Origin of the sequence: Kribbella sp. NPDC050470 (assembly GCF_044458365.1) — a bacterium.
Lineage (GTDB): Bacteria > Actinomycetota > Actinomycetes > Propionibacteriales > Kribbellaceae > Kribbella.
The window spans coordinates 1-221903 of the sequence record NZ_JBITHV010000005.1; the positions used below are offsets into that span (position 1 = coordinate 1).

General features: G+C 69.3%; 227 protein-coding genes, 1 tRNA gene and 1 riboswitch. Of the genes, 119 read left to right on the forward strand and 109 right to left on the reverse strand.

The window, feature by feature from the left end; translation table 11 throughout:
• Positions 1-434 precede the first annotated feature (434 nt).
• Positions 435-510 (reverse strand) — tRNA-Lys (locus tag ACIBGM_RS15185).
• Between the two features lie 210 nt (positions 511-720).
• On the opposite strand from ACIBGM_RS15185, the gene ACIBGM_RS15190 reads away from it, so the two are divergent.
• Entirely contained in the window at positions 721-1356 is a 636-nt protein-coding gene (locus tag ACIBGM_RS15190) for a hypothetical protein (RefSeq protein WP_360518601.1), read from the forward strand.
• Here the strand turns inward: ACIBGM_RS15190 and ACIBGM_RS15195 are convergent.
• Positions 1328-2521 carry an MFS transporter gene (locus ACIBGM_RS15195; protein WP_396385845.1) on the reverse strand — a complete coding sequence of 398 codons (1194 nt, stop codon included), beginning with the start codon at positions 2519-2521 and terminating at the stop codon, positions 1328-1330. The two genes, ACIBGM_RS15190 and ACIBGM_RS15195, sit on opposite strands and share 29 nt — an antisense overlap.
• A gap of 66 nt (positions 2522-2587) precedes the next feature.
• Between ACIBGM_RS15195 and ACIBGM_RS15200 the strand changes: the two genes are divergently transcribed.
• Positions 2588-3553 (forward strand): DUF5937 family protein, encoded by a 966-nt coding sequence (locus ACIBGM_RS15200; RefSeq protein WP_396385846.1) that lies wholly within the window; start codon positions 2588-2590, stop codon positions 3551-3553.
• On the opposite strand, the gene ACIBGM_RS15205 is transcribed toward ACIBGM_RS15200, so the two are convergent.
• Positions 3550-6978, reverse strand: a complete 3429-nt coding sequence (locus tag ACIBGM_RS15205; protein ID WP_360518610.1) for a putative Ig domain-containing protein — start codon at positions 6976-6978, stop codon at positions 3550-3552. The genes ACIBGM_RS15200 and ACIBGM_RS15205 overlap by 4 nt on opposite strands.
• A 209-nt stretch (positions 6979-7187) precedes the next feature.
• Between ACIBGM_RS15205 and ACIBGM_RS15210 the strand changes: the two genes are divergently transcribed.
• Entirely contained in the window at positions 7188-7790 is a 603-nt protein-coding gene (locus ACIBGM_RS15210) for a G5 domain-containing protein (RefSeq protein ID WP_360518613.1), read from the forward strand.
• Here ACIBGM_RS15210 and ACIBGM_RS15215 read toward each other — a convergent pair.
• Complete coding sequence (locus tag ACIBGM_RS15215; RefSeq protein WP_360518616.1) at positions 7787-8380, reverse strand: TIGR03086 family metal-binding protein; 594 nt, start codon at positions 8378-8380, stop codon at positions 7787-7789. The genes ACIBGM_RS15210 and ACIBGM_RS15215 overlap by 4 nt on opposite strands.
• Positions 8381-8432: 52 nt before the next feature.
• On the opposite strand from ACIBGM_RS15215, the gene ACIBGM_RS15220 reads away from it, so the two are divergent.
• From ACIBGM_RS15220 to ACIBGM_RS15240, 5 genes are all read left to right on the forward strand, one after another.
• Positions 8433-8852, forward strand: a complete 420-nt coding sequence (locus tag ACIBGM_RS15220) for a MarR family transcriptional regulator (RefSeq protein WP_360518619.1) — start codon at positions 8433-8435, stop codon at positions 8850-8852.
• 78 nt (positions 8853-8930) lie between these two features.
• Positions 8931-9788 (forward strand): hypothetical protein, encoded by an 858-nt coding sequence (locus tag ACIBGM_RS15225; protein ID WP_396385847.1) that lies wholly within the window; start codon positions 8931-8933, stop codon positions 9786-9788.
• Between the two features lie 85 nt (positions 9789-9873).
• Positions 9874-10278, forward strand: coding sequence for a DoxX family protein (locus tag ACIBGM_RS15230; protein WP_360518625.1), 405 nt, complete (start codon positions 9874-9876; stop codon positions 10276-10278).
• Positions 10279-10321: 43 nt separating this feature from the next.
• Entirely contained in the window at positions 10322-10831 is a 510-nt protein-coding gene (locus tag ACIBGM_RS15235) for a sigma-70 family RNA polymerase sigma factor (RefSeq protein WP_360518628.1), read from the forward strand.
• Positions 10828-11490 (forward strand): anti-sigma factor family protein, encoded by a 663-nt coding sequence (locus tag ACIBGM_RS15240; protein WP_396385849.1) that lies wholly within the window; start codon positions 10828-10830, stop codon positions 11488-11490. The genes ACIBGM_RS15235 and ACIBGM_RS15240 overlap by 4 nt, the downstream gene beginning before the upstream one ends.
• A gap of 351 nt (positions 11491-11841) precedes the next feature.
• Here ACIBGM_RS15240 and ACIBGM_RS15245 read toward each other — a convergent pair whose 3' ends face one another.
• Both ACIBGM_RS15245 and ACIBGM_RS15250 read right to left on the reverse strand, forming a co-directional pair.
• On the reverse strand, positions 11842-12081 hold the full coding sequence (locus tag ACIBGM_RS15245; RefSeq protein WP_360518634.1) for a hypothetical protein: 240 nt from the start codon (positions 12079-12081) through the stop codon (positions 11842-11844).
• Between the two features lie 63 nt (positions 12082-12144).
• Positions 12145-12852, reverse strand: a complete 708-nt coding sequence (locus ACIBGM_RS15250; protein WP_360518637.1) for a helix-turn-helix domain-containing protein — start codon at positions 12850-12852, stop codon at positions 12145-12147.
• 146 nt (positions 12853-12998) lie between these two features.
• On the opposite strand from ACIBGM_RS15250, the gene ACIBGM_RS15255 reads away from it, so the two are divergent.
• On the forward strand, positions 12999-13631 hold the full coding sequence (locus tag ACIBGM_RS15255; RefSeq protein ID WP_396385851.1) for a flavin reductase family protein: 633 nt from the start codon (positions 12999-13001) through the stop codon (positions 13629-13631).
• Here ACIBGM_RS15255 and ACIBGM_RS15260 read toward each other — a convergent pair.
• From ACIBGM_RS15260 to ACIBGM_RS15280, 5 genes are read right to left on the reverse strand one after another with little or no spacing between them, the layout of a single operon-like run.
• Positions 13594-14379, reverse strand: a complete 786-nt coding sequence (locus ACIBGM_RS15260; RefSeq protein ID WP_396385852.1) for an arylamine N-acetyltransferase — start codon at positions 14377-14379, stop codon at positions 13594-13596. The genes ACIBGM_RS15255 and ACIBGM_RS15260 overlap by 38 nt on opposite strands.
• 24 nt (positions 14380-14403) lie before the next feature.
• Entirely contained in the window at positions 14404-14799 is a 396-nt protein-coding gene (locus tag ACIBGM_RS15265) for a VOC family protein (RefSeq protein ID WP_396385853.1), read from the reverse strand.
• A gap of 11 nt (positions 14800-14810) precedes the next feature.
• Positions 14811-15206: a nuclear transport factor 2 family protein gene (locus tag ACIBGM_RS15270; RefSeq protein ID WP_396385854.1), complete on the reverse strand. Its 396-nt coding sequence runs from the start codon at positions 15204-15206 to the stop codon at positions 14811-14813.
• A 42-nt stretch (positions 15207-15248) separates the two neighbouring features.
• A complete protein-coding gene (locus ACIBGM_RS15275) occupies positions 15249-15605 on the reverse strand; it encodes a hypothetical protein (RefSeq protein ID WP_396385855.1) in 357 nt (118 codons plus the stop codon).
• 29 nt (positions 15606-15634) lie between these two features.
• Complete coding sequence (locus ACIBGM_RS15280) at positions 15635-16342, reverse strand: SDR family oxidoreductase (protein WP_360518654.1); 708 nt, start codon at positions 16340-16342, stop codon at positions 15635-15637.
• Positions 16343-16451: 109 nt separating this feature from the next.
• Between ACIBGM_RS15280 and ACIBGM_RS15285 the strand changes: the two genes are divergently transcribed.
• The 3 genes from ACIBGM_RS15285 (at position 16452) to ACIBGM_RS15295 (ending at position 20049) form a co-directional block, all read left to right on the forward strand.
• A complete protein-coding gene (locus ACIBGM_RS15285) occupies positions 16452-17366 on the forward strand; it encodes a LysR family transcriptional regulator (protein ID WP_396385857.1) in 915 nt (304 codons plus the stop codon).
• Positions 17367-17390: 24 nt separating this feature from the next.
• Entirely contained in the window at positions 17391-18272 is an 882-nt protein-coding gene (locus tag ACIBGM_RS15290; protein ID WP_396385858.1) for an amidohydrolase family protein, read from the forward strand.
• 778 nt (positions 18273-19050) lie between these two features.
• A complete protein-coding gene (locus ACIBGM_RS15295) occupies positions 19051-20049 on the forward strand; it encodes an aldo/keto reductase (RefSeq protein ID WP_396385859.1) in 999 nt (332 codons plus the stop codon).
• A 4-nt stretch (positions 20050-20053) separates the two neighbouring features.
• On the opposite strand, the gene ACIBGM_RS15300 is transcribed toward ACIBGM_RS15295, so the two are convergent.
• Positions 20054-20812, reverse strand: coding sequence for a GntR family transcriptional regulator (locus ACIBGM_RS15300; RefSeq protein WP_396385860.1), 759 nt, complete (start codon positions 20810-20812; stop codon positions 20054-20056).
• A 95-nt stretch (positions 20813-20907) separates the two neighbouring features.
• On the opposite strand from ACIBGM_RS15300, the gene ACIBGM_RS15305 reads away from it, so the two are divergent.
• Complete coding sequence (locus ACIBGM_RS15305) at positions 20908-21984, forward strand: putative sulfate exporter family transporter (protein WP_360518669.1); 1077 nt, start codon at positions 20908-20910, stop codon at positions 21982-21984.
• On the opposite strand, the gene ACIBGM_RS15310 is transcribed toward ACIBGM_RS15305, so the two are convergent.
• The gene (locus ACIBGM_RS15310) at positions 21969-23777 is read right to left on the reverse strand and encodes a glycoside hydrolase family 2 protein (RefSeq protein WP_396385862.1); all 1809 of its coding nucleotides are present in this window, start codon (positions 23775-23777) and stop codon (positions 21969-21971) included. The two genes, ACIBGM_RS15305 and ACIBGM_RS15310, sit on opposite strands and share 16 nt — an antisense overlap.
• A 180-nt stretch (positions 23778-23957) precedes the next feature.
• Between ACIBGM_RS15310 and ACIBGM_RS15315 the strand changes: the two genes are divergently transcribed.
• Genes ACIBGM_RS15315 through ACIBGM_RS15330 form a run of 4 tightly spaced genes read left to right on the forward strand, consistent with a single transcriptional unit; the run spans position 23958 to position 25977 of the window.
• Positions 23958-24515, forward strand: coding sequence for a CGNR zinc finger domain-containing protein (locus ACIBGM_RS15315; protein ID WP_396385863.1), 558 nt, complete (start codon positions 23958-23960; stop codon positions 24513-24515).
• Complete coding sequence (locus ACIBGM_RS15320; protein WP_396385864.1) at positions 24512-25228, forward strand: AzlC family ABC transporter permease; 717 nt, start codon at positions 24512-24514, stop codon at positions 25226-25228. Before ACIBGM_RS15315 ends, ACIBGM_RS15320 begins: the two co-directional genes overlap by 4 nt.
• Complete coding sequence (locus ACIBGM_RS15325) at positions 25225-25521, forward strand: AzlD domain-containing protein (RefSeq protein ID WP_360518681.1); 297 nt, start codon at positions 25225-25227, stop codon at positions 25519-25521. Before ACIBGM_RS15320 ends, ACIBGM_RS15325 begins: the two co-directional genes overlap by 4 nt.
• Before the next feature lie 48 nt (positions 25522-25569).
• Positions 25570-25977: an ArsR family transcriptional regulator gene (locus ACIBGM_RS15330; protein ID WP_396385865.1), complete on the forward strand. Its 408-nt coding sequence runs from the start codon at positions 25570-25572 to the stop codon at positions 25975-25977.
• Here ACIBGM_RS15330 and ACIBGM_RS15335 read toward each other — a convergent pair.
• The 3 genes from ACIBGM_RS15335 to ACIBGM_RS15345 are packed head-to-tail and all read right to left on the reverse strand — an operon-like array spanning position 25965 to position 29036.
• Positions 25965-27200 carry a hypothetical protein gene (locus tag ACIBGM_RS15335; protein ID WP_360518687.1) on the reverse strand — a complete coding sequence of 412 codons (1236 nt, stop codon included), beginning with the start codon at positions 27198-27200 and terminating at the stop codon, positions 25965-25967. The two genes, ACIBGM_RS15330 and ACIBGM_RS15335, sit on opposite strands and share 13 nt — an antisense overlap.
• A 53-nt stretch (positions 27201-27253) precedes the next feature.
• The gene (locus tag ACIBGM_RS15340) at positions 27254-28000 is read right to left on the reverse strand and encodes an esterase family protein (protein WP_396385866.1); all 747 of its coding nucleotides are present in this window, start codon (positions 27998-28000) and stop codon (positions 27254-27256) included.
• Positions 27960-29036, reverse strand: a complete 1077-nt coding sequence (locus tag ACIBGM_RS15345; RefSeq protein WP_360518693.1) for an alpha/beta hydrolase-fold protein — start codon at positions 29034-29036, stop codon at positions 27960-27962. Before ACIBGM_RS15345 ends, ACIBGM_RS15340 begins: the two co-directional genes overlap by 41 nt.
• 64 nt (positions 29037-29100) lie before the next feature.
• Between ACIBGM_RS15345 and ACIBGM_RS15350 the strand changes: the two genes are divergently transcribed.
• The 3 genes from ACIBGM_RS15350 (at position 29101) to ACIBGM_RS15360 (ending at position 30265) form a co-directional block, all read left to right on the forward strand.
• Positions 29101-29445 (forward strand): MmcQ/YjbR family DNA-binding protein, encoded by a 345-nt coding sequence (locus ACIBGM_RS15350; RefSeq protein ID WP_360518696.1) that lies wholly within the window; start codon positions 29101-29103, stop codon positions 29443-29445.
• A 121-nt stretch (positions 29446-29566) separates the two neighbouring features.
• Complete coding sequence (locus tag ACIBGM_RS15355) at positions 29567-29770, forward strand: hypothetical protein (protein WP_396385867.1); 204 nt, start codon at positions 29567-29569, stop codon at positions 29768-29770.
• 57 nt (positions 29771-29827) lie between these two features.
• Positions 29828-30265: a hypothetical protein gene (locus ACIBGM_RS15360; RefSeq protein ID WP_396385868.1), complete on the forward strand. Its 438-nt coding sequence runs from the start codon at positions 29828-29830 to the stop codon at positions 30263-30265.
• 220 nt (positions 30266-30485) lie between these two features.
• Here the strand turns inward: ACIBGM_RS15360 and ACIBGM_RS15365 are convergent, their stop codons facing one another.
• Together ACIBGM_RS15365 and ACIBGM_RS15370 are read right to left on the reverse strand one after the other, a co-directional pair.
• Positions 30486-31226: a response regulator transcription factor gene (locus ACIBGM_RS15365; RefSeq protein WP_360518808.1), complete on the reverse strand. Its 741-nt coding sequence runs from the start codon at positions 31224-31226 to the stop codon at positions 30486-30488.
• Positions 31223-32584, reverse strand: a complete 1362-nt coding sequence (locus tag ACIBGM_RS15370) for a histidine kinase (protein ID WP_360518699.1) — start codon at positions 32582-32584, stop codon at positions 31223-31225. The genes ACIBGM_RS15365 and ACIBGM_RS15370 overlap by 4 nt, the downstream gene beginning before the upstream one ends.
• A gap of 175 nt (positions 32585-32759) precedes the next feature.
• On the opposite strand from ACIBGM_RS15370, the gene ACIBGM_RS15375 reads away from it, so the two are divergent.
• The 3 genes from ACIBGM_RS15375 to ACIBGM_RS15385 all read left to right on the forward strand — a co-directional run bounded on the left by ACIBGM_RS15375 (position 32760) and on the right by ACIBGM_RS15385 (position 34320).
• On the forward strand, positions 32760-33461 hold the full coding sequence (locus tag ACIBGM_RS15375) for a D-alanyl-D-alanine carboxypeptidase family protein (protein ID WP_360518702.1): 702 nt from the start codon (positions 32760-32762) through the stop codon (positions 33459-33461).
• Positions 33462-33488: 27 nt separating this feature from the next.
• The gene (locus ACIBGM_RS15380; RefSeq protein WP_360518705.1) at positions 33489-33860 is read left to right on the forward strand and encodes a hypothetical protein; all 372 of its coding nucleotides are present in this window, start codon (positions 33489-33491) and stop codon (positions 33858-33860) included.
• A gap of 73 nt (positions 33861-33933) precedes the next feature.
• Positions 33934-34320: a pilus assembly protein CpaE gene (locus tag ACIBGM_RS15385; protein WP_360518708.1), complete on the forward strand. Its 387-nt coding sequence runs from the start codon at positions 33934-33936 to the stop codon at positions 34318-34320.
• 18 nt (positions 34321-34338) lie between these two features.
• Here the strand turns inward: ACIBGM_RS15385 and ACIBGM_RS15390 are convergent, their stop codons facing one another.
• From ACIBGM_RS15390 to ACIBGM_RS15400, 3 genes are read right to left on the reverse strand one after another with little or no spacing between them, the layout of a single operon-like run.
• The gene (locus ACIBGM_RS15390; RefSeq protein ID WP_360518711.1) at positions 34339-35334 is read right to left on the reverse strand and encodes a hypothetical protein; all 996 of its coding nucleotides are present in this window, start codon (positions 35332-35334) and stop codon (positions 34339-34341) included.
• On the reverse strand, positions 35331-40067 hold the full coding sequence (locus ACIBGM_RS15395) for an ATP-binding cassette domain-containing protein (protein WP_396385869.1): 4737 nt from the start codon (positions 40065-40067) through the stop codon (positions 35331-35333). Before ACIBGM_RS15395 ends, ACIBGM_RS15390 begins: the two co-directional genes overlap by 4 nt.
• A 29-nt stretch (positions 40068-40096) precedes the next feature.
• On the reverse strand, positions 40097-40813 hold the full coding sequence (locus ACIBGM_RS15400; RefSeq protein WP_360518717.1) for a hypothetical protein: 717 nt from the start codon (positions 40811-40813) through the stop codon (positions 40097-40099).
• Positions 40814-40875: 62 nt separating this feature from the next.
• Between ACIBGM_RS15400 and ACIBGM_RS15405 the strand changes: the two genes are divergently transcribed.
• Together ACIBGM_RS15405 and ACIBGM_RS15410 are read left to right on the forward strand one after the other, a co-directional pair.
• Positions 40876-41283, forward strand: a complete 408-nt coding sequence (locus ACIBGM_RS15405) for a hypothetical protein (protein WP_396385871.1) — start codon at positions 40876-40878, stop codon at positions 41281-41283.
• Entirely contained in the window at positions 41283-42626 is a 1344-nt protein-coding gene (locus ACIBGM_RS15410) for an aromatic amino acid lyase (RefSeq protein ID WP_396385872.1), read from the forward strand. Before ACIBGM_RS15405 ends, ACIBGM_RS15410 begins: the two co-directional genes overlap by 1 nt.
• Here ACIBGM_RS15410 and ACIBGM_RS15415 read toward each other — a convergent pair.
• Positions 42623-43654 carry an ABC transporter substrate-binding protein gene (locus ACIBGM_RS15415; RefSeq protein ID WP_396385873.1) on the reverse strand — a complete coding sequence of 344 codons (1032 nt, stop codon included), beginning with the start codon at positions 43652-43654 and terminating at the stop codon, positions 42623-42625. The genes ACIBGM_RS15410 and ACIBGM_RS15415 overlap by 4 nt on opposite strands.
• 208 nt (positions 43655-43862) lie before the next feature.
• Between ACIBGM_RS15415 and ACIBGM_RS15420 the strand changes: the two genes are divergently transcribed.
• Positions 43863-44525, forward strand: coding sequence for a hypothetical protein (locus tag ACIBGM_RS15420; RefSeq protein WP_396385874.1), 663 nt, complete (start codon positions 43863-43865; stop codon positions 44523-44525).
• 73 nt (positions 44526-44598) lie between these two features.
• Complete coding sequence (locus tag ACIBGM_RS15425) at positions 44599-45075, forward strand: DUF1992 domain-containing protein (RefSeq protein WP_396385875.1); 477 nt, start codon at positions 44599-44601, stop codon at positions 45073-45075.
• On the opposite strand, the gene ACIBGM_RS15430 is transcribed toward ACIBGM_RS15425, so the two are convergent.
• Both ACIBGM_RS15430 and ACIBGM_RS15435 read right to left on the reverse strand, forming a co-directional pair.
• Complete coding sequence (locus tag ACIBGM_RS15430) at positions 45068-47170, reverse strand: thiamine pyrophosphate-dependent enzyme (RefSeq protein ID WP_360518736.1); 2103 nt, start codon at positions 47168-47170, stop codon at positions 45068-45070. The genes ACIBGM_RS15425 and ACIBGM_RS15430 overlap by 8 nt on opposite strands.
• Before the next feature lie 18 nt (positions 47171-47188).
• A complete protein-coding gene (locus tag ACIBGM_RS15435) occupies positions 47189-47662 on the reverse strand; it encodes a MarR family winged helix-turn-helix transcriptional regulator (RefSeq protein ID WP_396385876.1) in 474 nt (157 codons plus the stop codon).
• 96 nt (positions 47663-47758) lie between these two features.
• Here ACIBGM_RS15435 and ACIBGM_RS15440 point away from each other — a divergent pair, with 96 nt between their 5' ends.
• From ACIBGM_RS15440 to ACIBGM_RS15450, 3 genes are all read left to right on the forward strand, one after another.
• A complete protein-coding gene (locus tag ACIBGM_RS15440; RefSeq protein ID WP_396385878.1) occupies positions 47759-49057 on the forward strand; it encodes an MFS transporter in 1299 nt (432 codons plus the stop codon).
• A gap of 28 nt (positions 49058-49085) precedes the next feature.
• A complete protein-coding gene (locus ACIBGM_RS15445) occupies positions 49086-49748 on the forward strand; it encodes a DUF6766 family protein (RefSeq protein ID WP_360518745.1) in 663 nt (220 codons plus the stop codon).
• A 108-nt stretch (positions 49749-49856) separates the two neighbouring features.
• The gene (locus ACIBGM_RS15450) at positions 49857-50510 is read left to right on the forward strand and encodes a hypothetical protein (RefSeq protein ID WP_360518748.1); all 654 of its coding nucleotides are present in this window, start codon (positions 49857-49859) and stop codon (positions 50508-50510) included.
• Here ACIBGM_RS15450 and ACIBGM_RS15455 read toward each other — a convergent pair.
• Positions 50494-51156 (reverse strand): type 1 glutamine amidotransferase domain-containing protein, encoded by a 663-nt coding sequence (locus tag ACIBGM_RS15455; protein ID WP_396385879.1) that lies wholly within the window; start codon positions 51154-51156, stop codon positions 50494-50496. The two genes, ACIBGM_RS15450 and ACIBGM_RS15455, sit on opposite strands and share 17 nt — an antisense overlap.
• Positions 51157-51229: 73 nt before the next feature.
• On the opposite strand from ACIBGM_RS15455, the gene ACIBGM_RS15460 reads away from it, so the two are divergent.
• A complete protein-coding gene (locus ACIBGM_RS15460; RefSeq protein WP_396385880.1) occupies positions 51230-52111 on the forward strand; it encodes a LysR family transcriptional regulator in 882 nt (293 codons plus the stop codon).
• Here ACIBGM_RS15460 and ACIBGM_RS15465 read toward each other — a convergent pair.
• From ACIBGM_RS15465 to ACIBGM_RS15485, 5 genes are all read right to left on the reverse strand, one after another.
• Entirely contained in the window at positions 52089-52808 is a 720-nt protein-coding gene (locus ACIBGM_RS15465) for a TSUP family transporter (RefSeq protein ID WP_396385882.1), read from the reverse strand. The genes ACIBGM_RS15460 and ACIBGM_RS15465 overlap by 23 nt on opposite strands.
• Positions 52798-53634, reverse strand: coding sequence for an alpha/beta fold hydrolase (locus ACIBGM_RS15470; protein ID WP_396385884.1), 837 nt, complete (start codon positions 53632-53634; stop codon positions 52798-52800). Before ACIBGM_RS15470 ends, ACIBGM_RS15465 begins: the two co-directional genes overlap by 11 nt.
• A gap of 32 nt (positions 53635-53666) precedes the next feature.
• On the reverse strand, positions 53667-54578 hold the full coding sequence (locus ACIBGM_RS15475) for a Ku protein (protein WP_360518763.1): 912 nt from the start codon (positions 54576-54578) through the stop codon (positions 53667-53669).
• Positions 54579-54618: 40 nt separating this feature from the next.
• A complete protein-coding gene (locus tag ACIBGM_RS15480; protein WP_396385885.1) occupies positions 54619-55485 on the reverse strand; it encodes a hypothetical protein in 867 nt (288 codons plus the stop codon).
• Positions 55486-55572: 87 nt separating this feature from the next.
• Positions 55573-55746, reverse strand: coding sequence for a CsbD family protein (locus ACIBGM_RS15485; RefSeq protein WP_360518769.1), 174 nt, complete (start codon positions 55744-55746; stop codon positions 55573-55575).
• Positions 55747-55838: 92 nt separating this feature from the next.
• Between ACIBGM_RS15485 and ACIBGM_RS15490 the strand changes: the two genes are divergently transcribed.
• Genes ACIBGM_RS15490 through ACIBGM_RS15510 form a run of 5 tightly spaced genes read left to right on the forward strand, consistent with a single transcriptional unit; the run spans position 55839 to position 61422 of the window.
• Positions 55839-56849 carry a DNA topoisomerase IB gene (locus ACIBGM_RS15490; protein WP_396385886.1) on the forward strand — a complete coding sequence of 337 codons (1011 nt, stop codon included), beginning with the start codon at positions 55839-55841 and terminating at the stop codon, positions 56847-56849.
• Positions 56850-56900: 51 nt separating this feature from the next.
• Entirely contained in the window at positions 56901-57506 is a 606-nt protein-coding gene (locus ACIBGM_RS15495; RefSeq protein WP_396385887.1) for a flavodoxin family protein, read from the forward strand.
• 52 nt (positions 57507-57558) lie between these two features.
• Positions 57559-57882, forward strand: a complete 324-nt coding sequence (locus ACIBGM_RS15500) for a plasmid stabilization protein (protein ID WP_360518778.1) — start codon at positions 57559-57561, stop codon at positions 57880-57882.
• Entirely contained in the window at positions 57882-59054 is a 1173-nt protein-coding gene (locus tag ACIBGM_RS15505; protein ID WP_396385889.1) for a zinc-dependent alcohol dehydrogenase, read from the forward strand. Before ACIBGM_RS15500 ends, ACIBGM_RS15505 begins: the two co-directional genes overlap by 1 nt.
• 13 nt (positions 59055-59067) lie before the next feature.
• Positions 59068-61422 carry a phosphoketolase family protein gene (locus ACIBGM_RS15510; protein WP_360518784.1) on the forward strand — a complete coding sequence of 785 codons (2355 nt, stop codon included), beginning with the start codon at positions 59068-59070 and terminating at the stop codon, positions 61420-61422.
• A 6-nt stretch (positions 61423-61428) separates the two neighbouring features.
• On the opposite strand, the gene ACIBGM_RS15515 is transcribed toward ACIBGM_RS15510, so the two are convergent.
• Entirely contained in the window at positions 61429-62220 is a 792-nt protein-coding gene (locus ACIBGM_RS15515; protein WP_360518787.1) for a sigma-70 family RNA polymerase sigma factor, read from the reverse strand.
• A gap of 135 nt (positions 62221-62355) precedes the next feature.
• Between ACIBGM_RS15515 and ACIBGM_RS15520 the strand changes: the two genes are divergently transcribed.
• Positions 62356-62979 carry a UdgX family uracil-DNA binding protein gene (locus ACIBGM_RS15520; protein ID WP_396385890.1) on the forward strand — a complete coding sequence of 208 codons (624 nt, stop codon included), beginning with the start codon at positions 62356-62358 and terminating at the stop codon, positions 62977-62979.
• A 5-nt stretch (positions 62980-62984) separates the two neighbouring features.
• On the opposite strand, the gene ACIBGM_RS15525 is transcribed toward ACIBGM_RS15520, so the two are convergent.
• The 3 genes from ACIBGM_RS15525 to ACIBGM_RS15535 are packed head-to-tail and all read right to left on the reverse strand — an operon-like array spanning position 62985 to position 66193.
• Entirely contained in the window at positions 62985-63950 is a 966-nt protein-coding gene (locus tag ACIBGM_RS15525; protein WP_360518793.1) for a TIGR03557 family F420-dependent LLM class oxidoreductase, read from the reverse strand.
• Positions 63951-64006: 56 nt separating this feature from the next.
• Positions 64007-65281, reverse strand: a complete 1275-nt coding sequence (locus ACIBGM_RS15530; RefSeq protein ID WP_396385891.1) for a winged helix-turn-helix domain-containing protein — start codon at positions 65279-65281, stop codon at positions 64007-64009.
• Positions 65282-65290: 9 nt separating this feature from the next.
• Positions 65291-66193 (reverse strand): DMT family transporter, encoded by a 903-nt coding sequence (locus ACIBGM_RS15535; RefSeq protein ID WP_396385893.1) that lies wholly within the window; start codon positions 66191-66193, stop codon positions 65291-65293.
• On the opposite strand from ACIBGM_RS15535, the gene ACIBGM_RS15540 reads away from it, so the two are divergent.
• The gene (locus ACIBGM_RS15540) at positions 66192-67613 is read left to right on the forward strand and encodes a PLP-dependent aminotransferase family protein (protein ID WP_396385894.1); all 1422 of its coding nucleotides are present in this window, start codon (positions 66192-66194) and stop codon (positions 67611-67613) included. The genes ACIBGM_RS15535 and ACIBGM_RS15540 overlap by 2 nt on opposite strands.
• 61 nt (positions 67614-67674) lie before the next feature.
• Here the strand turns inward: ACIBGM_RS15540 and ACIBGM_RS15545 are convergent, their stop codons facing one another.
• Complete coding sequence (locus tag ACIBGM_RS15545) at positions 67675-67818, reverse strand: GPGG-motif small membrane protein (RefSeq protein WP_165949278.1); 144 nt, start codon at positions 67816-67818, stop codon at positions 67675-67677.
• A 138-nt stretch (positions 67819-67956) separates the two neighbouring features.
• Here ACIBGM_RS15545 and ACIBGM_RS15550 point away from each other — a divergent pair, with 138 nt between their 5' ends.
• Together ACIBGM_RS15550 and ACIBGM_RS15555 are read left to right on the forward strand one after the other, a co-directional pair.
• On the forward strand, positions 67957-68697 hold the full coding sequence (locus ACIBGM_RS15550) for an NIPSNAP family protein (protein WP_396385895.1): 741 nt from the start codon (positions 67957-67959) through the stop codon (positions 68695-68697).
• A gap of 147 nt (positions 68698-68844) precedes the next feature.
• A complete protein-coding gene (locus tag ACIBGM_RS15555) occupies positions 68845-69777 on the forward strand; it encodes a serine protein kinase RIO (RefSeq protein ID WP_396385896.1) in 933 nt (310 codons plus the stop codon).
• On the opposite strand, the gene ACIBGM_RS15560 is transcribed toward ACIBGM_RS15555, so the two are convergent.
• Together ACIBGM_RS15560 and ACIBGM_RS15565 are read right to left on the reverse strand one after the other, a co-directional pair.
• Positions 69761-70927, reverse strand: coding sequence for a prolyl oligopeptidase family serine peptidase (locus tag ACIBGM_RS15560; RefSeq protein WP_396385897.1), 1167 nt, complete (start codon positions 70925-70927; stop codon positions 69761-69763). The two genes, ACIBGM_RS15555 and ACIBGM_RS15560, sit on opposite strands and share 17 nt — an antisense overlap.
• Before the next feature lie 75 nt (positions 70928-71002).
• A complete protein-coding gene (locus ACIBGM_RS15565; protein WP_396385898.1) occupies positions 71003-72658 on the reverse strand; it encodes an FAD-binding dehydrogenase in 1656 nt (551 codons plus the stop codon).
• Between the two features lie 68 nt (positions 72659-72726).
• Between ACIBGM_RS15565 and ACIBGM_RS15570 the strand changes: the two genes are divergently transcribed.
• Both ACIBGM_RS15570 and ACIBGM_RS15575 read left to right on the forward strand, forming a co-directional pair.
• Positions 72727-74607, forward strand: coding sequence for a DUF5107 domain-containing protein (locus ACIBGM_RS15570; RefSeq protein WP_396385899.1), 1881 nt, complete (start codon positions 72727-72729; stop codon positions 74605-74607).
• Positions 74608-74756: 149 nt separating this feature from the next.
• On the forward strand, positions 74757-75164 hold the full coding sequence (locus ACIBGM_RS15575; RefSeq protein WP_396385900.1) for a DUF3592 domain-containing protein: 408 nt from the start codon (positions 74757-74759) through the stop codon (positions 75162-75164).
• 129 nt (positions 75165-75293) lie between these two features.
• On the opposite strand, the gene ACIBGM_RS15580 is transcribed toward ACIBGM_RS15575, so the two are convergent.
• Positions 75294-75911 (reverse strand): TetR/AcrR family transcriptional regulator, encoded by a 618-nt coding sequence (locus ACIBGM_RS15580; RefSeq protein ID WP_360516077.1) that lies wholly within the window; start codon positions 75909-75911, stop codon positions 75294-75296.
• A gap of 125 nt (positions 75912-76036) precedes the next feature.
• On the opposite strand from ACIBGM_RS15580, the gene ACIBGM_RS15585 reads away from it, so the two are divergent.
• Together ACIBGM_RS15585 and ACIBGM_RS15590 are read left to right on the forward strand one after the other, a co-directional pair.
• The gene (locus tag ACIBGM_RS15585; protein ID WP_360516080.1) at positions 76037-77221 is read left to right on the forward strand and encodes a phosphatidylinositol-specific phospholipase C1-like protein; all 1185 of its coding nucleotides are present in this window, start codon (positions 76037-76039) and stop codon (positions 77219-77221) included.
• Between the two features lie 7 nt (positions 77222-77228).
• Positions 77229-77669, forward strand: a complete 441-nt coding sequence (locus tag ACIBGM_RS15590) for an OsmC family protein (RefSeq protein ID WP_360516083.1) — start codon at positions 77229-77231, stop codon at positions 77667-77669.
• 220 nt (positions 77670-77889) lie between these two features.
• Here the strand turns inward: ACIBGM_RS15590 and ACIBGM_RS15595 are convergent, their stop codons facing one another.
• Positions 77890-78012, reverse strand: coding sequence for a hypothetical protein (locus ACIBGM_RS15595; RefSeq protein ID WP_360516086.1), 123 nt, complete (start codon positions 78010-78012; stop codon positions 77890-77892).
• A gap of 61 nt (positions 78013-78073) precedes the next feature.
• A complete protein-coding gene (locus ACIBGM_RS15600) occupies positions 78074-79228 on the reverse strand; it encodes an aromatic acid exporter family protein (protein WP_396385902.1) in 1155 nt (384 codons plus the stop codon).
• A gap of 68 nt (positions 79229-79296) precedes the next feature.
• On the opposite strand from ACIBGM_RS15600, the gene ACIBGM_RS15605 reads away from it, so the two are divergent.
• Entirely contained in the window at positions 79297-79800 is a 504-nt protein-coding gene (locus ACIBGM_RS15605; RefSeq protein WP_360516092.1) for a DUF5709 domain-containing protein, read from the forward strand.
• A 60-nt stretch (positions 79801-79860) separates the two neighbouring features.
• Here ACIBGM_RS15605 and ACIBGM_RS15610 read toward each other — a convergent pair whose 3' ends face one another.
• The 3 genes from ACIBGM_RS15610 to ACIBGM_RS15620 are packed head-to-tail and all read right to left on the reverse strand — an operon-like array spanning position 79861 to position 84530.
• Positions 79861-81186, reverse strand: coding sequence for a cytochrome P450 (locus ACIBGM_RS15610; RefSeq protein WP_396385903.1), 1326 nt, complete (start codon positions 81184-81186; stop codon positions 79861-79863).
• A 33-nt stretch (positions 81187-81219) separates the two neighbouring features.
• Positions 81220-81513: a helix-turn-helix domain-containing protein gene (locus ACIBGM_RS15615; RefSeq protein ID WP_396386213.1), complete on the reverse strand. Its 294-nt coding sequence runs from the start codon at positions 81511-81513 to the stop codon at positions 81220-81222.
• Positions 81510-84530 (reverse strand): glycoside hydrolase family 38 C-terminal domain-containing protein, encoded by a 3021-nt coding sequence (locus ACIBGM_RS15620; RefSeq protein WP_360516098.1) that lies wholly within the window; start codon positions 84528-84530, stop codon positions 81510-81512. The genes ACIBGM_RS15615 and ACIBGM_RS15620 overlap by 4 nt, the downstream gene beginning before the upstream one ends.
• A gap of 245 nt (positions 84531-84775) precedes the next feature.
• On the opposite strand from ACIBGM_RS15620, the gene ACIBGM_RS15625 reads away from it, so the two are divergent.
• Entirely contained in the window at positions 84776-85756 is a 981-nt protein-coding gene (locus ACIBGM_RS15625; protein WP_396385905.1) for a TAXI family TRAP transporter solute-binding subunit, read from the forward strand.
• Between the two features lie 164 nt (positions 85757-85920).
• Here the strand turns inward: ACIBGM_RS15625 and ACIBGM_RS15630 are convergent, their stop codons facing one another.
• On the reverse strand, positions 85921-87264 hold the full coding sequence (locus ACIBGM_RS15630; RefSeq protein WP_396385906.1) for a sensor histidine kinase: 1344 nt from the start codon (positions 87262-87264) through the stop codon (positions 85921-85923).
• A gap of 36 nt (positions 87265-87300) precedes the next feature.
• Positions 87301-87966 carry a response regulator transcription factor gene (locus ACIBGM_RS15635; RefSeq protein WP_360473910.1) on the reverse strand — a complete coding sequence of 222 codons (666 nt, stop codon included), beginning with the start codon at positions 87964-87966 and terminating at the stop codon, positions 87301-87303.
• Between the two features lie 118 nt (positions 87967-88084).
• On the opposite strand from ACIBGM_RS15635, the gene ACIBGM_RS15640 reads away from it, so the two are divergent.
• Both ACIBGM_RS15640 and ACIBGM_RS15645 read left to right on the forward strand, forming a co-directional pair.
• Positions 88085-90145, forward strand: coding sequence for a TRAP transporter permease (locus ACIBGM_RS15640; RefSeq protein WP_396385907.1), 2061 nt, complete (start codon positions 88085-88087; stop codon positions 90143-90145).
• Positions 90142-91119 carry a TAXI family TRAP transporter solute-binding subunit gene (locus ACIBGM_RS15645; RefSeq protein ID WP_360516110.1) on the forward strand — a complete coding sequence of 326 codons (978 nt, stop codon included), beginning with the start codon at positions 90142-90144 and terminating at the stop codon, positions 91117-91119. Before ACIBGM_RS15640 ends, ACIBGM_RS15645 begins: the two co-directional genes overlap by 4 nt.
• A 199-nt stretch (positions 91120-91318) precedes the next feature.
• Here ACIBGM_RS15645 and ACIBGM_RS15650 read toward each other — a convergent pair whose 3' ends face one another.
• Together ACIBGM_RS15650 and pcaD are read right to left on the reverse strand one after the other, a co-directional pair.
• Complete coding sequence (locus tag ACIBGM_RS15650) at positions 91319-91975, reverse strand: hypothetical protein (RefSeq protein WP_360516113.1); 657 nt, start codon at positions 91973-91975, stop codon at positions 91319-91321.
• 22 nt (positions 91976-91997) lie between these two features.
• On the reverse strand, positions 91998-92789 hold the full coding sequence (gene pcaD / locus ACIBGM_RS15655) for a 3-oxoadipate enol-lactonase (protein ID WP_396385908.1): 792 nt from the start codon (positions 92787-92789) through the stop codon (positions 91998-92000).
• 77 nt (positions 92790-92866) lie between these two features.
• On the opposite strand from pcaD, the gene ACIBGM_RS15660 reads away from it, so the two are divergent.
• The gene (locus ACIBGM_RS15660) at positions 92867-93796 is read left to right on the forward strand and encodes a LysR family transcriptional regulator (protein WP_396385909.1); all 930 of its coding nucleotides are present in this window, start codon (positions 92867-92869) and stop codon (positions 93794-93796) included.
• Here the strand turns inward: ACIBGM_RS15660 and ACIBGM_RS15665 are convergent.
• Positions 93741-94544 carry an IclR family transcriptional regulator C-terminal domain-containing protein gene (locus tag ACIBGM_RS15665; protein ID WP_396385911.1) on the reverse strand — a complete coding sequence of 268 codons (804 nt, stop codon included), beginning with the start codon at positions 94542-94544 and terminating at the stop codon, positions 93741-93743. The genes ACIBGM_RS15660 and ACIBGM_RS15665 overlap by 56 nt on opposite strands.
• 127 nt (positions 94545-94671) lie before the next feature.
• Here ACIBGM_RS15665 and ACIBGM_RS15670 point away from each other — a divergent pair, with 127 nt between their 5' ends.
• The 5 genes from ACIBGM_RS15670 to catC all read left to right on the forward strand — a co-directional run bounded on the left by ACIBGM_RS15670 (position 94672) and on the right by catC (position 99178).
• Complete coding sequence (locus tag ACIBGM_RS15670) at positions 94672-95226, forward strand: flavin reductase family protein (RefSeq protein ID WP_396385913.1); 555 nt, start codon at positions 94672-94674, stop codon at positions 95224-95226.
• Positions 95227-95237: 11 nt separating this feature from the next.
• Positions 95238-96806 carry a 4-hydroxyphenylacetate 3-hydroxylase family protein gene (locus tag ACIBGM_RS15675; protein ID WP_396385914.1) on the forward strand — a complete coding sequence of 523 codons (1569 nt, stop codon included), beginning with the start codon at positions 95238-95240 and terminating at the stop codon, positions 96804-96806.
• Positions 96807-96817: 11 nt separating this feature from the next.
• A complete protein-coding gene (gene catA, locus ACIBGM_RS15680; RefSeq protein WP_396385915.1) occupies positions 96818-97663 on the forward strand; it encodes a catechol 1,2-dioxygenase in 846 nt (281 codons plus the stop codon).
• 61 nt (positions 97664-97724) lie between these two features.
• Complete coding sequence (locus tag ACIBGM_RS15685; protein WP_360516134.1) at positions 97725-98891, forward strand: muconate/chloromuconate family cycloisomerase; 1167 nt, start codon at positions 97725-97727, stop codon at positions 98889-98891.
• 2 nt (positions 98892-98893) lie between these two features.
• On the forward strand, positions 98894-99178 hold the full coding sequence (gene catC, locus ACIBGM_RS15690; protein ID WP_360516137.1) for a muconolactone Delta-isomerase: 285 nt from the start codon (positions 98894-98896) through the stop codon (positions 99176-99178).
• Here catC and ACIBGM_RS15695 read toward each other — a convergent pair.
• The 3 genes from ACIBGM_RS15695 to ACIBGM_RS15705 form a co-directional block, all read right to left on the reverse strand.
• A complete protein-coding gene (locus ACIBGM_RS15695; RefSeq protein WP_360516140.1) occupies positions 99158-99610 on the reverse strand; it encodes a methyltransferase domain-containing protein in 453 nt (150 codons plus the stop codon). The two genes, catC and ACIBGM_RS15695, sit on opposite strands and share 21 nt — an antisense overlap.
• 118 nt (positions 99611-99728) lie before the next feature.
• On the reverse strand, positions 99729-100763 hold the full coding sequence (mgrA, locus tag ACIBGM_RS15700) for an L-glyceraldehyde 3-phosphate reductase (protein WP_360516143.1): 1035 nt from the start codon (positions 100761-100763) through the stop codon (positions 99729-99731).
• Between the two features lie 104 nt (positions 100764-100867).
• Positions 100868-101764: an aminoglycoside phosphotransferase family protein gene (locus ACIBGM_RS15705; RefSeq protein WP_360516146.1), complete on the reverse strand. Its 897-nt coding sequence runs from the start codon at positions 101762-101764 to the stop codon at positions 100868-100870.
• 271 nt (positions 101765-102035) lie between these two features.
• Here ACIBGM_RS15705 and ACIBGM_RS15710 point away from each other — a divergent pair, with 271 nt between their 5' ends.
• The gene (locus ACIBGM_RS15710; protein ID WP_360516149.1) at positions 102036-103268 is read left to right on the forward strand and encodes a threonine/serine exporter family protein; all 1233 of its coding nucleotides are present in this window, start codon (positions 102036-102038) and stop codon (positions 103266-103268) included.
• A gap of 33 nt (positions 103269-103301) precedes the next feature.
• Here the strand turns inward: ACIBGM_RS15710 and ACIBGM_RS15715 are convergent, their stop codons facing one another.
• Complete coding sequence (locus tag ACIBGM_RS15715) at positions 103302-104609, reverse strand: threonine/serine exporter ThrE family protein (RefSeq protein WP_396385916.1); 1308 nt, start codon at positions 104607-104609, stop codon at positions 103302-103304.
• 213 nt (positions 104610-104822) lie between these two features.
• Here ACIBGM_RS15715 and ACIBGM_RS15720 point away from each other — a divergent pair, with 213 nt between their 5' ends.
• Positions 104823-105443 (forward strand): flavin reductase family protein, encoded by a 621-nt coding sequence (locus tag ACIBGM_RS15720; RefSeq protein WP_360516155.1) that lies wholly within the window; start codon positions 104823-104825, stop codon positions 105441-105443.
• On the opposite strand, the gene ACIBGM_RS15725 is transcribed toward ACIBGM_RS15720, so the two are convergent.
• Positions 105427-106389, reverse strand: coding sequence for a hypothetical protein (locus ACIBGM_RS15725; protein WP_396385918.1), 963 nt, complete (start codon positions 106387-106389; stop codon positions 105427-105429). The two genes, ACIBGM_RS15720 and ACIBGM_RS15725, sit on opposite strands and share 17 nt — an antisense overlap.
• A 129-nt stretch (positions 106390-106518) precedes the next feature.
• Between ACIBGM_RS15725 and ACIBGM_RS15730 the strand changes: the two genes are divergently transcribed.
• Both ACIBGM_RS15730 and ACIBGM_RS15735 read left to right on the forward strand, forming a co-directional pair.
• Positions 106519-107055, forward strand: a complete 537-nt coding sequence (locus tag ACIBGM_RS15730) for an acyl-CoA thioesterase (protein WP_360516161.1) — start codon at positions 106519-106521, stop codon at positions 107053-107055.
• Positions 107052-107714, forward strand: coding sequence for a potassium channel family protein (locus ACIBGM_RS15735; RefSeq protein WP_396385920.1), 663 nt, complete (start codon positions 107052-107054; stop codon positions 107712-107714). The genes ACIBGM_RS15730 and ACIBGM_RS15735 overlap by 4 nt, the downstream gene beginning before the upstream one ends.
• Here the strand turns inward: ACIBGM_RS15735 and ACIBGM_RS15740 are convergent.
• A complete protein-coding gene (locus ACIBGM_RS15740; RefSeq protein ID WP_396385922.1) occupies positions 107711-108331 on the reverse strand; it encodes a TetR/AcrR family transcriptional regulator in 621 nt (206 codons plus the stop codon). The two genes, ACIBGM_RS15735 and ACIBGM_RS15740, sit on opposite strands and share 4 nt — an antisense overlap.
• 39 nt (positions 108332-108370) lie before the next feature.
• Here ACIBGM_RS15740 and ACIBGM_RS15745 point away from each other — a divergent pair, with 39 nt between their 5' ends.
• From ACIBGM_RS15745 to ACIBGM_RS15775, 7 genes are all read left to right on the forward strand, one after another.
• Positions 108371-109279 (forward strand): DMT family transporter, encoded by a 909-nt coding sequence (locus ACIBGM_RS15745; protein WP_396385923.1) that lies wholly within the window; start codon positions 108371-108373, stop codon positions 109277-109279.
• Positions 109258-109743 carry a MarR family transcriptional regulator gene (locus ACIBGM_RS15750; protein ID WP_360516173.1) on the forward strand — a complete coding sequence of 162 codons (486 nt, stop codon included), beginning with the start codon at positions 109258-109260 and terminating at the stop codon, positions 109741-109743. The genes ACIBGM_RS15745 and ACIBGM_RS15750 overlap by 22 nt, the downstream gene beginning before the upstream one ends.
• Before the next feature lies 1 nt (position 109744).
• Positions 109745-110971: a glycoside hydrolase family 3 N-terminal domain-containing protein gene (locus ACIBGM_RS15755; protein ID WP_396385924.1), complete on the forward strand. Its 1227-nt coding sequence runs from the start codon at positions 109745-109747 to the stop codon at positions 110969-110971.
• Positions 110968-111306, forward strand: coding sequence for a DUF202 domain-containing protein (locus ACIBGM_RS15760; RefSeq protein ID WP_360516179.1), 339 nt, complete (start codon positions 110968-110970; stop codon positions 111304-111306). Before ACIBGM_RS15755 ends, ACIBGM_RS15760 begins: the two co-directional genes overlap by 4 nt.
• A complete protein-coding gene (locus ACIBGM_RS15765; RefSeq protein WP_360516182.1) occupies positions 111303-111608 on the forward strand; it encodes a DUF202 domain-containing protein in 306 nt (101 codons plus the stop codon). The genes ACIBGM_RS15760 and ACIBGM_RS15765 overlap by 4 nt, the downstream gene beginning before the upstream one ends.
• 139 nt (positions 111609-111747) lie before the next feature.
• Complete coding sequence (locus ACIBGM_RS15770; protein ID WP_360516185.1) at positions 111748-112380, forward strand: DUF47 family protein; 633 nt, start codon at positions 111748-111750, stop codon at positions 112378-112380.
• A 2-nt stretch (positions 112381-112382) separates the two neighbouring features.
• A complete protein-coding gene (locus ACIBGM_RS15775; protein ID WP_360516188.1) occupies positions 112383-113381 on the forward strand; it encodes an inorganic phosphate transporter in 999 nt (332 codons plus the stop codon).
• Positions 113382-113387: 6 nt separating this feature from the next.
• Here ACIBGM_RS15775 and ACIBGM_RS15780 read toward each other — a convergent pair whose 3' ends face one another.
• Both ACIBGM_RS15780 and ACIBGM_RS15785 read right to left on the reverse strand, forming a co-directional pair.
• Positions 113388-113909: a hypothetical protein gene (locus ACIBGM_RS15780; RefSeq protein WP_360516191.1), complete on the reverse strand. Its 522-nt coding sequence runs from the start codon at positions 113907-113909 to the stop codon at positions 113388-113390.
• 148 nt (positions 113910-114057) lie between these two features.
• Entirely contained in the window at positions 114058-114804 is a 747-nt protein-coding gene (locus ACIBGM_RS15785) for a lysophospholipid acyltransferase family protein (RefSeq protein ID WP_396385925.1), read from the reverse strand.
• Between the two features lie 90 nt (positions 114805-114894).
• Positions 114895-115016: riboswitch (TPP riboswitch) on the forward strand.
• On the opposite strand from ACIBGM_RS15785, the gene thiC reads away from it, so the two are divergent.
• From thiC to ACIBGM_RS15800, 3 genes are all read left to right on the forward strand, one after another.
• Entirely contained in the window at positions 115007-116632 is a 1626-nt protein-coding gene (thiC, locus tag ACIBGM_RS15790) for a phosphomethylpyrimidine synthase ThiC (RefSeq protein WP_396385926.1), read from the forward strand. Its footprint overlaps the riboswitch before it by 10 nt.
• 330 nt (positions 116633-116962) lie before the next feature.
• Positions 116963-117520: a transposase gene (locus ACIBGM_RS15795; RefSeq protein WP_360516200.1), complete on the forward strand. Its 558-nt coding sequence runs from the start codon at positions 116963-116965 to the stop codon at positions 117518-117520.
• Positions 117517-118071 (forward strand): hypothetical protein, encoded by a 555-nt coding sequence (locus tag ACIBGM_RS15800; RefSeq protein WP_396385928.1) that lies wholly within the window; start codon positions 117517-117519, stop codon positions 118069-118071. The genes ACIBGM_RS15795 and ACIBGM_RS15800 overlap by 4 nt, the downstream gene beginning before the upstream one ends.
• Here ACIBGM_RS15800 and ACIBGM_RS15805 read toward each other — a convergent pair.
• The 3 genes from ACIBGM_RS15805 to ACIBGM_RS15815 form a co-directional block, all read right to left on the reverse strand.
• Positions 118068-118697: an RDD family protein gene (locus tag ACIBGM_RS15805; RefSeq protein WP_360516206.1), complete on the reverse strand. Its 630-nt coding sequence runs from the start codon at positions 118695-118697 to the stop codon at positions 118068-118070. The two genes, ACIBGM_RS15800 and ACIBGM_RS15805, sit on opposite strands and share 4 nt — an antisense overlap.
• Positions 118698-118717: 20 nt before the next feature.
• Complete coding sequence (locus ACIBGM_RS15810) at positions 118718-119224, reverse strand: RDD family protein (protein WP_360516209.1); 507 nt, start codon at positions 119222-119224, stop codon at positions 118718-118720.
• A gap of 118 nt (positions 119225-119342) precedes the next feature.
• A complete protein-coding gene (locus ACIBGM_RS15815; protein ID WP_360516212.1) occupies positions 119343-120074 on the reverse strand; it encodes an RDD family protein in 732 nt (243 codons plus the stop codon).
• 106 nt (positions 120075-120180) lie between these two features.
• On the opposite strand from ACIBGM_RS15815, the gene ACIBGM_RS15820 reads away from it, so the two are divergent.
• Positions 120181-120621 carry a DUF2752 domain-containing protein gene (locus ACIBGM_RS15820; RefSeq protein WP_396385929.1) on the forward strand — a complete coding sequence of 147 codons (441 nt, stop codon included), beginning with the start codon at positions 120181-120183 and terminating at the stop codon, positions 120619-120621.
• Between the two features lie 37 nt (positions 120622-120658).
• Here ACIBGM_RS15820 and ACIBGM_RS15825 read toward each other — a convergent pair whose 3' ends face one another.
• The gene (locus ACIBGM_RS15825) at positions 120659-121402 is read right to left on the reverse strand and encodes a hypothetical protein (RefSeq protein ID WP_396385930.1); all 744 of its coding nucleotides are present in this window, start codon (positions 121400-121402) and stop codon (positions 120659-120661) included.
• Between the two features lie 104 nt (positions 121403-121506).
• Between ACIBGM_RS15825 and ACIBGM_RS15830 the strand changes: the two genes are divergently transcribed.
• On the forward strand, positions 121507-122067 hold the full coding sequence (locus tag ACIBGM_RS15830; RefSeq protein WP_396385931.1) for a hypothetical protein: 561 nt from the start codon (positions 121507-121509) through the stop codon (positions 122065-122067).
• A 60-nt stretch (positions 122068-122127) separates the two neighbouring features.
• Here ACIBGM_RS15830 and pstB read toward each other — a convergent pair whose 3' ends face one another.
• The 8 genes from pstB to ACIBGM_RS15870 form a co-directional block, all read right to left on the reverse strand.
• Positions 122128-122904 carry a phosphate ABC transporter ATP-binding protein PstB gene (gene pstB, locus ACIBGM_RS15835; RefSeq protein WP_360516224.1) on the reverse strand — a complete coding sequence of 259 codons (777 nt, stop codon included), beginning with the start codon at positions 122902-122904 and terminating at the stop codon, positions 122128-122130.
• 21 nt (positions 122905-122925) lie between these two features.
• The gene (gene pstA, locus ACIBGM_RS15840) at positions 122926-123846 is read right to left on the reverse strand and encodes a phosphate ABC transporter permease PstA (protein WP_360516226.1); all 921 of its coding nucleotides are present in this window, start codon (positions 123844-123846) and stop codon (positions 122926-122928) included.
• Positions 123843-125048 (reverse strand): phosphate ABC transporter permease subunit PstC, encoded by a 1206-nt coding sequence (gene pstC, locus ACIBGM_RS15845; protein ID WP_360516229.1) that lies wholly within the window; start codon positions 125046-125048, stop codon positions 123843-123845. Before pstC ends, pstA begins: the two co-directional genes overlap by 4 nt.
• Before the next feature lie 119 nt (positions 125049-125167).
• Complete coding sequence (gene pstS / locus ACIBGM_RS15850; protein WP_396385933.1) at positions 125168-126292, reverse strand: phosphate ABC transporter substrate-binding protein PstS; 1125 nt, start codon at positions 126290-126292, stop codon at positions 125168-125170.
• A gap of 219 nt (positions 126293-126511) precedes the next feature.
• Positions 126512-126637 (reverse strand): hypothetical protein, encoded by a 126-nt coding sequence (locus tag ACIBGM_RS15855; RefSeq protein ID WP_396385934.1) that lies wholly within the window; start codon positions 126635-126637, stop codon positions 126512-126514.
• A gap of 89 nt (positions 126638-126726) precedes the next feature.
• A complete protein-coding gene (locus ACIBGM_RS15860; RefSeq protein ID WP_165949283.1) occupies positions 126727-127191 on the reverse strand; it encodes a bifunctional nuclease family protein in 465 nt (154 codons plus the stop codon).
• Positions 127192-127344: 153 nt separating this feature from the next.
• A complete protein-coding gene (locus ACIBGM_RS15865; RefSeq protein WP_360516236.1) occupies positions 127345-128223 on the reverse strand; it encodes an NUDIX domain-containing protein in 879 nt (292 codons plus the stop codon).
• Positions 128224-128233: 10 nt separating this feature from the next.
• Positions 128234-130393, reverse strand: coding sequence for an RNA degradosome polyphosphate kinase (locus ACIBGM_RS15870; RefSeq protein WP_360516239.1), 2160 nt, complete (start codon positions 130391-130393; stop codon positions 128234-128236).
• Between the two features lie 84 nt (positions 130394-130477).
• Between ACIBGM_RS15870 and ACIBGM_RS15875 the strand changes: the two genes are divergently transcribed.
• Positions 130478-131539: an alpha/beta hydrolase gene (locus ACIBGM_RS15875; RefSeq protein WP_360516242.1), complete on the forward strand. Its 1062-nt coding sequence runs from the start codon at positions 130478-130480 to the stop codon at positions 131537-131539.
• 157 nt (positions 131540-131696) lie between these two features.
• On the opposite strand, the gene ACIBGM_RS15880 is transcribed toward ACIBGM_RS15875, so the two are convergent.
• From ACIBGM_RS15880 to mshD, 3 genes are all read right to left on the reverse strand, one after another.
• Positions 131697-132014, reverse strand: a complete 318-nt coding sequence (locus ACIBGM_RS15880) for a hypothetical protein (protein ID WP_396385937.1) — start codon at positions 132012-132014, stop codon at positions 131697-131699.
• A 584-nt stretch (positions 132015-132598) separates the two neighbouring features.
• Positions 132599-133018, reverse strand: coding sequence for a DUF6318 family protein (locus ACIBGM_RS15885; protein ID WP_396385938.1), 420 nt, complete (start codon positions 133016-133018; stop codon positions 132599-132601).
• 401 nt (positions 133019-133419) lie between these two features.
• Positions 133420-134337: a mycothiol synthase gene (gene mshD / locus ACIBGM_RS15890; protein ID WP_360516248.1), complete on the reverse strand. Its 918-nt coding sequence runs from the start codon at positions 134335-134337 to the stop codon at positions 133420-133422.
• Positions 134338-134453: 116 nt separating this feature from the next.
• Here mshD and ACIBGM_RS15895 point away from each other — a divergent pair, with 116 nt between their 5' ends.
• The gene (locus tag ACIBGM_RS15895) at positions 134454-136256 is read left to right on the forward strand and encodes a bifunctional metallophosphatase/5'-nucleotidase (protein ID WP_360516251.1); all 1803 of its coding nucleotides are present in this window, start codon (positions 134454-134456) and stop codon (positions 136254-136256) included.
• Between the two features lie 172 nt (positions 136257-136428).
• Here the strand turns inward: ACIBGM_RS15895 and ACIBGM_RS15900 are convergent, their stop codons facing one another.
• Complete coding sequence (locus ACIBGM_RS15900; RefSeq protein ID WP_360516254.1) at positions 136429-136737, reverse strand: hypothetical protein; 309 nt, start codon at positions 136735-136737, stop codon at positions 136429-136431.
• Between the two features lie 492 nt (positions 136738-137229).
• Positions 137230-137469 carry a MoaD/ThiS family protein gene (locus tag ACIBGM_RS15905; protein ID WP_360516257.1) on the reverse strand — a complete coding sequence of 80 codons (240 nt, stop codon included), beginning with the start codon at positions 137467-137469 and terminating at the stop codon, positions 137230-137232.
• 164 nt (positions 137470-137633) lie between these two features.
• On the opposite strand from ACIBGM_RS15905, the gene ACIBGM_RS15910 reads away from it, so the two are divergent.
• Both ACIBGM_RS15910 and ACIBGM_RS15915 read left to right on the forward strand, forming a co-directional pair.
• Positions 137634-138344 carry a winged helix-turn-helix domain-containing protein gene (locus tag ACIBGM_RS15910; RefSeq protein ID WP_396385940.1) on the forward strand — a complete coding sequence of 237 codons (711 nt, stop codon included), beginning with the start codon at positions 137634-137636 and terminating at the stop codon, positions 138342-138344.
• Positions 138345-138493: 149 nt separating this feature from the next.
• Complete coding sequence (locus ACIBGM_RS15915) at positions 138494-139870, forward strand: hypothetical protein (RefSeq protein ID WP_396385941.1); 1377 nt, start codon at positions 138494-138496, stop codon at positions 139868-139870.
• Here ACIBGM_RS15915 and ACIBGM_RS15920 read toward each other — a convergent pair.
• The 3 genes from ACIBGM_RS15920 to ACIBGM_RS15930 are packed head-to-tail and all read right to left on the reverse strand — an operon-like array spanning position 139833 to position 141633.
• The gene (locus tag ACIBGM_RS15920; protein ID WP_396385942.1) at positions 139833-140438 is read right to left on the reverse strand and encodes a hypothetical protein; all 606 of its coding nucleotides are present in this window, start codon (positions 140436-140438) and stop codon (positions 139833-139835) included. The two genes, ACIBGM_RS15915 and ACIBGM_RS15920, sit on opposite strands and share 38 nt — an antisense overlap.
• A complete protein-coding gene (locus ACIBGM_RS15925; RefSeq protein ID WP_396385944.1) occupies positions 140435-141004 on the reverse strand; it encodes a hypothetical protein in 570 nt (189 codons plus the stop codon). The genes ACIBGM_RS15920 and ACIBGM_RS15925 overlap by 4 nt, the downstream gene beginning before the upstream one ends.
• Positions 141001-141633 (reverse strand): hypothetical protein, encoded by a 633-nt coding sequence (locus tag ACIBGM_RS15930; RefSeq protein WP_396385946.1) that lies wholly within the window; start codon positions 141631-141633, stop codon positions 141001-141003. The genes ACIBGM_RS15925 and ACIBGM_RS15930 overlap by 4 nt, the downstream gene beginning before the upstream one ends.
• Positions 141634-141675: 42 nt before the next feature.
• Here ACIBGM_RS15930 and arfB point away from each other — a divergent pair, with 42 nt between their 5' ends.
• The 7 genes from arfB to ACIBGM_RS15965 all read left to right on the forward strand — a co-directional run bounded on the left by arfB (position 141676) and on the right by ACIBGM_RS15965 (position 147052).
• A complete protein-coding gene (gene arfB / locus ACIBGM_RS15935) occupies positions 141676-142107 on the forward strand; it encodes an alternative ribosome rescue aminoacyl-tRNA hydrolase ArfB (protein WP_396385947.1) in 432 nt (143 codons plus the stop codon).
• Positions 142108-142151: 44 nt separating this feature from the next.
• The gene (locus ACIBGM_RS15940; RefSeq protein WP_396385949.1) at positions 142152-142610 is read left to right on the forward strand and encodes a TlpA family protein disulfide reductase; all 459 of its coding nucleotides are present in this window, start codon (positions 142152-142154) and stop codon (positions 142608-142610) included.
• Positions 142611-142683: 73 nt separating this feature from the next.
• Entirely contained in the window at positions 142684-143649 is a 966-nt protein-coding gene (locus ACIBGM_RS15945) for an RDD family protein (RefSeq protein ID WP_396385950.1), read from the forward strand.
• Positions 143650-143918: 269 nt separating this feature from the next.
• Positions 143919-144362, forward strand: a complete 444-nt coding sequence (locus ACIBGM_RS15950) for a DUF4395 domain-containing protein (RefSeq protein WP_396385952.1) — start codon at positions 143919-143921, stop codon at positions 144360-144362.
• A 13-nt stretch (positions 144363-144375) separates the two neighbouring features.
• Positions 144376-145224: a sulfurtransferase gene (locus ACIBGM_RS15955; protein WP_396385953.1), complete on the forward strand. Its 849-nt coding sequence runs from the start codon at positions 144376-144378 to the stop codon at positions 145222-145224.
• Between the two features lie 3 nt (positions 145225-145227).
• Positions 145228-145524 carry a DUF1416 domain-containing protein gene (locus ACIBGM_RS15960; RefSeq protein WP_360516290.1) on the forward strand — a complete coding sequence of 99 codons (297 nt, stop codon included), beginning with the start codon at positions 145228-145230 and terminating at the stop codon, positions 145522-145524.
• Between the two features lie 301 nt (positions 145525-145825).
• Positions 145826-147052 carry a choice-of-anchor P family protein gene (locus ACIBGM_RS15965; RefSeq protein WP_396385954.1) on the forward strand — a complete coding sequence of 409 codons (1227 nt, stop codon included), beginning with the start codon at positions 145826-145828 and terminating at the stop codon, positions 147050-147052.
• A 103-nt stretch (positions 147053-147155) separates the two neighbouring features.
• Here ACIBGM_RS15965 and dtd read toward each other — a convergent pair whose 3' ends face one another.
• Complete coding sequence (gene dtd, locus ACIBGM_RS15970) at positions 147156-147581, reverse strand: D-aminoacyl-tRNA deacylase (protein WP_396385955.1); 426 nt, start codon at positions 147579-147581, stop codon at positions 147156-147158.
• Between the two features lie 93 nt (positions 147582-147674).
• Here dtd and ACIBGM_RS15975 point away from each other — a divergent pair, with 93 nt between their 5' ends.
• A complete protein-coding gene (locus tag ACIBGM_RS15975; protein ID WP_396385957.1) occupies positions 147675-148499 on the forward strand; it encodes a 3-keto-5-aminohexanoate cleavage protein in 825 nt (274 codons plus the stop codon).
• Here the strand turns inward: ACIBGM_RS15975 and ACIBGM_RS15980 are convergent.
• Complete coding sequence (locus tag ACIBGM_RS15980) at positions 148442-148870, reverse strand: hypothetical protein (protein ID WP_396385958.1); 429 nt, start codon at positions 148868-148870, stop codon at positions 148442-148444. The two genes, ACIBGM_RS15975 and ACIBGM_RS15980, sit on opposite strands and share 58 nt — an antisense overlap.
• Entirely contained in the window at positions 148867-149997 is a 1131-nt protein-coding gene (locus ACIBGM_RS15985; protein WP_396385959.1) for a molybdopterin-dependent oxidoreductase, read from the reverse strand. Before ACIBGM_RS15985 ends, ACIBGM_RS15980 begins: the two co-directional genes overlap by 4 nt.
• 209 nt (positions 149998-150206) lie before the next feature.
• Between ACIBGM_RS15985 and ACIBGM_RS15990 the strand changes: the two genes are divergently transcribed.
• Positions 150207-150764 (forward strand): hypothetical protein, encoded by a 558-nt coding sequence (locus ACIBGM_RS15990; protein ID WP_360516307.1) that lies wholly within the window; start codon positions 150207-150209, stop codon positions 150762-150764.
• The gene (locus ACIBGM_RS15995; protein WP_396385960.1) at positions 150764-152173 is read left to right on the forward strand and encodes a hypothetical protein; all 1410 of its coding nucleotides are present in this window, start codon (positions 150764-150766) and stop codon (positions 152171-152173) included. Before ACIBGM_RS15990 ends, ACIBGM_RS15995 begins: the two co-directional genes overlap by 1 nt.
• A gap of 106 nt (positions 152174-152279) precedes the next feature.
• Here the strand turns inward: ACIBGM_RS15995 and ACIBGM_RS16000 are convergent, their stop codons facing one another.
• On the reverse strand, positions 152280-152642 hold the full coding sequence (locus tag ACIBGM_RS16000; RefSeq protein WP_360516313.1) for a DsrE family protein: 363 nt from the start codon (positions 152640-152642) through the stop codon (positions 152280-152282).
• Between the two features lie 160 nt (positions 152643-152802).
• Here ACIBGM_RS16000 and ACIBGM_RS16005 point away from each other — a divergent pair, with 160 nt between their 5' ends.
• Positions 152803-153300: an FABP family protein gene (locus ACIBGM_RS16005; RefSeq protein WP_396386214.1), complete on the forward strand. Its 498-nt coding sequence runs from the start codon at positions 152803-152805 to the stop codon at positions 153298-153300.
• Here the strand turns inward: ACIBGM_RS16005 and ACIBGM_RS16010 are convergent.
• Entirely contained in the window at positions 153297-153974 is a 678-nt protein-coding gene (locus ACIBGM_RS16010) for a response regulator (protein WP_360516316.1), read from the reverse strand. The genes ACIBGM_RS16005 and ACIBGM_RS16010 overlap by 4 nt on opposite strands.
• Positions 153967-155223 (reverse strand): sensor histidine kinase, encoded by a 1257-nt coding sequence (locus tag ACIBGM_RS16015; protein WP_396385962.1) that lies wholly within the window; start codon positions 155221-155223, stop codon positions 153967-153969. The genes ACIBGM_RS16010 and ACIBGM_RS16015 overlap by 8 nt, the downstream gene beginning before the upstream one ends.
• A 155-nt stretch (positions 155224-155378) precedes the next feature.
• Between ACIBGM_RS16015 and ACIBGM_RS16020 the strand changes: the two genes are divergently transcribed.
• Entirely contained in the window at positions 155379-156755 is a 1377-nt protein-coding gene (locus ACIBGM_RS16020) for a cation:dicarboxylate symporter family transporter (protein ID WP_360516322.1), read from the forward strand.
• Between the two features lie 63 nt (positions 156756-156818).
• On the opposite strand, the gene ACIBGM_RS16025 is transcribed toward ACIBGM_RS16020, so the two are convergent.
• The gene (locus ACIBGM_RS16025; protein ID WP_360516325.1) at positions 156819-157640 is read right to left on the reverse strand and encodes an LLM class flavin-dependent oxidoreductase; all 822 of its coding nucleotides are present in this window, start codon (positions 157638-157640) and stop codon (positions 156819-156821) included.
• A gap of 110 nt (positions 157641-157750) precedes the next feature.
• On the opposite strand from ACIBGM_RS16025, the gene ACIBGM_RS16030 reads away from it, so the two are divergent.
• The 5 genes from ACIBGM_RS16030 to ACIBGM_RS16050 all read left to right on the forward strand — a co-directional run bounded on the left by ACIBGM_RS16030 (position 157751) and on the right by ACIBGM_RS16050 (position 161320).
• A complete protein-coding gene (locus ACIBGM_RS16030; protein WP_360516328.1) occupies positions 157751-158743 on the forward strand; it encodes a glycine cleavage T C-terminal barrel domain-containing protein in 993 nt (330 codons plus the stop codon).
• 46 nt (positions 158744-158789) lie between these two features.
• The gene (locus ACIBGM_RS16035; protein ID WP_360516331.1) at positions 158790-159746 is read left to right on the forward strand and encodes an asparaginase; all 957 of its coding nucleotides are present in this window, start codon (positions 158790-158792) and stop codon (positions 159744-159746) included.
• A gap of 80 nt (positions 159747-159826) precedes the next feature.
• Complete coding sequence (locus tag ACIBGM_RS16040; protein WP_396385964.1) at positions 159827-160294, forward strand: helix-turn-helix domain-containing protein; 468 nt, start codon at positions 159827-159829, stop codon at positions 160292-160294.
• A 37-nt stretch (positions 160295-160331) separates the two neighbouring features.
• Entirely contained in the window at positions 160332-160868 is a 537-nt protein-coding gene (locus tag ACIBGM_RS16045; protein WP_396385965.1) for a hypothetical protein, read from the forward strand.
• A 101-nt stretch (positions 160869-160969) separates the two neighbouring features.
• Positions 160970-161320, forward strand: a complete 351-nt coding sequence (locus tag ACIBGM_RS16050) for a DUF2516 family protein (protein ID WP_360516340.1) — start codon at positions 160970-160972, stop codon at positions 161318-161320.
• Positions 161321-161324: 4 nt separating this feature from the next.
• Here ACIBGM_RS16050 and ACIBGM_RS16055 read toward each other — a convergent pair whose 3' ends face one another.
• Positions 161325-162125, reverse strand: coding sequence for a L,D-transpeptidase family protein (locus tag ACIBGM_RS16055; RefSeq protein ID WP_360516343.1), 801 nt, complete (start codon positions 162123-162125; stop codon positions 161325-161327).
• A 90-nt stretch (positions 162126-162215) separates the two neighbouring features.
• On the opposite strand from ACIBGM_RS16055, the gene ACIBGM_RS16060 reads away from it, so the two are divergent.
• A complete protein-coding gene (locus tag ACIBGM_RS16060; RefSeq protein ID WP_396385966.1) occupies positions 162216-163082 on the forward strand; it encodes a haloalkane dehalogenase in 867 nt (288 codons plus the stop codon).
• A 14-nt stretch (positions 163083-163096) separates the two neighbouring features.
• Entirely contained in the window at positions 163097-163600 is a 504-nt protein-coding gene (locus ACIBGM_RS16065) for an O-acetyl-ADP-ribose deacetylase (protein WP_360516349.1), read from the forward strand.
• Positions 163601-163624: 24 nt separating this feature from the next.
• Here ACIBGM_RS16065 and ACIBGM_RS16070 read toward each other — a convergent pair whose 3' ends face one another.
• Complete coding sequence (locus ACIBGM_RS16070) at positions 163625-164188, reverse strand: L,D-transpeptidase (RefSeq protein WP_360516353.1); 564 nt, start codon at positions 164186-164188, stop codon at positions 163625-163627.
• 259 nt (positions 164189-164447) lie between these two features.
• A complete protein-coding gene (gene typA, locus ACIBGM_RS16075) occupies positions 164448-166313 on the reverse strand; it encodes a translational GTPase TypA (RefSeq protein ID WP_396385967.1) in 1866 nt (621 codons plus the stop codon).
• Positions 166314-166576: 263 nt separating this feature from the next.
• On the opposite strand from typA, the gene ACIBGM_RS16080 reads away from it, so the two are divergent.
• Together ACIBGM_RS16080 and ACIBGM_RS16085 are read left to right on the forward strand one after the other, a co-directional pair.
• The gene (locus ACIBGM_RS16080; RefSeq protein ID WP_396385968.1) at positions 166577-167224 is read left to right on the forward strand and encodes a TetR/AcrR family transcriptional regulator; all 648 of its coding nucleotides are present in this window, start codon (positions 166577-166579) and stop codon (positions 167222-167224) included.
• A 76-nt stretch (positions 167225-167300) separates the two neighbouring features.
• Positions 167301-168569, forward strand: coding sequence for an erythromycin esterase family protein (locus ACIBGM_RS16085; RefSeq protein ID WP_396385969.1), 1269 nt, complete (start codon positions 167301-167303; stop codon positions 168567-168569).
• On the opposite strand, the gene ACIBGM_RS16090 is transcribed toward ACIBGM_RS16085, so the two are convergent.
• Entirely contained in the window at positions 168563-169312 is a 750-nt protein-coding gene (locus ACIBGM_RS16090) for an SDR family NAD(P)-dependent oxidoreductase (RefSeq protein WP_396385971.1), read from the reverse strand. The two genes, ACIBGM_RS16085 and ACIBGM_RS16090, sit on opposite strands and share 7 nt — an antisense overlap.
• Positions 169313-169407: 95 nt before the next feature.
• On the opposite strand from ACIBGM_RS16090, the gene ACIBGM_RS16095 reads away from it, so the two are divergent.
• The 4 genes from ACIBGM_RS16095 (at position 169408) to ACIBGM_RS16110 (ending at position 172892) form a co-directional block, all read left to right on the forward strand.
• Positions 169408-170334 carry a hypothetical protein gene (locus tag ACIBGM_RS16095; RefSeq protein ID WP_396385972.1) on the forward strand — a complete coding sequence of 309 codons (927 nt, stop codon included), beginning with the start codon at positions 169408-169410 and terminating at the stop codon, positions 170332-170334.
• Positions 170335-170399: 65 nt separating this feature from the next.
• Entirely contained in the window at positions 170400-171650 is a 1251-nt protein-coding gene (gene mshA, locus ACIBGM_RS16100) for a D-inositol-3-phosphate glycosyltransferase (RefSeq protein WP_396386215.1), read from the forward strand.
• On the forward strand, positions 171647-172135 hold the full coding sequence (locus ACIBGM_RS16105) for a YbjN domain-containing protein (protein WP_360516371.1): 489 nt from the start codon (positions 171647-171649) through the stop codon (positions 172133-172135). Before mshA ends, ACIBGM_RS16105 begins: the two co-directional genes overlap by 4 nt.
• Before the next feature lie 10 nt (positions 172136-172145).
• Entirely contained in the window at positions 172146-172892 is a 747-nt protein-coding gene (locus ACIBGM_RS16110; RefSeq protein ID WP_360516374.1) for a phosphoglyceromutase, read from the forward strand.
• Positions 172893-174472: 1580 nt separating this feature from the next.
• Here ACIBGM_RS16110 and phoU read toward each other — a convergent pair.
• Entirely contained in the window at positions 174473-175180 is a 708-nt protein-coding gene (phoU, locus tag ACIBGM_RS16115; RefSeq protein ID WP_360516377.1) for a phosphate signaling complex protein PhoU, read from the reverse strand.
• A gap of 207 nt (positions 175181-175387) precedes the next feature.
• Here phoU and ACIBGM_RS16120 point away from each other — a divergent pair, with 207 nt between their 5' ends.
• The 3 genes from ACIBGM_RS16120 to ACIBGM_RS16130 all read left to right on the forward strand — a co-directional run bounded on the left by ACIBGM_RS16120 (position 175388) and on the right by ACIBGM_RS16130 (position 178403).
• Positions 175388-176605 carry an ATP-binding protein gene (locus ACIBGM_RS16120; RefSeq protein ID WP_360516380.1) on the forward strand — a complete coding sequence of 406 codons (1218 nt, stop codon included), beginning with the start codon at positions 175388-175390 and terminating at the stop codon, positions 176603-176605.
• A 19-nt stretch (positions 176606-176624) separates the two neighbouring features.
• Positions 176625-177302 (forward strand): response regulator transcription factor, encoded by a 678-nt coding sequence (locus ACIBGM_RS16125; protein ID WP_133787236.1) that lies wholly within the window; start codon positions 176625-176627, stop codon positions 177300-177302.
• 84 nt (positions 177303-177386) lie between these two features.
• Positions 177387-178403, forward strand: a complete 1017-nt coding sequence (locus tag ACIBGM_RS16130; RefSeq protein WP_360516383.1) for an iron-siderophore ABC transporter substrate-binding protein — start codon at positions 177387-177389, stop codon at positions 178401-178403.
• 152 nt (positions 178404-178555) lie between these two features.
• Here ACIBGM_RS16130 and ACIBGM_RS16135 read toward each other — a convergent pair whose 3' ends face one another.
• Positions 178556-179167, reverse strand: a complete 612-nt coding sequence (locus tag ACIBGM_RS16135; RefSeq protein ID WP_396385973.1) for a hypothetical protein — start codon at positions 179165-179167, stop codon at positions 178556-178558.
• Between the two features lie 265 nt (positions 179168-179432).
• Between ACIBGM_RS16135 and ACIBGM_RS16140 the strand changes: the two genes are divergently transcribed.
• From ACIBGM_RS16140 to ispF, 3 genes are read left to right on the forward strand one after another with little or no spacing between them, the layout of a single operon-like run.
• A complete protein-coding gene (locus ACIBGM_RS16140; RefSeq protein WP_012918679.1) occupies positions 179433-179918 on the forward strand; it encodes a CarD family transcriptional regulator in 486 nt (161 codons plus the stop codon).
• A 60-nt stretch (positions 179919-179978) separates the two neighbouring features.
• Entirely contained in the window at positions 179979-180674 is a 696-nt protein-coding gene (gene ispD, locus ACIBGM_RS16145) for a 2-C-methyl-D-erythritol 4-phosphate cytidylyltransferase (protein ID WP_396385974.1), read from the forward strand.
• Positions 180671-181141 (forward strand): 2-C-methyl-D-erythritol 2,4-cyclodiphosphate synthase, encoded by a 471-nt coding sequence (gene ispF / locus ACIBGM_RS16150; RefSeq protein WP_396385975.1) that lies wholly within the window; start codon positions 180671-180673, stop codon positions 181139-181141. Before ispD ends, ispF begins: the two co-directional genes overlap by 4 nt.
• Here ispF and ACIBGM_RS16155 read toward each other — a convergent pair.
• Positions 181135-182112 carry a nitrilase family protein gene (locus ACIBGM_RS16155; protein WP_396385977.1) on the reverse strand — a complete coding sequence of 326 codons (978 nt, stop codon included), beginning with the start codon at positions 182110-182112 and terminating at the stop codon, positions 181135-181137. The genes ispF and ACIBGM_RS16155 overlap by 7 nt on opposite strands.
• 70 nt (positions 182113-182182) lie before the next feature.
• Here ACIBGM_RS16155 and ACIBGM_RS16160 point away from each other — a divergent pair, with 70 nt between their 5' ends.
• On the forward strand, positions 182183-183049 hold the full coding sequence (locus tag ACIBGM_RS16160; RefSeq protein ID WP_396385978.1) for a LysR family transcriptional regulator: 867 nt from the start codon (positions 182183-182185) through the stop codon (positions 183047-183049).
• On the opposite strand, the gene ACIBGM_RS16165 is transcribed toward ACIBGM_RS16160, so the two are convergent.
• The 3 genes from ACIBGM_RS16165 to ACIBGM_RS16175 all read right to left on the reverse strand — a co-directional run bounded on the left by ACIBGM_RS16165 (position 183015) and on the right by ACIBGM_RS16175 (position 189498).
• Positions 183015-184370 (reverse strand): M1 family metallopeptidase, encoded by a 1356-nt coding sequence (locus tag ACIBGM_RS16165; RefSeq protein ID WP_396385980.1) that lies wholly within the window; start codon positions 184368-184370, stop codon positions 183015-183017. The genes ACIBGM_RS16160 and ACIBGM_RS16165 overlap by 35 nt on opposite strands.
• Positions 184370-188296 (reverse strand): Pls/PosA family non-ribosomal peptide synthetase, encoded by a 3927-nt coding sequence (locus ACIBGM_RS16170; protein WP_396385982.1) that lies wholly within the window; start codon positions 188294-188296, stop codon positions 184370-184372. The genes ACIBGM_RS16165 and ACIBGM_RS16170 overlap by 1 nt, the downstream gene beginning before the upstream one ends.
• Before the next feature lie 113 nt (positions 188297-188409).
• A complete protein-coding gene (locus ACIBGM_RS16175) occupies positions 188410-189498 on the reverse strand; it encodes a neutral zinc metallopeptidase (RefSeq protein ID WP_360516407.1) in 1089 nt (362 codons plus the stop codon).
• A 121-nt stretch (positions 189499-189619) separates the two neighbouring features.
• Here ACIBGM_RS16175 and ACIBGM_RS16180 point away from each other — a divergent pair, with 121 nt between their 5' ends.
• On the forward strand, positions 189620-191320 hold the full coding sequence (locus tag ACIBGM_RS16180; protein WP_360516410.1) for a DUF2207 domain-containing protein: 1701 nt from the start codon (positions 189620-189622) through the stop codon (positions 191318-191320).
• Positions 191321-191391: 71 nt separating this feature from the next.
• Here ACIBGM_RS16180 and ACIBGM_RS16185 read toward each other — a convergent pair whose 3' ends face one another.
• The 3 genes from ACIBGM_RS16185 to ACIBGM_RS16195 all read right to left on the reverse strand — a co-directional run bounded on the left by ACIBGM_RS16185 (position 191392) and on the right by ACIBGM_RS16195 (position 196178).
• Positions 191392-192387 (reverse strand): neutral zinc metallopeptidase, encoded by a 996-nt coding sequence (locus tag ACIBGM_RS16185; RefSeq protein WP_360516413.1) that lies wholly within the window; start codon positions 192385-192387, stop codon positions 191392-191394.
• Positions 192388-193667: 1280 nt separating this feature from the next.
• Positions 193668-194900: a neutral zinc metallopeptidase gene (locus ACIBGM_RS16190; protein WP_360516416.1), complete on the reverse strand. Its 1233-nt coding sequence runs from the start codon at positions 194898-194900 to the stop codon at positions 193668-193670.
• 57 nt (positions 194901-194957) lie between these two features.
• On the reverse strand, positions 194958-196178 hold the full coding sequence (locus ACIBGM_RS16195; RefSeq protein WP_360516419.1) for a neutral zinc metallopeptidase: 1221 nt from the start codon (positions 196176-196178) through the stop codon (positions 194958-194960).
• Positions 196179-196227: 49 nt separating this feature from the next.
• On the opposite strand from ACIBGM_RS16195, the gene ACIBGM_RS16200 reads away from it, so the two are divergent.
• A complete protein-coding gene (locus ACIBGM_RS16200; RefSeq protein WP_360516422.1) occupies positions 196228-197907 on the forward strand; it encodes a DUF2207 domain-containing protein in 1680 nt (559 codons plus the stop codon).
• A 58-nt stretch (positions 197908-197965) separates the two neighbouring features.
• Here ACIBGM_RS16200 and ACIBGM_RS16205 read toward each other — a convergent pair whose 3' ends face one another.
• The 3 genes from ACIBGM_RS16205 to ACIBGM_RS16215 all read right to left on the reverse strand — a co-directional run bounded on the left by ACIBGM_RS16205 (position 197966) and on the right by ACIBGM_RS16215 (position 200826).
• Positions 197966-199255, reverse strand: coding sequence for a peptidase C39 family protein (locus ACIBGM_RS16205; RefSeq protein ID WP_360516425.1), 1290 nt, complete (start codon positions 199253-199255; stop codon positions 197966-197968).
• Between the two features lie 144 nt (positions 199256-199399).
• Positions 199400-199957, reverse strand: a complete 558-nt coding sequence (locus ACIBGM_RS16210; protein ID WP_396385984.1) for a GNAT family N-acetyltransferase — start codon at positions 199955-199957, stop codon at positions 199400-199402.
• Between the two features lie 38 nt (positions 199958-199995).
• Positions 199996-200826, reverse strand: a complete 831-nt coding sequence (locus ACIBGM_RS16215) for a lysozyme (RefSeq protein ID WP_360516429.1) — start codon at positions 200824-200826, stop codon at positions 199996-199998.
• Between the two features lie 135 nt (positions 200827-200961).
• Between ACIBGM_RS16215 and cysS the strand changes: the two genes are divergently transcribed.
• A complete protein-coding gene (cysS, locus tag ACIBGM_RS16220; protein ID WP_396385986.1) occupies positions 200962-202410 on the forward strand; it encodes a cysteine--tRNA ligase in 1449 nt (482 codons plus the stop codon).
• A 1-nt stretch (position 202411) separates the two neighbouring features.
• Positions 202412-203374 carry a 23S rRNA (guanosine(2251)-2'-O)-methyltransferase RlmB gene (gene rlmB / locus ACIBGM_RS16225; protein WP_396385987.1) on the forward strand — a complete coding sequence of 321 codons (963 nt, stop codon included), beginning with the start codon at positions 202412-202414 and terminating at the stop codon, positions 203372-203374.
• Positions 203375-203467: 93 nt separating this feature from the next.
• Here rlmB and ACIBGM_RS16230 read toward each other — a convergent pair whose 3' ends face one another.
• From ACIBGM_RS16230 to ACIBGM_RS16245, 4 genes are all read right to left on the reverse strand, one after another.
• A complete protein-coding gene (locus ACIBGM_RS16230) occupies positions 203468-204352 on the reverse strand; it encodes a S1 family peptidase (RefSeq protein ID WP_396385988.1) in 885 nt (294 codons plus the stop codon).
• 128 nt (positions 204353-204480) lie between these two features.
• On the reverse strand, positions 204481-205359 hold the full coding sequence (locus ACIBGM_RS16235; RefSeq protein WP_396385989.1) for a S1 family peptidase: 879 nt from the start codon (positions 205357-205359) through the stop codon (positions 204481-204483).
• 48 nt (positions 205360-205407) lie between these two features.
• Positions 205408-207078 carry an alkaline phosphatase D family protein gene (locus ACIBGM_RS16240; protein ID WP_360516444.1) on the reverse strand — a complete coding sequence of 557 codons (1671 nt, stop codon included), beginning with the start codon at positions 207076-207078 and terminating at the stop codon, positions 205408-205410.
• A gap of 17 nt (positions 207079-207095) precedes the next feature.
• Positions 207096-207680 carry a TetR/AcrR family transcriptional regulator gene (locus ACIBGM_RS16245; RefSeq protein WP_360516447.1) on the reverse strand — a complete coding sequence of 195 codons (585 nt, stop codon included), beginning with the start codon at positions 207678-207680 and terminating at the stop codon, positions 207096-207098.
• 85 nt (positions 207681-207765) lie between these two features.
• Between ACIBGM_RS16245 and ACIBGM_RS16250 the strand changes: the two genes are divergently transcribed.
• Both ACIBGM_RS16250 and ACIBGM_RS16255 read left to right on the forward strand, forming a co-directional pair.
• On the forward strand, positions 207766-208917 hold the full coding sequence (locus ACIBGM_RS16250; RefSeq protein ID WP_360516450.1) for an acyl-CoA dehydrogenase family protein: 1152 nt from the start codon (positions 207766-207768) through the stop codon (positions 208915-208917).
• Complete coding sequence (locus ACIBGM_RS16255) at positions 208914-209681, forward strand: SDR family NAD(P)-dependent oxidoreductase (RefSeq protein WP_396385990.1); 768 nt, start codon at positions 208914-208916, stop codon at positions 209679-209681. The genes ACIBGM_RS16250 and ACIBGM_RS16255 overlap by 4 nt, the downstream gene beginning before the upstream one ends.
• On the opposite strand, the gene ACIBGM_RS16260 is transcribed toward ACIBGM_RS16255, so the two are convergent.
• Genes ACIBGM_RS16260 through ACIBGM_RS16270 form a run of 3 tightly spaced genes read right to left on the reverse strand, consistent with a single transcriptional unit; the run spans position 209662 to position 213304 of the window.
• Positions 209662-210909, reverse strand: coding sequence for a glycoside hydrolase family 27 protein (locus tag ACIBGM_RS16260; RefSeq protein ID WP_396385991.1), 1248 nt, complete (start codon positions 210907-210909; stop codon positions 209662-209664). The two genes, ACIBGM_RS16255 and ACIBGM_RS16260, sit on opposite strands and share 20 nt — an antisense overlap.
• A gap of 20 nt (positions 210910-210929) precedes the next feature.
• Entirely contained in the window at positions 210930-212075 is a 1146-nt protein-coding gene (gene dgoD / locus ACIBGM_RS16265; protein ID WP_396385992.1) for a galactonate dehydratase, read from the reverse strand.
• A complete protein-coding gene (locus ACIBGM_RS16270) occupies positions 212072-213304 on the reverse strand; it encodes an ROK family transcriptional regulator (RefSeq protein ID WP_360516461.1) in 1233 nt (410 codons plus the stop codon). Before ACIBGM_RS16270 ends, dgoD begins: the two co-directional genes overlap by 4 nt.
• Before the next feature lie 146 nt (positions 213305-213450).
• On the opposite strand from ACIBGM_RS16270, the gene ACIBGM_RS16275 reads away from it, so the two are divergent.
• The 7 genes from ACIBGM_RS16275 to ACIBGM_RS16305 all read left to right on the forward strand — a co-directional run bounded on the left by ACIBGM_RS16275 (position 213451) and on the right by ACIBGM_RS16305 (position 219027).
• Complete coding sequence (locus ACIBGM_RS16275) at positions 213451-214230, forward strand: NAD(P)-dependent oxidoreductase (RefSeq protein ID WP_360516464.1); 780 nt, start codon at positions 213451-213453, stop codon at positions 214228-214230.
• A gap of 21 nt (positions 214231-214251) precedes the next feature.
• Positions 214252-215622 (forward strand): ABC transporter substrate-binding protein, encoded by a 1371-nt coding sequence (locus tag ACIBGM_RS16280; RefSeq protein ID WP_396385993.1) that lies wholly within the window; start codon positions 214252-214254, stop codon positions 215620-215622.
• Positions 215619-216590 carry a sugar ABC transporter permease gene (locus ACIBGM_RS16285; RefSeq protein WP_360516470.1) on the forward strand — a complete coding sequence of 324 codons (972 nt, stop codon included), beginning with the start codon at positions 215619-215621 and terminating at the stop codon, positions 216588-216590. Before ACIBGM_RS16280 ends, ACIBGM_RS16285 begins: the two co-directional genes overlap by 4 nt.
• Positions 216587-217408, forward strand: a complete 822-nt coding sequence (locus ACIBGM_RS16290; RefSeq protein WP_360516473.1) for a carbohydrate ABC transporter permease — start codon at positions 216587-216589, stop codon at positions 217406-217408. The genes ACIBGM_RS16285 and ACIBGM_RS16290 overlap by 4 nt, the downstream gene beginning before the upstream one ends.
• A complete protein-coding gene (locus ACIBGM_RS16295) occupies positions 217408-218253 on the forward strand; it encodes a family 16 glycosylhydrolase (RefSeq protein ID WP_396385994.1) in 846 nt (281 codons plus the stop codon). The genes ACIBGM_RS16290 and ACIBGM_RS16295 overlap by 1 nt, the downstream gene beginning before the upstream one ends.
• Before the next feature lie 100 nt (positions 218254-218353).
• Positions 218354-218626: a type II toxin-antitoxin system prevent-host-death family antitoxin gene (locus ACIBGM_RS16300; protein ID WP_360516476.1), complete on the forward strand. Its 273-nt coding sequence runs from the start codon at positions 218354-218356 to the stop codon at positions 218624-218626.
• Positions 218626-219027, forward strand: coding sequence for a type II toxin-antitoxin system VapC family toxin (locus tag ACIBGM_RS16305; RefSeq protein WP_360516479.1), 402 nt, complete (start codon positions 218626-218628; stop codon positions 219025-219027). The genes ACIBGM_RS16300 and ACIBGM_RS16305 overlap by 1 nt, the downstream gene beginning before the upstream one ends.
• Positions 219028-219054: 27 nt before the next feature.
• Here the strand turns inward: ACIBGM_RS16305 and ACIBGM_RS16310 are convergent, their stop codons facing one another.
• The 3 genes from ACIBGM_RS16310 to ACIBGM_RS16320 are packed head-to-tail and all read right to left on the reverse strand — an operon-like array spanning position 219055 to position 221896.
• Complete coding sequence (locus ACIBGM_RS16310) at positions 219055-220101, reverse strand: hypothetical protein (protein ID WP_396385995.1); 1047 nt, start codon at positions 220099-220101, stop codon at positions 219055-219057.
• A complete protein-coding gene (locus ACIBGM_RS16315; RefSeq protein ID WP_360516485.1) occupies positions 220101-220598 on the reverse strand; it encodes a SigE family RNA polymerase sigma factor in 498 nt (165 codons plus the stop codon). The genes ACIBGM_RS16310 and ACIBGM_RS16315 overlap by 1 nt, the downstream gene beginning before the upstream one ends.
• A gap of 50 nt (positions 220599-220648) precedes the next feature.
• Positions 220649-221896, reverse strand: a complete 1248-nt coding sequence (locus ACIBGM_RS16320; protein WP_396386216.1) for a DUF4032 domain-containing protein — start codon at positions 221894-221896, stop codon at positions 220649-220651.
• Between the last annotated feature and the right edge of the window lie 7 nt (positions 221897-221903).

Below are 221903 nucleotides of genomic sequence, written 5' to 3' on the forward strand. Positions count from 1 at the left end.
GCTCCCTCCCCGGCTCGGTTCAAGCCAGGATCTCTCCGGGAAGCTGGTCAATTTTCAGTTGCCGCCCACTGGTCAGTTTTCAGCTGCCGTCGACAACGCGCGCCAGGACACTGCCTTGCCCGTGCTGTCCTTTATCTCAGCACGGGATCGGACGTTGCCCCACGTTCCGATCGGAAGGTGCGGTCTGCTCATCTCAGCCCTCCACAGTCCAACTGCTCGTGGCAGCTCAACGGCTGGGCGAGCCGGAGATCGGGCGAAACGAGACCAGCGCGACAGGATGCGATACGTCGCTCAGCAACGCGCAACCAGCTGGCTGCGCGGAGCCGCCGACCCCTCTCAGACGGACGTGCACCGGCCAGTCCGAGTATTGGCAGAGTTTGCGCAGACCCGACTTTCACGGTCGAGGCGCCGACATGCGCCTGACCTGCGGAAACTGGTAGGCCCCGTGGGACTCGAACCCACAACCCGCGGATTAAAAGTCCGCTGCTCTGCCAGTTGAGCTAGAGGCCCTCTCACGAGGGTGAGGGGAACAGTGTGTCAGGTTTGTCCAGGGGATTGGTGGTGGGGTGGGGTTCCGGTGGGTGGTTGTCGACGGGGTCGCACGGGGAGAAAGTCAAGGATTGACGGGTGGTTACTGTTCGTGAGGGCTTGGGCGGCGTAGTCTCTTGGCAGGGGAGACGGTCGCGTTGGGGGTGGCGCGGGCGGCGTTAGGGGGCACGGATGAGTGTCGTGGAGAGGGCTGCGATTGCGGCGGGGCACGACGAGGTGGTGGGCGCCTGGAGGGAGATCCTCGACCTGGCGAGCACCTTGGACCTCGCCGACCGGATCGTGATCGGGGTGCAGCTGACGGCGCGCGCCGACACGCTGGCGATGCAGGAGGGGCTGGCCCGGGGTGCGGAGGACCTGGCCGGTGACGCGCGGGCGTTCGCGGCGGCGGTGCGGGGGCAGAACCCGCTGGCCAAGGTGTTCCTGGCGGTTGGGCTCGCCTCGGCGGCGCTCGGGTTCTTCGGCCTGTGGTCGTTCTCGGCGCTGAAGAACACGCTGTTCGCCGACGCCACGATGCCGCAGACCACCGCAGCCCTGATCGGCGTCCTGACCGTGGCGTCGGGCGCCGTCGTCGTCTGCGTGATCCGCGGCGCCGTCGTGGCGGCCCAAACCGCCGTAGAGGTGGTCGAGAACGTGAAGCACCCGTGCACCGTCCTCCTTCAGGAGGTCCGGCCGGCCGAAGAACGCCTCTTCGCCATCTTCAACCTGCGCGTCCCGGAACCCCCGATCACTCCCGGCCCGCTGATCGCCCTAGGCATCGCGGGCCTGTTGGCGGGGCTCCTCATCGCGACCCTCCTGAACGTCGCCTGACGTGTGCCACGGCGGCTGCGGCCGCCAGGGTGGTGACGAAGGTGGGGACCGTCCACCAGCCGAGCGAGTTGTAGAGGCGTACGGCGGTCCATGAGCCGAATGCGCCGGCGCCGTACGCGCAGACCATGTAGGCGGTGTTCATGGCGCTGCGGGTGCTCGGATCCAGGCGGTAGATACGGGTGACGTTGGCAACCATGCCGGACTGCATGGCGACGTCGAGGACCAGTACGCCGGCGATCAGCAGGGTCACGCCGAGCGGGCCGCCGAGGAGTGCGCCGAGCATGAGTACGGCGGCCAGGCCCGTGCCGGCGAGGATCCATGACGTCACGACGTCCGGGTTCAGGCGGTCGACAAGGCGGCCGGTCAGCGGGACTACGGCCATCGTGGCGATGGCGACCAGGCTGATCCAGCCGAGGGCATCGGCGCCGAGACCGAAGTTGTCGCGGAGGAGCAGGACCAGCGTGGCCCACGTGCCGGTGAAGCCGGCGAAGGTGCACATCTGATAGAACGCCGACCGACGCAAGCCGGCGTGCAACCGCAGCTGGGTCAGCGGTCGAAGCAGGTATGCCGGACAGCTCACCGGTACGACGTTTGTTGGCAAAGGCAACCGTGTACACGCCACCACGGCACAGGCCAGCGTGAGCACGGCTGCGCCGAGGTAGGCGTACCGCCAGGAGTAGTGCTCGCCCAGGAAGCCCGCGATGGCGCGCGACGCGATCATTGCCGGGATGCCGATGCTGAGCAGAATGCTGTTGACGCTGCCCAGGCGACTCGAGCCGGTCATGCCGGCGGCATACGGGCCGATCACGGGTGAGGCGACCGTCGCGCAGCCCATCAGGAACGACGCCAGCACCAGGATCGGCAGCGATGGCGCAGCCGCCGCGAGGAACGCGGACGCCGACGTGCAGCAGAAGAGGATGGTGAGCAGTCGGCGCTGGATTCCGGCGTCGCCGAGTGGGACGAGGGCCAGGATGCCGGCGGCGTACCCGGCCTGTGGCGCGGTCACGATCAGCGCGGCATCGGCCACCGACACCTGCAATGACGCCGCGACGTGCGGGAGCAGCGCCTGCGGGAAGTAGACGGTGCCCACGCCGATGGCTGAGCAGACCGCGAGTGCGCCGAGGAGATCCTTCCGCGGCAGCGCATCAACGACGGCAGTAGTCATGGGATCGACTGTCGCCCGGTGCGGTCCGCCCGAGGGAACGATTTAGGGGAGGGCTACATTGACAGCGTGCTGACCTACGAGCTGACTGCGCAGGATCTGGAGGACATCCGGTTCGCGATCTCGCCTGCGGCCGAGACGGTGCTCTCGTTGCGGGCGCTCCAGGATCCTGGCCGGTTTCCGCTGCAGTTGCCGTGGATTCGCGCCGTACAGCCGGTGCTGGAGCAGCTCGACTGGGGTGTACTGCGATGGCTGGTCAACGACACCATGGGCAGTCCGGACTTCCTCACGCCGCGCCCGACGTCACCGCTGACCCAGCTCGACGAGGAGCTCGAGCTCGTCGGCGCGGTCGATCGCGAGACGCTCGAGCGGCAGTTCGTCGCGGTCAACGGGCAGGTGCCCGACGAGTTGGCCGGAGCCGACGGCGTGACCAGAATCGTCGATGCGCTGCGCGAGTACTGGCGAGCCGTGATGGCGCCGTACTGGGACCGGATGCGCACGATCCTGTCCGCCGACATCAGCTACCGCGGTCACCTCGTCACCCAGCAGGGAACCGCCGCGATGCTGAACGACCTGGCACCGGTCATCAGCTATCACGATGGCCGGCTGAGGATCGACCAGGTCAGCAATCCCAGCCGGACCGAGAGCATCGACGGTCGCGGTCTGGTACTGCAGCCCACGCTGTTCGGCCCGCACGCGGTGATCCCGTTCGACATCGGTGCCGAGCCGTTGATCGGCTACCCGCCGCGCGGGCAGGGCAACCTGTGGTCGGTTGTGGAGCCGCCGTCGCGCCGCGATCTGGATCAGCTCATCGGCACGCCGCGTGCCACGATTCTGGCCCTGCTCACGCACCCACGAACCACCAGCGACCTCGCCGCCGAGCTGAAGGTCACACCGTCCGCCGTCAGCCAGCACCTGCAGCTGCTTCGTCGTACCGGTCTGGTCGAGGCGCAGCGCACGGGCAAGCTCGTGCTCTACCGCCCGACCGAGCTGGCCGACCTGCTGACGGGCAGCAGGTCGGCCAACCACCCCTAGGACTTGAGCAGCTGTACCTCGGCCAGGTTTGTGAAGCCGCCGTGGCCGTCGTACACGCGGATCATCGGCACCGAGACCGTGGACGCCAACGGGAACACGTACCACTGGTTGCCATCAGCAACACCGGTGATCGTGGCCAGCGTCGTCCACGTGGTCCCACCGTCCGTCGACGACTGGATGACGGTCCCGTTGGCCCGGCTCGGGAAGTTCGTCCGCGGATGGACCCGTACTGCGTTGAACTCCAGCGGCGCGGTCACCTTGACCCACCCGTTGCCGCTGGTCGTGTCCGTGTACGTGGTGATGTTGCCGTCGAACATCCGCCACCCGTTGTCCTCCGCCGTGCTGACCCCCGGGAAGACCACGCTCGATGCGACCACCCAGCTGGGCTGGATCGCGACCGTCTGTACGGCGCTGTTCCACAGCTGGAGCGTTGATCCGTCAGTCGAGGCCACGATCGTCGCGCCGGGCTCGCCCGCGGCCGTCGTGTAGTCGACCGCGAACTGCAGCGCCCGTCCGTAGCCGACGTCGTCCGGGAGCACGAGCTTCGCAGTCCAGTGCTGACTGTCCGAGCTCGTGACCGTGGCCTCGCGTCCCTCGATCGTCGCCGTGACCGCACTCAGCGGCTCGGTGGCGGACATGGTCAGCGTGACCGTGTCGCCGTTCTGGGCGAGCTTCGGATCGCTGTTGCTCGACGAGATCGACACCGCGCTGAGCGCCGTACTCATCTCGATCCGCTCGCCGTGCACCCGGAACTCGCTGAAGCTGGACAGGCCCGGGTACGCCGGATCGGTCGGCACGCCGGGATGGTCGACCTGGAGCTTGAGGAACCGGAAGCTCAGGTTCTTCACCTCGTCGCGGACCGGGATCGTCTCCAGCTCGAACGCCCGGTCACTGGTGTTGGTGGTCTCCCGCGACGACAACAGGGTCCAGGTCCGGCCGTCGTTGGAGCCGTACACGTTGGCGCCTTCCGAGCGGTTGGCGAAGTTGTACCGCGCCTGCAGCCCGAACGCGTCGGCCCGGACCCGGAAGGCGTTGCCGTAGTCGATGATCGCCGGCGCGCGGAGATCACCCGAGAAGGTGTTCATGTCGCCGTCCAGCATGTTGCCGATGGCAACCGGCGTGATGGTCGCCGAGGTCGCCCGGCCCCAGTAGTCGATCGAGCCGTCGTCCGCCAGCGTGGGCGTGAGTTTCTCCAGCGCGGCGACTGCCTTCTGTACGGCGACGAGGTCGGCGGCGAAGGTCGCGCTGTCGGACTCGAGGTGCGAGGTCGCCAGCGCCGCGGCCGAGGTGACCGCGGCCGCGCTTGACCGGACGTAAGCGGTCGCGGGGTCGTAACCCTCGAGGGCGGCGTCGATGGCGTTCTGGCGGTTGGCGGCGACCGTGATTGATACGCGGAGCACGGAGTTCGTTGTGCCGTCGTCGGCCACGACGAAGGTCTTGTGCTCTCCGACCTGGCCGGCCGTGGGCGTCCACGTCAACACTCCGGATTGCGCGTCCAGGGTGGCTTGGCTCGGGAGCGCAGTGCCGGCGGTGTAGTTCACAGTCCCGGTGGCCGAAAGGTCTGCGCGCAGCGGCTCTCCTGCAATCGCGACCAGGCGGGTGTCTGAGCCCTCGGGGAAGGTCGGCGGCGTGAGCTGGCTCTTGGCCTGCAGGTTGACCGCATCGATGTCCACGGCAACCTTCGAGGACCCGACGATCGTGTAGTACGCGAGCGATTCACCGCCCGCGCTGCCGCGCAGCTTCGCGGTGTCCATGTCGTAGGTGAGGTAGCGCCAAGCGCCCTTCGTGTCCGGCACGGTCAACGAGTGGTACGGCGCCAGCGCCCGCTCCTTGCGGATCTGCAAGGTCGCCGTGCCGTTCGTGCGGACCAGAACCCCGACCGGGCTGTAGCCGTTCCGGTTGTCGTAGAGCAGTGATCGTACGGCGATCGTCGTACCGGCCCGGCTCGCCTCCATCCGGACGTAGCCGTCGTGGACCGACGTACCAGAGGTGATCGGGAACGTCCGCGTCTCCGCCTGGATCAGCGCGTTCTGCTGGACCGGTGGGACCGTGCCGGCGACCGAGGCCGGGAAGGACAGCCAGGAGTCCGGGTTCCAGTCCGGGTTGCTGTTCCAGTAGTTGTACGACGCGGTGCCCCAGTAGAACCGTGCGGCCGCGTCCTGCCGGGTCGCGAGCTCGGTGATGCTCGGCGCGATCGCCCGGATGGCATCGTCGCCGAGCTTGTCCTTGTAGAGGTGGTACAGCTCGTTGGTGGGGTCGAAGATCCGGCCGCGGTACGCCTGGGAGAGCACGCCGCCGCGTCCGGTGGTGTCGATCCAGGGGATGTCCTTGCCGAGCATGAACGCGAAGAACTGCTCCGAGCCGCGCAGCAGGCGGTAGTCGCCGAACTTCCACGGCGAGACCGCGTTCGGCCGCGTGGACACCGTCCCGCGCAGTGGGTCCAGTCGAGTGCCCTGGATGTCGATGACGCGGGCGAGCTGGGTGAGCATGCTGACGTCGTCCCAGGCGTGCGCCTGGTCGCGGCCCATCTCCTGCAGTTGCACGAACGTACGCCGGTACGGGTTGCGCGGGTCGTCCTTCGCGATCACCGGCATCACCTTGGCGAGCGCGCCGTTCGTGTCGTCGTCGGGGTTGGTGGAGTTCACCGAGAACCACTCGACCGCCTCGGTGTAGCGGGGCAGGTTGTCGGTGAAGACGTAGCCCGCGAGCGCGCCGATCAGCGAGTAGCTGTGCTGGTTCATGAAGTTGCGGTTGCGGTACAGGAAGGTCTGCGTCATCGGCGCGATCAGGTTCGCGGTGAGCTCGGCGGTGTCGGCGTCGTTCCACTGCAGGTCGTAGCCGTCGGTGCCCGGGTTCACGCTCGAGTACCGAAGGATCTCCGCGGCCGCCAGCATCCGCATCAGCGGTGGGCCGCTGTGGATGTGCGCGTCCGGGTAGTAGGCGTACGCGGCCGGATTCATGTGGCTCCAGATCCGGACCAGCTTCAGGCCGTTCGCGCGGTGCACCGGGTTGCCGGTGATCACGTAGAGAATCGCCTGCGTGTACGCGCGGAACGCGTCGTCGATGAACTGCGACTGCACGCCTTGGGAGTTGAACGCGCTGTTCGCCGGCCGGTCCACGACCGGCCCCTGGTTCCGCGAGCTGAACGTCGTGGACGCGTACGACGTTGCGATCATGGCGGCGTAGTACGACGCCCAGGGCTCGACGCCGGCCTGCACCTGCGTGCGGGCACGCTCCAGCGAGTCCGCGCTGACCGCGAGCCCCGGATGCACGAACCCGGCGCTCGACGTGACCCGGTTCAGGGTCACCGCCGGGTACTCCGTGACGGCCGCGGACGCCGGGGTCGGAACGATCAGAGTCGCCACCATGATCGCCGGCACGCTCACCAGAGCCGCGCGGCGAAGTCTTCCCAGAACAGCCAACATGGACCCTCTCCTCCAGTGGTGTGCCCGCGAGCCTCGCACCGGTGCCCAGGGGTGGCAAGCGCTTACCAAGCATCGAAATTTTCCGACTGCCCAGGGGTTCGGCCCTCGACTTCAAACGGGTCGTGGTGGTACAGATCGGAACTCACCCGGGAGGTCCGGGTGCTGACAATCCCGCCGCGGGGGGAAACTGCGGCGGGTTGGGGGGAATCGTGCGTTTGTCTCGTGCTGCGCTGCTGCCTGCGCTCCTGCTGGTCGCGGGTGGTTGCGGATCCAGCGGTACGTCGGAAGTCGCCGAGCCGGCTGCGGTGGTGGGAAGTCAGGCGGTGGTCACGCCGACTCCGACTCCAACTCCAAAGGCAGTGACCACGACGGCAGCCAAGCCCAAGCCGGTGACGACCAAGAAGACCGTGGTGGAGTTCAAGGTCATTCCGTTCAAGACGAAGACGGTGACGGATTCCTCGGTGCCGAAAGGCGAGAAATCCGTCACCACGCAAGGAGTCAACGGCACGCGCCGGCTGACCTACGAGGTGACGATCGTCGACGGCAGGCAGACGGCGAAGGAGCTCATCAAGCAGGAGGTGGTCAAGCAGCCGCGGACGCAGGTGACCACGGTCGGCACCAAGGTCGAGGAGGCGCAGGAGTCCGGCTGCGATCCGAACTACAGCGGCGGCTGCGTCCCGATCGCCAGTGACGTGGACTGTTCAGGTGGCAGCGGCAACGGGCCGGAGTACGTGCGCGGCCCGGTCACAGTCGTCGGCGACGACGTCTACGACCTGGACCGCGACAGCGACGGGCTTGGTTGTGAGGACTAGTTGGGCCAGGCGGGATTGCGGCCGAGGTGGGCCAGGATCTTGTCCAGAGGGTCGGTGCCCGACCATGGGATGTCGGGGCCGAAGGGGGAGCCGGGGGTCAGCCGGAGTTCGCCGGTGGGGACGAGCTGGGCCACGTCACGTGCGGCATCCAGGACCTCGGGAGTGAAGGTGACCGTGGCGCCGATCGACTTCGCGACATCCCAGGCGTGCACCACGTAGTCGATGAAGTGGAAGCTGATCGCCTGCTGCCCGGGGAACGGCTGGTCGGTGCCGAACTCCGGCAGCGGGAACAGGCGCTCGGTCACGCCGTCCTCGGCGAACGCCTCCAGGACATGCTCCGCGGAGTCGAGGTACGCCTTGACCGGGTCGGCGCCCAGGTCGCGGACCTTCCACAGGGCTTCGTCGCCGTCACCACGGGAGGCGGCGGCGAAGCCGTAGTGCTGCGTCGCCATGTGCGCGAGCAGACCGTACAGCGTCCAGGACCTGCACGGCGTCGGCTTGGCGAGATCGGCGTCGGTGACACGCGTGACCAGCTCCATGCCGGCCCGGACCGCTTGTGCGTCGAGGGAAACGTAATCAACTGTAGGCATGCGCTTATCGTATGCGCCAGCTTATGATTGCGCCAGTGCTATCTTCCCTGGCGTGAGCGACGAGCGCCCCGATCTCGCCGCGATGATTGCGCCGTTGATGCGGGCGCTCATCGCGGCGGAGCTGCCCGTGCTCGAGGCGAACGACGTCTCGATGTGGGGTTACGCCGTACTGACCGCGCTCGATGACACCCCGGTCCGGACCCAGGCCGCGCTCGCGGAGGCGATCGGGGCGGACAAGTCGCGCATCATCGGCACCCTCGACGAGCTGCAGGACGCCGGCCTGATCGAGCGCACGCCTGATCCGGGCGACCGCCGGGTGCGGCTGCTCTCGATCACGGCGAAGGGCCGCCGGGTACGGCGCTCGGTGCGCAAAGGCATCCGGGTCGAAGAAGACCGCCTGCTCGCCACCCTCCCGGCCGCCGACCGTCAGGTGTTCCTCCGGACGCTCCGCGAGCTTTACGACGCCCGCTGAGCACGCCACCCGCCCGATGGAGCAGGTTCCCCCGCCGGAGGGATCCGCGCCGTCGCGGGACCGACTGAGATTGATCCCATGGCACGCACCGCAACACTCCTCTGGGCAGCGGCGTACGGATGTCTCCGCATCTGGTTCGCGACCGGCCACGCACCGGACTGGAAGTTCCCAGGCGGCGATCTGCTGATCCCGGACTGGGCCGCAGTCGTGCTGTGCGTGCTCAGTGCCGCGGCCGTCCTGGCTGTGGATCGCCGACCAAGCTCTTGGTTCCTGATCCGAACGCTGTGGGCTCTGGCAGCCGCTTGGGTGGCGGCCGCTGCCTTCGCCTTGCTCGATGTGGTCGGCGGCGTGCTGCCAGGCCTCGGACTCCCGTTCGATCTGCCGGGAATGCTGAGCCGGTTCGCCGCTCTCGGTGGTGCTGTACTCCTCGGCCGAACCGCCCTGACCTACCAACGCCGGCTCGGCCCGCGGCGTTCGCTTGCGGAGATCCCGCGCTGGGCGTACGTCGGCGCGTGGGCCGCGGTCGCCGGCTGCCTGATCCGGTTGGCCGCGCAGGCAGCCGTCGGCTTCGACAAGACGCCGTACGGCGCGAGCCTCTCGATGGTGTTGTTCGAGGCCGGCTTCCTGCTCGCCGGCATCGCGCTGCCGCTGCTGCTGCTGGTCTATCGCCTCGGCCGGATCTTCCCGCGCTGGATGCTGCTGCTTCCCGGCGCCGGGCTCGGCGGCGGCATCACGGCGTACTTCGGTGTCGGCCTGCTCCAGATGATCGTCGCCGCGATCCAGGGCAAGCCCATGTACGGCGATATCGGCCTGCCCCACGCGTTCTTCTGGGTGGCGGTCCCGGCCTACCTGGTCTGGGGCGTCGGCCTGGCGACCGCGACGTACGGCTTCCACCTAGCAAAGCCAGTACGCGAGCGCAACCGATTCGGAGTGTGATCTGAAAGTCACGATGTGTTGAACCCGGCACCGGCCTGTCTCGTTCGGAAGGGCGACGACCCCTACACCCTCGAGGAGTGAGGCCATGAAGGTGCTGGAGCGCTACCAGAAGCAAGTGATCGCCGTCTTCCGGATCGTGATCGGGTTCCTGTTCTGCTGTCACGGCGCCGCGGCGCTGTTCGGCGTGCTCGGCACGAAACAGTCCGAGCTGTTCGCCTGGCCGTCGTGGTGGGCGGCCGCGATCCAGTTCGCCGGCGGCGCGCTGGTGCTGATCGGCCTGGGCACCAGGTACGCTGCGCTGCTCTGTTCGGGATCGATGGCGTACGCGTACTTCACAGTGCACCAGGTGGATGCTTTGCTTCCTGTGCAGAATGGTGGCGAGAAGGCGGCGCTGTTCTGCTTCGCCTTCCTGCTGATCGCATTCCTGGGCAACGGCGCCTGGGCGGTCGAGCGAGCAGCACCGAAGAAGGCAACCGTGACAGCGGAGTGATCCCGGCCGGGACCGCCCGATGCGTGACAGAGCAGGAGCGCCGATGGCCGATGACCGGGCGGCGCTGTTGCGTGAGTTGCACGACGTGCACGCACCGGCCCTGTGGCGGTTCGTGGTCCGGCTGACCGGCGACGACCGGCTGGCCGAGGACGTCGTGCAGGAGACGCTGCTGCGCGCCTGGCGCCGGCCGCAGATCCTGACCGAGGACGAGGCGGGGGCCCGGGCCTGGCTGTTCACGGTGGCGCGCAATCTCGTCATCGACGACCGGCGCAGTGCCCGGGTCAGCCGCGAGGTGGCCAGCGACGACCTGCCGGAGAACCCGAGCGCCGACCACGCGAACGCCGTCCTCGACGCGTGGCTGGTGGCCGAGTCCCTGGCACAGTTGTCGGAGGAACATCGGCAAGTGATTGTTCGTGCCTACTACGGGCGTCGTACTGTCACTGATATAGCCGAGGAGCTGGACATCCCGTCAGGCACCGTGAAGTCGCGGCTGCACTACGGGTTGCGGGCTCTGAAGCTCGCGTTGCAGGAGAAGGGGGTGACCAGCCAGTGAGCGATCCGTACCGGGAGTGGGATGCGGCGTACCTGCTCGGCGCGTTGTCGGCGCAGGAGCGGCGCGAGTACGAGGAGCACCTGCTGACCTGCGACGAGTGCTCCGCCGAGGTGGCCTCGCTGTCCGACATGCCCATGGCGCTGGCCGCGTTGCCCGACGACCGTGCCCTCGCGACCATCACCGCCACCCCGCCGAACCTGCTGCCCGGCCTGGTCCGCGAGGTCCAGCGGGACACCCGCAAGCGCCGGGTCCGGGTCGGCATGGCGATGGCAGGAGTCGCTGCGACGGCGGCCGCGGTCAGCGCGCTGATCGTGGTCCCGCTGAGCCGCGAGGAGCCCCAGGGTGACTACGTGGTCCTCGCGCAGACCGTGGCCAGCAAGCTCACTGCGGACGCGCGGCTGGTGCCGGAGCGCTGGGGTACGACGATCGAGATCAGCTGCCGGTACGACGAGCTGGCGACGCCGAGCGAACGCGCCCGCGGCTACGAGCTTTACGTCACTGACAAGTCCGGAAAGGCACAGCTGATCGCCAGCTGGACAGCGGCGCCGGGGACGACGGTCAAGCCGGCCGCGACCACGAAGCTGCAGCGCAACGAGATCAAGGCGCTGGACATCCGCAGTTCGGAGAGCGGGCGCGTGCTGCTGGCCGTGCACTTCTAGCACGTTCGAGTGAATGCCTGGTTACTGGTGGGGCACCTGACAGTCAAGAGGCACGGTCGCTCGAGAGGCCGGTTCTCCAGGCCCCGGTGTTCAGGGACGTGCACCGGGGTCGCTCCCTGTTCCCGGCGGTTGGCTCGGATTTCTTTTGCGATCGTGTAACACTCGGGCCGTCACCAGCGATACACCGTGTGTAACGCCACTGAGGATCCCGTCCCAGGTCAACCGCCCGAAGGGCCTGGGCCGGGGTTCTCGTCGTCGAGAGGCGCCACGGCCGCGTTACGCACGAAGGCCCCCGGTGAGCACCGGGGGCCTTCGTGCTCTATCGCTGCCCTCCCTACATCCCTCCCTGCGCTATGACGCTTGTTCGCTCGGTCGGTGCGACTCCGGCAGGGCGATCCGGTCCGCCGGGAGGCGTTCCGTCCGCTCGGCGCCGTCGTCGCCCTCGTACTGCACCAGGCCGGTCCATCCCGTCGCCTCGTGCTCACGGCCGATCAGCCAGCCGGGACGCCACTTGCCGTCCACGAGGACGATCACATGGCTGGGCAGCGGCAGACGGGACACCAGTTCGGTGCCGGGCTCGAACTCAGTCATGGCCGAAGGCTAGGTGGTTTCCGCGCCCGGCGCCTCCTGGGAGCGTGTTCACACGGGGTCTTCTCAGACTGTGGGCACCAGTTCTCGCACGATCCCGGTCGGCAGGCCCAACTCACGCACGGAGCCGGTGACCTTCAGCGCGCGGCCGCCCGTGATGTGGGTCACCCAGCCTTGTTGCAAAGCATGTTCGCACAAGGCAGCGCCGACCGCGCCGGCCAAGTGCGGCCTGCGTTCGGTCACGTCCAGGCACGATCGCAGTGCGGGCCGGCCGCGTCGCCGTTCGACCACGATGCCGAGATCTTCCAACCAGGCATTGCCTTCCGGCGTCAGCGCGACGCCTTCCGACCAGTCGATCAAGCCGCGCTCGGTCATCGCGTCCGCCAGCGCCACACCGAGCTTGCCGGCGAGATGGTCGTAGCAGGTTCGGGCCCGTGCGAACGCGTCCCGCTTACTCACCGCCGACAGGCTGCTCAGCTCCTCGGTGCGGTGCGGAGCCAGCGCTGCAAGCCCTTCGATCAACTCGGCCGTGTCCGGACCGGCCAGTTTCAGATAGCGGTGCCGCCCTTGCCGGACCTCGGTGAGCAGCCCGCCGTCGACGAGCAGGTTGAGGTGCTCGCTGATCGTCGGCCGTGAGACCTTCGCCACCCGAGCCAGTTCGGTCGCCGTCCAGGCTCGTCCGTCGAGCAGCGCCAGGCAGACCGTCGCCCGAGTGGCATCGGCCAGCATCCTGGCCCATGCGGCCAGCTCCTGCCCTTCCGTCTGCATCCTCATCCACGTCCTCGCTTCGCTCCGGGCGCGGATGAGGCGCAAGGTGGGCTGTGTTTGATGATGAACTCGCTTCGCTCGTTCATGCTCCCATCATGCCGTCCGCACTGTTCGGCCTCTGCCGAAGTGATCGCCGCCTAGCGTCGGCACCCATGACGCACCTGACGATCGAACCGTCCATCCTGTACGTCGGTACGCCGGTCGCACTGCTCTCCACCGAGAACGCCGACGGCACCGCCAACCTCGCCCCGATGTCGTCGGCGTGGGCACTCGGCGACATCGTCGTCCTCGGTCTCGGCACGACCGGTCAGACCGGGTACAACCTCCAGCATCGACCTGAGCTGGTGATCAGCTTTCCGTCGCCGGAGCTGTGGGAGGCGGTCGAGCGACTCGCGCCGCTGACCGGTCGCGATCCGGTGCCGGACCACAAGCGGCCCCGCTTTCGCCTCGAACGGGAGAAGTTCAAGGCGGCCGGCCTGACTCCGGTCGCGTCCGAGGTGGTCGGTCCGCCGAGGGTGGCGGAGTGCCCGGTGCAGTTCGAGGCGTCCGCCGTCCGGGTGGATATCGGTGCTGATGGCAACTTCCTGCTCGTTCAGGCCGAGGTGTTGCGGGTGCATGCCGACGAGCGGATCGTCGTACCGGGAACGTCGTACGTCGATCCGGGGGTGTGGTCGCCGTTGATCTACAACTTCCGGCACTACTTCGGCCTGGGGCCGGAGCTGGGGGAGTCGTTCCGGACCGAGACGCCTAGAGAAGCTTCAGGCGGTCGATCTCTTCGTCGCTGAGGACGACGTCGAGACCGGCCAACGCAGCCGGGAGATCCGCGGCCGGTACGGCGCGGGTGGTGACGCGACCGTCGGCGTACTCGGTGGTGAGCTCGTCGCCGATCAGTCGCCGGACGACGCCGTCGGCGACGCGCATCACCACCGGGCGGCCGGTGAAGGGCGAGTGCGGGTGGGTCGAGACGTAGTGGTGGTAGACCTCGTAGTCGATCGGGCGGACCGGCTCGTCGTTGGATGCGTGCTGCGGAACCCAGCCGTCCGGAGTCTGCTTCTCCAGCGTCCACACGTCGCCGTCGACGGTCAGGCGATGGTCCCAGCCGCCCTGGTCCACGACCATGCCGTCCTTCAGCGGGGTCGGGTAGAGCTGGCCGGCGCCGAACCCGACATCGGCTAGGAACTCCTGCCCGTCGACGCCGACCTTGAGCAGCGCGTGCGTCCGCGGCCCCGACTTGTGCGGCTGCACCCGGGCGACCCGGCGTTCGACCTCGAACCCGAGCCGTTCCAGCGCGGCGCCGAACAGCAGCGTGTGCTCGTAGCAGTAGCCGCCGCGCTGTCGCCGTACCAGCTTCGACTGGATTGCGGCCAACCCGATCCCCGGGTGCGTGCCGAGGATCACGTCGATGTTCTCGAACGGGATCGCCAGCACGTGCGCCCGGTGCAGGCTGTGCAGACTGTCCACGGACGGCGCGACCCGCGGGTGCCCGATCCGGTCGAGGTAGGCGTGCAGGTCCAGTTCGTCGATCTCCCACATGCGGCCTACCTCAACACTTCGAGTTCACTTGAGGTCAAGCTCGGTGAACAGAGTCAGCTGGATCCCGCCCGGCGTCTGCAGTCGCGCGTTGAGCGAGTTCCATGGGGTGCGAGTCGGCTCGGCGATCACGATCGCGCCGGCGTCGGCCAGCTTCCGGGTGGTCGCAGCCGAGTCGTCGACCTCGAGCGCGACGCGGTACTTCCCGGCGACCCGGCGGCCGACCTCGACCTCGTCGATGAAGTCGGCCTGGCCCGGGTCCGCGATCTCCAGGGTGGCCCGCTCGACCTCGAGGATCACCACCCGCCCGTTCTCCGACGAGTACGACGCCCGCTCCGGCAGCCCTAGCACGTCCCGGTAGAACGCCACCGCCTCGTCGTAGTCGTCCGCCGTCACGACCAGTCGCAGTTCCTTCACAGTCATGGGGTCAAGTATCAGACCTCCTGCCAGACCGGGGAGATGGTCGCCCGGTCGAAGCGCCAGCCTGCCGGCGTGCGTACGGCGGAGTACTTCGTGTGCACGCCCGCCCGGTGGTGCGGCGCCTCGCCCTCGCGGAAGAAGAACACCAGCTGAGTGGCCGTTGCCTCCGCGCGGTCCCCGTCGAGGGTCACGACGATGTTGCTGTGCAGGTGCTGGGTCTTGGCGTCGTCCGTGGCCGCGACGAAGGCGACGACGTCGTCGATCCCGTGGATCTCGCCGCCGCGTGGCGACTGCACCACGACGTCCTTTGTGTAGACGTTCCGGAGCCCGTCCGGGGTCCCCTCGTCCAGCACCCGCGCCAGCTCCGCGAACAGGTCCGTGATCTCGAGCCGATCGGCAATCGCGTTCATCGTTTCCTCTTTTGTTGGTGTCGCCAATGTTGGTGACACCAACTATAGTCGGGAAACCTGGTAGTGCAAGACCTGCCCGGAGTCGCCGAGCCGGCGGACGATGAGGCTCAGGTAGACCGAGATGGCCGGCCGATCGGTGAACGTGAAGTCGACGGCGACGTACCCGAGGACCACGTCGTCCGCGAGCCGCCGGGTCTCCAGGACGTCGTACGACGCCTGCAGTCCGAGCGGCTGTGAGTCGTAGTACGCGGCGACGTCGTCGGGGCCGACGCCGTACAGGTGCAAGCCCTGGAAGATCGCGTCGTCGGCGAACAGGGCGGCGACGTCCTTGGGCTCGTGGGCGTCGACGCCGGCCTTCCACTGGTCGAGAACGCTGTGCAAAAGTTCGAGCTCGGTCATGAGAATCTCCTTGTGGGGATGGCCATGGTTCAGTGACCCGCCTGCTGGCCGCCGTCGACGTGCACGATCTCGCCGGTCACGAAGTTCGCGCCTTCCAGGAACAGGACCGCGTCGACGATCTCGTCGATCTCGCCCATCCGGCCGACCGGGTGCAGGGCGGCGAGGAACTCGTGGGTCTCCGCCGGGTGCATCGGCGTCCGGATCACTCCGGGAGCGACGGCGTTGAACCGGATGCCGCGGGCGGCGTACTCGGTGGCGAGGGACTTGGTGACGGAGTTCAGGCCGCCCTTGGTCAGCGAGGCGAGCGCGGACGGCACGTTGCTGTTCGCGTGGTCGGCCAGGCTGGTGGTGATGCCGATGACGTGGCCGGTGCCCTGGGCAACCATCGCGGCAACGGCCTGCTGGGTGATCTCGAAGAACCCGCGCACGTTCACGCCGGTGACCAGGTCGAAGTCCTCGGCGGTGTACTCGGTGAACGGCTTCGCGACGAAGACGCCCGCGTTGTTGACCAGGGTGTCGACCCGGCCGAACGTCTCGAGCGCCCGCTCGACGATCCGGCGGCCGACGCCCGGCGCCGCGATGTCACCGGCGACGGTCAGCACCAGCGGGTCGTCCGACGGCTCGATGGTGCGGGAGTTCGCGACCACGGCGTACCCGAGTTTGCGGTACGCCGGGACGAGTGCCGCGCCGATGCCGGAGGACGCACCGGTGACGACGGCGACTTTCTGGTGGCTCATGAGGCTCTCTTTCTGAAGGAGTTGTACTTCGATCGTTGTCGAACCATTGATGGTTTTCCACGACCGGTTTGCTCCCAGCTGAGAGGCGCGGCCTACTACGATCGAGCCCGTGGAACTGCGGCAGCTGGGCTACTTCGTCGCCGTGGCCGAGGAGCTCAACTTCGGTCGCGCCGCGGCTCGCCTGCACATCGCCGGCCCTTCGCTGTCGCAGCAGATCAAGTCGCTGGAGCGGGACCTCGGTGTGCGGTTGTTCGACCGCGACCGCCGTACCGTCACGCTGACCGCGCAGGGCGAGGCGCTGCTGCCGCGGGCGCGGGCTCTGCTCGAGCAGGCCGCCGAGTTGCGCCGTACGGCGGTCGGCCTGGCGGCGACCGAACCGGTCCGGCTCGGGTATGTGAGCTGGCGACCGCCCGATCTGGTCGAGCGGACGTCCGGAGTCGCACAGTTGCTCGTCGACGCGTGGGTGATGCCGTCGCACACGCAGGCGGGGCGGGTGGCGGACGGCAGCATCGACCTGGCGATCTGCTGGGTACGCGCGACCGACCTGGCCGAGCAGGAGTTGGAAGGCCGCCTGATCGGGGCGGACCAGTTGTCCGCGATCTCGTGGGGTCGCGACGACTCCGCCGTACGCGCGAAGGACACCGCCGTACTCGTCGACGGCGACACTGCGACCTGGGCGTCGTGGAACATCTACGCGGTCGAGTTCGCTCGCGAGACCGGTGCCGAGGTGGTCCGGATCGACGACCACGGGATCACCGGGCAGGCCTTATTCGAGCACGTACGACGGTTGCGCCGGCCGGTGATCCGGTCGCCCAAGCGGGACGAGACCCCGCTGCCGCCCGATCTGGTCCGGCGGCCGGTGGTCGAGCCGGTGCCGGTGTGGACTTGGGCGCTGGTGTGCCGCCGCGACGAGCCGAGCCGCGCTGTGCAGGCCGCCTTCGAAGCGCTGACTCGTGGCGTCGTTCTGGACCTCGATCTGTCGGTCTCGTGGGTGCCGGCTGACGACCTGTTCCGCTTGGGGTAGTCGCGGGGCACCTACAGTGTGGGGATGCGTGACGCGGACGTTCCCGGGTGGTGGCGGCGGCTCGGCCTGGAGGGGCTGGTCGACGTACATGTGCACTTCCTGCCGGACCAGGTGATGAACGCAGTATGGGCGTACTTCGACCAGGCGTCGGAGCACTACGGGACGGCGTGGCCGATCAACTACCGGACGTCGGTGGAGGAACGGCTGAAGACGCTCGAGGCGCTGGGTGTGCGAGCGTTTCCGGCGTTGGTGTACCCGCACAAGCCGGGGATGGCGGGGTGGCTCAACACGTGGGCGCGGGACTTCGCCGAGGCGACGCCGGGGTGCGTTTCGAGCGGGACGTTCTTTCCTGAGCCTGGGGCGGCGGCCTATGTGCGGGAGGCGTTGGAGGCGGGGACACGGATCTTCAAGGTTCACGTGCAGGTGGGGGGTTACGACCCGCGCGACGATGAGCTTGATTCTGTTTGGGGTCAGCTGGCGGAGGCCGGTGTGCCGGTGGTGGTGCATTGCGGGTCGGGGCCGATTCCGGGGCGGCATACGGGGCCGGGGCCGTTTGGGGAGGTGTTGCGGAGGCATCCTCGGTTGACCGCGGTGATTGCGCATCTGGGGATGCCTGAGTACGAGGAGCATTTGCGGCTTACGTCGTACCCGAATGTGCATCTGGATACGACGATGGCACTGACGCCGTTCACGGAGGCGTTGATGCCTTTTCCGCGCTCGCTGACCTCGCGACTCGGCGACCTGCAGGACCGGATCGTGCTGGGCTCGGACTTCCCGAACATCCCGTATGAGTACGCCGTTCAACTCTCGGCGCTGGAGTCCCTCGACCTAGGCGACGACTGGCTACGCGCAGTCTGCTGGGACAACGGCACCCGCCTACTCGGTCTACCCCTCCCAGCCGGCTAACGCTCGCTCCACTCGCCCGCCGGTCTGCCTCGCCCGCCCTTCCTCGACCACACCCGTGCTCCTCCGTCGCCCGCTCGCGAGAACACCGCGGTCCTGGCGACCGGCTCACTGAGCGGTCTCGTGGTGTTGCCTGCACCGTCCACGGACTGTGGATATCCCGCGCTCCTGCCTCATGTGTGGGCGTTCCTCGAGCCGGCGGCACCGGACGAGCTCGATCGGTCGAGATCCGATCGATTCCGGTGGGCAACGTCGCCCAGTCTGCGCAGTCTGGGCCGAAGGGTCTCCCGCGCCCCAGGAGCCAGCCGGCCACGGCCCGCACCAGGTCGGCAGTTGTGGTGGCCTACTGCGGCGGACGACGTTGCGTGGAGCCGGGGAAAATCGGACAGGTAGTGCACCGGCGAGACGCCGTACACACCGACCCGACCACGCTCAACCGCACTACCCGCGGCTCGGCACTACCTGTTGAAATGCACCCCTTCCTGTCTCTGTCACCGCAGACTCACCCACGGCCCGGCCAGACCAGTCTCGAGTACAGGCGGGGCTTCTGCGTCGCCGGGTTATGACAGCGCTGGTCGCGGCCGACTCGCTCGCCAAGCGGGTCGTGGTCTCGCGTGCCGCATTCACCGCCTGTGGTCGCGAGCGGTGAGGTTCTCGCTGAACCACAGCACCACAGCGGGCTGGTTGTTCTTGCCGGCAAGGGTGTACTGGCAGTGCCTCCCTGGTTGTGGCGGATCGGCCTACGGTCGGAGCGGATTGACGTGTAGACGGGAGTAGGGGCATGGAGAAGCGCAGGCTGGGGACGGATGGGCCGGAGGTATCCGCGCTGGGGCTGGGGTGTATGAGCATGACCGGCGGGTACAGTGACCGGCCCGATCGGCAGGAGATGATCGGGCTGGTCCGTACGGCGGTCGAGCGGGGCGTCACGTTCTTCGACACCGCGGAGATCTACGGGCCGTACGCGAACGAGGAGCTTGTCGGCGAGGCTCTGGCGCCGTACCGGGATCAGGTGGTGATCGCGACCAAGTTCGGCTGGGATATCGACCCGGTGGAGCGGAAGCCGCGGGGGCGCGTGACGAGTCGGCCGGAGAGCATCAGGCAGGTCGTCGACGGGTCGTTGCAGCGGCTCGGTGTGGACGTGATCGACCTGTACTACCAGCACCGGGTCGACCCGGAGGTGCCGATCGAGGAGGTCGCCGGCACCGTGAAGGAGCTGGTCGAAGCGGGGAAGGTCAAGTACTTCGGTCTGTCCGAAGCGTCAGCCGCCACGATCCGGCGGGCACACGCCGTTCATCCGGTGACCGCGATCCAGAGCGAGTACTCGGTCTGGTGGCGCCGGCCGGAAGAGGAGGTGCTGGCTGCGTGCGCCGACCTGGGCATCGGGTTTGTCCCGTACAGCCCACTGGGCAAGGGATTCCTCACCGGCACGATCACCTCGTCGACGGACTTCGATCCGGCCAACGACATCCGCAGTACGATTCCGCGCTTCGAACCGGACGCCCGTGAGCACAACCAGGCGATCGTCGAGCTGCTGACCGCGATCGCGAGCCGCAAGGGCGCCACTCCGGCGCAGATCGCGCTGGCCTGGCTGCTCGCGCAGCAGCCGTGGATCGTTCCGATCCCGGGTACGCGCAAGCTACACCGCCTGGACGAGAACCTCGGTGCCGCAGGCATCGAACTGTCCGCGGACGAGCTGACCGAGATCGACGAGGTCGGCGCGAAGATCCAGATCCAGGGCGGCCGGTACGCCGAGGCTCAGGAGCGGATGACCAACCTCTGACCGGTCAGGCCTTGGCTGTCAGGCGGTACCCGGTCTTGGCGGAGAACTCGGCGGACAGGGCGAACCGGTCCCCACGGACCAGGGTGTGACGCCACTCGATCGGGGTGTTCTGCGACGTACCTTGCCGGTTGATCGAGAAGGCCGCGGCGTCCGGCGGGCAGTGCAGCAGCGTGCGCTCGGCCGGTGTGGGTACGACGGCGCGGATGTCCTCGCGGCCGTGGTCGAGGTGGAGCCCGGTGCGGGCGGCGAGCTCGTTGTAGAGGCTCGTGTGGGTGAAGTCGGCATCCAGGAGCGGTTCGGCGAGTGATGCCGGCAGCCACACCCGGTCCAGGGCCAGCGGCTCGTCGCCGGCGAAGCGGAGGCGCTCGAGGTAGAGCAGGGGGATCGACGCCTCCAGGTCGAGACGGGCTGCGATGACGCCGTCGGCCCGGATGTCCAGCGCCCGTACGACGCTGTGCTGGGTCAGGCCGGACGCCTCGACCGAGGAGAAGAGGCTGTAGAGGGCGCCCATCGGCTGCCGGATCTCGGGCGCGGTGGCGACGCGCGGCTGGCGGCCGCGTTCGGCGACGATCAGGCCGTCCGCGCGGAGCTGGGCGAGCGCCTGGCGGACCGTGTGCCGGCTGACCTGGTAGTCCTCGACCAGCGCGAGCTCACCGGGGAAGACGTCGTCGAACTCCCCGGCCCGCAGCCGGCGGACCAGTTCCTGCTGCAACTGCTTCCACAGCGGCTGGCCGCCGGAGCGGTCGAGCCCGCGCTCGGTCATCGGGGTCCTGCCTCCGTAGGTCACCGGGGTTGCCAAATGTCCGGTCATCTCCTAGCTTAAATGTGCGTACATTTCTAGCGGAGGAGAACCGGTCGATGGTGCAGGTCGAGGTTAGGCCACCAGTCGCCCCGACCGCTGCTCTCGACCACCCGCTGCGCGCCCGGCTCGGCGCGGCGCTCCGTGCGGGGTTTCGGCGGTTGCCCGGGCTGGCCGTCGTGCTGGCGCTTGCTGCGGCCGCGGTTCCCCTCGGGCGGCTCGTGCCCGTGGTCGGCGGTCCGGTGTTCGGGATCGTGCTGGGTGTGCTGGTCGGCCTGCTGATCCCGGCGGCGCGGTCCGAGCGCTGCCGCCCCGGCTACGCCTTCGCCGGGAAGACGCTGCTCCAGCTGTCGATCGTCGTACTGGGGACTGGCCTGTCTCTTCAGCAGGTCGCGCGCGTCGGCAGCTCGTCCTTGCCTGTGATGCTCGGCACGCTGGCGCTCGCACTCGGCGGGGCCTGGCTGTTCGGCCGCCTGCTCGGCGTCCGTGGTGACACGCAGACGTTGATCGGCGTCGGTACGGCGATCTGCGGCGCCTCGGCGATTGCCGCCACCACGGCCGCGATCAATCCCAAGCGCTCATCGGTCGCCTACGCACTGGCGACGATCTTCACCTTCAACGTGGTCGCCGTACTGACCTTCCCGCCGCTCGGCCACCTGATGGGCCTCAGCCCGGAAGCCTTCGGACTCTGGGCGGGTACGGCGATCAACGACACGTCGTCGGTGGTCGCGGCCGGGTACGCCTACAGCCAGCAGGCCGGGGACCAGGCGATCGTGGTCAAGCTGACCCGGTCCTTGATGCTGGTTCCGATCGTGCTGACGCTCGTCGTGCTGAAGTCGCGCCGCGACGCTCGGACCTCGAGCGCCCAGCGCCTGCCGTGGCGCAAGCTCGTCCCGCTCTTCCTGATCGGCTTCATCGCCGCCTCCGGCCTGCGGTCGGCCGGCCTGGTGCCGCTGAGCTGGCTGCCGACCTTGAGCACGATCGGCACGTTCCTGATCACGTCCGCGCTGGTCGCGATCGGTCTGTCGCTGCGGCCGAAGGAGCTCCGCGACACAGGACCCCGGGCGCTCCTCCTCGGAGCGATCCTGTGGGTCCTGGTCGCGGCAGGCAGCCTCGCGATTCAGTCCTTCTCGTAGGCGGCGGGCCGGGTCTGCACGGCCTTGATCCGCGGTACGTCGAACTTGCTGCTGCGGTCGAAGCGGTAGATGCCGTTCTCTTCCTGAAAGACGTCGGTGAGCTGCGTGTAGCAGTAGCCGAACATCAGCGGGTTGTCGAGCAGCGCGTCGACCAGGCCGGCGAACCGGACGTAGAACGCCTCCTCGTCCGCGACCCGCTGGCCGTAACCCCAGGACTCGTTGGTGTTCCCCGCTGCACCGGCGGCGGCCGCCTCGGCGTTCCACCAGATGCCGCCGAACTCACTGCAGAAGTACGGCTGACCGGCGTACGGCTGGGAGATCGGCTTGCCGTCGTGCCCGCCGACATTCGCGTACGGCTTGCCGTAGGCGAGGCCGGCCATCTGCTCGGCGAACTTCTCCGGGTCCTGCTCGTAGTTGTGCGAGTCCCAGACGTCGGTCTCCGGCACACGGTGCGAGTACCCGGAGGCGTCCAGCACCGGGCGCGTCGTGTCAGCGGCCTTGGTGGCCAGGAACATCGCGCGGGTGACGTCGTCCAGTTGGGTGATCCGGTCGTGCAGGAGCTGGTGCGTCTCGTTCAGCGGGCACCAGCCGATGATCGACGGGTGGCTGTAGTCGCGCTCGACCGCCTCCAGCCACTGGGTGACGAAGTTCGCCGCCGGCTGCTGGTTGTCGTGGCCGGTGTCGGCGACGCCCGAGCCCCAGTCGCCGAACTCGCCCCAGACCAGGTACCCGAGCCGGTCCGCGTGGTACAGGAACCGCTCCTCGAACACCTTCTGGTGCAGCCGCGCCCCGTTGAACCCGGCCGCCAGGCTGAGCTCGATGTCCGCGAGCAGCGCCTCCTCGGACGGCGCCGTCATCAGGCTCTCCGGCCAGTAGCCCTGGTCCAGCACCAGCCGCTGGTACACGTGCTTGCCGTTGATCAGGATCGCCTGGCCGTTGATCGACACCGACCGCAGGCCGGCGTAGCTGTCGGCCCCGTCCACAACGTTGCCATCGGCATCGATCAGCTCGAGGCGTACGTCGTACAGGTGCGGGTCGGCGGTGTCCCAGAGCCGGACCCGGTCGGCCGGGACCTGGAGCGTCAGCCGCGGCGCCAGGTCGAGGTCGGCGCGCACCTCCCGGCTCGCGACCTCGCCATCGGCGTCCTTGAGGATTGCGCGCACCTTCCAGCCGGGCTTGTTCGCCGACACCGGCACCTCGAGGTGGAAGCTCGAGCCGGCCACGTCCGGGGTGATCCGCGGCCGTCCGAGGTGGGTGGTCGGCACCGCCTCGAGCCAGACGGTCTGCCAGATCCCGGTCGTGCGGGTGTAGAGGCAGCCGTGGTTGAAGTACGTCGACGTCTGCTTGCCGCGCGCCTGGACGCCCTGTCGGGTGTCGCGGGCGCGGACCACGATCAGCGCCTCCTCGCCCGGGCGGGCGACACCGCGCAGGTTCGCGCTGAACGGCGTGAACCCGCCCCGGTGCCGGACCAGCTCGACGCCGTTCACCCAGACGGTGGCGTCCTGGTCGACAGCCTGGAAGTGCAGCACCGCGTCCTTCCCGGCCCAGTCGGCCGGGATCGTGACGGTGGTCCGGTACCAGACTGCCTCGAGGAAGTCGACGTTCTCGATCCCGGACAGCTTGCTCTCGGGGGCGAACGGCACCACGATCCGCTGCTGCAACTCGCGGTCCCGCACCCCGCGCTCGAGACCGGTGTCGGCCTGATCGATCTCGAACTGCCACGCCCCGTTCAGGTTCAGCCACTCCGGCCGAACGAACTGCGGACGCGGGTGTTCAGGGCGAGGCTGGGTCATGAAGAGCTCCCGGAAGGGTGAAGTCAGGCGGTCGAGACGACAGTACAACGTTGGAATGGCCTCAGCAACGGCGTATCCAGAACTGCGCTCGACCCCCCGCCGCCGCCTGACACGCGATCCGGTTGCGTCTGCGTTGCCTAACGACTCATGATGCAGTTTGAGCGTTAGGAAGGGACAGGCATGGGCGAGTACCGGCCAGAGTTGGTCGGCGGGCACTTGGCGCTCGATCTGGTCAACACCGTGGCCTGGCGGTTGGACGTACGGCGGCGCGTCGACCGGATCGCCGATCCGGTGAACCTGCGGAAGTGGCTCGCGGCGACCGGATTCGACCCGGTGGCCGGAGCCAGAGAGATCCAAGGGGACGCCCTGAGGCATTGCCGCGAGACGGCGTACGCGGTCCTGCATCCGCTGGCATTGGGCGACGAGCCGGAGGCCGGCGATCTCGCCGTACTGCGGGAACTGATCGAGGACGCCGTGCGCAACGCCTCGCTCGTCAGCGCGCAACCGCTCACTTGGCGGGCCGGGACCGTTCAGGAGCAACTGCGGCTGGCCGTCTGGCGGCTGTTCGAGGACGAGGATCTGAGCCGGCTGCGGCAGTGTGATGACGGCGACTGCGGCTGGCTCTTCCTGGACCGCAGCCGGAACGGGTCGCGCCGCTGGTGCAGCTCGGCGGACTGCGGCAACCGTGCGCGGGCTCGCCGGCACTATCAGCGTCGCCAAGCCGAGGTGTCGGCATGATCGAGCTCCGGCGGGCCGGCCTCGCGGAAGGAATCAGGCTCGGGCTCGGGCCGGCGGGCGCCGCTTTCGTGCTGGCGTTGAGCTTCGGCGCCGAGGCGGAGGCCGAGGGATGGGGCGTTGGCCTGCCGGTGCTGTTCTCGGCGCTGGCGTTCTCCGGATCGGCGCAGTTCACCTTGCTGACGGCGCTGTCCGGCGGCACCGTGGTGGCCGCGATCGCTTCGGCGGCGTTGATCAACGCGCGCTACCTGGTGATGAGCGTCGCGCTGAACGACAGCCTGCACGGCAGCCGACTGTCCCGGGCGTTGCAGGCACAGGCGCTGGTGGACGCCTCGTTCGTCTTTGCCCACCGCAAAGACGGCGGGTACGACGTGTCTCGCTTGATCGGCGCCAGTCTGCCGCAGTGGGTCCTGTGGGTGCTCGGGACCGCAGTGGGTGCGTTGGGTGCGCCGTCGGCCGATCTGATGCACGAGCTCGGGTTGGACGTCGTGTTTCCGGCGTTCTTCCTGGTGCTCGCGCTGGAAGAAGTACGGCGCTCCCGCCGCGCGCTCGCCGCAGCCCTGCTCGGAGCGGCCGTCGCGGCCGGTCTGCTGCTGGTGACTGAACCGGGCTACGCGCTGCTCGGAGCCACCGCGGCCGCGTTGATCGGCCTGATTCCGGAGCGCGGATCGGAGCCTGACCCTGAGCCTGCCGTGACCGAGGAGGAGACGTCATGAAGATCTGGCTGGCCGCCTTGGCTGTGACGGTCGTCAACTGGCTGATGAAGGCCGGCGGCCCGCTGCTGATGGGCGAGCGCAGGTTGCCGTCGGCAGCTGTCCGGGTCGTCGGCCTGGTGGCGCCCGTACTGCTCGCTGGGCTTATCGTCACCGAGCTCGGCGGCGAGCACGTGGACTGGACCCAGCTCGCCGGAGTCGGCGTCGCCGGGATCCTCTCCGTCCTTAGAGTCCCCCTCCTGCTCGCCGTCGCCGCCGGCATCGCCATCACCGCCGGGATCCGGATCTTCGTCTGAGTGGCGCTCCGCTTTTCAGAAGCTACGTAACTACGTACTATCCACAGTGTGGAAGACGCTGTGGACAACCGGCTCGCCGAGCTGGAACGGCGCATCGCGGCGCTGGAATCCGCAGCGGGCGTGAGACGCCGGCCGGGGCGTGGGCAGGCCGAAGGGGCCCGGGCGCTCAGGGCGCTGCGGGACAGGCCGGAGTGGTCAGGGGTGGCGCCGACGCTGGCGGCGCTCGGGAACCCGGTGCGGCTGACGCTGTTGCGCGAGATCGTGCGCGGTCACGCGACCGTCGGCGCGTTGACCGCGCTGGACGGGCTCGGCACGAGTGGGCAGATCTACCACCATCTGCGGCAGTTGAGCGCCGAGGGCTGGCTGCACAACCCGAGCCGCGGGGTCTTCGCGATCCCTCCGGCTCGGGTCAGTGCGTTGCAGGGGATTCTGGTCGCGCTGGATCAGTTGGACTGATCGGCGAGCCAGAGGTTGGTGAGGCCGCGGAAGTGGGCGAAGAACTGGTCGTGCTCGTGCTCGGGGTAGGTGGTCGTGACGGTGTCGCGGAGCAGGCGGTCGAAGTCGGGGCCGGCGACCCAGTCGCGGAGCCGGGCGTCGAATTCGCCCAGGTGCTCCGCGCACCACTCGTGGTATTTCGCGGTCTCGAAGTGCTCGTCGGCCAGCGCGAGGTACCCGTTCAGCTTGGCGTCGTAGTCGAGCGACTCGTCGTCGGCGATCTCGAAGTACCGCTCGGTGTGCAGGTCGACCTTGCTCCGCCGGCCGGTCGCGAGCGAGAAGACCGACCACTTGACCAGGGCGCTGATCGCCCACGGGAAGTAGTAGTGCAGTGAGGTGACCGCGACGTCCGGGCAGGCGTTGGCGTAGTCGATCGGGTGCACCGAGTCGCCCTTCACCAGCATCTCGCAGGAGTTGAACTCCCAGCCGAAGAACGCGTTCACGATCCGGCTGATCGCCACCGCCTGGTGTCCGGCGGACGGGCTGAGGAAGTCGTGCGAGACGGCGTACCGGTTGTGCATCGGCTCGTCCGGCCGGAAGTCCATCACCATCGTCTCGGCGCCGATCGACAGCGCCCGGGCGAACACGTCGTACTCGATCGTGGCCTGCAGGTGCATCAGCATCTCGCCGGACTGGTCGTACGCGCGGTGCAGGTCGACCTTGTTGTTGATCCGGGACACCCCGCGCCAGCCGCCGCCGTCGAACGGCTTCATGTAGAGCGGGTAGCCGAGGTCCTCGGCGATCGCGTCCAGGTCGAAACCCTTGTTGTACTTCGCCGACGTGTACGCCCAGCGCACGTTGTCGACCGGGTTCTTGTACGGCACCAGCACGGTCCGCGGGATCTTCAGTCCGAGCCGCAGCATCGCGCAGTACGCGCTGTGCTTCTCCATCGCCTGGAACGTGAACGGCGAGTTCAGCAGGTAGGTGCCGTTCATCAGCGCGGCTTTCTTCAGCCACTCGCGCGGGTGGTAGTACCAGTACGCCAGCCGGTCGATCACCAGCCCGACCCGGACCGGGTCGGTCAGGTCGAACGGCTCGATGGTCAGCCGCCGGGACCCGAACTCGTGCTCGGTCCCGTCGATCGTCACCGGCCCGACCCGCTGCAGCAGCGCCTCGAACGCCTGCGGCCAGTCCTCCTCGGCCCCCAGCAACAACCCGATCAGATGACGCGGACGGTCAGCCATGGTGCTCCTTAACGTCAAGGAAGGAAAGCTAGGAGGAGAGGGTGGGTGGACTCCTAGCAGAATCGGGGTAGGTGGTGGGCGATCTGCTGTCGCCACCAGGGCCAGTCGTGCGCTACGTCGTACCCCCACAGGTCCAGCTCATGCGGGATGCCCTTCTCGGCCAGTACGGCGGCCGTCGCCCGCGCGGACGGCAACGAGCCGGTCGGGTGCGTCTCCCAGTCGCCCTGGCCGACCGTGAGCAGGATGAAGATCCGCTGCCGCAGCCAGTCCAGGTGGTCGCCGTCCAGGTTGGGCAGGTAGTCGGCCGGGTTGTTGAAGTAGGTCGCGTCGCCGCGCTCACCCCATGCGTGCCAGCTGGCCGCGTCGTAGTTGCCGGACTGGCAGATCGCGACCGGGAACAGGTCGGCCCGCTTGAACGCGAAGTTGAGCGCGTGGAAGGCGCCCAGGCTGCAGCCGGTGGTGATGATGTCGCCGGCGCCGGGGGAGTCCGCGCCGATCGTCGGCACCACCTGGTTCACGATCCACGACTCGTACAGGCCGTGCCGCCGGGCCCGGTCCTCGAGCTGGATGCTGCGGTCGGACCAACTGACGTGGTCGTAGGAGTCGACGCAGTACAGCTTCACCCGGCCGGCCTCGATCAGGTCCTTGACCGCGTCGACCATGCCGTTGTTCTCGTAGTCCCAGGCGCGGCCCTGCTCACTGGGGAAGACCAGCACCGGGCGGCCGAAATGGCCGTAGCGGATCACCGTGCCGGGACGGTCAAGCCCCGGCGCCTCCAGCTCGACCTGTTCCCGCTCCATCAGCCTCACCCCAGGCGCGTCGCAGTAGATCCGTGAGATCAGGATCCAGCACATCACGCCAGGCTGTGAAGTTGTGCATGTCCGGCGTTTCGCCGAACTCCACCCGCAGGCCGAGCTCGGCCAGCTTGGCGGCCATCACCCGGTTGTTGTGGACGTTCTCCTCGGTGCTGCCCGCGGTCATCCCGACCAGCGGCGTCCCCGGGGCCGTGGTTGCCGACAGCACCTGCTTCACGAACGCGGTGACCTGGGCAAAGAAGTCGAACTTCGACTCCTGCGGGTCGGTCTCCGGCGTGAAGAACGAGCCTGACTGCAGGAACAGCCCGTCGAACGTCCCGGGGTGGTTCCACTCCGCGTGCAGCGCCGCGAGGGCGCCCAGGCTGGCGCCAGTGATCACCGGCCTCCGGCTCCGGTACTGCGTCTGGATCGCAGGCAGCACGTGCTGTGTCAAGGCCTCGGCGTACTGCGGATTGGCGGCGTACCAGAGATTCCGCGACGTCGGGTGGATCAGGGCGAGCCGGAACGGCGGGAGGGTCCCGTCGGCGACCATCGCGCCGGCGTAGTGCGTCAGGCCGGCGTACGCGGCGAACTCGGGGCCGTCGTGGGCGAGCAGCAGCGGCAACTCGAAGGTCGGCGCGATGCCCTCGGGGGCCCACACCTGGACGTCGATCTGGCCGACCGGGGAGCTGACCGACTGCGGGGTCAGCGTGGACGCGATCGGCGGCGTGGCGATCCAGGCGGGCTCGACGTACCCGGGCAGTGGGAGCCAGGAGTGCTCGCCGAACGCGCCGCCGACGACGCGCGGGTTGGTCGGATCGGTGCGCATCCCCAGGTCGGCGATGTCGAACAGGTACTCCATCCGGTGCACGGACGGTCGCGGCAACCGCAGCTCCCAGCCGTAGTCGACCGGTTTGAACTCCAGCAGCTCGGCCTCGAGGCCCAGCTCCTGCCACAACTTGACCCCGGTGAAGGCATGCGAAGCGTCACCGAGGCGGAAGACCACCTCGGCGCCTTCGACCGCGCTCACCACACTGGGCATCAGACCACCGTACAGGCGGAATCACTGACATCCCCTGTCAGTGATCGCCGTCTATCGTTGGACCGTGGTCGATCTCACGGATATCAGGGAGCTGACGGCGGACCTGCCGCGCAGCTACGAGGTGCTGGTCCGGGACCAGATCAAGTTCCGCGTCGGGCAGCTCGTCTACCTGGCGCTGTCGCGCGACGAGAAGACGATGGGGATCGCCTTCCCCAAGGAGGAACGCGAGGCCGCGCTGGCCGCCGAGCCGCACAAGTTCTTTCCCCCGCGCCCCGCCGACGAGCGTTACCGCTGGATCCAGGTCCGCCTCGAAGCCCTCGAGTACGACGAGCTCCGCGAGCTGATCCTGGACGCCTGGGCCATGTGCGTGCCAAAGAAGGTCCGCGCCGCCTACTTCGCCGAGGACTGACACCGTCAGCTCACGGCTGGATCACGTCCCGGTCACGGACTGCTGTCGTCGCGACACGGAATGCCGCTAGGTTGATCCTTCGCCGCCGTACTGACTGGAGCTCGAGCTCTCCGCGGTCGGGGTGACGACGCAGCTGGTGTCCTACAGCCCGCGGGGCGAGGGGATGGACGCCAACCGGGCCGGGCGGGACGCGTGCGACCGGCGCGGCGTGGTCTTCTTCGCCGGTCGTGGCCAGGTCGACTTCCAGGCGTTCCTCGGCGGCGTCCAGGATCGCTGCCGGACGAAGCCGCCGTACATCCTGGCCGGGGACGACGTCACCAAGTAGGTCGCCGATCGCGCGGTCAGCGGTGGGAACCGGTCGATCGCGTTCCAGTACCTGGCGTTGTCGCTAGCCCCGGACCTGCTGGCCGACGCGCCGGCTGAGTCGAGCGACTTCTACGCGCGGCTCGCGGAGCTGTTCCCGTACGAGGCGACCGACCGCGGCCGCAGTCTCGACGGTCACGCTGCATTGAGCTACGACGCGGCGTACTCGGTGATGCTGGCCGTCAGCTACCTGCGGCGGGACAGCATCGCGGTCAACGGCGGTACGGTCTGGTCGGCGCTGCAGTCGATCACCGATGCGGGCGGGGCACAGCGCGGGTACCAGGGCGTCACCGGCCGGATCGACTTCGGCGGCAGCGTCCTGCGCCGCGTCCCGATGGACAAACCCGGTGCCATCGTCACCTTCCGCGAAGGCCGCCCGGTCCCCACCGCGACCCTGGTCTGCGGCGTCCCCGACGACTCACCCCCGTGGTGCCCCCGCGACGAGCACCTCCGGTAGTCAGGGGCCGAGGGCAACCACCTCATCCTCAGGTAGTAGACCGAAACCGTCCTCAGGACCGATGGGCGAGGGCTCTTCGCCAAGCACCCTGGAGGTATGACCGGAGACTTCCTACCCCACCGCCGCCAGGCGTCCGCCGAAACCCAACTCCTGACAGTCCTCGTCCTCCTGGCAGCCGGCGCCCTGGCCGTCTACCTGTTCGCGTAGCGGGTGGGGGACTTCAGCTGTCCCAGCGGAGGTCGGCTTCGCCGGGGCGGACTACGCCGGCTTCGTAGGCGACTACTACGGCTTGGACCCGGCTGGAGAGGCCCAGTTTGGACAGGACGCTGCTGACGTGGGTTTTGACCGTGGTCTCGCTGACGAAGAGTTTCGTGGCGAGGTCGCGGTTGGACAGGCCGCGGGCCATCCAGACCAGGATCTCGCGTTCGCGTTCGCTCAGCTGGCCGAGCAACCCGGTCCAGCGACCATCGGGCTGCGGTACGGCGGCCGCCGTCGTACCACCGCCGACCTGGCGCTCGAGCTCCATGCACCGCTCCAGCAGCACCCGCGTCGACGCCGGGTCGACCAGCGAGTCGCCTCGGTACACCGCGCGCACCGCCGACACCAGCAGATCCGGATCAGTGTCCTTCAACAAGAACCCAGAAGCCCCCGCACGCACCGCACTCAGCACGTAGGCCTCGTCGTCGAACGTCGTCAGCACCAGTACGGCGGGACGCGACCGCCCGGCCGCCTTGTTCGCCGTCGTGATCCGCTCGGTCGCGACCAGCCCGTCCATCACCGGCATCCGGATGTCCATCAGTACGACGTCCGGGTCGTACCGGTCGATCAGCCGCAGGGCCTCCTCGCCGTTCTCGGCCTGGGCGATCGTGGTCAGGTCGGGCTCGTGGTCGAGGATCATCGCCAGGCCCATCCGGATCACACCCTGGTCGTCGGCGACCAGCACCTTGATGTCGTCCGTCACGTCTGCGGCGGCAGCCATGCCTGCACCCTCCATCCACCCAGTGGTCCGGCCGCGACGGCCAGCGTGCCGCCGACCGCCGTCGCCCGTTCCCGCATCCCGATCAGCCCGTTGCCGCGGCCGCTCTCGCTCCGCCGGGCGGTCTCCAGCACGTTCACCGGCGGCGGTCCGCCGCTGCCGTTGTCGTCGATGGTCAGGAGCTCACCCTGCGGTCCACTCTGCCAGGTCACCTGAGCCGCGGTCGCCTTCGCGTGCACCATCACGTTGGTGAGCGCCTCCTGGATGATCCGTACGGCGGTCAGGTCGGTGACCGACGTGAGTTGCCGCTGCCGGGCGGGCAGCGTCATCGTCACGTCCACCCCGACCGCCTTCAGCCGATCGCCCATCCGCGCCACGTCGGCCAGATCGGGCACCGGCGTGGTCCCGCCTCCGGACCCGGCCGGAACCTCGCCGGCCGCCGGCGAGGCCGTGTTCAGCACCCGGACCGTCTCCCGCATCGCGGTCAGCGCTTCCTTGCCACTGGCAATGATCCAGCGGATCGCCTCGCGCAGCACCTCGGGCCGTTGGTCGGCCACTCGGTCGGCAGCCTGGGCCCGGATCACCACCGCGCTGACGTGGTGTGAGATCACGTCGTGCAGGTCGCGGGCGATCCGGGTCCGCTCGGCGACGGCGGCCCGCTCGGCCTCGACCGCGCGCAGCCGGACCAGCTCGGCGTTCCGGTGCTCCAGCAGGGCGACGCTCTTGCGCCGCCGGCGGGCGTCCGCGCCGAGCAGCACCATGCCGCAGATCAGCGCCTCGGCGAACACGAACAGCGAGACGTCGATGTAGCTGTAGAGACTCGGCAGGTCGCTGGGCAGGTTGCGGTACCGGTCGCCGTACAGGATCGCCCGGTTCGCGTTGCCGAGCACGATCGCGACCACGGTCGGCAGGCCGATCATCAGCCCGGCCAGGCTGCCCATGGTGAAGAACAGGCAGGTGAACCGCCGCACGCCGCTCGACGCGGCCAGGTACCCGACGACCAGCAGGGGGACCAGGTGGATCTCCGACTGCAGCGCGGCGTCGCTGATCTGCGGCTGGCCGAAGATCGTCAGCCCGACCTGCGCGGCCAGGCCGGTGCCGACCGCGGCGTACAGGAACGGGTAGAGCACCGAGACGATCACCAGCATCGTGCGTGGCGTCCGCCGGCCGAAGGCGACCGTGGCGACCAGGAAGATGCCGGTGACCACCGAGACCATCGGGTTCTGCGGGCGCAGGCCGCTGTCGTTGATCAGGCTCAGCGCCGCGAACCAGCCCAGCCCGATGACCGCAGCGAGCAACAGATCCTGCTGCAACTGCGGTAACCGGCGCCAGGCACTCCACACGTCGCCCAGCGTAGTCAGACTGTGTTTGCCGAAGCTTCATCTGCCCGGACGGGCGGCCTCTCCAACTTTTGGAGGAGGCTGAGCGTCCGAATTGATACTCAGGGCCTACTTCCGGGTCCCGATGACGGTCCCTGGGGCCGATGCGACCGCCGCCGGAATCCGAGAGGCTCTACCCATGAGAAGCGAACAGCCGCCGCGCCGGACCGGCTCGGTGCGGATGCGGTTGCTGTCCGTGACGGGGTTCGGGGTGGTGGCGCTGGCGGTGGGGTCGCTGCTGCTGTGGCACGGCCAGATGGGGGAGCTGTTCGGGCTGGCCGCGGACAAGGAGCCGGTCGTCTCGAGCGTCAACGCGCCCGCCGTCTCCGAGCCGCCGGTCATCCTCGTCACCCCGACGCCCACCAGGAAGCCGGTCAAGACGCCGACGAAGACTCCGACCAGGTCGCCGAGCAAGACTCCGACCAAGTCGCCGACGAAACCGACGTACGGCGAGGAGAGCATCAACGGGTTGTCGCCGACGCTGAAATCCCGGCTGAAGAAGACGATGACCGCCGCGAAGGCCGACGGCGTGACGCTGCGGATCACCTCCGGCCGCCGGTCCAAGGCCAAGCAGCAGCGGCTGTTCGACGAGGCGGTCGAGAAGTACGGCTCGTACAAGGCCGCGACCCGCTGGGTGCTGCCGCCCAAGTACTCCGCGCACGTCGAGGGCAAGGCCGTGGACATCGGTCCGGCGGCCGCCATGCAGTGGCTGAACAAGAACGGCTGGCGCTACGGCGTCTGCCGCCGCTACGACAACGAACCCTGGCACTTCGAAGCGCTGAGCACCCCCGGCAAGAAGTGCCCGCCGCGCGAACCGTACGCGCGGCCAGTCGCCGACTGAACCGACACCCGAGAACAGGAGCCGACCATGACCATGACCTACGCGCAGCCGCTACCCCGGCGCTACACCCGCACCCGGTTGACCGTCCCGGCGTTGTGGCGCCAGGTGATCGGCGGCAGCGAGCAGGGAGCTGAGACGACCGTGCCGGAGCCGGATCGGTCCGCGCACACGCAGCTGGAGATCTACGACGGCGTCTTGGCCGCGTTCGAGCGCCGCGACGAGGTCGGCGAGGTGCTGAAGAGCTCGGCGGACCGGGCAACCGTCGTACGGCGGCTGCGGGAGCGGCTCGGACTCAGCCAACTGCAGGCGAGCACGCTGGTCGACCTGCCGTTGACCACCGAGTGCCGGGACCGGATCGCGCACCGCGCTGCCGAGCTGCGCGCCGCCCTGAACCGCTGAACCAACTGTCCAGGCCGGCCCCGCGGCTCGCGGCTGAGGTGCGGGGCTTGATCGGCTTGGGGAGGATGGAGACGTGATCACGATCGAGCAGGCCGGGCGACTGCGCAAGGCCGGGGTGCTGTGGGCGCCCGCGGCCGGGGATCGATTCGTCGTGCCGGACCGGGACATGGACGAGGACGTGTTCGTGGTGAGCGACATGACCGTCGAGGTGCACGACTACCAGGGCAGCAAGGTGATCGGCTTCAACGGCACCACGGAGTGGGCCCTGGACAGCATCGAGCAGCGCGAGGTGATCTGGCTCCCGCGCGAGGAGCAGCTCCGCGCCCTCCTCGGCGACCACTTCCGCACCCTCGAGGCCGTCCCCGGCGGCTACCGGGTCGGGCTCTCCGACAGCTCCCACTCCGCCGACGACGCCGAGCAGGCCTACGCCAAGGCAGTCATCCACCTCCTGGGCGCCTGACAACCACGACGCGTCACGTCAGTAGCGGCGCGGGCCGCGACGGTAGGGAACGAAGGTGGCGGGCTCCTCGTTGCCGATCCAGTCGCCTTCGGCCAGGCGGCGACGGCTGGTCTCGAGGTCGAAGGACAGCCAGCCGGCGAGCTGCGGATGTGCGGGGTGTTGCCACAGGCCGTAGGGGCCGCGCAGCGTCTCCAGGTAGTCGACCAGGTCATGGACCCGGCGGTCCTGCGCGGACAAGCCACAACGAGAAGCAAGGTCGAGCAGGAACGCCAGATCGAAGGTGGCGTGGAACGTGACCTGTCCCATCGCCGGTTCGAGCCCGACCAGCCGAGAGACCTCCCAACCGAGCGTTGCCGCGTCCCGGGTCTCGCGGGCGAGGAGGTGGTCGACGCCGATTCGGGCGACGTCCGATCGCCGTCGCTCCGGGTGCATCGCCAGGCAGGCAACGGCGCCGGTCGTCGCCGATCGGCAACCGAGCCCGCGGGTGAGCCGGCGGTACTCCTTCTCGGGCGGGGCCGGACTACCCGCCTGACCGAGGTCGGCTTTCGGGCCGGCAGGCCAGGATCCGTCGTCGAGGCGAACACCGAGGAGCCATTCGTACGCGCGCTCGGCACGGGGGTCGGTGGCGAGGCCGGCGGCGGCGATCCCGCGCAGCGGTACCGCGGTGTGCATGGTGATGAAGCGGTGACCTTCGAGCGGGCCAGGGCCGGTCGGTGTCATCGACCATGAACCATCTGGCTGCTGGTCGTCGAAGATCTTCTCGATCGCGGCCGTCATGGCGGGCCCACGGTAGCCGAGGTGGGCCAGCTGGCAGAGCAGATAGCCTGCGGCGTACGGGTGGGCCTCGGCTGCTCTCAGCCGCGCGACGAGTACGTCGACCTCCGCGCTCCGATCGATCTCGCTACGCCACGCGGCGACCTCGGGGTCCTCGTCGCCGGCGCCCTGGAGTTCGCGGGCGGCCCGCCAGCGCAGCGACGGGGACGGGTCTCCGAGGAGCAGGGCGCCGATGTTCATGGCAGCACCGCGGCGAGATGGGGTGCAGTGGCGGTGTCGGCCTCGGCGAGAGCGTTGGGTGGGCCCTCGAAGACGATCCGGCCCCCGTCCGGGCCTGCGCCCGGGCCGAGCTCGATCAGCCAGTCGCACGCGGCGAGGACTGCCGGGTCGTGCTCGACGACGAGCACGCTGTTGCCGGCGGCGATGAGAGTGTCGAGCGCACGGACGAGCACTGCGACGTCGGTGGCTTGAAGGCCGACGGTCGGTTCGTCCAACACGTAGAGGGCGGCTGCCCTCGCCGGACGGGCGAACTCCTTCGTGAGCTTGAGCCGTTGCGCTTCGCCGCCCGATAGGCTCCAGCCCGGTTGGCGTACGGCGAGGTAGCCCAGCCCGAGTGCGACAGCGGCGCCGCCGACCCGGCGTACGGTGTCGAGGTCGCCCCACTCGTCGACCAGCTCGGCGATGGTGAGCCCTTCGATGTCGGCGAGGCTTCGGTCCCGGTGAAGCAGGTTGGCGGTCTCGTGGCGATACCCGCATCCGCCACAGGCGTCGCAGGTCTGGGGCACCGACGGCAGGAACGACATCTCCTGCTGCCACACGCCTTTGCCCTTGCAGGCGTCGCAGCCATAGGTCAGGTTCTTGATCGTGAGGCCCTGCTCGATGGCCGACTCGCTCGCGGCGAACTCCTTGCGGACGGCGCTGATGAGCCCGAGGAACATTCCCGGTGAGGTGATCTCGGCACGGGACTGGTCGGCCACGACCGTTCTCTCGGGCGCGCCCGAGATGGCGTCGTGGTCACCGGGCCGGACGCGGATCACGCCGCGGCCAGGGATGGTGGTCTTCGGTCGGGTCAGGCCCAGCGCGATGGTGTCGGCGACGAGCGATGACTTGCCGGACCCGGACACCCCGCAGACGCCGACCAGCACGCCGAGGGGAACGCGAACGTCGAGTCCATCGAGGTTGTTCTCCCGCGCTCCGGTGATCTGCATCCAGCCTGCCGGCTCCCGGCGGTGGTCGCGGTGGATCGCCGGGCCGGCTCCGTTCAGAATCGCCCGCGTCACCGACTGAGGGCTGTCCAAGCTGACGACCCGACCGCCCGATCTCCCCGGACCGGGGCCGATCTCGATGACGTCGTCGGCCGCGCGGATGAGTATCGGGTCGTGCTCGACCGCGATGACGGTGTTGCCGGCGGCCCGCAGTTCGGTCAGTGTCCCGGCCAGGGCGGTCACTTCCGACGGGTGCAGGCCCCGGGAGGGTTCGTCGAGCAGCACGGTCATGCCGACCAGTCCCGCGCCGAGCACCGATGCCAGCTTGATGCGTTGTGCTTCGCCGGCCGACAGGGTCCAGGTTGTCCGGTTCAGCTGCAAATAGCCCAGCCCAACGGCACGCAGGAAGCCGAGTCGGCGCAGCGCGACGGTCCGGGCCTCTGCTGCCTGCCGATCGCCGGGCACGTCCATCGCGGTCAGGATGGCTTCCACTTCGGCGAGCGGAAGCGAGAAGAGCTCATCTCGCCCGTGTCCGTGGAGGCGGATCGCCAGGTACGGCGCACGAAGCCGCCGACCGCCGCACTCCCGGCACGGAGACCTGGTCGAGTCCTGGCCGCCGACGTCGTTCAGGGCCCAGGCGTTGAGCCCGCGCCAGGACGCGTCGCCGTACAGGACGGCCTGCTGGGCCTCGGCGCTCAGCTCTGCCCACGGGGTGCGGTCCAAGTCGAACCGGTAGCGCTCGGCCAGCGACCCCATCGGCGGCTCCTCGCCGCGGGTAGTGCCGAACCAGGCCAGACTGCCGCCGAAGACGCCGCCGGAGAGGGGCGCATCCGGGTCGACGATCAGTTTGGAGAAGTCGAACTCGTGCTCGACTCCGAGTCCCAGGCACTGCGGACAGGTCGACGCCGGTGAGCCCACCAGATGCCGTGGCTCGATCGGCACCGCGCTGGTGGCGCAGCCGTCGCAGATCCACGCTGCTTCGGGCTTCGGGGACGTTCGCCGCATGGTCCCGCGGCCGCAGGCGAGGCAGGTGCGGACACCGGCCCGGGCGATGATCACGGCGAGCAGGCGGTCGAGGTCGCTGGACCGGCCGACGGTGACCCGGTCGGCATCCCAGACGTAGAAGCCCGGCCCGCGCCCGTCGAAGATCCGGCCGGACGGTTCGATGCCCATCGTCGGGCCGAGGCCAGTGACTGAATCGACCGGAGCCTCCGGTCCCTCACGGACCGACTGCCGCTCGTACACCGACAGGCACTCGAGCAGCCGCCGGGTCGCCTCGGACTCGACGACGTCGTGGACCAGTGACGACTTGCCCGACCCCGACACGCCCGTCACCACGGTAAACCGGCCCTTGCCGAAATCCACGTCGACATCCTGCAGGTTGTGGGCGCGGGCGCCGCGTACGCGGATGGCATCGCTGGACAGTCGGTCGGGGCGCGGCTTGGCGCGCGGACGAACCCGCGGCTGCTTCTCGGCAACCGGCGGGCCGCAGTGTTGCAGACGCCCGCCGTCGGGGCCGCCGCCCGGGCCCAGGTCGATGCGCCAGTCCGCGACGGCGATCACGTCGGGCTGGTGCTCGACGACGACCACTGTGCAGCCGCTGTCGGTCAGCCGGTCGAGCACCTCGAGCAGACGATCGAGATCGCCAGGGTGCAGTCCTGTAGTGGGCTCGTCGAGCAGTACCAGGTCACCGGCCCGCGCCTTGGCCACCTCGCGGGCCAGCCGCACGCGCTGAGCTTCCCCGCCGGAAAGGCTCGGAGATGGTTGCCCGAGCGTCAGGTAGCCCAGACCGACCTCCTGCAGAGACCGCAGGATGCGGGTCACCGAGGGATGTTCTGCGAAGACCGCGTGGGCCTCGTCAACGCTGAGCGCCAACACATCGGCGATCGACCGACCGGCCCAGGTCGCCTCCAGCACTTCGGGGCGGTAGCGCCGGCCGTCGCAGGCCTCGCACGGAACCCAGATCGGCGCGAGATAGCTCATGCCGATCGCCACCGACCCCATCCCCTCGCAGTCCGGGCAGGCGCCGTCGGCCCGGTTGAAGGTGAAGTCCGACGCGGGGCGTCCGGTCTCGTTCGCGAAGACGTCGCGGATCCGGTCGAGCACCTTGGTGTACGTCGCCGGGTTCGACCGCGGGTTGTTGCCCAGCGGCGCCTGATCCACCGCACGAGCCCGCTGCGCCGGCGCCTCGAACGTCGTACACCCGACTGGCCCACGCTCGCGCAACGACGCCAGCAGCACCTCGTGGCACAGGGTCGTCTTGCCTGCTCCTGACGGCCCGGTGACCACCGTCAGCGATCCGAGCGGGATCTCGCAGTCGACGTCGCGGAGGTTGCGCAGGCTTGCCCCGGTGATGCGGATCCGGTCGTCGGATGCCGGGCGTCGCGATCGATGCCGACGAGCGCCGGCAGAGAAGCTGATGCCCGACGCCGTGCCCGCCCGCCACAGATCCGCGGGCGGGCCCTGAAACACCAGTCGTCCTCCGGCGCCTCCACCGCGAGGGCCGATCTCCACGACCTCGTCGGCCATGGCGACAGCCAGCGGGTCGTGTTCGACCATCAGCACCGGACCGGGCAGGGCCACGATGGCGTCGAGCAGTCGACCGAGATCGCTGTGGTGCAACCCGATGGTCGGCTCGTCGAGCACGTGCAGCAGATCTTCGAGACGCCCCGAGAGAACGACAGCGAGCCGGGTACGTTGCGCCTCACCGCGCGACAGCGTCGGCATCGACCGGTCGAGGGCGAGATAGCCAAGGCCGAGTTCCTGCAACGGACGCAGACGCCGCAGTACCTCGTCCTGGATCCGTCGAGCCCGCGACCCGAGTGGGAGCCGCTGCACGAATTCGAGGACCTCGGTCACCGATCGACCGGTCAGCTCCGCGAGCGTGACGCCGGCGATGCGATGTGACGAGGTGTCGTCGTCCCCGCGGAAGGCCGACGGCGCGAGTGGTCGGACCCAACTGCCGCATTGCGGGCAGATCGGCGCCCGCAGTACCGGTGTGCCACCAAGCAGCACCTCAGGTCGGCCCAACGCGTCGGCCCGCTCGAGAGTGGCCCGGACCTCGGCTGCCGACAGGTCCGGCCGAAGAGTGGCCACTCGTACGACGACGTCGTGCGGCAACGCCGGGTCGAGGCGGGGCACGCGACTCCTCGACGTCGCCGCCCACCGACGTCCGTCGACAGTCACCTGGGCGAACTCTCCCCGGACACCTGCGAGCAGGCGCGTGTGACTCCCCACCAGCCCTCGTACGATCGCGACCTCGACGTCGAGGCTGTCGTTGCGGGCGAGCAGCTCCAGCGCGGCGGTCAGGCGCTCCTCGGCGGACAGCGCCCGGACCGGCACATGGCACTGCGGGCATTCGACCTCGGCGAACCGCGAGTACAGGATCCGCAAGAACGGATGCAGCCCGACCGATGTCGCCAGCGTCGAGGCCGGGTTCCGGTTGAGGACGTTCTGGGCAACTGCCACCGCAGGCCCAAGGCCCTCGATACGCCGGACCTGCGCAGCGGGAACCCGCGCTCGGTTTCCGCCGAGCGCCAAGGACTCGACGAAGCGCCGACGCGCCTCGGCGTAGACCACGTCGAACGCCAACGACGACTTCCCCGACCCCGACACCCCGACGACGGCGGTCAGCCCCGGCCCGAAGGACACATCGACATCGCGCAGATTGTGCTCAGCCGCGCCGTGTACGTCGAGGAACCGCCCGCTCCGGCGCCTCAGTCCACGACCCCGCTCGCTCGCACCGTCTCCCGCGATTCGGCGAACCATCCCGCCATCCTTGCAGCTCCGTGCTGCCGTCACCTCGGCGTCGTGGGTCTCCAGTACTGCTTCTTGTCCCTGTCCTTCAGCGTGAAGCCGAGCTTGGACACCTCGCCCCGGAGCTCACGGAGATCGGCCTTGCCTTTGTCCCCGTCGTCGAAAGCCTTCGCCCGTGCCTTGAGTACGGCGTTCACCGCCGGCGGCAACTCGGGTTCGTCTTCCACCCACCGGCGGAACCGGTCGGCGTGCGGATCACCGCTCTCGGACCACGGGTAACCCTGTGCCCGGAACGCCCCGGGGATCTGCCTGGCCTCGGACTTCTGCTGGTCGTGCTTCTCCCGCGCGAGCTCGCGCGAGGTCGAGTCCTGCAGCACGATCTCCTTGCCGTCCAGGAACGCGACCGCCACCTTCTCCCGCGGCACCGTCACGGTCTTCTGGTTCTTCAGGAACTCCACCGACTGCCGGGTGATCGTCACCTTCAGCATGTCCTCGAGCGCCATCGCGGCGAGCAGCACGCCGGCCAGCAGCCCGATCACGATGCAGATCGCGCCGACCCACCAGGCGTCCCAGCCGGCGATCAGCTTCAACGGTCCCTGGAACGGCGCCCAGTCCTTGCTGCTCGCCCAGTCCGCGATCCGCGGCAGGAAGGACCCGAGCACCAGCCCGACCAGCGGGAACCCGCCGAACAGGACGACCTTGTCCACGGTCGAGTGCCCGATCACCGTGCGGTCGGGAGTGTGCGTCGTCGGGCCCATGGCCCGAACCTAGCGTGGCGGCGAGAAACTTTAGTATCGAATGACGACGACTGGAGGAGCCCTTGACGGAAGGGATCTGGCTGCGGTTTCTGAGCGGTCCGGGCATCGACGGGCTGGGGTTGACCCGGCTGGAGATCGTGGACGCGGTCGAGGCGGCGGTGCGCGAGCACGGCGAGGGCCGGACCAGCTTCGAGCCGCGGGTGCACCTGATGCCGAACAACGGCGGCATCGGCCAGTCCGGGCGGTTCGGGGCGCTGCGCCGGCACGTCGACACCGGCCGGCTCTCCCCGCAGACCTTGTACGGCGAGATCGGCGAGATCGTGGCCGGGCGCAGACCCGGCCGGGAGAACGACGCCGAGCGCACCCTGTTCTGGCATCGCGGGCAGTCCTTGCTGGACGTCGCGATCGCACACCTGATCCTGCGGAAGGCCGAAGCGGCTGACGCCGGCACGATGCTCCGGTTCCACTGATGCTGATCACCGACCCGGCGGACCTCGACCCGGCAAGCCCCGAACCGATCGAGCTCTCGTCCGCGCTCCTCGACCGCCTCGCCGCCATCCGGTCCGAGCTGCTGGCCGCTCTGGCAGCCGGCGAACCGGTCTACGGCGTGAACACCGGGATGGGTGCCCTGAGCAAGCGTCGCCTCACCGACGACGAGCAGCGCGTGCACCAACGTAACCTGCTGCTGGGCCGCGCGGTCGGCGGTCCTCCCTGGTTGCCGGCGGACGAAGCACGCGCGGTGCTGATCGGCCGGCTGCGCACGTTCCTGACCGGCGACGCGGGCGTCTCCGTCGAGCTGGTTCAGCAGTTGGTTGCCTACATCAACAGTGGTCGAGTGCCCGAGATCCCGGTTGCCGGGGCCGGATCGGCCGGCGAGATCATCCCGTTGGCCCACGCCTTCGGCTCGCTCGATCTCGACCTCGGACCCAAGGAGGGCATCGCGCTACTGGCCGGCATCCCGGGTGCGACCGGGCGGGCCGCTCTCCAGGTGACCCGCGCCCGCCGGCTGGCCGACCACCTCACCGCGGTTGCCGCCGGGGCGATCGCTGTGATCGGCGCGAACCGCGATCCCTATCACCCGCTCGCGGCGCGTGGCGACGAAGTGCTCGCCGACGAGCTCGCTCGCCTCCGCGAGCTGGCCGGCCCTGAGCCCGAGCCGCGGTCGCTGCAGGCACCGGTCTCCTTCCGCGTAGCCGGGCCGGTGAATGCGCACGTATGGCGGTCCGTCGACCGGCTCGCGGAAGCCGTCGAGCGGGCGTTCACCGGGGTCACCGACTCACCCGCCTACCTGGACGGCGAGTTCGTCGGCACCGCGGGTTTCCACGGGATCGACCTCGCCGCGCACTGTGATCACCTGACCGCGGCCCTCGCCCACTCCGCCGAGGTCTCCGCCGCACGACTGCACCGGCTGCTGGATCCGGCGGTGACCGGGCTTCGCGCCCAGCTTGCTCACGATCCAGGCCCGCAGGCCGGACTGGTCGCCGTACACAAGCGCGCGGTCGCCACCAGCCACGCCCTCCGCCGCCTGACGTTGCCCACGGCAATCAGTACGGCGGAGACGTCGAACGGTCAGGAGGACGTGCAGAGCTTCTCGTGGGAAGCGGTCGGCGTGCTCGCCGACGCGGTGCGCCTGACCCGTGAAGTCACCGCCTGCGAGCTGCTCGCCGTCCACCAGGCCTTCGCCTTGTCCAAGCGGACGATCCCGCCCGGCCTTCAGGAACTGATGCGCGCCGTCGCGGACGTCGTACCGCCGATCGAAGCCGACCGGCCGTTCGGGAAGGACCTGACCAGACTGCTGGAGTCGGTGCTCTAGGCCTGGCCGGCCACGGCGTTCTTCAGCTGCGGGACCAGCAGCGGCAGCACGTACTTGATGCCGAGCGGACCGCCGATCGAGAAGGCGCTGGAGAACTCGCCGCTCGGTGTCGCGGTGTTGATCACCGGCGGGCCGCCCCAGTAGGCGACGTGCTTGGCCTTGACCGCGGGGAGCGCGTTGAACAGCTTGTCGTTCACCACGGCCGGGTCGAGCTTGCCGGAGCCGTCGAGCGCGGCCAGGTAGATCAGGTCGGCGTCCATCTTGCCGGTGTGCTCGGGCGAGATCTTCACGGAGAAGTCACCGTTGTCCATCGCGGCGATCTGCGGGTTGGGCTTGAAGCCGAGTGAGGTGAGCAGGTGCATCCGCGGATCGGACGGGAGCCAGGCGTGCAGGCTGTCCGACGTGTAGACGCCGGCGGTGATGGTCTTGCCGGCGAACTCCGGGTTGGCCTTGGCGGCGTCCGTGATCAGCGCCTGGGTCTCCTTGACCACCTGCTCGCCCTGAGCCGTCGTACCGGTGGCCTTGGCGATGGTGGTGACCTGCTGCTCCCAGGTCGCGCCGTACACGTTCTTGGTCCCGGCCGGGGCCGCGATGGTCGGTGCGATCGCGTTGAAGGTGTCGAACTCCTTCTTGTCGTTCGTCGAGTTCACGTAGAGAATCAGGTCCGGCTTCAGCGCGGCGATCTCCTCGAACTTCGGCTCGAACGCCTGCAGCGACTTCGAAGCCGGCCGGTCGCCCAGTTCCGCCTTCACCCAGCCGCGGGTGCCCGGGTAGCCGAACCAGTCGGCGCCGCCGATCGGCACGACCCCGAGCGCGATCGCGGCCTCCATGTCGCCGCCGCCGATCGCGACCACCCGCTGCGGCTTGGCCTTGATCGTGGTCGAGCCGAAGAGGTGGTCGATCGTCACCGGGAAGCCCGCGTCACCGGCGCCGGACGGGGTGTCCTGGGTGTCGCCCGAACCGCAGGCGCCGAGTGTGAGGGCCGCGACCACGAGCAGGGCGGCGGATCGAAGACGGGACAGCGGCATGACGGACCATTCCTCCGAAGTGTCGGTCGAGGAAGGTAAGCCTAACCTGACTCGTTTGACGTGTTCAGTCACGGGTTGATCGGGAAAGCCAGTGCGACACGCGGACCGCGCCGAAGTCGCAAGTAGCCTGCGCCGGGTCTGTGTCGTTGACCCAGGTGCCATCCACTAGCCTGATTCGGGCTTTCGTCGGCGGAGATGGAGGAGTTCGTTGAAGCGGTTCGTGGTCCCGCCGACCTGGCCGTCGCCGCCCCGCCGGAGCTGGGTCCCGCCCAAGACGTGGCGTCCCGACCCGTCCTGGCCGCCGCCGCCCGAGGGCTGGCGGTTCTGGGTGGACGGCAAGGGCAACCCGGTCCGCGGACCGGTCGGCCGGTACGGCGGTCCGACCCGCAGGGCGATGTACGCCGGAGCCGGCGCGATGGTGCTCCTGCTCGGCGTGAACTTCTGGGCGTTGTCCGCGATCGGATTGTTCGGCGGGGACTCGGGTGGCACGCAGGCGGTGCGCGTCGCCGACGACAGTTCGCCGACGCCCACCGTCGTACCGCCGAAGGTTACGCAGTCGACGCCGGCGCCGCCGCCCGTGCAGAAGACGACGGTGGCGCCGACCCGGAAGCCCACCCAGACCCCGACCCGGCAGCCCACCAAGTCGCGGACCACCGAGCGGGAGTCGGAGGATCGCTCCGAGCCCTCGCCGACCCGGACGTCGACCACGACGAAGACCGTCCGCCCGCCGCGGTCGAGCACGAGCACACCCCCGAGCCGTGAGGAACTGCTCCGCCAGTACTGCATCCAGCAGGGCTACGACCCGGAGTGGTGCGACCCGGACAACTGGCCCACCAACCCGGCCGACGACCCCCGCCACGAGGAGCCCTGAGCGACCCGGGCCCCGCGAAATTCCTTGTGACTGCGTTCACAAGCGGGTAGAATCCCTTTCGGGAGGTACCTGGATGACCGAGCGCAAGCCACCGGGCATGAGTACCCAGGACTGGGTCGAGGCCCAGCTCAAGCGGGCCCAGAACGCCGGTGAGTTCGACAACCTGGCCGGGGCGGGCAAGCCGCTGACCAAGCTCGCCAACCCGCACGATCCGGACTGGTGGGTGAAGGACTTCATCCGCCGCGAGAACATCGAGACCGAGGCGCTGCTGCCACCGGCGGTCCTGCTCCGCAAGGAGAAGCAGCAGGTCCACGACAAGGTGCGTGGGATGCGGCGCGAGTCCGAGGTCCGCGACTACCTGGCCGACCTGAACCAGCGGATCCTGGTCAGCATCCGCGACACCACCGGACCGGTCGTCCCGGTCGGCACCGTCGACGAGGATGCGGTCCTCGACCAGTGGCGGGCCGAACGGCCTGATCCGGCCCGGACACCGGAGTCCGAGCCTGAGCCGGAGCAGAAGAAGTCGATCTGGCAGAAGCTGTTCAGCTGAGCAGTTCGCGCGCGGCCGTCTCGATCTCGCGCTCGCTGACCAGCACCTGGTGGGCGGCCGCGCCGAGCGGGACGTAGGAGTCGTAGCTCGCGACGCGAGCCAGCCGGCCGGTGTACCCGTAGTCGATCAGGGTGGCCAGGACGCCCTCGGAGACGCCGCCGGACCGGCGCGTCTCGTCGACGACCAGCACCCGCCCGGTGGCGTTTGCCTCGCGCAACAAGTCGTCGACAGGCAGCGGCGCCAGCCAGCGCAGGTCGAGGACCCGGACTCCGGGCACGCGCGCCGCCACACGGAGACTCATCGGGGCGCCGTTGCCGAAGGTGACGATGGTCAGCCCGGTCCCGTCGCCGTACGTCCGGCCGCGTCCGATCGGCACCGGTTCATCGCCGTACGGCGTCAGCCACGCGTCGTCGCCGTCTTCGTACAGGTCCCGGCGGTGGTAGAGCGCGATCGGCTCGAGGAAGACGCACACCGTGCCGGACGAGCGGGCTGCCGCCGCGCACGTGTGCAGCATCGCGGCCGCGTCGTCGGGCCGGGACGGTGACGCGATCACGATGCCGGGGATGTCGCGCAGTACGCCGATCGCGTCGTCGTTGTGGAAGTGGCCGCCGAAACCCTTCTGGTAGCCGTAGCCGGCGATCCGCAGCACCATCGGGTTCGAGTACTGCTCCTGCGAGAAGAACTTCAGCGACGCCGCCTCGCCGCGCAACTGGTCCTCGGCGTTGTGCAGGTAGGCCAGGTACTGGATCTCCGGAATCGGCAGCAGTCCGGACACCCCGGCACCGAGCGCGAGGCCGAGGATCGACTGCTCGTCCAGCAGGGTGTCGAAGACGCGTGCCGGCCCGAAAGCCTTCTGCAGTCCGCGGGTCACGCCGTACACCCCGCCCTTGCGGCCCACGTCCTCGCCGAACACCATCGCCTCCGGGTAGGACGCGAGTACGTCGGTCAGCGCCCGGTTGATCGCCTGGCTCAGGGTCAGCCGCTCAGTCGTCGGGCGGCGGTCAGGCAACGACTCCTCGATGCGTTGGGCATCAGGGAAGCGCAGTGGCGCGGCGACGGCCTCGGCGGAGGACAGCTGCGGCAGGCCGGAGACCTCAGCCGCGATCCGCATCACCTCGGACCGCTTGTCCTCGTACAGCTCGATCACGTCGTCGGGTGTGTACCCGGCGCCCAGCAGGAGCCGCGCCGTACCGAGCAGTGGGTCGAGCTCCTCGTCCGCGGCCAGTTCGCCCGGCGAGCGGTACGCCGCCTCCACGTCGGAGCCGGCGTGACCGAGCAGCCGGACGGTACGGAGCCGGAGGAACGCCGGTCGCCGGTTCCGCCGGACGAAGGTCGCGGCCTCGGTCGCCATGGACAGCGCGGCGGCCAGATCGGTGCCGTCGGCATCGAAGTACCGCAGGCCGGGGCGCTGCCCGTACGCCTGCCGGATCCAGCCCTCCGGAGTGCGCACACTGATCCCGATCCCGTTGTCCTCGCAGACCAGCAGCAACGGCATCGGCAGCCCCTGGTACGACGCGTGCAGCGCAGCGTTGATCGCACCGGTCGCGGTGGAGTGGTTGACCGAGGCGTCGCCGAAGCTGGTCACCACGATCGCGTCGTGCGGCCACGGCGACGGCACGCCGAGTTTCGCCGACCGCGAGATCGAGAACGCCACGCCCATCGCGCGCGGCAGGTGGGACGCGATCGTCGACGTCTGCGGGATGATCGCCAGGTCGTGCCGGCCGAACACCTTGTGCCGGCCGCCCGCGATCGGCTCGGCGGTGGCGGCCGCGACGCCGAGCAGGATGTCGCGCAGGCCTTCCTTCGAGCCGCACTGCTCGGCGCGAGCCAGGTAGAACGCGCCGGACCGGTAATGCAGCAGCGCCGGGTCGGTGGGCTGAAGGGCCGCGGCGACGGCGGCGTTGCCCTCGTGGCCGGCCGACCCGATCGTGTAGAACCCCTGGCCCTGGGACTGCATCCAGCGGGCGGCCAGGTCGGCGTGCCGGCTGCCGAGTTGGGCGTCGTACAGGCTGCGGAGCAGCTCGTCCGGAAGGTCGCCCGGTGTCGGCTTGAGCCCGCGGACCCGGTCGGCGAACCGCTCGTCGACGCTGGTCACGACCGGCAGCCCGGCGTGTCAGAGCCCGCAGTCGAACCCGTCGTCGTTCGGGTTCGCGTCGGCCAGGACGTCCAGGATTCTGCTCGCGCGGCGAAGGTCCTCATCTGATACATGATCGGCGAAGAACGTCGACACCACAGCCTCGACCACAGGTTGAGCAGCCGCGAGCGCCTCCCGGCCGGCCGGTGTGAGCTCGGCCCAGGTGGCCCGGCGGTCCTCGGGGGTGTTCCGGCGGACCACCCAGCCGTCCTTGTCCTCGAGCTTGCCGACCAGCCGGGTGCAGCCGCTGCGGGAGATCATCAGCTGCTCGGCCAGGGGCGCCATCCGCAGCCGGCCGCCGGCCCGGTCGAGGATCCGCAGCACCTCCTGCTCGAAGTAGCCCATCTTCAGCCGGGTGCGCAGGGTGTTGTCGAGATGCGTGAACAGCAGCGTGTCTGCGCGGTACATCGCCCGCCAGGCGCCGAGCTGCTCAGTGCTCATCGTCGTCGGCATGCCTGCAGTCTACGGCGACTGATGCGCATCGCAACAGTTGACACGTGAACTGTTTGTCTGTGTATGCTCACTCGAAACGACCTAGGGGAGGGCGACGTGAGCTGGAAGGCGGTTCAGCCGCTGCGGCACCGGGACTACCGGCTGCTGTGGACCGGTCTGGCGGTCGCGCTGCTCGGCAGCGGGCTCTGGCTCGTCGCACTGGCCTGGCAGGTGATCGAGCTCGGTGGTGGCCCCGTCCAGTTGTCGGTGGTGACGACGGCGTACAGCATCGGGCTGGTCGTCTGCGTGCTCTTCGGCGGGATCGCGGCCGACCGGCTGTCCCAGCGCAGCGTGATCATCGCGGCGGACGGCGTCCGCGGCGTCGTGCTGCTGGTCGTCGCCGGTCTGGCGTTGACCGACACGCTGGAGATCTGGCACCTGGCCGCTGCTGCGGTGCTGATCGGAGCCGGTGAGGCCTTCCTGATTCCGGCGTACACGGCGTTGGTGCCGAGGCTGCTGCCGGCCGAGGAGTTGCTCGCGGCGAACGGGCTGGAGGGCACGCTGCGGCCGCTGGCCCAGCAGGCGACCGGGCCGGCGCTGGGTGGTCTGGCGATCGCGGCGCTGTCACCTGGGGTCGCGATCCTGGTCACCGCGCTGACCTACTTCTTCTCCGCCGGGTGCGTGCTCGCGATGCGGATCCCGTCCAGCGGGTTCGAGCCGGTCGAGCCGGGTGACGTCGACGAGACCGCGGAGCCGCCGGAAGTGCGGACGATCCTCGGCGACCTGCGGGAAGGCTGGCGTTACGTACGGCGGACCCGCTGGCTGCTCGCGTCGCTGCTGTTCGGCACGGTGTTCGTGCTGCTGATCCTCGGACCGCTCGAGGTGCTGCTGCCGTTCGCCGTACGGGACCAGCTCGGTGGTGGGCCGAGTGACTTCGGCCTGGTGCTGGCCGCGTTCGGGATCGGTGGGGCGGCCGGGGCGTTGCTGATCTCGTCCCGGAAGCTGCCGCGGCGGTACCTGACGGTGATGACGTTGCTGTGGGGTGTCGGGTCGCTGCCGTTCGCGGCGCTCGGATTCGCCCGCGATCTGTGGATCATGATGGCCGGGGCGGCCGTCGTTGGCCTGACCAGCTCAGCGGCGATGGTGATCTGGGGGACGCTGCTGCAGCGGCGGGTGCCGGACCACCTGCGTGGGCGGATCGCCAGCCTGGACTTCTTCGTCTCGCTGCTGCTGATGCCCGTGTCGATGGCGCTGGCCGGTCCGGCGGGCGCCGTACTGGGGCTGACGGCCGTGTTCCTGGTCGCCGGGATCGGGCCGGCGCTGGTGTCCGTCCTGGTCGTGTACTTCGGCCGGATGCCGTCGGACGAGATCGCGCACCCGCTCGACCACGAGGAGCCGGCGCCCGCCGCTGCCTGAACCGGTTGAGAAGGGGTACCGGGGCGGCATGCGATGGATCCGACTGCGGGCGCTGCTCACGGTCAACCTCGTGCTCTTCCTGCTGTTCCTGGTGGGACTGCTGCTCACCGGGCACGCGCACGAGAACGCCGAGCTGGCCGACCACGGGCAGCCGTCGCAGAGCCTCGGTCAGTACGTCGTCTCGTCGTCCTTCGGTGAGGCGGTGTTCGAGAACTGGGAGTCCGAGTTCCTGCAGATGGGCATGTACGTGCTGCTGACGGCGTACCTGGTGCAGAAGGGGTCGGCGGAGTCCCGGCCGATCGACGAGGCCGCCCCGCAGGACGAGGATCCGCGGAAGCACCGGACCGACCGGGACGCGCCGTGGCCGGTTCGGCACGGGTCCGGGGCGTTGCTGTGGTTGTACGAGAACTCGCTGGCGATCGCCTTCGGGCTGGTGTTCCTGCTGTCGTTCTGGCTGCACGCGGTGACGGGTGCGGCGGCGTACAGCGAGGAGCAGGGGCTGCACGGTGGCGAGTCGGTGACGACCTGGGACTACCTGCAGACGTCGCAGTTCTGGTACGAGTCGTTCCAGAACTGGCAGAGCGAGTTCCTCGCGGTGGCCGCGATCGTCGGTGGGTCGATCTACCTGCGCCAGCGCCGGTCGGCACAGTCGAAACCCGTGCACGCACCGCATTCGGAGACCGGCGCCTGATTGGCCACGCCCTCGGGTGGGAACGGTGACGGGCAGCCGTTCGTTCTGAGGGTAGGTCTGTGGTGTGGGGCGGGTTCGCGTGAGGTGTGTCTTGGGTGAGGTCCGGTGATGCGTTCGCCGCTGCTGCGGCGGATCGTGATCGCAGGTGGTCTCGGAGTCGGGACCACTGGCGTGCTCGCCGGGGTGTTGTTGCTCGGCCCGCTGGCCGCCTCGATTCTGCTGGTCATCGTGTTCGCGCTCGTGTGGCCGTTGGCGGCGGTGATTCGTCATGTCGCGGATGATGCGCCGTACCAATCTGCAGTGATGGTCGCGGCGGCTGCGGCTGCCGGGGTGCTGTGCCTGCCCGGGCTGGTGCGGCTGCTGGCGTGGGGTGCGGTCGGGCTCGCGGTGGCGCTGGTCGTCGCCGGGCTGTTCATCGCGATCGAGCTCGTGACACCGGAGCGCCGGGAGCGCCCGGCGCGTGCCTCGCGGCGGCAGCGGAAGGTCGCGCGGGTGGCGGAGGAGCAGTTGCAGGAGGATGAGCGGCTCATCGCCGCCCTGCAGTGCCCGCTCAGCATCGAAGAGCTCTGCGGCGTCTGGACCGAGACCGCCACCACGCTTGCTCAGGGTGCGGGGCCGCGCGACCGCCAGGCAGTGGCCGAGGTACGGCGGATCTGCCTCGACGAGTTCGAGCGCCGCAACCCCGACGGCTTCCACCGCTGGATCGACGCCGGCGCCCCCGCCAACCCGAGCACGTACTTGCTTCCTACGCCTGGCGAATGACGTCCACCACCGCGCGGGCCGTCGACTCGGCGGACTGCGGGTTCTGGCCGGTGACCAGGCGACCGTCGGTGATCGTCTGCGATGTGAAGTTCGCGGCCGGATGGTGGATCGCGCCGCGCGCGGTCAGGGTGTCGGCCAGCAGGAACGGGACGACGTCGGTCAGGCCGACCGCCTCCTCCTCGGCGTTCGTGAAGCCGGTGACGTTCTTGCCGTCGACGAGGTAGGAACCGTCCGACAGCTTCAGGTTCACCAGCGCGGACGGGCCGTGGCAGACGGCTGCGACCACGCCGCCGCGCTCGTAGATGGCTGCCGCGAGGGAGGCAAGCGCCTCGTCGTTCGGGAAGTCCCACATCGTGCCGTGACCGCCGGCGAACAGGATCGCGTCGTACGACGAGGCGTCGAGCGCGGACGCGGTCGGGGTGTGGTCGAGGTCGACGGCGGCCAGGAACTTCTGCTGGATCGGGACGTCCTCGTTCAGCCCGTCGAGCGGCGGACGTCCACCGGCCACCGAGACCAGGTCGACGTCGAACCCGGAGTCGGTGAACACCGCCCACGGCTCGGCCGCCTCGGACACGTAGAAGCCGGTGCTGCGGCCGGTGTCGCCGAGCTCGGAGTGACTGGTGAGAGCAATGAGTACGCGAGTCATGCCGTCCATGATGGGGTGGTCCTGCTATCGGAAACCAATAGGAATCCGGGTGGCAAGCCATAGGATTCCTGATATGGCTCCATCGCTTGACCTGCTCAGGACGTTTCTGGCCGTGCACCGGGCCGGGTCGATCACCGCGGGTGCGGAGATGCTCGGCCTGTCGCAGCCGACTGTGACCGCGCAGCTCAAGTCACTCGAGGTCGCGCTGGACCGCCCGCTCTTCGAGCGGCTGCCTCGCGGTGTCCGGCCGACCAGCGCGGGCGACGAGCTGGCGCGCCGGATCGCCGAGCCGATCGACGCGCTGCAAGGGCTGGTGCGGGACGAGCTCGAGATGCCGGTCGCGGCGACGGTCCACCTCGGTGGGCCGGCTGACTTCCTGTGTCACCAGGTCCTGCCTGCGCTCGCTGACCGGCTCGCGGACGGTCTGCAGGTGCGGACGACGTTCGGGATGCCGGACGATCTGCTCGACCGGCTGCTCAACCGCAGCCTCGACCTGGTGATCAGCTCGGTCCGCCCGCGCCGGCCGGGCCTGCGCGTGACGCCCTTCTACGACGAGGTTTTCGCCCTCGTCGCCGCGCCCCGCTGGTCCACCGGCACCCCGATCACGTCACCCGAACCACTCCGCAAGATCCCCCTCGTCGCGTACGCCGAGGAGGCCCCGATCATCCGCCGGTACTGGCGCAGCGTCTTCAACACCCGCCTGACTCGTACGGCGGATCTCGTCGTACCAGACCTCCGCGGCGCCCTGGCCGCCGTCCGCGCCGGCGCAGGCGCGAGCGTCCTCCCCACCTACCTCTGCGCCAAGCCCCTGGCCTCCGGCGACCTCGTCCTCCTGGCCGATCCAGAGCTGCCACCCCTGAACACCCTGTACCTCGTCACCCGCTCGGACGCGGGCCCACGCAGCGCGGCCGCCGTCGTACGGGACGAACTCGTCAGACGCCTAGCGCGCCCTTGACCAGCGTGGTGATGCCACCGAGCAGGGCGAGGAGGAGAACCAGGAGGCGGGCGCGGTCCTCGGGGACCCGGCCGGACAGGGCCTTGCCGATGATCGCGCCGCCGGTGAGGCCGGCGGCTGCCGCGATCCACGTTCCGCCGTCGAGCCGGGGGACGCCGTTCGTCACGACCGAGAAGAGGTTCACCACGACGCCGTAGAACAGGGCGTTCGGGACGAACTCGCGGATCGTCCAGCCCGCATTCACGGCGTACAACGAGACCGGCGGACCGCCGAGGCCGGCCGAAGCGTTCATGAAGCCGCCCGCCGCGCCCGCGGCGAGGGCGCCCTTGAGTCCGCTGAGTGACGGCACCCGGACGCCGCGCATGATCACGAGTACGGCGGCCGTCACCAGAGCGCCCATCGTGATCAGCAGGGCCGGTTCCGGCAAGTGGTTCGAGAACCAGGTGCCGAGTGGGACCGTGCACCCGGACGCGAGGATCAGCGGGACCATCGCCCGCAGGCGCACCCTGTGCCAGCCGCTCGTCAGTCCGGCCAGGCAGATGAGCCCGGCGGCGCAGTTCGCCAGCGCGACGCCGTCACCCGGCCCGAGCAGCAGGACCAGCGCAGGTACGGCGACCAGCGCGAAGCCCATCCCGGTCAGCCGTTGGACCGAGGCGCCGAGCAGAACGATGCCGCCGAGCATGAGCTCAGCGGGCATGAGTGCGGATCCACTTGACTGTGTCGCGGACGAGGGTCTGGGGGTGGGCGGCCCAGCGGAAGTGGTCGCTGCGGGTGATCCCGAGCTGCTCGGCCGACAGGCTCCGCACGGTCACGTGAGCCGACCGGAGCTTGCTCGCGAGGTACGACGCACAGGCCGCCGGCGCGTAGTTGTCGCCGGGGAAGTTGATGAACAGGGCAGGTACCGACGACCGGGCCAGCGCCGCCTCGTAGTCGACCTGGCTGCCCGCGACCTTGTACCGGCCGGTCAGCGCCTCGTGACCCCAGTCGAGGACGAGCTGCTTCGCCTCCTTGCCCGCGAACGGGAACCAGCCCGGCAGGTACCCGCAGAGCAAGGTCGTCGCGAGCACCAGCTGGAGCCCCGCGAACCGGGCCAGCGAGCGGATCCCCGGCACCTTGGCCCACCAGGCCGAGCCGCTCGCGACCAGCACGATGTGGCTGATCCGGTCCGACACCGCGGAGAACAGCACTCCGAGCTGCCCGCCCAGGCTGTGCCCGACCACGGCGATCCGCTGGGTCCCGAACTCCCGGCAGACGGCCTCCACGATGGCCGGGAGCTCCAACTCGAGCACATCGGCGTACCCGAAGGAGACGCGCCGGGACGGCCGCACCGAGCTGCGGCCGGTGCCGCGGTGGTCGGCGAGTACGGCGTGGCACCCCTGCTCGGTGAGCGTGTGGGCGAGCTTCTCGTAGTACTTGGCCCGGACACCCATCGCGGGCAGGCAGAGCACGACCAGCGGGTCGGCGGCCGCGGTGCGGTGAACCTGGAGCTCGGTACTGCTGCCGTCCGGAAAAGTCACCTGCACGACCGGAGACTATAGCGAAGAAAGGTGTGCGGTCAGGCAGCTTTCTTACGGCTGGACGCCTTCTTGGCGGTGGACTTCTTCCGAGCGCCGGCCTTCTTGGCCGGTGCCTTCTTCCTGGGCGCCGACTTCTTGGCGGTCGCCTTCTTGGCGCCTCCGGAGGCACGGCGGCTGCGGGCCTCCTCGACGCTGGCGCGCAGCGCGGAGACCAGATCGGTCGACGAGGTGGCCTCCGGCTCCTCCTCGTTGAAGACGATCTCCTTGCCCTTGCGCTTGTCGGCGACCAGCTTCTTCACCCGTTCGGTGTAGGTGTCCTTGTAGGCGCTCGGCTTCCACTCGCCGCTCATCGCCTCGATCAGGTCGGCGGCCATGGTCAGCTGCTTGCCGGCGCTGGACTTGGCCGGCAGGTCGCCGAGCTCCTTGGCCGGGTCGCGGATCTCGTCGCCGAAGTACATCGTCTCCAGCACCAGGACCTTGCCCTGGGCCCGGATCGTGGCCAGGTACTCCTTGCCGCGCATCACGAACTTCGCGATCCCGGCTCGGTTGGTCTTCTTCAGCGCGTCCCGCAGCAGCGCGTACGACGACTTGTTCTCCTTGTCGGACGGGCCCAGGTAGTAGCTCTTCTGGAAGTAGATCGGGTCGATCTCGTCCAGGTCGACGAAGGTGGAGATCTCCAGTGAGCGGGACTTGCCCGGGGCGATGTCCTCGAGCTCCTCGCGCTCGACGATGACGTGCTCGCCGCCGCCGACGTCGTGCCCCTTCACGATCTTGTCGTAGTCCACCTCGCGGCCGGTGCGTTCGTTCACCCGCTTGTACCGGATCCGGTCCGACGTGCCCTCCTGGAACTGGTGGAAGTCGACCTCGTGCTCCTGGGTCGCGCTGTACAGCCCGACCGGTACCGAGACCAGCCCGAAGTTGATGTATCCGCTCCAGATCGACCGTGCCATGGCGCGCTCCTCTCCGAGATCGCCCGGCCCGGTACCCAGCTCAGAGGCGGTTGTACCGCTTCCGCGCCTCCCGGCTCTCCTTCTGCGCGTCCCGGGCGGCCCGGCGGGCTTCGTCGAGCGCGGTGCCGACCCGCCGTACCAGCTCTTGGGCGTCGGCCAGCGCCTGACGGGCCTCGTCGAGCTGGTTGTCCAGGTCCTCGACCTTCGCCTCGGCCTCCTGGGCGGCGGCGACGGCGTCCTCCAGCGCCTGCTTGGCCTTCGCTTTCTCCTTGGCCTCGCGTTCCTCTTCCGCGCGCTCGGCCTGCTCCCGCTTGCGGCGGGCGGCAGCCGACTCCTCTTCCTCGGCCGCTGTCTCGGCCTTGCGCCGGTCGCGGGCCCGCTGCCGGCGTTCGTCGGTGAGAGGCGTGACGTTGGTCGGCTCGCCGCTCTCGTCGACGACGCCGAACCCGACGTGCCGCAAGGCGCTGCTCAGCCGTCCTTCCCGTACCGCGTCGCCCGCGGCCGGATCCACCAGCGCCGCATCGAGGGTCTCGCGCAGCTTCTGGCCGACGTCCGCGCTGACCTTCTGCCCTTGCTTCTCGGACAGTTCGGTGGCGTCCTTGGCCAGCTTGTCGAGCAGTTTGTGCCGCTTCGGAGTCAGCTCGCGCAGGCGCTCGCCGTCCAGGTCCGCGGTCGCCTCGCGGAACTCGTCCCCGAGGGCCAGCAGGTCGTCCAGCTCGTCGGGCAGCTCGCGGGCGGCCAGGTTCGTCACCCAGGCGGCGACGGTCGGCTTCCGCATCGCCTTCAACCGGGTCGATCCGAGCTGGTCGCCGTCGGCCTTCAGCTGTTTGGCGAGCTCGTTGCGGGTAGCAATGAAGTCGGCAGCCGGGGCGGCGTACAGGGCGTCGGCTGCCTCTTCGAAGTCCACGCCACCGACGCTACCGGAACTGCGCCGTCCGTAGAACCACCCCGGCGCGCGGGGGATTGTGCGCCGGAGTGGCTGCTGTGGCGGCGACTACTTCTTGAAGGAATCCTTCGCCTTCTCGCCGGCCTGCTTCAGCGCGGCCACGGACTGCTCGGTGTCGCCCTTCGCCTGCAGATCGCGGTTGTCGGTCGCCTCGCCGGTCTCCTTCTTGACCTTGCCTTTGGCTTCCTTGGCGGCGTTCTTGACCTTGTCTCCGATACCCATCGGTCTCTCCTTCACGGGCTTCGGGCTTTCCCTTGCCGTCCGGGTGCCCGGGAGCCCGAGGATCCATGCATGCCGCGCGGGTATCGGACGATATGCGGTTACGACGCAGCGATCCGGACGGCCCCGGCCTGACCAGGCGGGGCCACGGCCGTGGTTTCAGCTACCTCGATCCGGACGGCAAGCGGGTCACCGACCAGGAGACGCTGGAGCGGATCCGGTCGCTGGCCATCCCGCCGGCCTGGAAGGACGTCTGGATCTGCCCGTACCCGAACGGTCACCTGCAGGCCACCGGCACCGACGACGCCGGCCGGCGGCAGTACCTGTACCACGACGACTGGCGGACGACCCAGGACGCCGGCAAACACGACCGGGTACGGCGCCTCGCCCGCAAGCTGCCCGAGTTCCGCGAGGCGGTGGACCGCGACCTGTGCCGCAAGGGGATCGACCGCGAACGGGTGCTCGCGGTCGCGCTGCGGATGCTCGACTACGGCGTCTTCCGGACCGGCAACTCCGAGTACGCCGAGGAGCACGGCAGTCGCGGCGCGGCGACCCTGCTGCGCGACGATGTCCGCGTCCGCAAGGGCAAGGTGGTGTTCGACTTCGTCGCCAAAGGCGGTGTGGACCGGGCGATCGAGCTCGACGACGACCACCTGGCCGACGCGGTCTCCTCGCTCAAACGCGCCCGGCACGGCGAGCCGGAACTGCTGGTCTACCGGGACGGGGACGGGTACCACGGGATCGACGCGACCATGATCAACGAGCGCTTCCAGGAACTGGTCGGCGACGACTTCACCGTGAAGGACCTGCGCACCTGGACCGCGACCGTACATGCCGCCGTGAACCTCGCTCAGGCCGACCCACCGACCACCAAGAAGGCTCTGAACGCCGCGGTCAAGGACATGCTCGCCGAAGTCGCCGACCACCTCGGCAACACGCCGGCCGTCGCGAGGGCGTCGTACGTCGATCCCCGGGTCGTCACGCAGTACGAGGAAGGGCGGACGATCGCGACGGCGGTCGGCCGGCACGGTGACGACCTGAACGACGAGGACACCCGCGAGGCCCTGGAGCGCTCGGTGGCACGGCTGCTCACCAGGAACGAATAGACGGCATCCCAGGGGGCACCGGCCGGGCCTATTCCAACGGGAGGAGCCGCGATGCGGGCCTTGGTCCTGAACTGCACTCTGAAGGCGTCACCGAGTGAGTCGAACACCGACCAGCTGGCAGATGTGGTGGTCGACGCGCTTCAGCAGGAGAAGGTCGACGTCGACCGGGTCCGGCTGGCCGACCTGAACATCAAGCCCGGCGTGAGCAGCGACGAGGGGACCGGGGACGAATGGCCCGGCATCCACCAGCAGCTGCTGGACAGCGACATCCTGATCGTCGCCACGCCGACCTGGGTCGGGCGGCCGTCGTCGATCGCGCAGCGGATGCTCGAGCGGATGGACGCGATGCTGAGCGAGACCGACGACGAGAACCGGCCGGTCGCGTACAACCGGGTCGCCGGGGTCATCGTCACCGGCAACGAGGACGGCGCGCACCACGTGATCTCCGAGATCAGCGGCGGGCTGGTGGACATCGGCTACACGATTCCCGGCCAGGCCTGGACGTACTGGAACAAGGGACCCGGGCCGGGTCCGAGCTACTCCGAGACCGACGAGGGGCACGAGTGGTCGGCGAAGACCGGGCGGGCGATGGTGAGCAACCTGGTGGCGGTCGCGAAGGCGCTGGCCGCGAACCCGGTGCCGGCCCCGCCGAGCTGATTGTCCGGTGGCGGCATCGGGTACCGGGCGGGCGGCGTGAAAGGAGCAGACGATGCCGGCAGGATCGAACCGGAAGCGTGAGCGGCAGTACGAGCACATCAAGGCGGGGCTGAAGAAGCGCGGCCGGAGCGAGGACACCGCGGAGGAGATCGCGGCGCGCACCGTGAACAAGGAGCGCGCGAGGGCCGGCGAGGCCAAGGAGAAGAGCCGCAGCTCCACCCAGGACATCTCCTCGGGCCGTCGTGGCGGGCTGCGGTCGCACAGCGGATCGCAGGGCCGCACCAAGGAACAGCTCTACAACGAGGCCAAGCAGAAGAACATCAAGGGCCGCTCCAAGATGAGCAAGGCCCAGCTCGAGAAGGCAGTGGGCCGCTAGTGAAGGCTCTCACCTGGCAGGGCAAGCGCTCCGTCGAGTTCACCGATGTGCCGGACCCGCGGATCCTGGAACCGACCGATGCCGTCATCAAGGTGACGACAACCGGGATCTGCGGGTCCGACCTGCACCTGTACGAGGTGATGGGCCCGTTCCTGGACCCCGGCGACATCCTCGGCCACGAGGCGATGGGCATCGTCGAGGAGACCGGGCCCGAGGTCACCAACCTGAAACCCGGCGACCGCGTGGTCGTCCCGTTCCAGATCGCGTGCGGGACCTGTTTCATGTGCAGCCGCGACCTGCAGACCCAGTGCGAGACGACCCAGGTCCGCGAACAGGGTATGGGCGCCGCGCTGTTCGGCTACACCAAGCTCTACGGACAGGTGCCCGGCGGACAAGCGGAGTACCTGCGCGTCCCGCAGGCCCAGTACGGTCCGATCAAGGTGCCGCACGGGCCGCCGGACGAGCGGTTCGTCTACTTGTCCGACGTACTCCCGACGGCGTGGCAGGCGGTCGAGTACGCCGCGACCCCGGCCGGCGGGACGCTCGTCGTCCTGGGCCTCGGCCCGATCGGAGACATGGCCTGCCGGATCGCACTCCACCGCAGGTATCGCGTGATCGGCGTCGATCTGGCTCCCGAGCGGCTGGCGCGCGCCGAGGAGTACGGCGTCGAGGTGCTCCGGTACGACGGCAAGGTCGCGGACCGGATCAAGGACCGCACCGAAGGACGCGGCCCCGACTCGGTGATCGATGCCGTCGGCATGGAGGCCCACGGCTCCCCGGTGGCGAAGGTCAGCCAGCAGCTGGCCGGCTACCTTCCGGACGCCCTGCAGCGCAAGGTGATGCAGACCGTCGGCGTGGACCGGCTGGCGGCGCTGTACCTCGCCGTCGACATCGTCCGGCGGGGCGGGACGATCTCGCTGATCGGCGTGTACGGCGGGATGGCCGACCCACTGCCGATGCTGACCATCTTCGACAAGCAGATCCAGCTCCGGATGGGCCAGGCCAACGTCCATCGGTGGTCGGACCAGATCCTCGAGCTGCTCGGCGACGAGGACCCCTTGCGGGTGGACGGTTTCGCCACCCATCACCTGCCGTTGTCGGACGGACCGGCGGCGTACGACATGTTCCAGCAGAAGCGCGACGGCGCGGTGAAGGTCCTGCTCACGCCCTGACCCGGAGGAATTCGTGCAACACATCGACGCCACCCCGCTGAGCGACGAGGAGTTGCAAGGCATCGACGCGTACTGGCGAGCGGCCAACTACCTGTCGGTCGGGCAGATCTACCTGCTCGACAACGCGTTGCTCAAGGAGCCGTTGCGGGCCGAGCACATCAAGCCCCGGCTGCTCGGGCACTGGGGTACGACGCCTGGGCTGAACCTGATCTACGCACACCTCAACCGGGTGATCCGGCTTCGCGAACGCGAGCTGATGTACGTGATCGGGCCGGGTCACGGCGGCCCGGCGATCGTGGCCAACACCTGGCTCGAGGGCAGCTGGACGGCGGCGTACCCGAACACCAGGCAGGACGAGCTCGGGATGACGCGGTTGTTCAGGCAGTTCTCGTTCCCCGGCGGCATCCCCAGCCACGTGGCGGCCGACGTGCCCGGGTCGATCAACGAGGGCGGTGAGCTCGGCTACTCGCTGAGCCACGCGTACGGCGCCGCCGCCGACAAACCGGAGCTCGTCGTCGCCTGTGTCGTCGGGGACGGCGAAGCCGAGACCGGGCCGCTCGCGACCTCGTGGCACTCGAACAAGTTCCTCGACCCGGTGCGCGACGGCGCCGTACTCCCGATCCTGCACCTGAACGGCTACAAGATCGCGAACCCGGCGCTGCTGGCCCGGATCGGCGACGAGGAGCTGACCGCGCTGCTGCAGGGCTACGGCCACGAGCCCTACTTCGTCGATGGTTCGGACCCTGCGACGGTGCACCAGGCGCTGGCCGCCGCACTGGACTACTGCCTGGACCGGATCGACGAGATCCAGCTGGAGGCGCGTACGGCGTCCGAGCGCCCGGCACGTCCCGCCTGGCCGATGATCGTGCTCAAGACGCCGAAGGGCTGGACGGGACCGCACACGGTCGACGACCAGCCGGTGGAGGACACCTGGCGATCGCATCAGGTGCCGCTGTCCGGCGTACGGACGAACGAGGAACACCTGCGGCAGCTGGAGTCCTGGCTGCGCAGCTACCGGCCCGAGGAGCTGTTCGACGAGGAGGGCCGGCCGGTCGAACTGTTGCGGGACCTCGCGCCCGGCCCGGACCTCCGGATGGGGTCGAAGGGCAACGAGCAGAGCCGTGACCTCGAACTGCCGCCGGTCGAGGAGTACGCCGTACCCGTCAAGCGGCCGGGTGCGGAGGACGGCGAGCCCACGAAGGTGTTCGGTGCCTACCTCAGGGACGCGTTCCGGCTGAATCCGGACAATCTCCGGTTGTTCGGCCCGGACGAGACCGAGTCGAACCGGCTGAACGCGGTCTACGAGGCCACGGACAAGGCGTGGCTGGCGGAACGGCGGGACACCGACGAGCATCTCGCGCCGGACGGGCGAGTGTTCGAGATTCTCAGCGAGCACACCTGCCAGGGTTGGTTGGAGGGGTACCTGCTCACCGGGCGGCACGGGCTGTTCTCGTCGTACGAGGCTTTCGTGCACATCGTCGACTCGATGGTCAACCAGCACGCGAAGTGGCTGAAGACGATCAACCGGCTCGACTGGCGGCGGCCGGTGCCGTCGCTGAACTACCTGCTCACCTCGCACGTCTGGCGGCAGGACCACAACGGGTTCTCGCACCAGGATCCCGGGTTCATCGACCACGTGGTGAACAAGAAGGCCGAGGTGGTCCGGGTCTACCTGCCGCCGGATGCGAACACGCTGCTGTCCACGATGGACCACTGCCTGCGGACCCGGAACTACGTGAATGTCGTTGTCGCAGGCAAGCAACCGCAGCCGAGCTGGCTGGATTGGGAGTCGGCCGCCCTGCACTGCGCGCGCGGGATCGGCGTCTGGGACTTCGCAAGCAACGACGAAGGTGACCCGGATGTGGTGATGGCTTGCGCGGGCGACGTACCGACGCTGGAGACGATGGCCGCGGTCGACCTGCTGCGGCAGCACGTGCCCGGGCTGCGGATCCGGGTGGTCAACGTCGTCGACCTGATGCGGCTGCAGGACCCGATGGAGCATCCGCACGGGCTGCCGGACGCCGAGTTCGACGCGTTGTTCACCACCGACAAGCCGGTGATCTTCGCGTACCACGGCTATCCGTGGCTGATCCACCGGCTGACCTACCGGCGGCACGGGCACCACAACCTGCACGTCCGCGGCTACATCGAGGAGGGTACGACGACCACGCCGTTCGACATGGTGGTGCTGAACAACCTCGACCGGTACCACCTGGCGATGGACGTGATCGACCGGGTCCCGTCGCTCGGGACCCGCGCGGTGGCGACCCGGCAGCATTTCGCCGACCAGCGCGTGCGGCATCGCGCCCACGTCACCCGGTACGGCGAGGATCTGCCGGAGGTCCGCGAGTGGCGCTGGACCTCCTGACCGGCGCTACTTGGTGACCGTCGCCGAAAGGTCGGTGCGCAAGCGGTCCAGGATGCCGCGGAGCAACCGGGAGACCTGCATCTGGCTGACGCCGAGCTCGTTGCCGATCTCCTCCTGCGTGAGGCCGTTGCGGAACCGGAGCTCGAGGATGCGCTTGTCGCGGTCGCCGAGCGAGGCGACGGCCGGCGTCAGGGTGTGGACGTTCTCGACCAGTTCGTAGCCGTCCTCGGAGTCTGCGACCGTGTCGAGCAGGCTGGTGCCGCCGTCGACGGTGCCGGGCGCGTCGAGGGACAGGGTGGTGAAGCAGCCGCGGACCGACGCGGCCTCGACCACTTCGCCGGCGTCGGTGCCGAGCGCCTCGGCGGTCTCCTTGTCCGTCGGGAGGTGCCCGAGGCGTTGGGTCAGCTCGGGTTCGGCCGCCGCGATCGAGCCCTGCATCTCCTGAACCCGGCGCGGCGGCCGGACGGTCCAGGCGCAGTCGCGAAAGTACCGCTTCAGCTCGCCCCGGATCGTCGGTACGGCGTACGAGAGAAAGGCTGTGGACGCGTCGAGCCGGTAGCCGTTCGCGGCCTTCACCAGGCCGAGGTACGCGACCTGCTCGAGGTCGTCGGGGTCGACGCCCTTGCTGCGGTAGCGCGAGGCGATCGACCGGGCCACCGGCGCGTTCAGCAGGACCACTTCGTCGAGCAGTTCCTGGTGGCGTGGGTCAGGGGTGCTGTCGGCCTCGATCAGCAGGTCGTGGGTGGTTTCTGCGATGAGCAGCTTCGAATCGGCAGGTGTTACAGGTGCGATCGTCACGGTGAGGGACCTCGTCGTGTGTCGTCCTGCAGGAGTGGCGTCAAGGCTGAACCACTTGGCTCCACCAGATCAAACTCAGCCGTTGCTTTCAACCCCCGAGGTGTTACAGGTGTTTGAACTGGGCACCGGCGGGCCGTGACGAAGTTCACTGGCGCGTCGCACTGGGTCCCGCGTGACGGTGGTCTGCGCAAGCTCACCGCGACGTTGCCCGAGTGCCGTGGCTGCGACCTGTTCGAGGACGCCGAGCGCGTCGTACCGGGAGAAGGTCCGGCGCGGGCGCGGATGATGTTGATCGGTGAACAGCCTGGTGACGTGGAGGACAAGGAAGGCCATGTCTTCGTCGGACCGGCCGGACGCCTGCTGGACAAGGCGTTGGCGGAGGCGGGGATCGATCGCTCGGCGGTGTTCCTCACCAACGCGGTCAAGCACTTCCGGTTCGAGCGGCAGGGCAAGCGCCGGATCCACAAGACGCCGGGCGCCGGTCACATCTCCGCCTGCCATCCGTGGCTGGAGCGCGAGCTGGAAGTGGTGAAGCCCACGCTGGTCGTTGTTCTCGGCGCGGTCGCGGCCCGCGCAGTCTTCGGAACCGGGTTCAAAGTCACGGAACAACGCGGTCTGCCGCAGGAACTGCCGGACGGCCGGTCCGCGGTCGCGACGGTGCATCCCTCATCGGTGGTCCGGTCGAGGGAGTACCGCCGCGACTTCGCGTCGTTCGTCGACGACCTACGGGTCGCCGTCGACCTGCTAAGGGGTGTCTGACACCCCTAGCGCATGATCCGGCGTAGCTCGGGGAGCACCTCGGTGCGGTAGAGGTTCATCATGTCGACCGAGTGCGGGCCCATGTTCGCCACGTAGATCTCGTCGAAGCCGGCTTCGATATAGGGCTTGAACGCGTCCACGTGGGTGTCCACCTTCGACCCGGCGGCGACCGACTGTGCGGTCGACTCCTTCGTCACCAGCTGACTGGCTTGCTCGAAGTGCCGCGGCGACGGCAGCACCTGCGACAGTTCACCGGGCAGACCCGAGTTCCGCCAGATCCGGTGCGCCTGCTCGATCCCCTCTTCCTCGGTCGGCGCGTAGCTGACCTTGAACCCGACCTGCGCGGGCTTGTCGCCACCGCCGTTGTCCCGGAACCGCTGCAGCAGCTCGGCATCCGGCGACGTGGTGATGTACCCGTCCGCGATTCGCGCCGCGACGTCGGTTGCCTCCGGCCCGAACCCGGACATGTAGATCGGCAGCGGCGTCTCCGGCCGGGTGTAGATCCGGGCCGTGTCGACGGTGTAGTGCTTGCCGTGGTGGCTGACGAAACCGTCCTCGGTCCACAGCCGCCGCATGATCTCGACCGCCTCCTCGAGCATTTCCAGCCGGACGTCGACCGTCGGCCAGACGCTGCCGAGGACGTGCTCGTTGAGTGCTTCGCCGGTCCCGACGCCGAGGGTGAACCGGCCGTTCAGGAAGACGGCGCTGGTCGCGGCCGCCTGGGCGATGACGGCCGGGTGGATCCGCACCGTCGGGCAGGTGACCGCGGTGGTCACCGGCAGCTCGCAGACCTGGGAGATCGCCCCGATGCTCGACCAGACGAACGCGCTCTCACCCTGCTCGTCGTTCCAGGGGTGGAAGTGGTCGCTGATCCACAGTGCGTCGAACCCGGCCTCCTCGGCCAGCCGTGCCTGCTCGATCAGCTGGGCCGGGGTGTACTCCTCACTGGACAGGAAGTATCCGATCTTCATCTCGTCTCCCGCTCACATCGGCTGCACTACCGGCCCGGTGCCCCGGACCTGCGGCGCTATGCACGGGACAAGGCCTTGCCGAGCTTGCCGTCCGCGGTCACCAGCACGCGGTCGAGCTCCAGCCAGTGGGCCATCAGGTCGAGCTCGGCCTTGAGCGGTTCCACGATGTCGGGTACGCCGTCCTCGGCGGTCACGGTCGGGACGACGAGGGCCGAGTTCCGGCGATCGGCTTTCACATCCACCCGCGCGACGATCCGGTCGCCGAGCAGGAACGGCAGCACGTAGTAGCCGTGCACGCGCTGGGCCGCGGGCGTGTAAATGCTGATCCGGTAGAAGAAGTCGAACAGCCGATGGGTCCGGTCGCGGTTCCAGATCAGAGTGTCGAACGGCGACAGCAACGCCCGTGCCTGGACCGGCCGATCCTGGGCCGCCGACCACAGATAGCTCTGCTGCGGCACGCCGGACACGCGAACCGGGACGAGTTCGCCGGCGTCGACCAGCTCACCGATGACCTGGTTGGCGGTTGCTCTCGGCAACGGAAAGTGCCCGCCGCCCTGGCCGCACAGCTCGCGCGCGGTGGCGACCCCGAGCGTCCGGGCCGAGATCCTGACCAGGTCCCGGCGCGCTTCCTCGGCGCTCAGCTCGGGCTGTGGTGGCAGGACCCGCTCGGTCAGGTCGTAGAGCCGCTCGAAGTTGCGCCGGCCGGCGATCGTCACCTGACCCGTGCAGTACAGGTACTCGATCGCGATCTTCGCGTCCTGCCAGTTCCACATCTTCCCGGTGCTCGGATCCGGGTCCGGGTCGGTGCGCTTGCGCCGTACCCCGTCCGGGTTGGCCTCGCCGGCCGTGATCGGCCCGCGTTCGGTGACCAGAGCCAGCACGTCGTCGACGTACCCGGGTCGCTCGGCGGTCAGCCTGCGCATGCCGGTGACGACCGACCACGGCGCGGTGAGCGCGGGATCCAGGTCGGCGGCGGGACCCCAGTCCTGGAGGTCGGCAGCCCGCATTCGCCAACGGAACAAGGGGTAGCTACTCAGCGGGATCAGGCTTGCCTTGTGCGCCCAGAAGTACTCGAACAGCTCCCGGTCCGCGCCCCAGCACATCCGATCCAGCGTCGTCCGCGAGTACGAGCCGAGTCGGGCGAACAGCGGCAGGTAGTGCGAGCGGCACACCACGTTCACCGAGTCGACCTGCAGAACGCCGATCCGCTCGATAACTCGCCGGAGATGCCGCGCGTCGACGCGCCCGGGCCGCGGCTCGGCGAAGCCCTGCGCCGTCAGCGCGATCCGCCGCGCCTGGTCGATCGAGATCGTCTCACCCGCGGCTCCCATGACCCGAAGCTACCGCGATCGCTGTGTCACCACGATGCACAGCAGTACGACGACAGCCGTGATCGGAGCCGCCACCGGCAGGTGCTCGCCCATCAGGAGGACGGACCACACCAGAGTCAGCAACGGCTGGGCCAACTGGAGCTGACTGGCCTTGGCCACGCCGATGATCCCCATCCCGCGGTACCAGACGACGAAGCCGCCGAGCTGCGAGATCCCGGCGATGTAGGCCAGCCCCACGATGCTGATCGGGCTCAGGTCGATCGGTTCCCGAGGTACGGCGATCAGCGTGATCGCGAGGCTGACCGGCAGGGCGAGCACCACGGCCCAGGCTATGACGTGCCAACCGGGCAGGTGCGCGGCCAGTCGACCGCCCTCGGCGTACCCGAGTGCGCAGGCGACCAGCGCTGCGACGAGGTACAGGTCGGCGATCGAGACGGCGCCGTGTTGCCGGGTGAGGGTGAACACCAGGACGGCCGCGGCGCCGGTCACGGCAGCCGCCCAGAACCGCCAGGACAATGTGCGGCGGGTCAGCAGTGCCGCCGCGGAAGCGGTTGCTATCGGCAAGAGGCCGGTGACGACCGCGGTGTGCGCGGTCGTCGCGGTCTGCAACGCCAACGCTGACAGCAGCGGGAAGCCGATCACGCAGCCGCCGGTGACGACCAGCAGACCCCGGAGATCCTCGCGGCGCGGCCACGGAACACGCAGGCCGGCCAGGAGCGCGATCGCGAGCACCCCGGCGAGCAGTGCGCGGACGCCGGTCGCAGTCCACGGGCCCATGCCCTGAGTGGCCCAGACGGTGGCCGGGGCGCTCAGCGAGAACGACGCCACCCCTAGAAGCGCGGCGACGGTCCCCGTGCGGGGAGTCGATACCGCTTCTCGGCCAGGAGCGATAGCGCTATTCTGTGCTGTCATGAACGACGATAGCAGTCTGGATGTCGTCGTCGGGCGGTTGCGGGCCCAGGCGGCCGCCTCGAGCCCCGGTGATCGACTGCCCTCGAGCCGGCTGCTGGTCAAGCGGTGGGGGATCAGCCCGATCACCCTCTCGCGGGCGGTGACCGTGCTGGTGGCCGAGGGCGTCGTGGTCTCGCGGCCAGGCGCGGGGGTCTTCATCAGCGACCGAGCGCCGCGCCGATCAGAGACCGCGGCTGACCTGTCGTGGCAGGAGCAGGCGCTGACCGGTGAACGACCGCCGATCACCGCGATGCTGCGCATGCTTGCGACACCGGGCGACGACGTGATCGACCTGTCGACCGGTTACCTGCACGAGTCCTTGCAGCCGAGCAAGGCGCTGGCCGACGCGATGGCACGGGCAGGACGCCGGCCGGGGACCTGGACGCGCGCGCCGGCGGAGGGCATTCCCGAGCTCCGAGCCTGGTTCGCCGCCGACATCGCCGGCCGGGACGGGCCGCTCGGTGCGAACGATGTGCTGATCAGCTCGGGTGGGCAGACTGCGCTGGTCACGGCGCTCAGAGCCCTGACCGACCCGGGTGACAGTGTGCTTGTCGAGTCACCGACGTACCCGGGAACGCTGGCCGCGGCCCTTGCTGCCGGGCTGCGTTGTGTTCCTGTTCCGGTCGATGCGGACGGTATCCGAGTCGAGTTGCTCGCGGAGGCGTTCGCGAGCTCCGGTGCGCGGGTGGTGGTGGTCCAGCCGCTGTTCCAGAACCCGACCGGCGCCGTCCTCGCGCCTGGGCGGCGGGCGCAACTGATGAACGCCGTACGAGCGGCCGGAGCGTTTGTCGTCGAGGACGACTTCACGCGTCGGTTGGTGCACGGAGACGCTCCCGACCTGCCGCAGCCGTTGGCGGCCGATGATCCGGACGGTCACGTCGTCCACATCCGGTCGCTGACCAAACCGGCCTCGCCGAGCTTGCGGATCTCGGCGCTGACCGCGCGTGGCGTCGCGTTCGACCGGCTGCGCGCCACGCATGTGGTCAACAGCTTCTTCGTCCCCAGGCCGATGCAGGAGACCGCGCTGGAGTTGATGACGGCGCCGTCGTACGCGACGCATCTGCGCCGGCTGGCGACCGCGCTGCGGGACCGCCGGGAGACGACGACGCGAAGCCTGGCGGAGCGTTGCCCACACCTGACGGTGCACGCCGCTCGGCCCGGCGGTTACCACGTCTGGGCGTCGCTGCCCGACGGCGTACAAGACGACGAAGCCACGGCCGAAGCCTTGCGGCACTCGGTCGCGGTCAGTCCCGGAAGTGCGTTCCACCTCCCGGGCGGACCGACGCGGCACCTTCGGCTCAGCTACGTGGCGGCCGCATCGCCCGACGAGATCGTGCGGGGCGTCGAGCGGCTCGACCAGGCGCTGCGCCGACTGCGCTGAACGGGGGCGTCGCCCCACGCGGGAGCTGCGTGGGGCGACGACGGTTCGAGGGGTTTGGTGGTCAGGTGAAGATGCTGACGCCACCAGGACCGACCAGCAGGCCGATCACGATCAGGGCGGCGCCCCACAGCAGCTGGCCGCGGACAAGAGAGACGATCCCGGCAATGACGAGGATCGCCGCGATGATCCACAGGATGAGACCCATGGTCCTTCCAATCTCTAAGGCCGGGCGGGCACCCGGCGGCTGAACTCCCCGTGCTGCACCTCCAGTGCCCACCGCGCAAACGGTGAATCACTGACATGCGTCGTCAGGTATCCCTGCTTGACTGACCGTGGCCGACTGATGAGGAGGAGCCAGATGGAGGAGTGCTGCGCGGTGGTCGACCTGCGCCAGTACACGCTGCACCCGGGCCGGCGCGATGCGTTGATCGAGGTGTTCGACGAGCACCTGGTCGAGGGGCAGGAAGCGACCGGCATGCACATCGTGGGCCAGTTCCGCGACCTGGACGAACCGGACCGGTTCGTGTGGATCCGCGGCTTCGCGGATCTGCCGTCGCGTGCGGAGGCGTTGACGGCGTTCTACACCGGGCCGATCTGGCGTGCGCACTCCGGCGCCGCGAACGCGACGATGGTCGACTCCGACAACGCGCTGCTGCTGCAGCCGGTGGAGCTGCGTGACGGCTACCCGCGGCTCGACGCACCCCGCGCGCCTGTCGGTACGACGGAGGTGCCCGGATCCGTGATCGCCGGGGCGGTGTACCACCGGAGCTCGCCGGCCGACGGGTTCGTCGAGTTCTTCGCCGACCACGTCGCCCCGGTGCTGGTGGAGACCGGCGCCGAGCCGGTCGCGGTGCTCGAGACCTTGGTTGCCGAGAACAACTTTCCCGCGTTGCCGCTGCGCGACGAGGTGGTGCTGGCGTGGTTCGCCCGGTTCGCCGACGACGCGGCGTACGACGAGCATCGCCGGCAGCTCGCGGGGTCGCCGACGTGGCAGCAGAAGGTGCTGCCGGAGCTGGAGCGGCGGTCGGTCAAGCCGGTCCAGGAGCTGCGGCTGCGGCCGACCAGCCGGTCGCAGTTTAAATAGCTTGCGCGGCCGGGCGACCGCCCGGCATCCTGAGTCGACCCGTGTAGCGACGAGCGCTGCCTGGACCTAAGGAGGGCTGACGGATGGCCATCACTGTGCTGCGGCATGTCCGCGTCAGTCCCACCTCACCGTTCAGGAGCACCCCGGATGTCTTCCGACGTCTTTCGCACCGACTCAGAATTCTCTGACCTTTCAGACCTCGACTCCCGCTGGGCCGAACTCACCAGTGACGAGTCCCAACCCGATCCGGCCGACGCCTTCGTCTTCCAGTTCCACGCGGTCGACGAGAAACTCGGCCCGGATCAGCGCTGGTCCACCTGGCTGGACGTCGAGCGCGGTTCTCGCGGACCTGATCCCCGCCCGGACTGGGTGGTGACGGAACAGGCCGCGATCGACACCGAGCTCGGCGTCCTCAAAACCGGCAAGGAAGCCGACGTCTTCCTGGTCGAGCGGGCCGTCGAAGCCATCGGCGATAACCCGGCCCGGTCCTCGCTGCTGGCCGCCAAGCGCTACCGCACCGAGGAACACCGGTCGTTCCACCGCAGTACGTCGTACGTCGAGGGGCGCCGGACCCGGAACAGCCGGGACAGCCGCGCGATGGCGAAGAAGACCGCCCACGGTCGCAGCGTCGCCGCGGGGCACTGGGCGTACGCTGAGTGGGACGCGCTGTGCCGGCTGTGGAAGGCCGGTGTGCCGGTGCCGTACCCGGTGCAGGTGGACGGCACCGAGTTGCTGATGGAGTTCATCGACGACGGAGAGGGCGGGGCCGCGCCACGGCTCGCCCAGGTCCGGCCGCCGAAGGACCTGCTCGGTCAGTACTTCGAGCAGCTGCGGCACGGGATGCGCGAGCTGGCCAGGGCGGGGTTGGCGCACGGCGACCTTTCGCCGTACAACGTACTGGCCCAGGGCGACCGGATCGTGATGATCGACCTCCCGCAGGTCGTCGACATCGTCGGCAACCCGAAGGGGATGGACTTCCTGCTCCGGGACTGCCACAACATGGCGACCTGGTTCACCAACCGCGGGCTGGAGATCGACGAGCAGGAACTGTTCGCCGACCTGCTCACGATGGTGTTCTGATCGCCCTCTGGAACAGCGGGACCAGGGGGACCAGCCGGCCGGGGTAGGCGTCGACGAGGCCGTCGACGTGGTTGCCTGCCTCGACCCGCTGGTAGGTGTGCAGGCCGGTCCGGCGCGCCATGTTCGCGTACACGTCCGAGTCCTGGGTGATCGGCAGCAGGCTGTCGAACGTCCCGTGGATGGTGACCAGCGGCCGGCGGATCTTCCCGGTCAGCGCGATCCGTGCAACAGCCTGGTGCGCCTGCGTCCGCTCGGCGTAGTCGTAGTCGGCTTCGCTGCCGGTGTACGTCGGGTCGAGCTCGGCGGCGTAGATGCGTTGGGTCAGCTTCCAGTAGACCGAGTAGTGGTAGTCCCACAGGAAGTCCGACCGCGGGTCAAACCCGGCCTTCGCGATCAGCTCCGGTGATTGTTGCTCGTAGCCCCTGATCGCCGGCGGCAGGAACGTGAACAGGTTGGGCCCGTTCGCCGTCCACAGCGTGCCTTCGAGGTCGACGCCGCGCGTGAACAGCTCAGGGTGGTTCTCGAGCTGCCACCGGACCAGGTAGCCGCCGTTGGAGATCCCGGCGGCAACCACCTCGCGTGCAGGCTTCCCGTAGTACTTCGCGACCGTGGCGCGGGCGGCCCTCGCCAGTTGGGTCGTCCGCAGGTTCCACTCCACGATCGCGTCACCCGGCCGCACACCGTCGGTGTAGAAGGCGGCGCCGGTGTTGCCCTTGTCGGTCGCCGCGTAGGCGTAGCCCAGGGACAGCACGTAGTCCGAGATCGCTCTGTCGTTCGCGTACTGCGCTCGCACGCCAGGTGATCCGGAGACGACCAGGCCGCCGTTCCACTGCTCGGGCAGCCGGATCACGAACTGGGAGTCGTGGTTCCAGCCGTGGTTGGCATTGGTGTGCGACGAGTCCGGGAAGTAGCCGTCGATCTGGACGCCCGGCACGGGCCCCGGGGTCGGGAGACCGGAGTGCGTGAGCCCGGCATAGTCGGCCGGGTTGGTGTGGCCGGACGCCACGGTGCCGGTCGTGGTCAGGTCGTCGAGGCGCGCGAGTTGCTGATACTCGGCACCCGGGACCCGGACCGGTCGATGGGCGTCGGCCGGCACGGTCAGACCGGACAACAGCAGGACGGTGGCTGAGAAGAACGCGAGGCGGCGCATGGCGTCACGCTAGAAGCCGGTGTCACGACCAGACAGGGGGTCGCGGCACACATGCGCCGGCTCACCAGTGTTGTCCTACGACACAGCCTTGGCTGCTGCGCGTCCCGCCGTACGACCGGTGAAGAGGCAACCGCCGACGAACGTGCCCTCCAGCGAGCGGTAGCCGTGGATGCCGCCACCGCCGAAGCCGGCCACTTCGCCGGCCGCGTAGACACCCGGCAGCGGCTCGCCATCGGGCCGCAGCACTCGCGAGTCGAGGTCCGTCTGCAGGCCGCCGAGCGACTTCCGGGTCAGGATGTTCAGCCGTACGGCGATCAGCGGGCCGGCCTTCGGGTCGAGGATCCGGTGCGGTGACGCGACCCGGATCAGCTTGTCGCCGCGGTAGTTCCGGGCCCCGCGCAACGCGGTGATCTGCAGGTCCTTGGTGAAGGTGTTGGTGAGCTCCCGGTCCCGGGCGACGATCTGGCGCTCCAGGTCGTCCAGGTCGATCAGCTTGTCACCGGTCAGGTCGTTCATCGCGCGGACCAGGTCGGGCAGGTTGCTCCGGACGATGAAGTCGGCGCCCTTGTCCATGAAGGCCTGCACCGGTGCGGTCGCACCGCCGCGGGCCCGGCCGAGCACGCCGCGGATGTCCTTGCCGGTCAGGTCCGGGTTCTGCTCCTGGCCGGAGAGCGCGAACTCCTTCTCGATGATCTTCTGGGTGAGCACGAACCAGGTGTAGTCGTACCCGGTCCGCATGATGTGCTCGAGCGTTCCCAGGGTGTCGAAGCCGGGGAACAGCGGCACCGGCAGTCGCTTGCCGGTGGCATCGAACCACAGCGACGACGGTCCGGGCAGGATCCGGATCCCGTGCATCGGCCAGATCGGGTCCCAGTTCTGGATGCCCTCGGTGTAGTGCCACATCCGGTCCCGGTTCACGTACCGGCCGCCGGCCCGCTCGGTGATCGCCAGCATCCGGCCGTCCACATGCGCCGGGACCCCGGAGATCATCCGCTTCGGCGGCTCGCCCATCCGCTTCGGCCACTGCGACCGGACCAGGTCGTGGTTGCCGCCGATCCCGCCCGACGTCACGATCACCGCCTGCGCGGTGAGGCTGAAGTCGCCGACCTCGGCCCGCGAACTGGCCACCCCGCGGGCGACGTCGCTCGGCTCCAGGACCTTGCCCGCGACCCCGTCGACGACCCCGCCGGTGACGGTCAGCTCGTCGACCCGGTGCCGGAACCGGAACTCCACCAGGCCCTTCGCGACCGCCTCCCGGACCCGCCGCTCGAACGGCGCGACCAGGCCCGGCCCGGTGCCCCAGGTGATGTGGAACCGCGGGACCGAGTTGCCGTGGCCGTCCGCGTTGTAGCCGCCGCGCTCGGCCCAGCCGACCACCGGGAAGAACCGCACACCCTGGGCGTGCAGCCACGGACGCTTCTCGCCGGCCGCGAAGTCGACGTACGCCTCGGCCCACTGCCGGGCCCAGCGGTCCTCGTCGTCCAGCCGGTCGAACCCGGCCGACCCGAGCCAGTCCTGCAGCGCGAGATCGCGCGAGTCCTTGATGCCCATCCGGCGCTGCTCGGGGGAGTCGACGAACAGCAGCCCGCCGAACGACCAGAACGCCTGCCCACCCAGTGAGGCCTCCGGCTCCTGGTCCAGCAGCAGCACTTTCCGCCCCGCGTCGGCCAGTTCGGCAGTCGCGGCCAGTCCGGCCAGACCCGCCCCGACGACGATCACATCCGCGTCCATGGTGTCCATGTATAGCGGACCGGTGGCACGGATGGACGGGCTTGTGCGGAATTGTGAGGATGAGTGCTGTGACGACCCTTTCCGCGCAAGATCTCGTCCTGCCCGCCGCCTCCCTCGGACCGGAGAACCCGCTCGCGCCGCTGCGCAGCCAACAGGAGCTCCACCAGGTCCAGAACCTCGCCGAGCTCCCGGCCGACCTGCGCGAGAACATCCAGTACGGCCGCCTGCACAGCCCGCTGCCCTGCTTGAACCAGGACGGGTACGACCGTTCGCTGGTGGACCGCGCCCTTCCGGCGCTGGTGCTGGAGAACGACCACGTCCGAGCGACCGTGCTGCCCAGCCTCGGCGGACGGCTCTACTCACTCGTCGACAAGGCGAGCGGCGACGAACTGCTCTACCGCAATCCTGTGTTCCAGCCCGCGAACCTCGCGCTGCGCAACGCGTGGTGGGCCGGCGGCGTCGAGTGGAACGTCGGCAGCACCGGCCACTGGACCGGCACCTGCGCCCCGATGCACGCCGCCCGCATCGACGGCCCCGACGGTACGCCGGTACTGCGTCTCTGGGAGCTGGAACGGACCAGGAACCTCGTCACCCAACTCGACTTCTGGCTCCCGGCCGACTCGACCTTCCTGTACGTCGGCGTCCGCCTGCAGAACCCGTCCGACGCCGACGTCCCGGCCTACTGGTGGTCGAACATCGCCGTCGAGCAGTCGCCGGACACCCGCGTCCTGGTGCCGGCCGACCAGGCCTGGCGGTTCGGCTATGGCAAACGACTCGACCTCATCGAGGTACCTCTGTATGAGGGGACCGACCTCACCTACCCGATGCAGCACAGCCGGGCGGTCGACTTCTTCTTCGAACCACTGGCGGACGAACGGCCGTGGATCGCGTCGGTGAACGGTGCGGGCAACGGTCTGGTTCAGGCGTCGACCGATCGACTGCAGGGCCGGAAGCTCTTCGTCTGGGGTGAAGGCACGGGCGGACGGCGATGGCAGGAGTGGTTGGCGCCGGGTCTTCAGGGCCACGGCTACGCGGAGATCCAGGCCGGCCTTGCCCGGACTCAGATGGAGCACCTGAAGTTGCCGGCCGCAACGAACTGGCACTGGCTCGAGGCCTACGGCCGGCTGTCGGTGGACCCCGTGGCCGCGCACGCCGAGGACTGGGTGACGGCCCGGACGGCCGGCACCGAAGCGCTGCGTCCGGTCCTGGATCAGCTGCCGGAGCGCGAGCGCGCATGGTTGACGGTTGTGGACGCGGCACCGGTCGAGAGCCTCGCGGTCGGCTCGGGCTGGGGTGCGCTGGAGCTGACCCTGACGGGGTGGACGGTCTCGGCAGGTACGCCGTTCGACGAGGACACCATGACATCGCGGGAACGCGCGTGGTTGCCCTTGCTCGACGGGCGGTTGCCGGCGGCTGACGCCGTACCTGATGGAACGCTGGTGAGCTGGCGGGAGCAGCTGGAGAAGGCTGAGGACAATTGGCTCGTCTGGTACCACCGCGGTGTCGCGCGCCATTACGCCGGAGACGTCGATGGTGCGGTGGAGGCGTGGCGGCGGTCGGGGGACAATCCGTGGGCGCTGCGGAACCTTGGCTTCGTCACCGGGGAGCTGTCGTACTACGAGCGGGCGGCCGAGCTGCTGCCGGACCTGGTCGAGCTGCAGGTCGAGGCGGTCGCTGCTGCGCTCGAAACCGACGTACCGCGGGCCGGCCGGATGCTCGCGCGCGTCCAGGCTGCGGATGACCCGCGGATCCGGCTGCTGCGGATCCGGCACGCGCTGCTGTCCGGCGACCCGCAGACGGCCGCCGCGTTTCTGGCCGACGGCATCCAGTTGCCGACCGTTCGTGAGGGCGCGAACCCGCTGGCGGACCTGTGGGTGGAGACCGAGGAAGCGCTCGGCACCCGGCGGCCGGTGCCCTCGCAATATGAGTTCGGGATGGGCGGTCACTGACTTCTCGAAAACTTTGTCAGGACGTGGGAACCGAGTGCCTCCAGGCGTCGTCTCACCGTTGTGCGGCAAGGGCCGCGCAAGGTGTCTCCCAGAGACATCGACCAACGACGACCGCGTCGCTCGCGGGCGGCGCGTCGGGGGTGAGTGCCATGTTGACGATCGTTGTGCTCGGTGGGTTCGGCCTGGTGCTGCTGGTCACGGCATGCATCGTGCTGGATGTGCTCGCCGGGCTCCGGCGGGACGAGATCCCCTCGGGCACGGAAGAGAAGACGGCCGGTCAGGTGATCCGGGTGCGTGGCCCGGTCCGCGGTCAGCTGGACGGCGGCGAATCGACGGTCTACACCGAGGTCACCGTCGAGTACTGCACCCGCCGGGGTGAGGGACCGTTCGAGGTCTCCCGCAAGCTCCCGGTGGGCAGCAGGATTACTTACACCAAGGGCGACCGGGTCATCGTCAGCTACGACGTCCGGAGCCCGCGCCGGGCCCGCATCGCCGGCCGGGTCAGCCACTGGCCGCAGCTGGGGCCGCGGAGCTCGGACCCGGTTCCACAGCCCTAGAGCACGTCTTCAAGCAAGTCGCCCTCCCACGGCTTGCTCCGCCCACCCCTCGCCTCCGGCGAGGGCTTTTGCGCTTCCAGGTCCTGTCTGCTGATCCCCCGCCTACTGCGCGGGATCAGCAGACAGGACCTAGGCGGGGAGGTGGGGTGCGAGCAGGTTGTAGAGGACCGGGCGGCCTTGGGACAGGACGTAGTCGGCTTCGGAGGGATCCAGGCGGTCGGCGAGGTGGGCCAGGGCTTCGCCCATGGTGATGCTCAAGGTGACGGCCAGACGGAACTCGTGGGTGTCCCGGGCGCCGAAGCGGGCGGTGAGGAGCTCGGCGAACTCGCCGGCGTGCTGGTCGTCGTACTCGCCGGGCTGGGTCTCCAGGTCCGGGTCGCCGAGCCCACTCAGTACCACCGCCCGGAACCCGGGATCCGTCCGGTGCATCTCCCGGAACGTGTCCAGCGTGACGTCCACCGACTCCCGCCAGGTCGTCACCGACCCGAGCCGCTCCCGCACCGCCTCGGAGTAGCGCGCCTGGTTCCGGCGCTCGATCGCCTGGATCAGGCTCCGCTTGTCCGGGAAGTACCGGTACACGCTGCCGACCGCGATCTCGGCCCGCTTCGCGATCCCGCTCGTCGACGCGGCGTCGTACCCGCGTTCGACCACTTCGGCGCAGGCCGCGTCCAGGATCCGCTCGACCTGCCGGCTGGCCCGGTCCTGGGTCGGCGTCCGGCGCAGTGGATACGCCCCCGATGTCACCATGTCGCTCATTGTCCATCTTCCGGGGGGACAACGTTGCCACCCGGATGTGACAGATTGCCGACAGATCGGCCTCGGCACCGACGGCCGACAACCTGGTGTCCGCCCACAGGAGGGGAATTCCCGTCATGCGTATCAGCAGAACGGTGGTCGCCGGCCTGGCCTCCGCCGCGATCGCCGCGACCGGACTCGCCGGTACGGCGCTTACGACCTCGCAGTCCGCACCGGCCGGCCCGCAGTCGCAGCAGCAGGAGAACGGCTCGGGCCTGCGGTTGAACCAGCTGCAGATGATCGGCTCGCACAACTCGTACCACCGCGAGCTCAGCCCGGCCGAGCAGAAGGTCCAGCAGGCCCAGAACCCGGGCTCGGTCGACCTCTGGTACTCGCACGCAGCCATCCCGGCGCAACTGGAGGACCAGAACATCCGGACCCTCGAGCTCGACCTGGTCCCGGACTCCCCGGAGGGCGGGCTGTACACGTACCCGCTGATCCGCAAGCTGACCGGGCAGGGACCGCTGACCGACCCGGTGATGGCCCAGCCCGGCATCAAGGTCATGCACATCCCGGACTTCGACTACAACGGCACCTGCAAGTCGCTGGTCGTCTGCCTGCAGCAGGTGAAGGCCTGGTCGGACCAGAACCCGGACCACGCGCCGATCACGATCAGCCTCGAACTCAAGCAGTCCGACCCGAAGGTGGTCGCGGCCGGCGGTGTGCAGTCCCCGCCGTGGGACGCGGCGAACCTGGACAAGATCGACGCCGAGATCCGGTCGGTCTTCGGTGCGAAGGAGATCCTGACGCCGGACGACGTACGCAAGCCGGGCCTGACGCTGGAGCAGTCCGTGCTGACGAAGGGCTGGCCGAAGGTCGACTCGGTCCGCGGCCAGGTGCTGTTCTACTTCGACAACGGCGGCGCCGGCACGATCCGGGACCTGTACCGGGCCGGCAAGCCGAACCTGGAGGGCCGGGCGGTCTTCACCCGCGGTCCCGAGGGCCAGCCGGACGCCGCGATCACGCAGGTGAACGACCCGCGTGGCGCCAACCAGGCCGAGATCCAGCGGCTGGTGTCGAAGGGCTACCTGATCCGGACCCGGTCCGACGAGCCGATGGCGACGATCCGCGAGAAGGACTTCAGCCGGGTCGGGATCGCGCTGGCCAGCGGCGCCCAGGTGGTCACCACCGACTTCCCGGTCGCCGGGATGGCGGCCCGCTACGACAGCGACTTCGTCGCGAAGCTGCCGGGGGACACCCCGGTACGATGCAATCCGGTGTCGGCGCCGCAGTGGTGCCGCGGGAACGTCGCGGAGAGGTGACCTGAGCATGTCGGAGCACGTGGTCGATCTCAGTTGGAGCCGTGGTGAGCACGAGTTCACCTACGACACCTACAACCGCGACCACGAGTGGCGCTTCGACGGCGGGATCACGGTGCCGGCGTCGGCCAACCCGACGTACCTGGGCAACCCGGGCCCGGTCGACCCGGAGGAGGCGTTCGTGGCGGCGCTGTCGTCGTGCCACATGCTGACCTTCCTGGCGATCGCGGCCCGCAAGCGCCTGGTCGTGGACGCGTACGACGACCACGCGGTCGGCGTGATGGCGAAGAACGAGGCCGGCCGGCTGGCGATCACCCAGGTGACCCTGCACCCGAAGATCGTCTGGGGCGGCGCGGAGCCGGACGCCGAGGCGATCGAGCGGATGCACCACCGGGCGCACCTGGAGTGCTTCATCGCCAACTCGGTCACCACCGAGGTGACGGTGGCTTAGGGCAACAAAAAAACCACCCACCGGCCTGGCCTGAGCCTCGCGCAAGCGGCGTCAGGACAGCCGGCGGGTGGTTCTCGGTGCACCTCTGTGGCGGTGCACCACAGATCCGGCGGCGCCTCGCACGGGGCGCCTCTTGCGTTGTGCGACATCCGTGCGGTCTAGCTCGGTGGGCAAGACCGTCCGGGTGCGCCGCCTGGATCCGTTCGTCCGGTACGCGCCGTTACTGCTCGGCGGCGGCGTCGCTCCGGTCGTCAGCGGTCTGGGTCATCTCGACGGCCAGCAGGTCCTCGAGCCGGCGGACCTGCTCGTTGGCCATCGTGGACATCAGTCGGTGGATCGTCATGCCGGTGAGACGCACGCGGTCATCGGTTATGACGGGAATTCGGCCCGACTTTTGATGTGACCTACTTCTCATCCAGTCCATCGGGGCGGAGCGGGACCAGGGCGCGGGCCTCGTCGTACGTCGTGCCGGTCAGCTCGAGCAGGTCGACGACGGTGGAGCGGATCTGCCCGAGGACGACGACTGCGGACAGGCCGGCGGGCAGCGGCAGCTCCGCCGTACGGCGGCCGAGCTCGCCCAGGACGCGGTGCGCGGCGACGTCGGCGTGCGGCTCGAACAGGGACTCGCCGATCAGGCGGGTGCCGTCGGCGAGCCGCTCGAGCAGCACCGGGTACTCGGCCGGCATCTGCTCGTCGCGCCAGACCGACACGGCGCAGCGCCGTACCAGGACCCTGATGTTGCGGATCGCGCGGTCCAGCGGTACGACGAGGTCGGCGATCTCCTGGACCCGGCCGCGGTGCCGGCGGCGGAACGGCGACAGCCGGACCACCGCGACGCCCTCGTCGGCCGCGCTGCGCAGGTTGTCCAGCAGGGACTCGCTGTTGCGCGCCCGGCGGAGCGCGTCGGTGACGGCCGCCTCGTCCTTGTGCTCGAGGCCCTCGGCGGTCTCGGTCAGGATCTCGGCCAGCTCGTTCAGCACTCCGGACGCTTGTTGCCTAGGGCGTCTGATCGCGGTGGCCGGGGCGATCGTCGCGGCGGCGAGGGCGACCAGGCCGCCGAGGACCGCGTCGAGCCAGCGGCTGAACCCGGCGCCGGGGTTCGGGAGCAGGGTGGTGACGATCGCCGCCTGGACACCGGCCTGCGTGGTCATCAGCGTGCCGGCGCCGAGGAGTACGGCGACGCTCATCGCCAGCGCGACCACGAAGACGATCTGCGGTACGCCGGTGCCGAAGAAGCGGACGATCAGGTCGCCGACCCCGACCCCGACCGCCACGCCGACCATCACCTCGGCCACCCGGCGCAACCGCTGGCCGAAGCTGAACCCGAGACACACCATCGCCGCGACCGGCGCGAAGAACGGGGTCGGGTGGCCGAGGACGTACCGGGCCAGCGCCCAGGCGACGCCGGCGGCGAGCGCGCACTGGGAGATGAAGAACAGCCGGTCCCACCAGCGGTCCACCCGGCGGCGGACCGAGGCCCGCGAGCGGCGGGCGGCCCGCGGCGCGATGTCGTCACGCAGCTCCCGCAACTGCTCGAGTGTCAGCCGGACCGGATCCACGGACCCCATTGTCCAGGCAACCGCCCTCCGGCTTGATTCACCCGCTCTGGACGGACAGGGTTGTGGGCATGAGTGAGAACAACCGCGAGGACTACGGCAGCTACAGCGTGGACGACGAGGACCAGCTGCAGGCGGAGGACACCCTGAACGACCGGGGTGTGGAGGATCTGCTCGACGAGGGCTACTCGCCGCCGGAGAAGTGGTCCGCGGGCGAAGGGTTCGGCACGACGGCCGACGAGGCGCTGCAGGGCGAGTCGCTGGACCAGCGGATCGCGCAGGAGGAGCCGGACGTCGACCCGTACGCCGAGGACGGCGAGGACGTCGGCGGCCCCGAGGTCGGCGTCGAGCGGTCCGGCCGCCTGGTCGCCCCCGACGAGGGCGCCCACAGCGACGACGAGGACGAGCTGGTCGCCGAAGACGTCGGCTTCGCCGGCGCCGCCGCCTCGGCCGAGGAAGCCGCCGTCCACGTGGTGGACGACGAAGAGAACTTCGAGCTCACCGACGACGACGAGTCCGACCTCCCCAGCTACCAGGACGTCGACCTGGGCGACGTCACCGACCAGGAAGACTGAACCGCCCTCGCTCCGCTCGGCCGGGTGGTGTTGGTGTGCCCGGCTCGCGCGGCAGCGGGGTCAGCGGCGGGTGACGGTCACCTCGGCTCCTCGGGCCGGGACCAGGGTGACGTTCTTGGGCTTGGCTGGTTCGGGCGCGGGGTGGGGGGCGGTGAAGCTGTGGGTGGTCAGGGCTGCGCGGAGGATTTCGGTGGCTTCCATCAGGGAGAAGCCGGCGCCGATGCAGCGGCGGGCGCCGCCGCCGAAGGGGATCCAGGTGCCGGGGGCCGGCGGGTCGTCGTCGAGGAAGCGTTGCGGGCGGAAGTCCTCCGGCACCGGGAAGTGCTCGCCGTCGCGGTGCACCAGCCCGATCGCCGCCATGATCGTGGTCCCGCGCGGCAGCCGGTAGCCGGCCACGTCAGCGGTCTCGGTGAGCCGCCGGCCGACCTGGTAGACGACCGGATGCAGCCGCATCGCCTCCTTGGCGATCGCCTCCAACTCGTCGTCGGCCCCCGAGTCCGCGGCCCGCTGCCCGAACGCCAGGTCCTCCGGCCGCCGCGCCAGCTCGTGGAACGCCCACGCCAGCGCCGTCGCGGTCGTCTCGTGCCCGGCCAGCAGCAGCGTGACCAGCTGGTCCCGCAGCTCCACGTCCGACCAGTTGCCCGCAGCAAGCAGCCGCGACAGTACGTCGTTGCGCCCGGCAAGATTCCCGCGCCGCCGGGCGATCTCGTCGTACAGGATCTCGTCGACCTGCTGCTGCACCGTCAGGTACGTCCGCCACGGCGGCACCCGGAGCAGCGCCGGGTAGAACCCGCCGAGCATGATCACCGGCGACACCGAGACGATCTTGTCCAGCAGCGGCCGGAGCCGGTTGAGCTTGTCCGAGTCGGTCACGCCGAACACGACCTGCAGGATCACCTCGAGCGTGAGCTCCCGCATCCGCTGGTGCACCTTGAACGGCTTGCCGACCGGCCAGGTGTCGACCTCCGCGCGGGCGAGCTCGTGCACCATCCCGGCGTACCCACGCAGCGCCTGCCCGGAGAATGCCGGCATCAGCTGCCGCCGCATCCGGACGTGGTCCTCGTCGTCCAGCAGCAGCAGCGAGTGCGCGCCCATGATCGGCTCCAGCACCGTGTTGCCCTCACCCGCGTGCATCACCGACGGCGGGCTGCCGAACACCTCCCGGATGTGCTCCGGCCTGCTCAGTACGACGACCACGCGGCTGGACGGCACCAGCCGGATCGTGAACACGTCGCCGTACCGTTCGCGCATCCGCGGGAAGAACGTCTTGCGGTGACTCGCGAACAGCACGGTCTGAGCCAGCGTGGGCAATCGCGGACCCGGCGGCAGCGTGCGCGCCGTCTGCCGGTCGAGCGTCCGGGAGCCGAGCAAGGGTGTCGAGGCCATGCCACCTCCAAGCCGGGGTCTCTCCAACCTACGTCAGCTGGGTGAACTGTTGCCTATGTCTGGGCGTCGAATGCGACAAGGGCGGCCACCAGCCGAGGTAGCTGGTCGTCGCGCACCGGATCCAGGGCCGACCTGGCGCAGCCGGTAGTCGACGGTGTTGGCGTGGACGTGCAGGTCGGCCGCCGTCTGCCGCCGGTTGCGCGCGTTTCCCCCCGAGCGCCCGGGGAATGGCCGCCTTCGGCACCATCGTCGCCGCAGCCGCTGGGTGAGAAGGGCGAAGGCCCGCTCGGCTTTGCCGGGCGGGCCCTCGTCGGGGTGGGGGGTCAGGAACGCTTGAAGCGGAGGGTGAGGATCTGGAAGGGGCGGAGCTCGAAGGTGACTCCACCGTCGGTGAGCTCGCGGTCGGCGAGGTGGCGTTCGAGGAGGTCTACCTCGGCTGCCGACGCGGCCGCGAAGGACGGGGTGATGGTGGCGCGGGAGCGTCCGCCGGTGGACTCGTAGAGGCGAACCACCACGTCACCGGACTCGTCGTCGGCCAGCTTCAGCGCCTCCACGATGACGTTCGGGTTGTCGACGGCAACGATCGGGGCGACCCCGTCGGCGCCGGTGACGACCCGCTCCGGCAGGTTGATCCGGTAGCCCTCCTCGATCGCCTCCGGGATGCCGGCGCCGACCACCAGCGCGTGGTTGACGGTGTGCACACCCTGGTCGGTCTGCGGGTCGGGGAACCGCGGCGCCCGGATCAGCGACGTGCGGATCGTGGTGGTGGTGCCGCCGTCCTCGCGGGCGGTCCGGTTGACGTCGTGGCCGTACGTCGAGTCGTTGACCACGGCAACGCCGTACCCGGGCTCGCCGACGTGCACCCAGCGGTGCGCCGCGATCTCGAACTTCGCCGCGTCCCACGAGGTGTTCTGGTGGGTCGGCCGGAAGATGTGGCCGAACTGGGTCTCCGACGCCGACCGGTCGGCGTGCACGTCGACCGGGTACGCCGCCTTGAGGAACTTCTCCGCCTCGTGCCAGTCGATCGTGGTCTCGATGTCGACCCGCTTGGCGCCCGGCCGCAGCCGCAGCGTCTGGGTGACCGACGACCGGTTGAAGGACCGCTTCACGACGACCGTCGCGACACCGGAGACCGTGCTGAAGTCGACGCTGTCCACCTCGGTCACGTCGCGGACGTTGTTCTTGTAGAACGAGTCGACGTCCCACGCGTCCCAGTGGTTCGGGGTGTCCACGTGCAGCTGCAGCAGGTTGCCGGTGGTGCCCGGAGCGATCACCTCACGCGCGGCCTCCACGTCGTACAGGGAGGTGATCAGGCCGCGCTCGTCGATGGTGACCCGGATCAGCCCGTTGTCCAGTACGCCGTTCTCGACCGAGACGGACTGGCCTTCGCCGGCTGTGACACCGGCGCCCAGACCGGCGATGCCGTTGCGGCTGTGCGGCGCCGCGTTGAAGACGATCTGCGCGTCGCCGGAGCCGGCCAGCGCCTGCTGCGCCGTCGCGATGATCGCCTCGAGCTCCGCCGCCAGCTTCGCGTACGTCGCCTCGGCCTCGCGGTGCACCCAGGAGATCGACGAGCCCGGCAGGATGTCGTGGAACTGGTTCAGCAGCACGGCCTTCCAGATCCGGTCCAGGTCCTCGTACGGGTACGTGTCCAGCTTGCCCGCGACGACAGCCGCGGCGGACCACAGCTCGGCCTCGCGGAGCAGGTGCTCGCTGCGCCGGTTGCCCTGCTTGGTCTTGGCCTGCGAGGTGTACGTCGCCCGGTGGATCTCCAGGTAGAGCTCACCCGACCAGACCGGCGCGTGGTCGTGGTACTCCTCCTCGGCAGCGGTGAAGAACTCGGTCGGGGACTCGATCGTGACCCGCGGCGAGGACTCCAGGTTGGCCACCCGGCGCGCGGTCGCGACGAACTCGCGGGTTGGGCCGCCACCGCCGTCGCCGTACCCGAACGGCACCAGCGAGTGGGTCGCCGCGCCGTTCTCGGCGAAGTTGCGCTGCGCGTGCGCGAGCTCGCGGCCGGACAGGTCGGAGTTGTAGGTGTCGATCGGCGGGAAGTGGGTGAACACCCGGGTGCCGTCCAGGCCCTCCCACCAGAAGGTGTGGTGCGGGAACCTGTTCTCCTTGTTCCAGGAGATCTTCTGGGTCAGGAACCACTTCGAGCCGGACAGCTTCACCAGCTGCGGCAGCGCCGCGGTGTAGCCGAACGAGTCCGGCAGCCAGACCTCCTGGGTGTCGATCCCGTACTCGTCCAGGAAGAACCTCTTGCCGTGCACGAACTGCCGGGCCAGCGCCTCGCCGCCGGGCAGGTTGGTGTCGGACTCGACCCACATGCCGCCCACCGGGACGATGGTGCCGTCGGCAACGGCCTTCTTCAGCCGCTCCCACACCTCCGGGTAGTTGTCCTTCACCCAGGCGTGCTGCTGGGCCTGCGAGAACGCGAAGACGAGCTCCGGGTACTCCTGCGCCAGGGTGGCGACGTTGGAGACGGTCCGGGCCACCTTGCGGCGGGTCTCGCGCAGCGGCCAGAGCCAGGCGGAGTCGATGTGCGCGTGCCCGACCGCTGACAGTTGGTGCGCGCTGGCGTGCGCCGGGCGGCTCAGTACGTCGGTCAGCTGGGCGCGAGCGTCGGCCGCGGTGCCGGCGACGTTCTCGTAGTCCAGCGCGTCCAGTGCGCGGCTGAGGGCGCGCAGGATCTCGCGGCGACGCGGCTCCTGCGGTGACAGTTCCTTCTGCAGACCGTCCAGCGCCTCGAGGTCGAGGATCAAGTCCCACACCTCGGCGTTGAAGACGGCCAGGTCGGCGCGGGCCAGCCGGTAGATCGGCGTGCCGCCCGGCTCCGGCTTGCTGCCGACGTCGGTGGGCGCGAACGCGTTCGACCCCAGCACCTCGGGGTTGGCGGCCGCCTCGACGTAGAACTCGATCCGGTCGCCGGGCGAGGCCGCCGTACCGTCGGGGCCGAGGATCGACAGCGGGGCGTAGGTCTGCCGCGGGTGCAGGCCCTTGAGCGGCACCCCGGACGTCGTGTGGATCAGGCCCTCCGCGGAGAACCCGGGGCCGCCGCTGAAACCGAGGTCGACGACGGCCTCGATCTCACGGCCGGCCCACTCGGCCGGCACCTGGCCGCTGAACTTGAACCACGCGGTCCCCCAGGCGGGACCCCAGGGCAGGCCGAGCGCGGCCGGCTCGTAGGTCGCCGCGATCGCCTCGGCGGCCGGCACCGGCTCACCCGGGGCGTGCCACACCTGGATGTCCAGCGGGACCGCCGCGCCGTAGATCGCGGGGCGGATGCGCTCCCGCAGGGCGCGCTGGAGCCGCTCCTCGATGAGTTGACGGTCGTCGTGCACGAAATCATCCTCCGGGGGTATCTGCCGTGCCTAGTCCTGCGACCACGCGGCCGCTGCGATGACAACGCTGTCACACCCACCCCGGGCCCGTCCAGACGCAGTTCATCGTTGCACTCCTGGTAGCGGCCGGATTGCAGTCTGCGGCGGCGGCTACCGGTTCGAACCTGTTGCCGTCTAGGTTGTCCTGCATGGATCGCCCCCGCCTCCTGACCCCTCCCGGGAACGGCCTCCTCACACCGAGCGGAATGACTCGCCGCAGCATGTTCGGACTCGGTGCCGCCGCCGCGGCCGCGCTGCTCGTCCCAGGCTGCTCCCGCGGCCGCTCCGACGAGCCCGCCCCGGCCGGGCCGGCCACGCTTGCGACCGGCAACAAGGGCGGGGTGTACGACGTCTTCGGCAGCGGTCTGGCGCGGCTGGTCAGCGAGGTGACCGGCATGGAGATGCGGACGGAGTCCTCCGGCGGGTCGGTCGACAACCTGCAGAAGGTGGCCGGCATGAAGGTCGACATGGGCTTCACCACCTCCGACACCGCGCTGAACGCGTACGAGGGAACCGGACTGTTCAGCTCCGGCGGGCTCAAGTTCAGCGCGCTGGCCCGGACCTACGACAACTACGTGCACGTCGTGGTGCCGACCGCGTCGAACGCCGTCCACCTGAAGGACCTGAGCGGCCTGACCGTCAACGTCGGCCCGATGAACTCCGGGACCAAGGTGGTGGCGGACCTGATCCTGGACGCGGCCAAGCTCCGCAAGGTCAAGACGACCAACCTCTCGCTCGAGGAGGCCGTCAAGTCGCTGAAGGAGAAGGCCGACCGGATGGGCAAGGGCCCGGGGATCGACGCCTTGATCTGGAGCGGCGGTCTGCCGACCGGGCCGATCGCGTTGCTGCAGAAGTCGGTAGGCTTCCGGCTGGTCGACATCGGCGTGGTCGCCGAGGAGATCTCGCTGAAGCGGTTCGGCGGCTACATCGTGTCCTCGATCCCGCCGTCGGTGTACGGCCTGGCCAGCTCGGTGCCGACGCTGGCGGTGCCGAACTACCTGATCGCCCGGCCGAACCTGTCCGACTCGTGGGCCTGGTGGACGGTCAACACGATGTTCCGCCGGCAGAACGACCTGATGGGCGCCCACCCGGAGGCCGGTTCACTCGACCCGCGCTCCGCGATCGCCACCATGCCCATCCCCCTCCACCCAGCCGCCGAACGCTGGTACCGCGCCAACCACATCTGACCCGCTCCCCACCTGCCCCTCCCCACCTGACCCGCTCCCCACCTGCCCCGTTCGAGGGGATATCCGCTGGGCGTGGGGGTTCTCCGGCCGTCCACGAGGGGAGAACCCCCAACTCCAGGGGATATCCTCCCCTGGAGCTGTCGGGGTGTCAGGCTGTCGGGTTGTCAGGCGTCGTAGTCGTCGATCAGGGGGACTCGGACCTCGATGACTAGGCCGCCGCCGATCGGGGGGCGGGCGACCACGCGGCCGCCGACCCGGGCCGCCTCGGACCGGACGATCGCCAGTCCCAGGCCGGTCCCCGGCATCTCCCGGTGGTGCGCGCTGCGCCAGAACCGCTCGCCAACCTTCTTCAGGTCGCGTGACCCGAGCCCGAGGCCGTGGTCGCGGACCGACATGACCACCTCGGTGCCGTCCCGGGTCACCGACACCTCGACCGGCGGAGCGCCGTACTTGGAGGCGTTGTCGAGCAGTACGTCGAGGATGTCGTCGACCTCGAGCTCCGGGGCGACACCACCCGGCACCATCTCGCCGATGATCAGCTCCAGGTCGTCGGCGGCGTACACGGCCTTCCAGCCGACGAGCCGCTCCTTGACCGCCTGGGCCAGGTCCAGCGGCTCCTCGCTGTTGCCGTCGGCATCGGCCCCGGGGCGGTCCGAGCCGGCCAGCCGGGACAGCCGCTGGACGATCCGGCCGAGCCGGTCGATGTCGCTGAGCGCGAACCGCGCCGTCGGCGACAGCCGGGACAGGCCCTCGATGTGGATCCGGGCCGAGGTGAGCGGCGTCCGGAGCTGGTGCGACGCGTCGGCGACGAACTCGCGCTCGCGCTGGCGGGCCTGGTGCAGGCTGAGCGCCATCGAGTTGAAGCTGTCGCCGAGCCGGCGGAGCTCGGGGGCGCGGCCGTCGGTGGACACCCGGGTGTCGAGGGCGCCGCGGGTGATCTGGTGGGTCGCGTTGTCCAGGTCGTTCAGCGGCCGCAGCACCCAGCGGGTGATCGGCCGGACGATGCCGATGACGATCGCGCCGATGCTGATCAGCAGGCCGCCGAGGAGCAGCAGCAGACCGCGCTCCACCTGGTCGCGGGCCTTCTCTGTCGGTACCCGCAGTACGGCGGCACCGAGCACGCGGCCGTTGTTGACGACCGGGCGGGCGACCACCATCTCGCCGGTGCGCCACGGGAACAGCGCGGGCGGCTCGGCGGGCAGCCGGCCGGCCAGCGTGCTGTCGAGGGCGATCTTGAGGTCCGGCTCGTCCACGTTCACACCAGAGCGGGACGTGGCCACCACCTTGCGGTCGACGTCCACGACGAACACCGGGGTGTTGTAGAGCTCGTGGTAGCGGACGGCCAGCTCACGCAGGTTGGCGATGTCACCGGACTGCAGCGGCGACTCCGCCATCGTGGCGAACCAGTCCGCGTCGTTGCTGCGGGACAGGAACAACGTCCGCGACGTACTGGTGGCGATGTAGTTGGCCAGCGGTACGGCGGCGACGATGGCGAGGACGACCACCATCGGCACGAGCGATTGCAGCAGGCGACGGCGCAACGGTCAGTCCGAACCCAGGCGGTAACCGACACCGCGGATGGTCTGGACCAGCTCGGGCCGGCCGAGCTTGGCGCGCAGGCTGGCGACGTGCACGTCCATGGTGCGCGACGAGGCCTCGAAGACGGACTGCCACGCGTACAGGGCGACCTGTTCGCGCGGGACCACCCGGCCGTGGTGGGCGGCCAGCACAGCTAGCACGTCGAACTCCTTGCGGGTCAGGGCGATGGGCTTGTCCGCGACCTGGACGGTCCGGGCCTCGATGTCCACGGTCAGGTCGCCGACGGTCACCCGGGGGCGGGGCTGCAAGAGGCCGGTACGACGAAGTACAGCATCGATCCGGGCCAGCAGCTCGGATATCGCGAACGGTTTCACCACGTAGTCGTCGGCGCCGCTGCGCAACCCGCGGACACGGTCGGCCGCCTCGCCGCGCGCGGTCACCGCGATCACCGGCACGTCCGACACCGTGCGGATCTGCCGGCACACGTTGATACCGTCCCCGTCCGGCAGGCCGAGGTCCAGCAGGACCAGGTCGCCGGGGTCCGCCGCGAGGGCGTCCGCGGCCGTCCGGACGTGCGTCACCATCAGGCCGTAGCGCCGCAACGCGGGTATCAGGGCATTCGCGATATCGAGATCGTCCTCGACCAACAAGATCCTGACCGCGCCACTCATGCGGTGATCGTAGGCCAGGAGACGCTCATGTGTGTCAGATCTTGGTAAAGACGTAATCACGCGACTCCACGCAGTGTTCGGCAACATTAGCCTTCCGGGCACAGGAAGGAACCGGTGGATGACTGTCGGTATCGGTACGGGGGGCCGCTCGGCCGCGCCCTCCGACGAAGAACTCGCCGAGTACGAGCAGGAACGCCCCGCTCGGCGGCTTCGGCCTGCCCTGAACCTGGGGATTTCGGTCTGGTGCGCAATAGTCAGCGTCGGCGTGTTGCTGCAGGTGTTCTTCCCTCTACCACAAGGCACCCAGTTTTACCTGGTGATCTTTCTCGCAGCCGTTCTGCCGATCACGCTGCTCTGTTACCGGGGCTGGAAGGTCCCTCCGTTCCTCAACCCGTTCAAGAGCCGGCCGCACGACGACCCCGGGATCACCGACTGGATCCTGGCCGGGCTCGCGTTCGCGGTCTGTGTCTACCCACTGCTCGACTTCGACGGTTACCTGGAACGCCGGCAGGCGCCGACGGCTCTGGACGTGGTGGTCGGCGCACTGCTGCTACTACTTCTGCTCGAGGCATGCCGTCGTACCACTGGATGGGTCCTGCCGGCCTTCAGCCTGCTGTTCATCGCCTACGCCTACTACGGCGGCTACCTGCCCTACACGTGGTCGCTCGCGCACCAGGGCTTCAACTTCGACGCGATCATCGCGCAGTTCACCATGGGCACGGCCGGGTTCTACGGGACGCCGTTGGCCGTAGCTGCCAGCTACATCGTGCTGTTCACGATCTACGGCGCCGTACTGGACTACTCCGGTGCCGGCAAGTTTTTCATCGACCTGTCGTTCGCCGCTTTCAAGCGCAGCCGTACGGCGCCCGGCCGCACGGTCACGCTGGCCGGCTTCCTGCTGGGCAGCGTCTCGGGTTCGGGTACGGCGACCGCGGTCTCGCTCGGCACGGTGTCGTGGCCGATCCTGCGGCGGGCCGGCTACCCGGCCGAACCGGCAGGCGGGATGCTCGCGGCCTCGGGCATCGGCGCGATCCTGTCGCCGCCGACCCTCGGAGCGGCGGCGTTCATCATCGCCGAGTTCCTGCAGGTGTCCTACCTGACCGTCCTCGGGTACGCCGTCATCCCGACCATCCTGTACTACCTGGGCATCCTGCTCGCGATCGAGATCGACGCCCGCCGGCACGGAACCAGGTCGGCGGAGACGTCGCAGGACTCGGCCCTGCGGCTGCTGCTGCGGTTCGGGTACCACTTCCTGTCGTTGTTCGTGATCATCGGCTTCATGGCGGTCGATGTGCCGCCGTTCAAGGCCGTGGTCTACGCGGTGGTCGTCCAGTTCGCGCTGTCGTTCCTGGACCGTGAGCACCGGCTGACTGCCAAGCCCTTCTTCAAGGCGCTTGCCCAGGGCACCCGTTCGGTGCTGCCGGTGGCGGCGACCTGTGCGACCGCCGGCGTGATCGTCGCGGTCACCACGCAGACCGGGCTCGGACTGAACCTGGCCGAGATCATCGTCGGCGCGGCCCGCGGGCTGACCGACAACCACACCGTGGTGCTGATCCTGACCGTGGTGCTGTCTGCGTTCGCCGTCCTGATCCTCGGCCTCGCGGTGCCGGTGACGGCGTCGTTCATCATCGCCGCGGTGATCATCGCGCCGGCGCTGGTGCAGCTCGGGGTGACACAGCCCGAGGCGTACATGTTCATCTTCTACTACGCCGTGCTGTCGGAGGTGTCGCCGCCGACCGCGCTGGCTGCGGTGGCGACGTCCGCGATCACCGGCGGCAAGGTGATGCCGACGATGTGGCAGGCGTGGAAGTACACGCTGCCCGCGTTCCTGGTGCCGTTCGCGTTCGTGCTCACCGACAACGGCGCGCACCTGCTCGGCCAGGGCGCCTTCGGCGGCATGCTGTGGACGTTGGCGGTCTCGATGCTGGCCGTCGCGGCGCTCGCGGTGGTGACCGGCGGCTGGATCGTCGTGCAGACCGGCTGGCTCGAGCGGGCCGTCTGCGTGCCGGCCGCCGTACTGCTGCTTTACCTCGCGCCCGTAACCATCACGGCCGGAATCTGTTTGCTACTTGTTGCCGTCGCCATCAACCTGATCCGGCGCTCACGCGGTACAAACGCTGACCCCACCCCGCCGCCCCGGTCAGGGGCCGGACCAACGGAAGGATCCGTCGCTTCATGAGAATCCGTCGCCTCCCTGCCGCCCTGGTGGCGCTCGCCGCATCCGTCTCCCTGGTCGCCTGTGGGGGCCAGCGGGAACCGTCCGGATCCGGCTCGGCCGACGGCGGGCGGCTGACCATTGCCACCGGCAACACCACCGGCGTCTACTACCAGCTCGGCGGCGCGCTGGCGTCGCTGATCTCGCAGAAGGTCTCCGGCTACCGCGCGACGGCGAGCGAGACCGGCGCCTCGGTGCAGAACGTGCAGGGCCTGGTCGCGGGGAACTACGACATCGCGTTCTCGCTCGGCGACACCGCCGCCGACGCAGTGAAGGGCGAGAACAGCTTCCAGCAGCCGCAGGACGTCGTCGCCCTGACCCGGCTCTACAACAACTACACCCAGGTCGCGGTGCGGACGTCGGCCAATATCAACTCGATCGCCGACCTCAAGGGCAAGCGGGTCTCGACCGGCTCACCGAACTCGGGCACCGAGGTGATCGCCCGCCGGCTGCTCGAGGCGGCCGGTCTCGACCCGGCTAAGGACGTCACCGCGCAGCGGCTCGGCCTGCCGGAGTCGGTGGACGCGATGAAGTCCGGCTCGATCGACGCACTGGTCTGGTCCGGCGGCCTGCCGACCGGCGGCATCACCGACCTGACCACGAGCATGGGCAAGAACGTGAAGCTGATCCCGATCGTCGACCTGCTGCCGAAGATGCAGGAGAAGTACGGCCCGGTCTACAGCCAGGCGCCGATCCCGGCGGCGACGTACAAGCAGCCGGCCGACGTCCCGACCATCGTCGTGCCGAACGTGCTGCTGGTCCGCAAGAACATGAAGGACGACCTGGCCGAGCAGCTCACCAAGGTCGTCTACGAGAACAAGCAGGCCCTGGTCGCGGTGAACGCGGCGGCCAAGGGCATCGAGATCGCGAACGCCGACCAGACCGACCCGGTGCCGGTGCACCCAGGCGCGAAGAAGGCGATCGACGGGTTGAAGTAACCGGACCGTCCTCCCCCGCACACCAGGCGCAGCGGGGGAGGACGTCAGGTCCCACCCTCGCCAACCAGGCGCAGCGAAGGCGGGACCGAGCCGGCTCTCACAACCAGGCGCAGTGAGAGCAGGCAGGCCGGGCCCGGCCCTCCGGAGGCATCCGGAGGACGCCGGGCCTGGTCACTTCCCAGGCCGTGTCCGACGCGGCCTACTTGGCGTCTTCCTCGGTCTCCGGCAGCGGCGTGCCGTAGAGGTAGTGCGACAGCGCCGAGTCGCGCTTCGGGTGCACGTGGTACTTCGTCGGTACGACGCGGCCCTCGGCGCTGTCCCACGCGGTGTCGGCCATCCGCCACATGCGATGCGCGAGGCGCCCGGCCATACCGGTGTGTGGCGAGTACGGGTGTGCCCGGGTCGGAGCCACCTCTTCGGCTTCCAGCAGCTCCTCGGTCAGCGTGTTGACCTCGGTGTCGTCCATCTGCTCGCTGAGCCGCTGGCTGTACGCGGTCTCCATGAGCTCGTGCTGGGCGAGCAGCCGGTCGATCGAATGCCACACCTCGTCCGACGACAGGTCCTGCATGCGGCTGTCGCCGTACTGGCGTCCCTTCAGGAATCGCAGCGACCGCTCCAGCTCCTTGGCGTTGCCGACGTACCTGGTGACCAGGTCGTCGCCGTCGGGCAGGCGGCGGACGTGCGGGAGGAGGACGTCCTCGGCCGCGGCGAGGTGCTGGGCTGCGATGGCGTAGAACCAGTCGGTCTGATGCCTGCGCTCCGGGTGCGCGGCGGCCGGATGCTGAGCCGGACCGGCCAGCTCACGAATCCGGGCGTGTTCGTAGGTCAGGGCCAGTTCGAGCGTCGAAGCGGTCATGACAACCACCTCCAGGGGGTCTTCAATCCAGCGTGTGCCCATCCACCGCAGAGTGCAACCGCCGCAGGTGGTCGGTGACGGCCGGCGTGATCACGTCGGCGCGCTCGGCGCTGGCGAGGTGCGCGGCCCGCGGTACGACGAGCAGTCGGCCGCGCTGGACCGTGGTCGCGATGTGCTCCAGATGATGCGGTGGAGTGGCCGGATCGTCGGCGCCGGCGATCGCCAGCGTGGGCGCCGAGATGGACGGCAGATCGGGCCGGAGATCCATCGTCGCGATCATTTCGCAGCAGGCCGCATAGCCTTCTCTCGACGTCGATCCGACCATCTTCTCCGCCTCGGCCCGGAGCTCCTCGTGGCGCTCGGTGGTGAACCAGCGTCGTACGACGGTCTCGGCAACCGCCTGTGCACCTTCGGCTCGGACGGTGGCGGCGCGGTCGGTCCACAGGTGCGCGGGCTCGAGACGTGGGCCGGTGCAGAGCAGCACGAGGCGGTCGATCCGTTCCGGGGCGCGGGCGGCCAACCGCATACCGGTCATGCCGCCGAGCGAGAGACCGACGAAGTGGACCAGGTCGAGGCCGAGGTGGTCGAGGAGGGCGATGACGTCGTCCGCGAGGTCGTCGATGGTGTACGGGCCGGGCGGCGCGGGTGAGCGGCCGTGGCCGCGGGTGTCGTACCGGACGACGGTGAAGTGCTGCCCCCACTCGGCCAGGTTGGCGTCCCACATCGCCCAGGTGGCGCCGAGGGAGTTGGACAGCACGACGACCGGCCCGTCGGCCCGCCCGCTGACGACGTGGTCGACCGGGACAGCGCTCATCCCCCGACAGTAGGAGTCCGGACCGAGAGGGAGAAGTATCCATTTCGGCTCGATCAAGACTCTGCGAGTATGAATCCGTGGAACTGCGGCATCTGCGGTACTTCGTCGCCGTCGCCGAGGAACGGCACTTCGGCCGGGCGGCGGCACGGCTGCACATGGCCCAGCCGCCGTTGTCGCAGCAGATTCGCCAGTTGGAGGACGAGCTCGGCCTGCGGTTGCTGCGGCGGACCACTCGGCGGGTCGAGCTCACCGCGGCGGGGGAGGCGTACCTCGTGCGGGCGCGGGAGATCCTGTCAGCGGTCGCGGTTGCGGGTCTCGAGGCGCAGCGCGTCGCGGCCGGATCGCAGGGTCGGCTCGTGATCGGGTGCGTGGGCTCGGCGACGTACAGCCTGCTGCCACCGCTGGTGCGCAAGCTGCACGAGGAGCTGCCCGGTGTCGAGGTGGCTGTCCAGGGGGAGATGCTGGCGCCGGCTCAGGTTGCCGCTCTGCATGCGGGGCAGATCGATCTGGCCTTGCTGCGCCGGCCCGTCGACGAGGCGGGACTGCGGTTGGAGACGATACGGGCCGAGCGGCTGATCGTCGCCGTACCGGATGGGCATCCGTTGGCGTCGCGGAAGCGAGTGCGCTTGCGGGACTTGGCGGACGAGGACTTCGTGATGCATGCGGGTGGTGGCCGGTCCGCGCTACAGGGGACCGTGCTGGCGTTGTGCCGGGAGGCGGGGTTCGAGCCTCGGGTTCGGCACGAGGTTGCCGAGACGTCGACGCTCGTGACGTTCGTGGCGGCCGGACTAGGTGTGGCGCTGGTGCCCGCGCCGGTCGCGGAGCTCAGGGTGCCGGGGGCCGCGTATCGGCCGTTGACCGGTCGCGCTCAGGTCGAGTTGGTGGTCGGGACGCGCGCCGATGACGACGCTCCACATTTGCTGCGTGCGCTCGACGTACTGACGGCTCTGGTCAGAAGAAGCCATCGCGGGCCGGGATCACCGGACGCGGGTTCCCGACCAGCTTGAGGTCGTCGGTGATCGCCGCGGCGGTCTCCAGCATCAGGGGTACGACGGTGGCCACCACCTTCTCAGCTGTCATCCGCCCGGACGTCGTGGAGTAGGCGAGCGCGGCGAGGACGCCGCCGCGCGGATCGCGGACCGGGACTGCCGCCGACAGCAGGCCGTCCTCGAGCTCGGACTCGACCACCGCGAAGCCCTGCGTGCGGACCTTGTGGAGTGAGTCGCGGTAGACCGTGGGATCCGTGATCGTCCGCTGTGCGAGCCGCGGCAGGCCGGCCGCAATGACTGCGTCGACGACCGCGGAGTCCGCCCACGCGGTGAGGATCCGGCCCATCGAGGTCGCGTACGCCGGAACGCGGCTGCCGACGTCCACGGCGACACTCATGATCCGGCGCACCTGGACACGGGCGACGTACACGACCTCGGTCCCGTCGAGCTGTGCCAGCGACGCGGATTCCTGGGTCGCCTCGGCGAGTCGGAGCAGGTGGGGTTGCGCGGTCTCCACGAAGCCGTGGGTGGCGGCGTAGTGCTGTCCGATGGTGAGCACGCGTGGGGTCAGCGACCACCGGCTGCCTTGCGCGGCGACGTACCCGAGTCGTTGCAGGGTGAGCAGGATCCGGCGGACCGCCGGACGGGAGAGCCCGGTCGCGGTGGCGAGGTCGGCCAGGGTCGGCGTCGGGTGGTCGGCGTCGAACGCGAGCAGGACGGCGAACCCGCGCTCGATGCTGCGGATGAAGTCACGCTCCTCACTCATGGCGGTCATTCTCGCAGCCTCCTTCTTTTGTAGTTGAGCTCTTGACAGTCGGCTGTCGCCGACGTCATGGTGAGCCGTACGCACCGCGTACAGATTGTACGCACAGCGTACAAAGAGGTGACGCACGATGGACTCACGAGAGCTCCGCAACGCCTTCGGCCAGTTCGCCACCGGCGTGACCGTGGTGACCTGCGTCAGCGACGACGGCGGTCCGCACGGCGCCACCGTGAACGCCTTCACCGCCGTCTCGCTCGAGCCGGCCCTGGCCCAGGTCACGCTGACCCGGTCCTCGAAGGCCTGCCAGTACCTGGCCGGCAAGCCGTTCGCGATCAACGTGCTCGCCGACGACCAGCTCGACGTCGCCTGGCACTTCGCCGGGCGGCCCGCCGACCGCACGCCCGGCTGGGTCGACGGTCCGCTCGCTCCGCTGCTCGAGGGCGCGGCCACGACGATCTCGTGCCGGCCGTGGCGGACGTACGACGGCGGCGACCACCTCATCGTGATCGGTGAGGTCGCCGCGGTCGCCATCACCGCCCGGGACCCGCTGCTGTTCCACGGCGGCCGGTTCCGCTACCTCGGACCGGTCGAGTCCCACTGGTCCGGATCCCTCGACTGCCCCGACCGCGGCTGGTTCGACGCCAGCGCCGTCTTCACGCCGCTCGCCGCGGCGGCCCACGCCTGAAAGGACCTTCCATGACCACGACCACGGCTGCCTCGGTCGAGCAGGACACTGCGCCGACGACGCGCCCGATGACCGGCGCCGAGTACCTCGACTCGATCCGCGACGACCGGGAGATCTGGATCTACGGCGAACGGGTCAAGGACGTCACCGAGCACCCGGCGTTCCGCAACCCCACCCGGATGACCGCCCGGCTGTACGACGCCCTGCACGACCCGGCCACCAAGGACGAGATCACCGTCCCGACCGACACCGGCAACGGCGGCTACACGCACCCGTTCTTCCGGACCCCGCACAGCTCGGCCGACCTGCAGAAGGACCGGGTCGCGATCGAGCACTGGGCCCGCCAGACCTGGGGCTGGATGGGCCGCAGCCCCGACTACAAGGCCAGCTTCCTCGGCACCCTCGGCGGGAACACCGACTTCTACGCGCCGTACGAGGAGAACGCGAAGCGCTGGTACAAGGAGTCGCAGGAGAAGGTCCTGTACTGGAACCACGCGATCATCAACCCGCCGGTGGACCGCAACCTGCCGCCGGACGAGGCCGGCGACATCTTCATGCGGGTCGAGAAGGAGACCGACGCCGGCGTGATCGTGTCCGGCGCGAAGGTGGTGGCGACCGGCTCGGCGATCACCAACTACAACTTCATCGCGCACTACGGCCTGCCGATCAAGAGGAAGGAGTACGCGCTGATCTGCACGGTGCCGATGAGCGCTCCTGGTGTGAAGCTCATCTGCCGGCCGTCGTACACCATGCAGGCCGACGTGATGGGCAGCCCGTTCGACTACCCGCTGTCCAGCCGGATGGACGAGAACGACACCATCTTCGTCTTCGACAAGGTGCTGGTGCCGTGGGAGAACATCTTCCTGTACGGCGACGTCGACAAGATCAACGGGTTCTTCCCGCAGTCCGGGTTCATCCCGCGGTTCACGTTCCACGGCTGCGTCCGGCTCTCGGTGAAGCTGGACTTCATCGCCGGTTTGTTGCTCAAGGCACTGGAATGCACCGGGAGCAAGGACTTCCGCGGGGTGCAGACCCGGGTCGGCGAGGTGATCGGCTGGCGGAACCTGTTCCGCGCGCTGGCCGACGCGATGACGATGAACCCGGACCCGGGCCCGAACGGGACCGTGCTGCCGAAGCTGGACTACGGCCTGGTCTACCGGCAGTTCATGATCAGCGGCTACCCGCGGGTGAAGGAGATCATCCAGCAGGACGTGGCGTCCGGGCTGATCTACCTGAACTCCAACGCGGTCGACTTCAAGACCCCCGAGGTGCGCCCGTACCTGGACCGCTTCGTCCGCGGTTCCAACGGGTACGACGCGGTCGAGCGGACCAAGCTGATGAAGGCGCTGTGGGACGCGGTCGGCACCGAGTTCGGCGGCCGGCACGAGCTGTACGAGCGCAACTACTCCGGCAACCACGAGAACGTGAAGGCCGAGATCCTGTTCGCCGCCGAGGCCCAGGGCGAGACCGCCGCGATGAAGGGCTTCGCCGAGACGATGCTCGCCGAGTACGACCTGGACGGCTGGACCGTCCCCGACCTGATCAACCCCACCGACGTCAGCCGGATCCTGAATCGCTGAAGGAGCGCATCATGACTACTGTGCAGGATTCCCCGACCGCCGCCGGCTCCGGCGCGAGTGCGAGCTCGAACTTCAAGGCGAAGGCGCTGGCCGACGCCGGGTCGTCGCCCGAGCGCGTGAGTGCGGTGGTGACCGCCGTACTCCAGGGCGTGCATGCGGCGATCCGCGAGCACAACGTCACCTATCCGGAGTTCCAGGCCGCGAAGGCGTGGCTGATGGAGGTCGGTGAGGTCGGTGAGTGGCCGCTGTTCATGGACGTGTTCGTGGAGCACGTGGTCGAGGAGGTCGCGGCCACGTCGCAGCGCGGGACGCTCGGAACGATCGAGGGCCCGTACTACCTGCCCGACCAGGTGCGGCTCGACGCGTCCTGCGAGCTTCCGCGTCGGCCGGACGAGAAGGGCGAGCCGCTCGTGCTGAGCGGTCAGGTCCGGGACCTCGACGGGACGCCGCTGGCCGGCGCCGAGGTGGACATCTGGCACGCGGACGCCGACGGCTACTACTCGGGGTTCGCGCCGCACCTTCCGGACGGGAACCTTCGGGGCACGGTGGTGACCGACGGCGATGGCCGCTTCGCGATCCGGACCGTGCAGCCGGCGCCGTACCAGATCCCGACCGACGGGCCGACCGGCAAGCTGATCGAGGCCGCCGGGTGGCATCCGTGGCGTCCGGCGCACCTGCACCTGATGGTGCGGGCGGACGGGCACCGGACGATCACGACGCAGCTGTACTTCGCCGGTGGTGAGTGGCTGGACTCCGACGTCGCCGAGGCGACCAAGCCCGAGCTGATCCTCGACCCGGTCGACGACGGCGCCGGCACCCGGCGGGCGACGTACGACTTCGAGCTCGAGCCGGCCTGATCCCCGCCACGTTCCCTGCTACTTCGTCGTTCTCTGCTACTTCGTTGTGAAAGGCACCATTGTGTCCAGCTCCGAGACCTCCGTGTCCGAGGACGACCTGGTCGTCGAGCGGCTCGAGACCGTCATCATCGACGTGCCGCTGCGGCGCCCGCACAAGTTCGCCCGGGTCACGATGACGGCGCAACCGGTCCTGCTCGCGTTCGTCCACACCCGCGGCGGCGTGGTCGGCGTCGGTGAAGGCGTGGTGCCCGGCGGGCCCTGGTGGGGCGGCGAGTCGGTCGAGTCGATGAAGGTCACCCTCGACACGTACGTCGCCCCGCTGCTGCCCGGCGCCCGCGTCGACCGGATCGAGGCGGTGTGGCGGGACATCGCGGACCACGTCAACGCCAACCTGTACGCGAAGACCGCGGTCGAGGTCGCCCTGCACGACGCGTGGGCGCGGACGTTGGGTGTCCCGGTCCACACGTTGCTGGGCGGCCTCGCCCGGACGAGCATCGACGTGACCTGGGCGCTCGGCGCCGAGCCCGAGGAGGTGGTGGTCGAGGAGGCGCTGGGCAAACTGGAGTCCGGTGAGCACAAGACCTTCAAGCTCAAGATGGGTGCTCTCGACCCGGAGGCCGACACCCGCCGGATCTGTGCGATCGCCGAGAAGCTGGGCGGGTCGGCCGGCGTCCGGGTGGATCTCAATGCTCGGTGGGATCTGAGCACTTCCCGGACCTATCTGCCGCGCCTTGCGGCGGCCGGTGTCGAGCTCATCGAGCAGCCGGTGCCGGGGGAGCAGGTGGAGGCGCTGGCCGAGCTCAACGCGCTGCTGCCGATCCCGGTGATGGCGGACGAGAGCCTGCGTACGCCGGTCGACGCGCTCCGGCTGGTGCAGCTGCGCGCGGCCGACGTGTGGTCGATGAAGACGACGAAGGTCGGCGGACTGCGGCGGGCCCGGGACATCGTCGCGATCGCTGCCGCGGCGGGGATTCCGTGTCACGGTGGCACCTCGATCGAGACCGGGATCGGGACGGCCGCCTCGTTGCAGCTGGCATGCGCGGCGCCGGGGGTCACGTGGGGCAGCGAGCTCTTCGGCCCGAAGCTGTTCGCCGAGGAGATCCTTCGTACGCCGTTGCGCTACGCGGACGGCGCGTTGCACCTGCCGGACGGGCCGGGGCTCGGTGTCGAGCTCGACCTGGATGCGGTTGCGGCGCTTCGCCGTACCGGGCTGAGTCGGGAGGACTGAGCATGCTCTTCCATGTCCGGATGGACGTCTCGCTGCCGCCGGATCTCGATCCGGAGGTGCGGGCCGACTTGGTCGCGCGGGAGAAGGAGCGGGCGCTGGAGCTGCAGCGCGCCGGTGTGTGGCCGCAGTTGTGGCGGATCGTGGGCGAGTACGCGAATTTCAGCGTGTTCGACGTCGACTCCAACGACACCTTGCACTCGGTGCTGTCCAGCCTGCCGCTGTTCCCGTACATGCGGATCCAGGTGACACCCCTGGCCCGCCACCCGTCAAAGCTGGACCTCCCGTAGCGGGTCGCCACCGTCGACGAAGAACCGCCCACCCGGCCTCAACACCGCTGCGATCCGCCGCCGGGCCTCCTGCTCCAACTCTGGGTGCCGCCCGTCCAGCGCCCCCACCCGCACCGCGAACACCAGGTCGAACCCCGCCTCACCCGGGCCCAACTCCAACTCCTCGACCGCCACCTGCCGAAACCCCAACACTCCAGCGGCAATCAGCTCCCCCGACCCCGCCTCGGCCAACCGAACCGCGTTCCCCGACCGATCAACCCCCAGCACAAACCCACCCGACCCGGCCGACCCACCCGCGCCGCCGGCCACTCGCCGAGCCACCTCCCGCGCCGCAGCGCCTGGCCCACACCCAACCTCCAGCACGCGCATCCCCACCCGCAGCGGCAACGCCTCGACCACTGCCAAGAGCCGTCCCGACAACCCCTCACCCACAAGACCACCTCCAAGTAGCCATCTTGCAGGCACCCAGCTGGATCCCTGGTAACTGAAACGCCCGGGTTCGACCTTGTCGGTCGAACCCGGGCGGGGTATCGCGGGTAATGCAGGGGCGTCAGGCGTCGGAGCTCTTCTTCCAGAGGTTGATGCCGGCTTCGACGGCGTCGGCGTCGATGGCCTCGAGCTCCTCGGGGGTGAACTTGAGGTTGTTCACCGCGGCCAGGTTGTTCTCGAGCTGGGCGACGCTGGAGGCGCCGATCAGGGCGCTGGTGACGCGGTCGTCGCGCAGCGTCCAGGCGAGGGCGAGCTGGGCGACGGACTGGCCGCGTTCCTTGGCGATCTCATTCAGCGCGCGGACGTGCTTCAGCGTGTCCTCGGTGAGCGAGTCCGGGTTCAGCGACTTGCCCTGCGCGGCGCGGGAGTCCGACGGGACGCCGTCCAGGTAGCGGTCGGTGAGCACACCCTGCGCCAGCGGCGAGAACGCGATCACGCCGACCCCGAGCTCACCGACGGTGTCCAGCAGGTCCTCCTCGATCCAGCGGTTCAGCATCGAGTACGACGGCTGGTGGATCAGCAGCGGGGTCCCGAGCTCCTGCAGGATCCGGGCCGCCTCCCGGGTCCGGTCCGCCGAGTACGACGAGATCCCGGCGTACAGCGCCTTGCCCGAGCGGACCGCGGCGTCCAGCGCGCCCATCGTCTCCTCGAGCGGGGTGTCCGGGTCGAACCGGTGCGAGTAGAAGATGTCGACGTAGTCCAGGCCCATCCGGCTCAGCGACTGGTCCAGCGAGGCGAGCAGGTACTTCCGCGACCCGCCGCCCTGGCCGTAGGGACCCGGCCACATGTCGTAGCCGGCCTTGGTCGACAGGATCAGCTCGTCGCGGTACTTGGCGAAGTCGCGGGCGAAGTGCGTCCCGAAGTTCGTCTCCGCGGAGCCGTACGGCGGACCGTAGTTGTTGGCCAGGTCGAAGTGCGTGACGCCGAGGTCGAACGCCCGGCGCAGGATGTCGCGCTGCGTGGCGAACGGCTTGTCGTCGCCGAAGTTGTGCCACAACCCGAGCGAGATCGCCGGCAGCATCAACCCGCTGCGCCCCGTCCGCCGGTAGGCCATCTGGTCGTCGTACCGGTCCTGAGCGGCTACGTAATCAGTCACGAGACCTCAGTCTGCCTCATGTCACGACAAGTTCAAACCCCCTTGTTTTACAGCAGAAACCCGATCACTGACACCCAGAACCCGGCCTTCTTGATCAGGCTGGGTCAGGTCAGGGCCGACCAGGGCGCAGGCGGGTTGGTGGTGACGAACCTCAGAAGGGCCAGGATGCGGCTCGCCGGGGGTGCGGTCCAGTGGCGCTGGCCGGGCCAGGGGTTCGCCGTCAGTTTGCCGAGGCCCCAGTGCAGGTGGAACCAGAGGGTAGCCGCGGCTACCTCGTCCTCCCGCGCGGCCGGGCGTCCGGTGCCGGAGGTGCAGGTCCGGCGGATGTAGTCGGGGAGGATGGCGGCGACCTGCTCGAGGGGGAGTTTGGCGAAGTCCATGGCGCGGGGTGCCCAGGCCGCGTCGCCCCAGTCGATCAGGGCCCGGAGCTCGCGGTCCGGCCCGGCGAGAAGGTTGTGCGCGGCAACATCTCCGTGGATCAGCACCTTCGGCTGGTTCCGGTCGAACCGGTCGGCCAGCCGGGTGAACCAGTCGCTCAGCCAGTTCGCCGTCTCGAGGTCGAGGTAGCCGCGTTCCGCCAGATCGTCGACCGTCTGCCACGGATCGCGACTGTCGTCCTGCGGTACGCCGGGAAGGTCGGTCTCCTCGATGCCGTGCAGCACGGCCAGTTGCTCCGCCAGGCCGGCCGGCACCTCGGTCGGCTCGATCCCGTGCACGCGTTCCATCACGACGTACGGCGCATCGATCAGCCCTCGGCTGTCGTCGTACTCGACGATCGCCGGAGTCAGGACGCCGGCCGACCGCGCGACGGGGACGACGCCGGCCTCCTTCTGCAGGTCGTCCTCGAATCCCGGTCGCGCGACTCGGAGGAACAATGCGTCGCCGAGCACGAATCCGCGGTTGGCGACGCCACCCGCCACCTCGGTCACCTGCTCCGGCGAAGCGCCATGCCGCCGGCCTATCTCGGTGACACGGCCCAGGAACTCGTCGTCCACGCCCACTTGGACCTCCCTCGTCGTCGCGTGATCCGCCCCATGATCCTTGTGCCGCGGGTCGTCCGCAGTGGGTGAGGCTGCTGCGGGGCGTCCGGCCTACCGTTGGTTCCGGCTCCGCCTGGTCACGGGGAAGGAAGCGCATGGGCAACGACGCAGTGCAGGTCAAGAGCAGGGCGGGTGGGGTGCCAGCGGCCACATGTGAGCGCAGCCGACAGACCGACCGAGGCTCTGTTCCTCCGGTGCCACGCTGCCATGGGTAGCTGAGATCGGCGGCGACGTGACCGCGTTCGACGTCGTGCTCCGCGTCGCCCGGCTCGCCCTGGAGTCCAGTGCCGAGGGCGTCGAGACGCTGGAGCGCTCAGTCGCGAAGGTCGCCTCGGCCTACGGCGTCGGTGTTGACCTGGTCGTCCTTCCCGAGCAGATCGTTCTGACCGAGCGGTCGTCCGGGGAAGTCGGCCGGGCGGCGGTGGTGCGGGCGGCCCCCGGTATCTTCCGGCTCGACCGGGTCGCTGCCCTCAAGCGCTTTCTCGTCCAGGCAGAGCATCAGCCGATGAACCCCGACGAGGCGTGCCGTCGCCTCGACGCGATCGCGCAGTCGAAGCCCCGTTGGCCCGCGTGGGCGCGGGTGCTCGGGGTAGCGCTGTTCGCGGCGGGGTTCGCCCCGAGTGTGGTGGCGACCTGGGGCGAGGCGGGCGCGGCCGCCCTCTTGGGCCTGGTCATGGGCTTGCTCGTCGTCCTGACCGCCGGGCGCCCCCTGGAGGGGCTGCTCCCGTTCTTCGGAGCCTTCATCGTGACGACGCTGGGGCTCACCGTGATGTCGGGCCTCGCCCAACGCACGGGCGTAACGCTCATGGTGCTGCCGGCACTGTTCATCGTGGTCCCCGGCGACACCCTGTCCGCAGCCGCCGCAGAGCTTCTGGGCGGCCGGCTCACCGCGGGGTCGATCCGGCTCGTGTTCGGGTTCGTCACCCTGGGCCTGATCGTGATCGGCATCGTCGCGGCAACCGGCGTCACCGGCAGAGGAGACGCGCTCGTCGAGACGCTGCCTGCGCCGGAGCTTCCCTTCGTCATCATCCTGGCCGGGTGGGTGGTGTTCTCCCTCGGCCTGGTACTCGCGTTCAACGCTGAACCCGGCGTGCTCGTCTGGCTGGTGCCCGGCGTCATCGGCACCTTCCTCGTCCAGCAGGGAGTCACCTACCTCGCCGGTGCGGTCATCGGCACACTCGTGGCCGGTGCCGCCCTCGGTGCCTGCGCCAACCTGGTGGGCGCACACCCCCGACGCCCCCCGCGCCTCGTCCTGCTGCTGGGCGGGTTCTTCGTCCTCACGGTTGGCGGGCTCGGCGTCCGGGGCGCAACCTCGCTGCTCGGCGGAGACGTAGTGACCGGGCTGGAAAACCTGGCGGACTTCGCCCTCCAGGTCCCCACCGTCGCCCTGGCGATCGCGGCCGGGGTCATTCTCAGCGACCACTGGCAACGACAGAGCCGCCCCGCTGTGGCCTCCAACTCGTGACCCTGTTCGTGCGTCGCCCGCCGTGGGTGCAGGCTACGTGTTGTGGGCACCACGACGCCGGAACGCGCCGACCATGCGTGGGCCCGCGAGCCGGGTCTCCAATCGACGCGCCTCACGCTTGAGCGGCCGTGCCAGGTACTGACCGAGGATCACGCCAGCTGCGAGCGCCAGCGCGGTGGCGAGCGCGGCGGCCAACTCGATCACGCCGTCCTTGCCCTCCGCAAAGAGAGCGAGACCGCGGTAGATGTCGAGTCCCGGCAGGAGCGGCACGATTGCGGGGACCACCACGACAAGCGGCGGGGCCCGGAAACGACCTGCGACGAGATAGCAGACTGCGCCGATGGTGACGGCAGCGACCGCCGAACCCCAGGTTCGGCCGACGTCAGAGCTGTCGACGGCCAGCAGGACCCCCTGCCCGAGCGCCGCGACCAGTGCCACCGCCACCACGGCGCGCAGCGGTGCGTACGACGCGAACGCGAAGGCCGCAGCGGCCAGGGCGGCGCCGAACACGGTGACCCCGACCTCCGCCAGGCCGGCCGCGCCGGGAGTGAAGGCTGTCAGGCCCACCCCGAGGAGGTCGCCGACGGTGAGCCCGGCCCCCACCCCGGCGATGATGCCCGCGGTGTTCAGCACGGCGTCGATCAACCGGGCACTGGCGGTGACCGGGAAGCCGTTCAGGGCGTCCTGGGTGGCACCCATGATGCCGACTCCCGCCAGGAGCATGACGATCCCTGTGGTGACCACGCGGGACGGGTCCACGTCGAGCTCCGTGGCCGAGGCGGTGACCGCGATGAGTGTGGCCACGAAGCCTCCCGCCGCATGCTGGTAGAAGGCCGGGATGCGGTGCAGGGGCAAGAGCAGTTGGGTTCCGTCGATCGCGCAGGCCGCCACAAAGGCGAGCAGGCACACGAGCGGGCTGCCGCCCAGCGTGAGCGCGATGCCACTTCCCATCAGGCCCCAGGCGAGGGTCACCGCCCAGCGGCGCCGGCGGTGGCCGGTGGAAACGATCCGGGAAAACCGGTCACGAGCCTCGGACCGGGTGATATCTCCGGCGACGAGGCTGCTCACCGTCTCGTCGACCTCGATCAGCTTCGCATAGTCGAGCGGGCGCCAGGTCACCCGGCGAACCTGAATGGCGGCGGGCGCGTGGCTGGTCGGCTGGTGCCGGAGGGTCAGGTCCACGAACGTCACGTCCGCGGTCACGTCGCGCACCCCGCACGCCCGGGTCACCTCCAGCATGGCCGCCGCCACGTCGGCTGCCCCGGCCCCGGACGACAGGAGGACCTCGCCGACGCGCAGCGCCAGATCGAGCGTTTCGTAGACCTCGCGTCGCTCCGTCATGTCCCTGTTCCGATCACGGCACCGAGGCACGCCACACGTGTGGAGCACGACGTACGGCACTGGCCAGGTGGCCATCGTCGGAGTCTCAGGCCCCTGCGTCATCGTCCGGTGCGGGTGATTGACCGGGCCATGCCCCCTTCGTCGTCGCGTGGTCCGTCCCACGATCCTCGTGCCCGGGCGCGATGCGTCCTCCGCATTTGATGTACTGCGGGCGTGCGTGTCGATCTGGATCCGGAAGCGCTCGGGCGGCGGGAGTTCTACGCGGTGCTGAACTCCGTGGTGGTGCCCCGGCCGATCGCGTGGGTGTCGAGCCGGTCCGCCGACGGCGTGCTGAACCTCGCGCCGCATTCGTTCTTCACCGTGGCGTGTGTGCAGCCGCCGATGGTGCAGTTCACCTCGGTCGGGCGGAAGGACAGCCTGAACAACGTCGAGTCGACCGGCGAGTTCGTGGTGAACTTCGCGGCAGAACCGCTGTTCGAGCAGATCAACGCGACCGGGACGAACTTCCCGGCGGAGATCTCCGAGTTCGAAGCCGTCGGGCTGACCACCGAACCGTCCCGCACCGTCGCCGTGCCCCGGGTTGCGGAGTCCCCGGTGGCCATCGAATGCACCCTCCACACCACCCTCGAACTGGGCGACTCGACCGTCGTGATCGGCCGGGTCCGCCACCTCGCGGTCGACGCCGCGGTGATGGTCGACGGACACCCGGAGGTCCGGCTGCTGCGCCCGTTGGCCCGCCTGGGCAAGGACGAATGGTCGACCCTCGGCGAGATCCGCGACATCACCCGAATCCGCCACTCCGACTGGCCTGGTCACTTCACACCACCGGCCTAGCAGCGGGTGGGGGCTCTTTGCGGGCGACCACCTTGGCGAGGGCGTCGAGTTGAGGCGACAGGCGGAGCGGGGTGCGGTCGGGGGACGACGTGGTGGCGGGATGCCACTCGAGGGTGGGCGTGACCAGGTGGACGTCGGGGGACAGTGGCCCCGGATCGTTGGTGTAGGAGCGGGCCGCGAGGTTGAGCATCAGGCCCAGGGCCGGGATGACGGACAGGTCGCGGATCACGTGGATCAGGAGCAGGTCGCGGGCGGGGACGGCGGCGAGCACGCCGTACTCCGGAAGCTCGAGGTGGAGGGACTCGCGCAGGACGGTGTCGAGGACCAGGGCCCGGGACGCGGAGAAGATGCTGCCGGTGACCAGCGCGATGGTGATGCCGTCGTGCTCGACGTACTCGACGTGGTCCTCGAGACGACGCAGGTTGGCCAGGCCGACACGCTCGGCATCCGACCAGGTCAGCCCGAAGTCACCCGGGTCGAGGTACATCGTCACAACGCCGTCCTGTGCAGTGGCGGGCACGGACAGCAGGCCGGGCAGGTAGTCCACCCGGTCCGCGCCCCACTCGCCGGGGAGCGAGCGGCGCGGAACGAGCCGCTGGATCAGCTCCCGCTCTGGATCGTCGGGCGGCCGAGGCGGACCGTGGCGCAGGCGGTGCAGCACCTGGGTGAAATGGTCCTCGATCAACTCCGGCCAGCGATTCTCGGCGTGTTTGGACACCCGGCGGGCCAGGTTGCTCAGGCCGAGCACCGGGCTGTCCGCGGTCGGTGCGACCGGGACGAGAGCCGCGCCGCCCTCGTAGGTCAGGTCGAGGCCGAGGTGGGCTGCGGCGGTCATGCCGAGCCGCACGAACCGCGCGGCCTGGCCGCGGGTGAGCGGGATCAGGACCGGGTGGGGCCGGTCGGAGTGGTTGCCTTGGGCACGTTCGGTGGAGCTGTCGATGGTCATCGTGGCCACCTCCTCGGCAGAGAAAGTACGAGGAATGGCACCCGTTCCGGCCGGTCTTTCCGAACCTGTGGACAACCGCCCGGGATAGTCTGCGGCAACACCCGTCGGATCCCGGAGGAGACGAGCAGGATGACCAGCACGCCGTCGTCGCGGCCTACCTCGGTGACCCGGTTGTCGCTGTCGCACATCACCGCCCAGAACGAGACCAACCTGCTGGGCACCGTGCACGGCGGCGTGATCATGACGCTGGTCGACTCGGTCGCCGGCGTGGTCGCGGCGCGGCACTCCGGTGGGGCCGCGGTGACCGCGTCGATGGACGAGATGACGTTCCTGGTGCCGGTCCGGGTCGGCGACGTGGTCCACTTCAGCGGCCAGGTCAACTGGACCGGACGCAGCTCGATGGAGGTCGGCGTACGGATCACGGCCGACCGGTGGGACTCCGTCGGGCCGGAGGTGCACGTGGCGTCGGCCTACCTGGTGTTCGTCGCGGTCGACGCGGACGGGAAGCCCCGCGAGGTCCCGCAGGTCATGCCGGAGACCGACGAGGACCGCCGCCGGCTGCGCGAGGCCGAGATCCGCCGCAGCCACCGCCTCGCCCGCCGGGCCGCGATCATCGCCTCCCGCGAAGAAGACGCAGAGCGGGCAGCTGAAGGCGACACCAAATGACCTGGTTCGCCAGCGCGCGACGACATCCTTCGGCGGTCCTGCTGCTCGTGCAGTTGCTGGGTGTCCTGGTCTACCCGGCCATGGAGGGCTCCCGCGGCGGCCGCGTCGCGTTCGAGATCCTCGGCATCTTCGTGCTGGTGCTCGCGATCTTCTCGGTCCGCTCCACCCCCGGCCTGACCTGGGTCAGCATCGGCCTGGGCATTCCGGCCGTGGTCCTCTCGCTGGTCGACGCCTTCAATCCCACGCAGCCCGTCGTGGCCATCTCCGCCGTACTGCATGCGGCCTTCTACTTCTACGCCGCCTACAGCCTGCTGCGGTACATGCTGGCCGACCACGAGGTCAGCACGGACGAGCTCTACGCGACCGGTGCGACCTTCACCTTGGTGGCTTGGGGGTTCGCGTACGTCTACACCTTCGTGCAGGTGCTGGTGCCAGGCAGCTTCATCGCGGCACTCGACCCCGCCAGCGACCGGACCTGGATGGAGTTGCTGTTCCTCAGCTTCACCACACTGTCCAGCACCGGCCTCAGCGACGTCGTCCCGGTCACAGCCTGGGGGAGGTCGGTCGTCATGCTCGAGCAGCTCGCAGGACTCGGGTACGTCGCCATGGTCGTGTCCCGCCTGGTCGGACTCACCATCACCAGGCGAAGCAGCACCTAAGCCCTGGGCCAGCCGGCCAGCAAGTCCGCGGCAGCCCGCTGAGCCACCTCTGGCGCGTGCGGCATCGCAGCCACCCGGTAGGTGACGAGCGCGCCCTCGTGGAGGATCAGGAGACGGTCCGCGAGCTCGGACGGGTCGGCGAGACCGGCCAGCGTCGCCTGGGCCTCGAACTCGGCCCGCATCCACTGCTTCTGCCCGACGATGACCGGCATCGCCGGATGGTCGGGGGACGCGAGCTCGACGCTGGCGTTGATGAAGCCACATCCGTTCCGCGCGCCCGCGACCCAGTCCGTCAGCGCCGCGAACAGCGCCAGGATCACGTCTTCCGGCGTCGCTGGACGCCGGACTGCGAGTTGCTCATCCAGGAATTCGTGCCACACCCGGTCGCGTCGCTCCAGGTACGCCGCAATCAACCGGTCCTTCGAGCCGAACCGGTCGTACAGCGTCTTCTTCGTCACGTCGGCCGCCAACGCGATCGTGTCGACGCCGACCGCCCGGATGCCCTGCTCGTAGAACAAGGTCGACGCCGCGACCAGGATCCGCTCGCCGGCCGGCGTCAGCCGGGTGGCCTCCGGCACGCGGCGGTCCACGAGCAGTCTCACCTGCTGATCGAGCATACTGACAGTATACCGACCGGTGTGGTTACTCTCCCGATCATGACCACTGTGACGCTCCCGGTACGGCGGACGCGCTACCTCCCGTTGATCGCGGGCGCAGGCTTCGTCGTGCTCTGGAGCTGCGGCTTCATCGGCGCGCGCTGGGGCACCGAGTACACGAACGCCTTCGACCTGCTCGCCTGGCGGTTCCTGGTCGCAGGCGCGGTCGGAGCGGCAATCCTGGCCGTACGGCGACCGACGATCAGTCGTGCGGACCTGGCCACCCAGGTGTGGATGGCCTTCCTCACGCAGTGTGTGTACCTCGGCCTGATCTTCACCGGCATCGACCACGGCATCTCGGCCGGAGTGACCGCGCTCATCGGCTCACTGCAGCCGCTGCTGATCGCCACAGTCGCCGGACCGCTGCTCGGGGAGCCGGTCAGCCGGCGTCAGTGGATCGGTCTCGTCATCGGTGTCGTCGGAGTCGGTCTGGTCGTGGCAGACGACTTGCACGGCTCGCCGTTGCTGTTCCTGCTGCCGTTCGGTGGCCTGCTCGGCCTTGTCATCGGCACCTGCCTCGATCGCCGTCGCAAGCCCAGCACGAGCTCACTCGACGCGCTCTGCCTGCAGAGCGTCGTCTCCGGTGTGTTCTTCATCGCACTGGCTGCGTCGACCGACCAGCTGACGGTCCCGCACGAACCAGGGTTCTACGGTGCCGTGGTCTGGCTGGTGCTGCTGGCAACAGGTGGTGGCTGGGGGCTCTACCTGGTCAACCTCAGGCTGTCCGGTGCGACCCGCATCAGCAGCCTGCTCTATCTGGTGCCGCCGACCACGATGGTGTTCGCCTTCGTGATGTTCGGCGAGACCATCGGACCACTTGCCGTGATCGGCATGCTGGTGTGCGCGCTCGCCGTACTCCTGATCAGGTGGAACGCTACGCTGCGGGGATGGCGGAACCCCGGTGGCTGAACGAGAAAGAGCAGCACGCGTGGCGCGCGTTCATCGCGGCGCAGCGTGTGGTGAACACCCGGATCGAGCAGCAGCTGCAACGCGACGCAGGGATACCGCACACCTACTACGAGATCCTGGTCCGGCTGTCCGAGGCGCCTGACGGCCGGCTGCGGATGAGCGAGCTAGCCGTGGCCACGCAGGGATCGCGCAGCCGCCTCTCGCACGCGGTCAACCGGCTCGAGCAGGCCGGTTGGGTACGGCGGGAGGGCATCGAGTCGGACCGCCGTGGCCAGGTCGCGATCATGACCGACCTCGGACGGCAGAAGCTGGTCGAGACCGCGCCCGGTCATGTCGAGGAGGTCCGCAAGGCGATCTTCGACGCGCTGGACGACGATCAGGTCGAGCACCTCTACGACATCTGCGCGACGTTGGCCAGGCACTCGGGTGACACGGTCGACCGCGCCGCCTGGGAGCGCCGCTGACATGCAGCGCACTGCAGTAGCCGTCCTGCTGACGGCGCTCCTGCTGACCGGCTGCAGCGACACCGACGAACCCACCGCCGGCCCCAGCACAGTGCCGTCATCGTCAGTGCCGATCGCCCGCGAGCCAACCCCGACCCCCACCCCAACGCCGACACCAACCCCTACGCCAACGCCGACGCCGACTCCGGTCAGCTGTGTAGACCAGAAGCTGCAGGCGCTCACGCTGAGGGAGCAGGCGGCCCAGCTGATCATGACCGGCATCAGCGCGAACGGCATGACGTCGTCCCAGCGGCCCATCGTGCAGAAGCAGAAGCCCGGCGGCATCCTGCTGCTCGGCAGCGGCGGCAGCCTCTCCCACACGCGTACGGCGATGGCCACCGTCAACTCAGCCGCCACGGTCAAGGGCATCCGCCCACTGATCGCCGCCGACCAGGAAGGCGGTCAGATCCAGCGGCTGAAGGGCTCCGGCTTCGACCGCATCCCCTCAGCGACTGTGCAAGGCGGCTGGTCCAGCTCCAAGCTCACCGCCGAGGCCGAGGGGTGGGGGAACCAGCTCAAGCGGGCAGGGGTCAACGTAGACCTCGCGCCGGTGGCCGACGTCGTACCAAGCTCGCAGAAGGACAGTAACGCTCCGATCGGCGAGCTGGACCGTGAGTACGGCAACACGCCGGAGGAGGTCGGGCCGCCGGTGCAGGCATTCGTCCGCGGCATGCAGCAGGCCGGCGTGATGACGTCGGTCAAGCACTTCCCGGGACTCGGGCGCGTGCGCGGCAACACCGACTTCTCGTCCGGAGTGGTCGACAATGTCACCGTCCGCGGTGACGCGAACCTGCAGCCGTTCGCCGACGGGCTCGAGGCCGGCGCCGACATGGTGATGATCGCCACAGCCACCTACACCAAGATCGACCCGAGGAACCGCGCGGTGTTCTCGCCGACGGTCATCCGGGGAATGGTGCGCGGTGACCTGAAGTGGGCCGGTGTGGTGATCACCGACGACGTCGGGGCGGCTGCCGAGGTGGCGTCGGTGCCGGCGGGTCAACGGGCGACCCGATTCGTCGCGGCCGGCGGGGACATCGTCATCAACGCCACGGCCGGGCTGACCGCCACGATGGTGAACGCTCTGGTCTCCAAGGCCGAGCAGGACAAGGCCTTCGCCGCGCAGCTGACGAGTAGCGTGAGGCGTGTGCTGACACTCAAGGAGAGCCACGGCCTGGTGAGCTGCGGATGACAGAGGAGCAGGAACCGGACTACCGCTTCACGCTGGCGAACGAACGCACGTACCTGGCGTACTTGCGGACGTCGCTGGCCTGCTACGCGGGCGGGCTGTCCGCAGTGCAGTTCCTCGACCTCGGCCCGGATCGCTGGCCGGCCCGCATCATCGGTGTGGTTCTGGTCACTGCAGGCATCGTCACCACGGCCGGCGCCTTCCGCCGCTGGCAGCAGAACCTGACCGCCATGCGCAACGGCGGCCGGCTCCCGGTGACCAGGCTCCCAGTGGTGCTGGGGGCAACGATCATCGTGGTCGGCCTGATCGGCCTGGTCTTCAGCCTGTGGCGGGAATGAACCGCGATCCCGGGCTGCAGCCGGAGCGGACCCTGCTCGCCTGGCGGCGGACTGCGCTCGGCCTGATTGCGAACGGGATCCTCTTGCTTGCCTCCGGCCACGGTACGTCGGACGTCCGCACCGGCCTCGGCGTCGTCGTACTGGTCCTGTCGCTGGCCTGCTGGGCCGCGGTGAGCGCCGTCTACCGCCGTACGAAGGGCGCGCCGGTGCATGCCCTCGGCCACCAACGGGTGCTCCGGGCGGCAGCCGGTCTGGTGCTCGTGGTGGGGCTTTTCGACCTCTACGCCGTGCTCACGCGCTGAGACCGATCGGTTACTCGCCGGTGGTGTCCAGGCAGCCGAGTTCACCGCGACGCGGTACGTTGGCCAGGCGGATGCCGCGTCAACGGTCCGTTCCCCCTAGCATGTTCACGGTTTGTCCCTCGTTCACCCGGAGCTTGAAGTGCCGTTACGTCTGCGTCCGAACGACCCGACGTTCTACGACCTTTTCACCGAGTCCGCCAACCACCTCGTGGACGGATCACGGATCCTGGCCGAGTTGCTCGGCAGTACGGCGGGAACCGGGCTCTCGTCGAGCCACCAGATCGCCGCCCAGATGAAGGACGCCGAGCACGCGGCGGACGAGACCACGCACTCGATCATCCGGCGGGTGAACTCGACGTTCGTCACGCCGTTCGACCGCGAGGACATCTACCGGCTGGCCTCCGACCTCGACGACGTCATGGACTACATGGAGGAGGCGGTGGACGCCGTCCACCTGTTCGCCCTGGAGAAGCTGCCGGAGGAGATCGCCGAGCAGATCGAGGTGCTGCAGCGGGCCGCCCAGCTGACCGCCGAGACGATGCCGCGGCTGCGCACCATGAAGGACCTGGCCGAGTACTGGATCGAGATCAACCGGCTGGAGAACACCGGTGACGCCGTGCACCGGCGGCTGATCGCCAAGCTGTTCAGCGGCGAGTACGAGGCCCTGACGGTGATGAAGGTGAAGACCGTGGTCGACCTGCTGGAGGCCGCGATCGACGCCTTCGAGCACGTCGCGAACACGGTCGAGCAGATCGCCGTCAAGGAGAGCTGAGCGTGGAGCTCGCGCTCGTCGTCGCGGTGGTCGTCATCGCGCTCGTGTTCGACTACACCAACGGCTTCCACGACGCGGCGAACGCGATCGCAACCTCGGTCTCGACCCGCGCGCTGACCCCGCGGGTGGCGCTGGCGATGGCCGCGGTGATGAACTTCGTAGGGGCTCTGCTCGGCACCGAGGTCGCCGAGACGGTCGGCAAGGGCATCATCAGTGTGCCGTCCGGTGAGCACGGGCTGGTGGTTGTGCTCAGCGCCTTGGTCGGCGCGATCACCTGGAACCTGATCACGTGGTACTTCGGCCTGCCCAGCTCCTCGTCGCACGCTCTGATCGGCGGCCTGGTCGGCGCCGGGCTCGCCTCGGCCAGCACGGTGCTGTGGTCCGGCATCCTGGACAAGGTCGTCATCCCGATGGTGCTGTCGCCGACAGTCGGCTTCCTCGGCGCGTTCGTCCTGATGCTCACGATCCTCTGGGTGTTCCGGCGGGCCCACCCGGGCAAGGTGACCCGGGGCTTCCGGCTGTCCCAGTCGCTGTCCGCCGCCGCGATGGCGCTCGGCCATGGTCTGCAGGACGCGCAGAAGACGATGGGCGTGATCTTCCTGGCCCTGCTCACCACCGGGTACGTCCAGGAGGGCGACGGGATCCCGCTGTGGGTCAAACTGGCCGCCGCGACCGCTATCTCGCTCGGGACGTACTCCGGCGGCTGGCGGATCATGCGGACGCTGGGCCGCCGGATCATCCACCTGGACCCGGCCCGCGGTTTCGCCTCCGAGGCGGTCGCCGCGACCGTCCTGTACGTGATGGCGATCGGCCTGCACGCGCCGGTTTCCACCACGCACACGATCACCTCCGCGGTGATGGGCGCCGGCGCCACCAAGCGCCTGTCCGCGGTCCGCTGGGGCGTCGCGCGCGGCATCGTCACCGCCTGGGTCCTGACCATCCCCGCCGCCGGTGCGGTCGCCGCGCTCTGCTACGGCTTGGCCCACTTCATCCTGGAGTGACCCCGGTCAGCGGTTCCAGCGGCGTACGGCCTTGGCCACGTCTTTGGGGCGGATGGCGCCGAGGTTGAGCTCCCAGGTGGCGGCCAGGCGGTCGCCGAGCTCGGCCAGGTCGAGGTAGGCCTGCGGCCGCACCGCCACCACCCAGGTGGCCGCGGCTGCATGGCCCTGCTGGAAGAGCAGGTGGTCCGCGGTCGCCTCGAGCTTGCTCCGGTTCTCGCCGTCCAGCCCGCTCGCGGCCCAGTCCTGCACGATCGCGCCGTCGTCGGCGGTCATCCGGGCCAGGTAGGTCAGCGGGCCACGCCAGAAGCCGCGGCTGCCGATGGTGTCCAGGCTCTCCAGCGGGAACCAGCCGTTCTGGCAGCGCCGCCCGTTGATCGCGGACTCCACCTCGCGGGCCTGCCCCGAGGTCAGGCCCCGGACCGCCCAGTCGAGGAAGAACGCGCCGACATCGGGGATCTCCTCCGCGACGTGCGGAGCCACGGTCAGTATCCCCGGCTCGAAGAGATGCAGCTCTTCGGGTGACTTCACCAACGCTTCCCCCGCCCACCTGAGTACGACGGCCACGCGCGCCACCACGCGGCCGAGACACAGGGACCCCCCAGGTACCTGCTACTTCCAACAAGTGCTCTTAGTACCCCCACGCCGTACCGGGGTCAAGGTCCTGTCCGGTAGCCGACTACTTCTTCCGGGCCGCCCGGCGGGCCAGCTCCTCCCGGTCCAGCCGCTCGGCCTCCTCGGGCGTCGGCGCGCTCCCGCCGTACGAGGCCGGCAGCCACCAGGCGCCGGCGGGCTGCTCGGGGTAGGCCCGGATGGTGCGGTCGAGCATGCCGGCCATGGTCGAGCGCAGGTGCGCGGTCGCCTCGGCCGGGTCGTCGTCCGCGGTGACCGTGATCGGCTCGCCGACGGTGATCGCGATCGTCCGGTGCCGGGAGAAGTCGCGCGGATGGTCCTTGGTCAGTATCCGCTGCGTCCCCCACAGGATCATCGGCAGCACCGGTACGGCGGCCTCGGCGGCCATCCGGACCGTGCCGGACTTGAACTCCTTCAGCTCGAACGACCGGCTGATCGTCGCCTCCGGGAACACGCCGACCACCTCGCCGGCGTTCAGGTACTCGATCGCCTGCCGGTACGACGCCGTACCGGCCGCGCGGTCCACCGGGATGTGGTGCATCCCGCGCATCAGCGGTCCGGAGACCCGGCTGCGGAACAGCACCTCCTTGGCCATGAACCGCACCAGCCGCTTGCTCGGCAGCGCGCCGAACCCGCCGAGCACGAAGTCGACGTACGAGATGTGGTTCATCGCGATCACCGCGCCGCCGGTCCGCGGCACGTTCTCCGTCCCGGTCAGCTGGAACTTCAGGTCCAGCACCTTGAACGCCGTCTTCGCGAAGCCGATCACCGGCGGGTACACGAGGTCGCGCATTCCCGAACGCTACCGGCTCCGGTCAACCGGCGGACGTGACGCGCCCCACGGAATCCCGTATGCAGTTGTTCGTTAGGGTGGACCGCGACAACTTTAGATCGCGGGAGCTCGCACCGAAGTGGGCTGAGAGGGCGGCTGGGTGGATCCCGGCGCCGCCGACCGCCGAACCTGTCCGGGTAATTCCGGCGTAGGGAGCAGCAACGTGACAACCATCGGCAATAACGTCCGACCTACTGTCACCACCAGCCCGATCTCGGGCTCGGAGAAGATCTACCGCGGCGAGCTGAACGTTCCGGCCCGCCGCGTCCACCTCACCAACGGCGAGCACTTCGACCTGTACGACACGTCCGGTCCGTACACCGACTCGTCCGCGCGGATCGACGTACAGGCCGGTCTGCCCGCGCTCCGGCGGGACTGGATCGCCGGCCGCGAGCCGTTGACGCAGCTCGGGCACGCCCGGGCCGGAACCATCACCGAGGAGATGAAGTACATCGCGGTCCGGGAGGGCGTCGACCCGGAGTTCGTCCGGGACGAGGTGGCGCGCGGCCGGGCGGTGATCCCGGCGAACCGGCGGCACCCGGAGTCCGAGCCGATGATCATCGGCAAGAAGTTCCTGGTGAAGGTGAACGCGAACATCGGCAACTCGGCCGTGACCAGCTCGATCGAGGAAGAGGTCGAGAAGCTGGTCTGGGCGACCCGGTGGGGCGCGGACACCGTGATGGACCTGTCCACCGGCAAGAACATCCACGAGACGCGCGAGTGGATCCTGCGCAACTCGCCGGTGCCGATCGGGACGGTCCCGCTCTACCAGGCGCTGGAGAAGGTGAAGGGCGACCCGGCCGCGCTGTCGTGGGAGGTCTACCGCGACACGGTCATCGAGCAGTGCGAGCAGGGTGTCGACTACATGACCGTGCACGCCGGCGTCCTGCTGCGGTACGTCCCGCTGACCGCGCAGCGGATCACCGGGATCGTGTCGCGCGGCGGCTCGATCATGGCCGCGTGGTGCCTGGCGCACCACCAGGAGTCCTTCCTGTACACGCATTTCGCCGAGCTCTGCGAGATTCTCCGTGCGTACGACGTGACGTTCTCACTCGGCGACGGGCTCCGGCCGGGGTCGATCGCGGACGCCAACGACGCGGCCCAGTTCGCCGAGCTGCGGACTCTCGGCGAGCTGACCAAGATCGCCTGGGAGCACGACGTCCAGGTGATGATCGAAGGTCCCGGACACGTGCCGATGCACAAGATCGCTGAGAACGTCCGGCTCGAGGAGGAGCTGTGCGGCGAGGCGCCGTTCTACACTTTGGGGCCGTTGGCAACTGATGTGGCGCCGGCCTACGACCACATCACCTCGGCGATCGGCGCGGCCCAGATCGGCTGGCTCGGTACGGCGATGCTCTGCTACGTTACGCCAAAGGAGCACCTCGGCCTGCCGGACCGCGACGACGTGAAGACCGGCGTGATCACCTACAAGATCGCCGCGCACGCAGCCGATCTGGCCAAGGGGCACCCGGGTGCGCAGGACTGGGACGACACGTTGTCCAAGGCAAGGTTCGAGTTCCGCTGGGAGGACCAGTTCAACCTATCGCTGGACCCGGACACCGCGCGGTCGTACCACGACCAGACGCTGCCCGCCGAGCCGGCCAAGACCGCGCACTTCTGCTCGATGTGCGGGCCGAAGTTCTGCTCGATGCGGATCACCGCGGACATCCGCGCGTACGCCGAGGAGAAGGGCCTGACCTCGACCGAGGCGATCGAGGCCGGCTTCGCCGAGATGTCGGAGACGTTCAAGTCGCACGACAAGAAGCTGTACCTGCCGCTGGCGGACTGAGTACCGGACCGCCAGGCCATCACAATCGCCGGCCATTCGGCCGGCGCCCGCTGGAGTCGTCTCAGAGGGTCCGGTTGTGATGGCCTGGCGGTTCGTATCGTGCTGACTCCGCGTGAAGTCGCGGGGCGAGTCGAGATGCCGAGCAGGCCGGATCCAGCGGAGAATTGGGGAGATCGGCGGGCCTGCGGGGCGGTCACTGGGAGTGATTGGGTGAACCGATTCAGGTTTTTTCCTTCACTCTACGTGAATAAGACTGTAGCCTTAATGCGTTGGGAAGGAGGTGTGGCGGTGGTCTTCGTTCTCACGGTAGATCAGCGGGGCAGCCGAAGCATGACCGATCTCGTACCCGAGCTACTGAACACGCTGAACCGGCGGCCGCGGCGGACCGGTTTGCTCCGGAAGTTCGAGCGGACGGCCGGCGACGAGGTGCAAGGGGTGCTCTCGGAGGCGCGCCCGACCATCGACGTGGTCGTCGAGCTGCTGCGTTCCGACACCTGGTACGTCGGTCTCGGCGTAGGCGACGTCGCCCAGCCCTTGCCCCGCAGCACGCGGGCAGGCAGCGGCGAGGCGTTCGTGAACGCGCGGGAGGCGGTGAACCGGGCGAAGTCGAGCCCGCACCATGTCAACGTGGTCGGCTCCGACTCCCGCGTCGCGGAGCAGGTGGAGACAGTGCTGTGGCTGATGGCGTCGGTGCTGCGGCGGCGTAGCGAACGCGGCTGGGCAGTGGCCGACCTGCTGGCCGAGGGACTCACCAGGCGGGAGATCGGCGTGAAGCTGGGGATCAGCCAGTCGGCGGTGACGCAACGGGCCCAGGCGGCCGGCTTCGCCGAGGAGCAACGCGGACGGAAGCTGGCAGCCGAGCTGCTGGGACCAGGGGCCGCTGCGTGACGGCACTCATCCTGTCGTTGACCGCAGCCGCCCTGGTCCTCGCCGTACTGGCGTGGGTGCCCAAGGCCGGCTCTACGGTGCAGATCGTGCTCAGCGGGGTGATGCTGGCCTGTCTGATCGCCGTCGGCCTCCTGCTGCTCGCAGGCGACGGCGTGGACGGTTGGCGCGAGCGCTGGTGGAACGTGCTGCTCCTGCTGGCCGGCGGGCTCGCAGTCACCGGTGGCGGGCCGCTGACGACCTCTGTGCTGGCTCTGGTCGACCGGGGCAACACGAGAGCCCAGTCGACGCAGAAGGCCGGTGAGGTACTGCGTGGCGGCGCGCTGATCGGTTCACTCGAGCGCGGCGCCATCTACGCAGCCCTGGTGGCAGGCTGGCCGGAGGGACTCGCGATCGTGCTGGCCATCAAGGGGCTGGCCCGCTACCCCGAGCTCCGCAGCCCCGATCAGCCCGCCTCGGTCACACCGCAGGCAGTGGCCGAGCGCTTCATCATCGGCACCTTCACCAGCGTCCTGTGGTCGGTCACCGGCGCCGCCTTCCTGCTGTCGCGCTAGTCCGACCTGATCACGTAGGTGGACATCACCTTGTCGTGCCAGGTCTGCTTCTGGTCGTCCCACAGCGGCCAGAGCAGATTCAGGAAGCAGGCGTTGTTGAAGAGCCCGCTCAGGAACTCGCGCAGGAACGCCTTGCCGGCGCCGACCGGCTGGAACGACTGGGCGTCGACCAGGCGCAGGTGCAGCGCGCTCTTGCCGACGCTCTGCCCGGTCTTGCCCTGGCGGAAGACCCGGTTCCACAGCCCGAGGCCGATGCTGGCGGCGATGCCGAGCAGGAAGAGGATGATCGCGAACGCGCCCGGTGCGTCATTGGACGACGACAGGTCGTCGGAGCGCATCGCGATGTCGGCGATGAAGACGCCGTACCCGATCGCGATCGGGACGCCGCTGATCATGCCGTCGATGAGGTAGGCGCCGGCGCGTGGGGCCCAGTCGGCAAGTGGTGCCTGCGGTACGCCGTACCCGTAGCCGTACTGCGGCTGCTGGACGTAGGGGTTGTAACCCGGCTGCTGCGGGTGCCCGTACTGCTGCCCGTACTGGGGCTGGCCGTATTGGGGCTGGCCGTATTGGGGCTGGCCGTACTGCGGCTGCTGTCCGTACGGCGTGCGGTCCTGCGGTGTACTCATCGAGTCCATCTCTTCCAGCGTCAGCGGCGGATGACCACGTCGTTGACGACCTTGTCGTGCCAGGTCTGCTGCTTCTCGTCCCACAGCGGCCAGAGCACGTTGAGAGTACAGATGTTGTTGAACAGCACCGCGCAGAACTCGCGGCCGAAAGTCGAGCCGATACCGATCAGTTGGCCGGTCTGGGCGTGCACGACCTTCAGCCCGGTGACCTTCTTGCCCAACGACTGGCCGGTGCGGCCCTGCTGGACGACCCGGTTCGCGACCCAGACCAGGAATGCGACGAAGAACCCGCTCAGCATCGCGATCCCGCCGCCGGCGCCCAGTTCCTCCTGGTCACCGTCGATGACCAGCGCCGCGATGACCCCGGTGATCGTGGGGATGAACTGGATCAGCGAGTCGATCAGCGACGCGCCGACCCGGATCGGCCAGCCGGCGAGCTGCCCGGGTGGTGCATAGCCGTAGCCGTAGGCCGCGCCTGGTCCGTAGGGGTTGTAGCCCTGCGGAGGCTGGTACGGAGGGGTGCTCAACTGGGGGTCCTTTCTGGGGCGCGTCCGGATCCGCAGGGACGAGTATCGCGGATCGGCCCGGAACGACGGACGCCGCGGCCACAAGCGGCCACGGCGTCCGGTGTTGCGGAGTACTACGTCAGAGCTTGATGACGTAGGTGTTGTTGATCTTGTCCGCGAAGGTCTGCCTCTTCTCGTCCCACAGCGGCCACAGGTAGCCGATGTAGCAGGCGGCGCTGTCCAGGATGTGGGTCAGTTGGCGAATGAACGCCTTGCCCGCGCCGACCGGCTGACCGGTGTCCGCGCCGACCAGTTTCAGGCCCAGGACCTGCTTGCCGACGGTCTGGCCGGTGCTGCCCTGGCGGATCACGACGTTCCAGATCGCCAGGCCGATGCCGATCAGGTAGAAGATGATCGCGACGACGGCCAGGTTCTCGTTGGCGGAGAACGCGCTGCCGATGCCGTACGGCACACCGACGATCAGGCCGTCGATCAGCGCGCCGCCGACCCGGTTCGGCCAGGCGGCGAGGTTACCGGGGATGCCGCCGAAGCCCGGCTGGCCGTACTGCTGCGGGTAGCCCGGCTGCTGGCCGTACTGGCCCGGCTGCTGCGGATAACCCGGCTGCTGCCCGTACTGGCCCGGCTGCTGCTGGCCGTACTGCGTCTGCTGCTGCCCATACTGGCCAGCCTGCTGACCGTACTCAGCAGGCTGCTGCTGGCCGTAGCCCGGCTGCTGAGCGCCGTAGCCGGGCTGCTGCCCGTACTGGCCCGGCTGCTGCCCAGGCTGCCCGTACTGGCCTGGCTGGCCGTACTGAGCCGGCTGCTGCGCGTCCTGCGGGCCGTAACCCGGCGGTGGCGTCGGAGAGCTCACGACGATCCCTTCTGGTGAATTGCTGTTGAGGAGTGAGTTGCAGGCTAGTGGTCCGACGGCTCACACACCCTGACGGATCCCACGAGATGAGAGTTACCGTTGTCCGGTGAGCCTTTCGCTGAACGTCGTACTGCGGCCGACCGGACCGGTCCAGCCCGTGGACAGGCGGGTGCTGGGGTTGGCCGCGACAGGAGTGGGCGGCCTGGGCCTCGCCGCCGTCTACCAGCTGACCGGCGGGCGGATCGGAATTCCTTGCCTTCTGCACGCAACCACGGGCCTGAACTGCCCGTTCTGCGGCGCCACCAGGATGGCTGCCGCCTTGCTGCGCGGCGATCTGGTCGCCGCCTGGTACTTCAACCCGGTGGTGCTGGTGCTCGGCCCACTGATCGGTGTTGCCGTCGGCTACCAGTTGCTTGCCTGGTCGCTGGAGTCGCTCCGGCTGGTCCGGCTGCCCCGGCTGACCATGAGCCCACGCACGGTGGACTGGGTGGTCAAGGGCCTGATCGCCCTGTTCGTCGTGTACGGCGTCGCGCGCAACCTGAACTGAACCGCCGCCACGACCGGGCGGCGGTTCAGCGTCGCGCTCAGTAGTTGACCAGGCCGGTGGCGTAGGACACGATCGACACCGCGATCGAGACGATGCCGCCGATCCAGGCCACCTTGGCCAGCGTGTCCGGCCGGCCCTGCTCCCGGAACTTGCTCTGGGCAATCAGTCCGAGGACGATCGAGGCCGGGCCGCAGCAGAACCAGCAGACGATGCCGATGATCGACAGGGTCTGCGGCGTGTTGTTCTGCGGAACGCCGCTGCCGTAGCCGTAACCGCCCTGGCCGCCCGGGTACTGGCCGTAGCCGCCGGGCTGCTGCTGGGCGTAGGAACCCGGGTACTGACCCGGCTGCTGCTGGCCGTAGCCCGGCTGCTGACCGTACTGCCCCGGCTGGCCTGGGTACTGGCCCGGCTGGGACTGCCCGTACTGGCCACCCTGCTGCTGGCCATAGCCAGGCTGCTGCCCGGGCTGCTGGCCATAGGGGGACTGCTGCCCGTAACCAGGCTGCTGCTGTCCATACTCAGGCTGCTGCTGTCCGTACTCAGGCTGCTGTCCATACGGGGACTGCTGCTGCCCGTACCCGCCCGGTTGACCGTACTGACCAGGCTGCTGGCCGTACTGGCCCGGCTGGTCGTCGTCCGGCTGGCCGGGTGCTTCGCCGTACTGGCTGGGCCTGTCCTGCTCGCCGTACTGGCCGGGCTGCTCTCCAGGGGTCTCACCAGGGGTGTCCTGCGGCCGGTTCGGGTCGTTCGGGTCGTCGCCCGGAGGCGTCGGAGTGCTCACCGCGGTCCCTTCTGAGAACGTCGAGGATCCTCGCAGGTTATCTTTTCCACAGGGCGGTGGTCACGTGCCCACTCCGGATCCCTTCAACACTTAAAGTTGGCCGGGTGACTCAACCCCCTCAGCCCCCGGCGTCCGACGGCCGTCCCGGGGATCCCGCGCCGGACCCGACCCGCCACCTCCCGGTTCAGTACGAGCCGCCGACGCCGACGTTCGAGGCGGCGCCGCCCGCGCAGCCCGGGCCACCGGCGGGGCCGTACCAGGCACCGGTCGGCGGCCCGTACCAGCCCGCGCAATCCCAGCCTCTGCAGGGGTTCCCGACCGGGCCGGTGCTGGTGACCGTCGGCGACATCTCGGTCGAGCAGTTCCGGATCGTCACCCCGGCGGGCGTGCTGCCCACCCAGGGCACGAACTGGTCCGCGATGGACATGTCCCGGACCGAAGAGAAGATCCCGGCCTGGGCGATCATCCTGGCCATCGTGTTCGCGCTCGCCTGCCTGCTTGGCCTGCTGTTCCTGCTCTGCAAGGAGCGCAAGACCACGGGCTTCGTCCAGGTCACGGTGCAGAACGGCAACCGCACCCACAACACCCACGTCGGCGTGAGCTCACCCCGCGAGGTCGCCGACACGCTTGCCCGGGTCAACTTTGCCCGGACGCTCTGCGTGTAAAGGCAGATCGGCCCTCGCGGGATCCCGCGGGGGCCGATCTGTGCAGAGGTACGGCGAGGATCAGCCGAAGCGGCCGGTGATGTAGTCCTCGGTCGCCTTCTCGTTCGGGTTCGAGAAGATCTGCTTGGTCGGGCCCATCTCGATCAGCCGGCCGGGCTTGCCGGTCGCGGCCAGGTTGAAGAACGCGGTCTGGTCCGACACCCGGGCCGCCTGCTGCATGTTGTGGGTGACGATCACCACGGTGTACTGGTCCTTCAGCTTCTCGATCAGGTCCTCGATCGCCAGCGTGGAGATCGGGTCCAGGGCCGAGCACGGCTCGTCCATCAGGATCACCTCGGGCTCGACCGCGATCGCCCGGGCGATGCACAGCCGCTGCTGCTGACCACCGGACAGGCCCGCGCCGGGCTTGTCGAGGCGGTCCTTCACCTCGTTCCAGAGGTTGGCGCCCTTCAGCGACCGCTCGACCACCTCGGTGAGCTTCTTGCGGTCCTTGACCCCGTTCAGCTTCAGCCCGGACGCGACGTTGTCGAAGATCGACATGGTCGGGAACGGGTTCGGCCGCTGGAACACCATGCCGACCACCCGGCGGACCGCCACCGGGTCGATCCCGGTCGCGTACAGGTCCTGCTCGTCCAGGACGACCTTGCCCTCGACCCGGGCGCCGGGGATCACCTCGTGCATCCGGTTCAGGGTCCGCAGGTAGGTGGACTTGCCGCAGCCGGACGGGCCGATGAACGCCGTGACCGAGCGGGGCTCGATCGTCATCGACACGTCCTCGACGGCCTTGAAGTCGCCGTAGTAGACGTTGAGGCCGCTGACCTCGATGCGCTTTGCCATATCGACTCAGAACCTCTCTGGCTATTTCGACTTGATGGTGCTGAACCGGGCGATCAGCCGGGCCAGCAGGTTGAGGGCAAGGACCAGCAGGATCAGCGTGAGCGCCGCCGCCCAGACCCGGTCGGCGGCCGGCTCCAGCGCCAGCTCGGTCCGGTCCTGGTTGATCATCGTCGGCAGCGCGCCCATGAAACCGTCGAACGGGTTCAGGTTGATGTTCTTGGAGTAGCCGACCAGGATCAGCAGCGGCGCGGTCTCACCCATCACGCGGGCCAGGCCGAGCATCACGCCGGTGACGATGCCGCCGAACGCGGTCGGCACGACCACCTTCAGGATCGTCTTCCACTTCGGCACCCCGAGCGCGTACGACGCCTCGCGCAACTCGTCCGGCACCAGTTTCAGCATCTCCTCGGTGGAGCGCAGTACGACCGGAAGCATCAGCAGCACCAGCGACAGCGAGACGGCGAAGCCGACCCGGTTGAAGCCGAACACCGTGATCCAGACCGCGTAGATGAACAGCGCGGCCACGATCGACGGCACACCGGTGAGCACGTCGACCATGAAGCTGACCGCGCGGGCGACCTTGGTGCCCTTGCCGTACTCGACCAGGAAGATCGCGCCCATGACGGCGATCGGAACCGCGATCAGGGCGGTGATCAGGCCCATGATCAGCGTGCCCATGATGGCGTGGTACGCGCCGCCGCCCTCCCGCCGTACGGTGATGCCGCGCTGCGACTCGCCCCACCATCCGGCGTCGAGCAGCAGGCTGTAGCCCTTGCTGATCACGGTCCAGAGGATCCAGATCAGCGGGATCAGCGCGATCACGAAGGCCAGCGTGATCAGCACGGTGGCCAGGGTGTTCCGGAAGGCGCGAGCGCCCGACTTCCCGGTGAGGTCCAGCGTCTGGCCGTCGTACGCCGGCTTGTTCGCAGCGAGCGTCGTCATGCCACCGCTCCTTCCTTCGCGGCCGCTCCCGCGGCGCTACGGTTGTTGCGGCGCGGCCGCTTCCCGCCCGGGCCGCTGCGGGCGACGATGATCCGGGCCGCGGAGTTGACCAGGAACGTCACGACGAACAGCACCAGGCCGGCTGCGATGTAGGCGCCGGTCTTCTCCGGCGAGTCGAACTCGGCGGCGTTGTTGGCGATCTTCGACGCGAAGGTCTCGCCACCGGCGAAGATCGACGAGTTCCACGGGTCGTTGCTGTTCGGCACCGTGAGGATGATCATCACGGCGACGGTCTCGCCGAGCGCCCGGCCGAGGCCGAGCATCGAGGCGCTCACCACACCCGAGCGGCCGTACGGCAGCACGGACATCCGGATCATCTCCCACTTGGTCGCGCCGAGGGCGAGGGCGCCCTCGCGGTGCGCGATCGGGGTCTGCGCGAAGATCTCCCGGCTGATCGCGGTGACCACCGGCAGGATCATGATCGCCAGCACCACCGAGACGGTGAACACGACGCCGACGTTGTCGCCCGGCGGCTTCTCGAACACCGGGAGCCAGCCGAGCGCCGTCGACAGCCCGTCGATCACCGGGCGCAGGATCGGCGCGAAGAACAGGATGCCCCACAGGCCGTAGATGATCGACGGTACGGCGGCCAGCAGGTCGACCGCGTGCGCGACCGGCGTCGCCAGCCGCTTCGGGGCGTAGTACGTGATGTACAGCGCGACGCCGACCGCGATCGGGACCGCGATCAGCATCGCGATGATCGAGCTGATCACGGTGGTGTAGAACAGCGCCGCGATACCGAACCGCGGCTCCTCGCCGCCCGGCTCCCAGACCCGGGAGAACAGGAAGCTGCTCTGGTCGTCGATCAGGGCCGGGACCGCCAGCGCCAGCAGGAAGATGCCGACGAACGCGACGATCGCGATCACCAGGCCGCCGGAGCCGTGGGCCAGGCCGGCGAACAGCCGGTCGCCGAGGTGACCGACCGGGCCGAGGTCGAGCTTCGGGCCCTTGGCCTCCGCCGCGGCCGTGCCGGTCTCGGCGGTCTCGGCGGGCTGCTCCTCGGCGTGCTTGTCGGCCAGCCCGTCGAAGTGCGGGGTGGGTCCGGCCGGCTCGTGGACCAGGTCCTCGATCCGGGGGTCCTCTTGAGCGGCGGCCTCGCCGGCGGGCCGGCCGGGCGGTTCCGTGCCGTCTGGACTACTCATCGATGGTGCTCCAAGCGCCTGGTTCGTGGGCTCTGTGTGCTTCGGGTCCGACGAGGCGAAGCCCCGGCCGCCTCCGATGACTCGGACCGGCCGGGGCTCGCATCACTGCTGTTTCGTCGTCAGCTGATCGCCTGAACGGCGGCGTCGACCTTGGTCCGGATCTCGTCCGGGAGCGGCGCGTAGTTCAGCTCGGTCAGCGAGGCCTGGCCCTCGGTGCTGGCGAAGTAGCTCAGGAAGCTCTTGACCAGCGCGGTCTTCTCGGCCGCCAGGCCCTTGCTGCAGGCGATCTCGTAGGTGACCAGGATGATCGGGTACGCGCCCGCCTCCTTGGTCGCGTAGTCCAGCGACATCGACAGGTCGTTGCCGGTGCCCTTCACCTTCGCGGCGGCCAGCGCCTTACCGGCGGACTCGGCGGTCAGCTCGACCGGGGAGCCGGAGCCGTTGTCGACCTGCGCGACACCGAGCTTGTTGTCGACGGCGTACGACCACTCGACGTAGGTGATCGAGTTCTTGGTGCTCTTGACGCCCTCGGCGACACCCGCGGACTTCTCCTTGCCGGCGCCGGTGCCGGTCCACTTCTTGGCAGGCTTGCCGGTCCAGGCGCCACCGCCGGCGGCGGCCAGGTACTTGGTGAAGTTCTCGGTGGTGCCCGACTCGTCGGACCGGAAGAAGACCGAGATCGGGTCGCCCGGCAGCGTCACGCCGGCGTTCAGCTTGGCGATCGCCGGGTCGTTCCAGGTCTTGATGCTGCCCTGGAAGATCTTCGCGGCGGTCGCGCCGTCGAGGACCAGCTTGTCGACGCCGTCCAGGTTGTAGGCGATCGCGACCGGGCCGATCACCATCGGCAGGTTCAGCGCCGGGTTGTTCTGGCACCGCTTGGCCGCGGTGGCCGCCTCGGAGTCACCGTCGGAGGCCTCGGTCTTCAGCGCGGAGTCCGAACCGGCGAAGTCGACCTGGGCGGCGTTGAACTGCTTGATACCCGCACCGGAACCGGTCGGGTTGTAGTTCACCGTGACGTCGGCGCACTTCTCGTTGTACTTGGCGATGACTTCCTCGATGGCGTTCTTCTGTGCCGAGGAGCCCTCTGCGTTCAGGGTGCCCTGCGGGCAGTCGGCAGTCGAGGCCGAACCCTCCGGGCTGGTGGAACCGGACGGCTCGGGGTCACTGCCACAGGCGCTCAGAGCGAGGACGCCGAGGGAAGCCACGGCGACGGTGCCGACGCGGAGCAGGCGATTGACGGACACGAGAGTGTTGCCCTTCTGCGGGAATCAGACTTCTTGAACTTCCACAGACGGTAGGGAGAGCAGGTGTCCGACCGGTCCGTCGTTGGTGAACGAGCGGTGAACGGTTTCGATAGCGTCGGCGACGCTTGGCGTGCCGCCAGGCGGCCAACAGGTGAACTGAGTTAAGAGCCGTGACTCTGCGTCGATCCAAACGGCTGTTGGCTCACGTTTCGGTAACGCTCAGCGCACTGTCAACGTGAACGCCTTGCTCCCGGTGGTGCCGATCGGCAGCCCGTAGTACGTCATCCCCGGAACGGCCACACGGTAGTACGTCGTAGTGCCACGCCCGGCCGCCCGCACGTACATGACCGTACCCGGCGGCCGGTCGCAACGGACTGTGCCTGGAACCCGAAGGTGTACGACGTGAAGCGCGCACTGGGCCGGAAGCGGGGGAGTCAGCTGGAGAAGTCCTCGGGGGCTACGCCGTCGAGGAACTGGCGGAAGCGTTCGAGCTCGGCCTGCTCCTCCTCGGGAGTGGCGACACCGGCCTCGCGGAGGACTTGTTCTGTACAGCGGATCGGGGTGTTGAGGCGGACCGCGAGCGCGACCGAGTCGCTCGGCCGGGCGGAGACCCGGGCGCCGTTGGCCAGTACGAGCTCGGCGTAGAACACCGCGTCGCGAAGCTCGACGATCTCGACCGCCTCGATGTGCACCCCGAACGCCTGGATCAGGTCGCGCATCAGGTCGTGGGTGAGCGGCCGCGACGGCCGCAGGCCTTGCTCCTCGTAGGCGATCGCGGTCGCTTCGACCGAGCCGATCGAGATCGGCAGGTAGCGGTAGCCCTCGGTCTCGCGCAGCATCATGACCGGGGCCCGGTTGGGCGATTCCATCCGGATCCCGATCAGTGTCAGTTCTCGCATCATCGTCATGGTGCGACCCGAACCTCTCCTCAGACCCGGGCCCGGTGGGGCGCCAGGTTCCTCCGTAGGAACATACCCGGCGCCTCCAGAGTCATCCGGCCGCCCCGGCGGCTGTGCCTGGATCGTCACCGACATGTGCTGCGGGGTGCGCACCTACGGAGCGCTGAACCGCTCGTAGATGAGACGTCCGTCACCCAGCCGGTGCGCGACCAGGAACGCCCCCGGCGAAAACTTGCCCACCCGCAGGCCGAATTCCCGCGCCAGTGCCGGCAGCACCGGCCGGTGCGAACACACGACCGTCACCTTGTCCGCCTTCCACGCCTTCTCGGCCAGCCCGCTGATCGCGCCAGCATCCGCTTCGTACCCACGCTCGGAGATCTCCGGCCAAAGGTGGATGTGCCTGTCGATAGAAGCGGCGTACGGCGTGACTGTCGCGACACACCGTTCCGCGTCGCTGCTGATCAGCCTGTCCGCCCCGAGCGCACCGAGTACGGCGGTCAGTCGGTCGGCCTGACCGGTCCCGTTCGTGCTGAGCGGCCGGGAGGTGTCCTTGCTCTCCCAGTCCTTGCGCTTGATGGCCTCGGTGTGCCGAAGCAGGACCAGTGTCGAGACGACAGGTACGACGCGACCGAGTTCGTCGAGGATGTCCACGTCACGCGGGTAGCTGAGCTTGGTGCGCGCCTTGTCCACCGGCAGCCACGCGACCTCGTCGACCTCGCTGTTCGGCTCGAACTCGGCGTCGTCGAGCGGTATGGCGGACCAGTAGTGCACGAGCTTCTGCGCGGTCCCGCCGTTCTTGCGGACCGTGTAGCGCTGCACGCCGAGCGGTGGACCGAGGACGACCTGCAGCCCGGTCTCTTCCTCGATCTCGCGGCGCGCACCGACCAGCACGTGCTCGTGCGTGGTGAGTTTGCCCTTCGGAAGGGACCAGTCGTCGTACCGGGGCCGGTGCACGAGCAGCACCTGCCGGGTGCCGCGGCTCTCACGCCACACGACACCACCCGCGGCGATGACGGTCGCCGGGTTGTTCATGGAATCAACCCTAGGTAATGGGGTCAGCAGTTCTGCGGCGGCCACGCGTGGCGATGAGTCTTTCCTGCAGATCGCGCAGCGGTTCGCCGTCCGGCTGGGTGAGTCTGGGCTGCCAGGTGTCGTCGGGCTGCAGCCACCACGAGCCGGTGCTCTCGTCGACGGCCAGGTCGAACATCTCCCGGAGCTCGGCGACGTGGTCCTGCTCCTTCAGCTGGACCAGCACCTCGACCCGGCGGTCCAGGTTGCGGTGCATCAGGTCGGCCGAGCCGATCCACACCTCCGGCTCACCGCCGTTCTCGAAGGAGAACACCCGGCTGTGCTCGAGGAACCGGCCGAGAATGCTGCGCACCTGGATGTTCTCGGACAGCCCTGGGACACCGGGACGGAGCGTGCAGATGCCGCGGATCCACAGCTCCACCGGGACGCCGGCCTGCGACGCTCGGTAGAGCGCGTCACACAGGGCCTCGTCGACCAGGCTGTTCACCTTGAACCGGACCCGGGCCGGGCGGCCCGCCAGATGGTGCTGCACCTCGCGGTCGATCCGCTCGACGAGCCCTCGCCGTACCGACTGTGGAGCGACCAGGATCCGCCGGTAGCCGGCGCTGCGGGCGAAGCCGGACAGGTGGTTGAACAGGTGCGCGACGTCCTCGGTGACCACCTTGTCGCTGGTCAGCAGCCCGAGATCCTCGTACAGCCGGGCGGTCTTCGGGTGGTAGTTGCCGGTGCCGACGTGGGCGTATCTGCGCAGGCCGTCCGGCTCGTCGCGGACCACCATCGACAGCTTGCAGTGCGTCTTGAGCCCGATCACGCCGTACACGACGTGGCAGCCGGCATGCTCCAGCTGACGGGCCCACTTGATGTTCGCCTGCTCGTCGAAACGCGCCTGGATCTCCACCAGCACCAGCACCTGCTTGCCGGACTCGGCGGCGTCGATCAGCGCGTCCACGATCGGGGAGTCGCCGCTGGTCCGGTACAGCGTCTGCTTGATCGCGAGCACGTGCGGGTCGGCCGCGGCCTGCTCGATGAAGCGCTGCACGCTGGTCGAGAACGAGTCGTACGGGTGGTGCACCAGGACGTCGCGCTGCTTCAGCGCGTGGAACATGTCGGCCGGGTTCGAGGTCTCGACCTCGGCCAGGTGCGGGTGCGTGGACGGGACGAACGCCGGGTACTTCAGCTCGGCCCGGTCCAGGCCGGCGATCGCGAACAGGCCTCGCAGGTCGAGCGGGCCGGGCAGCTCGAACACCTCGGCCTCGGTGACGCCCAGCTCCGACAGCAGCAGCGCCTTCACCTGCGGGTCGATCGACTCCTCCACCTCGAGCCGGACCGGCGGGCCGAACCGGCGGCGCAGCAGCTCCTTCTCGAGCGCGGCCAGCAGGTTCTCGGCGTCGTCCTCCTCGACCTCCAGGTCCTCGTTGCGGGTGACCCGGAAGGTGTGGTGCTGGGTGACCTCCATACCCGGGAACAGCTGTCCCAGGTGGGTCGCGATGACGTCCTCGAGCGGCACGAACCGGCCCTCGGCCACCGGGATGAACCGCGGCAGCAGCGGCGGCACCTTCACCCGGGCGAAGTGCTCGCCGCCGGTGTCGGGGTTGCGGACCACGACGGCCAGGTTCAGCGACAGTCCGGAGATGTACGGGAACGGGTGCGACGGGTCGACCGCCAGCGGAGTCAGCACCGGGAACACGCGCTCCCGGAAGAACCGGGTCATGTCCTCGCGCTCCGAGTGCTCCAGCTCGTCCCAGCGCAGGATGTCGATGCCCTGCTCGGTCAGCGCCGGCTGCACCGCCTTCCGCCAGGTCTCGGCGTGCCGGTCCATCAGCTCGCGGCTGCGGGCCAGGCTCCGGTCGAGCACCTCGCGCGGCAGCAGGCCGCTGGCCGCCCGCACCGCGACCCCGGCCGCGATCCGGCGCTTCAGGCCGGCGATCCGGACCATGAAGAACTCGTCCAGGTTGCTGGCGAAGATGGCCAGGAACTTCGCCCGCTCGAGCAACGGGATCCGGTCGTTCTCGGCGAGCTCGAGGACGCGTTGGTTGAAGGCGAGCCAGCTCAACTCCCGGTCCGAGAACCGGTCCGCGGGAAGGTCTCCGGCCGCCGTGATGTCGTACGGCGGCTCGACGTCGTACTCCCGGTTGTGGGATGCCAGCAAGTCTCCAGCCACGTTGACCAGCATCCCATCCTTTGGTGAACTATCGGTAGCCGAATCACATGGTGGTTTGTGTCGATTGCCCGGCACTTGTTGCTAGCGTCACTCCTTGTGAACCCACGACTGGACTCGGTGCTGCGTGGCACGGCCAACGCCGTACAGACGAACGCCCTGACGCCGTTGTTCGCGTTGCCCACGGCCGTCCGGCGCCGGCTCGCCGGTGCACCGATCCAGATCGACGGCAACATCCTCGACCCGGAGCTGCAGCTGCTCCTGCGGGTGAAGGGTTTGTTGCCGAATGCACCTAAATCCTCGGTCGCCAAGGCCCGGTCGCACCTGCGGTTCCTGTGCAAGCTCGTCGCGGGTCACCCACCGGAGTTACAGCGTGTGACCGAGCTCACCGTCCGCGGTGCCGACGGCCAACTCGGGGCCCGCCTCTACGTCCCACGCTCCGCCGGTCGCGGCCTGCTCGTCTTCTTCCACGGCGGCGGCTGGGTGGTCGGCGACCTCGACACCCACGACTCGCTCTGCCGCTCGATCGCCGATGACGCCGGCATCCGGGTGCTGTCCGTCGACTACCGCCTCGCCCCGGAGGCCCCCGCGCCGACCGCGGCCGAAGACGCCATCGCCGCGTTCACCTGGGCCGTCGACCACGCTGAGGACCTTGGCGCCGATGCTGCCTTCGTGGCCGTCGGCGGCGACAGTGCCGGTGGCAACCTGGCCGCCGTCGTCGCCCAGCAATCTGTATGGCGCGATCTCCCACGCCCCGCGCTCCAAGTCCTCCTCTACCCGGCCCTGGACCTGGTCGGCCGCCGTCCGAGCCGGGATCTCTTCGGCGAAGGCGACTTCCTCCTCACCGAGGAAGACATCATCTGGTACCGCGACCACTACACCCCGGACCCCTCGATCCGCCCCGACCCCCTGATCTCACCCATCCTGGCCGAAGACCTCTCCAACCTCCCACCCGCATACATCACTACCGCCGGCTTCGACCCCCTCCGAGACGAAGGCACCGAGTACGCCGAAGCCCTCACCGCCGCCGGCGTCGACGTAACCCACCACCCCCACCCCTCCCTCACCCACGGCCACTACAACCTCCAGTCCATCCCCGGCCCCACCCGCCAAGCCCACAAAGCCCTAACCACCCACCTGAACCAAGCCCTAAACCCCTAACCCCCGGCCTGCCTGAACAGAGGCTGGAGCGGTGTCGGAGCCTGACTGGAGGCGGCTAGGAGTGCAGTGGTGGCTAAGCAGGCCAGTGCGGGTTTGTGGGATAGCAGGTTGCGGCTAAACATGGCCAGGCCGCCCACCTCAAAGAAGTCTTGAGCGGCTAGCGACCCGGCTCGACCAGCACCGGCACAGCCTCCCGAACCGTGAGTGGTGTCACCGGCCCAGTCACGCCGACCAGCCCGTCGACGTACTGCCAACCCGTCCCCGCAACGTTGAACCGCGCGGCATAGTTCGTCGTAACCGTCAGCCCGACCGACGCCCGCTTCATGTACTTGTGGGTAATCTCCTTGGCCGGATACGGCTTCCCAGGCGATGTGGTCACCAACGACGCCCCATCCCCGAACCGCCACACATAACTCATCGGCGTAGCCTCAACCATCACCGGAAACCCCAGCAACTCCACAGTCGCCGTCGTCACCCCCCGATCCTCGGTATAAACAATCGTGTCCAAATTAACCAAAGTCCGCCCCCGAGGCTGAACCCGCACAACCAACTTCGGAAACAGCACGTCCTTAACCTCAGTACGGACGTCCTCCCACACCACATCCTGCGGCCGCGGCTGAACAACAGACGGCGGCGCAATCGTCCGCCGATTCATAGCCGGCTGCTCCGCCACCTGACACCTACCCGGCCCAACCCGATTCCCATCCGCCTCAGGCATCCCACAGATCCCGACGTTCAGCCTGAACGGCTTCCGTTGTTCCGGTGAGTTCGGACGCTTCGATTTGTCCCCTGCCGGTCCTTCGGCATTCGCGCCCTTCACGGGAGCCTTCTTTTGGGTCTGGCCGTTGCGCTTCAGTCTGTTGGACTTGTTTGCACTGCCTCGCATTTCGACCCCGGTCTTGGTCTTTCCGCCAATGACGCTCGGTGGCGTCGGCGTGGCCACAGCCACTGGTACTGCGAGGGCAGTCAGCGCGGATGCATCGACGGCACCCGCACCAATCGCCGGAAGCGAGACGCATCCCGCTATGAGGGAGGCGACGGCGATCAGGTGCGGGGGTCTCATCGTGCCTCGAACTGTGTCTCGTACATGACCCAGTTCCCCCCGCTCGGCGACAACGCGATCTGGTCGGTGAACTCGGCGGCCTTGCTCACGATGGGCTTGGCCGAGGGGGTGTTCTTCGTCGTGTAGGTCCCGACGGCGATCACAGCCGAGCCGCCCAGGCGGCCGCTGTCACCGCGGGCGAGCTCCGAGAGTTCTTTGACTCGCTCCTGGTAGTCCCCGGTCAGGCCCCCGTTTGCGGCATTCACCTCGGCTACATAGGTGGCGTACTCCTTGCAACCCTCGCAACCAGCCTCGCTGGCGCTCAGCAGGGCCGCGGTGTCCCCGGTCGTGGCGGCGTAGTTCTTGAGATCTACGTAGTACCGGTAGAAGGCTTCGGCGGCCGCAAGGGTCAGGCCGTTCGCTGCCGCCGGACGCACTGGTGGGCCGCTCGGCGTCGAAGTCGCCGTTGGAGGAGCGGTTCCGTCCGAGCCGCTCGATGTGGCTGTGGACGGGCTCGTCGGATTGGTATTCGGGCGGCCTGCTTCGGGGCTGCCCGTGGTGCAGGCGGTTAGGAGTGTGGTGGTGGCTAGGCAGGCCAGGAGGAGTGGTCTTGGCCTGTTGCGGGTAGTCATGGGTGTTTGCCCTCCGTAGTCGATGTGATCGTAACGGTGGGCCGGGGCGGGGTGGGTGGGGAATTCGGGGGCTGTGGATAAGTGGGGGTGGGCCAGGAGCCGCCCGGCTGGGGGGTTAGAGGCTCGGACGGCTCCTGGTGTTGGTGAGACGGAGGCAGGTCGGGATTATGACGCGAGGTGAGCGGGTGGATTCGTTGTGATGTCGTTCACAGGGAAGCGGTGGGGGCGTACTGGACGTCCACTGCGGCTGTGGTGAAGCCGAGGTTGGTGTAGAGGGCCCGGGCGGGGGTGTTGGTGCCGTCTACGTAGAGGACGACGGTGTCGAGGCCGCGGTCCTCCTGGAGGTAGTGCAGGCCCTGGAGGGTTAAGGCCTTGCCCAGGCCGCGGCCCTGGTAGGCGGGGGAGACGCCGACGACGTACACCTCTCCTACTCCCTCCTCCACCTTCGTCCAGTGGTAGCCGGCCAGTGCACCAGTAGAAGAGTCCACGGCCAGGAAGAAGCCGGCTGCGTCGAACCACGGTTGGTGGACCCGTTCGGCCAGGTCCGCTGCCGTCCAGCTCCCCTGCTCCGGGTGGTCCGCAAAGGCCTGGCTGTTCACCTCCAGCCACGCCGCCTCGTCCTGTCCGGGGACGAACGTCCGTACGGCGATCCCGTCCGCCCACACCGGTTCGGGAAGAGAGGCCCTGGTGCGGCGGAGGAAGTAGAGCTCCCGTGTCACTTCCAGACCGAGCCGCTGTGCGAGTTCGTCGCTGCCAGGCAGCCGTCCGTGCGCCCACACGCGGAGCCGTGCTCCACCGTGGTCGATCAGCATGCGCAGAAGCGCCGTACCGATGCCTTGCCGTCGGGCTGAAGGGGTGACGACCAGCTCGGCCGAGCCGTCTGGTGACAGGGCGGCGTACCCGATCAGGTTTCGGGCGCTTTGGAGGCCGGAGACTTCGATCGTGCCGGGGTCGCCCTCGTACGCGAGGATGTGGACGTCGCCCGGGTGTTCGCCGTCGAGGTGGAGCAGTGTGCGTTCGGACAGCGGATTCACGCCGTCGCTCTGTGCGGCCGCGCGGGCGAGATCCGTGACGGCCGAGGCAGTGGCCGAGGGCAACGGTGAGGGAACGGCTTCGAGGGTCACCGGAATACCGTAAAAGGTCCGGGGCAGTTCATGCTCAGGTCCTTGGAAGGGCCGCGTCACGTCGGGTAATTTCTCGGAACCGCACACCAGCGGACCAAACCTACGACGGAGTAGACATGGCCTTCACAGGACGAGACAGGACGCGGCTGCGGGGACGGCGGGCGATCGGCCTGCTGGCCGCGGGGACCGCCGCGGTGCTCGGCTTGGCCACGGGGGGAACCGTGACCCAGGCAGCGACCACGACGGCGACGGCGAAACCCACGCCGACGCACACCCAGATCCAGTTGCTCGCCATCAACGACTTCCACGGCAACCTGGCGCCGAACAGCCCGACCAGCTCGAGCGGCAACGTGAACGGCACTCCCGCGGGCGGCGCCGAGTACCTCGCGACCCACCTCAAGCAGATGCGCGCGGCCGCGGCCGCGAAGGGCCAGCAGTCGGTCACCGTCGCCGCGGGCGACCTGATCGGCGCCTCGCCGCTGCTGTCGGCCGCGTTCCACGACGAGCCAACGGTCGAGGCGCTGAGCGGGATGGGCCTGGAGATCGCCTCCGTCGGCAACCACGAGTTCGACGAGGGCTGGCATGAGCTGCTCCGGATGCAGACCGGCGGCTGCCTGCCGGACGGCGACGGGCAGAACAACCAGAACTCCTGCCCGGACCCGAGCAAGCCCTTCACCGGCGCGAAGTTCAAGTACCTCGCGGCGAACGTGTTCTTCGAGAACACCCAGGAGACGCTGTTCGCGCCGTACAAGATCAAGACCTTCAAGGACGGCCGCAAGGTCGGCTTCATCGGCATGACGCTGGAGGACACGCCGAACATCGTCACCAAGGCCGGCGTCGAGGGCCTGACCTTCACCGACGAGATCGAGACCGCGAACAAGCTCGTCCCGATCCTGAAGCAGAAGGGCGCCGAGTCGATCGTCGTGCTGCTGCACGAGGGCGGCTTCCCGGCCGACCCGCGGGCGTACAACAGCTGCCCGGGGATCTCCGGCCCGGTCGTCGACATCAACGCCGGCCTGGACCCGGAGATCGACACGATCATCTCCGGCCACACCCACCAGGGCTACAACTGCACGCTGCAGGACAAGGCCGGCCAGCCGCGCCTCGTCACCAGCGCGTCCTCGTTCGGCAAGCTGGTCACCGAGGTGCGGCTGAGCATCGACAATACGACCGGTGACGTGGACCGGGCGAACACGGTCGCCAACAACCAGATCGTCACCCAGGACGTGGCGAAGGACCCCCGCACGAGCACGCTGATCACCAAGTACCAGACCCTGGTCGCGCCGATCGCGAACAAGGTCATCGGGCACCTGGCCGCCGGCAACACCTCGGTCTCGCGTACGGCGGACGCGTCGCTCGAATCGCCGTTGGGCAACCTGATCGCCGACGCCCAGCTCGCGGACCCGTCGGTGGTGACCGGCGGGAAGACGCCGGTGGTGGCGTTCATGAACCCGGGCGGTATCCGCGCCGACCTGGCGTCGAACGCGGGTGAGGTCACCTTCGGACAGGCGTTCACCGTGCAACCGTTCAACAACTTCCTGGTATCGATGGACATGACCGGGACCCAGATCAAGGCGCTGCTGGAGCAGCAGTTCTCCGGGGTGAACGGTCCGGAGGCGCCGAAGTTCAAGGTGCTCCAGGTGGCCGGGATCACCTACACCTGGAACCCGGCCGCGGCCGCGGGCTCGAAGGTGGTGCCCGGGTCGATCATGATCGCCGGGCAGCCGCTGGTGGACGGCACGACGTACCGCATCGTCACGAACAACTTCCTGTCCGACGGCGGCGACGGCTTCCCGGCCTTCACCACCGCGACGAACAAGTTCTTCGGCGGTCTGGACATCGACGCCTTCGCCAACTACCTGACCGCGCACGACCCGTACACCCCGGTCGCCACCGACCGGATCTCCACCGGATCCTGAGCTGACTAGGTGCCGGTACGTCGTCCAGGGACGGCGTACCGGCATCCCGGGGGAGCCGGGTGTCCGGTGGTTCGTGAAGTCGCGGAGGCGATTCGCTTCAGAAGAGAACTGAGGCGGTCGCCCAGGAGAAGAACTGAGGCGGTCGCCCAGGAGAAGAACTGAGGCGGTTCGCTCAGAGGAAGAACTTGAGCAGGACGAAGGTCAGGGCGACGGCTGTGGTCAACGCCGCCTTGCCGGAGCCGATCCCGCGCTTGAACGCGGCACCGAACACCGCAATGGTCAACGGCACCAGCATCACCAGCAGCGTCACGCCGGCTGCGTGAACACCTACGTGCGACCGTGCGGTCAGCACCAGGCCGAGAATCATCGCGAACGTGAGCCCCAGCCAGGTGGTGAGCTGGATCGGCCCGTCCTCACTGCGATGTCCGCGATGCGACGCGCGGGCCGCACGGCGATGCGAAGTCGGAGCAACGTGCGCCATCGGTCACCTTCCGTGAAAGACCGAGTACGCAAGGTACCAGCATCCCGCCCAGAACAAAAAGCTGCCCACTCACCTAAACCCCACCCACGACACCTCCCGCACCCGGGAGTGGACGGTTCAGCGGCGGGCCTCTCCGCACCCGTGCCCCGGGTGGTCCGCGTCGGCGTCGGGCATCTCCGCACCCCGGGAGGTGGGCGGCCAGCGGCCGGGGTCTTCGCGCCTGAGCAGGATGCGAGCTGCCGGGCGTCTCCGCACCCGGGAGGCGGGTGGTTAGCTGCCGCCGGGCCTCTCCGCGCCGGAGGTGGGTGGTTAGCGGCCGGGCGTCTCCGCCGGGAGATAGCCGCCCGGGTCCGCGTCGCTGCGGGTGGTGGGCTGTCGTGCGTGTTCGCGTCCGGGGGCGGGTTGTGAGTCGTTGGGGCGGGGTGGTGACCCACCGGGGTCCGTGCCGGGAGGCGGAGGTAGCCGCCGGGGCCCGGGGCAGGAGGTGGGGGGTTAGCCGCCGGCGAAAGGCGGGAGGGCGTCTACTTGGGCGCCGGGGTGGAGGGGGGTGGTGGGGGTGGCGCGTTCGCCGTCGAGGAGGAAGGTGCAGATGGTGAGGACGCGGGCGAGCTCGGGGCGGTCGGCGGAGACGGTGCTGATCAGGTCGCTGATCGAGGTGGCTTCGGCGGTCGCGGAGGACTCGCCGGCGGCCGCGCGGGCGGCGGCGAAGTACCTGATGGTCACTTCCGGCATCTGGGAGAAGGCCTCACTAGTCGGCTAAGTCTTCCGCTATTATGTCAGCTTGCTGTTGCTATCCAGTGTGACTCAGGCCCCCCGGCAATGACGCCGTCGGGGCCTGACGTGCATAAGGACCGGATCGCTGACCGGGGATCCGCCGACCAGCACAAGGAGACAGCGTGAGTACGTTGCTTCTGCTGACGAACGCGCTGCAGGCCTCCACCGAGGTGCTGCCCTCACTCGCCCTGCTGCCACACCAGATCCGGATCCTTCCCGCCGAGGTCGCCGCACTGGTCGACGCCCCCGACGCCGACGCCGTCCTGCTCGACGCCCGCCGTGACCTGGTCGCGGTGCGTGGCGTGTCCCGCCTGATCCGGACCACCGGGATCGACGTGCCGCTGATCCTGGTCGTAACCGAGGGCGGCCTGACCGCGGTGAACGCGGACTGGGGCGCGGACGACGTGCTGCTCGACACCGCCGGCCCGGCCGAGATCGAGGCCCGGCTGCGGCTGGTGATCGGCCGGCTCGCCGCGGCGCGGAACGAGGAGCCCGACAGCACGCTGATCCGCAGCGGTGACGTGGTCATCGACGAGGCGTCGTACACGGCGAAGCTGAACGGGCGGGCGCTCGACCTGACCTACAAGGAGTTCGAGCTGTTCAAGTTCCTTGCGCAGCACCCGGGGCGCGTGTTCACCCGGGAGCAGCTGCTGCAGGAGGTGTGGGGGTACGACTACTTCGGTGGCACGCGGACGGTGGACGTTCACGTACGGCGGTTGCGCGCGAAGCTCGGCCCGGAGTACGAATCGTTGATCGGGACGGTGCGGAACGTCGGGTACCGCTTCGTCATCCCGCCCAGCACCACCCGGGAAACCGCCGACGCCACCGCCTGACCCAGTCTCACCAGCAAGCCGCCGGAACTCGCTCCCGGCGGCTTGTTGGTTGTCCGGGGCATGCAGGCGCCGGGTGGGCAGATGCCGGCGGCGGTGGGATGCGTGGTCGAGGCGGGCTGGGTGACGCTCTGGGCGGGTAGATTGCGGGCGTGGCAGTGGAAACGGGGAGCCTGCTCACCACGGTGGGGCGGGCTGGGGGACTGTTCGCGAGGGCTTGGCCTCGCTTGCTGGCGGTGTTCTTGCTTGCGCAGTTGGCTCATCGAGGGCTGCAGTGGGTGGCGGTGCAAGCGGGGGCGAAGGCTGAGGCGGCCGGCATCGCCGTACTGGCGTTGCTCGTGCTGTTGTCGCTGGCGATGTACGTGGCGATGTTCCTGGTGCTCAGGGGCGAGCTGCCGTTCCACCAGCGGGCCGTTGCCGAGGGCATGCTGGCACCGGAGGGCGTGGAGCCCGGCAAGGAGCACCGGGCGCTCGACGCGCTCGCCGCGGCGTTGCTGCCATTCCTGGCGTTCTATGCGGCCTACAAGTTCCTGCAGGCCGAGGCGCTCGACTACGAGTACCAGTTGGCCGTCCACAAGGTGAACGAGACGGTGGCAACCGTCCTGACCGGCGGTACGGCGCCACGCGAGTCCGAGGGCCTGCAGTCCCTGTCGACCTGGCTGTTCATCGGCCTGGGCGCTTCGGCGTACCTGCTCCGTCTCGGCTTCAAGAAGTGGAAGAAGGAGAAGGAGGGCCCGGTCCGCAAGCTGTTCGTCACCTACCTCGAGGCGTTGTGGCTGTTCGTGGTCGCGTACCAGGCGTCCTCGTTCATCCCGTCGCCGCAGGCGTGGCTGGAGGAGCGCCAGGTCTGGCTGTGGGTGAAGGACGGGTACGGCTGGGTGCTGGACCACGTGCTGGGCATCTCGCAGGTCCGCGAGATCTGGGACGCCGTCACCGGATTCGTTGCCGCTGGCATCGGTGACCTGTGGAACGCCGCGGTGCTGCCGCTGATGTGGATCACGATGACGGCGGTGATCTACGGCCGGGTCGTGCACAAGCCCGCGAAGGCGCAGCTGCGCTGGCGGTTCGACCGGATCACGCAGCGCTGGCAGCAGACGCCGCGGATCGTCCGGGCGGCCGGCAACTCGGTGGTGTCGGACTGGCGGGACCGGTGGACGCCGGTCGTGGATGCGTTCCGGCTGGTGGTGCGCTCCGGGCTGCGGCCGATGCTGGGCTACTTCCTGGCCTGGGCGGTCGTCACGTTCGCAGCCAGCGGCGTGTGGATCGCGCTGAAGCTGTGGGTGCTCGGTCCGCACTCGCTGCAGTTCTGGCAGGTCATCGACGAGCCGCTCGACCTGGTCACCGACGGCCTGAAGATCATGCTCCAGGTCAGCCTGCTGGCCGCGGCGTACGACCGGATGGTCGGTGGCCTGGCCGGCTACCTCACCCCGTGGACGCGCGCCGTCCACCAGCAGCCCGAGGGCGACCAGGGCGTCACCGACCTGACCGCGGCTACCTCGGGAATGCCAAGTACTGAGGGAGCTTCGTAGCCCACGTGACCGTCGGCTGCACGCTGGACGCGACCGCAGCGGGTACGACGAACACCGCAACGGTCTCGAACGGCTTCCCGGCCACCGGCTTCAGGTAGTACTGCGCCGACGTCCCACGCCAGCTCTGCAGAGACGAGTCGTCCCCACCAGTGCACCCCGACGGCCGATCCTGGAAGTCGCCGGCCGTGAACGACTCGCTCCACAGCCGCCCGTCCGGCGCACGCAACTGCACGCGGCAGCCACCGAGCCCCTCCAGCGCAGCCAGGTCGTCGACCTGCAGCCGGAGGTACACGCGCACCCGAGTGGTCCCCGGAGGCGTCGGCTCGACCTCACGACCAGCACGCGCCTGCGGGTCCTCCTCGACGCTCGCCGCGAACCAGGTGGCTCCTGCGTACGACGTCCCGCCCGCGGCGACCGCGATCGGGTCGCGCGGCTCGGCGTCGTACCAGGACTTGTAGTCGCTGCGGGTCGTCCACCAGCCGGCGAACGGTACGGCGACCACCAGCACCGCCAACGCGGCCGTGTTCTTGCGCAACCATCCCCGCCGGGCCCGGCGTGCGCCGCTCATGACTCGCTCGCCTTGGTCAGCGTCACCACGTCCTCGACGGCCGGCTCCGCGTCGACTCCAAGCGGGATCGTCGTCTGCGCCTCCAAGTCGTTGAAGATCGACTTCTCCATCACCTGCAACGTTGCGCCAGGCAACTGGCCGGCCGGCAGTTCGACCACGAACGATCCGCGCACCGGGATGTCCGGGGCGAACTCGATCCCGGTCAGGTCCACCCGGTCGAGGCCGCTGCGGTTGGCGCCGAGATAGGTCACCCCGTCCGCGGCCTGGACCCGGATCGAGGCCAGGTGGATTGGCTCGCGAGTCGCGGTGACGACGGCGTCCACGACGACGAAGTTCGACAACGTGTCGCGGGCCTTCGAGGCGCCGGGCAGCCGCAGCGTGCGACCGACCCGGACGCCCTCGATGGTCAGCTCGAACCGCGGTGTCTTCACCGCACGGCCGACGACGCCGTTCACCGCGACCGGCTCCTGGATGTCCTTCTGCGTCGGCGTCAGCCGGTACAGCCCGACGATCCCGGTCAGTACGGCGAGTGTGAGCGCCACGTTGACCGCCTGGCGGCTGCTCATCTGGTGTCGTCCTTGACCGTGACGGTGCTCTCGGCGGCGACCTCGCCCGGCAGCCACTTCTCGTGGTGATCAAGCAGGGACTGCTCCTGGTGCTCGTACCCGCGCACTGTGAGCTCGACCGACGCCGGCAATTCGGTGGCCTTGGGCAACTTCCAGACGTAGGCGACCTCCTCGGCGAAACCGGGCGTGAGCACCGGGTTCATCGTCGCGTCGCGCAGGTTGGTGGTGCCGAGTGGTGCGGCGGTGTCCTCGATCCCCGGTACGCCGACCAGCCGGATGAGGTCGCTGGACGGCGCCGTACCGAGGTCGTCGGTGACCTTCAGCTTCGTGACCACCGCGATCAGCGCGCCACCGTCGTCCGGCGTGAACAGCGGCTTCAGGTCGGCGACCGTGACCACCCGCTGGATCGTCACCTCGTAGCGGCCGGCATCGATCGCCGTGCCTGCGTCGACTCGCGGTGTCTCGTCGGCTGCCCTCTTGAGCCCGCCGAACGCGGCCGAGACCGCCAGGATCAGCGCGCCCGCGCCGATCACCCACGTGCGGACCGATCGGCCGCGCACTCTGATGTCCTTCAGTTCCGGGAGCTCTTCTTCCTCCCGGCCCCCGTCCCCGCTCCCCGTTTCCTGCACGGGCAGAAGCCTAACCAGCGAAGGGTCCGGTTGAATGGGTGTGTGGACAGCGGGCTGGAGGTGCGCGCCGGGGTGGTGATCCCGGAGACGGAGCTGGGGTGGCGCTTCTCACGGTCCAGCGGGCCGGGCGGTCAGTCGGTGAACACGACGGACAGCCGGGTCGAGCTGAGCTTCGACGTCGCGAGTACGACGGCGCTGTCCGACGTACTGCGGGATCGCGCGCTCGAGCGACTGCGGTCGCGGCTCGTGAACGGCGTGCTGACCGTCGCTGCGTCGGAGCACAAGTCGCAGTGGCGCAACCGCGAGGCGGCGCGGACCCGGCTGGCGGCACTCCTGCGGGACGCGATCGCGGCGCCGCCACGGCAGCGGCGGCCGACCAAGCCGAGCAAGGGGTCGGTCCGTCGGCGGCTGGACGACAAGAAGCGCCGGGGTGACACCAAGCGCCTGCGGTCGCGGCCGCCGTCCGAGGGGTGAACGACCGTTTGAGCCCAAAGGCGAGCGACGTACTCTGGATTGTCATGAGCCTGGGGATGTGGGTGCTGGTCGGCGCAGTCGCCGCCGGCGTCGTCCTCAGTGTGTTCAAGGCCACACTCGACGGCCGGTTCCGAGGGACCCACGTGGTGCGAAAGGCGGACACCGAGCAGGTGGACAGCATGGACCGGGTGTCTGCTGCGGACATCGGTGACGAGCTCGGCGAGCGCGCGACGCTGCTGCAGTTCTCCTCCGCGTTCTGCGCCCCGTGCCGGGCGACCAGGCGGACGCTGGCCGAGGTCGAGGGCATGGTCGACGGCGTGCGGCACGTCGAGATCGACGCGGAGAAGCACCTGGACCTGGTCCGGCGGCTCGACATCCTGCGCACCCCGACGACGCTCGTGCTCGACCGCACCGGCGCGATCGTGAAGCGCGCCAGCGGCGCCCCGCGCAAACCGGACGTGATCGCCGCCCTGGCGACCGCGATCGAGCACGCGCCGCGCTGAGCCGGGTCAACCGCCGCGTCCGGTAACTGCCACCGGATGGCGGATGGACCACCAGTTGGGTGAGACTTTGCCGGTGAGCTCTCCAGCCGGTTGGTACGACGACCCCGAGGACCAGTCCCAAGAGCGGTACTGGGACGGCAGCACGTGGACGGACAACCGCCGTCCACGGCAGGGCCCACCGCCGTACCAGGGCCAGTTCGGTCAGCCCGCGGCGGGCAAGCCGCAGTTCGGCCAGCCGATGCAGCACGGTCAGGTGTACGGCGGCGCGCAGCCGACGCCGGCGCAGTACGCCCAACCCCAGCCCGGTCAGCAGGGCCAACCGCAGTACGGCCAGCCAGGCCAGCCCCAGTACGGTCAGCCAGGCCAGCCCCAGTACGGTCAGCCAGGCGAGCCCCAGTACGGTCAGCCAGGCCAGCCGCAGTACGGCCAGCCCCAATACCCCCAGCAGCACGGACAGCAGTACCCGCGGCAGGGCTTCGGCTACCCCGGCCAGCGGGTCGCCACCACCCCCGACGGCCAGCCGCTGTCCGGCTGGTGGCGCCGCGTGTTCGCCCGCATCATCGACGGGATCATCGTCGGCATCATCGGGCTGCCCTTCACCGGCTACTTCTACTGGCAGTACTTCCAGGTCATCTGGGACTACATGGAAGACACCATGGACGCTGCCGCCGCCGGCACGCCGCAGTCGACCTTCGCGCTGCCCAGCGAGGTCTACCAGTGGATGATCCCGGCGGTGCTGATCGGGATCGCCGTCTCGTTCGTCTACGAGTACTTCTTCCTCACCCGCAGCGGCGCCACGCCCGGCAAGAAGGCGGTCGGCATCGCGGTCCGGCTACGCGACGTGCCTGGTCCGCCACCGGGTTCGGCAGTGGCGAAGCGGTTCAGCGTCTACACCGGGCTCAGCCTGCTCAGCGCGATCCCAGTGGTCGGCACCCTGTTCAGCTTCCTCAGCCTGATCAACTACCTGTGGCCGCTGTGGGACGACAAGAAGCAGGCCCTGCACGACAAGGTGGCCGACACCAACGTGGTCCGCACCTGACCGCGATGTGAACAGTTGTCTCATAACATGGGACCACAGCTGGTGCACCCGCCCGCTTTCCGTACTCTCGATCCGTGGCTTACACGACATGGCTGACCAAGCGCCGGGCAGTGGACAACTGCCGGGTGCGCTCGTCGCTGTGTCGTCGCCGCTGACCAGGCGGCGTCCCGAGCGCTGCGGAACCGGTAGCTGAGCACGGTTTCGCGTACGCCGCCTCCCGCGTACCCGGGCGGGTCCGGCTCGATCCACCTCCTCCTTCGGGAGTGTGCATGTCCGAAACGACAGCGAAGGTCGACCCCCGCGGACTCCGCTTCGCCGCGGGAATCACCACTGTGCTGCTCGCGCTGACGCTGATCCTGAACAGCGCCTGGCCGCTCGCGGTCCAGGCCGTGGTGTTCGCGGTCTCCGTCGCGTTCGGCGTCCAGGCGTCGCCGTACGGGCAGCTCTTCAAGCGGCTGATCCGGCCCCGGCTGGGTCCGCCCAAGGAACTGGAGGACGCGGCGCCGCCGCGGTTCGCCCAGCTGGTCGGCCTCGTCTTCGCGGCCGCCGGTCTGATCGGGTACCTGACCGGCGTCACCGTGCTCGGCGTGGTCGCCACCGGATTCGCGCTGGTCGCCGCCTTCGTGAACGCGGCCGTCGGGCTCTGCCTCGGTTGCGAGGCCTTTCTGCTGATCCACCGCATTCGTACGCCAACCACCGCTACCAACCACTGAGAGGCAGCACACCATGAGCAGGGAATCCGCGCTCGTCTCGGCCGACTGGGTCGAGGAGCACAAGAACGACGCCGGGGTCGTCCTGATCGAGGTCGACGAAGACGTCTCGGCGTACGACGCCGGCCACATCGCCGGTGCGATCAAGCTGGACTGGAAGGAAGACCTGCAGGACCACGTCCGGCGGGACTTCGTCAACAAGGAGCAGTTCGAGGCACTGCTGTCCGACCGCGGCGTCAAGAGCGACGACACGGTCGTGCTGTACGGCGGCAACAACAACTGGTTCGCGGCGTACGCGTACTGGTACTTCAAGCTGTACGGCCACGGTGACGTCCGGCTGCTCGACGGCGGCCGCAAGCGCTGGGAGCTGGACAGCCGCGAGCTGACCGACGAGGTCGTCAAGCGGGACGCGACCGAGTACCAGGCCCAGGAGCCGGACCTGAACATCCGCGCCTTCCGTGACGAGGTCAAGGACGCCATCGGCGTGAAGAACCTGGTCGACGTCCGCAGCCCCGACGAGTACGCCGGCCGGCTGCTGGCCCCGGCCCACCTGCCGCAGGAGCAGGCGCAGCGTGCGGGTCACATCCCGACCGCCGCGAGCATCCCCTGGAGCAAGGCCGCCAATGACGACGGCACTTTCCGGTCCGACGACGAGCTGCAGGCGCTGTACGCCGACGCCGGAGTCGACTTCGGGAAGGACACCATCGCCTACTGCCGCATCGGCGAGCGGTCGGCGCACACCTGGTTCGTGCTGCACGAGATCCTCGGGCAGCCGAACGTCAAGAACTACGACGGTTCCTGGACCGAGTGGGGTTCGCTGGTCGGCGTACCCGTTGCCCTCGGCGACGAACCCGGAAAGGCCTGACACATGTGCGGAGCAAAGCAGGGCGGTCTCGACCTCAAGGGCGTGGACGTCGACAAGGAAGCAGTGATCCAGGGCCAGGTGCTGCGCGGCGAGGAGCCGGTCGGCGGCGCCTACGTGCGGCTGCTGGACGCCTCCGGTGAGTTCACCGCGGAGGTGCCGACGTCCGCGACCGGGCACTTCCGGTTCTTCGCGGCGCCGGGCAGCTGGACGCTGCGGACGCTGGCCCCGAAGGCCGAGCCGGTCGACCGCCAGGTGGTCGCCCAGTACGGCGAAGTCGCCGAGGTGGCCGTAGCCGTCTGAGCATTCGTTCGTTACTCATGGTGCCGCCTCCGACCGAGGGCGGCCCACCCTGATGCAAGCCCCGAAGGGTCCGGACCTTGCGCGTCCGGACCCTTCGGCATGTCCGGAATCCAGTTGTCCACAGGGGTTTTCGGCATCATCCCGGGGTTACGGGTCCGACCCGGAAATCTCGCGCATCGGGCGGTGATGTAACGGTTTGATCTCGGAGTGGAACCTTCTCGTTACCTACCGCAACCGACTGAGTTGTGTCTGTGTCCTGGCCCGCCATCCGGGTCACGTCATCACTCAGGGAGGAGGGGTCATGAGACCCCGCATCGGATACAAGAAGCTCGCTGCCGTCGGTGTTGCGGCGGTTGTCGGCGTGGCTTCTACGATCGCGCTGACCTCGGGCTCGGCGTCCGCGTCGCCTGTCTTCGGGTACAGCGGCTACGCGTTCGGCACCGACGTCCAGTCGGGCCTGGCGAACAGCGGCCCGCAGGTGGTCAGCCAGATCAGCTGCACCACGGACTCGAACCGGTCCGACAAGAACGACCTCGCCGCCGCGAACGTGAACAACCAGGCGATCGCCCGCACCGTGCGGACCGACACCCACTCGTTCAACAACAAGCACGGCAACGGCGTCACCAGCAACGCGACGGCCGTCGACATCAAGCTCGGCAGCCTGCTGCACCTGACGGGTGTGAAGACCACCACCACGTCGGTCTACAAGGACGGCAAGCTGTCCTACACCGGCAGCACCACCTTCGCCGGCGTCAAGATCGGCGCCGTCTCGGTGCCGTCGCTGCTCAACCCGAAGCCGAACACCAAGGTCGCGATCCCGGGCCTCGGCTACATGGTGCTGAACCGCGTCGGTGGAGTGAAGACCAACACCGGCATCTACTCGTACGCGCAGGCCGTCGTGCTGCACGCGAACGTGAAGAACCAGTACATCCCCGAGGGTGTCGACGTGGCGGTGCTGAAGACCCGCGCCGAGATCACCAAGCCGGCCACCGCGATGGTGATCGGTGACGCGTACGGCACCAAGGCGCACGCGGACAAGCTGGTCGTCTCCGGCCCGACCTCCTACCAGTCCACCTGCCAGGGCACTGAGGGCAAGACGATCCGGAACGCGGTCGGCGAGCTGAACATCCCGAAGGTCGCCTACGTGGGTGCGGTCTACACCACGAAGAACGGCTTCATGAGCATGGACAAGTCGGCCGTGAAGTTCACCTCGCACGTCGCGGGTGTGAAGGTCGGCACGCTGTCGATCGGCGCGATCGAGTCCTCGGCCGCGGCCTGGAAGACCAAGGACGGCAAGGTCGGCCTGGACCACTCCTCGAGCATCGCCTCGATCCGCGTGGGCAACAAGGTCTACCCGGTCAAGACCGGTGTGAACCAGACGCTGGACATCCCGGGTGTCGCGAAGCTGACCTTCAACCAGGTCGTCAAGCAGCAGCGGTACGTCGCGGTGAACGCCCTGGTGATCGACGTCTACAGCCTGAACACCAAGGTCATCGTCGGCCACTCGGCCGCCGGCGTCATCGGCTGATCCAGCCGAACGCACCCTTCTGAGTCGAACCTCACCGATTCAGAACACAACACACCGGCCCCCGGCCGGGATCCACGGATCCCGCCGGGGGCAGTTCGTCTTGTCAGGCGTCGAGGATCAGGGTGACGGGGCCGTCGTTGGTCAGGGCAACGTCCATGTGCGCGCCGAAGCGGCCGCGTTCGACCTTGGCGCCGAGGGATTCCAAGGCTGTGCAGAAGGCGTCGTACAGGGGTTCGGAGACGGGGCCGGGCGCGGCGGCGCTCCAGGACGGGCGGCGGCCCTTGCGGGTGTCGGCGTACAGGGTGAACTGGCTGATCGCGAGGATCGGCGCGTGCTCGTCGGAGCAGGAGCGCTCGTCGTGCAGGATGCGCAGCGTCCAGATCTTCGCCGCGAGCGCCTTCGCCTTCTCGTCGGTGTCGTCGTGGGTGACGCCGAGCAGGACGAGCAGCCCGGGCTCGTGGATCGCCCCGACCACCTCGCCCTCGACGGTGACCGATGCCTGGCTGACTCGCTGTACGACGGCTCTCATGCCACCATCCTGCCTCGCGGGAGATCGTCCGGTAATCAGGCCGTCCGGCAGGCAAATGTCCCGTCACTGCCCCGGATCTGGCAAGATCTCTTCATGGCTTCGACCCTGATCACTGTTGCACCCACCGGCGCCGAGACCGCCAAGGCGGACTGCCCGGCGCTGCCGACCACGCTCGACGAGCTGGTCGAGACGGCGAAGCGGTGCGAGGCCGCCGGTGCCGCGATGATCCACCTGCACATCCGCGACGCCGAGCACCGGCCGACGCTCGACCTCGGCCGGCTGACCGAGTCGGTCGCCGCGGTCCGCCAGAACACGGCCCTGATCGTGCAGCTGTCCACCGGTGGCGCGGTGACCGATCCGCTCGACCACCGGCTCCGGGTGCTGGACGCCGTACCGGACTCGTGCTCGCTGACGATGGGCACCGTCAACTTCGGCGACGACGTCTTCATGAACCCGTGGCCGTTCGTCACCGAGCTCTACCAGCTGTCGCAGGAGCGCGAGGTGGTGCCGGAGTTCGAGCTGTTCGACCTCGGGCACGTGGCCGCGCTGCACCGGCTGCTCGACAAGTACGGCCTCCCGTACGGCGGTCGCGTGCACTGTGACCTGGTGATGGGCGTCCCGGGCGGCATGCCCGGCACGACGGACGCGTTGGTTGCCGCAGTCAACGCACTGCCGGACGCGGTCACCTCCTGGTCCGCAACGGGAATCGGGCGTACGGCGCTCCCGGTCGCGCTGGCCGCGTTGTCGAAGGGCGGGCATCTCCGGGTCGGCATGGAGGACACGCTGACCCTGGCGAAGGGTCAGCCGGTCACCCACAACGCCGAACTGGTCGAGCGCGCCGCCGCCCTCGCGACGATGGCTCAGCGCCCGCCCATGTCCCCGGACGAGGCCCGCGACCTCCTCAACGTCAAGCGCTGAGCGGCGAACACCATCAGGCCGACCGTGATGATCGCGGCCTCGAGCAGCAACCAGTCGCGCAGGTAGTTCCGGGGGAGCACGGTCGGGTTGGCGCCGGTGCCTTGACGGAGCAGCAGCGGGATCGCGATCAGCGTGGTCAGGCCGACGTACGTCAAGGTCGTCCGGACGGCGCCCAGGCCGGACCGCCGCGTCAGCAGCCACCCGACAGCAAGCGTCAGCGGGACGAGGACGAAGTCGTCGGCGAGTACGGCGCCGCCGAGCCACAGCGGGAGGCGGAGGAGTGCCGGCGGGTCCAGGGCATCCAGCAACAGCCACAGGCCCCAGAGCCCGACGCCTAGGCCTACCGCAGCAAGCGCGACCCGGGCCTTCACGACAGGACCTCCAGCCGGTGCACCCACTTGGTCTGCAGTACGCCGGGGCGGTTCGGCGCGATGATCCGCGCCGGGTATCCGTGGTCGAGCGCGAGTTCGCTGCCGTTGAGGCGCAGTGCGAGCAGGGTGAGTGGGTCGTCGGCGAACTCGGGCGGCAGCTCACTCGTGGCGTAGAAGCCGCCCTGCTCCATCGACACGACCCGGACCCGCGATCCTTCGGGCGCACCGCACAGCCGGAGCAGGTCGCGGATTCGGACGCCCTCCCACCGCGCACCTTGGCTCCACCCCTCGACACAGGCGATCGGGAGGTCGGAGCGGTTCTGCGGCAGCCCGCGCAAGTCGTCGATCGTGTAGGACAGCGGTTGTGGACCGTCGACCGTGAAGCGCCAGTCCGCGCCGATCGGCGTGACGCCCGCGTCCTGCGCCGTACGGTTGACCGGCAGGCCCTGGGGGCCGATGCCCGGCTTCCGTGGCGCCAGGACGGCGACCCGCCCGAGCGCAGGGACGGACTGGCCGGCCGAGGTGATGCCGACCAGCGCGCCGGCGCCTGCCACGGTCTGGAACAAGGTGCGGCGCGTCATCCCGGTGGTTGCGGCTGGCAACGGTTCGGGGGTGCGACGCCAGTGCGTGGCGATCAGCGGGAGCTTGACCGCGATGTGCACGAACAGGGCGCCGACGATGATCCAGGCGAGGGCGTAGTGGGTCTGCCGGAACGGGAACGGCCACGGGTACCACTGGATCGTGTTGACGAATCCGATGAACAGCTCGAGTGCCAGCGCGGCGACCAGGACCAGGATCGAGAGGCGTTCCAGGACCGTGCCGAGCGCCTGCCGGCTCGGCGGCCAGGGCAGCTTGGCGAAGAGCTTGGGGTAGACCGTCCACAACTTTGCCAGCAGCAACGGAACCGCGACGAGGCCGGTCAGCACGTGCAGTCCCTGCGTGACCCGGTACAGCGAGGCCGGCCGGCTCGGGATGACGAGCCAGCCGGGTGTCGTCTGCTGCAGATGGCTGAACAGGCCGGTGAGGAAGCAGACCGCGACTGCGACGCCGAGCCAGCGGCCGATCACGACCGCCACCCGCGGATGGTGCAGCGCGGAACGGAACGACTGCTCCGTCGGGATCTTCATGGTTCCACTAGAACCCAGGTGAGACGATCTGTGGGCCGTCGTGCGATTACGGGTGCCGAACGACAGGAGGTATCGCCTCACCTCGTCGAGCGCTCCGCGAGGCCAGGCGTCGTGGAACCGCCGAGTGGGCATATACGTCCTGTCGGTCTGAACCGGATGCACCGGGGCGGGCATAGGCTGTGCGGGTTGTCGATGAGAGGAGTCGGCGGGTGAAGACGCAGCTGCGGTCGTCCGACGATGACGAACGCGCCATGGCCGACCTGGCCGAGGTCTCCGACTGGCGATCGATCTGGGGACCCCCGGGAACCGGCCTGGACGCGATCCGGGCGCTGGTGTCCCGGGTCACCGCGGTCACCGGCTGGCGTCCCTGGGCCCCCGGCAACATCGATCCCGACCGCTATACCTGGGGTCTTGTCACTCCGCGCGAGACCGTGATGCTTGTGCTGCCGGACGCCGTACTGCCGGAGAGTCCGCGCAGCGGGTGGTCGGCGTACGAGATCGGGTCGGCGGAGCTGGCCGATGCCGAGGAGGGCCTGGACACGCATTGGCCCGCGCAGCTCGCGCTCGGGCGCAAGTACTGGGGCGATCCGGTGTTCGTCGGGCCGGGGGCGGATCCGCGGGTGCCTGTGGAGTGGCGGGGCCGCCGTCGGCACCTGGCGGTCTGGTTGCGGCCGGGCGCCGAGATCCACCTGTACGCGACACAGCCCGGGCCGGAGAACACGCAGGCCGGCTTCGGGTACTCCGTCTATGCGAGTGAGGTGGCGTGATGGCCGACGAAGCGGAAGAGATCTTTCAGCAGACCCTGAACGAGGTCCGGCGGCTGCTCAACAACCTGAAGCTGGTCAAGGAGGCGCTCGACCGGCGCAAGCGGGCGCGCGCGGCGCTGGAGCACATGCGCAATGCGCGACAGCAGAACCCGGTCCTCGACCGGTACTTGAACGAGAACCCGGACCGGGCCGACCAGTGGAACGAGCACGAGCGGCAGGTCCGGCAGCTCGAGGAGGAGAACGCGCGGCTGGCGGAGCAGAACGCCGAGCGGCGGGCCGAGCTCGAGCGGCTGCAGGAGGAGGCCGACCGGCAGGCGGAGGCCAACGGCGACCTGAACAACAATCTCCAGCCGGACGAGATCGACGATCGGGACCGGGCGGTCGACGACGCGCAGCAGCGCGAGGAAGACGCCGAGGTCGACGAGCGGCAGGGTGATCGGGACGAAGACGGGGTCCTCGATCGGGTCGAGGACGACCAGGAGGCTGAGGCTGACCGCGACCGGGACGACGAGACCGATCGGCAGCGCGACGCTCGTGAGCAGCGGGAACGCGAGGAGGACGAACGCCGCCGCGATCAGGCCGTCGACCCGACGGCCCCGGTAGCAGCCGCAGGCACAGCAGCCGCCGTCGCCGACGAACTCGACGACCGAGAAGAACAGCAGCAGGCGCAGGACGACCGAGAGCCCGAGCTCGACCGGCAGGCAGAGCAGGCGCGGGACGACCGGGAGCTCGACCAGGAGCCACAGCAGACGCTGGACGACCGGGAGCCCGAGCTCGACCAGCAGGCCGAGCAAGCCCGAGACGGGCGGGAGCCGGAGCTGGATCAGCAGGCGGAGCAAGCCCGGGAGGGGCGGGAGCCGGAGCTGGACCAGCAGGCTGACCAAGCCCGGGACGACCGGGAGCCGGAGCGGGAGGGTGAGCTAGGAGAGCAGGGGGAGCGGCCTCAGCGTTTGCAGGGGCAGGAGGGGCAGGATTATCGGGACGTCATGCAGGAGGACGGGTCGATCAACAACGCGACGTTCACGGTGAACGGGCCTGATCAGGGGCAGGACGGGCCTGGCCAGACGCAGGGGCGTCAGGATGGGGCCAACGTCCAGAACGTCGGTAGTGGGGAGGTGTGGATCGACGGGCAGCAGTACCACCCGGTCGAGCAGAATCTCGAAGGGCAGCGGGCCGAGCGGGCCGCGCAGCAAGGTGAGCGTGGGCCCGGTCGCGACGTACCGGATGCGGAGCGGCAGCGCAACGAGACTGTCTACTCCAGCGGCCGTGCGCCTGCCGGCGGTGCGGCGACGCGGCCCGAGCCGGGCACACTCGAAGGCGGCCGCGGCGGCCAAACCGCAGCCCAGGTGCACGCCGGCGCCAGCCGCGGCCCAGGCAGCCGAACCGACGGCCCCGGCCAGGAACGCTGACACCCGACCAACCCCGCCAACCCACAAGCGGCACACCTAGGAGCGCGATCGCCCCAGGGATGGAACGCGTGGGGAGCACGGCCGCCCCCGCGGGAGCGGTCGGCGGTTAGTAGACGAGGGCTTGGGTGTTGTCGGTGAGGACTTCTTCGGTGAAGGCGGGGGCGCCGGCGATTCGGGTGCCGGGGCGAAGGTCGGGCTCGGTCAGGTCGCGGCGCTTGGCGCACTGGGTGCAGACCGTCAACTGGCCGCCTTCGAGGACGGCGGTCAGGAGGTCGGCCAGGGGCGCGGCGTGCGGGAGGTCGAACTCCTCCGCCCGCCCGGGTACGGCGAACCAGACAGCCTCCCCGGTCAGCCACAGGGACACCGTGGCACCGGCCGCGACCGCCGTGGCCGCGACGGTGAAGGCCTGGTTGGCGCGCTCGGCTTCCTCGGCGCCTGCGGTCAGCTTGATCACCAGCGTGCGGGACATCACGCCACGGTAGCCCAGAGACCCCGGCGCCGATCCTCTAGACTGGCCGACGTGCTGCACGTCATCTTCACCACGCTGCTGGTCCTGGTCTGTGTCTTCATGGGCTGGTTCTCCGCGTTCGTCGTCTACCGGCTGTACCGCGGCCGCAGTGCGAACTGAGATGGCGTTCGAGATCCCGCAGGACCTGCACCCCGACCTGATGCCGCTGGCCTGGCTGCTCGGTCGCTGGGAGGGCCGCGGTCACGGGGACTACCCGACGATCGAGAAGTTCGAGTTCGGCCAGCAGATCGATTTCAGCCACAACGGCAAGCCGTACCTGCACTACGTCAGCCAGACCTACGTGGTCGGCGCGGGCGGCACCAAGGAGCGCCCGCTCGCGGTCGAGACCGGGTTCTGGCGGCCCAAGCCGGACAACAAGCTCGAGGTGATCCTGGCCCACCCGACCGGCTTCGCCGAGATCTGGTACGGCGAGATCGAGGGCGCGAAGATCGAGCTTCGGACCGACGTCGTCGCCCGCACCGAGACGGCCAAGGAGGTCAGCGCCGGCCACCGGCTCTACGGCCTGGTCAAGGGCGAGCTGATGTGGGCCTACGACATGGCCGCCGAGGGGCACCCGCTCCAGCCCCACCTCTGGGCCACTCTGGTCCGGTCGAGCTAACTCTCCGCCACCCAGGAGTACTCGACTTTCGGTCGCCCGCTGCGGCCGTCGTACCGTTGCGTGCGGAGCGCCTGGCCCTGGTCGGCGAGGTGCTCGAGATAGCGCCGCGCGGTGATCCGGGACGTGCCGAGCGACGCCGCGACTTCTTCAGCCGTCCAGCCCTCGCGATCGCCGAGCAGTTGGACGACGCGATCCAGCACGGATCCGGCCAGTCCCTTCGGCACTGACGAGACGGTTGCCGGGTGCAACAGACGGTCGACCTCGTCCTGATCCGCCACCACCTGGCCGGACTCGGCGGCCTTGCGCTGTCGTGCGTACGCCGTCAGTCGGTCGCGCAAAGTCTCGTAGGCAAAGGGTTTCAGCACGTACTGCACCACGCCGATCCGGGCTGCAGCCTGTACTGCGGCGACCTCGCGGGCCGACGTCACCGCGACCACGTCGGTTTGGTTGCCGAGGGCCCGCATCCGCCGGACCACGTCGAGACCGTGCCCATCGGGCAGGTTCATGTCGAGCAGCACCAGGTCCACGTCGCCGCGGGCGAGCACCTGCAGCGCGCGGGCCGCCGTACCGGCGACTCCGAGGCACGCGAAGCCGGGCAGCCGGTCGACGTACGTGCGATGGGCCTCGGCGGCGACCGGGTCGTCCTCGACGACGAGCACGCGCAGGTCAGGCACTGACGCCCACCGCCCGCGGCAGCCGGACCCGCACGGTCAGCGCCGGTACGTCGTCCAGCTCGGAATCCGGGTCGACCATGAGCGAACCCTGCCAGCGTTCGACCGTACTGCGCACCAGTACGAGCCCGAGTCCGTGTCCCGGCTCGGCCTTCGTGGTCCAGCCGCGGTCGAACATGTGCGCCAGCTCGGCCGACCCCAGTTCGGCGCCGGTGTTGGTGACGGCCAGGTCGATCGCGTCCGGCGTCGTACTCGCCCTCAGCTCGACCCGGCGGGGTGCGGATCCACCGCGGGCGGCCTCGATCGCGTTGTCGAGCAGGTTGCCGACGACGGTGACGACGTCCTGCGCAGGCAGGCGGGTGTTGAGGGCTTCGTGACCGAGCTCCAGCGTGAGGGCGACACCGCGTTCCTGGGCCTGGGACAGCTTGGCCAGCAGCAGTGACGCGAGCACCGGATCGCCGACCGTGCCGACGACGCGATCGGTCATCGCCTGGGCGAACTGCAGCTCGGAGACCGCGAACTCGCGGGCCTTTTCCGGCTTGCCGATCTCGATCAAGCTGACCACTGTGTGCAGGCGGTTCGAAGCCTCATGGTTCTGTGCCTGCAGGGATTCCGCGAGGCTGCGGACCGCGTCCAGCTCACCGAGCAGCCGCTGCAGCTGGGTGTGATCCCGCAGTGTCACGATCCGCCCGGACCGGGCCGGCTGCTGGTTCACGACCACGACGCCCTCGGCGCCGAGGTGGAGTTCGTCGTACGCCGTTCGACCCGCCGTCAGCAGCTCCGACAAAGTGTTGCCCAGGTGGAGCTCCCGGATCGAAGTGCCAGGAGGAACCGTCTGCAAACCGAGCAACCGACGGGCCTCGTCGTTGACGAGTTGGACTCTGCCGTCCGCGTCGAGCAGGACCAGGCCCTCGCGGGCGGCGCGCAGTACGCCTTCGTAGAAGTCGAGCATCCGGGCCAGCGCCTGCGTGCCGATGCCTCGGGTGGCGCGTCGTACCCGCCAGGAGACGAGGGCGTTGCCGGCGATCGCGAAGCCGAGCATCAGGCTTGCGACGCCGAGCATCGAGCGGATGTCGAGCCGGATCAGCTCGCCCCAGCCGGGCGGCTCGACCCCGGCGGCCGCGGCGTCCCGGTCGGCCTGCGTGCGGGACTGGGCGATCATCGTGAGCCAGACGACCGCGATCAACACCAGTGCCGTGACGGTCTGCAGCCAGAGCACCTGGCGACGCAGTTCCCACGGCCGACGCTTCATGCCGACAGTGTGCACAGGATGGGCCGGATTTGTGCATTCCAGCGGGCCCACTGGTCCGGTGTTGCGAACGATATGAACGAAATGCGCAGTTCCCCTGTGCGTCACGTCACAGTTACTCAGGTACAGCCCGCCCGGCCGATACAGGAGTGTCCCCCATGTCGAGCCCGACAGAATCGCGGCCCACCCCGGTCCGCAACGATCGCACCCACTTCCTCTACATCGCCGTCATCGTCGCCGTCCTGCTCGGCATCGGTGTCGGCTTCCTGTTCCCGAACTTCGCGGTCGAGCTGAAACCGCTCGGCACCGGGTTCGTCAACCTGATCAAGATGATGATCAGCCCAGTCATCTTCTGCACGCTGGTGCTCGGCATCGGCTCGGTCCGCAAGGCCGCCAGTGTCGGCAAGGTCGGCGGCCTGGCGCTCGCCTACTTCCTGGTGATGTCGACGGCCGCGCTCGCCATCGGCCTGGTGGTCGGCAACCTGGTCCAGCCCGGTTCCGGCCTGGACCTGACCGACAAGCTGCGGGAGGCCGGCCAGAAGCAGGCCGCCGGTGCGCACGAGACCACCACGGACTTCATCCTCGGCATCATCCCGAAGACGATCGTGTCCGCGGTGACCGAGGGCGAGGTGCTGCAGACCGTCCTGGTGGCGCTGCTGATCGGTTTCGCGCTGCAGGCCATGGGCGCCGGCGGGCAGCCGATCCTGAACGGCATCGGGCACCTGCAGCGGTTGGTGTTCAAGGTGCTGTCGATGATCATGTGGGCGGCCCCGGTCGGCGCCTTCGGCGCGATCGCCGCGGTGGTCGGCGCGGCCGGCTCGACCGCGCTGGTCAGCCTGCTGAAGATCATGCTGGCGTTCTACGTGACCTGCCTGCTGTTCGTGGTGGTCGTGCTCGGCACCCTGCTGCGGGTCGTGACCGGGCTGTCGATCTTCCAGCTGCTGCGCTACCTCGGCCGCGAGTTCCTGCTGATCGTCTCGACATCGTCGTCGGAGACCGCGCTGCCGCGGCTGATCGGGAAGATGGAGCACCTCGGCGTCGACAAGTCCGTGGTCGGCATCACCGTCCCGACCGGCTACTCGTTCAACCTGGACGGCACCGCGATCTACCTGACCATGGCGTCGCTGTTCATCGCCGAGGCGATGGACGAACCGTTCTCGATCGGCCAGCAGATCTCGCTGCTGGTATTCATGATCGTCGCCTCGAAGGGCGCCGCCGGTGTCACCGGCGCCGGCCTGGCCACGCTGGCCGGCGGCCTGCAGTCGCACCGGCCGGAGCTGGTCGACGGCGTCGGCCTGATCGTCGGCATCGATCGGTTCATGTCCGAGGCCCGGGCGTTGACGAACTTCGCCGGCAACGCGGTTGCGACCGTCCTGATCGGGCATTGGGTCGGTGAGTTCGACAAGGCCCAGGCCAAGCAGGTCTTCGCCGGTGAGGACCCGTTCGACGAGGAAGCCTTCGCCGCCGGTGACACGCACGCCGGCGACGTACCTCTGGCGGATGCGCCCGCAGTAGACAGCGGTTCCCGCCACTGATCCACCTCTCCACCCCTCCGGCACTGCCCGTCAGCTTCCTGCAGCTGACGGGCAGTGCCACGTCTAGCTGCCGGCGAGCTTCTCGACCACAGGAGCCAGGTCCTCGACGTACGTCGCGTTGACGGTGATGTACGTCGTACCGAACTCGTCGCGGCGCCGCTCGAGCTCGTCGACCATCTGCTGCGGCGTCCCGCGCAGCATCATCAGCGAGTCACTCGCCTCGAGCTCCTCCGGGGACACGCCCGCGGCCTGCCGGGTCCACGGCGGCAGCTCGCGGGTCCCGGCCGCGAACAGGTTCATCGCCAGCTCGATCCGGTCCGCCCGCGGTCCGGCCAGCTCGCGCAGGTCCCGGACCAGCCGCTGGATCTCCGCCCGCGGTGTCATCGCGTCCTTGGCGATCGACACGATGTCCGCCCGGGCCGCGGCCAGCGCCAGCGCCCGCGGTCCGCCGGCCGCCAGCATGATCGGCGTACGGCGCTCGCCGTCGAGCCGCTCCAGGATGTCGAGGGTCTCGCGCACCTGGTCGCGGCGCTCCTTGCCCGAGCCGAACGGCAGCCCGAGCTCGGCGGCCTGCTGGTCGGTGCCCGGCCGCCCGGTGCCGATGCCGAAGTCGAACCGCCCGTCGGTCAGCACGGTCAGCGTGTGCGCGTCCCAGGCAGCCTGCCGGGGCGTCCGCAGCGGCGCGGCGGCGACGAACGTCCCGACCCGGATGTCTGCGAGCGTCGCTGCCATCGCGAGGGAGGCGAACGGCGACGGCAACTGCAGTCCGTCGGGCATGAGCACGCTCGAGTAGCCGAGGTCGGCCGCCCGCCGTACGGTCGTGGTCCACTGCTCCGCGGTCGCCGGGCTGCCCACCACGCCGAACCGGAATCGCCTGTCGCTCATCGCCTTGCTCCCTTCGAGATTTGGTACCTCCAGGCTGTCCGGGACCGGGTGTTGTCCACATCCCACGGTGGGAGGCGTTCGCGGTACGCCGCTCGACGTACTCTGGTGACATGTCACGGAAGCGCAGCCCCCTGCTCGACCGGCCCGGCGCGGTCGAGGCCGACGGACTCGACGCCGGCGTCGCGGCCCACTACGGCTCCGACCTGCGGGAGCAGCGGACGCTCGCGGCCGGTGACGGGTTCGTCGACCTGTCGCACCGCGAGGTCGTCAAGATCACCGGTCCGGACCGGCTGACCTGGCTGCACGCGCTTACGACGCAGTACTTCGAGGGCCTGAAGCCCGGTACGTCGACGACCGCACTGCTGCTGTCGCCGACCGGTCACGTCGAGCACGTGATGTACGGCGTCGACGACGGCGAGACGTTCTGGCTGCACACCGAGCCGGGTGCCGCCGCGGCGCTCGTGGACTGGCTGCAGAAGATGGTCTTCATGTCCCGCGTCGAGATCACCGACGTGACCGACGACTACGCGATCATCTGGCGTCCCGGTCCGGCTCAGGGAGAGTTCTTGACCCGCAGCGGCGAGGACTCGCTCGGCGGGCACGAGGTCTTTCTGCCGCGGGCCGAGCTGGCCGGGCTCGAGGGTCCGGCGGCCGGGATCTGGGCCTACGAGGCGCTCCGGATCGAGGCGGGTGCGCCGCGGTTCGGCCTGGACTCGGACGAGCGGGCGATTCCCAACGAGCTGGGCTGGCTCGGTGTCGGCGTACATCTGAACAAGGGCTGCTACCGCGGTCAGGAGACGGTCGCCAGGGTGCACAACCTCGGCCGTCCGCCGCGGCGGCTGGTGCGGCTGCACCTGGACGGCTCGGTCGACCACCTGCCGCAGCACGGGTACGCCGTACGCGTCGGAGACAAGCAGGTCGGGTTCGTCGGGTCGGCGGCGCGGCACCACGAGTTCGGCCCGATCGCGCTCGCGCTGGTGAAGCGGAACGTGGATCCGGCGGCTGTGCTCGACGTCGTCGCCGAGGACCAGCCGACGGTGACCGCGACCCAGGAGCTGCTGGTCGACCCTGAGGTGGGGTTGCACGTCCGCGCCCGGCTGTGAACCGATTCATTCGCAATGCCGCATTTTGCACCTGTACAGTTCTGCCGTGACCGAACCTGTGATCCTGGCCGACGTCGTCCGCAGCGGCTTCGTCGAGGGCCACCACCGTGGCTCCGTCGTGGTGACGAACCCCGACGGCGCGGTCGAGTGGTCCGTTGGTGTGGTGGACCAGCCGATGTTCCCGCGCTCGTCGAACAAGCCGATGCAGGCCCTCGGCATGCTCCGCAACGGGCTGCCGCTCGACGGCAAACTGCTGTCGCTGGCGGGCGCGTCGCACTCCGGCGAGCAGATCCACCTGGACGGCGTCCGCGAGATCCTCGCGCTGGGTGGGCTGGACGAGTCGGCGCTGCGGACGCCGCCGGCGTACCCGCTCGAGGATGCCGGCCGGGACGCCTGGGTTCGCGCGGGCCACGGCCAGGAGCGGATCGTCATGAACTGCTCGGGCAAGCACGCGGCGATGCTGCTCACCTGCGTGATCAACGGCTGGCCGCTGGACGACTACCGCGCGCCGGATCACCCGCTGCAGCAGGTCATCCGGACCGCGGTCGAGGACACCGCCGGCGAGAAGGTCTCGTACGTCGCCGTGGACGGCTGCGGCGCCCCGATCCTCGCGATCAGCCTGGCCGGCCTCGCTCGGTCGTTCGGCCTGTTCGCTGCCGCCGCGCCGGGCACGCTCGAGGCTCAGGTGAAGGACGCGTTCCGGGGATACCCGGAGTACGCCAGCGGGAGTATGCGCGACGAGGCCGCCCTGATGCGGGCCATCCCGGGCCTGTTCTGCAAGGTCGGCGCGGAGGCTGTGTACGCCGTCGGCCTCGAGGACGGACGCGGGATCGCGGTGAAGATCGAGGACGGTACGCCGCGAGCGCGAGCCGTGGTGATGGCCGCCGTACTGCAGATGCTCGGCCTCGAGCACGAGGTGCTCGACCAGCAGTCCCAGTTCCCGTTGTACGGCGGTGGCGCCGTCGTCGGCGCGGTCCAGCCACACGCCTCGACCTTCAGCTGAATCGGGCTCGCCGCCCCGCGTGAGGCGGGTCACGGTGGTCCTGCTTGCAATTGCAAGCACTCTGCTAGCACACTGGACGCATGGCCAGGTTGAGTGATCGTGCGGCTGGGGCGGTGGGCTCCCTCGGGGAGTACCTCGCCGAGCAGCGGCGGCATGCGCAGTTGTCGTTGCGGCAGCTGTCCGACCTGGCCGGTGTGTCGAACCCGTACCTCAGCCAGATCGAGCGCGGCCTGCGGAAACCGTCGGCCGATGTGCTGCAGCAGCTCGCGAAGGCGTTGCGGATCTCCGCGGAGACCCTGTACGTGCGGGCCGGCATCCTCGACCCGGACGACAGCTCGGACGGCCGACGGGCCGCCGGCGTGGTCGACGCCGTACTGCTCGATCCGGCGCTGAACGAGCGGCAGAAGCGTGTCCTGCTGGACGTCTACGCGTCCTTCGTCCGTGAGAACACGCCCGACGACGACGCCGCGGTGGAGCCGGAGCCGGCCGAGCCGGCTGGCGCCGAGAAGCCTGCGGCCAAGAAGACCCCTGCAAGCAAGCGCAAGTAACACCTTCCTGCTGAAAGACATCCCGAGGAGAAGCCTGATGGCTACCCGTACGCCCGTCACCCCGTTCTACGTGATCGCCGGCGCCGGCGACCTGGCCGTGGAGAAGTTCCGCGCGGTCAGCGACGACGTCACCGCCCGGTTCGCGAAGCTGGAGCTCGCCAAGCTGGACCAGAAGGCCCTGCAGACCGAGCTGACCAAGGCGCAGACCGAGCTCGCCAAGCGGTTCGAGGCGATCGTCGCCGACGCGAAGACCGCCCCGGCCAAGCTGCGTGAGCTGCCGAAGACCGCGCAGGCCGGTTTCACCACCGTGCTGGGCCAGGCCGAGGAGACCTACGAGGACCTGGCCGGCCGCGGCAAGGGCCTGGTCGAGCGGATCCGCAGCCAGAAGGCCACCGAGGACCTGGTCACCCAGGCCAAGACCACGGCGAGCAAGGCCAAGGCCACCCGGACCACCGCGAAGAAGACCGCCGACAGCGCGACCCGCAACGTCAAGGCGACCGCGACCAGCGCCCGCAAGACCGCGAAGACCGCCTCCAAGGCCGCCTCGGACGCCGCCTCCAAGATCGGCGACTGAGAGTAACAACACCCACCACCTGGGTGAATCCTGAGGCCGGGCAGCCCCCAATCTGCGCTCAGCAGAGGTAGGCTGCCCGGTCTTTCGGTAGGCTCGTACGCATGGTCCCACTCGCCACGTTCCCGAACCTGTTCCCAGGGTTCGCCGGTCCGCTCGAGATCATCTGGTGGGTGCTGCTCGGGATCAAGCTGGTGGCGCTGCTCGACGCGGCCTTCCGGCCGCGGGCGGTGTTCACCGCAGCGGACAAGCTGACCAAGCCCGGCTGGGTGCTGATCCTGGTCGTGTTCACGCTGAGTCAGATCTTCCAGGGCTGGCTGAGCTTCTTCGGCCTGATCGGCATCGTCGCCTCGGCGGTCTACCTGGTCGACGCCCGCCCGGCCCTGCGCGCCGCCACCGGTCGCGGCCGGGGTGGCTGGGGGATCCGGCGCCGGCGCGGTCCGCGTCCCCTGTAGTTCACTACGAGCGGTACACGATCACCTTGTCGCCGACCTTGATCTGGTCGAACAGGAGCTTGATCTTGCCCAGGTCCCGGACGTTCACGCAGCCGTGCGAGGCGCCGTTGTACCCGCGGGCGGCGAAGTCCGAGGAGTAGTGCACCGCCTGGCCGCCGCTGAAGAACATCGCGAACGGCATCGGTGAGTCGTACAGCTTCGACACGTGGTTGCGGCTCTTCCAGCCCACTGTGAAGCTGCCTTCGCGGGTGGCCGTCTTGACCGCGCCGAACCGCACGTCCAGCTGCATCTTCACCACACCGTCGACGACGTACCGCAGCTTGCGGGTGGACTTGTCGATGCAGAGTACGACGCCGGTCGCGCAGCGGGCGTCCAGCTTCTTGCCGTTCACCACCGGGGCCGGCGGGTAGAGCTCGGTCTGGGTCGGCTCGTGGGTGACTGCGGCCAGCTTGTTCCAGGTGTTCTGGTCGACGTACCCGAGCTCGGGAACGCCCTTGGACTTCTGGAACTTCTTCACCGCGGACCGGGTCATGGTGCCGAACTCGTCGTCCAGGTAGCGCTTCTCGAGCAGCTTCAGCTGGACCAGCCGGGCCTCGACCTTGCGCACGTTCGTCCCGGTGGAACCGTTCTTCCACAGGGCCTTCGGATAGATCGGCAGCTCGCCGCTGACCTCGAACGGCACCGTCTTCAGATCGGTGGTGGCGGCTGGACGCGCGGTGGCGAGGCTTCCGGAACTCAGCAGTGCCGCAATGGCGGCGCCCGCGACCAGCCCGGTCACCAGCTTCCGAACGATCAGTCCGCGCATCGGACACCCCTTTGGATAGACCCCGTCCCACACTGATAGGACGTCCTCACCGGCCTTTTGGTTGGCGCCCTAGCGTATACCGTGATGCCCGTGACGACAGGCAGTTACGAGTCGATCGACGTCGACGGTGTCCGGCTCGCCTACCGTGAGGCCGGCGCCGGACCACCGGTGGTCTTGCTGCACGGCAACCCGACCTCGTCGTACCTGTGGCGTGACGTCCTCGGCCCGGTGTCGCGGATCGCTCACTGCATCGCGCTCGATCTGGTCGGGATGGGCCGTTCCGGTACGTCGACTGCCGACGAGGCGCTGCGGTACCGCTTCGTCGACCACCGGCGGTACGTCGACGGATTCCTGGCAGCACTGGGATTGACCGAGCAGGTGATCCTGGTCGGTCACGACTGGGGTGGGGTTCTCGCGACGGACTGGGCTCGTCGGCACGCGGACGCCGTACGCGGGATCGCCTACCTGGAGACGCTGGTCGCGCCGGTGACCTGGGACAGCCCGAACGCGCCGGCTCCGGAGCTCTTCCGCAGACTGCGGAGCCCGGAAGGGGAGCAGTTGGTCCTGGAGCAGAACGTGTTCGTCGAAACGGTTCTCCCGAGCGGGATCCTGCGTGAGCTGACACCGGACGAACACGCCACCTACCGCGCTCCTTTCGCCGAGGCCGGCGAATCGCGGCGCCCGACGCTGACCTGGGCGCGGGAGATCCCCATCGACGGAACCCCGGCCGACGTCCACGACATCGTTGCCGCCAACGCCATCTGGATGGCGAACACCCCGATTCCGAAGCTCTTCGTCAACGCCGAGCCCGGGGCGTTACTCAACGGCCCGCTTCGCGAGCAGTGCCGGCAGTGGCCGAACCAGCGAGAGGTGACGGTCAACGGCCTGCATTTCCTGCCGGAGGACTCGCCGGACGAGATTGCCGCGGCGTTGCTCGACTGGATCCCGACCTGCTGATCAGGAGATCGTCGATGGACATCGTTCTCAGTACTGCGGACATCACCACGGTCCCCGCGGATGCGATCGTCAACGCGGCGCATCACGCCCTGCGCGGCGGCGGTGGGGTCGATGGCGCGATCCATCGAGCCGGCGGGCCGGAGATCCTGTCCGAGTTGATCGAGCGCTATCCGGACGGTGCCGCGACTGGTGAGGCCGCGTGGACGACTGCGGGTGCGCTGCCGGCGTCGTACGTGATCCATGTGGTCGGGCCCAACTACACCGCAGGGCAACGGGATCCGGCGCTGCTCGAGTCCTGCTATCGCAACGCTTTGCGGATCGCGGACGAGTTGGGTGTGAAGACGCTGGCGCTGCCGGCGGTGTCGGCCGGGATCTACGGCTGGCCGGCGCAGTCCGCGGCGGACATCGCCGTACAGACGCTGCGTCGTACGGCGACCGACGTCGTGACGGCCACCTTCTGTCTCGTGGAACCCCGGCTGTACAAGGCGTTCCGGAACGCGACAGCGGCCGGGGAGTGACTCCCCGGCCGCTGTGACTGCAGATCAGGCGCTGTAGACGACGACCTTGTCGCCGATCTTCACCCGGGCGAAGATCCAGGCGATCTTCCTCTTGTCCCGGATGTTCGCGCAGCCGTGCGAGGCGCCGTTGTACCCGCGGGCCTTGAAGTCCGACGAGTAGTGGACCGCCTGGCCGCCGCTGAAGAACATCGCGTACGGCATCGGCGACTTGTACAGCGACGACACGTGGTTCTTCGACTTGCGGTAGACCTTGAACACGCCGTTGCGGGTCGGGGTCTTGCGACCGCCGAACCGTGCGTCGGCGATCTGGATCGGCTTGCCGTTCACCAGGTACACCAGTTTGCGGGTGCGCTTGTTCAGGCACAGCACCCGGCCTCGGGTCATGCACCGCTTGTCGATCCGAAGCTTCCCCGGGACGACCGCGGTCGAACCGGCCGCCGCCGTCGCCGCCTGCGGCGCGACCACGACCTGGGGCGCAACCTTCGGCGCCACCGTGGCCGCCTCGGCCGTCGTGGTGGCGGTCAGAGCGCCCACACCCACGAACGCGGCAGCCGTGACGGTGGCGCCGAGCTTACGCAGAATGCCCATGTTTTCTTGTCCTTCCCCCAACTGAAGTCTTGCTTGCACATGACAGACGTCAGCACCGCACGCCTGGTTGGTAACGATCCGGAACAACTTCCCCCGCCCCCGACCGACCAATGGTGTATCACACCGCTGTAGTTCCCGAGGCGCCGGGGCAGATCGACAGGAGGTGTCGGCTACGGACGGCGTGACGCACGCTCAGGTGACCGCAGAACGTGGCCGCAATGGGCGTATACGTCCTGTCGGTCTGCGCCCAAGGGCGTGATCAGGCCTTGTTCTTGCGGCCCAGTTTGGCGCGGTCTACCTGGTTGAGGGCTACCTTGCGCATACGGATGGCCTCGGGGGTGACCTCGACGCACTCGTCTTCGCGGCAGAACTCCAGGGACTGTTCGAGCGACAGCTTCCGGGCCGGCACCAGCTTCTCGAACTCGTCCGCCGTCGACGACCGGACGTTGGTCATCTTCTTTTCCTTGGTGATGTTCACGTCCATGTCGTCCGAGCGCGAGTTCTCGCCGACGATCATGCCCTCGTACACCTCGGTGGTCGGCTCGACGAACAGCGTGCCGCGCTCCTGCAGGTTGATCATCGCGTACGACGTCGCCGCGCCGGCGCGGTCCGCCACCAGCGACCCGCTCGGCCGGGTCCGCAGCTCGCCGAACCACGGCTCGTACCCCTCGAACACGTGGTGCGCGATCCCGGTCCCACGCGTGTCGGTGAGGAACTCGGTCCGGAACCCGATCAGCCCGCGGGCCGGCACCAGGAACTCCATCCGGACCCAGCCGGTGCCGTGATTGGTCATCTGCTCCATCCGGCCCTTGCGGACCGCGAGCAGCTGGGTGACCGTGCCGAGGTACTCCTCCGGGCAGTCGATCGTCAGCCGCTCGACCGGCTCGTGCCGCTTGCCGTCGATCTCGCGGGTGACCACCTGCGGCTTGCCGACGGTCAGCTCGTAGCCCTCGCGGCGCATCTGCTCGACCAGGATGGCCAGCGCCAGCTCACCACGGCCCTGCACCTCCCAGGCGTCCGGCCGCTCGGTCGGCAGCACCCGGATCGACACGTTGCCGACGAGCTCCTTGTCCAGCCGGTCCTTGACCAGCCGGGCGGTGACCTTGGTGCCCTTGACCCGGCCGGCCAGCGGCGAGGTGTTGGTGCCGATCGTCATCGAGATGGCCGGCTCGTCCACGGTGATCAGCGGCAGCGGCTTCGGGTCCTCCGGGTCGGCGAGGGTGTCGCCGATCATGATCTCCGGGATACCCGCGATCGCGACGATGTCACCGGGTCCGGCGGAGTCGCCGGGCACCCGCTCGAGGGCCTCGGTGACCAGCAGCTCGGTGATCTTCACCCGCTCGACGCTGCCGTCGTGCTTGCACCACGCGACCTGCGCGCCCTTCTTCAGCGTGCCTTCGTGCACCCGGACCAGCGCGAGCCGGCCGAGGAACGGCGACGCGTCCAGGTTGGTGACGTGCGCCTGCAGCGGCGCGTCCTCGACGTACGTCGGAGCCGGCACGTTGGCCAGGATCGTCTCGAACAGCGGCTCGAGGTCCTCGGAGTCCGGCAGGCCGCCGTCGGCGGGCTGGGTCAGCGAGGCGCGGCCGGCCCGGGCGGAGGCGTACACGACCGGGAAGTCCAGCGCGCTCTGGTCGGCGTCGTGGTCGAGCAGGTCGAGGAACAGCTCGTAGGTCTCGTCGACGACCTCGGAGATCCGGGCGTCCGGCCGGTCCACCTTGTTGACCACCAGGATCACCGGCATCTTCCGGGCCAGCGCCTTGCGCAGCACGAACCGGGTCTGCGGCAGCGGGCCCTCGGAGGCGTCCACCAGCAGCACGATCGCGTCCACCATCGACAGGCCGCGCTCGACCTCGCCGCCGAAGTCGGCGTGACCGGGGGTGTCGATGATGTTGATGGTGACCTGCTCGCCGCTGGCCATCTTGTGCCGTACGGCGGTGTTCTTGGCCAGGATCGTGATGCCCTTCTCACGTTCCAGGTCGCCGGAGTCCATCGCCCGCTCGTCCACGTGCTGGTGGGCCCCGAAGGCGCCGGACTGCCACAGCATCGCGTCCACCAGGGTGGTCTTCCCGTGGTCGACGTGGGCGACGATCGCCACGTTGCGCAGGTCGTTACGGACAGGCATGGGGAAGCGCTCCAAGTAGTCAGAGGGTTTTCAGGCGGTGGCTACGGCTGTTTCACGTGCCACTCGACACAGGGCGCAGCCCCTTCATCCTACCGGTGACGGACTGTGTTCACGAATCGGGCAACCCTTTGACATTGGTTGACTGGACGTCCAGTCTATAGACGGGACGCCTGGGGAGGGGTCCGCAACCACGGGGGGTCAGGCCCCGGAGGGCCGAGCATGAGTGGGGGGTTGCTCGGACCTCCAGGGCCCAGACCAGCAACGTGGAAGGAACCGTGCCGCGCTCGGCCACCGTGAACCAGGAGATGCGGGAACGCTCGCGCGAACGCATCCTCGCCGCCGCGCTCGAGGTCTTCGCCGAGCGCGGGTACGAGGCCGCGTCCATCTCCGAGATCACCAGCCGGGCGGGCGTGTCCCGGGGACTCGTCGCCTACTACTTCGCGTCCAAGGACCGGCTCGCCGCCGAGCTCCTGGACCGCTGGCTGGACGGCATCACCGCGATCACCGGCATCGAGGGCACCCCGGACGAACGCCTGGCCGCGATCATCGACGGGGCCCTGATGGCGGCCGCCACCACGCTGCCGATCCAGCGCCTGGCCATCACGTTGATGATGCAGCCCACCACACACGACGTCTTCGCCCAGGTGGAGGCCGAGAAGAACGCCCGCCTGTGCCAGGTGGAGGACGCGATCCGCTCGATCTTCGTGGCCCGCGGCGCCGCCGACCCGGCCGTCGAGGAAATGTTGCTCCGGGCAACCTTGGAGGGCGTCACCGTCAAGCTCGCGATCTACTCGCACAGCTTTCCCCTCGAGGACGTCCGCCGCCGCCTCTACGCCGGCTACGCCCTCCCCGAGCCGGCCGCCCCACTCCCGATCAGCTCGCCTCCGGTCCACCGCCTCCGCGCCAAGTAGTACGACGTACGGCGTACGAGCAGAGCCGCCCGCTGTGGGATGTTCGGGCCGCCACTCGACGCCAGGGTTGTGAGGTATGGAAAAGAGTGGGGTTTCCCGAAGAACACTGTTGGCCGGCTCGCTGGCCGGCGTGGCTGTCGCTGGTGGCGTGGCGTCGCCCGGATATGCCGGCCGGGTGGACGAGTCGGTAGCCGAATGGATCCGGCGGAATGCGGTGCCGCTGGGTGACCTGACGCAGCTGCGGCGGTCCATCGGTGGCGCGCAGATCGTCGGGCTGGGCGAGGCCGTGCACAGTACGGCGGAGATCACCCGGCTGAAGCACCGCGTCCTGCGGCACCTCGTCGAGCGGATGGGCTTCCGGGCGATTGCGTTCGAGGAGGACTGGTCGCTGTGCACCCAGGTGAACGAGTACGTGCGGACCGGTCGGGGTGACCTGAAGGCGCTGATCGGCCAGATGAGTCCGGCCTGGCGCTCGCAGGAACTCGCCGACGTGCTCGAGTACGTGCGCGCCTACAACGCCAGGCATCGCGACAAGGTCTACTTCGCCGGCGTCGAGTACTACGCGACCCGGCCGCTGGCGTACGACGCCATCGACAAGTACGTCGCCCGTCACGCACCCGACCGCCTGGCCGAATTGCGTCGCAGTCTGAGGCCGATCCGCCCGAACACCACGGACATGGGCAAGTACGTCCAGTGGTACTGGAAGGAGGTCGACGACAAGGCGCCGTACATCAGCAAGGCGAAGGCCGTCTACGAGCTGGTCCGCGACCTGCCGGACGATGAGATCGTCCATCACGCGCGGCAGATCGTCTCGTTCTACGAGGCGTTCAGCCTGCCGGAGGCCGAGATCCCGGCCTACCGCGACGCCCGCGCCGCGGAGAATGTCCGGTGGGTGCGCCGCTCCACCGGCGACAAGGTCGTCTACTGGGCAGCGAGCGCGCACACCGCCAACGCACCCGGTCTGCGCATCACGGCGCCGCCGTACCCGGACACTGTCTTCCCGAGCGCCGGCTCCTACCTCAAGCGCTGGTACGGCGACCGGTACCGCATCCTCGGCTTCACCTTCGAGACCGGGACGACGCTCGGCCCGATGGGACCGATCGACATGCCACCGGCTGCACCGGACTGGTTCGAGTACCAGCTCCGAGCGGGCGGGACCGACGTGTTCAGCCTGGACCTGCGCAGGCCGGCGCACGGCGCCGTACAGGACTGGCTCGACGCGACGGCGAAGACCCGCGGCTACCCGGAGGCCGGGGCGTCGTCGTGGATGACCGGCGGCAGCATCGCCGAGTGGTACGACGTACTGGTCCACTGCCGCCGGGTCACTGCAGTGCGTGGCTACTGAACGCGGTGCACCTTGTGCTGGGCGGCCTGCGCCCGGGGACGGACGGTGAGCCGGTCGATGTTCACGTGCGGCGGCCGGGTCGCGATCCAGGTGACGATGTCGGCGATGTCGTCGGAGGTGAGCGGCTCGGCCACGCCGGCGTACACGGCGTCGGCTTTGTCCTGGTCGCCGCCGAACCGGGTCAGCGCGAACCCCTCGCTGCGCACCATGCCCGGCGCGATCTCGCAGACCCGCACCGGCTGGTCGTACAGCTCCAGCCGGAGAGTGTCGACGATCGCCTTGGCCGCATGCTTGGCGGCCACGTAACCACCGCCGCCCTCGTAGGCGACCTGGCCGGCCGTCGAGCCCATCACGATGATCGTGCCGCGGCCGGCGACAAGGGCCGGGAGCAACGACTTCGTGACGGCCGCGACACCGATCACGTTCACCTCGTACATCTGCCGCCAGGCCTCCAGGTCCGCCTCCGCGACCGGCTCGAAGCCGAACGCGCCGCCGGCGTTGTTCACCAGCAGTGCGAGCCGGTCACCGACCGCGTCGGCGAGGGCGGCGACGTCCGCGGCCACGGACACGTCGCACTGGACCGCACGGCCGTCGATCTCCTTGGCCAGCGCCTCGATCCGGTCCAGCCGGCGGGCCGCGCAGATCACCTCGAACCCCTCGCGGGCCAGGTGCCGGGCCGACGCGGCACCGATCCCGCTGCTCGCTCCGGTGACGACGGCTAGAGGACGCGCATTCGAAGTCATGCCTCTGAGTCTCCCAGCCCGGTTGCCATCGGCGGGAACCAGTCCGCACAGTAGAACGTCGGGACTTTGGGGAGCGGATCACAGGGGGCGAGCGCATGGCGACCGAGCCGGACGACGAGACGCCGCCGGGTCCGGTGCTCTTCGCGCCCGACGTACCGCCGGCGGTCCGGTCCTTGCTGAGCGAGCATCCGAGCGTGCTGCTGCCGGCCAGTGCGCCGAAGCAGGACGCCGTCGGACGGCAGGCGGCGGGAGAGACGATCGGCGGTCTGGTGGTGTTCGCCGGGATCGAGGTCGGCCTCTGGTTCGCGCTGCGCTGGCTGGTCTACGCGATCTTCCCCGACGGCCTGGCCTTCTGGCTGAGCCTCGGCGCCGGCGTGTTCGGCGTACTGCTGCTGGTCGCAGGAGTCGCCGCGATGACAGGCGAGGGCAGGGCCCGGGTCGCTGCCCGCAAGCACCACGGCCAGTACCTGCTCGCCGAGGACTGGGACGGCGACGCCACCGCGCTGATGGAGCGGGCCCAGCGCGCGGTCGAGACCATCCAGGACTCCGAGGTGAACAAGCGCGGCCTGCTCGACGCAGCCAAGAACGACGTGGTCCTGCCCGAGCAGCTGTGGGATATAGGCCGCGTCCTCCAGCAGTTGTCCGCGCTGCGGTCCCGGCAGGCCGACATCGAGGACCAGTTGCAGTCCGCCCGACTCGAAGCGGTCCTCCGCCCGCAGCGCGAGGCTCTCGAGTTGTCCGCGACCGCGATGGAGACGAAGGTCGCGAAGCTCGAGCGGTACGCCGACCAGGTCCGCGAGGCCGACGCCGTACTCAGGGTGGAGACCTTGCTGGAAGGGGCCCTGCAGGACCGCGACCGGTACGTCGAGCTGCTGTCCAGCACCGAGGTCGCCGGCCACAGCGGCCTGATCGAGGAGTTCAGCCAGGAGACCGCGGACCTGAACGCGACCCTGTCCCGCCGGATCGCGGCAGCCCTCGAGACCGGCCAGACCCTCGCCCTGCCGACCCGGAAGACCGACTGACCGCGCAGGGTTACTCTGACCAGGTGAGCCTTCCCTCGGCCGACCGTCCTCTCCGGCGGGTCGCGATGATCAGCCTGCACACGTCGCCGCTGGACCTGCCGGGGACCGGTGACGCCGGTGGGATGAACGTCTACGTGGTGGAGCTGTCGAAGCGCCTCGCGGACCTGGGGGTCGAGGTCGACGTCTTCACCCGGGCGACCGCGTCGGCCCTGCCCGCGCGAGTGGAGCTGATGCCCGGCGTGATGGTTCGCAACGTCGCCGCCGGTCCGTACGAAGGCCTCACCAAGAACGAGTTGCCCGCCCAGCTGTGCACGTTCGCCCGCGCGGTCCTGCGGGCGGAAGCGATTCACGAACCCGGGTACTACGACGTGATCCACTCGCACTACTGGTTGTCCGGCCAGGTCGGCCTGCTCGCCCGCGACCGCTGGGCCGTCCCGCTCGTCCACACCATGCACACGATGGCCAAGGTGAAGAACGCCAGCCTCGCGGACGACGACGTACCCGAACCGCCCGCCCGGCTGCTCGGTGAGGAACAGGTCGTCGAGGCCGCGGACCGGCTGCTCGCCAACACCGACGACGAGGCGAACGAGCTGATCACCCTGTACGGCGCCCAGCCGTCGAAGGTCGGCGTGGTCAACCCGGGCGTCGACCTGGACATGTTCAGCCCCGGCGACCAGGCCGCGGCCCGGCATGCGATCGGGCTGCCCGTGGATGCCGTCGTACTGGCGTTCGTCGGGCGGATCCAGCCGCTGAAGGCGCCCGACCTGCTGATCCGGGCGGCCGCGCGGATGCTCGAGCGGGACCCGTCGCTGCGGGATCGGCTGGTGGTGGCGATCATCGGCGGGCCGTCGGGCAACGGCATGGAGCACCCCGAGTCGCACGCCGAGCTGGCGCGGGCGCTGGAGGTCGACGACGTGATCCGGTTCGTCAAGCCGATGGAGCGATCTGGGCTGGCCGACTGGTACCGATCCGCGTCGGTCGTGTGTGTTCCGTCGTACTCGGAATCCTTTGGGTTGGTCGCGTTGGAGGCGCAGGCCTGCGGGACGCCGGTGGTCGCGGCGGCCGTCGGCGGGCTGACCACCGCGGTCGTGGACGGGCAGACCGGGCTGCTGGTGCCCGGGCACGGGGTGGACGACTTTGCCGACGCGCTGACACGGATCGCGACGGATCCGCACACCCGCGAGAGCATGGGCCGGGCGGCGGTCAAGCACGCGCAAGGCTTCGGCTGGGAGCTGACCGCGCAGAAGACAGTCGCCGCATACCGAGTCGCAACCCAGACGATGGCGACCGAACTGGCCGCGGAGGTAGCCGGATGAGAGTGTCGGCGGCGGACGTGATCCGTCAGGTCCTGAAGGAGAACGAGCTCGACTTCACCGAGGGCGAGCCCGGCGCGTTCACCGCGGACCTGCCCGGGGAGCGGAAGCTGAAGACGACGGTCACCCTGACGGTCGGGCCGCAGTCGGTCCACGTGCACGCGTTCGTCGCCCGGCGTCCGGACGAGAACCACGAGGCCGTCTACCGCTGGCTGCTGGAGCGGAACCTGAAGATGTACGGCGTCGCGTTCGCCGTCGACCACCTCGGCGACATCCACCTGGACGGCCGGGTGCCGCTGCACGCCATCACCCCGACGGAGGTGGACCGGCTGCTCGGCGCGGTGCTCGAGTACGCCGACTCGTCGTTCAACACGATCCTCGAGCTCGGCTTCGCCTCCTCGATCCGCAAGGAGTACGAGTGGCGGGTCTCCCGCGGCGAGTCCACCCGCAATCTGGACGCTTTCAAGGGCTGGCTGGAGCCCCAGTAGTCTGGGCGCCATGACCTATCGTCTGATCCTGCTCCGCCACGGCCACAGCGACTGGAACGCCAAGAACCTCTTCACCGGTTGGGTGGACGTCGACCTCAACGCCCAGGGCGTCGAGGAGGCCCAGCGTGGTGGCGAGCTGCTGCGCGACCGCGGCCTGCTCCCCGACGTACTGCACACCTCGGTGCTGCGCCGGGCGATCCGCACCGCGAACATCGCCCTCGAGGTGGCCGACCGCCAGTGGATCGACGTACGGCGCTCCTGGCGGCTGAACGAGCGGCACTACGGCGGGCTGCAGGGCAAGGACAAGAAGCAGACCCTCGAGGAACTCGGCGAGGAGCAGTTCATGCTCTTCCGCCGCTCCTACGACACCCCGCCGCCGCCGATCGAGCGCGGCTCGGAGTACGACCAGGCCGGCGACCCGCGGTACGCCGCCCTCCCCTCGGAGCTGCTGCCCGCGACCGAGTGCCTGAAGGACGTCGTCGAGCGGATGCTGCCCTACTGGTACGACGCGATCGTCCCCGACCTGGCCGACAACAAGACGGTCCTCGTCACCGCCCACGGCAACTCGCTGCGCGCCCTGGTCAAGCACCTCGACAACCTCGACGAGGCCACCATCGTCGGCCTCAACATCCCCACCGGCATCCCCCTCTACTACGAACTCGACGACGACTTCCACCCGGTAACCCCCGGCGGCGAGTACCTCGACCCCCAAGCAGCCAAAGACGCCATCGAAGCCGTAAAAAACCAAGGCCGCTAACCCACAGCCCAGCTGTGTCCCCAAAAGGACACGCCTCCGGCGCGGCTGTTCTGTTGCCGGCTCCGCCGGGCCGCGGACGATGTCACGAGCCGGGGCCTGCGGCGGCAACCAACCAGGTCGGCTTCGCGGGAAGGCGACGCCTTCGGCGCGGCTGCCTGATCGCCGGCTGCGCCGGGCCGCGGACGGTGATCACGGACCGGCGCTTTCGGCGGTGTGCAATCGGGTCGGCTCCGCAGGACGGACATGCCTTCGGCGCGGCTGCCTGATCGCCGGCTGCGCCGGGCCGCGGACGGTGATCACGGACCGGCGCTTTCGGCGGTGTGCAATCGGGTCGGCTCCGCAGGAAGGGCACGCCTTCGGCGTGGCTGTCTTGTTGCCGGCTTCGCCGGGGCGCGGGCCGGTCACGAGCTGGCGCTTGCTGCGGTGAGCATCTGCGACCGGTGTGGATGTGAGCCGCTGGGTTGGGGAAATGGCCGACCCGGACGTGTGCCAGACCGGAGGACATCCTGTCCGGCCTGCGCAGTGGTGGATTCCGGTTGGTGCTGTGCCAGCGGTCGTGGGTGCAGGCGGGGACTGGTGGGCTTGAACAGGAAATAGCGTGTTCAAGCCCACGACCACGTCGGCGAGGCCCCGACGCCGTTGGCGAGGCCCCGACCACGTCGGCCAGGCCCGACCACAATGGCAAGCCCCCGATCACGGCGGCCAGCCCTCGACCACGGCGGCTAGGCCCCGATCACGTTCGGCCACGCGCCGATCACGTTCGGCCAGGCCCCCGGCTGCGCGGTCTCGGGCGCGCTCGGGCTCTGGCTGGCTCGGGGCTCGGGTGTCGCAGTCCGCCTCTCACATCAGGGGATAGCTGTCGGCGTTGGGCGTTCTCCCCTCGTGTGCGAGCAGAGAACCCACTACCTGAGGGGATATCCGGGTCTTCTGACTGATGTGTGGGTCAGGTTGGTGCCCTAGTTCGCCACCGGGGCGGTCGAGTGGACCGGGCCCATGCCAGTCGGACCGCCCGCGAATGGGATCCCGATGCTGCGGACCGCCAGGCCATCACAATCACCACCTACGACCCGGCACCCTGCCTGGCACCGCCGACGTCAGCCGATTGTGATGGCCCGGCGGTCCGCCCTCGACGCTCACAAACCCGACAACAACCCAACGGTGTGCGCCCGCTCAACCCGCGCCGACACATCCGTCACAAGAGCCGGGTATCCGCTCGTAGGGCGAGAGGCGAAGGGCGAGGGGCGAGAGCGAGCAGCGAGGGTGGAGGCGACGCCTTCGGCTGGGGTGGTTGCCACGGCGAGGCCTTCGGCTGGGGTTGACGCGGTGGCGGCCGTTGGCTGGGGTGGTTGCCGCGACTGGCTTGCCGTCGCCGGAGCTGCTGGGGGCGGGGGCGGTCGGGTGGGGCTGCTCGTGCGGCTCGCCGGCCGTGGCGTGGTGAGGGTCCGCCCGGGACGTCGTCCGGCACCTGGCGCGGGCGGGCTGGTCGATGATCGCGACCCGGTGGCCCGGTTCTCCAGGTGTTGCAGGCACAACAGCAGGCGCCCCCGGCAGTGGTTGCCGGGGGCGCCTAGTGCTGGAGGTCAGTTGCCGTTGGGGTTGGGGGTGGAGGCGCCGGCGCCGGAGCCGGCGGCGGTGCCGCCGACGGCTACCGGGAGCTCGCCGGTGACCAGGTAGACGACGCGGCGGGCCATCGAGACGGCGTGGTCGGAGATGCGCTCGTAGTAGCGGCCGAGCAGGGCGATGTCGACGGCGACCTCGACGCCGTGCGGCCAGGAGTCGTCCATCATCAGCCGGAACTGGTTGGTGCGCAGCTTGTCCATCTGGTCGTCGGTGGCCTCCAGCCGGCCGGCCGCCTCGACGTCGCGGGTCTGGATCACGTCGCCGGCGGCGTCGACCATCTTGCCGGCCACCGAGCCCATCTCCGCGATGACGGTGTGCAGCTCGTCCGGGATCGCCGGCGCCGGGTAGCGCATCCGGGCGATCTTCGACACGTGCGCGGCCAGGTCGCCCATCCGCTCCAGGTCGGCGACCATCCGCAGCGCGGCGACCAGCATCCGCAGCTCGTTGGCGACCGGGGACTGCCGGGCCATCAGCTCGAAGACCTTGTCCTCGACGCCCTCGCCGGCCGCGTCCAGCTGGATGTCGGCCGCGATGACCTCTTCGGCCTTGCGGATGTCGGCCTCCAGCAGCGCGGCGGTCGAGCGTCGTACGGCGGTGGACACCGTCCGGGTCATCCGCTCCAGCTCGGCGAGGATGTCGTCGAGCTGCTCGTGGTAGGTGTCACGCATTGTGTTCGTTTCCGATCTGTGGTGTCCGGTGCCACGGTGGGCGGAGTGGGAGGCACGCACCTGGTACCCGCCACATCGTGACCGTATGCCGTCGAGGTTGCCGGACGGCGACGAGTGGTGAACGCATGATGAACAGTTAGGTCGTCCCCCGGTCATCCGGTGATCATTCGGTCTTTCCCTGCTGGTTGCCCGCGTAGCATCGTTGCCGTGGACCCCACGCTGGCTGCGGTGCTGGGCGGCGTCATCGGCGCGGCCCTGGCCCTGCTTTCGCTCGGTGCGATGATGCTCAGCGAACGCTCCCAGCGCAAGATTCCGGAGTCCCCGGACCCGATCGTCCCGAACGGCGTCGCCACCGTCCTGTCCGTGCTCCGGTCGTCCGCGGTGGTCATGGGTCCCGAGGACCAGGTGCTCCAGGCCAGCGCCCCGGCGCACGTACTCGGCATCGTCCGGGGCGAGCGGCTCGTCGTCGACGACCTGCTGACCATGGTCCGGGCGGTACGGCGGGACGGTGAGATCCGCCAGCAGGACCTGGAGATCGTCCGCGGCCGGCTCGGCGCGACGCAGTACGTGAGCGCCCGGGTGGCGCCGCTGGGCAGCCAGTTGGTGCTGGTCCTGGTCGAGGACCGGACCCGGGAGCGCCGGCTGGACGCGATCCGGCGGGACTTCACCGTCAACGTCAGCCACGAGCTGAAGACCCCGGTCGGCGCGCTGATCCTGCTCGCCGACGCGGTCTCCGAGGCGTCCGACGACCCGGAGGCGGTGCAGCGGTTCTCGGACCGGATGCGGGTCGAGGCCTCCCGGCTGAGCCGGCTGGTGAAGGAGATCATCGAGCTGTCCCGGCTGCAGGGCGACGACCCGCTGGAGAACCCCGGCCCGGTCGACATCAACGTGGTGATCGAGAGCGCGGTGGACCGCTGCCAGATCGACGCCGAGGACCGCGACATCAAGATCATCGTCAAGACCGAGCCCGAGCTCGAGGTGATGGGCAGCGCGGACCAGTTGGCGATGGCGATCGGCAACCTGGTCGAGAACGCGGTCAACTACAGCCCCGACGGCACCCGGGTGGCGGTCGCCGCGCACCCGATCGGCGACCTGGTCGAGGTGACCGTCAGCGACCAGGGCGTGGGGATCCCGAGCAGCGACCTGGAACGCATCTTCGAACGGTTCTACCGGGTCGACCGGGCCCGGAGCCGTGAGACCGGTGGGACCGGCCTCGGCCTCTCGATCGTCAAGCACATCGCCTCTATCCACGGGGGCGATGTCCGGGTCTGGAGCGTCGAGGGCCAGGGCTCCACCTTCACTGTGAGACTCCCGTTGCGGCTCGAACCCGCGCCGGGCCAGACCGGTTCCCCCAGCCAGGAGGAGCCGGCCGTAAACCTGACGCCTACCCCGTCAGGTGAGCGGCCTGCCTTGCAGGCCCCCTGATCGCAAAGGAGACAGCTTCGTGACCCGAGTGCTGGTCGTCGAAGACGAAGAGAGCTACAGCGACGCGTTGTCGTACGTGCTGCGCAAGGAAGGGTTCGAGGTCGCCGTCGCGGAGACCGGGCCGGATGCGCTGGACGAGTACGACCGGGCCGGTGCGGACATCGTCCTGCTCGACCTGATGCTGCCGGGGCTGTCCGGCACCGAGGTGTGCCGGGCGCTGCGTAGCCGGGGCAACGTCCCGGTGATCATCGTCAGCGCCAAGGACACCGAGGTGGACAAGGTGGTCGGGCTCGAGCTGGGCGCCGACGACTACGTCACCAAGCCGTACAGCCCGCGCGAGCTGCTGGCCCGGGTCCGCGCCGTGCTGCGGCGCGGCCAGGACGTCGAGCTGCTGCCGGACACGCTGGAGGCCGGGCCGGTCCGGATGGACGTGGAGCGGCACGTGGTGACGGTGTCCGGGACCGAGATCCGGCTCCCGCTGAAGGAGTTCGAGCTGCTCGAGATGCTGCTGCGCAACACCGGCCGGGTGCTGACCCGCGGGCAGCTGATCGACCGGATCTGGGGCGCCGACTACGTGGGCGACACCAAGACCCTGGACGTGCACGTGAAGCGGCTGCGGTCCAAGCTGGAGAAGGACCCGTCGAATCCGCAACACCTCGTCACGGTGCGTGGCCTGGGCTACAAGTTCGAGTCCTGAGTCACATCCCCACAAGTCGCCACGGCTCGTGGGGTTAGCTTAGGCTCTCCTTAGTTGAGGCAAGCCGTCACTAAGGAGAGTCCCATGTCCTGGTCCCGTACCCGGGCCGTCACCGCGATCGCTACTGCATTGGTCGTGACCACTTCGCTGGCCGCGTGCGGGAGCGACGCCGACAAGCAGGCCGACAGTTCGGCCGGTACGGCGGCTGCCGGGTTCCCGGTCACGCTGAAGAACACGTTCGGCGAGACCACCATCACCAAGAAGCCGGAGCGGATCGTCACACTCGGCTGGAACGCCCAGGACGTGGTCTACGCGCTCGGCGAGACACCGGTCGGGATGCCGAAGGTGACCTACGGCCCGACCCCGGCCGGCGTGACCGCGTGGGACGCCGACAAGTTCGACGCGTCGAAGACCGAGTTGCTGGACACCGGCGACAAGTTCCCGTTCGAGAAGATCGCGGCGCTGAAGCCGGACGTCATCCTGGCGCCGTACGAGGGTTTCGACGCGGCGACGTACAAGACGCTGTCGGACATCGCGCCGACCGTCGCCTACCCGGGCGCCCCGTGGCAGACCACCTGGCAGGACCAGACGCTGCTGGTCGGCGAGGCGCTGGGCAAGAAGGCCGAGGCCGAGAAGCTGATCAGCGGCATCCAGGACCGGATCAAGCAGGTCGCGAGCGAGCACCCGGAGTTCAAGGGCAAGACGATCACCGTCGGCTCGTTCGGCGCCGACAACTACGTGTACATGCCGGGTGACCCGCGGGTGCAGATCCTGAACGAGATGGGCTTCGTGAACGCGCCGGGTGTCGAGGCGCTCGAGAAGACCAACACCAAGAAGGAGTTCGCGCTCACCATCAGCAAGGAGAAGGTGACCGACGTGGACGCCGACGTGGTGGTCGCGTACGTCGACGGGCTGGGCGCGCAGAAGTTCCAGGCCGACCCGGTCTACTCCTCGCTGGCCGCGGTCAAGCGCGGCAGCGCCTACGTGATGGAGGACCAGCAGGTGATCTCCGGGATGAGCGCCGTCAGCGTGCTGAGCGTCCCGTGGGTGCTGGACAAGATCATCCCGAGCCTGTCCAAGGCCGCCGAGTCCGCGGGCTGACCCGCGAACCCGCCCGGTACGACGACCGATCCGTCGTACCGGGCCGCATCCGTCCGCCGGGACCTCGGCCACAGGTCCCGCCGGCACGACGAACGGGCCGTCCCGCGCCGGGGCGGCCCGTTCGGCTGTTCGGTGGCCGGGTCAGGTCAGGCTCAGCCGTGGCCGCCCTCGCCGTCGGCACGCGGCGACGGCGAGTAGTGGTCCTCCGCGAGGACCGGGATGTAGGTGGTGATCGGGGCGGCCTTGCCGAAGGTCATCGTCACGTTGACCATCTGGCCGGGCTTCGCGCCGGTCACGGTGATCGGCTCGCCCGGGGCCGCGGGGGTCTCGGTGCTGCTCGGGGTCGGCGTCGCCGTGGCCTCGGTGCCCTCACCGGCGGCCGGCGGGAGCAGGGTCGACGTACCGGCCTTGAGGTCCAGCTCCTTGACGTTGCCGAACGTGACCTCACCGGGCTGGTCGCCGCCGGCCTGCCCGTCCTGGGTCTGGGCCGGCGCCTGGGCGATCCCGACCAGGGTGTCGTCCTCGGAGCCGTTGTTGACGATGACGGCGTGCAACTCGCCCTTGCCGTCCTCGGAGGCGATCACCAGGACGTTGCGGACCGCGATCGAGCCGGAGTCGGCGTTGGCGCCCTCGGCGGCCTGGTAGGGCTGCAGCGTCTGGGCGTTGAAGTTCGCGCCGCAGGCCGTCAGCACGATACTCAGGGTGGCGGCGGCACCCGCCAGCGCGGCGCGCCGGACGGACCGCGAGGACAACGTGATCGGCACTGGGATCCCTCTCCTGCAAAGCTGTTCGACGCCCTGAGGCAGCGGCCTCCGGCGCGTCAAAGCGTAGCTCTCGCCTCGTCCGGGCTCGACGGCGGGCTGGCTGTCACGGTCCGTCGCACCGGTGTCCCGGGCAACCTTTCACGCGCGCACGAGGCACGGGTGAGAGCGTTTGTCAAGGCGGGAAGTGGCCCCTGACCAGCGCAAACGTCCCGGCCGGACCATTTGCCACGTGGTAGGATGGACCTTGGAAAGGGGCACGTGACATATGACTTTCACAGTCGGCGAGACGGTTGTTTACCCCAATCACGGTGCGGCCGTCATCGAGGACATCGAGACCCGTCAGATCAAAGGTGAGGACAAGACCTATCTGGTCTTGAGGATCGTCGCTCAGAACGACCTGGTCGTCCGGGTCCCCGCGTGCAACCTCGATCTCGTCGGCGTGCGTGACGTCGTGGATCAGGCTGGCCTGGAGCGCGTCTTCGACGTGCTGCGCGCACCGCACACGGAGGAGCCGACCAACTGGTCGCGACGGTACAAGGCGAACCTCGAGAAGTTGCACTCGGGCGACGTGATGAAGGTGGCAGAGGTCGTTCGCGACCTGTGGCGCCGTGAACGTGACCGCGGTCTCTCCGCCGGTGAGAAGCGGATGCTGGCGAAGGCTCGCCAGATCCTGGTCTCCGAGCTGGCCCTGGCCGAGCACACCAACGAGGACAAGGCGGAAGCCATCCTCGACGAGGTTCTCGCTTCCTGATCCACCCGATCAGACCGAGACGGAACACGTGATCCTGCCGCCCTGCGCGGACTGCTCCCGATGAGCACCGCGGCCATCATCCCGGCGGCCGGTCTCGGGCTCCGGCTCGGTGGTGAGACCCCGAAGGCATTTCGAGAGGTCGGTGGCGAATCGCTGCTGGTCCACGCCGTTCGTGGACTGCGGGCAGCGACCGCCGCCGACCTCACGTGTTTCGTGGTCGCCGTTCCACCCGGCACCGAGGACGCGGTCCACAAGGAGCTCGAGCCGTACGCCGGTGCCGCCCGGCTGCTCGTGGTCCCGGGCGGCGCCGAGCGGGCCGACTCGGTCCGGGCGGCCCTGGACCTGGTCCCGGCCGACGGGATCGACTGCATCCTGGTCCACGACGCGGCCCGGGCCTTCGTCCCGGCGGCGGTCGTCGAGCGGGTGGTCGAGGCGGTGCGTGGCGGGGCGGCTGCGGTCGTACCGGCGGTGCCGGTGACGGACACGATCAAGCAGGTCTCCGGGGCCGGCGAGGTCGTGGACACGCCCGATCGCTCGACGCTGGTCGCCGTACAGACGCCGCAGGGGTTCGACCCCGCGGTGCTGCGCCGTGCGCATGCGGCCGGTGGCGCCGGGGCGACGGATGACGCGATGCTGTGTGAGCGGCTCGGCGTGACCGTGCTGACGGTCGAAGGGTCCGAGGACGCGTTCAAGGTGACACGGCCGCGGGACCTGCTGCTGGCCGAGGCGTTACTGGCGGACAGGAGGCTGACGTGAAGGTTCCCCGGGTCGGGACCGGCGTCGACGTCCATCCGCTGGAGGCGGGCCGGCCGATGTGGCTGGCCGGGTTGCTGTGGCCGGAGGAGACGTCCGGACCGACAGGTCACTCGGACGGCGACGTCGCGGCGCACGCGGTCTGCGATGCGCTGCTCAGCGCGGCGCGGCTGGGCGACCTGGGGTCCAACGTCGGTACGTCGGATCCCGAGTGGGCCGGTGCTTCGGGGGCCGCGCTGCTGGCCGAGGCCGCTCGCCGGGTGCGCGCCGCGGGGTTCGAGATCGGGAACGTGTCGGTGCAGATCATCTGCAACCGGCCGCGGTTCGCCGGTCGCCGCGAGGAGGCCGAGAAGGCGATGAGCGCCGCGTGCGACGCCGAGGTCTCGGTGAGTGCGACGACGACCGACGGGCTCGGCCTGACCGGCCGCGGCGAAGGCGTCGCGGCCATCGCCACCGCGCTCGTCTACTGACCGTCCAGCGTTCGCAGGCTGACCGGATCGGGTGAGAACCGGGCGGCCCGCGGGTCCAGCTCGTCCCCGGTCGGTTGTGTCAGGACGCCGTACAACTCGGGACGCCGGCCGCGGAGCCAGCGGCGGCCGGTTGCCAGCGGCACCAGGTCCAGGTCGAGGTCGGCGACCACCACGGACTCGGCCGGCGCCGGGGTCTCGGCGACGATCCGGCCGTACGGGTCCAGGATCATCGCGTTGCCGGTGCGGACCTCGTCGTCGTCCCGGCCGACCCCGTTGCTGAACAGCACGAACAGGCCGTTGTCGTGCGCCCGCGCCGGCAGCCAGCGCAGCAGCCAGCCGCGCCCGTTCGGGCCGTTGAACGCGGCCGCCAGCTCGGTCCGGTCCCCGCGCTCCCAGACCTCCAGCGGGATCGGCTTCATCCCGTGCGGGCTGCGGGAGCTGGTGCCGCCGGTCTGGTGCGGCGCCAGCAGGACGGTTGCTCCGAGCAACGCGGTGATCCGGACGTTCTCGACCAGGTTGTTGTCCCAGCAGATCAGGATCCCGGCCCGGAACCCCCAAGGCGTGTCGAACACCGTGTACGACGACCCGCTGGCGATCGCCTCGTGCTCGAACGCATGCAGCTTCCGGTGCACGTGGACTGCTCCGGTCGGCAGGCAGACGGCGTACGAGTTGAAGAGCTTGCCGTCGGCATCCTCCAGGAACCCGACGCCGATCCCGGCGTCCAGCTCCTTGGCCAGGGCGAGGACCCGGTCGACCAGCGGCCCGTCCGCGGGCGAGGCGAGCTCGTGCAGCCGCTCGGCGGTGTGCCGGCGGAGGTGCCAGTAGCCGAGCAGGCACATCTCCGGGAAGACCACCAGCTTGGCGCCGTCGGCCACTGCCTGGCGGGCCAGCCGCTCGACGATCGCGAGGTTGGCGGCCGGCTGGTCCGGCACCGGCTCGAACTGGACGACGGCGCTCCGAAAGAAGTTCATACCCCTATCGAAACGCCGACCGTTCCATCACGTCCAATAGTTGTTTGGTCAGATTCCATATCGTGGAGTTATGGATCTCCGACTGCTCCGGGCGTTCGTCACGGTCGCCCGGCTGCACAACTTCGGGGCCGCGGCCGAGGAGTTGTCGACCAGCCAGCCCGCGCTGACCAAGCAGATCCAGGTGCTCGAGCGGCGGGTCGGCTCGGTCCTGTTCAGCCGCGGCCGGCACGGCGCCCGGCTGACCCCGGCCGGGGAGCTGCTGCTTCCTGACGCTCTGGAGTTGCTGGACCGAGCCGAGGCGTTCGATCGGCGGGCGGCGCTGGTCGCAGCGGGTAGCGAGGGGTCGCTGGCGATCGGGTTCGGGTTGTCCGGGATCGACCTCGCGCCACGGTCGGTCGCGCTCTTCCGCAGCCGTTGGCCTGGTGTCGCAGTGTCACTGGACGACATGTCGTCGGCGGTCCAGTGCGAGCGGCTGCTCGCGGGCAGCCTGCAGATCGGATTCGTCCGGCTGCCGGTGCCGGCCGGCCTTGAACACCTGCGGTTACGACGCGACCGGCTCGCTCTCGCGGTCGCTGACGGTGTCGACGTACCGCGTGATGTCGGTTCCTGGCTCGACGGGCGGCCACTCGTCCGGCTCGTCCCGGCGCGCGGTCCGGGGCTGACCGCGCAGATCCAGGGGCTGTACGCCGAGCTCGGTTGCCATCCCGGTGTCCTTCAGGAGGCGGCCGACCTGCAGACCGTGCTGGCTCTGGTCGCGGCTGGCGCCGGGCCGGCCGTCGTACCGGTGTCGGCCGAGCGGATCGCGCCGTCGGGGCTCCGTCTCGTGCCACTGAGCGGCCGGGCCGCAACCTGGTGGATCGGTGCGGCCTGGGCCACGCGGACCCCGCTCACCGAGCGCTTCGTCAAGGCCGCTGCCGAGGTCGCCCGGTCGTCTTGAGCGCCGGCAGATCCGTTGCGTCCAGCCACTGTTCGAACAGCTCGCGTACGGCGTCCTCGTCCGGGCTGTAGGACACGGCCATCGTGATGAAGTCGTCCGTGGTCACCGAGCCGTGCCGGTAGGTCCTGGTCCAGGTCCGCAGCAGCTCGAAGAACGCGTCGTCGCCGAGGTGCTGGCGCAGCGCGTGCAGCGTCATCGCGCCGCGCTTGTAGAGGCGGTCGTCGAACATCAGCTCCGGACCGGGATCCGACAGCAGCAGGTCCTGCGGCAGGCCCCGCAACCGCGTGTGCGCCTTCGACACCTGCTGTGTCGCGGTCAGGCCACCCGACGCCTCGGACCACAGCCACTCCGCGTAGCAGGCGAATCCTTCGTTCAGCCAGATGTGCTGCCAGCTCGCCGGCGTCAGGCTGTTGCCGAACCACTGGTGCGCGAGCTCGTGCGCGACCAGCCGCTCGGACCCGCGCCGGCCGTCGAGATGGTTGCTGCCGAACACCGAGATGCCCTGCGCCTCCAGCGGGATCTCCAGCGGGTCGTCGGTGACCACGACCGTGTAGGCGCCGAACGGGTACGGCCCGAACAGCCGGCAGAACAGCTTCATCATGTCCTGCTGCCGGCCGAGATCCACTCGGGCGTTGCGCGTCAACGAGGTGGGAAGGACAGCGCGGGTCGTCACGGGTGAAGCGGCCAGCTCGATCGCGTCGTACCGGCCAATCTGCACGGTCGCCAGGTACGTCGCCATCGGCGCAGCCTGGTCGTAGACCCAGGTGGTCCGGCTGGCCTTCACCCGGCGGGACACCAGCCGCCCGTTCGCGACCACGTGGTACGGCGAGTCGGTGGTGACCGAGATCCGGTAGTGGGCCTTGTCGCCGGGGTGGTCGTTGCAGGGGAACCAGGTCGCCGCGCCACTCGGCTGGCTGGCGACGATCACGCCCTCGGTGAGCTCCTCCCAGCCCAGCTCACCCCACGGACTGTCCTCCGGCTTGGGGTTCCCGGCGTACTGGACGTCGACGACGAACTCGGCGCCGTCCATGATGTTCGCCGAGATGTGCAGCTTGCCGGCCCGGTGCGTGTAGCGCTGCGGGCGGCGGCCGTTCACCGACACCTTCGACACCCGCAGTCCGGCCAGGTCGAAGCTGATCCGGGACAGCGCCTGGTTGGCCACCGCGGTGATGGTCGCCTTGCCGGTCAGCCGGTTGCTGTTGACCCGGTAGTCGAGGTCGAGCTCGTAGGACTCGACGTGGTAGCCGCCGTTGCCGTGCGAGGGCACGTACGGGTCGCCTGCGCTCGACGCACCCGGCTGCCCGATGTTGCGGGCAACCATCAGCCCTGCCAGGGTGCGATCGGGTTTCCGGCCCAGCGCGTCCCGGCAGGCACACCTTCACCACGCATCACGAGAGACACCGGCCCGATGGTAGCTCCTGCTCCCACACTGGCGGCCGGCAGGACGATGCCGTGGGGCCCGAGGGTCGCTCCCGGCCCGAAGGTGACTGTGCTCATGGAGAGAACTCGATCATGAAACAGGTGCGTCTGCAGCACGCAACCGCGATTCACCGTGGCGCCGTCGCCGAGGGTGACCAGATCGGCCTCCGGCAACCAGTACGTCTCGCACCAGACACCCTTGCCGATCTTGGCCCCGAGCGTCCGCAGCCAGAGGTTGAGGACCGGCGTGCCGGCGGCGGCGTTGGCGAACCAGGGCGCGGCGACCAGCTCGACGAAGCTGTCCACCACCTCGTTGCGCCAGACGAACGAGCTCCACAGCGGGTACTCGACCGCTCGGGTCCGGCCGACGATCAGCCACTTGGCGACCGTCGCCATCCCGCCCGCGACCGCGCCGGCGGCGAGGATCACCGCACCGGACAGCAGCACGGTCCACCACGGGCCGATCCACACGTCCAGCGCCTGCAAGGTGAACAGTACGCCGAGCGCGATCGCCACCGTGCACATCATCGGCACGAACCGGCACAGCTCGACCAGCGCCCGGGCGACCTTCAGCTTGCCCGGCGGGTTGAAGGTCCGGCTCTGGTCGCCCTCGACCGCCTGGCGCCGCAGCTTCACGGGCGGCGATCCGAGCCACGACGTACCGGCCTTGGACTTCTTCGGGGCCGCGCTCAGCACCGCGACGAGACCGTTCTTCGGCACGCTGCGGCCGGGTGCCGTCATCCCGGAGTTGCCGAGGAACGCGCGCTTGCCGACCTTCGCGCCGGCCACGTGCAGCCAGCCGCCGCCCAGTTCGTACGATGCGATCATCGTGTCGTCGGCCAGGAAAGCGCCCTCACCGACGGTGGTCATCTTCGGCAGCAGGAGCACCGTCGACGCCTCGACGTCGCGGCCGACCTTCGCACCGAGCGCGCGCAGCCACCACGGAGTCAGCAGGCTCGCGTACAGCGGGAAGAGCAGGGTGCGGGCCGCGTCCAGCAGCCGCTCGGTCGCCCACACCTGCCACCCGATCCGGCTCCGGACGGGGTAGTGGCCGGGCTTGATGCCGATGCCGAGCAGCCGTACGCCGATCAGCGTCAGCACGGCCAGCGTCGCGAAGCCGACGACCGTCATCAGCGGCACGGCCTTGAGCCCTTCGAGGGCTGCAGCCTGCAGCGTCGTCGTGCCTTCGAGCGCATTGCCCAGTACGACGAGGGCCGCCGCGGCCGCGGCCACCGGGAGCAACGACATGAGGGCGGACTGAGCGCCGTACGCGAGAACCCACCACGGCGCGCGGTTCGGGCGGTGGTCGGGCCAGGGGTGCCGCGCACGGCCGATGCGGGTCGCGGGGGAGCCGGACCAGCGCTCGCTCGCGGGCACCTTGCCGGACACGGCCGAGCCGGCGGCGATCTCGGCGTTCCGGCCGATCTCTGCGCCGGGCAGGAGCGTACTGCGCGAGCCGACGACCGCCTCGGCGCCGACGGTCACCGGGCCGACGTGCAGTTGGTCGCCGTCGATCCAGTAGCCGGCCAGGTCGACCTCGGGCTCGATCGAGGCGCCGCGGCCCATGGTCAGCATGCCGGTCACCGGTGGCAGCGTGTGCAGGTCGACGCCGCGGCCGATCTTCGCGCCGAGCGCCCTGGCGTAGTAGGCGATCCAGGGTGCGCCGGCGAGGTTGGCGGCGCCGGCGGCGTCCGCGAGGTTCTCGGCCGCCCACAGCCGGACGTGGACGTTGCCGCCTCTCGGGTACGTGCCGGGTTTCAGGTTGTGCAGCAGGATGCGGGCCCCGACGACGGCGATCCCCATCCGCCCGGCCGGCGTGATCAGGATCAGCCAGCCGGCCAGGATCCACCACCAGGACACGGTCCGCAGCCAGGGCAGCGGGCCGGCGAACTCGGCGAGCAGGTTGTTCAGCGTGAACAGGTAGACGAGCCAGCGGACGCCGACGACGGTCTGCAGGATGAGCGTCAGCGCGGTCTGCAGGAGCTGGGTCGCCCTCGGCGTCGGCCGGATCTCGCGGAGCTCGACGGGCTCGGCGACCATCGGGGTCGCCTCGTCGAGCCGGTCGGCGAGCGCGCCGAGCCGGGGGTACTCGTAGATGTCCCCGACCGTGACGTCCGGGTAGCGCTCGCGCAAGGCCGACACCAGTTGCGCCGCGGCCAGGCTGCCGCCGCCGTGCAGGAAGAAGTCGTTGTCGGGTCCGGTGACCTTCGCGCCGAGGACCTTCGTCCAACGCTCTGCCAGCCATCCCGCCGTACCCTCGAGCTCGGCTGCGGGACCCTCGGCGTCCAGGTTCTCCAGCGGCCACGGGAGTGCGTTGCGGTCCACCTTGCCGGACGTCCTGGTCGGCAACGTGTCGACGACGGCGATCAGCGGGACGAGCGCCGCGGGCAGGGCCTTGCGGAGCTGCTCGGTGGCCGCTTGCTGGTCGAACTGCGTGGGGTCTTCTGGTACGACGTACCCGACGAGCAACTGATTCCCCGCGGCGCTGGCGCGGACCGCGGCGGCTGCACCGGACACGCTGGGCAACGCCTGCAGGGCGGCGTCGACCTCGCCGAGCTCGATCCGGCGACCGCCGAGCTTGACCTGCTCGTCCGCGCGACCCTGGAACAGCAGTCCCTCGGGCTCGTACCGGACCAGGTCGCCGCTGCGGTACGCGCGGTCCCAGCCGAGTGTCGGCATCGGGGCGAACTTCTCCGCGTCCTTCGCCGGGTCCAGGTACCGGGCCAGGCCGACACCGCCGATGATCAGCTCACCGATCTGGCCCTCTTCCACCTCGTTGCCTTCGGCATCGACCACGGCGAGGTCCCAGCCGTCCAGCGGGAGGCCGATCCGGACCGGTCCCTCGCCGGTCAGCTGCGCGCCACAAGCGACCACGGTCGCCTCGGTGGGGCCGTACGTGTTCCAGACCTCGCGGCCGTCGGTCGCCAGGCGCTCGGCGAGCTCGGGCGGGCAGGCCTCACCGCCGAAGATCAGCAGCCGCACCTGGTCGAGCGCGTCCGGCGGCCACAGCGCCGCAAGCGTCGGCACCGTCGACACGATGGTGATGCCCTGCGCGACGAGCCACGGGCCCAGGTCCATACCGCTACGCACGAGCGACCGCGGCGCCGGGACGAGGCAGGCCCCGTGCCGCCAGGCCAGCCACATCTCCTCACAGGACGCGTCGAACGCGACCGACAGGCCGGCGAGGACCCGGTCGTCCGCGCCGATCGGCTCCTTCTGCAGGAACATCCGCGCCTCCGCGTCCACGAACGCCGCGGCCGATCGGTGCGAGACGGCGACACCCTTGGGTACGCCGGTCGAGCCTGAGGTGAAGATGATCCACGCATCGTCGCCCGGCTCGGGGCCGTCGGCTCGGGGTGCCGCGGTCTGCGGTGAGTCCATGCGGGCCGAGTACGGATAGTCGTAGTACCCGTCGGCGTTGTCGTTGTCCGGCAGCGGTCCCGGCGTCGGACGCATCAAGGTGAGCTCGAGGTCGTCGGTGACGATCGCCGCCACGGACGCCTCGCCGAACACGAGCTCCGCCCGCTCGTCCGGATCGTCCGCATCCACCGGCACGTACGCCGCCCCGGCCTGCAGTGTGCCGAGGATCGCGACGTACAAGTCGTTGTGACCCGACGAGATCCGCACCCCGACCCGGTCGCCCGGCCCGACCCCACCCTCGGTCAACCGTGCCGCGAACTTCCCCGTCTGCTCCAGCAGCTCCCGGTAGCTCAGACTCACACTGCCGTCATCCAGTGCCGGCTCGGCCGCAAACGCAGCAGCCGTCTCCTGCAACACATCCACCAGCGTCCGCGCGTGCGGCGCCGCCTCCCCGCGTCGCAACGTCACGCCCGGATAATACGCCCCCGGGTTAACACCCGGACAACTCGCCGACTTGTGGAAATCTGTCGATCCAGAGCCCTCTGAACGACCGAAATCCACAAGTCAGCGCAGGGGGTGGGTCACTTGACCAGGTCGGTGCGGGCGGCGTAGGTGTTGCAGGCCTTGTTTTCGGAGATGTTGAAGCCGTTCTGGATCCAGAAGCCTTGGCTGGTGGCGAGACCGTGGGTGCGTTCGTCCTCGGGGGCGCTGGGAGACTCGCCGAAGCTGTTGCTGGACTGTTCGCGGAACTCGGACATGCGGTCGGTCAGCGGGTAGGTCGACGCGACGGCCTTGCTGAAGACGCCGGCGAAGCAGGAGGCCTGGAGCTCGTTGCGGCGGGAGTACTCGAGCTTCTTGTCGGGATGGTCCTGCAGGTACGCCGCTCGCGCGTAGAACAACCCGGTGACGCCCTGGACGTGGTGGCCGTACTCGTGCGCGATCGTCATCAGGTAGGCGAGATCCTGCTGCGGGCCGAACGCCTTGTTCATCTGCTGGACGTCGGTGTACATCACCGAGTTGCCGTAGCAGTAGAAGGCGAGGACGCGACCGGACAGCGGTGCGAAGTTGCCGCACGGGGTCACGACCGGCTTGTCGAACACGACCAGGCCGGGGTCCTCCTTCTCCTCGCCGAGCTCCTTGAAGATCGGCCGCCAGGCGTCGTTGAGGCAGGCGAACAACTTCTCGTAGTAGACCTTCTGCGCCGCGAGGTTGCCGCTGCCGAGGCTGGCGGCCTTGCAGTTCTGCTCCGGCAGCGCGCCCGTACGGTAGATCTGGGCGTTGAGCAGGTAGTCCTCGGCGGACCCCTTCTGCGGGTTGCTGGTCGGCGTCGGCACGATCGAAGGGCCGGTGATCTCGGGAGTGGCGGCGTTGTCGTCGCTGTCACCGCCGGTCAGGATCACGCTGATCGCGGCCAGCGCGCCGCCGACGATGACGAGCATCGCGAAGCCGAACAGGATCAGCCGGGTCGCGCCACCGCGGCGCTTCGGCGGCTGGAACCCGTTGAACTGCCCAGGACCCCCGTAGTACGGCTGCGGCCACTGACCCGGGTACGGCGCCTGTCCCGGCGGCGGCCCCGGCTGGAACTGCCCTGGCCCGCCCTGGAACTGCCCGTGCTGCTGGGGATACGGCGCGGCCTGCGGAGGTGGGAGGACGCCAGGCGGTGGACCCACGGGCCGATCCTGTGGCCGGCCCCCGTAGCCGTATGGGCTGCTCACCGGTGTTGCCCTCCTGCCGCTGGACGGTCCTGACTCGAGTTCGCTGGACGAACCGGCACGAGACTACTCTCGACCCATGTCACTGAAGCGCCGCATCCTGCCGGCTGCCCTGCTGATGTCCCTGACCGCCCCGTTCGTTGCCCTCGGCATGTTGCCGGCCCAGGCCGCGCCGACGCGCGCCACCGACGACCAGATCACGGCTTACTCCGCCCAGGCGACGCTGACCAAGGACGGCGTCCTGCAGGTCAAGGAGACAGTCGACCTGACCGCGGGCAGTGCGACGTTCAGCCGCACCCTGGCCACCCGGGTCCGGGCCGACGCCGAGCGGGACCGGACGTACGACGTCCGCGACGTGTCGGCGACCGTGAACGGCCAGCCGGCTCAGGGGTTCCAGGACGAGAGCATCGACGACGGCCGCCGGCTCACGCTGGACGTGTCCGGTCAGTCGAAGATCGTCTACAGCTACACCGTGGACAACGTGGTGGCCGAGTCCACCGAGGGCCGCGAGGTGAGCTGGCCGATCGTGCAGGGCTTCGGTACGGCGATCCCGCAGGCCTCGGTGACCGTCGACGTCCCGTTCGCGACCTGGGTGACGTGCATCGCCGGCCGGGTCGGTTCGAGCATGCCGTGCACGTCGTCCCAGCTGGCCGAGTCGGCGGCGCTGCAGATCGACCAGAACGGCGTACCCGCGGGTGGACGGCTGACCTTCCTGACCGGGCTGAGCGACCAGGCGACCGTGCAGCCGAACGCCGAGTTCAGCACCCGCTGGAGCCTCGGCCGGGCGTTCACGGTCGACTCGGGCACGCTCGGTCTCGCCGCGGTCGTGCTCGGCCTCGGGCTGCTTGCTGCCGCGGCGCTGTGGTTCTTCCGCGGTCGCGACGCGGACAAGGTTGGTGGCGGTGCGCCGGAGCGGCCGGTGCTGGACGGCTCGGACGGGCCGCAGTTCGCTGCGCCGGACGGTATTCGCCCGGGGCAGGTCGGCACCGTGGTCGACGAGACGGCCGACGTCGTGGACATCACCGCGACGCTGCTGGACCTCGCCGTACGCAACTACCTGACCATCGTGGAGCTGCCGCGGCAGAGCCAGTTCGGCAAGCTGGACTGGGAGCTGCACCGGCTCAACCAGGGCGGTCCCGAACTGCTGCCGTACGAGAAGGCGCTGCTCGACGCGGTGTTCGCGGACGGCGACTCGGTGGTCGTCTCCGCGCTCGGCCCGTCGCTGCGGCCGCGACTCAACCTGGTGCGTGAGCAGCTGTACGCCGACGTCGTCACGCAGGGCTGGTTCACCACTCGGCCGGACGCAGTGCGGAACCGCTGGACCACTGCGGGCGTGGTGCTGCTCGGTGCGGGCGTCGTACTGACGATCGTGCTTGCCATCGTCAGCAAGTACGCACTGGTTGGCCTCGCGGTGATGCTGGCCGGCCTGGTGCTCGCGCTCGTCGGTCAGGTCGCGCCGGCCCGCACTGCGCGTGGTGCGGCCGTGCTGGGACGCGTGGCCGGCCTGCAGCAGTACCTGCTCGACGAGACGTCGGCCGACCTGCCGCACAGCCACCGGCTCGAGTTCGCGTCCCGGTGCCTCCCGTACGCCGCTGTGCTCGGGCTGACCGAGAAGTGGGCGTTGGAGATCGCGGCGACCGATGACGACGACGATCCGGACGCCGGGATCGGCTGGTACTCCGGACCGGAGAACTGGCACCTGTCCGACATCGGCGAGTCGCTCAGCAACTTCGTCACCTCGTTCGGCGGCTCGCTCACCACGGCCCGCCGCCTGTTCTGAGACGAACACAGAGAAGCCCCGGATCCACTGCGGATCCGGGGCTTCTCTGTTGACTGACTACACGGCGCTGACTACGCCACGCGGGCTTCGTCGACGGTGAAGGTGTTGCAGGAGTTGGGCTGCTTGCTGTTGTACCCGGCAATCGACCATTGGTAGTTGCTGACGCGGTTGCCGTGGTCGTGGATCCGCGGGCGGGCGTAGTCGTCACCGCTGTGGGCGATCAGGAACCGCCAGTTGTCCAGCAGCGGCTTACGCATCGGGATGAACGCCGCGTTGGCGCCCAGGTACGCCGCACCGAGGCAGGTGGCCTGCAGTTCGCGGCGACGGCTCTCCAGCAGCTTCTGGTTCGGCGTCAGCTTCTGCTGCCGGGTCACCGAGGCCATCAGGATGCCGGACAGGTTCTGGACGTGATGGCCGTACTCGTGCGCGAACGTGTTCAGCATGATCGCCCGCGCGTAGACCGGGTTGGACCGGTAGTACCGGTTGTCCACCGTGAACGGGATGTAGATGGTCGCGTTCGCGGCGCAGTACGACGACCGGACGCTGCGCTGCATGCCACAGGGGGAGGACAGCTTGCCGACGTACACGACTGCCTTCGGGGAGCGGAAGCCGACGCCGATCTTCTTCAGCGCCAGCGACCAGGTGCGGTCGAGGCATGGAAGTAGGCGGGCGTAGTAGGCCCGGGCGGTGGTGATGTTGACCGGTGCGAACGGCGGCTCGGCGCACTTGGAGGCCGCGATCGGACCGACTGTGTACAGCTTGTTCGCGGTGAGGATCTCGTCCTCGGCCGGTGCGGGGGCCTCGGTCGGCGTCGGGCTCGGGGACGGCGACTCTGACTGGCTCTGCGTCGGCGAGGGGCTGTCGGTCGTCTGTGGGGTGTCGTTGCCGGTGTTGCGGACCAGGAGCGTGACGCCGGATCCGACGACGAGCACGGCGAGTACGACGAGGCCGATCAGGAGACCGCGGGTGCGGGTCCTCGGCTTGCGCCGGCGGCCGGGGCCGGGTGGCTGCGGAATCGGGATCGGCGGGTATTGCCAGGTCGGGGCTTGCTGGACCGGCTGACCCATCGGACCGATCTGCTGCTGACGCGGAGCCGCGTGCCGCGGCCCGCCCTGCTGCCGGTTTGGCGGCAGTGCATTACTCCACGGCGACTGCGGCTGCTGCTGCGGCGGCTGCGACGGCGCCCAAAGGTACGACCCCTCCGAGTGCGGCCCCGAAGACTCACCCCGCTCCGGACCCCCAGGCTGCCAACCCGCCAACCCACCCCCGGCCTGTCCCGGACCTGGCTGGCCCGAGCGGGGTTGAGGTGGACCGAACTGACCCTGCGCAGGTCGGTTGGCGGTGGGACCGGACTGGCTCGGACCTGGTTGTGGACCTGACCACGTCGAACCCTGCTGCGGACCGGGCTGGTTCGGACCCGGGTGCGGACCGGACCAGCTGGGGCCTGGCGGCGGAGTGGGGCGACCGGAACCCGACTGCGGGCCGGGCTGGCTTGGGCCCTGCTCACGCGCCCACGGAGCAGGCTGCCCCGGGCGCGACTGCGACCCGGACTGGGCTGAGCCGGACTGAGCTGGGCCGGGTTGGGCAGAGCCGGACTGGGCCGGACCAGGCTCGGCAGGGCCGGGCTGCGTGGGGCCGGGCTGCTCGGGACGAGGCTGGTCGGCGCGCGATTGGTCCAGGCTGGACTGGTCGGGCCGAGCCTGGTCAGGGCGTGAGGGCTCAGGCCGGGGCTGGTCCACGCCGGACTGCTCAGTCCGCGGCTGCTCGGGGCGGGGCTGGTTGGGGCCTGGCATGGTTGGCCGGGATTGGTTGGGGTGGGTTTGCCAGGTGGAGGGGTCGTCCTGGCCTGGGGGGCGGCGGCCTTCCCAGCCTTGGCCGAACCAGTTGTTGGCGGGGGGCTCGTCCGGGGACTGGTTGGGGTCCTGGAACTCGCGCTTGGCGTCCGTGCTGTCGCTCCACCACCTGCGCGACTGGCCATCCCCGGCAGGCTGCTCCGGCGGACCGGCCGGCTGGTCGCCGTCAGCCGGTTCGCGCTCCGGGGGTGGATTCCAGTTGTCCGACATCGATACTCCTCACGACCTTGCTGGGTGTAGCCGTCACGGTGGTGCATCCGGCGCTGTTCGGGGTGCCGACGCCGCGCCCGGTCGTTAGATCCCCCCGGACAGATGCAGGTCCCCGGACATACTTTGCGGGATCCGGGGCGCACCAGGCTAGCCAGCCCGGCAGGTCGCCGTCTGCAGCCCGCCGCCTCGTGACCGAGACCACTCCGAATTCCTTCCCCCGCCGCACCGCCCCGGTCATGACGTTGTGAGGTGCCGCACCCGTTCCAAAGGCACAGCGACCAGCCCTACTGCACCTTCGCAGAGCCCACCGCGAAGGTGTTGCACACGCTGGGGTTGCGGCTGTTGAACCCGCGGGTCGCCCAGTACCGGTGGTTCACCCCGTCGCCGTGGTCGTTGTTGTGGTCGGTCCAGTGCAGGATCAGCCACTTCCACTGGAACAGCGCCTCCCCGGTGATCGGGTACGTGCGCCGGTTCGACCCGATGAAGATGTCGCCGAAGCAGGACGCCTGCAGCTCGAGCCGCCGACTGCCCTCCAGCTCCAGCGCCTGGGTCGGGGCCTCGTACCGGATCCGGTGGTTGGCGGCGAGGATGCCGGTCAGGTTCTGGACGTGGTGGCCGTACTCGTGCGCGAACTGGTGCAGCATCCACATCCGCGCCCACACCTTCTGGTACGCCTGCGGGTAGCGGTTGTAGTTGCCGATGTCCTCGCTGAGGTTCATGTAGATGGTCTCGTTGCTGCCGCAGTAGAACGGCGGCCCGGAGTCGTTGCCCATCCCGCACGGCGTGCTGACGGTCCCGCTGAACGGCTGCACCGTCGGCGGCCGGAACCGGGCGCCGGACTTGGCGACCAGCGCCGGCCACGAGCGGTTCAGGCACTTCAGCAGGTTGGCGTAGTTGGCTCGCGCGCCCGACACGTTCGACGGGCGGGACCTGGACTCCTTGCAGTTCACCGCCTTCATCGCCCCGGCCTTGTACAGCTGGTTGCGCAGCACCAGGTCGGTGTCGGTCGGCCCGGGCTTCGGCTTCGGCTTGGACGTCGTCCGCGGCGCCGTCGGCTTGGTCGCGGTCGGCCGCGTCGTGGTCCGGGCCGGCGCGCTGGTCGTCCGAGTCGGCGACACCGACGGGCTGTTCGACGGCCCGTACGTCGGGCTGTAGCTGGAGGTCCCGTACGTCGGGCTGGTGTACGGGTCGCCGTCGCCCTTCAGCGCGTTGGAGACTCCAAAGAGGCCGACCGCCCCGAGCGCCACGACGCCGAGCACGACAAGGACAGCCTTGCCCCCGCCACCACCCTTCTTCCGCGGCGGTCCACCAGGTCCACCCGGCCCACCAGGCGGCGCGCCCCAGCCGAACTGCGGCTGCCCGTACGGCGGACCCTGCGCAGGCATGCCCTGGTACGGCGCGCCCGGCGGCGGACCGCCGTACTGCGGAGGCTGCTGCCACGGCTGTCCACCGTGGGGTGCACCGTAGGGAGGCTGCTGCTGCGGCCCGGGCGGCGGGCCCCACTGGTTGCCTGACACGGGGCAGACGCTATCCGAGCCCCGGTCCACCAACCGTTGCCCTGCTCAACAGATGAGCTAGCTGACCTTGGCTGGGCTGGCGGTGAACGTGTTGCACTTGCCCAGGTTGCGGCTGGCGTACGCGGCCCGGCTCCAGGCCCCGTGGCTGGCCTTGCTGCCGTGGTCGCGCGGCAGGTACGACACGTCCCCGCTCTGCGTCACCACCCACAGCCACTGCCGGTACAGCTCGCCCTTGATCGGGTAGCTGTTCCGATTGGCTCCGAGGAACGCGTTGCCCAGGCAGGACGCCTGGAGTTCCATCCGCCGGTTCACCAGCAGCTTCGCCGCTTGGTTCGGAGCGTCGTACCGGACCCGGTAGAACGCAGGCAGGATGCCGGTCATCTGCTGGACCGCGTGCGCGTACTCGTGTGCCACCGTGTGCGTGGCCAGCGCGCGGGTGAACGGCTGGTTCTGCCTCCAGTACTTCACGTCGTCCGCCACGTCCATATAGATGGTGTGGTTCGACGGGCAGTAGAACGACAGGCTCCGGTCGGAGTTGCCGCACGGCGAGTTCGCCGAGCCGACCCAGGACACCAGGCCCGGCGACCGGAAGGTGCGGCCGGACGCCGCCACCTGTCGCGGCCAGGCGCGGTCCAGGCAGCCCTTGATCGCCTTGTAGTACGCGTGCGCCTTGGACCCGTTGGCAAGGCCGCCCCGCGACTCCTTGCAGTTCACCGGCCGCATCACACCGGTCTTGTAGAGCCGGTGCGCGGCAACGAACTGCAGTGGGTCGACCTCGACCGGCTTGGGCGAGGTCGTTCGGGTTGTCGTGGCGCGGGTCGGCGGCGGGATCGTCGGCCGAGAGGTGGTTGCCACCGGCACCGAAGGCGTGGAGTACGTCGGAGCGCTCGTGGCCACCGGCTGCGCCACCGACGGGTCGTCCCCGCCCTGCGTGGCCTTGATGGCAATGAACACACCCGCCGCACCCAGTACGGCGAGCAGCCCGAAGACCACCGCGATCTTGCCGCCGCTCGACTTCTTCGGCGGCATGCCAGGCTGCTGACCACCGGGCAACGGGCCCCATCCGTACTGCGGGCTGCCCTGCGGCGGACCGTAGTACTGCGGCTGTTGGGGCGGACCGTAATACGCCGGCGGTGCGCCGTACTGACCCGGCTGCTGCGGCGGTGGTCCGTACTGCCCGGGGCCCTGTGGTGGGCCAGTTGGTGGTCCCCACTGGTTGCCTGACACCCGCCAGACGCTAGCGGAGCCGAGGATCACGTTGCCCCCGGCGCTGCTCACGATATGGTGCCCGAGTCAACTGACCCTCTCTATACGGTGTGATTGGGCGATGCGTCTACGTCTGCTCGGGCTAACCCTGTGTGCCCTCGGTCTCTCCGCCTTGACCGGCGTCCCGGCCGGTGCGACCGGTTCCCACGGTGCCGCCGACCCGGTCGTGACCAACTTCGACAGCCAGATCCGGGTCGAACGCGACGGCCTGCTCAAGGTCTCCGAGACCTGGAAGCTCAGCAACGTGACCGGGACGTTCACCCGATTCGTGGTGACCCGCGACCAGTTGCCCGACGACGTCGACCATGTGCAGCAGATCTCCGACCTGAAGGTCACGGCCGGCGGCCAGGACAAGCAGACCGAGCTGAGCACGAACGACAACGTCACCTCGATCGCGGTCGCGGACGTCAGCGGCAGCACCCAACTGGACTTCACCTACACGGTCAAGGGCGCGGTCGCCGAGACGCTGAACGGCACCGAGGTGCGGTTCGCCCCGCTGACCGGCATCAACCTGACCGTCCAGCAGGCGAACATCGTCTTCAGCACGCCGGAGGTCACCCACGTCTCCTGCTTCGCCGGCGCGGTCGACAGCAACACCCCGTGCACGCTGGCACAGATCGGCGAGACGGCCGGGCCGACGTTCCAGCAGCAGGGCCTGCCGCCGGGCAACACCGTCCGGATGACGGTCGGCTTCCCCGAGGGCGAGGTGGCCGCGAACTCGATCGTCGAGTACCGCAAGAGCCTCAAGCGCGCCTTCTCCACCGACACCGCGCAGCTGCTGACCGCGCTCGGCCTGCTGCTGCTCGGCGCGATCGCGCTGGTGGTGCTCTACCGGCTCCGTGGCAAGGACCGCGTCGACCCGCGCCGCGTCGTACCGGCGTCGCTGTTCAGCCTCGGCAACGACACCCGGATCGACTTCACCCCGCCGTCGAACCTGCGGCCCGGTGAGGTGGGCACCCTGATCGACGAGCGGATCGACCCGGTCGACGTGACCGCGACGATCATCGACCTGGCCGTCCGCGGGCACATCACGATCATCGAGCAGGAGCACGACTCCGAGTACGCGCGGCCGGACTGGGAGCTGCGCCGGGTCGCGAACGCCCCGTCCGAGGAGCTGCAGCGCTACGAGAACGTCCTGATCCGGGCGATCTTCGGCGACTCCGACTCGGTGCTGGTCTCCGAGCTCGGCCGCCAGGTCCGGGCGAACCTCGGCCAGGTCCAGGACGCCCTGTACGACGGGGTCGTCAAGCGCGGCTGGTTCACCGAGCGGCCGGACCGGACCCGCTCGCTGTGGGCGACGATCGGGATCGTCGTCACCGTGCTGGGGGTCGCGCTGACCGTCCTCCTCGCGCTGCTGTCGACCTGGGGCCTGGTCGGCCTGGCGATCACCGCCGTCGGCGTCGGCCTGATCGTGGTCGGCCGCTACATGCCGGCCAAGGCTCCGGCCGCCGGCCGGGTGCTCGGCCAGGTCGCCGCGATCCGCGGTGAGCTGCTCGAGATGGACGTCAGCGAGCTGCCGAACGACCAGCACGCGGAGCTGTGCTCGCGAGCTCTCCCGTACGCCGTCGTGCTCGGCGGCTCGGAGCGCTGGATCGACGCGCTGGTCGCGACCGACGACGACGTCGACGAGGACGAGGGCTTCGCCTGGTATCGCGGCCCGCGCGGCTGGCACCTGCAGTACCTGCCGGACTCGCTCCGCAACCTCACCACGAACCTCACGGGCGCGCTGTTCGCCCGCTGAGCCCAGGTCGAGAACGGCGCCCGCCACACCGCCCCGGTGTGGCGGGCGCCGTCGCTTGTCACCAGTTGGCCTGCGGCCCCGCCGGCGGTAGCGGCATCCCTGCCGGGTGGATGACGTACACGAGCCCGCCGGAGTGCGGAACCCACGCGTTCTCGAAAGCGGCCCGGTCGTACGTCGTCCGGACCTCGTCGTTGCTCGGGATCAGGTGCGACGCCGGGTCGTTCACCACCACGTTGCCGTTGGCGTCGAACCCGACGATCACCATCAGGTGCCCGTTCGTCCCGTAGCCGGCTCCGGGCAGGTCGCCCTTCTTGAACGACAGCGACGCGACCAGCGGGATCCCGGCCTTGATGAACTGCTCCGCCTCGGTCAGCGACCGCAGCCGGGTGACGAACCCGTCGATGCCACGGGTCCCGGCGTACGCCGTGTTGAACGGCCAGTTCCCGGCGCCGTCGTAGGCGTAGTCGAAGACCGAGCGGGCCGCGTGGTCGACCTGTGGATCGGCGTCGTCCGGGTCGACCCAGGCCGTCTCCTCGTCGGTCGGGCCGGCGCCGAAGTGGTCCAGCACCATGGCCGTAGACGTCGCCGAGCACCAGGCCTCGCCGCCGCCGTCCCACTGCGGATAGTGCCCGATGTGCGTCTCCTGCGAGTACGTCGGGACGTCGAGCACGATCCCCTCGGCGCCGCCAAGGGGGCTCACGGCAACCTTCTTCGCATCGGGCAGCCGGGACGCCACTGCCCCGACGGACCGGACCGACGGGGTCTGCGTCGTACCGGCCAGACGGTAGAGCGAGACCTTCAGTTGCCAGCGGTCGAGCGACCGGTCCTTGGCCGCGACGAAGGTGTCGACGGCTACCGATCCGTTCGTGTCGCCCTGCGACGGCACCGACGTCCGGTGGATGTCGCCGGCCGCGGTGTCGTCGCCGCTCGACCACCGGCCGAGCACGTACCACTTGGTCGACGTGCCGAGGTCGGTGCGGCCGGACATCGCGACTTCGACCCAGGTGCCGGGCGGAGTGGTCGCGTTCCAGGACGCGATCAGCTCGGTCAGGCCGAACCCGGGCGTGACGACCGGCGAGGTCCAGGTGGTCCGGTCGTAGCTCTTCGCGGCGCCGTCACCGAACGGGTCGACGTACGACGTGCTGCCGTCCGGCGTCCCGAAGGTCAGGGTGCCGTCGGCGACGGTGGTGCCGGAGTGGGCACCGGCGAGGAAGTCGTCGGTCGACGTCCACGTGTGGTAGGCGATGTCGCGCAGTTGCGGCACCTTCGCGGCCTCGCTGGGCAAGGTGCCGGAGGTCAGCACGACCACGCCGGCAAGCAAGGCGGTGAGACTCTGGGCGCCGATCATGGGGAGTCACAGCCCCATGATCCGCCGCGCGGCAGCGGGGCAATGAGCACGGTCATGAATCGACCGTAGACCCGGCGCTCCCCGCTGTCGCGGTGAACGCGTGCCGCGGTTGTGGTCTTGTCCGGTCAAATACTTACGAGCGACTTACGAGCACTGTTTCCACTCGTCCGCGAGCATCGCGAAGACCGCTTCGTCGGTCCACTCACCCTTCAGGAACTCGTTCTTCACGAAGGTTGCCTCGTGGCGCATCCCGAGCCGCTTCAGCAGGTTCGCCGACGCGGTGTTGCTGGCGTCCAGCCGGCCGATGATCCGGTGCATGCCGAGCTCCTCGAACCCGAGCCGCAGCAATTCCACCGAGGCCTCCGCGGCGTACCCGTGCCCGTGGAACTCCGGGTGGAACACGAACCCGATCTCCCCGCCCTGGTGCGCCGCGTTCTGCACGAACAGCGACACCTCGCCGACGTGCTGCCCGGTCTCGCGCGGGATCACGGCCAGCGTCAACGCCTGGCCGTCCTCGTCCATCGGTACGTCGGCCAACCGGTCGGCCAGCGACTCGCGCACCTGCTCCGGCGTCTTCGAGTCGTACAGCAGGAAGCGCGTCACGTCGTCGTTGGACTGCAGTTTCAGGAGGGCTTCGTAGTCGGTCTCGCGGTAGCGGCGAAGGGTCAGACGGTCAGTCTCGATCGGCAGCGAGTAGCTCACCGATCGAGACTATGCGACCGTCGCAACCGATTTGTCTGCTAGCCGTTGGCGAGCGCCACCAGGCGGGTCATGTCGCCGTTGAAGCGGTTCTGGTCGAGCGGAGTCGAGGTCCACTGCCAGAAGGTGTAGAAGGGCCAGCCGCCCGGCAGCGTGCCCGGCGACGAGGCGTACCGGGCCACCCAGAGCGGGTTGGTCGTGTTGAAGGCGGTGGTGTTACCGGTGCAGCGGGTCCACCAGTCCAGGTTGCTGTAGATGACGGCGTCGCGGCCGGTGCGGGACTTGTAGGTGGTCAGGAAGTCCCGGATCCAGCTCACCATCGCGGACTGGCTCAGTCCGTAGCAGGTGGCGCCGTACGGGTTGTACTCGATGTCGAGGGCGCCCGGCAGGGTCTTGCCGTCCCCGGACCAGCCGCCGCCGTTGGTGGCGAAGTAGTTGGCCTGGGTGGCGCCGCTGGAGTTGTTCGGCAGCGCGAAGTGGTACGCGCCGCGGATCATGCCGACGTTGTAGGAACCGTTGTACTGCTGGGCGAAGTACGGGTTCTTGTACGACGTGCCCTCGGTCGCCTTCACGTAGGCGAACCGCTTGCCGTTGTTCCACTGGGTGGTCCAGTTGACGTTGCCTTGGTGGCTGGACACGTCGATGCCTTCGACGGTGGCAGCGGGGGCCATGACGGCGGGTGCCGCACTGGTCGTGGTGTTCAGCAGCCAGCCCATGTAGGCCTCGCCGGCCTTGGTGATGCCGTGCTGGCGGGCTTGCGGGGTGGGCTGGGGTGCTGCGGTTGACGCGGTGGTGCTGGCTTGGGCGGAGCCGATCGAGGCCAGGAGCAGGCCAAGAGTGACGGCGGCACCCGTGAAAAGGGCGGACTTCACGGTGAACCTCCACAGAGCGATGAGGGGCGGAACAGAGCGCTCGGCAGAGGTTTTACCCGGCTTTGGTAAGAATCAACCCTCGATCTTCGACTGCCGGTGAGTATTTACCCTATCCGATCCCGTTACCCTTGGTCGGTGACACTTCGCTTGTACGACACCGCGACAGCAGCAGTGAGGGATTTCGAGCCGGTCCAGCCGGGCAAGGTCGGGATCTACCACTGTGGGCTGACGGTGCAGGGTGCCCCGCACGTCGGGCACATCTACAAGGAGGTCGTGTTCGACGTCCTGCGGCGCTGGCTCGAGCGCTCCGGGTACGAGGTCACCGTGATCGCGAACGTGACCGACATCGAGGACAAGATCCTCGCCAAGTCCGCGGACCGCGGCGTCCCGTGGTGGGCGCACGCCTACGAGTTCGAGCGCGAGTTGCACTGGGCGTACGACGTGCTCGGCTGCCGCCCGCCGACGTACGAGCCGCGTGCCACCGGGCACATCCCGGAGATGCTGGAGATGATCGACCAGCTGGTCGAGCGCGGGCACGCGTACATCGCCCCGGACGGGTCCGGCGACGTCTACTTCGACGTCCGGTCCTGGCCGTCGTACGGCGAGCTGTCGAACCAGCGGATCGAGGACATGGAGGCCGCCGAGGACGCGGACCCGCGCGGCAAGCGGGACCCACGCGACTTCGCGCTCTGGAAGGGCCACACCGAGGGCACTCCGCGGACGGCGTCCTGGCCGACCCCGTGGGGCCGCGGCCGGCCGGGCTGGCACCTGGAGTGCTCGGCGATGGCCGGCAAGTACCTGGGCGCGGAGTTCGACATCCACGGCGGCGGGCTGGACCTGCGGTTCCCGCACCACGAGAACGAGCTGGCCCAGTCGACCGCGGTCGGCCAGAAGTTCGCCCGGTTCTGGATGCACAACGCGCTCGTCACCACGGCCGGCGAGAAGATGTCGAAGTCGATGGGCAACAGCGCGGTGGTGCGCAACGTGGTCGAGCGGGTCCGCCCGATCGAGCTGCGCTGGTACCTGGTGCAGTCGCACTACCGGTCGGTGGTGGAGTTCTCCTTCGAGGCGCTGGACGAGGCCGCGAAGAGCTTCCAGCGGGTCGAGGGTTTCGTCACCCGCGCCACCGAGGTGACCGGCGGGGCCGAGCCGGCCGCCGAGCTGCCGTCGGACTTCGTCGCCGCGATGGACGACGACCTGGGGACGCCGGCCGCGATCGCCGTACTGCACAACACCGTGCGGGACGGGAACAAGCTGGTCGCGGACGGGGACTCGCCGGCCCTGCGGGAAAGTCTGGCCGCGGTGCGCGGGATGCTCGGCGTGCTCGGGCTGGACCCGCTGGCCGAGCCGTGGGCCTCGCGGACCGGTGCCACCGAAGAGCTCAGCGAGGTGGTGGACGGGCTGGTCAAGGCGCTGCTGGAGCAGCGGCAGGCAGCCCGGGAGCGTAAGGACTATGCCGCGTCGGACGAGATCCGCGACCGGCTGAAGGCGCTCGGCGTGGTCGTCGAGGACACCCCTCAGGGACCACGCTGGTCGATCGCCGTGTCAGGTTCCGGGCCGGCAACCAACAACGAAGGAAGCTGACGTGCCAGGCAGTAGCCAGCGCAAGGGAGCAATCCGCAAGAAGCCGCGGGGCAACCCGACCGCCGGGTCCGGTGGCCGGGTCCGCCGTGGCCTGGAGGGCAAGGGCCCGACGCCGAAGGCGGTGGACCGGGTCAAGCACCCCGCGCACAAGCGGGCGAAGGCGAAGGAGCGCGCGCAGGAGCGCGAGCGGACCCGTCGCCCGGCCCGGCGGGACACCGACTCGTCGGTCGAGTGGGTGTACGGGCGCAACCCGGTGGTCGAGGCGTTGCGGGCCGGTGTCCCGGTCGCGGCGCTGCATGTTGCCGAAGGCACCGAGCGGGACGCCCGGCTGCGCGAGGCCCTGCACGTCGCGGTCGAGCACGGCATCTCGGTCCTGGAGGTTCCGCGCGCCGAGCTGGACCGGGTCACGGCCGGCGGCGCCCACCAGGGTGTCGCGGTGCAGATCCCGCCGTACGAGTACGCGCACCCGGACGACCTGCTCTCCCGGGCGTACGACGCGCAGGAGGTGCCGCTCGTGGTCGCGCTCGACGGCGTGACCGACCCGCGGAACCTGGGCGCCATCACCCGGTCCGCGGCCGCGTTCGGCGCCCACGGTGTGCTCGTGCCGGAGCGCCGTACGGCGTCCATGTCGGCGTCGGCTTGGAAGACGTCGGCCGGTGCGGCGGCCCGGATCCCGGTCGCTCGTGCGACGAACCTGAACCGGGCGCTCAAGTCCTACAAGGACGCCGGCCTGCTGGTCGTCGGCCTGGACATGGGCGGCGCGGTCGAGCTTCCCGAGCTCGAGGCCGCCACCGAGCCGCTCGTTCTCGTGGTCGGCTCCGAGGGCAAGGGCCTCGCCCGCCTGGTCCGGGAGAACTGCGACCTGATCGTCTCAATCCCGATGACGAGTGCCACCGAGTCCCTCAACGCGGGCATCGCCACCGGCGTCGCCCTGTACGAGATCTCCCGCCGCCGAGCAAGCTGAAAAGCAAGACCAAAAAGCAGGTGCGGTGGGGAAGCGCGAGGCGGGCAGCGCCCCGGATCCATGGTGGATCCGGGGCGCTGTTCTGCGTTGGTGTCAGTAGACGCTGACGCCGTAGCGGGAGAGAACTTCGGTGACGGGCTGGAAGTAGGTCGTGCCACCGGAGGAGCAGTTGCCGGAGCCGCCCGAGGTCAGGCCCAGGGCCACGGTGCCGGCGAACAGCGCACCGCCGGAGTCACCACCCTCGGCGCAGACGTTGGTGCGGATCAGGCCGGTGACCGTGCCCTCGGCGTAGTTCACCGTCGCGTTGGTGCCGGTGACCGAGCCGCTGCGCAGACCGGTCGTGCTACCACTGCGCTTGACCGCCTGGCCGACGAACGCGTTCCCGGCCGAGGTGATGTCCTGCGACGAGCCGTTGTACAGGTTCACCGTGCCGGGGTGGTTGGTGTACGACGTGCTGTACCGGACGATCCCGTAGTCGTTGCCCGGGAAGCTCGTCCCGTAGCGGGAGCCCAGCAGCGTGGTCTTGCTCGAGTTCGCGTACCAGCTGGACGCGATGTTGGTGCAGTGACCGGCGGTCAGGAAGTAGTACGTGCTGCCGCTGCGGACGTTGAAGCCGAGCGAGCAGCGGTACTGCCCGCCGTAGATGGCGTCGCCACCGCGGATGAGCTTCGACAGCTTGCCGGACATCTTCTCCAGCGTGACCCGGTTGCCGAACTGCTTCGTGACGTTGGTGAGCGCCGTCAGCTTCCCACCGGTGACCGTTTCGTCGTACGAGACGATGATCCGGCCGTCCGGGTTGGTCTGCCAGGCGGTGCCCGGGATGGACGCGTCCCTGGACAGGGTCGCGCTGATGGCCGAGGCCGACAGGGTCGACGGGTCGACCGGAGCGGCCGAGGCCTGCGTCGACAGCAGGCCGGCGGCCGTCAGTCCGGCTGCTACCAGGATGGCAGCGGTACGGCGGATGGGCAGAATGTTCACGGTTTCAGCCTCCTCACGATGAGGACGCGCTCGGGGCGGGTGCGTCCTTGACTTAAACCGTGTGCATTAGTACCCGCTTTTGTCCCTGAGTATTCAGGCGAGTTCGGAGCGTGAGGGAAATCCTGCGTCTAGTAGACCGACACCCCGTACGCGTTGAGGGCCTCGACCACCGGCTGGAAGTAGGTGACACCGCCGGAGTCGCAGTCGCCGGAGCCACCGGAGGTCAGGCCGAAGGCCCAGTGCCGGTAGAACAGCGGGCCGCCGGAGTCGCCGGGCTCGGCGCAGACGCTGGTCCGGATCAGGCCCGCGACCCGGCCGTCGCCGTAGTTCACGGTGGCGTTCAGCCCGGTCACCCGGCCGCTGTGCAGGCCGGTGGTGATGCCGGAGCGGTACACCAGCTGACCGATGCCCGGGTTCATCGCCGTGGTGATGTCCTGCGAGCGGCCGTTGTACAGGTAGACGGCGCCGCCCGGCGGACGGATGACGGTCGGGTAGATGACCAGGGCGTAGTCGTTCCACGGGTAGCTGGAGTGGTGCAGCTTGCCGAGGTAGAGGTCGTGGTCGGCGTCCTGGTACCAGGTGGTCGCCTCGTTGCCGCAGTGCCCGGCGGTCAGCAGGTAGTACTTGCCTTTCCGCTGGACGTTGAAGCCGGCCGAGCACTTGACCTCGCCACCCCACATGCCGGTGCCGCCGGTGACGTACTTGGTCAGCTTGCCGGGCAGCTTCTCGACGACGACGTTCTCGCCGAGCTTCTTGGTGACGTTGGTCAGGGCGGTCAGCTTCGAACCGGTGACGGTGGAGTCGTAGGAGACGAGCACCTTGCCGTCCGGCCGGGTCATCCAGGCCGTGCCGGGGGTGTGTACCTCCTCGTTGAGCGTGGACGTGATCTTGGCCGCGGACAGCCGCGGCGGCTTGACCGGGTCGGCCTGCGCCAGTGGCAGCGCAGCCAGAGACAAAGCAGTAGCGGCGACGACTGCCGCCGTACGTCTGAGGGTGGAAGATCGCATGTCATAAGCCTTCCGTGACAAGCCGCGGGCGAACCGGCCGTGGCAGCTTCAGGACATCAAACGATTGGAAGGCGAGTCTAAGCGTCGGTAGGTCAACGTCCGGTCGAGCAACTGACGGTCGCCGCGGAGCTCGGCGTGGTCGACGTCGACCGCCCAGTCCTCGCCGGACAGCGTCACCGTCATCGCGCCGTTGCCGAACCACGGCCCCCGCGCGATCCGCCACTCGGCCGCGACATCCCGGACGCCGGCCGACCGGGCGAGCTTGTGCAGCAACGTCGTCATGAACCGCTTGTCGAGCAGGTGGTTGGCCCATCGGATGTGACGGGGGACCGGGTTGCGGAACGGCGACATGGTGAGCTGGCGGATCGCCGTACTGGGATGGTCGATGGCGAGCAGGTCGGCCTCGGCGAGGTAGCTGCAGTGCACGTCGCCGGACAGCATCAGGATCGAGGCCGGCGGGTCCTCGCCACCGGCCAGAGCGGCCAGCAGATCGGTCACGTCGTCGAACGACTTCCGGAACGACGCCCAGTGCTCCAGGTCCATGCCCTGCCGGATCCGCTCGCCGACCTTCGCCGCCCGCGATCCCCAGGCGCCGGACGAGATCGCCTCGTCCCAGCCCTCCAGGTGATGCAGCCCGGGCGCGAGCAGGAACGGCAGCGTCGACGCGAGCAGCAGGTGGTGGATCGACCGGGACGCCTCGACGGTGTGGTGGCGCACCCACTCCCACTCGTGCGCGTCGACCATCGCCCGCTCGTCGGGCTCGAGGTGCCGCGAGCAGCGCGAGTCGACGGCGACCAGCCGGACTCCGCGGGATGCTGCGCCGAAGTCGCGGACGAAACTCCATCGCGTGGAGGCCGGGTCCTCGTCCGCTGCCCACGCGAAGCTGTCGAGGTACGCCGTACGTTCCTCGTCGTCCTCGATCGAGAGCATCGCCCGGTACGTCGCGTCCTGGTCGAGCTGCTCCGGCGAGAGGTTGCCGAGGTGCTGATAGACCCAGTACGACGCGTACGCGCCGACGACCCGGTCATGCCACCACGGCTGTGCAGTTACCCAGCGGCGCCAGGTCAGCGAGGTGTTCCAGTCGTCGCGCAGGTCGTGGTCGTCGAGCAGCATGCACAGCGGGACCGTGGAGAACAGCCAGCGCACCGCCGGCGTCAGCCACGCGTCGTCGTACAGCCAGGTGTACTCCTCGTAGTTGCCGATCTCGTCGGCCACCTCGGACCCTTGTCGCCCGCCGTGCGCCTCCCGCAACTTCTCGAGTACGACGTCCGACGGGTCGTCGGCATACACCTGGTCGCCGAGCAGCAGGATCGCGTCGGGCGGTTCCTCGACGCCGGCCGCCATCCGCTCGGCCAGCGCGACCAGCGCGTCCGGGCCGAACGCCTTGAACCCCTTGGCGTCGAACGGCGCCGACCGCCGGCAGGACCCGAACGTCAGCCGGAAGGTCCCGTCCGCCCGCGGTGTCCGGATCACGCTCGCGCCGTACGGCTGGTCCTCGGGGGGCCACACTCTCGCCCCGTCCAGCCGGACCTCGTACGGCGTCTCGCTGGCCGGCGTCAGACCCTCGATCCGGACCAGCGCGTAGTGGTGCCCGTGCACCGACCAGGTCGGGGCCTGGTGGCCGAGCACCTCGACCTCGCAGGGCTCGCTGGTCTCGACCCAGACGGTGGCCCGGGTGTCGTCGACATACCGCAGCAGCGGCCCCAACCTGAGTTCCATCCGGAAAAACTACAATCTCAGTCCAACCGCAGCGAATGCAGGACGAACGAGGCGAGCTCGCGGTAGGCCTCGGCGTCGTTGAGGCCGGTCCGGCGGGCGATGTCGCCGCGCTGGATGGCCTGCATGGTGTGCGCGATCATCTCGGCGGCGAACGCGATGTCGACCGGCCGGAACGCCTTGTGGTTGATCCCGTCCTCGATCAGCGTCCGGACCCGGTCGGCGGCGATCCGGGTGTTCCGCTCGTACACCGAGCGGGCCGGCGCGAACCGGGCCACGTCGTCGAGGAAGGTCCGGCTGGCCGGCCGGAGCGCGTCCGCGACCGCGTTCAGGTACGCCGCGATCCGCCGGTCGTGCCGGGTCTGCCGGGCCACCGCGGACTCCACCTGAGCGGTGGCATTCTTGAAGTAGTGCTTCACCACCTCGACGGCGAGCTGCTCCTTGCTCGGCGCGAGCGCATAGAGGGTCGTCTTGCTGCAGCGCAGCTCGGCGGCCAGGTCGTCCAGGGTGAACCGGCTGAAGCCCTGCGTCAGAAACAGGGACAGGAGCCGGTCGAGCAGCTCGGACTGCCTGCGGGTACGCCGCCCCGGAACGACTGTTGTCATATCGAGACAGCATAGAACGATACGGAACTTTGGGCTTCAGTATCGTTACGAGTATCATTTCGTCAGCCGTTGAGAGGGGTGCCTGATGGCTGTCGATCGGCTGTTGCCGACTGAGGAATCCATTGACCTGCTCGCCCTGGTCCGCGACCTGTGCGAGCACGAGCTGGCGCCGTACGCCGCGCAGGCCGAGGAGAGCGAGACGTTCCCGCGGGACGCGTTCCGCACGCTCGGCAAGGCCGGCCTGCTCGGCCTGCCCTACCCGGAGCAGTACGGCGGCGCCGAGCAGCCGTACGAGGTGTACCTCCAGATGCTGGAGGAGATCGCCGCCGCCTGGATGTCGGTCGGTGTGGGGGTGTCGGTGCACACCATGACCAGCTACGCCGTCGCCACCTTCGGCACGGAGGAGCAGCGGGCCCGGTTGCTGCCCGACATGGTCGGCGGTGAGCAGCTGGGCGCCTACGCGCTGTCCGAGCCGCAGGCCGGGTCCGACATCAGCTCGATGACCACGAAGGCGGTCCGCGACGGCGACGACTACGTCCTGACCGGCACCAAGGCCTGGATCAGCCACGGCTCGCACGCCGACTTCTACACCACCTTCGCCCGGACGTCGGACGACCCGAAGCGCGGCATCTCCGCGTTCCACGTGCCGGCCTCGTCCAAGGGGCTCAGCTTCGGCGCGCCCGAGCGCAAGATGGGCATGACCGGTTCGACCACGACGCTGGTCAACTACGACCAGGTCCGGGTCCCGGCGGCGAACCTGATCGGCGCCGAGGGCGATGGCATGCGGATCGCCCTGTCCGCCCTGGACTCCGGGCGGCTCGGCATCGCCGCTGCAGCGATCGGCCTCGCCCAGGCTGCGCTCGACGTGGCCGCGTCCTACGCGCTGGAGCGGCAGCAGTTCGGCCACGCGATCGCGGACTTCCAGGGCATGCAGTTCCTGCTCGCCGACATGGCGGCCGCGGTCGAGTCGGGCCGGGCGACGTACCTGCAGGCCGCCCGGCGACGCGACCTCGGCAAGCCGTTCACCCAGCAGGCGGCGATCGCCAAGCTGGTCTGCACCGACGCCGCGATGAAGGTCACCACGGACGCGGTCCAGGTCCTCGGTGGGTACGGTTACACCCGCGAGTTCCCGGCCGAGCGCTACATGCGCGAGGCCAAGGTCACCCAGATCTTCGAAGGCACCAACCAGATCCAGCGGCTGGTGATCAGCCGCGACCTGCTCAGGAGCGTCAAATGAAGCTTGCCCCGTCCGACGTCGCACTCGTCACCGGCGGTGGTTCCGGCCTCGGTGAGGCGACCGTACGGCGGCTCGCCGCCGACGGACTGGGGGTCGTGATCGTCGACCTGCCGTCGTCCCCGGGCAAGGCGATCGCGGACGAGCTCGGCGACCGGGTCGTGTTCGCCCCGGCCGACGTCACCGACGAGGCCGCGGTGACCGCGGCCCTGGACGCGGCGGCCGACCTGGGAGACCTCCGTGTGGTCGTCACCTGCGCAGGGATCGCCACTCCGGGCCGAGTCGTCGGCCGGAAGGGTCCGTTGCCGCTGGCAACCTTCCGGCAGGTCGTCGAGGTGAACCTGATCGGCACCTTCAACGTGCTCCGGCTGGCCGCCGAGCGGATGATCGCGCAGCCGGCCGGCGCAGACGGTGACCGCGGCGTCGTGGTAATGACGGCGTCCATCGCGGCGTACGACGGCCAGGTCGGCCAGGCGGCGTACGCGGCCAGCAAGGGCGGCATCGTCGGCCTCACGCTGACCGCGGCGCGCGACCTTGCGGACAAGGGGATCCGGGTCGTCACGATCGCGCCGGGCACGATGGAGACGCCGATGCTGGCGGGCCTCCCGGAGGAGACCCGCACGGTCCTCGAGCAGCAGGTACCGCACCCGTCCCGGCTCGGGCGCCCGGCGGAGTACGCCGCCCTGGTCGGTCACATCATCGACAACCAGCTGCTGAACGGCGAGGTCATCCGCCTCGACGGCGCCCTCAGGATGCCGCCGCGCTGAGTTTCAGCCAGCGCACGCCGTGCGCGGGCACGTCGTACTCGAGGTGTCCGGTGACGGGCTGGGAAGTCCCGTCCCACAGGTCGTGCGCCTGGCCGGATGCTGCTGCCAGGGACTCGAGTGGCACGGACACCTTCCGCGCGGACTCCCCGGTCCAGAAGATCGCCACGTAGGCGGACTCCTGCGATCGGGCGGTCCACACGATCAGCTCGCCGTCGTCGAGCGGCTCGCGGATCACCTCGCGGCCGTCGTACGACGAGGTCAGCAGCTCCGACAGCGCGGGGTTGGCCAGCAGGGCAAGGGTTTCGTCATCGGTCGTCGGCAGGTCACCGCCCATCATCAGCGGCGACCGGCCCATCACCCACAGCGTGAGCAGTGTCTTCTGCTCGTCCCAGGTGAGCCGGCTGGCGCGGTCGTCGCCGCGTTCGGCCCGGATCCCGATGTGCCCGAGCGGAAGCATGTCGGCATCCGCCCACCCGCCGGCCTGCTGGAACGGCGCCCAGCGCGCCAGCCGCGCGAACTGTGCGTGCACGTCCTCCCAGCGGTCCCACAGGTCGTCGGAGATCCGCCACATCTGCGCGTTCGCCCGCAGGTGGTCGAGGTGGTGTGTCGACAGGTGCGTGCCGGGTGACAGTGACAGCACGATGTCCCGGCCGCTGCGCTCGATCGCCTTCGCGTACGCCGCGATCTCACGATCGTGGTACGGCGCCAGCATGTCGTCGGCCTTGATGAAGTCCACACCCCACGCGGCGAACTGCGCCACCTGCGCGTCGTAGTACGCCTGGGCGCCGGGGTGGTCGTGGTTCAGGCCGAGGTTGTCCGGGTTCCACGCGCAGACGTGCTCCGGGTCGGCGATCTCGCGCGCGGTCCACTCGGTGCCGAACACCGGCAGATCCAGCTCGACCGCGCGACGCGGGATGCCGCGCATGATGTGCAGACCGAACTTCAGGCCGAGGTCGTGCACCGCGGCGGCCAGCGGCCGGAAGCCGGCGCCGTCGGCCGCCGAGGGGAAGCGGTTCGGCGCCGGCAACTGGCGGCCGTGGTCGTCCAGAACGATCGGCGCGTCCGTGTTGTACCCGTGCGAGCGGGCGGTCGGGTCGTACCAGGCGATGTCGACGACCACGGTGTCCCAGCCGGACCCGAGCAGCTTGTCGTGCATCACCTGCGCGTTCGCGAGCACCTCGGCCTCGGTGACCGTGGTCCCGAAGCAGTCCCAGCTGTTCCACCCCATCGGCGGGGTGTGCGCCCGGGTCACCATTCGGCGAACGAGCCGTCGGAGTGCCGCAGCACCGGTGATCTCCACGTATGCCCCTCGGCCGCGGCGGCCCTGACGGCCTCCTCGTTCACCTCGATGCCGAGGCCGGGACCGGCGGGCCGCACGATGTGGCCGTCCACGAAGGCGAACACCTGTGGATCGACCAGGTAATCGAGCCCTGCGCTGCCGCCGCCGTACTCGATGCCGAGGCTCTGCTCCTGGATCAGGAAGTTCGGCGTTGCCAGGTCGACCTGCAGACTCGCGGCCAGCGTGATCGGGCCCAGCGGGCAGTGTGGCGCGACGGCCACGTCGTACGCCTCGGCCATCGCGGCGATCCGGCGGACCTCGGAGATGCCGCCGGCGTGCGAAATGTCCGGCTGGGCGACCGCGATTCCGGCCGGGAGGACGTCGCGGAAGTCCCAGCGTGAGTACAGGCGTTCGCCGATCGCGATCGGGATGCTGGTCGACTCGGTGACCCGGCGCAGGTCCCGGGCGAACTCCGGCAGCACCGGCTCCTCGACGAACATCGGCAGCAGCGGCTCGAGCAACGGCAGGATCTGGCGGGTGGCCGCCGTACTGAACCGGCCGTGGAAGTCGAGCGCGATGTCCACCCCGTCGCCGAGCGCCTCGCGCAGCGCGGCGACCCGGCTCACCATCGCATGGATCTGCGCGGCGGACGGGATCGGCGGCAGCGCCTCGGCGAGGTTGAGCTTGATCGCGGAGAATCCCTTGGCCACCTTCGCCTGGGCGTCGTCGACGATCTGCGCGTTGTCGCGGCCGTGCACCCAGGTGTAGATGCGGACCCGCTCGCGGACCGGACCGCCGAGCAACTCGTGCACCGGCGTCTCGTGGTAGCGGCCCTTGATGTCCCACAGCGCCTGGTCGATCCCGGCCAGCGCACTGGAGAGCACCGGACCGCCGCGGTAGAAACCGCCCTTGGCGAGCGTCTGCCAGTGGTCCTCGATGCGCAGCGGATCCGTGCCGACCAGGTACTCCATCAGCGCGCCGACCGCCCCCTGCACCGCCTCGGCCCGGCCTTCGACGATCGGCTCACCCCAGCCGCTGATGCCTTCGTCGGTGTCGATCCGCAGGAACTGCCATCGCGGCGCCACCAGAAAGGTCTCGTATCCGACGATCTTCACACGGCCTCATTCGTTCGGAGTTCTGCGCCGGCCAGCAGGGCGGCGACGAGTTGGTCGGTCTGTCGCAGGACCAGGGCGGCGGCGCCGGACGCGCCCGCGCGGACCCCGAGGTCGAGCTCCGCGGCGACCACCTCGGCGTCGCGGGTGAGCGCCATCGCGGACCGGCGCAGGGTGGCCCGGATCGGCTCCAGGATCAGGTCGCCGGTCCGGGCGAGCTCGCCGCCGATGATGATCACGCCCGGGTTGATCAGGTTGCAGATGTTCGCCAGCACCCGCCCGGTCACCTCACCGGCCTCCCGCAGCACGCGCACCGTCTCCGGGTCGCCGGCGCTCGCCGAGGCGAGCAACTCGTCGATGTCGTTCAGCTGCAGGGCTTTCAGTACGGCGGTCAGCGACGCGTACTGCACCAGGCAGCCGCGGTTCCCGCACGGGCACGGGGCGCCGGCCGGGTCCGCGGAGATGTGCCCGGCCTCGCCACCGCCGCCGCGGGCGCCCCCGTGGTGAAGGTTGCCGTCGACAAGCAATCCGGCCCCGATCCCGGTGGACAGCCCGAGGAACAGCACGTCCCGGACACCCCGGCCCGCGCCCCAGGTGAACTCGGCCACCGCCTCGAGCCGGGTGTTGTTGTCCACCAGCAGTGGCACGTCGAGATGCCGCCCGAACTCGGCGGACACGTTCACGCCCGCCCAGGCCTGACCCGGCAGGGACGGCCCGACCACTCCGGTCTGCAGATCGATCGGACCGGGGACACCGATCGCGACACCCACCAGGTCATGGCGATCGAGGCCGGTCTCGGTGAGCAGGTCATCGAGCAGCGCGACGCCGGCGGTCAGCCGCTCCTGCCACGGGGTGTCCCGCGGCGTGGTGACGCCCGCGCTGGCGAGCGTCCGCCCGGACAGGTCGGTGACGTGACCCCAGACGCGCTCGAGGGTGAAGTCCAGGCCGGCCGCGGCGCCCGCGTCCGGGTTCGCCCGCAGGAAGCCGCGGGCCCGCCCGTCGACCTCGGAGGCGTCGATCCCGGCCTGGGCGACCTGGTCGCCGACCACCTCGATCACCACCCCACCGGTGATCAGGTCCGCGACGATCGTCGACACGGTGGTCCGGGACAGGCCGCAGATGCGAGCCAGCTCCGCCCGGTGCAACGCCCCGTGATCCATCAGGGCGGACAGCATCCGTTCGGAGTTGGTACGCCGTAGCGCTCGCAGTGATCCGGTGTCCTTGGCAGCCACGTCGTCGAGTATCGACGCCCGGTCCGGTCGACGTCAACAAAATTGACATAGTGTGTTCACACTCTTGACACAGACCCGGAACTGCTCGAACAATTCCCGACACAGATCGGGTATCGGTCCCGGCCGGGCGACATGGATGGCACGACATGAGCGCTGTGCGGAACGACCGTGAGCCGCTGGTGGTGATCACCGGCGGACTGGGCCGGGTGGCCGGGGTGGTGCTGCCTCAGCTGCGCAAGCACTACCGGCTCCGGCTCGTCGACCGGTCTGCGCCGGCCGCGTCCGGCGAGGAGGTCCTGCAGGCAGACATCGGCGACCCAGATGCGGCGTACCGGGCCTTCGAAGGCGCCGACGCCGTGCTGCACCTGGCCGCGAACAGCAGCCCGTGGCAGACCTGGGACAGCGTGTACGCCGCCAACGTCCGGCCGACCCAGGCCGTGCTGGAGGCGGCTGCGGCCCACGCCGTACCGAAGATCGTGCTGGCCAGCTCCCTGCATGTGGTCGGTGAGTACAACCGGCCGCAGTACTGGCCGGTCGATCCGCGGGTCGATCCGCGCCCGTGCTGTCCGTACGGCCTCGGCAAGGTCGTGCTGGAAGCGCTGGGCCGGACGCACGCGGCGCGGACCGGTGCTTCGGTCACTTGCCTGCGACTCGGTCTGACCGGCTGGCCGCTGACCGAGCGGCGCTACCTGGGCCAGTGGCTGTCCGACGGCGACGCCGGGCGACTGGTGCTCGCAGCGCTCAACGCCCGGGAGCACTACGGCGTGCACTTCGGCGTCTCCGCCAACACCCGCAACCACTGGGACATCACCTCGGCCCGGCACGAGCTCGGCTACCGGCCCGAGGACGACAGCGAGCCGCTGGCAGACCGGGCCGGCCCCTCCTCCGGTCCGGTCTGCCGGCTCTTCGACGACTTTTCGGAATGACTTCGGAATGAGAGGTTCGACATGACCACCACGAATCCAGGGCTCTCCCGCCGCCGGTTCCTCGCGCTCTCGGGGACCGCCGTCGGCGGCGCGCTCGCGGTCGGCTGCTCGCCCGCGTCCTCGACGAACACGCCGGCCGCGGGATCGGGCACGGGCTCGGGTTCGGCCGTCAAGGGGACCGTGACCGTGATGTCCCAGTCGGGTGAGTTCGGCCCGAAGGAGGCCAAGGCGGCCTCGCAGGCGCTCGGCATCACGGTCAAGACGGTCGAGTACGACCTGACCAAGCTGACCGCGATGCTGGCCAGCGGCAACCCGCCGGACGTCGTCCGTGGGATGGGCGCGACCGAGACGCCGTACCTGGTGGCCCGGCAGGTCGCGGAGAACCTCGATCCGTACTTCGAGAAGAGCACGCTGATCAAGGCCGACGACATCGACCCGGTCAACGACGTCTGGCGGTACGACGGCCAGAAGCAGGGCAGCGGGCCGCGGTACGGGTTCGCGAAGGACTACTCGCAGGACTGCATGCTCTGGTACAACGGCGGCCTGTTCGACGCGGCCAAGGTGGCCCGGCCGAGCGCGACCACGCCGCTGCTGCTCGACGACCTGCTCGAAGAGGGCCGGAAGCTGACCAAGCGGCAGGGCGCCAAGGTCAGCGTCTACGGCCTGAACCCGAACGGGCTCGGCCTGTTCACCCAGCTGACCTGGCTGACCGACCTGGCCGGCGGCAAGCTCACCGCCGACGACCTCGCGTCGGTCGACTTCAGCAGCCCGGAGGCCCAGCGGGCGCTGAGCTGGTACCTGGAGTACGCCAAGGCAGGCATCGGCCCGACCGTCCTCAACCCCGACCCGAACGGCTGGGACGGGCCGACGTTCCAGGCCGGCCGGATGGCGGCCACACTGAGCGGCTACTGGCTCGGCGGCCTGTTCTCCGGCGACGCCAAGTCCGCCAAGGTCGCGGGCTTCGCGCCGGCGCCCCAGTTCGACACCGGCCGCCGGGTCAGCCCTTGCTTCGGTGGCACCGGGCTGTGGATCCCGAAGGCCAGCAAGAACAAGGATGCCGCGTTCGCGGTGATGGAGTGGTTCCTGGCCGGTGACCCGGCCAAGGCGCGGGCGGCCGGGGGCTGGGGCATCCCGCCGCTGAAGTCGCTGCAGAAGCTCATGCCGCAGAAGCTGCCGTACCAGAAGCAGGCCTACGAAGTGCAGATGGCCGAGAAGGAGCACTTCTCGGTGATGTCGTTCACGCCGTACGTGCGGCTGGACGCGATCAACACCGTGATCGGCCGTGAGTTGCCCAAGGCAATCAAGGGCACGCTCTCGGCGGCGCAGCTCGGTGACACGCTGAACTCGCAGATCAACGCGCAGCTCGAGGACGGAAAGAAGCGGCTCCGGTGAGCTCGGTCCTGACCGAGGTACGACGTCCGGAGGCGCCGCCGGCTGTCGAGGCTCCGAAACGGCCGCCGAGCCTGCGGCGGGCGCGGACCTTCTACCTGTTCGTCGCGCCGTGGCTGATCGGGTTCGTCGCGCTGACCGTGTTCCCGCTGGGGTACGCGTTCTGGCTCAGCCTGACCGACTCCGACGGTCTGTCGCCCAAGACGCACTTCGTCGGCTTCGCGAACTACGTCGAGATCTTCCAGGATCCGCTGACGTTGAGCTCGCTGGCCAAGACCGGCGTGTTCACCCTCGTCACGGTGCCGTTGTCGATCCTGGCCGGCCTGCTGCTCGCGGTGATCCTGAACCAGCCGATCCGGGCCCGTGGGCTGTTCCGGGCGCTGATCTACCTGCCGGCGGTGGTCCCGCCGGTGGGTGCGGCGCTGACGTTCCGGCTGATCTTCGACCGGGACGCCGGGGCGGCGAACGGGATCCTGAGTAGCTTCGGCCTGGATCCGATCACCTGGCTGGTCGATCCGAACGCCCGCTATGTGCTGTACGGCTTGGTGATGTGGGGCTGTGGCGGCGCGATGATCATCTCGCTGGCAGGGTTGCAGGACATCCCGAAGGAGTTGCAGGAGGCGGCTCAGGTGGACGGGGCGTCGTACTGGCAGTCCTTCGCCAGGATCACCGTGCCGCTGCTGTCGCCGGTGATCCTGTTCCAGGTGATCACCGGGGTGATCGGATCGTTGCAGTCGTTCGCGCCACTGCTGCTGTCCTCGGGTTCGCTCAGTGGGGCCGGGACGGTGCCGCAGGGCAACTACATGTACATGATCCACGTGTTCGCGCAGTACTTCTCCGCGTCCCGCTTCGGCTATGCCTCAGCGATGCTGTGGATGCTGTTCGCGGTCATCCTGCTCGTCACGCTGGTGATCATCAAAGTCAGTGCCCGGACCGTCTTCTACACCGTCGAGCCGGAGGGGAAGCGATGACCCGGTCCTACCGCTACGCGCTCTACATCGTGTTGCTGAGCGTCGTGCTGGTGATGCTCAGCCCGATCTACTGGCTGGTGCAGACCTCGCTGAAGTCGCCGGCCGAGATGGCGTCCTTCCCGCCGACCTGGTTCCCGAACACGCCGCGGCTCGCGAACTACACCGAGGCGGTCACCAGCGTGAACTTCGTCGGCGCCCTGCAGAACTCACTGACGATCGCGTTCATCACCACGACGCTGACCACGCTCAGCTCGGCCTGGGTCGGGTTCGGGTTCGCCCGGCTGACCGCGCCGGGGAAGAAGCAGCTGTTCGTCGTCCTGCTGTCCACGATGATGCTGCCGGGCATCGTGACGCTGGTGCCGACGTACCTGATCTTCGCGAAGCTGCACATGGTCAACACGTACTGGCCGTGGGTGGCGTGGGGGCTCGGCGGCAGCGCGTTCCTGATCTTCCTGTTCCGGCAGTTCTTCGCCGGCATCCCGCGGGAGATGGAGGAGGCGGCGATCATCGACGGCTGCGGGTACGTCGGGATCTTCTGGCGGATCTTCCTGCCACAGTCCTGGCCGGTGATCGCGGCCAGCGTGATCCTGTCCTTCACCGGCGCCTGGGGCGACTTCGTCGGGCCGGCCATGTTCCTCAGCCAGGACAGCACCACGCTGGCGGTGGCGATGGCGACCGGCTACGTCAACGACAAGGGCCTCCCCCTCAACAACCTGGTCGCCGCCGGCGCCGTCATGTACGTCCTCCCCGTCCTCATCCTCTTCATGTTCATGCAACGCCGCTTCGTCAGCGGCTTCTCGACGTCAGGAATCAAGTGATGAGACGACGAACCTGGTCGATCGGGGCGGCCGGCCTGCTGGTGGCTGCCTGCCTCACCAGCACTGCTCAGGCTGAACCGATGGTCGAAGAAGGATCCGGGCCGACCTGCACAGAGCAGACGTCGGAGCCTGCTCGTGGGTTGCCGCTGGCTTGGCATGACGAGTTCAGCGGGCGCGCGCTCGACACCAACCGCTGGAGCACGGTGATGGACTTCCCGGGTCGAGCGGGCGGTCACTACCACAACACCTCGTACGGGAGTTATGCCGTCGACGAGAACGTCGTACTATCGCGCGGCCGGCTGCGGCTGGTCACCGACAACAAGCCGGTGGTCGGCACCGACCCGGCGGGGACCTATCAGTACACCGAGGGCTTCATCTCCTCGCACGACAAGTTCTCCCAGGCCTACGGCTACTGGGAGATCTGCGCGAAGTTCCCGGCGGCCAAGGGGTTGTGGCCCGCGTTCTGGCTGATCCCGCAGGACCGGAGCTGGCCGCCGGAGATCGACGTCGCGGAGTGGTTCGGCAGCATCGAGAGCATGCACAGCGGCCTCGCCTCCGGCAACTGGCCGGACGTCCGCTGGGACAGCCACTGGTCCACGGGCCTGACTCCGACGACGGGCTGGCACAAGTACGGCGTCCTCTGGTCACCCGGCCGCATCACCTTCTACACCGACGGCCTCCCGACGTACACCATCACCGGCGCCCAAGTCCCGTCCAAACCCATGTACGTCGTCCTCAACAGCGGCACCTGGGCCAACCCCGACCGAGGCGGCCCACCCGACGCCACCACCCCCTTCCCCAACTCCTTCGACATCGACTACGTCCGCGTGTACCGCGCGAAATAGCCCTGTGGACAACGCCTGATCCGGGTCGCAACACCCCTATCTTCTCTGGCGACCGACGAGGAGAGGATGGTGTCAGACAAATATGTACTATGATGCGGTCATGGCTGAGGTCCCAATTCGGATGTTGAACCAGGAAACGGCCCGAGTGCTGGCCCGGGTCAAGCACGGCGAGGAGATCGAGATCACCGAGCGCGGTGTGGTCGTCGCTCGCCTCATCCCAGCCGTGCCGTCGCCGACGGCACGGCTGCTCGCTACCGGAAGCTTCCGTCCGGCCCGGCTGAACAGGCGGTTTTCGCGCCCGCGAGGAGAGGTGCGGACCGACTACGAGTCGGGTGCGCTGTTGGAGGAGATGCGGAACGAGGAGCGCTACTGATGATCTATCTCGACTCTGCGGCGGTGGTGAAGCTCATCCGCCGGGAGGCCGCGTCGGACGCACTCGTTGACTGGCTGAACGAACAGGTCGATCGGATCTTCGTCTCGTCGTCATTGGTCGAGGTGGAACTCCCGCGTGCCCTCCGGCGCCATGAGCCGGCTCTGCTCACTGCTGCGCCCTCCGTGCTGGCGCAGATCGCTGTGTATGACGTCGACGAGACGGTGCGCACCACTGCGGCGGCATATCAGGACCCGGGGATCCGGTCGCTCGACGCTATCCACCTAGCCACCGCGGACGCTGTCCTCGGCGACGATCTCACGGCTTTTGTCTCCTACGACCGTCGGCTGCTGGCCACTGCCAAGGCGATCGGTCTTCCCACCGCGAGCCCGGGCGTGGACTGAACAGTCGGTTGCCTCGAGGCACGACGGTCAGCGGGGTGACGGGGTCAGGCGGGGGCCGTCGAAGAGGTCGCTCGGTTGGTGGGGGTGGTGGACGTTCTGGCGGACGAGGTCGAGGGTGGCTGCGTCTGTGTGGCGTTCGGTGATGCCGTCGGTGGTGGGGAACTGGAAGGTGCCGGAGACGTAGCAGAGGGCGTAGGTGATGCGGACTGGGTAGGACTGGGTGCGGCCGTGCAGGGTGACGACGAAGGTGCGTTGGTCGTCGTCCGTGCAGCCTGGTGCCCAGCCGCCCGGGGGTGCGCCCTTCGGGGCGGTGGCCAGGCGTTGGGCGAGGCTGGTGGCTTGGGCGCCGGTCAGAGTGGAGGCGGCGACCAGGGTGTTGTTCCAGTACTCGCAGATGCCGGCCGACGTGATGCGGTCGGTGGCGTCGAGGCCGGTGCCACGAGGGCCGGAGTCGGTCGGGGAGCAGCCGTAGTAGTCGGTGCCGGTGATCGGGCGGGCCGAGTCGAGGATGCGCTTGCGGAGAGCGTCGTTTGTGGTCAGCACGCTGATCTTCACCCCGGCGACCAACCGCGTCTCCTCGGTCCAACCGGCGTCGTACTGCTTGATGCCAGGTGCCTGTACGTCGTTGAACCACACGTACTGCTGCCGTCGCTCGACCGGCAGGACGGCCTCCTCGCAGGTGTAGCCCCAGTTGCCGAGCCAGTCGTTGTTCCGGCCGATGATCGGCCTGCTGCCCGGCGACGGGAATGCGGGACACGGCGCCGGCCCGGAGACGTGCTGAGTCCAGTCCGCAGGCACCTGGACCTGCACGGTCTTGTACGACTCCCACCGCCACCCGGCGTCCGGCGTCCCGGGCCGCGCGACCAGAGGGTCCGTGCGAATCTCGTTGATCGAATGTGTCGCGGTGAGCGCGGTCGCGACCGCTGCACACGCGAGTACGGCGGCGCCGATCGTGCGACCGGTCCGGCGACGCCGGAGCCGGAAGTGGACGGCGGCCAGCAGGTCGTCGTCCGACGGCGCCTCCGTCGCATGCTTCGACAAGCTCGTCACGATCAGCTTCTCGTGGGCGTCCATCAGCGGTTGACCTCCTCGGCTGTGGTCAGAGTGGTGCGCAGGCTCGCCAGCGCACGATGGATCTGCGACCGCACGGTCGCCGGGCTGCACTCGAGGATCTCGGCGATCTCGGCGTCGGGCAGGTCTTCGTAGTACCGCAGTACGACGGCCGCCCGCTGCTTGGCCGGCAACGTCGCACACAACGCCCAGACCGCGTCCTGTTCGGCTTGAGCGACCGCATGATCCGGGCTCGGCGAGTCCGCCGGTGGATCCGCCGTCGGGCTCTCCCGGCGGAAGAACCGGCGCCAGCGGGAGATGTCGGCGTTGACGATCGAGCGCCGTACGTAGGACTCCGGGTCACCGTCGCGGCAGATCCGTGCCCACCGCGAGTACGCCGCCACCAGCGCGTCCTGCACGGCCTCCTCGGCCCGGCTGTGGTCGCGTGTGATCAGGTACGCGAACCGCAACAACGCCGCGCCGCGCTGTCCCACCCACGCATCGAACTCCGGCCGTTCCATCGGTACCTCCCACCCCTAACCACGCGATGGAAGAGCGGAACGTTGCAGCGTCAGTCCGCCTCGGAGGTGGCCGGGGTCGGGAGGGCCAGCTTCTCGTCGGGCTTGGCCCGGAGTACGTCGTCGACGTACGAGCGCGCCGCCTCCATCGTGTCGACCTCGTGGCCGGCCTCCTCGGACAGGAACCACCGGTGCTCAAGAACCTCGTGGAAGACCTCGGCCGGCTCGAGCTTGCGCTTCAGGTCGCGCGGGACCGAGCGGACCACCGGCTCGAAGACGTCGGTCAGCCACTGGTGGGCGACGATCTCCTCGTCCTCGTTCTGCTGGTCTGTGGCGGCGGCGAACGAGTCGAGGTCGTTGAGCAGCCGGCGGGCCTGGTTCTCCTCCACGTCCAGGCCGGTCAGCCGGAGTAGCCGGCGGGAGTGGTGGCCGGCGTCCACGACCTTCGGCTGGATCCGGACCTGGCTGCCGTCCCAGTCGGTGATGATGTCGATCTCGGCGACGTCGAACCCGAGCTCGTTGAGCCGGCGGATCCGCGAGTCCAGCCGGTGCATCTCGTCGGTGGCGAACTCCTCCGGCGCGGTCAGCTCGGCCCAGAGCGCCTCGTACCGGTCCTGGATGGACTGGACCGTCTCCTGCGGGTCGATGTCCGGGTCGAGCAGCCCGCCCTCCTGCAGGTCGAGCAGCTCGCCGAACAGGTTGATCTCGGCGGTGTAGAGGTCGTGCGCCCGCTGCCCGTCGGAGATGTCCTGGTGCAGCTCACCGGTCTCGGCGTCCACCAGGTACGCCGCGAACGCGCCGGCGTCGCGCCGGAACAACGTGTTGGACAGCGAGCAGTCGCCCCAGAAGAAGCCGAGCAGGTGCAGCCGGACGATCAGCGCGACCAGCGCGTCGATCAGCCGGTTGACCGTGTCCGGGCGCAGCGTGCTGGAGAACAGCGCGCGGTACGGCAGCGAGAACTGCAGGTGCCGGGTGATCAGGATCGAGTCGATCGGCTCGCCGTTGCGGTCGATCCGGTCGGTGATCACGCCGACGGGCTCGACCGAGGGCGACTCCAGCCGTTCCAGGTCGCGCAGCAGCCGGTACTCGTGCAGCGCGAGATGCTCGAGCACCTCCTTGATCGCGTAGACAGTGCCGTTGACCCGGACGAACCGGACCACGTGCCGCGAGATACCGCGCGGCAGCGCGACCAGTTGGTCCTCGGGCCAGTCCTCCAGCGGGACATCCCACGGGAGCGACAGCAGACCGGTGTCCGGGCGGGTGGCGACGAATCGGGGCACGGCCCCCAGTCTGTCAGGAATCCTGAGG

Bases quoted from the DNA above. Each gene is read 5' to 3' on its own strand.
- ACIBGM_RS15670 (WP_396385913.1), top strand. From the start codon at position 94,672: ATGGACTCACGAGAGCTCCGCAACGCCTTCGGCCAGTTCGCCACCGGC.
- ACIBGM_RS16260 (WP_396385991.1), bottom strand. From the start codon at position 210,909: ATGGGGTGGAACAGCTGGGACTGCTTCGGGACCACGGTCACCGAGGCC.
- ACIBGM_RS16275 (WP_360516464.1), top strand. From the start codon at position 213,451: ATGAGCGCTGTGCGGAACGACCGTGAGCCGCTGGTGGTGATCACCGGC.
- ACIBGM_RS15495 (WP_396385887.1), top strand. From the start codon at position 56,901: ATGCGGGCCTTGGTCCTGAACTGCACTCTGAAGGCGTCACCGAGTGAG.
- ACIBGM_RS15750 (WP_360516173.1), top strand. From the start codon at position 109,258: ATGGCGGAACCCCGGTGGCTGAACGAGAAAGAGCAGCACGCGTGGCGC.
- ACIBGM_RS15535 (WP_396385893.1), bottom strand. From the start codon at position 66,193: ATGACAGCACAGAATAGCGCTATCGCTCCTGGCCGAGAAGCGGTATCG.
- ACIBGM_RS15985 (WP_396385959.1), bottom strand. From the start codon at position 149,997: ATGAAGATCCCGACGGAGCAGTCGTTCCGTTCCGCGCTGCACCATCCG.
- ACIBGM_RS15760 (WP_360516179.1), top strand. From the start codon at position 110,968: ATGACAGAGGAGCAGGAACCGGACTACCGCTTCACGCTGGCGAACGAA.
- ACIBGM_RS15960 (WP_360516290.1), top strand. From the start codon at position 145,228: ATGTGCGGAGCAAAGCAGGGCGGTCTCGACCTCAAGGGCGTGGACGTC.
- ACIBGM_RS15745 (WP_396385923.1), top strand. From the start codon at position 108,371: ATGACCACTGTGACGCTCCCGGTACGGCGGACGCGCTACCTCCCGTTG.
- catC (WP_360516137.1), top strand. From the start codon at position 98,894: ATGCTCTTCCATGTCCGGATGGACGTCTCGCTGCCGCCGGATCTCGAT.
- ACIBGM_RS16030 (WP_360516328.1), top strand. From the start codon at position 157,751: ATGTCACGGAAGCGCAGCCCCCTGCTCGACCGGCCCGGCGCGGTCGAG.
- ACIBGM_RS15345 (WP_360518693.1), bottom strand. From the start codon at position 29,036: ATGCCCAGTGTGGTGAGCGCGGTCGAAGGCGCCGAGGTGGTCTTCCGC.
- ACIBGM_RS15925 (WP_396385944.1), bottom strand. From the start codon at position 141,004: ATGAGCAGCCGCCAGGCGGTCAACGTGGCGCTCACACTCGCCGTACTG.
- ACIBGM_RS16290 (WP_360516473.1), top strand. From the start codon at position 216,587: ATGACCCGGTCCTACCGCTACGCGCTCTACATCGTGTTGCTGAGCGTC.
- ACIBGM_RS15635 (WP_360473910.1), bottom strand. From the start codon at position 87,966: ATGAGTGGCGCGGTCAGGATCTTGTTGGTCGAGGACGATCTCGATATC.
- ACIBGM_RS15375 (WP_360518702.1), top strand. From the start codon at position 32,760: ATGAGAAGCGAACAGCCGCCGCGCCGGACCGGCTCGGTGCGGATGCGG.
- ACIBGM_RS15255 (WP_396385851.1), top strand. From the start codon at position 12,999: ATGACGCACCTGACGATCGAACCGTCCATCCTGTACGTCGGTACGCCG.
- ACIBGM_RS15305 (WP_360518669.1), top strand. From the start codon at position 20,908: ATGGTGCAGGTCGAGGTTAGGCCACCAGTCGCCCCGACCGCTGCTCTC.
- ACIBGM_RS15975 (WP_396385957.1), top strand. From the start codon at position 147,675: ATGGCTTCGACCCTGATCACTGTTGCACCCACCGGCGCCGAGACCGCC.
- ACIBGM_RS16055 (WP_360516343.1), bottom strand. From the start codon at position 162,125: ATGCGCGGACTGATCGTTCGGAAGCTGGTGACCGGGCTGGTCGCGGGC.
- ACIBGM_RS15465 (WP_396385882.1), bottom strand. From the start codon at position 52,808: ATGCCCGCTGAGCTCATGCTCGGCGGCATCGTTCTGCTCGGCGCCTCG.
- ACIBGM_RS15235 (WP_360518628.1), top strand. From the start codon at position 10,322: ATGGCCGATGACCGGGCGGCGCTGTTGCGTGAGTTGCACGACGTGCAC.
- mshA (WP_396386215.1), top strand. From the start codon at position 170,400: ATGATCAGCCTGCACACGTCGCCGCTGGACCTGCCGGGGACCGGTGAC.
- ACIBGM_RS16090 (WP_396385971.1), bottom strand. From the start codon at position 169,312: ATGACTTCGAATGCGCGTCCTCTAGCCGTCGTCACCGGAGCGAGCAGC.
- ACIBGM_RS15560 (WP_396385897.1), bottom strand. From the start codon at position 70,927: ATGCGCCGCCTCGCGTTCTTCTCAGCCACCGTCCTGCTGTTGTCCGGT.
- ACIBGM_RS15665 (WP_396385911.1), bottom strand. From the start codon at position 94,544: ATGAGTGAGGAGCGTGACTTCATCCGCAGCATCGAGCGCGGGTTCGCC.
- ACIBGM_RS15675 (WP_396385914.1), top strand. From the start codon at position 95,238: ATGACCACGACCACGGCTGCCTCGGTCGAGCAGGACACTGCGCCGACG.
- ACIBGM_RS15340 (WP_396385866.1), bottom strand. From the start codon at position 28,000: ATGGAGCGGGAACAGGTCGAGCTGGAGGCGCCGGGGCTTGACCGTCCC.
- ACIBGM_RS15270 (WP_396385854.1), bottom strand. From the start codon at position 15,206: ATGAACGCGATTGCCGATCGGCTCGAGATCACGGACCTGTTCGCGGAG.
- ACIBGM_RS15585 (WP_360516080.1), top strand. From the start codon at position 76,037: ATGCGTATCAGCAGAACGGTGGTCGCCGGCCTGGCCTCCGCCGCGATC.
- ACIBGM_RS15765 (WP_360516182.1), top strand. From the start codon at position 111,303: ATGAACCGCGATCCCGGGCTGCAGCCGGAGCGGACCCTGCTCGCCTGG.
- ACIBGM_RS16025 (WP_360516325.1), bottom strand. From the start codon at position 157,640: ATGAGCGACAGGCGATTCCGGTTCGGCGTGGTGGGCAGCCCGGCGACC.
- ACIBGM_RS16305 (WP_360516479.1), top strand. From the start codon at position 218,626: ATGATCTATCTCGACTCTGCGGCGGTGGTGAAGCTCATCCGCCGGGAG.
- ACIBGM_RS15415 (WP_396385873.1), bottom strand. From the start codon at position 43,654: ATGCCGCTGTCCCGTCTTCGATCCGCCGCCCTGCTCGTGGTCGCGGCC.
- ACIBGM_RS16085 (WP_396385969.1), top strand. From the start codon at position 167,301: ATGGAAAAGAGTGGGGTTTCCCGAAGAACACTGTTGGCCGGCTCGCTG.
- ACIBGM_RS15640 (WP_396385907.1), top strand. From the start codon at position 88,085: ATGACTGTCGGTATCGGTACGGGGGGCCGCTCGGCCGCGCCCTCCGAC.
- ACIBGM_RS15335 (WP_360518687.1), bottom strand. From the start codon at position 27,200: ATGGCTGACCGTCCGCGTCATCTGATCGGGTTGTTGCTGGGGGCCGAG.
- ACIBGM_RS15195 (WP_396385845.1), bottom strand. From the start codon at position 2,521: ATGACTACTGCCGTCGTTGATGCGCTGCCGCGGAAGGATCTCCTCGGC.
- typA (WP_396385967.1), bottom strand. From the start codon at position 166,313: ATGCCTGTCCGTAACGACCTGCGCAACGTGGCGATCGTCGCCCACGTC.
- ACIBGM_RS15730 (WP_360516161.1), top strand. From the start codon at position 106,519: ATGACCAGCACGCCGTCGTCGCGGCCTACCTCGGTGACCCGGTTGTCG.
- ACIBGM_RS16205 (WP_360516425.1), bottom strand. From the start codon at position 199,255: ATGATCGGCGCCCAGAGTCTCACCGCCTTGCTTGCCGGCGTGGTCGTG.
- ACIBGM_RS16155 (WP_396385977.1), bottom strand. From the start codon at position 182,112: ATGAACTTCTTTCGGAGCGCCGTCGTCCAGTTCGAGCCGGTGCCGGAC.
- ACIBGM_RS15905 (WP_360516257.1), bottom strand. From the start codon at position 137,469: ATGCCGGAAGTGACCATCAGGTACTTCGCCGCCGCCCGCGCGGCCGCC.
- ACIBGM_RS16240 (WP_360516444.1), bottom strand. From the start codon at position 207,078: ATGGAACTCAGGTTGGGGCCGCTGCTGCGGTATGTCGACGACACCCGG.
- ACIBGM_RS15575 (WP_396385900.1), top strand. From the start codon at position 74,757: ATGTTGACGATCGTTGTGCTCGGTGGGTTCGGCCTGGTGCTGCTGGTC.
- ACIBGM_RS15940 (WP_396385949.1), top strand. From the start codon at position 142,152: ATGAGCCTGGGGATGTGGGTGCTGGTCGGCGCAGTCGCCGCCGGCGTC.
- ACIBGM_RS15630 (WP_396385906.1), bottom strand. From the start codon at position 87,264: ATGGTGGTCGTCCTCGCCATCGTCGCCGCCGTACCGCTGGCCAACTAC.
- ACIBGM_RS15650 (WP_360516113.1), bottom strand. From the start codon at position 91,975: ATGACCGCTTCGACGCTCGAACTGGCCCTGACCTACGAACACGCCCGG.
- ACIBGM_RS16245 (WP_360516447.1), bottom strand. From the start codon at position 207,680: ATGACAACAGTCGTTCCGGGGCGGCGTACCCGCAGGCAGTCCGAGCTG.
- phoU (WP_360516377.1), bottom strand. From the start codon at position 175,180: ATGCGTGACACCTACCACGAGCAGCTCGACGACATCCTCGCCGAGCTG.
- ACIBGM_RS16000 (WP_360516313.1), bottom strand. From the start codon at position 152,642: ATGTCCCGCACGCTGGTGATCAAGCTGACCGCAGGCGCCGAGGAAGCC.
- ACIBGM_RS15545 (WP_165949278.1), bottom strand. From the start codon at position 67,818: ATGGGTCTCATCCTGTGGATCATCGCGGCGATCCTCGTCATTGCCGGG.
- ACIBGM_RS15895 (WP_360516251.1), top strand. From the start codon at position 134,454: ATGGCCTTCACAGGACGAGACAGGACGCGGCTGCGGGGACGGCGGGCG.
- ACIBGM_RS16160 (WP_396385978.1), top strand. From the start codon at position 182,183: ATGGATCTCCGACTGCTCCGGGCGTTCGTCACGGTCGCCCGGCTGCAC.
- ACIBGM_RS16315 (WP_360516485.1), bottom strand. From the start codon at position 220,598: ATGGAACGGCCGGAGTTCGATGCGTGGGTGGGACAGCGCGGCGCGGCG.
- pstB (WP_360516224.1), bottom strand. From the start codon at position 122,904: ATGGCAAAGCGCATCGAGGTCAGCGGCCTCAACGTCTACTACGGCGAC.
- ACIBGM_RS15215 (WP_360518616.1), bottom strand. From the start codon at position 8,380: ATGCCTACAGTTGATTACGTTTCCCTCGACGCACAAGCGGTCCGGGCC.
- ACIBGM_RS15860 (WP_165949283.1), bottom strand. From the start codon at position 127,191: ATGCGAGAACTGACACTGATCGGGATCCGGATGGAATCGCCCAACCGG.
- ACIBGM_RS15645 (WP_360516110.1), top strand. From the start codon at position 90,142: ATGAGAATCCGTCGCCTCCCTGCCGCCCTGGTGGCGCTCGCCGCATCC.
- ACIBGM_RS15310 (WP_396385862.1), bottom strand. From the start codon at position 23,777: ATGACCCAGCCTCGCCCTGAACACCCGCGTCCGCAGTTCGTTCGGCCG.
- ACIBGM_RS15610 (WP_396385903.1), bottom strand. From the start codon at position 81,186: ATGGCCTCGACACCCTTGCTCGGCTCCCGGACGCTCGACCGGCAGACG.
- ACIBGM_RS16005 (WP_396386214.1), top strand. From the start codon at position 152,803: ATGGCGTTCGAGATCCCGCAGGACCTGCACCCCGACCTGATGCCGCTG.
- ACIBGM_RS15725 (WP_396385918.1), bottom strand. From the start codon at position 106,389: ATGACCATCGACAGCTCCACCGAACGTGCCCAAGGCAACCACTCCGAC.
- ACIBGM_RS15625 (WP_396385905.1), top strand. From the start codon at position 84,776: ATGACTCGCCGCAGCATGTTCGGACTCGGTGCCGCCGCCGCGGCCGCG.
- ACIBGM_RS16015 (WP_396385962.1), bottom strand. From the start codon at position 155,223: ATGAAGCGTCGGCCGTGGGAACTGCGTCGCCAGGTGCTCTGGCTGCAG.
- ACIBGM_RS15580 (WP_360516077.1), bottom strand. From the start codon at position 75,911: ATGGTGACATCGGGGGCGTATCCACTGCGCCGGACGCCGACCCAGGAC.
- ACIBGM_RS15555 (WP_396385896.1), top strand. From the start codon at position 68,845: ATGTCTTCCGACGTCTTTCGCACCGACTCAGAATTCTCTGACCTTTCA.
- ACIBGM_RS15205 (WP_360518610.1), bottom strand. From the start codon at position 6,978: ATGTTGGCTGTTCTGGGAAGACTTCGCCGCGCGGCTCTGGTGAGCGTG.
- ACIBGM_RS15245 (WP_360518634.1), bottom strand. From the start codon at position 12,081: ATGACTGAGTTCGAGCCCGGCACCGAACTGGTGTCCCGTCTGCCGCTG.
- ACIBGM_RS15290 (WP_396385858.1), top strand. From the start codon at position 17,391: ATGCGTGACGCGGACGTTCCCGGGTGGTGGCGGCGGCTCGGCCTGGAG.
- ACIBGM_RS15295 (WP_396385859.1), top strand. From the start codon at position 19,051: ATGGAGAAGCGCAGGCTGGGGACGGATGGGCCGGAGGTATCCGCGCTG.
- ACIBGM_RS15320 (WP_396385864.1), top strand. From the start codon at position 24,512: ATGATCGAGCTCCGGCGGGCCGGCCTCGCGGAAGGAATCAGGCTCGGG.
- ACIBGM_RS15870 (WP_360516239.1), bottom strand. From the start codon at position 130,393: ATGCTGGTCAACGTGGCTGGAGACTTGCTGGCATCCCACAACCGGGAG.
- ACIBGM_RS16140 (WP_012918679.1), top strand. From the start codon at position 179,433: ATGACTTTCACAGTCGGCGAGACGGTTGTTTACCCCAATCACGGTGCG.
- ACIBGM_RS16020 (WP_360516322.1), top strand. From the start codon at position 155,379: ATGTCGAGCCCGACAGAATCGCGGCCCACCCCGGTCCGCAACGATCGC.
- ACIBGM_RS15260 (WP_396385852.1), bottom strand. From the start codon at position 14,379: ATGTGGGAGATCGACGAACTGGACCTGCACGCCTACCTCGACCGGATC.
- ACIBGM_RS15315 (WP_396385863.1), top strand. From the start codon at position 23,958: ATGGGCGAGTACCGGCCAGAGTTGGTCGGCGGGCACTTGGCGCTCGAT.
- ACIBGM_RS15500 (WP_360518778.1), top strand. From the start codon at position 57,559: ATGCCGGCAGGATCGAACCGGAAGCGTGAGCGGCAGTACGAGCACATC.
- ACIBGM_RS15525 (WP_360518793.1), bottom strand. From the start codon at position 63,950: ATGAAGATCGGATACTTCCTGTCCAGTGAGGAGTACACCCCGGCCCAG.
- ACIBGM_RS15445 (WP_360518745.1), top strand. From the start codon at position 49,086: ATGCGATGGATCCGACTGCGGGCGCTGCTCACGGTCAACCTCGTGCTC.
- ACIBGM_RS16130 (WP_360516383.1), top strand. From the start codon at position 177,387: ATGTCCTGGTCCCGTACCCGGGCCGTCACCGCGATCGCTACTGCATTG.
- ACIBGM_RS15735 (WP_396385920.1), top strand. From the start codon at position 107,052: ATGACCTGGTTCGCCAGCGCGCGACGACATCCTTCGGCGGTCCTGCTG.
- ACIBGM_RS16050 (WP_360516340.1), top strand. From the start codon at position 160,970: ATGGTCCCACTCGCCACGTTCCCGAACCTGTTCCCAGGGTTCGCCGGT.
- ACIBGM_RS15755 (WP_396385924.1), top strand. From the start codon at position 109,745: ATGCAGCGCACTGCAGTAGCCGTCCTGCTGACGGCGCTCCTGCTGACC.
- ACIBGM_RS15280 (WP_360518654.1), bottom strand. From the start codon at position 16,342: ATGAGCCACCAGAAAGTCGCCGTCGTCACCGGTGCGTCCTCCGGCATC.
- ACIBGM_RS16180 (WP_360516410.1), top strand. From the start codon at position 189,620: ATGTCACTGAAGCGCCGCATCCTGCCGGCTGCCCTGCTGATGTCCCTG.
- ACIBGM_RS15475 (WP_360518763.1), bottom strand. From the start codon at position 54,578: ATGGCACGGTCGATCTGGAGCGGATACATCAACTTCGGGCTGGTCTCG.
- ACIBGM_RS15265 (WP_396385853.1), bottom strand. From the start codon at position 14,799: ATGACTGTGAAGGAACTGCGACTGGTCGTGACGGCGGACGACTACGAC.
- catA (WP_396385915.1), top strand. From the start codon at position 96,818: ATGACTACTGTGCAGGATTCCCCGACCGCCGCCGGCTCCGGCGCGAGT.
- ACIBGM_RS15950 (WP_396385952.1), top strand. From the start codon at position 143,919: ATGTCCGAAACGACAGCGAAGGTCGACCCCCGCGGACTCCGCTTCGCC.
- ACIBGM_RS16070 (WP_360516353.1), bottom strand. From the start codon at position 164,188: ATGGGCATTCTGCGTAAGCTCGGCGCCACCGTCACGGCTGCCGCGTTC.
- ACIBGM_RS15400 (WP_360518717.1), bottom strand. From the start codon at position 40,813: ATGGGCCCGACGACGCACACTCCCGACCGCACGGTGATCGGGCACTCG.
- ACIBGM_RS15230 (WP_360518625.1), top strand. From the start codon at position 9,874: ATGAAGGTGCTGGAGCGCTACCAGAAGCAAGTGATCGCCGTCTTCCGG.
- ACIBGM_RS16300 (WP_360516476.1), top strand. From the start codon at position 218,354: ATGGCTGAGGTCCCAATTCGGATGTTGAACCAGGAAACGGCCCGAGTG.
- ACIBGM_RS16280 (WP_396385993.1), top strand. From the start codon at position 214,252: ATGACCACCACGAATCCAGGGCTCTCCCGCCGCCGGTTCCTCGCGCTC.
- ACIBGM_RS15550 (WP_396385895.1), top strand. From the start codon at position 67,957: ATGAGGAGGAGCCAGATGGAGGAGTGCTGCGCGGTGGTCGACCTGCGC.
- ACIBGM_RS15955 (WP_396385953.1), top strand. From the start codon at position 144,376: ATGAGCAGGGAATCCGCGCTCGTCTCGGCCGACTGGGTCGAGGAGCAC.
- ACIBGM_RS15740 (WP_396385922.1), bottom strand. From the start codon at position 108,331: ATGCTCGATCAGCAGGTGAGACTGCTCGTGGACCGCCGCGTGCCGGAG.
- ACIBGM_RS15590 (WP_360516083.1), top strand. From the start codon at position 77,229: ATGTCGGAGCACGTGGTCGATCTCAGTTGGAGCCGTGGTGAGCACGAG.
- ACIBGM_RS15225 (WP_396385847.1), top strand. From the start codon at position 8,931: ATGGCACGCACCGCAACACTCCTCTGGGCAGCGGCGTACGGATGTCTC.
- ACIBGM_RS15390 (WP_360518711.1), bottom strand. From the start codon at position 35,334: ATGAACATCGGCGCCCTGCTCCTCGGAGACCCGTCCCCGTCGCTGCGC.
- ACIBGM_RS16185 (WP_360516413.1), bottom strand. From the start codon at position 192,387: ATGGGTCAGCCGGTCCAGCAAGCCCCGACCTGGCAATACCCGCCGATC.
- ACIBGM_RS16200 (WP_360516422.1), top strand. From the start codon at position 196,228: ATGCGTCTACGTCTGCTCGGGCTAACCCTGTGTGCCCTCGGTCTCTCC.
- dtd (WP_396385955.1), bottom strand. From the start codon at position 147,581: ATGAGAGCCGTCGTACAGCGAGTCAGCCAGGCATCGGTCACCGTCGAG.
- ACIBGM_RS15300 (WP_396385860.1), bottom strand. From the start codon at position 20,812: ATGACCGAGCGCGGGCTCGACCGCTCCGGCGGCCAGCCGCTGTGGAAG.
- ACIBGM_RS15855 (WP_396385934.1), bottom strand. From the start codon at position 126,637: ATGTACGTGCGGGCGGCCGGGCGTGGCACTACGACGTACTACCGTGTG.
- pstC (WP_360516229.1), bottom strand. From the start codon at position 125,048: ATGAGTAGTCCAGACGGCACGGAACCGCCCGGCCGGCCCGCCGGCGAG.
- ACIBGM_RS15275 (WP_396385855.1), bottom strand. From the start codon at position 15,605: ATGACCGAGCTCGAACTTTTGCACAGCGTTCTCGACCAGTGGAAGGCC.
- ACIBGM_RS15795 (WP_360516200.1), top strand. From the start codon at position 116,963: ATGACCGATCTCGTACCCGAGCTACTGAACACGCTGAACCGGCGGCCG.
- ACIBGM_RS15805 (WP_360516206.1), bottom strand. From the start codon at position 118,697: ATGAGTACACCGCAGGACCGCACGCCGTACGGACAGCAGCCGCAGTAC.
- ACIBGM_RS15490 (WP_396385886.1), top strand. From the start codon at position 55,839: ATGCGGTTACGACGCAGCGATCCGGACGGCCCCGGCCTGACCAGGCGG.
- ACIBGM_RS15190 (WP_360518601.1), top strand. From the start codon at position 721: ATGAGTGTCGTGGAGAGGGCTGCGATTGCGGCGGGGCACGACGAGGTG.
- ACIBGM_RS15595 (WP_360516086.1), bottom strand. From the start codon at position 78,012: ATGACGATCCACCGACTGATGTCCACGATGGCCAACGAGCAGGTCCGC.
- ACIBGM_RS15900 (WP_360516254.1), bottom strand. From the start codon at position 136,737: ATGGCGCACGTTGCTCCGACTTCGCATCGCCGTGCGGCCCGCGCGTCG.
- ACIBGM_RS15995 (WP_396385960.1), top strand. From the start codon at position 150,764: ATGGCCGACGAAGCGGAAGAGATCTTTCAGCAGACCCTGAACGAGGTC.
- ACIBGM_RS15410 (WP_396385872.1), top strand. From the start codon at position 41,283: ATGCTGATCACCGACCCGGCGGACCTCGACCCGGCAAGCCCCGAACCG.
- ACIBGM_RS15565 (WP_396385898.1), bottom strand. From the start codon at position 72,658: ATGGACGCGGATGTGATCGTCGTCGGGGCGGGTCTGGCCGGACTGGCC.
- ACIBGM_RS15605 (WP_360516092.1), top strand. From the start codon at position 79,297: ATGAGTGAGAACAACCGCGAGGACTACGGCAGCTACAGCGTGGACGAC.
- ACIBGM_RS15785 (WP_396385925.1), bottom strand. From the start codon at position 114,804: ATGCGCGACCTCGTGTACCCGCCGGTGATCGGCTTCGCGAAGACGGCG.
- ACIBGM_RS16165 (WP_396385980.1), bottom strand. From the start codon at position 184,370: ATGGTTGCCCGCAACATCGGGCAGCCGGGTGCGTCGAGCGCAGGCGAC.
- ACIBGM_RS16065 (WP_360516349.1), top strand. From the start codon at position 163,097: ATGGACATCGTTCTCAGTACTGCGGACATCACCACGGTCCCCGCGGAT.
- ACIBGM_RS15540 (WP_396385894.1), top strand. From the start codon at position 66,192: ATGAACGACGATAGCAGTCTGGATGTCGTCGTCGGGCGGTTGCGGGCC.
- ACIBGM_RS16235 (WP_396385989.1), bottom strand. From the start codon at position 205,359: ATGCGATCTTCCACCCTCAGACGTACGGCGGCAGTCGTCGCCGCTACT.
- ACIBGM_RS15325 (WP_360518681.1), top strand. From the start codon at position 25,225: ATGAAGATCTGGCTGGCCGCCTTGGCTGTGACGGTCGTCAACTGGCTG.
- ACIBGM_RS15530 (WP_396385891.1), bottom strand. From the start codon at position 65,281: ATGGGAGCCGCGGGTGAGACGATCTCGATCGACCAGGCGCGGCGGATC.
- ACIBGM_RS16040 (WP_396385964.1), top strand. From the start codon at position 159,827: ATGGCCAGGTTGAGTGATCGTGCGGCTGGGGCGGTGGGCTCCCTCGGG.
- ACIBGM_RS16045 (WP_396385965.1), top strand. From the start codon at position 160,332: ATGGCTACCCGTACGCCCGTCACCCCGTTCTACGTGATCGCCGGCGCC.
- ACIBGM_RS15965 (WP_396385954.1), top strand. From the start codon at position 145,826: ATGAGACCCCGCATCGGATACAAGAAGCTCGCTGCCGTCGGTGTTGCG.
- ACIBGM_RS15920 (WP_396385942.1), bottom strand. From the start codon at position 140,438: ATGAGCGGCGCACGCCGGGCCCGGCGGGGATGGTTGCGCAAGAACACG.
- ACIBGM_RS16110 (WP_360516374.1), top strand. From the start codon at position 172,146: ATGACCTATCGTCTGATCCTGCTCCGCCACGGCCACAGCGACTGGAAC.
- ACIBGM_RS15250 (WP_360518637.1), bottom strand. From the start codon at position 12,852: ATGAGGATGCAGACGGAAGGGCAGGAGCTGGCCGCATGGGCCAGGATG.
- ACIBGM_RS15460 (WP_396385880.1), top strand. From the start codon at position 51,230: ATGGCTCCATCGCTTGACCTGCTCAGGACGTTTCTGGCCGTGCACCGG.
- ACIBGM_RS15425 (WP_396385875.1), top strand. From the start codon at position 44,599: ATGACCGAGCGCAAGCCACCGGGCATGAGTACCCAGGACTGGGTCGAG.
- ACIBGM_RS15435 (WP_396385876.1), bottom strand. From the start codon at position 47,662: ATGCCGACGACGATGAGCACTGAGCAGCTCGGCGCCTGGCGGGCGATG.
- ACIBGM_RS15485 (WP_360518769.1), bottom strand. From the start codon at position 55,746: ATGGGTATCGGAGACAAGGTCAAGAACGCCGCCAAGGAAGCCAAAGGC.
- ACIBGM_RS15380 (WP_360518705.1), top strand. From the start codon at position 33,489: ATGACCATGACCTACGCGCAGCCGCTACCCCGGCGCTACACCCGCACC.
- ispD (WP_396385974.1), top strand. From the start codon at position 179,979: ATGAGCACCGCGGCCATCATCCCGGCGGCCGGTCTCGGGCTCCGGCTC.
- ACIBGM_RS16105 (WP_360516371.1), top strand. From the start codon at position 171,647: ATGAGAGTGTCGGCGGCGGACGTGATCCGTCAGGTCCTGAAGGAGAAC.
- ACIBGM_RS15455 (WP_396385879.1), bottom strand. From the start codon at position 51,156: ATGACTCGCGTACTCATTGCTCTCACCAGTCACTCCGAGCTCGGCGAC.
- pcaD (WP_396385908.1), bottom strand. From the start codon at position 92,789: ATGAGCGCTGTCCCGGTCGACCACGTCGTCAGCGGGCGGGCCGACGGG.
- ACIBGM_RS16310 (WP_396385995.1), bottom strand. From the start codon at position 220,101: ATGGACGCCCACGAGAAGCTGATCGTGACGAGCTTGTCGAAGCATGCG.
- ACIBGM_RS16250 (WP_360516450.1), top strand. From the start codon at position 207,766: ATGGCTGTCGATCGGCTGTTGCCGACTGAGGAATCCATTGACCTGCTC.
- ACIBGM_RS15865 (WP_360516236.1), bottom strand. From the start codon at position 128,223: ATGAACAACCCGGCGACCGTCATCGCCGCGGGTGGTGTCGTGTGGCGT.
- pstA (WP_360516226.1), bottom strand. From the start codon at position 123,846: ATGACGACGCTCGCTGCGAACAAGCCGGCGTACGACGGCCAGACGCTG.
- ACIBGM_RS16255 (WP_396385990.1), top strand. From the start codon at position 208,914: ATGAAGCTTGCCCCGTCCGACGTCGCACTCGTCACCGGCGGTGGTTCC.
- ACIBGM_RS15715 (WP_396385916.1), bottom strand. From the start codon at position 104,609: ATGACGGAGCGACGCGAGGTCTACGAAACGCTCGATCTGGCGCTGCGC.
- ACIBGM_RS15395 (WP_396385869.1), bottom strand. From the start codon at position 40,067: ATGGTTCGCCGAATCGCGGGAGACGGTGCGAGCGAGCGGGGTCGTGGA.
- ACIBGM_RS16295 (WP_396385994.1), top strand. From the start codon at position 217,408: ATGAGACGACGAACCTGGTCGATCGGGGCGGCCGGCCTGCTGGTGGCT.
- ACIBGM_RS16095 (WP_396385972.1), top strand. From the start codon at position 169,408: ATGGCGACCGAGCCGGACGACGAGACGCCGCCGGGTCCGGTGCTCTTC.
- ACIBGM_RS15450 (WP_360518748.1), top strand. From the start codon at position 49,857: ATGCGTTCGCCGCTGCTGCGGCGGATCGTGATCGCAGGTGGTCTCGGA.